The organism is Vibrio tubiashii ATCC 19109, from assembly GCF_000772105.1.
Classification (GTDB): domain Bacteria; phylum Pseudomonadota; class Gammaproteobacteria; order Enterobacterales; family Vibrionaceae; genus Vibrio; species Vibrio tubiashii.
Genome location: NZ_CP009354.1, coordinates 862663 through 1093348, shown reverse-complemented (window position 1 = coordinate 1093348; position 230686 = coordinate 862663). Strand labels below are relative to the sequence as shown.

General features: G+C 45.1%; 194 protein-coding genes and 1 pseudogene (2 of these 195 running past the window's edge). 51 read left to right on the top strand and 144 right to left on the bottom strand.

All coding sequences use genetic code 11. The annotated features are described in order from the left end of the window. The 11 genes and pseudogenes from IX91_RS04935 to IX91_RS04890 all read right to left on the bottom strand — a co-directional run. Positions 1-389, bottom strand: the 5' portion of a protein-coding gene (locus tag IX91_RS04935; RefSeq protein ID WP_004748972.1) for an imm11 family protein. The gene continues 229 nt to the left of window position 1, outside the view; the window shows 389 of its 618 coding nt (coding positions 1-389); the start codon lies at positions 387-389; the stop codon falls past the left edge of the window. A gap of 29 nt (positions 390-418) precedes the next feature. Beyond that, positions 419-573: pseudogene (locus IX91_RS26070) on the bottom strand (PAAR-like domain-containing protein); the annotation flags it as partial. A 71-nt stretch (positions 574-644) separates the two neighbouring features. Continuing rightward, positions 645-857 (bottom strand): hypothetical protein, encoded by a 213-nt coding sequence (locus IX91_RS26570; protein ID WP_004748971.1) that lies wholly within the window; start codon positions 855-857, stop codon positions 645-647. A gap of 267 nt (positions 858-1124) precedes the next feature. After that, complete coding sequence (locus IX91_RS04925) at positions 1125-1751, bottom strand: imm11 family protein (protein ID WP_004748970.1); 627 nt, start codon at positions 1749-1751, stop codon at positions 1125-1127. A gap of 2 nt (positions 1752-1753) precedes the next feature. Beyond that, positions 1754-2374 (bottom strand): AHH domain-containing protein, encoded by a 621-nt coding sequence (locus tag IX91_RS04920; RefSeq protein WP_004748969.1) that lies wholly within the window; start codon positions 2372-2374, stop codon positions 1754-1756. 8 nt (positions 2375-2382) lie between these two features. Continuing rightward, entirely contained in the window at positions 2383-5157 is a 2775-nt protein-coding gene (locus IX91_RS04915) for a DUF4150 domain-containing protein (RefSeq protein WP_004748968.1), read from the bottom strand. Between the two features lie 141 nt (positions 5158-5298). Beyond that, a complete protein-coding gene (gene icmH, locus IX91_RS04910; RefSeq protein WP_004748967.1) occupies positions 5299-6099 on the bottom strand; it encodes a type IVB secretion system protein IcmH/DotU in 801 nt (266 codons plus the stop codon). Then, positions 6096-7421 carry a type VI secretion system baseplate subunit TssK gene (tssK, locus tag IX91_RS04905; RefSeq protein WP_004748966.1) on the bottom strand — a complete coding sequence of 442 codons (1326 nt, stop codon included), beginning with the start codon at positions 7419-7421 and terminating at the stop codon, positions 6096-6098. The genes icmH and tssK overlap by 4 nt, the downstream gene beginning before the upstream one ends. An 11-nt stretch (positions 7422-7432) precedes the next feature. Beyond that, positions 7433-7936 (bottom strand): type VI secretion system lipoprotein TssJ, encoded by a 504-nt coding sequence (gene tssJ / locus IX91_RS04900; RefSeq protein WP_071881245.1) that lies wholly within the window; start codon positions 7934-7936, stop codon positions 7433-7435. Beyond that, entirely contained in the window at positions 7929-9410 is a 1482-nt protein-coding gene (locus IX91_RS04895) for a type VI secretion system-associated FHA domain protein (protein WP_004748964.1), read from the bottom strand. Before IX91_RS04895 ends, tssJ begins: the two co-directional genes overlap by 8 nt. 9 nt (positions 9411-9419) lie before the next feature. Continuing rightward, the gene (locus IX91_RS04890; RefSeq protein WP_004748963.1) at positions 9420-10022 is read right to left on the bottom strand and encodes a porin family protein; all 603 of its coding nucleotides are present in this window, start codon (positions 10020-10022) and stop codon (positions 9420-9422) included. A 639-nt stretch (positions 10023-10661) separates the two neighbouring features. Between IX91_RS04890 and IX91_RS04885 the strand changes: the two genes are divergently transcribed. The 3 genes from IX91_RS04885 to IX91_RS04875 are packed head-to-tail and all read left to right on the top strand — an operon-like array spanning position 10662 to position 15863. Next, a complete protein-coding gene (locus tag IX91_RS04885) occupies positions 10662-11969 on the top strand; it encodes a type VI secretion system ImpA family N-terminal domain-containing protein (protein WP_004748962.1) in 1308 nt (435 codons plus the stop codon). 23 nt (positions 11970-11992) lie between these two features. Next, a complete protein-coding gene (gene tssM / locus IX91_RS04880) occupies positions 11993-15379 on the top strand; it encodes a type VI secretion system membrane subunit TssM (RefSeq protein WP_004749068.1) in 3387 nt (1128 codons plus the stop codon). 31 nt (positions 15380-15410) lie between these two features. Then, positions 15411-15863 (top strand): Lrp/AsnC family transcriptional regulator, encoded by a 453-nt coding sequence (locus IX91_RS04875; protein ID WP_004743867.1) that lies wholly within the window; start codon positions 15411-15413, stop codon positions 15861-15863. A 44-nt stretch (positions 15864-15907) separates the two neighbouring features. Here the strand turns inward: IX91_RS04875 and tssG are convergent, their stop codons facing one another. The 13 genes from tssG to IX91_RS04810 all read right to left on the bottom strand — a co-directional run bounded on the left by tssG (position 15908) and on the right by IX91_RS04810 (position 31382). Further along, a complete protein-coding gene (gene tssG, locus IX91_RS04870) occupies positions 15908-16906 on the bottom strand; it encodes a type VI secretion system baseplate subunit TssG (RefSeq protein ID WP_004743868.1) in 999 nt (332 codons plus the stop codon). Further along, complete coding sequence (tssF, locus tag IX91_RS04865; RefSeq protein WP_004749066.1) at positions 16903-18651, bottom strand: type VI secretion system baseplate subunit TssF; 1749 nt, start codon at positions 18649-18651, stop codon at positions 16903-16905. The genes tssG and tssF overlap by 4 nt, the downstream gene beginning before the upstream one ends. Positions 18652-18661: 10 nt before the next feature. Continuing rightward, positions 18662-19072, bottom strand: coding sequence for a type VI secretion system baseplate subunit TssE (gene tssE, locus IX91_RS04860; RefSeq protein ID WP_004748718.1), 411 nt, complete (start codon positions 19070-19072; stop codon positions 18662-18664). Between the two features lie 61 nt (positions 19073-19133). Further along, on the bottom strand, positions 19134-20609 hold the full coding sequence (gene tssC, locus IX91_RS04855) for a type VI secretion system contractile sheath large subunit (RefSeq protein WP_004748719.1): 1476 nt from the start codon (positions 20607-20609) through the stop codon (positions 19134-19136). Positions 20610-20617: 8 nt separating this feature from the next. Beyond that, positions 20618-21124, bottom strand: coding sequence for a type VI secretion system contractile sheath small subunit (gene tssB, locus IX91_RS04850; protein ID WP_004748720.1), 507 nt, complete (start codon positions 21122-21124; stop codon positions 20618-20620). 26 nt (positions 21125-21150) lie between these two features. After that, a complete protein-coding gene (gene tssA, locus IX91_RS04845; protein ID WP_004748721.1) occupies positions 21151-22731 on the bottom strand; it encodes a type VI secretion system protein TssA in 1581 nt (526 codons plus the stop codon). Between the two features lie 2 nt (positions 22732-22733). Further along, entirely contained in the window at positions 22734-24725 is a 1992-nt protein-coding gene (locus IX91_RS04840) for a serine/threonine protein kinase (RefSeq protein WP_004748722.1), read from the bottom strand. 233 nt (positions 24726-24958) lie between these two features. Next, entirely contained in the window at positions 24959-25903 is a 945-nt protein-coding gene (locus IX91_RS04835; protein ID WP_004748723.1) for a hypothetical protein, read from the bottom strand. 4 nt (positions 25904-25907) lie between these two features. Continuing rightward, positions 25908-26888 (bottom strand): DUF2169 family type VI secretion system accessory protein, encoded by a 981-nt coding sequence (locus tag IX91_RS04830; RefSeq protein WP_004748724.1) that lies wholly within the window; start codon positions 26886-26888, stop codon positions 25908-25910. Then, positions 26869-28188 (bottom strand): hypothetical protein, encoded by a 1320-nt coding sequence (locus IX91_RS04825; protein ID WP_004748725.1) that lies wholly within the window; start codon positions 28186-28188, stop codon positions 26869-26871. Before IX91_RS04825 ends, IX91_RS04830 begins: the two co-directional genes overlap by 20 nt. A gap of 39 nt (positions 28189-28227) precedes the next feature. Beyond that, entirely contained in the window at positions 28228-28713 is a 486-nt protein-coding gene (locus IX91_RS04820; protein WP_004748726.1) for a hypothetical protein, read from the bottom strand. Next, the gene (gene tssI, locus IX91_RS04815) at positions 28713-30791 is read right to left on the bottom strand and encodes a type VI secretion system Vgr family protein (protein WP_004748727.1); all 2079 of its coding nucleotides are present in this window, start codon (positions 30789-30791) and stop codon (positions 28713-28715) included. Before tssI ends, IX91_RS04820 begins: the two co-directional genes overlap by 1 nt. A 72-nt stretch (positions 30792-30863) precedes the next feature. Beyond that, entirely contained in the window at positions 30864-31382 is a 519-nt protein-coding gene (locus tag IX91_RS04810) for an Hcp family type VI secretion system effector (RefSeq protein WP_004748728.1), read from the bottom strand. A gap of 455 nt (positions 31383-31837) precedes the next feature. On the opposite strand from IX91_RS04810, the gene tssH reads away from it, so the two are divergent. Together tssH and IX91_RS04800 are read left to right on the top strand one after the other, a co-directional pair. After that, positions 31838-34504 carry a type VI secretion system ATPase TssH gene (tssH, locus tag IX91_RS04805; protein WP_004748729.1) on the top strand — a complete coding sequence of 889 codons (2667 nt, stop codon included), beginning with the start codon at positions 31838-31840 and terminating at the stop codon, positions 34502-34504. Then, on the top strand, positions 34491-36119 hold the full coding sequence (locus IX91_RS04800) for a sigma-54-dependent Fis family transcriptional regulator (RefSeq protein WP_004748730.1): 1629 nt from the start codon (positions 34491-34493) through the stop codon (positions 36117-36119). Before tssH ends, IX91_RS04800 begins: the two co-directional genes overlap by 14 nt. Before the next feature lie 93 nt (positions 36120-36212). Here IX91_RS04800 and IX91_RS04795 read toward each other — a convergent pair whose 3' ends face one another. The 4 genes from IX91_RS04795 to IX91_RS04780 form a co-directional block, all read right to left on the bottom strand. Continuing rightward, on the bottom strand, positions 36213-40982 hold the full coding sequence (locus tag IX91_RS04795; RefSeq protein ID WP_004749072.1) for an OmpA family protein: 4770 nt from the start codon (positions 40980-40982) through the stop codon (positions 36213-36215). Then, positions 40975-42216: a hypothetical protein gene (locus IX91_RS04790; protein ID WP_004743363.1), complete on the bottom strand. Its 1242-nt coding sequence runs from the start codon at positions 42214-42216 to the stop codon at positions 40975-40977. The genes IX91_RS04795 and IX91_RS04790 overlap by 8 nt, the downstream gene beginning before the upstream one ends. 23 nt (positions 42217-42239) lie before the next feature. Beyond that, positions 42240-43895: a hypothetical protein gene (locus IX91_RS04785; RefSeq protein ID WP_004743362.1), complete on the bottom strand. Its 1656-nt coding sequence runs from the start codon at positions 43893-43895 to the stop codon at positions 42240-42242. A 734-nt stretch (positions 43896-44629) separates the two neighbouring features. Beyond that, the gene (locus IX91_RS04780) at positions 44630-55765 is read right to left on the bottom strand and encodes a tandem large repeat (RefSeq protein WP_052123152.1); all 11136 of its coding nucleotides are present in this window, start codon (positions 55763-55765) and stop codon (positions 44630-44632) included. 251 nt (positions 55766-56016) lie between these two features. On the opposite strand from IX91_RS04780, the gene IX91_RS04775 reads away from it, so the two are divergent. The 3 genes from IX91_RS04775 (at position 56017) to IX91_RS04770 (ending at position 58063) form a co-directional block, all read left to right on the top strand. Beyond that, positions 56017-56997: a M23 family metallopeptidase gene (locus tag IX91_RS04775; RefSeq protein WP_004748322.1), complete on the top strand. Its 981-nt coding sequence runs from the start codon at positions 56017-56019 to the stop codon at positions 56995-56997. 83 nt (positions 56998-57080) lie between these two features. Further along, positions 57081-57329: a zinc/iron-chelating domain-containing protein gene (locus IX91_RS25720; RefSeq protein ID WP_004748323.1), complete on the top strand. Its 249-nt coding sequence runs from the start codon at positions 57081-57083 to the stop codon at positions 57327-57329. A gap of 92 nt (positions 57330-57421) precedes the next feature. Further along, positions 57422-58063, top strand: a complete 642-nt coding sequence (locus IX91_RS04770; RefSeq protein ID WP_004748324.1) for an outer membrane beta-barrel protein — start codon at positions 57422-57424, stop codon at positions 58061-58063. Between the two features lie 92 nt (positions 58064-58155). On the opposite strand, the gene recR is transcribed toward IX91_RS04770, so the two are convergent. From recR to IX91_RS04735, 6 genes are all read right to left on the bottom strand, one after another. Further along, entirely contained in the window at positions 58156-58758 is a 603-nt protein-coding gene (gene recR / locus IX91_RS04765; RefSeq protein ID WP_004748325.1) for a recombination mediator RecR, read from the bottom strand. A 14-nt stretch (positions 58759-58772) separates the two neighbouring features. Next, entirely contained in the window at positions 58773-59102 is a 330-nt protein-coding gene (locus IX91_RS04760; RefSeq protein ID WP_004748326.1) for a YbaB/EbfC family nucleoid-associated protein, read from the bottom strand. Between the two features lie 72 nt (positions 59103-59174). Beyond that, positions 59175-61304, bottom strand: coding sequence for a DNA polymerase III subunit gamma/tau (gene dnaX, locus IX91_RS04755; RefSeq protein ID WP_004748328.1), 2130 nt, complete (start codon positions 61302-61304; stop codon positions 59175-59177). A gap of 27 nt (positions 61305-61331) precedes the next feature. Then, positions 61332-61877: an adenine phosphoribosyltransferase gene (gene apt, locus IX91_RS04750; RefSeq protein WP_004748330.1), complete on the bottom strand. Its 546-nt coding sequence runs from the start codon at positions 61875-61877 to the stop codon at positions 61332-61334. 168 nt (positions 61878-62045) lie between these two features. Further along, positions 62046-62438: a YbaN family protein gene (locus tag IX91_RS04745; protein WP_038197396.1), complete on the bottom strand. Its 393-nt coding sequence runs from the start codon at positions 62436-62438 to the stop codon at positions 62046-62048. 364 nt (positions 62439-62802) lie between these two features. After that, positions 62803-63903, bottom strand: a complete 1101-nt coding sequence (locus tag IX91_RS04735) for a response regulator (RefSeq protein ID WP_004748334.1) — start codon at positions 63901-63903, stop codon at positions 62803-62805. A 241-nt stretch (positions 63904-64144) separates the two neighbouring features. Here IX91_RS04735 and IX91_RS04730 point away from each other — a divergent pair, with 241 nt between their 5' ends. Further along, the gene (locus IX91_RS04730) at positions 64145-65020 is read left to right on the top strand and encodes a LysR family transcriptional regulator (RefSeq protein ID WP_004748335.1); all 876 of its coding nucleotides are present in this window, start codon (positions 64145-64147) and stop codon (positions 65018-65020) included. A gap of 66 nt (positions 65021-65086) precedes the next feature. Here IX91_RS04730 and IX91_RS04725 read toward each other — a convergent pair whose 3' ends face one another. The 3 genes from IX91_RS04725 to fadI form a co-directional block, all read right to left on the bottom strand. After that, positions 65087-65635 carry an NAD(P)H nitroreductase gene (locus tag IX91_RS04725; RefSeq protein WP_004748336.1) on the bottom strand — a complete coding sequence of 183 codons (549 nt, stop codon included), beginning with the start codon at positions 65633-65635 and terminating at the stop codon, positions 65087-65089. Between the two features lie 93 nt (positions 65636-65728). Further along, positions 65729-67852 carry a fatty acid oxidation complex subunit alpha FadJ gene (gene fadJ / locus IX91_RS04720; RefSeq protein WP_004748337.1) on the bottom strand — a complete coding sequence of 708 codons (2124 nt, stop codon included), beginning with the start codon at positions 67850-67852 and terminating at the stop codon, positions 65729-65731. Further along, positions 67852-69159: an acetyl-CoA C-acyltransferase FadI gene (gene fadI, locus IX91_RS04715; RefSeq protein WP_004748339.1), complete on the bottom strand. Its 1308-nt coding sequence runs from the start codon at positions 69157-69159 to the stop codon at positions 67852-67854. The genes fadJ and fadI overlap by 1 nt, the downstream gene beginning before the upstream one ends. 658 nt (positions 69160-69817) lie before the next feature. On the opposite strand from fadI, the gene IX91_RS04710 reads away from it, so the two are divergent. The 4 genes from IX91_RS04710 (at position 69818) to IX91_RS04695 (ending at position 74232) form a co-directional block, all read left to right on the top strand. Continuing rightward, entirely contained in the window at positions 69818-70324 is a 507-nt protein-coding gene (locus IX91_RS04710) for a sigma-70 family RNA polymerase sigma factor (protein WP_253649379.1), read from the top strand. Then, on the top strand, positions 70317-71045 hold the full coding sequence (locus IX91_RS04705) for a DUF3379 domain-containing protein (protein ID WP_004748657.1): 729 nt from the start codon (positions 70317-70319) through the stop codon (positions 71043-71045). Before IX91_RS04710 ends, IX91_RS04705 begins: the two co-directional genes overlap by 8 nt. A 266-nt stretch (positions 71046-71311) precedes the next feature. Further along, positions 71312-72628, top strand: coding sequence for an outer membrane protein transport protein (locus IX91_RS04700; protein WP_004748656.1), 1317 nt, complete (start codon positions 71312-71314; stop codon positions 72626-72628). Between the two features lie 329 nt (positions 72629-72957). After that, the gene (locus IX91_RS04695) at positions 72958-74232 is read left to right on the top strand and encodes an outer membrane protein transport protein (protein WP_004748655.1); all 1275 of its coding nucleotides are present in this window, start codon (positions 72958-72960) and stop codon (positions 74230-74232) included. 71 nt (positions 74233-74303) lie between these two features. Here the strand turns inward: IX91_RS04695 and IX91_RS04690 are convergent, their stop codons facing one another. The 23 genes from IX91_RS04690 to sixA form a co-directional block, all read right to left on the bottom strand. After that, complete coding sequence (locus IX91_RS04690; protein ID WP_004748654.1) at positions 74304-75059, bottom strand: MlaA family lipoprotein; 756 nt, start codon at positions 75057-75059, stop codon at positions 74304-74306. A gap of 65 nt (positions 75060-75124) precedes the next feature. Next, positions 75125-76342 (bottom strand): c-type cytochrome biogenesis protein CcmI, encoded by a 1218-nt coding sequence (ccmI, locus tag IX91_RS04685; protein WP_004748653.1) that lies wholly within the window; start codon positions 76340-76342, stop codon positions 75125-75127. Next, positions 76342-76827 carry a cytochrome c-type biogenesis protein gene (locus IX91_RS04680; protein ID WP_004748652.1) on the bottom strand — a complete coding sequence of 162 codons (486 nt, stop codon included), beginning with the start codon at positions 76825-76827 and terminating at the stop codon, positions 76342-76344. The genes ccmI and IX91_RS04680 overlap by 1 nt, the downstream gene beginning before the upstream one ends. After that, complete coding sequence (locus tag IX91_RS04675) at positions 76824-77378, bottom strand: DsbE family thiol:disulfide interchange protein (protein ID WP_004748651.1); 555 nt, start codon at positions 77376-77378, stop codon at positions 76824-76826. Before IX91_RS04675 ends, IX91_RS04680 begins: the two co-directional genes overlap by 4 nt. Then, positions 77378-79336, bottom strand: coding sequence for a heme lyase CcmF/NrfE family subunit (locus IX91_RS04670; protein WP_004748650.1), 1959 nt, complete (start codon positions 79334-79336; stop codon positions 77378-77380). The genes IX91_RS04675 and IX91_RS04670 overlap by 1 nt, the downstream gene beginning before the upstream one ends. Further along, positions 79333-79818: a cytochrome c maturation protein CcmE gene (ccmE, locus tag IX91_RS04665; RefSeq protein WP_004748649.1), complete on the bottom strand. Its 486-nt coding sequence runs from the start codon at positions 79816-79818 to the stop codon at positions 79333-79335. Before ccmE ends, IX91_RS04670 begins: the two co-directional genes overlap by 4 nt. Continuing rightward, positions 79815-80021, bottom strand: a complete 207-nt coding sequence (gene ccmD, locus IX91_RS04660) for a heme exporter protein CcmD (protein ID WP_004748648.1) — start codon at positions 80019-80021, stop codon at positions 79815-79817. The genes ccmE and ccmD overlap by 4 nt, the downstream gene beginning before the upstream one ends. Before the next feature lie 2 nt (positions 80022-80023). After that, positions 80024-80776: a heme ABC transporter permease gene (locus IX91_RS04655; protein WP_004748647.1), complete on the bottom strand. Its 753-nt coding sequence runs from the start codon at positions 80774-80776 to the stop codon at positions 80024-80026. Positions 80777-80879: 103 nt separating this feature from the next. Then, positions 80880-81548 (bottom strand): heme exporter protein CcmB, encoded by a 669-nt coding sequence (gene ccmB / locus IX91_RS04650; protein ID WP_004748646.1) that lies wholly within the window; start codon positions 81546-81548, stop codon positions 80880-80882. Positions 81549-81550: 2 nt separating this feature from the next. Continuing rightward, the gene (ccmA, locus tag IX91_RS04645) at positions 81551-82171 is read right to left on the bottom strand and encodes a cytochrome c biogenesis heme-transporting ATPase CcmA (RefSeq protein WP_004748645.1); all 621 of its coding nucleotides are present in this window, start codon (positions 82169-82171) and stop codon (positions 81551-81553) included. 188 nt (positions 82172-82359) lie between these two features. Then, positions 82360-82854: a DUF2802 domain-containing protein gene (locus IX91_RS04640; RefSeq protein WP_004748644.1), complete on the bottom strand. Its 495-nt coding sequence runs from the start codon at positions 82852-82854 to the stop codon at positions 82360-82362. Then, on the bottom strand, positions 82854-83348 hold the full coding sequence (locus IX91_RS04635; protein WP_004413313.1) for a chemotaxis protein CheW: 495 nt from the start codon (positions 83346-83348) through the stop codon (positions 82854-82856). The genes IX91_RS04640 and IX91_RS04635 overlap by 1 nt, the downstream gene beginning before the upstream one ends. Positions 83349-83385: 37 nt before the next feature. Then, a complete protein-coding gene (locus IX91_RS04630; protein WP_004748643.1) occupies positions 83386-84408 on the bottom strand; it encodes a chemotaxis protein CheW in 1023 nt (340 codons plus the stop codon). Next, the gene (locus IX91_RS04625; RefSeq protein ID WP_004748642.1) at positions 84401-85177 is read right to left on the bottom strand and encodes a ParA family protein; all 777 of its coding nucleotides are present in this window, start codon (positions 85175-85177) and stop codon (positions 84401-84403) included. Before IX91_RS04625 ends, IX91_RS04630 begins: the two co-directional genes overlap by 8 nt. A 9-nt stretch (positions 85178-85186) precedes the next feature. Further along, entirely contained in the window at positions 85187-86308 is a 1122-nt protein-coding gene (locus tag IX91_RS04620) for a protein-glutamate methylesterase/protein-glutamine glutaminase (protein ID WP_004748641.1), read from the bottom strand. A gap of 24 nt (positions 86309-86332) precedes the next feature. Continuing rightward, a complete protein-coding gene (locus IX91_RS04615) occupies positions 86333-88582 on the bottom strand; it encodes a chemotaxis protein CheA (protein ID WP_004748640.1) in 2250 nt (749 codons plus the stop codon). A gap of 9 nt (positions 88583-88591) precedes the next feature. Continuing rightward, positions 88592-89311: a protein phosphatase CheZ gene (locus IX91_RS04610; protein ID WP_004748639.1), complete on the bottom strand. Its 720-nt coding sequence runs from the start codon at positions 89309-89311 to the stop codon at positions 88592-88594. Between the two features lie 39 nt (positions 89312-89350). Next, the gene (cheY, locus tag IX91_RS04605) at positions 89351-89719 is read right to left on the bottom strand and encodes a chemotaxis response regulator CheY (protein WP_006879571.1); all 369 of its coding nucleotides are present in this window, start codon (positions 89717-89719) and stop codon (positions 89351-89353) included. Between the two features lie 45 nt (positions 89720-89764). Then, a complete protein-coding gene (locus IX91_RS04600; RefSeq protein ID WP_004748637.1) occupies positions 89765-90499 on the bottom strand; it encodes an RNA polymerase sigma factor FliA in 735 nt (244 codons plus the stop codon). Then, complete coding sequence (locus IX91_RS04595) at positions 90492-91379, bottom strand: MinD/ParA family protein (protein ID WP_038197399.1); 888 nt, start codon at positions 91377-91379, stop codon at positions 90492-90494. Before IX91_RS04595 ends, IX91_RS04600 begins: the two co-directional genes overlap by 8 nt. Positions 91380-91392: 13 nt before the next feature. After that, the gene (flhF, locus tag IX91_RS04590; RefSeq protein ID WP_004749265.1) at positions 91393-92871 is read right to left on the bottom strand and encodes a flagellar biosynthesis protein FlhF; all 1479 of its coding nucleotides are present in this window, start codon (positions 92869-92871) and stop codon (positions 91393-91395) included. A 29-nt stretch (positions 92872-92900) separates the two neighbouring features. Further along, positions 92901-94994 carry a flagellar biosynthesis protein FlhA gene (gene flhA / locus IX91_RS04585; RefSeq protein ID WP_004747678.1) on the bottom strand — a complete coding sequence of 698 codons (2094 nt, stop codon included), beginning with the start codon at positions 94992-94994 and terminating at the stop codon, positions 92901-92903. A 155-nt stretch (positions 94995-95149) separates the two neighbouring features. After that, positions 95150-95614, bottom strand: a complete 465-nt coding sequence (gene sixA / locus IX91_RS04580) for a phosphohistidine phosphatase SixA (RefSeq protein WP_004747677.1) — start codon at positions 95612-95614, stop codon at positions 95150-95152. 307 nt (positions 95615-95921) lie between these two features. On the opposite strand from sixA, the gene IX91_RS04575 reads away from it, so the two are divergent. Beyond that, the gene (locus IX91_RS04575) at positions 95922-98696 is read left to right on the top strand and encodes an insulinase family protein (RefSeq protein WP_004747675.1); all 2775 of its coding nucleotides are present in this window, start codon (positions 95922-95924) and stop codon (positions 98694-98696) included. Between the two features lie 21 nt (positions 98697-98717). Here the strand turns inward: IX91_RS04575 and IX91_RS04570 are convergent, their stop codons facing one another. Beyond that, positions 98718-99317 (bottom strand): VOC family protein, encoded by a 600-nt coding sequence (locus IX91_RS04570; RefSeq protein ID WP_004747674.1) that lies wholly within the window; start codon positions 99315-99317, stop codon positions 98718-98720. A 240-nt stretch (positions 99318-99557) separates the two neighbouring features. Here IX91_RS04570 and IX91_RS04565 point away from each other — a divergent pair, with 240 nt between their 5' ends. From IX91_RS04565 to IX91_RS04555, 3 genes are all read left to right on the top strand, one after another. Continuing rightward, positions 99558-100196: a TIGR04219 family outer membrane beta-barrel protein gene (locus IX91_RS04565; RefSeq protein WP_004749266.1), complete on the top strand. Its 639-nt coding sequence runs from the start codon at positions 99558-99560 to the stop codon at positions 100194-100196. A gap of 445 nt (positions 100197-100641) precedes the next feature. Beyond that, a complete protein-coding gene (argS, locus tag IX91_RS04560) occupies positions 100642-102375 on the top strand; it encodes an arginine--tRNA ligase (RefSeq protein WP_004747672.1) in 1734 nt (577 codons plus the stop codon). 148 nt (positions 102376-102523) lie between these two features. Further along, on the top strand, positions 102524-102952 hold the full coding sequence (locus tag IX91_RS04555; RefSeq protein ID WP_004747671.1) for an HIT family protein: 429 nt from the start codon (positions 102524-102526) through the stop codon (positions 102950-102952). Positions 102953-103019: 67 nt separating this feature from the next. On the opposite strand, the gene IX91_RS04550 is transcribed toward IX91_RS04555, so the two are convergent. From IX91_RS04550 to znuA, 6 genes are all read right to left on the bottom strand, one after another. Then, on the bottom strand, positions 103020-103250 hold the full coding sequence (locus IX91_RS04550) for a FeoC-like transcriptional regulator (RefSeq protein WP_004747670.1): 231 nt from the start codon (positions 103248-103250) through the stop codon (positions 103020-103022). After that, positions 103247-105523: a Fe(2+) transporter permease subunit FeoB gene (gene feoB / locus IX91_RS04545; RefSeq protein ID WP_004747667.1), complete on the bottom strand. Its 2277-nt coding sequence runs from the start codon at positions 105521-105523 to the stop codon at positions 103247-103249. The genes IX91_RS04550 and feoB overlap by 4 nt, the downstream gene beginning before the upstream one ends. Next, a complete protein-coding gene (locus IX91_RS04540; RefSeq protein ID WP_004747666.1) occupies positions 105523-105750 on the bottom strand; it encodes a FeoA family protein in 228 nt (75 codons plus the stop codon). The genes feoB and IX91_RS04540 overlap by 1 nt, the downstream gene beginning before the upstream one ends. A gap of 495 nt (positions 105751-106245) precedes the next feature. Then, complete coding sequence (locus IX91_RS26475; protein ID WP_004747663.1) at positions 106246-106491, bottom strand: hypothetical protein; 246 nt, start codon at positions 106489-106491, stop codon at positions 106246-106248. Between the two features lie 248 nt (positions 106492-106739). Further along, positions 106740-109997 (bottom strand): helix-turn-helix domain-containing protein, encoded by a 3258-nt coding sequence (locus IX91_RS04530; RefSeq protein ID WP_004747662.1) that lies wholly within the window; start codon positions 109995-109997, stop codon positions 106740-106742. 433 nt (positions 109998-110430) lie between these two features. Continuing rightward, complete coding sequence (gene znuA, locus IX91_RS04525; RefSeq protein ID WP_004747660.1) at positions 110431-111318, bottom strand: zinc ABC transporter substrate-binding protein ZnuA; 888 nt, start codon at positions 111316-111318, stop codon at positions 110431-110433. An 80-nt stretch (positions 111319-111398) separates the two neighbouring features. Between znuA and znuC the strand changes: the two genes are divergently transcribed. Further along, entirely contained in the window at positions 111399-112184 is a 786-nt protein-coding gene (gene znuC, locus IX91_RS04520) for a zinc ABC transporter ATP-binding protein ZnuC (protein WP_004747659.1), read from the top strand. Beyond that, positions 112177-112962, top strand: a complete 786-nt coding sequence (gene znuB, locus IX91_RS04515; protein ID WP_004747658.1) for a zinc ABC transporter permease subunit ZnuB — start codon at positions 112177-112179, stop codon at positions 112960-112962. The genes znuC and znuB overlap by 8 nt, the downstream gene beginning before the upstream one ends. Before the next feature lie 495 nt (positions 112963-113457). Here the strand turns inward: znuB and purF are convergent, their stop codons facing one another. The 10 genes from purF to fabB all read right to left on the bottom strand — a co-directional run bounded on the left by purF (position 113458) and on the right by fabB (position 128909). Next, positions 113458-114972, bottom strand: a complete 1515-nt coding sequence (gene purF / locus IX91_RS04510; RefSeq protein ID WP_004747656.1) for an amidophosphoribosyltransferase — start codon at positions 114970-114972, stop codon at positions 113458-113460. 34 nt (positions 114973-115006) lie between these two features. Beyond that, positions 115007-115498 carry a CvpA family protein gene (locus tag IX91_RS04505; RefSeq protein WP_004747653.1) on the bottom strand — a complete coding sequence of 164 codons (492 nt, stop codon included), beginning with the start codon at positions 115496-115498 and terminating at the stop codon, positions 115007-115009. 63 nt (positions 115499-115561) lie between these two features. Beyond that, positions 115562-116098, bottom strand: coding sequence for an SPOR domain-containing protein (locus IX91_RS04500; RefSeq protein ID WP_004747651.1), 537 nt, complete (start codon positions 116096-116098; stop codon positions 115562-115564). Then, entirely contained in the window at positions 116099-117364 is a 1266-nt protein-coding gene (folC, locus tag IX91_RS04495; RefSeq protein ID WP_004747650.1) for a bifunctional tetrahydrofolate synthase/dihydrofolate synthase, read from the bottom strand. A gap of 44 nt (positions 117365-117408) precedes the next feature. After that, positions 117409-118335, bottom strand: coding sequence for an acetyl-CoA carboxylase, carboxyltransferase subunit beta (accD, locus tag IX91_RS04490; RefSeq protein ID WP_004747649.1), 927 nt, complete (start codon positions 118333-118335; stop codon positions 117409-117411). Positions 118336-118510: 175 nt separating this feature from the next. After that, positions 118511-119305, bottom strand: coding sequence for a tRNA pseudouridine(38-40) synthase TruA (gene truA / locus IX91_RS04485; protein WP_004747648.1), 795 nt, complete (start codon positions 119303-119305; stop codon positions 118511-118513). 123 nt (positions 119306-119428) lie between these two features. Then, on the bottom strand, positions 119429-125080 hold the full coding sequence (locus IX91_RS26750) for a FimV/HubP family polar landmark protein (protein ID WP_038550310.1): 5652 nt from the start codon (positions 125078-125080) through the stop codon (positions 119429-119431). A gap of 218 nt (positions 125081-125298) precedes the next feature. Further along, complete coding sequence (locus IX91_RS04475) at positions 125299-126312, bottom strand: aspartate-semialdehyde dehydrogenase (protein WP_004744487.1); 1014 nt, start codon at positions 126310-126312, stop codon at positions 125299-125301. Further along, positions 126309-127442 carry a 4-phosphoerythronate dehydrogenase gene (locus IX91_RS04470; RefSeq protein WP_004744486.1) on the bottom strand — a complete coding sequence of 378 codons (1134 nt, stop codon included), beginning with the start codon at positions 127440-127442 and terminating at the stop codon, positions 126309-126311. Before IX91_RS04470 ends, IX91_RS04475 begins: the two co-directional genes overlap by 4 nt. A 255-nt stretch (positions 127443-127697) precedes the next feature. Continuing rightward, positions 127698-128909, bottom strand: a complete 1212-nt coding sequence (gene fabB, locus IX91_RS04465; protein WP_004744485.1) for a beta-ketoacyl-ACP synthase I — start codon at positions 128907-128909, stop codon at positions 127698-127700. Between the two features lie 128 nt (positions 128910-129037). On the opposite strand from fabB, the gene mnmC reads away from it, so the two are divergent. Beyond that, positions 129038-131059: a bifunctional tRNA (5-methylaminomethyl-2-thiouridine)(34)-methyltransferase MnmD/FAD-dependent 5-carboxymethylaminomethyl-2-thiouridine(34) oxidoreductase MnmC gene (gene mnmC, locus IX91_RS04460; RefSeq protein ID WP_004744484.1), complete on the top strand. Its 2022-nt coding sequence runs from the start codon at positions 129038-129040 to the stop codon at positions 131057-131059. 79 nt (positions 131060-131138) lie between these two features. Here mnmC and IX91_RS04455 read toward each other — a convergent pair whose 3' ends face one another. Further along, positions 131139-131663, bottom strand: coding sequence for an NADPH-dependent FMN reductase (locus IX91_RS04455; protein WP_004744483.1), 525 nt, complete (start codon positions 131661-131663; stop codon positions 131139-131141). A gap of 139 nt (positions 131664-131802) precedes the next feature. Next, positions 131803-132066: a YfcL family protein gene (locus IX91_RS04450; protein WP_004744482.1), complete on the bottom strand. Its 264-nt coding sequence runs from the start codon at positions 132064-132066 to the stop codon at positions 131803-131805. A 157-nt stretch (positions 132067-132223) separates the two neighbouring features. Here IX91_RS04450 and IX91_RS04445 point away from each other — a divergent pair, with 157 nt between their 5' ends. Beyond that, the gene (locus tag IX91_RS04445) at positions 132224-134359 is read left to right on the top strand and encodes an LruC domain-containing protein (protein WP_004744481.1); all 2136 of its coding nucleotides are present in this window, start codon (positions 132224-132226) and stop codon (positions 134357-134359) included. Between the two features lie 13 nt (positions 134360-134372). Then, positions 134373-134882 (top strand): hypothetical protein, encoded by a 510-nt coding sequence (locus IX91_RS04440; RefSeq protein WP_004744480.1) that lies wholly within the window; start codon positions 134373-134375, stop codon positions 134880-134882. Positions 134883-134918: 36 nt separating this feature from the next. Here the strand turns inward: IX91_RS04440 and IX91_RS04435 are convergent, their stop codons facing one another. Next, the gene (locus IX91_RS04435; protein WP_004744479.1) at positions 134919-135449 is read right to left on the bottom strand and encodes an elongation factor P hydroxylase; all 531 of its coding nucleotides are present in this window, start codon (positions 135447-135449) and stop codon (positions 134919-134921) included. Between the two features lie 218 nt (positions 135450-135667). Here IX91_RS04435 and IX91_RS04430 point away from each other — a divergent pair, with 218 nt between their 5' ends. Both IX91_RS04430 and IX91_RS04425 read left to right on the top strand, forming a co-directional pair. Continuing rightward, entirely contained in the window at positions 135668-136291 is a 624-nt protein-coding gene (locus IX91_RS04430) for a trimeric intracellular cation channel family protein (protein ID WP_004744478.1), read from the top strand. 258 nt (positions 136292-136549) lie between these two features. After that, positions 136550-138550: a DUF885 domain-containing protein gene (locus tag IX91_RS04425; RefSeq protein ID WP_004744477.1), complete on the top strand. Its 2001-nt coding sequence runs from the start codon at positions 136550-136552 to the stop codon at positions 138548-138550. 39 nt (positions 138551-138589) lie between these two features. Here IX91_RS04425 and IX91_RS04420 read toward each other — a convergent pair whose 3' ends face one another. The 3 genes from IX91_RS04420 to prmB form a co-directional block, all read right to left on the bottom strand. Then, the gene (locus tag IX91_RS04420; RefSeq protein WP_004744476.1) at positions 138590-140494 is read right to left on the bottom strand and encodes a bifunctional metallophosphatase/5'-nucleotidase; all 1905 of its coding nucleotides are present in this window, start codon (positions 140492-140494) and stop codon (positions 138590-138592) included. 235 nt (positions 140495-140729) lie between these two features. Beyond that, a complete protein-coding gene (gene aroC / locus IX91_RS04415; RefSeq protein ID WP_004744475.1) occupies positions 140730-141815 on the bottom strand; it encodes a chorismate synthase in 1086 nt (361 codons plus the stop codon). 183 nt (positions 141816-141998) lie between these two features. Further along, a complete protein-coding gene (gene prmB, locus IX91_RS04410; protein ID WP_004744474.1) occupies positions 141999-142931 on the bottom strand; it encodes a 50S ribosomal protein L3 N(5)-glutamine methyltransferase in 933 nt (310 codons plus the stop codon). Positions 142932-142993: 62 nt separating this feature from the next. Here prmB and smrB point away from each other — a divergent pair, with 62 nt between their 5' ends. Then, on the top strand, positions 142994-143524 hold the full coding sequence (smrB, locus tag IX91_RS04405) for an endonuclease SmrB (RefSeq protein ID WP_038197586.1): 531 nt from the start codon (positions 142994-142996) through the stop codon (positions 143522-143524). Positions 143525-143737: 213 nt separating this feature from the next. On the opposite strand, the gene flhB is transcribed toward smrB, so the two are convergent. The 34 genes from flhB to nrfB form a co-directional block, all read right to left on the bottom strand. After that, positions 143738-144868, bottom strand: a complete 1131-nt coding sequence (flhB, locus tag IX91_RS04400) for a flagellar biosynthesis protein FlhB (RefSeq protein ID WP_004744472.1) — start codon at positions 144866-144868, stop codon at positions 143738-143740. Positions 144869-145143: 275 nt separating this feature from the next. Further along, positions 145144-145926, bottom strand: coding sequence for a flagellar biosynthetic protein FliR (fliR, locus tag IX91_RS04395; RefSeq protein ID WP_004744471.1), 783 nt, complete (start codon positions 145924-145926; stop codon positions 145144-145146). A gap of 8 nt (positions 145927-145934) precedes the next feature. Then, positions 145935-146204: a flagellar biosynthesis protein FliQ gene (fliQ, locus tag IX91_RS04390; RefSeq protein WP_004744470.1), complete on the bottom strand. Its 270-nt coding sequence runs from the start codon at positions 146202-146204 to the stop codon at positions 145935-145937. A gap of 13 nt (positions 146205-146217) precedes the next feature. Continuing rightward, positions 146218-147087, bottom strand: a complete 870-nt coding sequence (gene fliP, locus IX91_RS04385; protein WP_004744469.1) for a flagellar type III secretion system pore protein FliP — start codon at positions 147085-147087, stop codon at positions 146218-146220. Further along, positions 147074-147481 (bottom strand): flagellar biosynthetic protein FliO, encoded by a 408-nt coding sequence (gene fliO / locus IX91_RS04380; RefSeq protein ID WP_004744468.1) that lies wholly within the window; start codon positions 147479-147481, stop codon positions 147074-147076. Before fliO ends, fliP begins: the two co-directional genes overlap by 14 nt. A gap of 13 nt (positions 147482-147494) precedes the next feature. Next, complete coding sequence (gene fliN / locus IX91_RS04375) at positions 147495-147905, bottom strand: flagellar motor switch protein FliN (RefSeq protein WP_004744467.1); 411 nt, start codon at positions 147903-147905, stop codon at positions 147495-147497. A gap of 21 nt (positions 147906-147926) precedes the next feature. Beyond that, positions 147927-148976 carry a flagellar motor switch protein FliM gene (gene fliM, locus IX91_RS04370; RefSeq protein WP_004744466.1) on the bottom strand — a complete coding sequence of 350 codons (1050 nt, stop codon included), beginning with the start codon at positions 148974-148976 and terminating at the stop codon, positions 147927-147929. Between the two features lie 7 nt (positions 148977-148983). Next, positions 148984-149481 (bottom strand): flagellar basal body-associated protein FliL, encoded by a 498-nt coding sequence (fliL, locus tag IX91_RS04365; protein ID WP_004744465.1) that lies wholly within the window; start codon positions 149479-149481, stop codon positions 148984-148986. Positions 149482-149516: 35 nt separating this feature from the next. Then, positions 149517-151580, bottom strand: a complete 2064-nt coding sequence (locus tag IX91_RS04360) for a flagellar hook-length control protein FliK (RefSeq protein WP_004744464.1) — start codon at positions 151578-151580, stop codon at positions 149517-149519. 140 nt (positions 151581-151720) lie between these two features. Then, positions 151721-152161 (bottom strand): flagellar export protein FliJ, encoded by a 441-nt coding sequence (gene fliJ, locus IX91_RS04355; RefSeq protein WP_004744463.1) that lies wholly within the window; start codon positions 152159-152161, stop codon positions 151721-151723. A 6-nt stretch (positions 152162-152167) separates the two neighbouring features. Beyond that, positions 152168-153490 (bottom strand): flagellar protein export ATPase FliI, encoded by a 1323-nt coding sequence (gene fliI / locus IX91_RS04350; protein ID WP_004744462.1) that lies wholly within the window; start codon positions 153488-153490, stop codon positions 152168-152170. Further along, positions 153490-154290: a flagellar assembly protein FliH gene (gene fliH / locus IX91_RS04345; protein ID WP_004744461.1), complete on the bottom strand. Its 801-nt coding sequence runs from the start codon at positions 154288-154290 to the stop codon at positions 153490-153492. Before fliH ends, fliI begins: the two co-directional genes overlap by 1 nt. 20 nt (positions 154291-154310) lie before the next feature. Next, positions 154311-155366, bottom strand: coding sequence for a flagellar motor switch protein FliG (gene fliG / locus IX91_RS04340; protein ID WP_004744460.1), 1056 nt, complete (start codon positions 155364-155366; stop codon positions 154311-154313). Beyond that, positions 155359-157107, bottom strand: a complete 1749-nt coding sequence (gene fliF / locus IX91_RS04335) for a flagellar basal-body MS-ring/collar protein FliF (RefSeq protein ID WP_004744459.1) — start codon at positions 157105-157107, stop codon at positions 155359-155361. Before fliF ends, fliG begins: the two co-directional genes overlap by 8 nt. A 15-nt stretch (positions 157108-157122) precedes the next feature. Beyond that, positions 157123-157434, bottom strand: a complete 312-nt coding sequence (gene fliE / locus IX91_RS04330) for a flagellar hook-basal body complex protein FliE (RefSeq protein ID WP_004744458.1) — start codon at positions 157432-157434, stop codon at positions 157123-157125. 96 nt (positions 157435-157530) lie between these two features. Next, the gene (locus IX91_RS04325; RefSeq protein WP_004744457.1) at positions 157531-158931 is read right to left on the bottom strand and encodes a sigma-54-dependent transcriptional regulator; all 1401 of its coding nucleotides are present in this window, start codon (positions 158929-158931) and stop codon (positions 157531-157533) included. After that, positions 158931-159992, bottom strand: coding sequence for a sensor histidine kinase (locus IX91_RS04320; protein ID WP_004744456.1), 1062 nt, complete (start codon positions 159990-159992; stop codon positions 158931-158933). Before IX91_RS04320 ends, IX91_RS04325 begins: the two co-directional genes overlap by 1 nt. Positions 159993-160114: 122 nt before the next feature. Beyond that, positions 160115-161581 carry a sigma-54 dependent transcriptional regulator gene (locus IX91_RS04315; protein WP_004744455.1) on the bottom strand — a complete coding sequence of 489 codons (1467 nt, stop codon included), beginning with the start codon at positions 161579-161581 and terminating at the stop codon, positions 160115-160117. Positions 161582-161856: 275 nt separating this feature from the next. Then, on the bottom strand, positions 161857-162267 hold the full coding sequence (gene fliS, locus IX91_RS04310) for a flagellar export chaperone FliS (protein WP_004744454.1): 411 nt from the start codon (positions 162265-162267) through the stop codon (positions 161857-161859). A gap of 14 nt (positions 162268-162281) precedes the next feature. Beyond that, the gene (locus IX91_RS04305; protein WP_004744453.1) at positions 162282-162605 is read right to left on the bottom strand and encodes a flagellar protein FliT; all 324 of its coding nucleotides are present in this window, start codon (positions 162603-162605) and stop codon (positions 162282-162284) included. After that, entirely contained in the window at positions 162592-164613 is a 2022-nt protein-coding gene (gene fliD, locus IX91_RS04300) for a flagellar filament capping protein FliD (RefSeq protein ID WP_004744452.1), read from the bottom strand. Before fliD ends, IX91_RS04305 begins: the two co-directional genes overlap by 14 nt. A 19-nt stretch (positions 164614-164632) precedes the next feature. Continuing rightward, the gene (gene flaG / locus IX91_RS04295; protein WP_004744451.1) at positions 164633-165058 is read right to left on the bottom strand and encodes a flagellar protein FlaG; all 426 of its coding nucleotides are present in this window, start codon (positions 165056-165058) and stop codon (positions 164633-164635) included. Positions 165059-165129: 71 nt separating this feature from the next. Next, complete coding sequence (locus IX91_RS04290; protein ID WP_004744450.1) at positions 165130-166263, bottom strand: flagellin; 1134 nt, start codon at positions 166261-166263, stop codon at positions 165130-165132. A gap of 229 nt (positions 166264-166492) precedes the next feature. Further along, entirely contained in the window at positions 166493-167626 is a 1134-nt protein-coding gene (locus IX91_RS04285) for a flagellin (protein ID WP_004744449.1), read from the bottom strand. A 247-nt stretch (positions 167627-167873) separates the two neighbouring features. Then, on the bottom strand, positions 167874-169007 hold the full coding sequence (locus IX91_RS04280; RefSeq protein WP_004744448.1) for a flagellin: 1134 nt from the start codon (positions 169005-169007) through the stop codon (positions 167874-167876). 130 nt (positions 169008-169137) lie between these two features. Then, positions 169138-170040: a Dyp-type peroxidase gene (locus IX91_RS04275; RefSeq protein WP_004744447.1), complete on the bottom strand. Its 903-nt coding sequence runs from the start codon at positions 170038-170040 to the stop codon at positions 169138-169140. Positions 170041-170388: 348 nt separating this feature from the next. After that, positions 170389-170847 (bottom strand): DUF2919 domain-containing protein, encoded by a 459-nt coding sequence (locus IX91_RS04270; protein WP_004744446.1) that lies wholly within the window; start codon positions 170845-170847, stop codon positions 170389-170391. Between the two features lie 182 nt (positions 170848-171029). Further along, entirely contained in the window at positions 171030-175508 is a 4479-nt protein-coding gene (locus IX91_RS04265; RefSeq protein WP_004744445.1) for a hypothetical protein, read from the bottom strand. 192 nt (positions 175509-175700) lie between these two features. Next, complete coding sequence (gene nrfF / locus IX91_RS04260) at positions 175701-176156, bottom strand: heme lyase NrfEFG subunit NrfF (RefSeq protein WP_004744444.1); 456 nt, start codon at positions 176154-176156, stop codon at positions 175701-175703. Beyond that, a complete protein-coding gene (locus IX91_RS04255; RefSeq protein ID WP_004744443.1) occupies positions 176153-176692 on the bottom strand; it encodes a DsbE family thiol:disulfide interchange protein in 540 nt (179 codons plus the stop codon). Before IX91_RS04255 ends, nrfF begins: the two co-directional genes overlap by 4 nt. After that, positions 176670-178565, bottom strand: a complete 1896-nt coding sequence (locus IX91_RS04250; protein WP_004744442.1) for a heme lyase CcmF/NrfE family subunit — start codon at positions 178563-178565, stop codon at positions 176670-176672. Before IX91_RS04250 ends, IX91_RS04255 begins: the two co-directional genes overlap by 23 nt. A gap of 2 nt (positions 178566-178567) precedes the next feature. Continuing rightward, positions 178568-179539, bottom strand: coding sequence for a cytochrome c nitrite reductase subunit NrfD (gene nrfD, locus IX91_RS04245; RefSeq protein WP_004744441.1), 972 nt, complete (start codon positions 179537-179539; stop codon positions 178568-178570). A 2-nt stretch (positions 179540-179541) separates the two neighbouring features. After that, entirely contained in the window at positions 179542-180228 is a 687-nt protein-coding gene (gene nrfC / locus IX91_RS04240) for a cytochrome c nitrite reductase Fe-S protein (protein ID WP_004744440.1), read from the bottom strand. Between the two features lies 1 nt (position 180229). Then, positions 180230-180823 (bottom strand): cytochrome c nitrite reductase pentaheme subunit, encoded by a 594-nt coding sequence (gene nrfB, locus IX91_RS04235; protein ID WP_004744439.1) that lies wholly within the window; start codon positions 180821-180823, stop codon positions 180230-180232. A gap of 476 nt (positions 180824-181299) precedes the next feature. Between nrfB and nrfA the strand changes: the two genes are divergently transcribed. Then, the gene (nrfA, locus tag IX91_RS04230) at positions 181300-182733 is read left to right on the top strand and encodes an ammonia-forming nitrite reductase cytochrome c552 subunit (RefSeq protein WP_004744438.1); all 1434 of its coding nucleotides are present in this window, start codon (positions 181300-181302) and stop codon (positions 182731-182733) included. A 91-nt stretch (positions 182734-182824) separates the two neighbouring features. On the opposite strand, the gene IX91_RS04225 is transcribed toward nrfA, so the two are convergent. Beyond that, the gene (locus IX91_RS04225; RefSeq protein ID WP_004744437.1) at positions 182825-183490 is read right to left on the bottom strand and encodes an SDR family NAD(P)-dependent oxidoreductase; all 666 of its coding nucleotides are present in this window, start codon (positions 183488-183490) and stop codon (positions 182825-182827) included. A gap of 32 nt (positions 183491-183522) precedes the next feature. Next, positions 183523-184059, bottom strand: coding sequence for a TPR domain-containing protein (locus tag IX91_RS04220; RefSeq protein WP_038197906.1), 537 nt, complete (start codon positions 184057-184059; stop codon positions 183523-183525). An 84-nt stretch (positions 184060-184143) separates the two neighbouring features. Between IX91_RS04220 and IX91_RS04215 the strand changes: the two genes are divergently transcribed. Then, the gene (locus IX91_RS04215) at positions 184144-184488 is read left to right on the top strand and encodes a DUF2956 domain-containing protein (protein ID WP_004744551.1); all 345 of its coding nucleotides are present in this window, start codon (positions 184144-184146) and stop codon (positions 184486-184488) included. Further along, positions 184472-184825: a DUF4156 domain-containing protein gene (locus IX91_RS04210; RefSeq protein ID WP_004744550.1), complete on the top strand. Its 354-nt coding sequence runs from the start codon at positions 184472-184474 to the stop codon at positions 184823-184825. Before IX91_RS04215 ends, IX91_RS04210 begins: the two co-directional genes overlap by 17 nt. 54 nt (positions 184826-184879) lie before the next feature. On the opposite strand, the gene IX91_RS04205 is transcribed toward IX91_RS04210, so the two are convergent. Next, a complete protein-coding gene (locus tag IX91_RS04205; RefSeq protein WP_004744549.1) occupies positions 184880-185161 on the bottom strand; it encodes a winged helix-turn-helix domain-containing protein in 282 nt (93 codons plus the stop codon). Between the two features lie 225 nt (positions 185162-185386). Here IX91_RS04205 and IX91_RS04200 point away from each other — a divergent pair, with 225 nt between their 5' ends. From IX91_RS04200 to IX91_RS25625, 4 genes are read left to right on the top strand one after another with little or no spacing between them, the layout of a single operon-like run. Beyond that, positions 185387-185734 carry an ArsC family reductase gene (locus IX91_RS04200; protein WP_004744548.1) on the top strand — a complete coding sequence of 116 codons (348 nt, stop codon included), beginning with the start codon at positions 185387-185389 and terminating at the stop codon, positions 185732-185734. Positions 185735-185755: 21 nt separating this feature from the next. Continuing rightward, positions 185756-186889, top strand: a complete 1134-nt coding sequence (dapE, locus tag IX91_RS04195; protein ID WP_004744547.1) for a succinyl-diaminopimelate desuccinylase — start codon at positions 185756-185758, stop codon at positions 186887-186889. After that, positions 186889-187566: a M15 family metallopeptidase gene (locus IX91_RS04190; protein WP_004744546.1), complete on the top strand. Its 678-nt coding sequence runs from the start codon at positions 186889-186891 to the stop codon at positions 187564-187566. Before dapE ends, IX91_RS04190 begins: the two co-directional genes overlap by 1 nt. An 8-nt stretch (positions 187567-187574) precedes the next feature. Then, positions 187575-187751 carry a DUF2897 family protein gene (locus IX91_RS25625; protein WP_004744545.1) on the top strand — a complete coding sequence of 59 codons (177 nt, stop codon included), beginning with the start codon at positions 187575-187577 and terminating at the stop codon, positions 187749-187751. 26 nt (positions 187752-187777) lie between these two features. On the opposite strand, the gene IX91_RS04185 is transcribed toward IX91_RS25625, so the two are convergent. Both IX91_RS04185 and syd read right to left on the bottom strand, forming a co-directional pair. Further along, complete coding sequence (locus IX91_RS04185) at positions 187778-188554, bottom strand: Zn-ribbon-containing protein (RefSeq protein WP_004744544.1); 777 nt, start codon at positions 188552-188554, stop codon at positions 187778-187780. A 2-nt stretch (positions 188555-188556) separates the two neighbouring features. Further along, positions 188557-189102: a SecY-interacting protein gene (syd, locus tag IX91_RS04180; RefSeq protein ID WP_004744543.1), complete on the bottom strand. Its 546-nt coding sequence runs from the start codon at positions 189100-189102 to the stop codon at positions 188557-188559. Between the two features lie 82 nt (positions 189103-189184). On the opposite strand from syd, the gene queF reads away from it, so the two are divergent. From queF to IX91_RS04150, 6 genes are all read left to right on the top strand, one after another. Beyond that, positions 189185-190030, top strand: coding sequence for an NADPH-dependent 7-cyano-7-deazaguanine reductase QueF (queF, locus tag IX91_RS04175; protein ID WP_004744542.1), 846 nt, complete (start codon positions 189185-189187; stop codon positions 190028-190030). A gap of 13 nt (positions 190031-190043) precedes the next feature. After that, on the top strand, positions 190044-192314 hold the full coding sequence (locus IX91_RS04170) for a tetratricopeptide repeat protein (protein WP_004744541.1): 2271 nt from the start codon (positions 190044-190046) through the stop codon (positions 192312-192314). A gap of 100 nt (positions 192315-192414) precedes the next feature. Then, a complete protein-coding gene (locus IX91_RS04165) occupies positions 192415-193980 on the top strand; it encodes a GGDEF domain-containing protein (protein WP_004744540.1) in 1566 nt (521 codons plus the stop codon). Between the two features lie 200 nt (positions 193981-194180). Further along, positions 194181-195545, top strand: a complete 1365-nt coding sequence (gene ppnN, locus IX91_RS04160; RefSeq protein ID WP_004744539.1) for a nucleotide 5'-monophosphate nucleosidase PpnN — start codon at positions 194181-194183, stop codon at positions 195543-195545. Positions 195546-195624: 79 nt separating this feature from the next. Then, positions 195625-196410, top strand: a complete 786-nt coding sequence (xni, locus tag IX91_RS04155) for a flap endonuclease Xni (RefSeq protein ID WP_004744538.1) — start codon at positions 195625-195627, stop codon at positions 196408-196410. A 185-nt stretch (positions 196411-196595) separates the two neighbouring features. Further along, positions 196596-197345 (top strand): DNA/RNA non-specific endonuclease, encoded by a 750-nt coding sequence (locus tag IX91_RS04150; RefSeq protein ID WP_004744537.1) that lies wholly within the window; start codon positions 196596-196598, stop codon positions 197343-197345. 36 nt (positions 197346-197381) lie between these two features. On the opposite strand, the gene rlmM is transcribed toward IX91_RS04150, so the two are convergent. From rlmM to pomA, 7 genes are all read right to left on the bottom strand, one after another. Further along, complete coding sequence (rlmM, locus tag IX91_RS04145; RefSeq protein ID WP_004744536.1) at positions 197382-198473, bottom strand: 23S rRNA (cytidine(2498)-2'-O)-methyltransferase RlmM; 1092 nt, start codon at positions 198471-198473, stop codon at positions 197382-197384. Further along, positions 198470-198868, bottom strand: coding sequence for a DUF423 domain-containing protein (locus IX91_RS04140; protein ID WP_004744535.1), 399 nt, complete (start codon positions 198866-198868; stop codon positions 198470-198472). Before IX91_RS04140 ends, rlmM begins: the two co-directional genes overlap by 4 nt. Further along, positions 198861-199484, bottom strand: coding sequence for an alpha/beta family hydrolase (locus tag IX91_RS04135; RefSeq protein ID WP_004744534.1), 624 nt, complete (start codon positions 199482-199484; stop codon positions 198861-198863). Before IX91_RS04135 ends, IX91_RS04140 begins: the two co-directional genes overlap by 8 nt. Next, entirely contained in the window at positions 199477-200385 is a 909-nt protein-coding gene (locus tag IX91_RS04130; protein WP_004744533.1) for a transcriptional regulator GcvA, read from the bottom strand. Before IX91_RS04130 ends, IX91_RS04135 begins: the two co-directional genes overlap by 8 nt. A 376-nt stretch (positions 200386-200761) precedes the next feature. Next, positions 200762-202210, bottom strand: a complete 1449-nt coding sequence (gene thiI / locus IX91_RS04125; RefSeq protein WP_004744532.1) for a tRNA uracil 4-sulfurtransferase ThiI — start codon at positions 202208-202210, stop codon at positions 200762-200764. Positions 202211-202351: 141 nt separating this feature from the next. After that, positions 202352-203293 (bottom strand): flagellar motor protein MotB, encoded by a 942-nt coding sequence (locus tag IX91_RS04120; protein WP_004744531.1) that lies wholly within the window; start codon positions 203291-203293, stop codon positions 202352-202354. Between the two features lie 10 nt (positions 203294-203303). Continuing rightward, the gene (gene pomA / locus IX91_RS04115; RefSeq protein WP_004744530.1) at positions 203304-204068 is read right to left on the bottom strand and encodes a flagellar motor protein PomA; all 765 of its coding nucleotides are present in this window, start codon (positions 204066-204068) and stop codon (positions 203304-203306) included. A 261-nt stretch (positions 204069-204329) separates the two neighbouring features. Here pomA and xseB point away from each other — a divergent pair, with 261 nt between their 5' ends. The 4 genes from xseB to IX91_RS04095 all read left to right on the top strand — a co-directional run bounded on the left by xseB (position 204330) and on the right by IX91_RS04095 (position 207871). Next, the gene (gene xseB / locus IX91_RS04110; RefSeq protein WP_004744529.1) at positions 204330-204575 is read left to right on the top strand and encodes an exodeoxyribonuclease VII small subunit; all 246 of its coding nucleotides are present in this window, start codon (positions 204330-204332) and stop codon (positions 204573-204575) included. A 19-nt stretch (positions 204576-204594) separates the two neighbouring features. Continuing rightward, on the top strand, positions 204595-205479 hold the full coding sequence (gene ispA / locus IX91_RS04105) for a (2E,6E)-farnesyl diphosphate synthase (protein WP_004744528.1): 885 nt from the start codon (positions 204595-204597) through the stop codon (positions 205477-205479). Positions 205480-205501: 22 nt separating this feature from the next. After that, complete coding sequence (dxs, locus tag IX91_RS04100) at positions 205502-207367, top strand: 1-deoxy-D-xylulose-5-phosphate synthase (protein WP_004744527.1); 1866 nt, start codon at positions 205502-205504, stop codon at positions 207365-207367. A gap of 213 nt (positions 207368-207580) precedes the next feature. Continuing rightward, positions 207581-207871 carry a Bor family protein gene (locus IX91_RS04095; protein WP_004744526.1) on the top strand — a complete coding sequence of 97 codons (291 nt, stop codon included), beginning with the start codon at positions 207581-207583 and terminating at the stop codon, positions 207869-207871. A gap of 49 nt (positions 207872-207920) precedes the next feature. Here IX91_RS04095 and truC read toward each other — a convergent pair whose 3' ends face one another. Further along, positions 207921-208646 (bottom strand): tRNA pseudouridine(65) synthase TruC, encoded by a 726-nt coding sequence (gene truC / locus IX91_RS04090; protein WP_004744525.1) that lies wholly within the window; start codon positions 208644-208646, stop codon positions 207921-207923. After that, positions 208646-208960: a YqcC family protein gene (locus tag IX91_RS04085; protein ID WP_004744524.1), complete on the bottom strand. Its 315-nt coding sequence runs from the start codon at positions 208958-208960 to the stop codon at positions 208646-208648. Before IX91_RS04085 ends, truC begins: the two co-directional genes overlap by 1 nt. A 76-nt stretch (positions 208961-209036) precedes the next feature. On the opposite strand from IX91_RS04085, the gene IX91_RS04080 reads away from it, so the two are divergent. Then, positions 209037-210074 (top strand): DUF3549 family protein, encoded by a 1038-nt coding sequence (locus tag IX91_RS04080; protein ID WP_004744523.1) that lies wholly within the window; start codon positions 209037-209039, stop codon positions 210072-210074. Between the two features lie 2 nt (positions 210075-210076). After that, on the top strand, positions 210077-210376 hold the full coding sequence (locus tag IX91_RS04075) for a DUF3301 domain-containing protein (protein ID WP_004744522.1): 300 nt from the start codon (positions 210077-210079) through the stop codon (positions 210374-210376). On the opposite strand, the gene IX91_RS04070 is transcribed toward IX91_RS04075, so the two are convergent. Further along, positions 210324-210842, bottom strand: a complete 519-nt coding sequence (locus IX91_RS04070; protein WP_004744521.1) for a GNAT family N-acetyltransferase — start codon at positions 210840-210842, stop codon at positions 210324-210326. The genes IX91_RS04075 and IX91_RS04070 overlap by 53 nt on opposite strands. A 787-nt stretch (positions 210843-211629) precedes the next feature. On the opposite strand from IX91_RS04070, the gene IX91_RS04065 reads away from it, so the two are divergent. Continuing rightward, on the top strand, positions 211630-211917 hold the full coding sequence (locus IX91_RS04065) for a hypothetical protein (RefSeq protein WP_004744519.1): 288 nt from the start codon (positions 211630-211632) through the stop codon (positions 211915-211917). A gap of 179 nt (positions 211918-212096) precedes the next feature. On the opposite strand, the gene sucD is transcribed toward IX91_RS04065, so the two are convergent. The 8 genes from sucD to sdhC form a co-directional block, all read right to left on the bottom strand. Next, positions 212097-212969, bottom strand: a complete 873-nt coding sequence (sucD, locus tag IX91_RS04060; protein ID WP_004744518.1) for a succinate--CoA ligase subunit alpha — start codon at positions 212967-212969, stop codon at positions 212097-212099. Further along, a complete protein-coding gene (gene sucC, locus IX91_RS04055; RefSeq protein WP_004744517.1) occupies positions 212969-214135 on the bottom strand; it encodes an ADP-forming succinate--CoA ligase subunit beta in 1167 nt (388 codons plus the stop codon). Before sucC ends, sucD begins: the two co-directional genes overlap by 1 nt. A gap of 207 nt (positions 214136-214342) precedes the next feature. After that, on the bottom strand, positions 214343-215551 hold the full coding sequence (gene odhB / locus IX91_RS04050) for a 2-oxoglutarate dehydrogenase complex dihydrolipoyllysine-residue succinyltransferase (protein WP_004744516.1): 1209 nt from the start codon (positions 215549-215551) through the stop codon (positions 214343-214345). Between the two features lie 28 nt (positions 215552-215579). Further along, positions 215580-218405 carry a 2-oxoglutarate dehydrogenase E1 component gene (gene sucA, locus IX91_RS04045; protein WP_004744515.1) on the bottom strand — a complete coding sequence of 942 codons (2826 nt, stop codon included), beginning with the start codon at positions 218403-218405 and terminating at the stop codon, positions 215580-215582. A gap of 92 nt (positions 218406-218497) precedes the next feature. After that, entirely contained in the window at positions 218498-219208 is a 711-nt protein-coding gene (locus IX91_RS04040; protein WP_004744514.1) for a succinate dehydrogenase iron-sulfur subunit, read from the bottom strand. An 18-nt stretch (positions 219209-219226) separates the two neighbouring features. Further along, positions 219227-220993 (bottom strand): succinate dehydrogenase flavoprotein subunit, encoded by a 1767-nt coding sequence (sdhA, locus tag IX91_RS04035; protein ID WP_004744513.1) that lies wholly within the window; start codon positions 220991-220993, stop codon positions 219227-219229. Continuing rightward, positions 220994-221338 carry a succinate dehydrogenase, hydrophobic membrane anchor protein gene (sdhD, locus tag IX91_RS04030; protein ID WP_004744512.1) on the bottom strand — a complete coding sequence of 115 codons (345 nt, stop codon included), beginning with the start codon at positions 221336-221338 and terminating at the stop codon, positions 220994-220996. Further along, complete coding sequence (gene sdhC / locus IX91_RS04025; RefSeq protein ID WP_004744511.1) at positions 221332-221724, bottom strand: succinate dehydrogenase cytochrome b556 subunit; 393 nt, start codon at positions 221722-221724, stop codon at positions 221332-221334. Before sdhC ends, sdhD begins: the two co-directional genes overlap by 7 nt. Before the next feature lie 395 nt (positions 221725-222119). Here sdhC and IX91_RS04020 point away from each other — a divergent pair, with 395 nt between their 5' ends. After that, on the top strand, positions 222120-223409 hold the full coding sequence (locus IX91_RS04020) for a citrate synthase (protein WP_004744510.1): 1290 nt from the start codon (positions 222120-222122) through the stop codon (positions 223407-223409). Positions 223410-223661: 252 nt separating this feature from the next. Here IX91_RS04020 and IX91_RS04015 read toward each other — a convergent pair whose 3' ends face one another. Continuing rightward, on the bottom strand, positions 223662-224420 hold the full coding sequence (locus IX91_RS04015) for a Nif3-like dinuclear metal center hexameric protein (RefSeq protein WP_004744509.1): 759 nt from the start codon (positions 224418-224420) through the stop codon (positions 223662-223664). Between the two features lie 122 nt (positions 224421-224542). Here IX91_RS04015 and IX91_RS04010 point away from each other — a divergent pair, with 122 nt between their 5' ends. Continuing rightward, the gene (locus IX91_RS04010) at positions 224543-225292 is read left to right on the top strand and encodes a DUF1853 family protein (RefSeq protein ID WP_004744508.1); all 750 of its coding nucleotides are present in this window, start codon (positions 224543-224545) and stop codon (positions 225290-225292) included. 274 nt (positions 225293-225566) lie between these two features. Here the strand turns inward: IX91_RS04010 and pgm are convergent, their stop codons facing one another. Together pgm and seqA are read right to left on the bottom strand one after the other, a co-directional pair. Continuing rightward, on the bottom strand, positions 225567-227213 hold the full coding sequence (gene pgm / locus IX91_RS04005) for a phosphoglucomutase (alpha-D-glucose-1,6-bisphosphate-dependent) (protein WP_004744507.1): 1647 nt from the start codon (positions 227211-227213) through the stop codon (positions 225567-225569). 90 nt (positions 227214-227303) lie between these two features. Continuing rightward, a complete protein-coding gene (seqA, locus tag IX91_RS04000; protein WP_004744506.1) occupies positions 227304-227843 on the bottom strand; it encodes a replication initiation negative regulator SeqA in 540 nt (179 codons plus the stop codon). Between the two features lie 92 nt (positions 227844-227935). Here seqA and IX91_RS03995 point away from each other — a divergent pair, with 92 nt between their 5' ends. The 3 genes from IX91_RS03995 (at position 227936) to fldA (ending at position 229593) form a co-directional block, all read left to right on the top strand. Then, the gene (locus tag IX91_RS03995) at positions 227936-228700 is read left to right on the top strand and encodes an alpha/beta fold hydrolase (RefSeq protein WP_004744505.1); all 765 of its coding nucleotides are present in this window, start codon (positions 227936-227938) and stop codon (positions 228698-228700) included. Positions 228701-228793: 93 nt separating this feature from the next. Next, positions 228794-229015, top strand: a complete 222-nt coding sequence (locus IX91_RS03990; RefSeq protein ID WP_004744504.1) for a DUF2788 domain-containing protein — start codon at positions 228794-228796, stop codon at positions 229013-229015. A 44-nt stretch (positions 229016-229059) separates the two neighbouring features. After that, positions 229060-229593: a flavodoxin FldA gene (fldA, locus tag IX91_RS03985; protein WP_004744503.1), complete on the top strand. Its 534-nt coding sequence runs from the start codon at positions 229060-229062 to the stop codon at positions 229591-229593. Positions 229594-229634: 41 nt separating this feature from the next. Here the strand turns inward: fldA and IX91_RS03980 are convergent, their stop codons facing one another. Beyond that, complete coding sequence (locus IX91_RS03980) at positions 229635-230138, bottom strand: DUF4442 domain-containing protein (RefSeq protein WP_004744502.1); 504 nt, start codon at positions 230136-230138, stop codon at positions 229635-229637. A 203-nt stretch (positions 230139-230341) separates the two neighbouring features. Here IX91_RS03980 and fcrX point away from each other — a divergent pair, with 203 nt between their 5' ends. Continuing rightward, positions 230342-230686: the 5' portion of a ferric iron uptake transcriptional regulator FcrX gene (gene fcrX / locus IX91_RS03975; RefSeq protein ID WP_004744501.1), read on the top strand. The gene runs 105 nt beyond the window's last position; the window shows 345 of its 450 coding nt (coding positions 1-345); its start codon is at positions 230342-230344; its stop codon lies off the right edge, out of view.

The following is a 230686-nucleotide window of genomic DNA, read 5'->3' as shown; positions in this document are numbered from 1 at the left end:
ACATATGTCCCATCAATGACTGAACGCCCTTGATGTATGGCTTTATAGTTATTCCAAATATGCATCATGAAATAGTCCGACCAGACTTTGTCACCGTTAGTCACTTCTGTTGGATAAAAATCGACCCCCTGAAGCTCAAACGGTAATAAAACCTGTCTAAATTTATCGGATACCATTTGTTCTGCAATTTCGTGGTAATCACAAGGGGAGAAGCTCTTTTTGTTTCCTTCACACACTTCCACCTTGCCAAGACCTTTGACTTCCCGCTTTAATGAACGTTGTGCCATCAGGTGATCAAGTCCATCGTCAGAGTCTTCAGTCTGCCCAAGCATATGAAAGCCTGCATGACCAGACTCACACAGTAAATAATATTGGTTATCGTATTTCATCTATTTTCCTATTCTAAGGATCTTTAGAAAGTGTTGACTTTGTTCATATCATTTGATCGGACAGGCGACATACGCCCTTGCCTTCAAACTTAACCGTTGGTGAGGCTGAAATAAATTTCGCTTCGGCTTCTATCGTGCCGGATGCGACGCCTTTTTTATCGCCGCCCGCATCACCGGTACTTTTTTGAGAATGTGCATCTACATAATTTATCGATTAAATCTTATGCCAAATGAAAAAGCGCCTTTCGGCGCTTTCTATACATCTCTTACCCAGACATCTTTGACGTGTTTTTTGAGTAGCTCAATCACGCTTTCGTGTATAAATACCAAGCCATAGTCTTCTTCTAGCTTAAATATTAAACGCTCTTCAAGAGGCACATGCTCTAGTTTGGAGAATTCAACACGAACACCTAACCATTTCAAACCTTGCTGGAGCAACGACTGTACAATACCGATTACTGCATACATCGGAAATCGTTTTTCAAACTACTATCATAGCACCAATAAAACCCCGATTCTAAAAGTGAACGAGTCTTCATCAAAACTCGTTCGAGTAAAATGATAAGATTTCTTCCTCTACTATCACGATATAAATTAAGAATCTACAGACTGGAATCCTTTTCCCAATTAGACACTTTGAAAAGATCGTATTTCATTATGCGAGGCACATATTCAGATGTTAAAATATCTCATATCAAGCTCAATAATATTGGTTGTCTTTGGGATCACCAATTTTTAATGTTGGTCCCCATACTCAAATTCACTGACTTTAAAGAATTTGATGCCTTTAACATCGTATTTTTTAAAAATATCGACTACTTTTTGATGAAAAAAGATTTTTCCTCTTGATGTATTTCCGATCTGAAAAATTAAACGTTCGTTTTCTGGAATAGCATCCAGCACATCTTCTCGAAGTCGGTAATTATCCATATCTGGTTTAATAGAAAACCCATCAATGTCCTTACTTCCATCACTTGGCATATAGAATTGACTTCTCTTTAGATCGATACAATCTAAGTCATCAAAAGTATTCAGTGCCCAAACGCCTTCAACAGCATTATTTTCTTCATCTTGAATGATCGCAGGAAAAAACTGACTGCCGTAAAGGCCAGCTTCAAGCAGCTCTTTAAGTTTGTTTGTGACCACAAAGTTCGGTACGCTAAATGCTATAGTGTAATCTTGCTGCAAATAATCCAAATTGTCATTATCAGAGACAAAAGTAAGTGGCTTTATACCAAAACTCAACTTTTCAAACTTCCAATGAGTATTTGCCGTATATGAGGTTGGTGTGAGGTCATTGTCATAGTCCTCAAATTCATAATCCGGGAATATAATATAATAAGATTCATCATAAATATTCAAAGCTACTTTCCTCTTTCTAAATTGTACGGTACCTCTTTGAAAGTACTGAATTTATCATGTTTTCTCTCATTGCACTGGCATTCTTTGGGTTGAGCTTTTAGCTTTAAATCTAGCTCTGGCACTGTTGTGGCTCCCAAGCACCCAACTCCGCCACGCTTAAAGGCTTTGGCAACCCTAGTTAATGGCAAAGCAAAGCTACTTATCCTGCGCAAGATTAATAAGCTGTGATAATCCATATAACGCTGAACACCAGGATTACCCTGATTCTCACAACGTTTACTTATGGTCTTATAAGCCTCTTCTACTAACTCGGTTACTTCTATGTGGTAACCCTTAGGATGTTCCTTATCATTATCATTGGTATCAATAACTGTAGGATGATTGCCCCTGTGTAGTTGAACTTGTAAATGACACGCTCCTTCCAAAGTGCAAGGTAAAGCGACTAAATTACCGGGCAAGTTGATGTCATATCCGTAGGACTTAAGCTTATCGCCGTTACCTGTTTTTTTTACACCTTGTTTTGATAAAAGGTGGTGCACCTGCATTTGAAAACCATGGTTTGTGGGGTGACTAGGATCCAATTTAGCCGGATCCATTACAGCTTCTCTATATCCTTTTGCCATAGTGAACTCTATATATACTCTAACTCACCCCGTTTATAACGAGGCGTTTTATGTTGGTTGGAATGACAAAGCCTACAGCTTGCATCTCGTTTAACCGCTTTCTTTTTCGCAGTCATGGTTGTAACAGGCTTGCCTTTAAATTTCCCAAGTGGGCGTTTGACCAGTTTTTCCGCTAGCTCCTGATAATCAGACAGAACATCAATCAAGCTTTCCACAGCCTTAATAAATGAATCCAGAGCTTTAGCCGCATTTCTTATTCCCTTGACCTTCTTAGCACCTCCCGCAAAACGTGCTACTAGCGTCGCAATACGAGCCGCTGCTCCTGTGCCTAACGTACAAATAGCCAGCACAACGGTAAGAATCAGTTCAAGGATCAAATATGTACCCGCTTTACCGCCGTAGTAGAAATAGAAGTTAGGTGGAATAGCCTCAAGCATTAAAGACAGATAAGTCACATAAGTCAGAATCGTATCGTGGTCTTCTATGATTGCCATTGCGTTAGGGAACTGTTCGTGGCCCTTTATTTCCTGTGCCCAATCAGGGTCAAGCTCCATCAACACTGTGTCAACAAAGGTTTCAACCGCATCGACATCACCATTAGAGATTTTCTGTGGCAATTCTAGAATCGTCTGCCGATGCTTAGCAATACACTCTAGCTTTCGCACCACATCTTGACTTTCCGCGTACAGCTTACTTACATCTTCAATTGCTTCATCGACAGACTCAAAAACACTGTCTTGGAATGAATCAAACTCTCTTCCTAATGTTTCCAATACCCAAGTTGGATTTTTCAGTTGCCCCTTCTCGTTAAGCATTGCCTTGGTGATCGAGTTGAACTTATCGACTGAATAAATCGCCAATTTATCTACAGCAGAAGAAGATAAATCTGAGATAGTGTCCGCAGCGTCTCCCCAAAAACTAGGAGACAACATATCAACAATATCAGCACCCCAAGCTTGAGCACCGTCAATCACACCATCGCCTAAAGTCCAGTAACCCTCTTCATCCCATTGTTGTTGGAACCCTTTCATGTCCTCAATAAGTGCGTTGTATGTACCATCAAGTGTTGCCTCAACGCTGTCTTGGATATTGACGATTTGCTCCTCAATACCTGGTTCGCCAACGAACTCTACGGTTACCATATCTGTGTTAGGTTTTAATGTGTCAAATACCGCTACACCACCTTCAACTTGATTTGTTTCGACAGCCAAGTCTATGGTTTCAGATTCTGTGCTATTCAAGGGTAGAGCATTGAGTGATGCGTTCTCTTCATGCACCACTGAGTTAGCAGTTATTTTGAGGTTTTGAGCATATATAGGTGTCTGCCAACGATCGGAGTATATTGCACGGACTTTGACCCATTTCTGCTCCTCTAAATCTATTTTCTGTATCGCATTAACCACAACTTCAATAGTCCCTGCTTCCGCAGAGTAAACATGATTAGGCGCTTGAATGACCGAGACACCCGATACATCACTCATGAGTTGGTTCGCTTTCTTCTCCATACGCTTGAAAGCTTGACTGAGATTATCGGGCAGTTTTTTAGCATAAGTATCAATGGTACTTACATGCTTTTTATAGATGTCAGAAGACAAGTAAACGTAATTCAACCGACTAGCTTCAGATCTTAGAGACTCAATACGCCCTTTTATCTTGCTTAACAACCCTTCAATCTCTGAATTGAGGCTTTTCTTAGCTTTGTCCCAAGGATAATTATTGATGAAAGTCTGAGGATTACCTTTACCTCGAGCGCGCATGTAAGCCAGCATACGGTCTGCTGTTTCATGCTTGGGTAAACGAAATAAGACGGACAGTATTTCCCCTTCTTCCATCACTATTGGTAAGCCATTCACCAGTACACTGTCAAAGCTGGCATCAGAGAGGCTATCAATCCCCGCGATTAGAGACTCTGCCAATACGCTGAACTGAAAGTCAGGGTGCCTAAATTCAAAATGAGCTTTCGTTTCCTCTTTCACAATATCAGCGAAATATCGGTCAGCAGTGAGACTGGAGCCCATGGTCCCCCAACCTTCTACTGGAGGGGCGATGCGGTTTGGGTGCCAGAAAGTTTGCTGCCCCTGAGCAGACCTATCAAAAAAGTCATAATCATTGTAATCTGGCAGATAGTGAGGGTTAGTGATGCGAACAGGTGTCGTGATAAAATCATCCGTACTTTCTTTGGCAAGAATTTTGATTTGACCAGGTTTTAAGCCTGACGCAATACTTTTACCAGAATCATCAATATGACCGGAAGAAAGCACACCGCCGGAGACGTCGGTAATGTCAAAGTCTGCGTTCTTAAGAAGCACACCATCAGGATAACGACATTCAATATCAACCGTATAAGTCCCTTCAGCTTCTTCCGTCACAGTCACAGATGGATTCTGGGCGCCACCTAAACACATGGTGTTGGCTTTATTCATGGTCATTTGATCGGAAAGGCGGCACACGCCCTTACCTTCAAACTTCACAGTCGGCGAAGCGGAGATAAATTCGGCTTCTGCTTCTATTGTTCCTGAAGATACGCCTTTTTTGTCGCCGCCTGCATCACCCGTACTGGCACTGAACTTACTGCCTTTGATAGCAACGCTGTTGCCGCCGTCCATCGAGACTGTTGTAGTACCATCGGCTAAATCAGCAGACTTAGCATTATTACCATACGGTATAGGCACTACCGAGTTGCCTACTGTCGTCAGACACACGTCGGGAAGCGTGGCATTCGCTTCACCACCTGATCCTTTATGAACCACACTGAGTCCATTTGCACAAACTGTTACGCCCATAACCAATCCATATGAATATGTAATGAGTGAATAATAAAAGAGATCGCATATTGCAATCTCTCTAAATACCTAGTGATTTCCACGGAACTGACCTTAAAAATCACGCTAACTTAAAAATCTGGCAGAAGATCCCACTTTGAATCACATACTCTGCTGATACACTTCCAGTAATTTCTGGAATTTCATGTCGATAACAATGTAGGTTGCTGCGTACATAACGGCGAAGGTAAGCGCACTAAAACCCAAAATTAACTTAGGAGAAATCACCTTTTTAAGTGGTTTTTTTAAATACTTGGCTTTTAGGTTAACCAGTGTGACTTTTTCTTGTTCTGCTAAGCGGTCATCACGCACAAGGCGATAGATAGTATTGCCTATCTCTGTCAGTTTCTCGTTTCCGCGCTCTTCTCGGCCATATTTGCCTTGGAAACCAAGTTGCAGTAGAAGGTAAAGGAACTCTATGACATGGCGATACTTTCGTGGGTCTGCTTTCAATCTTTCAAGAATGATGAAGAACTTGTCGCCTCCTGATGTCTCATTGTGAAACTCAGACAAAAGACTGTTCTGGCTCCAATGGCTATTCGCCCCCCACTCCTGTCGGCATACCGATTCATCAATAGCCGCGCATAAACAGTAGCGAATAACTAATATTGAAGCTCGGTCAAGCTCCATCTCGTTGAGCTTGCGTTCACCTTTACGTATCTCACGGGCGACTTCTTCGCGAAATGGCATTGGGTCATCTAACCATGGAATGGAAGACATGCAAGACAAAGTGGCGATAAGCCAAGAGAACTGGTCAACTAATGGGTTGATTCCCATTGTTTCGATATTAAGATCTTGTACCGCTATATTGCGCGATAAGTCTGGAGGTGGCATCACCTCCATCGGTTTACCTGGTTCCGGCTGGAACAGTACTACCGTTAAATCGGTTTCAGCATAACTCATAGACGAACGGCCCATAGTTGCAACGATAAGTTAGCAAAATCACCAGCAACATGAACTGCAATTGCTGCGGTGTTTTTCAATGCAGCCCACTCTTCACCGCTCTTATCGAGTTCAAAATAGGTGTAACCTGCGTGGTAAGGCAAGGCACGAGGCACAACTGGCATTGGTTTAATTTCAATACCTGGCAACTGCAAGTTGATCAGATCGCGGATGTTGTCAATTGAGCCAATCTTAGTCTGACTGACGAACTGGGTATGCAATACATCGAGTGTTACGTCAGCTTTCACCGCAAGAATAAAGGTCGTAGTGTCAATCAGCTTGCTATCAGGAATTGCAGCTGTTCTGATTCCATAGTTCTGATCTTTCAGGGTCAGTGGCATCGCCCGCTGTTCAGACATCACACTCAAGGTCATTTTCGCACTGTCTAAGGTACGTGAAAGACAGCTAGTTAAATCACCATGATTATATTTAGTAAATTCAATCGGGCGTCTCGACGCAGAGCATAACGTAGAGAGCTCACCTTCTGCTTGAAGTAGGGTGCGATACAAAGATTCTGGATGGATCCCTTCACTGCTTTCGTAATGCCAAAATAGTGGTTCGTATCGGTTAAGTGCCTGCAAAAGCATAAAATCCGATACCGAAGACACTCCTTGCTGATCCACCACACCAAGTCTTTCTACGATAGACTCTGCTCTGTGTTTGAGCATTGAAGCAAATTCAGTGGCAAATTTGCTAAGAACGGCAGAGGCATGGATATCAATACAGGTAGGAATAAAGGTTTCGTCAAGAATCACACTACCATCAGGTTTAACTTCTGAAATTTTTAAGATCGGAATCGAAGTATAAGCACTTTTATCTTCGTGATCGTACATCAAACGGAAGTTCAGTTTGCCCACGGCGATACTCGCCATGTCTTCGGAGTCATAGCACGCATCCACCGCTTCTTGAGATTCAATGGTGTAACGTGCATCGTCCTTTTCGGATCCAAAAATCTCTGAGCGCTCAGAGGGTAGAGGGCAACAAAGATAAACGACTTTGTCCGCGATCGAAGGATCAACATCTTTCACTTCTGGCAATTCCGCTAACAAAGGGAGATCGAAAGGCGTTCTGTCTTGCAGTATTCCCTCAGCACGAGTAATCCCGATTTTGCCTAACGCCAACAATTGCGAGTTAATTTCTAGTCGTTTGATCCCCCAATGAAGTGGCGAGGCAACAGAACTCAGCATACTAGACAGTTTACTTTGCGAACGATCGAGCTGTTGAAAGTGTTGCGGCTTCATGAACATTCCATCTTGCCAAACAACTGGGTTGTATAAAGACATGGTTCTATCCCTTAAAAGTAAACTTGTTCTATGCCACGAGTGTTATTTGACGTTAACTCGCTGCCTTCAATATTGAGGTTTAAAAAGTACTCACTCTTCTCTTCAATGATCTCAACTTTACGCCATGAAGAACCGTCAATATCACGAAAAGCGACCGAAAAACCCAAGGCTCTTGTTTCAGGCGTCAGCACCAACATTTCATGAATTTTGTCACCCGGCTGGATTTGGTATTCGTAGCGTTTAATGTACTCATCACCCAGTGAAGATTTATCGTTTTCAAACAATGCGAAGAAGTCTAAGCTTCGAAAAAGTACCGGGGAAGTGAGTTCATGAATGCGCAATATAACCGGAGAAGACTGCCCACCCTCACGCACGTTTAGTACCGGTGATGCCTCAATCACTAATTCAATTGATGACGTTTCAGGGGTAATTCCTGACGACTCTTTAAACTGGTCCCACATCGAGCACCCTGACATTAGTAGGGAAAACCCTATTAAGATGATGAATCTACGCATGGTTTCCCTTTAACGCTTTGTTGTAATTTTTCTTAATCATGCCGCTCAATGAGCCTTCGTTGAACTGACGACGATTGTTTGAGTAGAAGTCTAGATATTGTTCCCATAGCTTTGACTTTGTGGTGAACAAGGATCCTTTTGTTAGTTCATGGGCAAACATTTCTGGATCATTTAACTTCGATTGCTCAATTAGGAGCTCGCCGAGGGCTCGATTGAACAATACTTGATGGTCGTTAAGTTCATCGAGCATTTGTTCGATCAGTTCATTTGGCGATAGCAAATTCTGACTATTCAATGTCAGCATCAACTCCGCTAAATTGGTTGCTGATTCATTTGCATTCGGCTCATCTTTTAACGCTTCTACTTCTTGTAATTCTTTCTGTAGATTATCCATACACAGACGTAGACATGTTCCCATCTGTCTAAATAATGCTGCATCGTTTCGGGTTAAATCTGAATTACTAATCCCCAAGCCTTCATAAAATGCTTGGCTGATATCGTTAGTTTGAACAACATTTGGAGTCGACGTCGCTTCACTGGTAATTAGATCGACCTTCGGCTCGTCGATGGAGGAGTCTGGTTGCTCTGTTTGGTGTGATGATGGAGTAAAAGGTTGAGTGACTTCTTCCCATTTTTGCCCTAATACTTCGCTAGTCGCAGCAGAACCACCAGTACCTACGGGGCTCACCTTCATATTCGGTGTTGGTTCTGACTGTACGGCAGGCGATTTCGCAGGTTCTTTTGATGTGTCTAATACTGGGGTAGAAGCATTTTCCGACTCATCTCTAGTCGGTTGACTTGCTCTTTCGATACCCATCCAATCTTCTGGAATTAGATTTGGCAGATCAAACTCAGAATGGATACTCAAGCTATCATCGGCGATTTGACGCGTACTTTCTATTGAAGCGGGTTGAGCGTGTTCAGGTTGCTCAACATCTCGAATAAGATAGTCATCATCACGATGCATTGAAAAATTGAGGTGCGCAACGGGATCATGGCTGTCCACTTCGGTCTGTTTGGTTTCCATAAACAGATCTTCTAATACACCGCTTTGGTCTTCTTCTTCGACCATCGCCTCACCAAGATTGAGCAGTGGATCACTCGACACTCTCTCAGGTGCAATATCAGCTGCAATATCTTGATTGCTGGTTACAAGTTCAAGAGAAACACCGATTTCATACTGGCCAAGTGTAATAACATCACCATCGCATATTGAAACGGGCTGATTCTTCAATATCTTATTGCCGTTTACCATGGTGCCATTAGTACTTACGTCACTAATGTAATGCGTATCACCGTAAATACTCACTAAACAATGAGTGCCTGATATGAATCGATTATGGTCCGAGAGAGAGACGGTACACCCCGCTGCCCTACCAATTGAACCACCACTTTCTGGCATCTCAATATGCTTGGCACCGGTGTACTCCTCCGGACATTTAGAAATGAATAGAACAAGCTGATGTAAGCGCATTGCTAACCTTTAAAATAGCAGTGATACAGAAAGTTCAACGCCACCAATTCCATCATTTACGACAGGAAGGATATAGGAAGCCTGGGGGATTATTTGGATATGTGCGTCAGGATTGCTGCCCAATTTGATTACAGTACCAATTGTCGCGACTGCGCCCACTTCAAACTGATCGATATCCTCTAGTTGAGAACCGTATCTGAAGCCTTCGCTGTCTACCTTCCAACGATTGGAGTATTGGGAGTAGCCAAGTGACAAGCCCGCGCCAAGATAAGGAGTGAATACAGACCAAGTCTCAAGCGCGTATTGAGGAACAACACGCAACTCGAAGTTAGTTGTTTCTTGGTACACACCATTTGCTGGCGCTTTAATATCTTCAGACAAGTAGTTTAGACCAAGCCACCAGCGCCAACGGTTGTTGTTCTCGTCAATCGGTCGAGTATGCACGATACCGTAACGAAGCGAATCCTGTTTACCACTAGCGCCCTGCTTATAATTGATGCTGTCGATGTTGATCATGTTGACCGAAGCACCGTAACGCTCACCTTTGGCTAGAGCAAAGGTTGAGAATAGACACAAGGCTGAGATTAGCCCGACTTGACTTGGTTTTAGCATTTCGTCCCTCTAAGAAAAACCGACGATTAAAAGTAGAGGCGAAAGATATCAATAATAATCTCTTTTTCAATAAGCTAAAAAATCCCTCCATCAAATAAGACAATTCGACTATTAATAAAAACATATTAACTATTATAAATTGCACAAAGTCGGGTTAAGTCTCCGGCTGATAAATCACTAGAAACGACTATTAATTAACAAAATGGTCAATACAATTGATTACATATACATCGTTTAAAACTGATTAAAATACATACAGACACTAATTAACTTTGCTTATTTAGTAGTCGCTAAATAAGCGGTTCATAAATATAAAGATGATACATTGGTTCCAGAACATCCATCATTAATAAGCTGTGTCAATGATTTTCAGCCCATTATTCACACAAAAATACTGATTTTATGCGAGTGACCGCACTATTCTTAATGTCAGATAGCTCAAGATAACGCAGCAAAACGTGAACTCAACTCACATTAAGTTAAATTATATGTTTTTTATTATTAGTTATTGTTCAATTTCTTTCTTTTAACTATAAAATCCTCCACAAAGTAATCCTTAATAAAAATAAACAAACCTTAATAACAAAATTTATACCACACGCTAACGTGTGAGTAATTAATAAACAGTTGGTAAGAAATATGTTTTTCAGCGACTTCGCCAGAAGGCCAATCGATGAAAGTAATCCAAGCGGCTTAAACCCAAATGGCTTGGATGACTTTGATGAGATCAAGCGTCAAATAAACAACTTGAATAAAGTAACAGGGCGAGTGTCGTGGAAAAGTGTTCAGGCATTGTCGAAGAAAATCCTCACCTCCCATGGTAAGGACTTTCGTTGCAGCTGCTATTTCACTGTCGCCTCCACTCACAATGAAGGGTTGAAAGGTTTAGTTGAAGGCCTCAATTCCTTGCTAGATCTGTGTATCGTGTATTGGTATTCAGCATACCCAGAGCACTCAAAATCTAATGCGAGAATGAGTGCAATTGAATGGATGGTTGAGTACGTAGAAAAACGCATAAAAAAGCATAACCCTCGCCCTGAGGAGTTGCCATTAATCGAGGCAGCACACCAACTATGCTTACGTATTGAAGAAGAACTCCGTCTTCATTACGGAATTAAAGCCCCTTCGTTTGGTCGCATTCGTCGCATATTAAACCAATGGATCGAGGAGTTTAAGGAAGCCCAGCAGGCACGTAAAGCTATCGAGCTTTCAACGGCACCGTCTCCTGTTCGCCCCCAAGCTCCGGCACCTGCGATTAAAGTCGATATCGCCCCGACAGTCTCGGGCAAGCCAACCAAAGAGAAACAAAAGGTTGAGCCCACTTCCACCAAATCGAACCCTATCGTTCTTTACGCACTAATAGGTCTAATTGTTGCCGCGTTGGCCGCCCATTTTATCCACAAACAGCAAGAATTCGAATCACTTAAGCGACAGATTGAACAGGCCTCGTTAACAGAGCTTTCCGAAGTTGCGGATTCATTGATGTCTGAAAACAAAGCCCACACGCCGTCTTTAAGGAAACCTACGGTGGATCGCCTAAGTTCTCTAATGCAGGATTGGTATTTAGATCCAGTAAAAGTCAGCCATATAGATACGATCGATGAACTGACATCTAAGTTGACAACGATCTATCCAGATTCTTCCTCTATCCAACAACTTAGACAGAGCTTCAAAACTCGTCGTTCTATTTTCGAAGACGAGTACACAGCCATTCACAAGCGATTTGCTCACGCAAGAACCGTGTTCGCTAATGTCGCCAATCAGAACTCAGATAAAGAGACTGTAGCTGCATATAAGTACAGCAACTCACTCTTTCCGTTGCTCGGTAGAATTGAGTACGCAGAAAAACAGATGGAACAATCAGAAGTCGATCGTTCATTACTGTTGCTCAACACCTACTTGTACAAATTAAATCAACTAAAAACCGCAACGAATAGTAATAAATAACAACGTCAAAAAATTAAAGGCTTATGTTCAAACAAAAACTACTAAGAAACCCCATCGTGGTTTCCAGCGTGATTGCTCTGCTTCTTGCAGTGACATTAACTGCTGTTTACATATTCTGGCTACAAGAAGCTAACAAGCTATTCTTATGGATAGGATTAGGCACAATCGCTGCTTTTTACCTAATTTTCCAGCTCACGCTTTGGTATAAGAAAAAAAATAATCTAAAAGCACAGCGCCTTGAGACTGAAGAAGAAGCACTTTCAATGGTCATGCGCCCATTGCTCGCTAACGCTGGCAAAAAGCCAATCTACTTGCTGATTGGAAACAAAGCATCTGGTCGACGTCAGTTTTTGTTCAATTCCAGTGCCATTAAGCCAATGGACAAAACTCGAACCGCAAAAAACGACTTTTTCGAGTGGTATGAATCCGACAATGCCGTCTATGTAAAACCCGATCAGAGATTGGTTTTCCAAGAGGTATCAAGCAGTGACGCTTCTTTATGGGCAACGTTCGTCGATGAAGTGATACGTTACAGACCACGCAAGCCGTTTTCTGGTTGCCTGCTGTTTATTGATTTTGAGTTCCTGATCATTTCAGAACCGGAACAGAAGGATTACACGCTGACGGCTTTGTTGGAACGAATGAAATCCGTTAGCGAGAAAACATCGTCTGCCCTGCCCGTCTATCTAATGATGTCTAAGCTAGACAAGCTTGACGGATTCAAAGAATACGTGAGCTTCAGTTCGCTTAAATCTCGCGTAGAGTTTCTTTCTATTCCATTAAAAGAAGCAAAAGGTGTCCTTACCGAGTACTACCGCGATAGCTATCAAAACTTGGTAAAAGTGCTAGAGGCGAATGCACTAGATTCCTCATCAACATCGAATGATGTGGGCGAAAAGCAAGCGATTCTATCTTTTCCAAAACAGTTCGAGCTATGCCAAGCAGAAGTGGGGTATGTACTTGATCGCCTTTGTGAAGCCAACAGTGGCTTATATACCTTAGATCTACGCGAAATATTCTTTTGCTCTAGTTTACAAGGTGGTCGCAAGTACAACCTACTAGCAAAGAGTTGCAGTAACTACTTTAACTTACCAATCATTGCCTCTGAACATACTCATTTAACAGAAACGCCTTATTTCTCAAGGTTTCTCATGGACTCTCAAGTTTTACCTGAGAGTGACTTTGCCGGAGAAAACAAAACGTACCTCCGCATAATACAAAGACAAAGCCGTCTTGCGATGCTCACTTCTGTCGTTTTACTCGTGGGTGGCGGCTACTTTTTTGCAACAACGCTAGACAGCAACCTGCGTGTAATCAACCAGTTACTTGGTATTGATGAGACTAGTCAACTTGATCAAAATTCGGACTTCAATACCCTGCTAACTGATGCAAACAACTCTGTTCAGCCGTCTTACAATGCTTGGTTAAGTGGTTCTAAAGCGCTAGACGAAGAGTTATTACCATTGAACATTAGTCGTTTAGACGAAAGCACAAAAATCGCGTATATAGCCCTTCTGCAGCAAGTATCTCAGCGAATAATGCCAATTATCGAGAGCGGTTATCGGATTCAATTGACTCAGAATCTTCATGACGTAAATCGTGCGCTACCTTTGCTAAAAGGTTACTTAATGCTCAACGATCCTACTAAACGAGATATCAAGTTCCTTCGTAATCAAACACTTGAGGTACTAGACGGCCTTAGTAACCCGGAACTGGCTCAACAGACTATGGGTTATCTTGATGCTTATTTCCGTACTGAGTTTGCTCCTGTTAACATCAGTATGGACATTGTTCGTGCCACAAGACGCTCGCTCCTATCAAATTCTAATGTTGATCTTGTCTACGCAGGTATATTGAGCCAAGCGGATTCCATCGGTTTAGGTACCCTAGATCTACAGCGTGCAGTAGGGTTTGAGTTTAGCAATGTATTTTCAACACCGAGCGACCGTGAAAGCTTGGTCATTGATAAAGCATACACTTCAACAGGCTTTAGTACCTTCTATCGACCTCGTGTAGATTTATTGTCAAAACAGGTTATCAGTGACAACTGGGTACTTGGGTTATCAAATCATGTAATCCCTACCCAAGAAGAGCAAGAAGCCTTCAAAGATCAAGTACGTAAAAAGTATACAGATGACTACATCAGCTACTGGCGCAATGCGTTAAGTGAGCTCAAAGTACAGCACTACGACAACGTAGGTGATCTTACTAATGCCGTGGATCTAATTTCGGGGCCTTCGTCTCCTTTAACCACCGTTTTAAAGCAAGTTTACGCAAATACACAGTTCTCTCCTGTAGGAGATAAAAACGCCCTAGTTTCAAAGGTTAATCCTAAGTTGCTTGAGGTTGCCAGTTCCACTTCGGAAGCGGCAGAAGAGGTGCTAAAACCTGATTACTTGCTAATGAAGCGTGTGGAACAAGCATTTAACTTGTTAAACCAATTGCAAGTGAGTGAGACTCCTAACTCACCGACACCATGGGATGAAACAATCGCCGCTCTAAGTCGCGTTCGTACCTACATGAAAGACATTGCCGATGCCCCAGATCCACAAATGGCAGCGTTGGCTGCGGCTCAGCATCGAATGAACAGTACTGATGCCGATCCGCTGATTAAGCTTAAACAGATCGCTCAGAAATCGCCGGAGCCAGTGAGAAGTTGGCTGCTTGAAGTGGTGAAACAAAGTTGGTCAGTGATGATTACCGAATCATCAAAGGGCATCCAAACTCAGTGGTACAGCGAAATATACTCTAAGTTCAGAGAGCTTGGACTTGGTAAATATCCGTTCGACCTGTCTGCGACAGAAGAGATCTCTATTGAAGACTTTGAACTTCTTTTTGCTTCGGGCGGATTACTAGACACATTCATACAAAAGAACTTCGCACCTTTTTATGACACAAACCTATGGGTACCAAAGCAGGTTGATGGCGAGACAATGCCAATTTCTCCCGCTCTTTTGGTTCAACTGCGCAACTACAATGTCATAAGAGATACGTTAATTAACAAGAGCACTAACCGTATCAATATTCCTTTTAGTGCCAAAGTATTAGACCTTGATTCAAGTGCTATCAGAGCCAGCATTAAGATTGCCGACACTGATATTAGCTACTATCACGGTCCAAGCCGAATTCGTGAGATGGAGTGGCCACCGCAAAATGGTGACTTCAATATTAGTATCACGATCCAAGATGTAACCGACGAAGGTAAACAACACGTTTTAAATAAGAGTGGTCAATGGGCGATATATAGATTGCTAGGTGATTCGTCCCTGACAAACACTCATAACGGTAGCTTCGTCAGTAACATAAAAGTGTCAGGAAGGGATTTGAGCCTTCGTATCACCCCACTGACACCGAAAAACCCGTTTACTCTTGCGGAGCTGTATAACTTTACACTTCCAGAGTCAATTTAATAAACATATAAGAATAAATTAGGCAGAACACATGATTTCTAACATGACTTTACAAGGCTTAGATAAATTGGATCGTAAAATACTTTCGAGCCTTTTATCGAACGGACGTCAGTCTATTGCAAATCTTTCTCGCAACATCGGTTTGTCACGTACCGCAGTCGCAGAGCGTATCAACCGATTAGAGCAAACTGGTATCATTAAAGGGTATACGGCTCAAATTCGCATAGAAAATGAAGGCCGAACAGCAGCTAGTTACCTGCTTATTTCTTGCGAGAAAGGCAAGAAAAATGATGTCACCAATGCGCTCAAAGAGATTCCAGAGGTACGCTTAACAAGCGTTGTGGGTGGCAACTTCGATATTATTGCCCTGATCGAAGCTCCAGACCTACAGTCTATTCACCACCTATCTAACGAGATAGAGGCATTTAGTGGTATTCAAAAGCTCGACACAACCGTCGTACTCCACCAGCCTATCAGTCGTTAAAAGACATCTACTTGATGAAAAAAGCCGCTCTTTCGAGCGGCTTTTTAAATGCTACCGATAACTTTAATTTTCACGTCTTTCTCGCTAGGGGCGCCTAGCCATATGGTCTGCCCTAAACGATTCCCTTCCCCATGCCCAAGCTTATTCTCAGGTACAGTATCAAGGTTCACCGTTAATTTTAGATCCCAAGACATCGGGTCACGGAGGATGAAGCGCATAAGGCCAACTAACGTATTGTGTAGCTCGCCGCCATAGGAAAACCGCCGAAAGGTGGCAAAGTCGATATCGTCAATGCAAAGATTAAACTTACCATTTAAATCGGCAATACTTTGGCCTAAATGCAGGTTCTGACCTAGAACACAGTTCATTCTGTTGAGCTTGTTTCTCTGACACTCAGCAATACTTACCCTTCGATAGACCCATTCTTCTATTCTTACACTCTGAAGAGCAAAGTAGTGAGAAACTATCCCCGCAATCAACTTAGGAGAACGTGTACGAGTGGATAGTTGGTTGACATAGGAAAGTATTTTCGCCCTATCCAACTCTGCCACATCACAGTCTTGCATCACACCAGACAGGCCGGCTAAGTGCAGTATTCTTCCAGAGAACGCGTCACTAGCACCACTTTGATACTGCACGTGATAGCGATATTTCTTCCAGACTCTATAGAGTAAACTCGTATAACGATTGTGGAAGAAATCAAAAAAGCTTTTTACCGGATTTTCTTCCTCCTCACGTCCTGCTAGTTTTTCGGTATAAGAAGCCGGGAGTGGTGAGCTAGCGCCATGCAATCCAAGAAAATTGGTTTCAATTCGGGAGTACTGCTGACCATTGCGCTCCATATGGACAATGAAATCCATGTCACTCTTCGGGAAACTGAGTTTCGGCGAAACACTAAACTCAATACGTTCTTGGTGAAAGTACTTGTTTTCTCCAACCGCGGAAAATTCGCAGTCAGGAAGGCGCTGATAGTGCTTTTCAAGCAGAAGAACCGCTTGATAGAAGCTAAAATCATGGGAATCTTTGGATATTGCTTCAATCATAGTATTGTCTGTTGCCCGATTAAGCTTGCCCAGTTGTAGACTTCACCACTTGCTTCATCAAAAACCTCAAGCTCTGTAAATGAATTAACACTTGAGTAAAGTCTGATGAACTCGTTGAGTACGTTCACCATCAAAAACATATCGCCTTCATTGACAAAAAATTTGGAGTTAGTGACCAATTTGAATTGGTTGCCTCGCACTGACACCCCCCTAAAAACACGATCGATCGGTTTCATTTCAGAAGAGATAATGCCATCCAGCCGATGTATTGAAGCTCGATGCGCTTGTCTATCTACTCGCGAATGGAAGTCATAGGTCGATAGCAAGACTTTAAGGACATCGATGTTGGCCAAGGACAAATAGTTCAACGACATGTTGGCGATTAGCTGCCATTGTAATTCCCCATTGACCTGAGGGCTGACAGATTGAGTCGGCTTTGTGATGTTCTCGAACGTAGCATATGTCGGCGACTTATGGGTCGTATATGTGACATCTCCTACGGACAATCGCTCGGCTAAGTCTGCATTACTGCATTGCAATTTCATCAAGACCGTTTCGGATCCTAGATCTGCTATATCACCATTGTGGGTATGAAAAGAAATATATCGCTCTAAGCCGCGACCACTCACACGCTCCCCTACTTTCGACTTATAGAATTCGCGTTTATCTCGCTGATTGATTTGATGCTCAAAAGTCTCAAATTCAATTAGAGGTTTACGTCGACGCTCGTCTTTACTCCAACTCTCAACACTTTCGATCGAGTACACTTCAAAATGATCTTGGCTGGTACTTTGTGGGCGCACTTTGTATTCATTGCGTCGGTGTTCAAGCCTTATCGGGTCGCCATCTTTCTCGAATAAGTTGACCGCCGGCGTGCAATGCAATCTTAAATGCTTATCTTTTAAAACAACTTCAGACGGCAATGCCCGTTTAAAGTGAAACTTGATATTTACGTTACTACGCTGAGGAACGCCTTTTAGCCAATCTAGTCCTTGAACATCAAAGAACATGAACTTGTCAGGTAATGAGAACAGTTCCTGGAGTAAGCGATACCCAGCGAACGAGTTTTTACTATATGGAAGTAACGCTTCGTCTTCATCGAAACCAACCGGTTTGACAAATTCTGGACCGAGCTTGTGTTTATAACCTCCACCAACATCTAGCTCCACATAATCTAGATATCTGAACAACCATAGGAACACTGTGCGCGAAATATGAATTTCACCATGGAGATGAAGTCTTAAGGTATCCAAGCCAATACGGGAAAGCTCGAGGCCATGTTCGGTGGACAATGTAATATCAATCGTTGAGCTTGTGCGGCTATTGGATTGCTCAATACCAGTGATGTTAATAGGGTATAGGTCGACATCGTAGCAAGTGCGGAATAAACACTGAGTTCCTTCCACTTGCTCGCTCGCCATCTCAGCACCTCTTTTCACCACCGTTTTTTCCGTGACACTTCCGGTATGAGGTTTTAGCTCACTAATGCACATAGAAGGCACCGAGCGCATATAATGAGGCCACAGCAAAGTCATTAACGACTGAGTCAGCTCCGGCAACTCATCATCGATTTTTTCACGAATTCGACCAGTCAGGAAAGCAAAACCTTCAAGCAGTCGCTCGACGTCGGGATCAAACGTTCCTTCCGATAAAAAATGCGTTAACTTGGGGTGATATTTAGCAAACTCACTACCAGCTTCACGCAGATAAGTGAGCTCATCTTGAAAGTATTTACTGTTGCTCAAGTGATACCTACTAAACGTTAAATTGGCCGTCAGTACCCATGTAGACATCGATCGACATCGGCACCTTCCCGCCGTTATGAGAGACTTCTCCACGAATACCAAAGCCCAGTTGCAAAGGGTTATGGTGGTCTTCGCGATAATGAACTTCGACACTCCGCAAGCGGGGTTCGAAACGCTCTATTGTTGACGTTATATTCTTTTGAATGTGGCGAACAAGATTGGTGTTGTTGGAGAGAACGTCATTAAAGTCTGGTAATCCATACTCACCATCGATCATCGCATTACCTGAGTGCGTGTTCAGTAAATCAGCCAGGTGAAAATGTATAGACTCAATCAAATGCTTATGAGAAACCACTTTCTCGTAGCAACTTTTGGGTTCACCCAATTCGATTCGCTCTAAAAGTCGATAACCTTTTTCCATACTCAGTCCTATGAAAAAAGCAGCCAGTGTTTGCTGGCTGCTTGATAATGCTCAACTAAGCTTATTGGTCTAATTTACCAACCAATGATAGGTCGAAGCTTGCACCCATGTACTTGAAGTGAGGACGGACAGACATAGATACCTTGTACCAGCCTGGATCACCCTCTACGTCAGACACTTCAACTTTCGCTGCACGTAGAGGTCGACGACCACGTACTTCCGCTGGTGGGTTCTCTTGATCAGACACATACTGACGAATCCATTTGTTCAATTCGATTTCTAAGTCTGAACGCTCTTTCCAAGAACCAATCTGTTCGCGTTGAAGAACTTTAATGTAGTGAGCAAGACGGTTGATAATGAACATATATGGCAGTTGAGTACCTAGCTTATAGTTCATTTCAGCTTGTTTACCCTCTGGGGTATTGGCAAACACTTTAGGTTTCTGTACTGAGTTTGCAGAGAAGAACGCTGCATTGTCAGAGCCTTTACGCATAGTAAGCGCGATGAAACCTTCTTCCGCTAATTCGTACTCACGGCGGTCAGAAACTAGAATCTCTGTTGGGATCTTAGTTTCGATTTGACCCATTGATTCAAAGTTGTATACCGGTAGATCGAATACCGCACCGCCACTTTGTGGACCAATGATGTTTGGACACCAACGGTACTTCGCAAACGACTCGCTGATTTTCGAAGCCATCGCGTACGCAGAGTTACCCCATAGGTAGTTATGGTGGCTATCTGTTACCTGCTCGTCGTAATCGAACGCCTTGATTGGATTGTCTTCGACAGAGTATGGTGTGCGAAGCATAAAGCGAGAAGTACATAGACCCACATATCGCGCATCTTCATGCTCTCTGAACCCGCGCCATTTCGTGTACTGAGGACCTTCAAATACAGACTTAAGATCTTTCAGATTAGGAAGCTCTTCATAGCTATCTAAACCAAAGAACTTTGAAGATGCAGATGTAATGAACGGAGCGTGAGACATAGCACCTACATTGGCCATGTACTCCATAAGCTTGATATCAGGAGAAGAAGATGAAAGCTGGTAGTCACAGATCACTGCACCTACTGGCTTACCACCGAATTGACCGTATTCACGCGTATAGATTTGCTTGTACAGGCCAGATTTAACAACTTCTGGTGCATCTTCAAAATCATCCAGAACTTCATCTTTCTTTGCAGAGATCAATTCAATTTGGATGTTCTCTCTGAAATCAGTGTGATCAACAAGATACTTTAGACCACGCCAGGTAGACTCAACCGCTTGAACCTCTTCGTTGTGAAGAATCGCGTCTACTTGCTTCGAAAGTTTCTGATCGATTTCAGAAATCATCAGATCAACCAGCGATTGATCGACTTTCTCAGTATTGGAGCTGCTTAATAGCTCACCGATAAATGCTTCAACACCGCGTTTTGCGACATCAAACCCTTCATCACTTGGCTTTAAACGTGTTTCATTAAGAATGCTATCCAGCAGTGAATCGGAAGCGGCTAAGGCAGCTTCTTGCTCTGGAGCTTGTGCTTCTGCAGACATGGTATCCCTTATTCTTCTTTCGCGCCTTGGTCTTCACCAATGCTTAATTCATCCAATAGTTTCTTTCTCGCTTCTTCGTCTTGAAGCACTGCCGCAATCTTCTTACGGAACGCAGGAACATTTCCAAGAGGGCCTTTTAATGCAACTAGAGCCTCACGTAGTTCGAGTAAGCTATTAAGCTCCGGTACGCTTTTGGCGATCGCTTCTGGCGAAAAGTCCTTCATGTTTTGGAACGTTAGATCGATGCCAATCTGCGCACCTTCTTCGTCTGAAAGTTGGTTTGGCACATTTGCTTTAACATTAGGAGCATAACCTTCAAGCACTTCGTTGAAGTTATCCTTGTCAATGTTAATCGGAGTACGTTCCTCGATTGGTGTTTCATCTGCGCGCGCAGTGAAATCGCCTACAACCATCATGCTCAGCGGCAGTTCTACGTCTTCTTGCGCATCACCTGTTGCTGGAACATAACGGATATTAATTCGCTCTTTAGGAGCCACCGAGCCATCACGTGACATAATTAGTTCCTTATCTAACTCTGTAATTAGTCATAAATTGCTTGCCACTCGTCGTATTTCGCAGGCAAAAGATCTTTGGTTCGATACAACTGTTTGAGTGTTTTACGAATGAGGTCTTCCAATTGCGACGATAAGTGGGGTTCCCAGCTAGCAAGGTCAAACTCCTTTTGTACTTCCCACCCTTTCTCAAGATACGGTAAGCACAAAGGGTACAACCCTACTGACTGGTAAGCTGCTATCAGTTGTAAATACAGCATGAACTGCCCTCGGCCCGAGCTATCAAGTTCGAGCTTTCGAGCAAGTTCTGCAGCACGTTCCCCTAGGTTTTCTAGGGTAATATCCTCCATCAGCGATGAGTCTTCTTCGGTGATAACAACCGTCTGAACTACAGGTTGTGAGCACGATGAATCAGCAACTTGAGTAGACAACCAACTTATTGTCGCTTCATCTGCAAATGGTATAGAATTTTTGAATTTTAGATCTTCGATGCCAGCTAAAGACTCAACGAAACGTTTAACCTCATGCTTGACCGCAGCAGAGGCTTCATCGAATCCAAGGTTACTCAACATTAAGTAGACCAAGTAGTGGCCAGTTAACCAAAATGGCGCGTCTGTGAGCGTTCTTTCCAGACGCTTGATCGTATCAATATCGCTCTCTTGAAGTGCTTTATCACGATACTCCGCTTGCTGGTCTGTTGAGACAGCAAGACTTAAAGGAGTCTCAAAGTTTTGATGATCAGGCAGACCGTCAATCTCATCCCAAGTCAAATGGCGATAAATACGATACGCTAGTGGGTCACGTGGATCTGAACCAATCATGACTTCAGCCACTTTTTTTAGTGTACGTTTCGAGGCCGTTGGAGATGTAAAGTCGGTATCAATGTCAACTTCTTGGATCACAGGTTTACTGCTAGCCCCGGAAGCTAAACTTGCTTGAGTATTTTTCGGCGCTTGAGTAGGTTTAACACTTTCACCCGCTGACACGGATTCTTGTACACCAGATTCAACGGAGGCTGATTCTGTTGAAGGCGTATTATGAACCTGCGAATCTTGTGGCGGCGTGTTATCTACAGCTTGTTGCGACAAAACATTTAGCTGAGTGCGAATCTCAAAAAAGTCTGCTTCAGAGTCGTGAAACACGTCATCAAACAATCTTTGCACTTCTTCAATAGCAGTAATACACGCTGAAACGATATCCCACGGTTGAGGCTCTTCAGCTAGTTTGTTGCATTGCAATTTAAACTGATGATTAAGCCACTCTACGGCACCGTCTCTTGCACGCTTTCGTGTTGGGTATAAATCAGAGCCATATACGCTTAACGCCTTGCTAAGCAGTATTAGCCCTTGCTCCAGGCCTTGCAGTCCCGTTTCTTCACTTTGTGCTCGAATGAGGTAACAGATTGCTTTCAGATCTTTGCTGTGTCTTTCAAGCACTTCCGTCGCATGCGTTTTGACCAATACCCAATCAACCGTCTCACCAAAGAGCGAACCGAACTTTTTGACTTCAGCTTCCATCATTTCATAACAAAACTCATAACGAGCATCTTCTCCTGCTGGAGAAGCGTCAGAAATTGGAGCTAGCATCTTATCTTGATCAATTGCCGACATAATTAACTCCTCACCTCTGAGAAGTAGTCTTTCAACGCGCTGTCAACAGCCAACGCACCTCTAGCTGGTTCAGAAATCTGATGACTTTTATCAATTGATTCCTTCGCCATGCTATTGAGTACTTCAATGACCTCGTTGAATGTCTTTGGTGCGTTCGTTTCTAAGTCAGCTAATGAGTCGTGCAACCTTTGTTTGTCAAAGATTGATTGCTCAGTAACAGTGCTAAATAAAATAAACTCACTTCTAGCAACAATCAGATCTTTTACTTTCTGGCTCAGCTCTGGCGTATTGCCAAAGAATGCCATTGCCGATTGAGCTTGATTAATCGCCTTGGTGTAGTAGTGGTCTTTAGCATTCTGCTCTACCAAGTTGTTGATGTTTGAAAGTACTTTGGCCGGTAGAACTTGGCTATAGAAATACGCCTCTGATTGACTGAGCAACCAAGCAGCTTTTAGCTCTTCATCCGCAAGCTTTGCGTCACCGTTCAAGATCAACTTAGTAAGCTGTTGCTCTTTACTTCCTGATAACGCAGAAAGTTTCAAAGAATTAATTGATGCAGTATTAAGCCCTGCCATTACTGCGGTAAGCGTTTTATCAGCATATGGGAATAATGCGCCATCACTGATCAGCTTCTGCTTAAGCTGAACGAGCTCTTTGCGTAAGTCGACCAACTCCTTAGGAAGATCGTCAGCAAGAAGTTGATAGGATTGCAATTCAGTTTGATTACTCTTGTACAACTTGGAGAGTTTTGTTTGCTGCACCTGATAAGCTTCTCGATAAGGTGCCGTCGTGACAACATTTTTCTCCATGTCGTTGAGAGAGAATTCAATATCCCAAGGGGACTGCCCTAGAAATGAAGCCGTCTGCGCGGGCTTTATCACGCTCACTCCTTCATTTGAAGACTGAGCAGGGTTGATAATAGATTTCCACTCTGGTTGGCTCTGGTTGTACAAGTAATTACCTGTAATGGCGACCACACTTAGTACTAGGCTCGCCTCAAGTATCTTAAAGCGCCCATAACCAGATTTCTCATGCGGTTTACGATGAGTCAGTAGCAAATCAGCATTACGTAAGCTGCTAAATATTGGCGCATTCGATTTGGCATCAATCGCTTGAGTATCAATTCGCGCAACTTGCTGAGCAAAGGAAATTGCTGTGTAGCCGTGCCCTCTTGGGTTGTTAATGACTTCTTTGAGCAGTTTCCAAATATGATTAGGAATAAGCGGGGCACGCTTGCGATCTTTCAGTTGCTTATGCCACGCATCACCAAAAACAGCGCCCAAAAATAGGTGCCCTGTTAGCAAAGCTAATGAATAAACATCATCTTGAGGTTCTGTCGTCCCAGTCTCTAAATAGAGCGGAGAGGCGTAACTTAAACTGGCTTCTGAATAGGTTTCTGATTCGCCAATGTAGCGTGCAGCCCCGAAATCAATCAGCTTTACATAATCGCCTTCACTGACAAGAACATTTGAAGGTTTGATGTCTAGATGGCATATGCCTCGTGTATGCATATACTCGAGTGCGCCAGCGAGTTGGTAAACCAACCATGCGATATGATCGTGACGAAAGCCTTTTGTAGAATAACGCTCCATTTTTTCTGCCAAAGACTCGCCTTGAATCCACTCGTACATCAGATATGGGCGCTCAAATTCATTACCAACTTTAATGAACTCGGCGACACTCGGATGTTGTGAAATTTCTAGTCTGCTGGCCTCGTTGACCAACATCTTAGCTGCCAAGTCTGTCGCGTCTTCATTGACTACCTTGCAACAGATTTGCTTGTCTGGCTGACCTTTTTTAGCGAGATGGTAAACCGTTGTCCTACCGTTTTTCGACGGCAGTGTGTCTAGCACATCAAATTGTGAAAAAAGAACGTATTCAAGCTTTGGCTTATTCTTATTCGCCAAACGTTGTTCATTCTGTTTTTTTCTCTCAATGGCTTTTACAACCAACTGATCAATATATCCTTTGGCTGCTCCCTGCTTATCAGACACTCTGCACTCTTTAATCGAAAAATATTATTGAGCGCAGATAATATTTGCTGATATATCCCAGTTTCAAGGCTGGTATTAAAAACGAACAGTACACCTATTATTTTAGTTATTATTACTAGGTAATCTGCGTCTTAAACTTACGCTTTAACTATGCAAATTACCCAGTTTTATTATTAATAATATCAACCAAAGTAAATCGTGATATTAATGTAAGACTTTAGAAGTGATCTGAATCAACATGCTAGTAATTGCAGTAACGCCTTGTCACTATTAAAACCAAACATCATAAGCGTTGTAGGATGATTGAAATGGTGGTGACCTACTGCGTAAGAAACGAGAGCAAGTGCGGAAGAACTTCCCATAGTACCCCATAGTTCATTAATTAAGTGAGGCTGTTGAGGTTGAATGAAACGCTCGGCTTTTGCACCTAGAGCGAAACCATAGTCTTCTGTATGTTCACGTAAGTTGGTCATGTCTGAATATACTTCACCAAATGATTCTATCTGGCGACTCGCGCGCTGAACTAGACGATACATACCTCTACGGTCAGAAACACATGGCTCAACGTCCATATACCCTAATTGTGCTTTGGGCTTTAGCTTCAAGGTTTCAACGACGTTTCTACGACATAAGATTAAACCAGCGCCTCCTTCACTTGGGATAATACCCCAAGGATTGTTGGTGCTCATAACCTTGGCATGTTCGATCAAATCACTCATAGACTCCACTAAGGAATCGACGGAAATACACATCATTGCATCATTGTCATCTAAGGACTTCATTGCTTTAAGTAGGAATGATGCACCACTAGAATGAACCACATCAATTTTTGAAATAAACCCCGAATAAGTACTTTCGCCTATCCATTCCTGCATCTTAACTAAAGAAACTTCATTAGGTACTGAGATAACCAACGGGATAGGCTTCAGTGATGGCGGTATTTGTTTCAGCAAGGAATCAAGTATCCCGCCGGCCAAGTCGCAGGCTTTATCAAACAGTGGCTGTGCTTTTGTGTAGTCGATCTTGGCGTACGTAAAGCGCTCAATACCGTCGTCTCCTTCCAGTTGCTCAAACCTCGCCAAATCCGCTTTCGCAACAGAGGTAGCGATTTCCAAATTCATACCTGTAGGAGAAACCACTTCCATTCCCAGCACATAACGGCCAGTGGAACCATTCATATTCCTAGCTCTCTTGTTGATTGATTATTGATGTTGATACCAACAAGTGTTCTTTGTCTTGGCACAAAAATGAAGCACTGTAACTCATTGATATTGTTTTATCTTCTGTGTTTATAAATATAGTGTAGATCGCCATTGGAGCCTGATAGGATTCATCTTGAAATTTGGCGACTGCCGTATATTTGTCTTTGGGGATACGAAATGAAATCGTGTCATCATGGCAGAAGCCACTCATCATTAACCGCTCACCACCAGCCAAATGACCTTTACACTGTTGGTCTTGAGGTGCACTCTGGTAAAACTTTTGGCTAAAATCTTGTGGTAGCAACGGCTTACGATTATCTATCCAATCCTCGTCAAATGTTCCCGCCAATGTTTGGCGAGATTCAAAAAAAGGTGGCAAAGGGCCGAAGCCTGCGACGCGCAATTTGGCACCTGTAGCGCTCCAATCTTCGTTGGGATAGAACACCGAGGGCACTCTCTGTTTCAACAATTCATCTGTTGAACTGGCAATTCCTCCACCGATTCGATTACGAATGTCTCCACCAATTGCACAAGAATAATCAATGTCTTTTTCGACAAAAGGAATAGGCTGACTTAACGTAACGCTCCCGCCATGCTCTACCCAAATACGGTCGCCATGAATAGAAAGAGTTTTATCAACGTGACCATCAATGAGCACTCTGCACTCCTGTTTAGTCACCGGCTTTTTAGCGTAACTTCTCGCCTTACCAAACACCAAAACATCGGTGTTATCTTTTGTGTAAGCAAACTCGTGATCCACTTTCATCGCCGAAAATCCGGGATCTCCTAGATATTGCGGGTCGTCGTGAATATCACTTTGAGCGAGCGCACTCCAGTTATTCCCATCAAACTGCCACGTTCGTTTGCCTACGACGACCCATACTTCGCGCCCATGCTCATCACGTTGAAATCGACCTTTTACCGATAGCTCAGAATGCGGTTCAATATCCCATAACTGCATTGTTGCTCCTTAAATTGAATCGCTCGCTAACAGAAGGTGTGACTTTTAAATTGTGGAAGTTCCAATCTTGTTGATAAACGGGCATAACCATGTGCCAAGAAATGTAAGCCCTTGATTGGATACAAAGCTGTCTCCAGAGCCACTTCCGGAATACAAAATCAATATTAGGGTCCTGCATAGCCGCTAACGTCGTCTCGAAACTAAGCGCATTACCGAGCCTACTCGGCAAGTTTTGCTTATGTTTGTCTTGAGCAACCCACTGGCTAAGTAGATCGTGTATGTCTTGTTGACTGTATTCAACCCCAAAACTCTGCGGTTCAATAGGCAGTCGGGAACCATATACAACGTACAGCGCTTGAAGCCAGATCTCAGCTTGATGCTCTTCAAGCTTCGATAAATTATCGAGCACTTGTGGAACCAGATTGCAGTCTCCACTTAAGACAAAATCGACAGATGCTAGAGGCGATTCAATATCGAATTCCATAAACTCTTTGAGTTCTAGCAACTTAGCGTATGTTTTGATTTTAGGTGACGAAATATGTTTAGCGTCAACACCAAAATTTCTGCGAAACCAAGTACTTCTATCACCTTTCGTAATAAGGCGTTCGAAGAGATACTGGTCACCTTGAGCATTCTCGTTAATCCAGCTGACGCCGTCTTCAACATCTTGTAATGCCAAAACAGGAAATGCTATCTCTGAGTCGATACATCCTGACTTATTCCAATGTTTAATCAGTGCAACGCTCAAAGTCTGTCGCAGACGTAAGCATTCAAAGTAAAGAGAAGTCGACTTTGCCTGCCCTTCGATAAGTTCTGCCAACACGTTGTCGAGCGAAGGTAGTGATGAGTGGGTGACGATAAGCATCGCAGTGGTTGTATCCAGTTCTTCAAGATACTTCACCCCACACAATAGATTGTTTAGTTCATTACCAAACTCATCTTGAAACATCAGCCAAGTATAGAGGCTAGGCTCGATATCTTTTTGCTGATGTATTAACCCAGGCGCTAACCTATAGAAGGACAAGTACACTTGTTTTAGCTCTTCGATTTGCCGCTCTATTAATTGCAAATAGTCATTGTCTCGACTTGGGTAGCCTCTTTTATGTATCTGAACCCTTTGCCTAAGAAGAAATCCCAGACTTTCTGAAGCTAGTAGCAGTTTTTCATTGCTAAAACTTAACCAATTCTCTGGCAAAGCTGAAAGCTCTTCAATCGTTCGCTCTGCTTCTTCTAAGGCTAAGTCAAGCTGTTGGTTGGTTATAGGGGCATTGAGGTGCTCTACACCGATTCTTTGTCGCATCTATTGTTCCATATCCGGCGTGCCATAGCGTAATGGCTATCAGTTAATCGCTATTGTTCCGCCCTGAATTTTCTGGGCTTTCTCTGCTTGAGAAGTGACATATTTGGCTTTCGTTGTAATGCGTCCATCACGCCCGCTATAACGCGTTTGCGTCTCACCACTTCGAACAACAAGCTCTTGCTCCGTCTCAATGACCATCTTTTTAGCTCTGAGAACAAACTCTTCTGACTCATCAAGGATCGAGAAAAAAATGTCCGTCACTAAAGGTAAGCCCAAATCATCATTCAAAAATTCGATGCGACAACTGAGTTGGTTGTCGATCGCCATTTGCAGCTCACTGCTACGAAAAGCCCGGCCCAATCGTGCAGTCAGTGGCTGATTAAATGGGTTACCTTCAAAATCGACTCGGACACTATTGGTCGATTTATTAATCGCGACTATGGTTCCAAAACGCGAAAAGCAAGCCGTTGGTTTGGCTTGCTGCTCCGTGATGGTTTCTACATGAATACGTTGTTTTTCCATCATTAATTTATCGCTACGTTGCCACCTTTCACTACAACTTTATCGCTGCCTTCAATGGTGATTGCAGAGCCTGTCAATTTAATTGAACCATCACTATTCATGACCAAAGAGGAGCCCCCTGTTTTCAAGACAATTTTTTCGCCACTGATTATCTGCGTTGCCCCATCAGCTTTGTACGAAGTGTTACCTTTCACGGAAACCGTTAGGTTGCCACCAACCGTTTGATTGTCATCCGCACCAACATCAGAGTTTTTCGAAGCCCCGACCGTTAAATTACTGTTCTCACCCACATCAAGATCGTCATTTTTGCCAATCTTTGTCGTGCGGTTATCTCCAATTTCTAAATCAGAGTTATTCTTTACGTACTGGGTTTCATTCGCGTTGTATGTAACGCTGACATCCTGCTCAACAGTCTCAGTGAAAGTGCTGTTAACCTGAGTCGTTTTGTGACCATCAATGGTTTCTTTATGATCACCGTGGACATCATTTGTTTGGTGCCGAGCAACTTTCAGGAACTCGTCCTGACCAATATCTCGATAACGGTTGTTAAGCACCTTAGTCGACATGTCTTTTTGAGCGTGGATATAAACTTCTTCTTGATTCGCTTCATCTTCAAAGCTCAGTTCGTTATACCCTGCCCCTTTGTGTGTCTGAGTGCGGAAAGTCGTACGTGTTTTATTCTCAGGTAAAGAATAAGGAGGAAAGTGCAATCCATTGTAAACAGCCCCAGTAACCAATGGTCGATCTGGGTCGCCTTCTAAGAAAGTAACCACAACTTCATGCCCGATACGCGGCAAGTAAACCGCTCCCCATGTTGGTGCTGCCATTGACTGACTAACGCGAATCCAACAACTTGAATGCTCGTCATTTTCGCCATATCGGTCCCAATGGAATTGGACTTTTATTCGGCCAAGTTTATCAGTGTAGATCTCTTCACCGGCAGGGCCTACAACTACCGCAGTCTGCGGACCATCCACAACGGGCGCTGATAATTTGGGTGCTCTGAACACAACATCACGCGGTATGCAGGAGAAATGGTTGTGGTAAGTGGTTGGCATACCACTTGTTTCATCTTCATGCACTTGAGGGTCTTGCCCAGTATGCACAACAGATAACATGATGTAATCGCGATTAATTTCTGAACGTGGGTGTTCGCTGATGTTGAAGCTATAACCCGTCGCTAAACGCATTACATCACTACTTGCTTCGACTTGTTGGTTATCAACGATATGTTCTGACATCCATTCGGTTGTTCTCACCTGCCCCATGGCCGGATCAAAATAGCGCCCAGGATAATCAAATTGCTTGAGATCTTGGTCTAAATCACCCGCATTCGTCATTTCCTGAGGAATTTTAGGATGTTCATAGTTGTAGTCGGTATAAGTTACATGGCCCGTACGTACTCGATTCACTAACTCGAGATCGGTGATATGCTCTCTGTCTGCAACTCCACCACCATCGGCGTGGTAAACCACCGGCCCTAAGTAAGAAGAATTCAAAGGCGTGCTTAAAAGCGGCGCGATAGCATCATTACTATCGACAATCACCATAGTGTGATTGGTATCAGTATGCTCAAAGTAATACCACATACCGTGTTCAGACATGATTCTCTGCACAAAGTGAAGATCAGATTCACGGTACTGCAAAACGTATTCTTTAGGAGGATAAATGCCTGAAAGCTCAAGACGATAGTCAGTAACTGAAGCGTCATCTAGCACTTCGGTTATGATATCTGACGCAGATTTTTGTTGGAAAATTCGGCAATCTTGACGCTGAGTTAGGAACCATGCCTGAGGCACGAGTACCAACTGATAACGCGAAAATCGACGCCCTGAGCCAAGGTATCGTACTTCATTCACGACACCGTTGAACACTCGCGCAGCACCAACGCCTTGACCATAAAGAGTCAACGAACCTGCCTTACGAATAAGCTCATCAAACGAAATATCTGGATCAAGTGAAAGTAATGAGAGACTGATATGAAAAGGTTTAGAAAGCTCTTCGGTTACCTGAAAGCTCTCGACCCGAAATTCATGTCCACATCCAGGCACTTCAAATTTAAATTCTACGTCATTCACCATATCTTTTACCTGATACAAATAATGGAATTAGGGCCAACAAATGTTGGCCCTGAATCTTTGCACGAAAAGCGATTATGCTTCGCGTGGAGCACGCCAGTCGTCGTTACCTGCAGTACCACAGTTTTCGTGAGTTACTTCAATTGCGCGGTAAGTAAACTTAAGAACTTCTTCTGTCACGCGATCAGCCGTTGCTGCATCTTGACAGTGGTTCATGCGAGTTTGAATATCAACAAGTAGTGCATCAATCAATTTGATTGAGTAGTAGTGCTCTTGCTTACCTTGCACTGATGTGCGGTAGAAGCGAATTACACACTCAGGTAGCTTCTCGCCAGATACAAGTGCGTTGAACAGAAGCGGAGAAGAACGGTCTTGAACTTTAGTTACAACTACTGGGCGGTGTACACGCTGACCTGTAGGCTGGCCGCTTTGTGGGTCACGTGGAACAGTTAGCACGTGGTCAAGCTCTTGCACTAGGAACTCATCAACGTGAGCTTCTTGCCAAGTGTTACCTACAGAATCTGCAGAGTAAGTATCTTTAGTAATGTGACCTTGAGTTTCACCGTTGATAGACATATATGCTGGAGTTGGCATCGCTATTTCCTTTTTTAAAATCTAAATTTGTTAAATCACCAAATCGCTTATCACCGCGACTGATTAATACTTATCAAACTCCATGCCAACTTTTAAAAACCATAAAATACAACAAGTTAGGAAAAATTCAGCATTAATATCTAGTTTATTAATTACAACTTCTTGGATAAAAAAACAAAAAATTGAGCAGCAATAATAATAAATTGAATTAGATCTAGAAAGTGAAAATAACCACTAATTTTATTTAAAAATAAGTTAATTAGACTACTAATTTAGTGAAAGTGTCGGTGATTATATTTAAAATAACAACTTAGGGAATGTTATTTTAAACAAACACCCTATTACATATATTAAAATCACCAAAAAATACTAGGCAAAATATCGCAGCTTAAAAAGAAGATCATCAAGTTTAGTATAATAGAGGCTATTTCTTTCCTCTAACTAATAACATAAGTATGATTAATATAAATCTCTCTTCATTAATACAGCGTCTACACCCAATTGCAAAAGTAGCATTAGAAGACGCTGCTGCACTCGCAGTCTCTGAAAAAGCAAACGAAGTTCAAATCGAGCACTATTTGCTGAGTCTATTAGAAAGGCCAAATAGTGATTTCGACGTCTTATTAAGTCACTTTGATTGTTCTGAGAACTTATTAAGGCAATCAGTTCGATCAACTCTTGATACCAACGCTAATGGAAATGGTAGCAAGCCCGTTTTTTCTGCTTTACTGATCGAATGGTTACAAGAAAGCTGGTTAGTTTCTTCTTTAGATCTTTCCGAAACACAAATCCGATCCGGTGCTCTACTTCTTACTTTAGTCAGTAACCCACTACGCTACGGACAACACGGCTACGCATCGATCCTCGAAGCCGTCAACCCAGACAGCCTAAAGCGTAACTTTGCAGAGCTCACCAGTCATTCAATTGAAGCCCAAGTGGCCACTTCAGAAACAACGCAAGCTCGTGAAGATGGCTCTGCATTGAGCAAGTTCACCACTGATTTCACAGGTAAAGCACGCAAAGGCGAAATCGACCCTGTTTTCTGTCGTGACCAAGAAATTCGTCAAATCGTTGATATTCTTGCGCGTCGCCGTAAAAACAACCCAATCGCGGTAGGTGAACCTGGTGTTGGTAAAACTGCCGTAGTTGAGGGTTTAGCGCTAAAAATCGTCCAAGGTGATGTGCCAGATAATCTGAAAGGCGTTGAGCTTTATGGCCTTGATATGGGCCTTTTGCAAGCGGGCGCTAGCGTAAAAGGTGAGTTCGAAAAACGTCTGAATGCTGTTTTGGATGAGGTGAAAAATTCCCCGACACCAATCATTCTCTTCATCGATGAAGCACACACTCTTGTTGGTGGTGGCAACCAAACCGGTGGAAGCGACGCAGCTAACTTACTAAAACCAGCACTAGCACGTGGCGAAGTAAAAACGATTGCAGCAACTACTTGGTCTGAGTACAAAAAGTACTTCGAAAAAGATCCAGCTTTGGCACGTCGTTTCCAGTTAGTCAAACTTGACGAGCCTTCACCAGAGCAAGCAGCACTAATCATTCGTGGTCTACGTCCGGCTTATGAGAAGTCACACAACGTATACGTACGCGACGATGCGATCACCGCAGCGGCGGCACTTTCTGCGCGTTACATTTCTGGTCGTCAACTGCCGGACAAGGCGATCGATGTACTTGATACCGCCTGTGCTCGCGTCAATATTAGTCTGAATGCCATTCCTGCTTCTGTAGAAACACTTCAACAAGAGCTTGCCGCTCAGCAGCGTGAACTTGAAGCGCTTGAGCGTGATGCCCTACAGCAAACAGGTGACAAGCATAGCCTTGCCGGTATTCCAGATCTCAAACTGGCGATGGAAGCAACCAAAGAAGAGCTAACAGAACAAGAAGCACAATGGCAGAAAGAGAAAGAGCAAATCCAAGAGATGATTGCTCTACGCTCTCGCCTGCACGAATTGGTTTGTGGAGAATCACAAGAAGAGGCCGCTGACGAAGACGCAGAGCAAGAAGTTTCTCCATACGCAGAAATGGATGAAGAAGCGGTTCGTATCGCTATTTCAGCTTGCCAAGAACAGCTAGAAGCGATCCGCGGTGGTAACCCACTGGTTCACTTTGAAGTTGGTCCAGATGAAGTCAGTCATGTCATTTCAGACTGGACGGGCATCCCTATGGGTAAGATGCTTCAAGATGAAGCTGAAACAACGCTTAAGCTAAAAGATAGTCTTACTCAAGCTATCAAAGGCCAAGATTTCGCGATTGATGCCCTTTCAGAAGGCATTCAAACAGCCAAAGCAGGCTTAGGTAACCCAGATGCACCTACAGGTGTATTCCTCCTTGTTGGCCCAAGTGGTGTAGGTAAAACCGAGACCGCGCGCGCTATTGCCGATCAAATGTTTGGCGGTGAGCGCTTTATGACCACCATTAACATGTCTGAATTCCAAGAGAAGCACACTGTATCTCGCCTAATCGGTTCACCTCCGGGCTACGTAGGTTACGGTGAAGGCGGCATGCTGACAGAAGCCGTTCGTCAGCGCCCTTACTCTGTGGTTCTTCTAGATGAAGTAGAAAAAGCAGATCCTGAGGTTCTGAATTTATTCTACCAAGTGTTCGACAAAGGTACGTTGAACGACGGTGAAGGTCGAACTATTGACTTTAAGAACACGCTGATCATCATGACAAGTAACCTCGCAACGCATGAGATCGAGTCTTTAGTCAACCAGTCGAAAGATATCGATGCCAACATCATTGCTGAGGCGATTCGCCCTACATTGAATCAGCATTTCAAACCAGCGCTATTGGCTCGTATGTCTGTACTGCCATTCGTACCGCTTTCTGATGAAGCGATGACGGAAATCATTCATCACAAGCTGAACAAAGTCTCTGAGCGTCTACAAAGCCACCATAAGTTGTCTTTGAGCTACGAAGAGAGCTTAGTTGAGTTTGTATTGGGTAACTGCCGTCTTGCAGAAACAGGGGCGCGCAACATTGATGCAGTAATTAACCGCCAGTTGCTGCCTCAGCTATCGACTCAGCTATTGGTGCACGACAAGGATGATTCACACACGCAAATCGCAGTCTCTGTCGATGAGCAAGGAACTCTCACCTATGCGTTCAGCTAACCATAGCGAACTGAGCAACGCCCTACTTGCGATCAGCCAATCTTTGGCTGATCGCAGCCAGTTGACCCAAACATTAGATGCCGTTTTAACTGCCGCAAGACAAATGACTCTCGCAAAGCACGGCATCATTTATGTTTTAGACCAAACTGGACAGGCGCTGATTCCAAGTACAGCTCATCACAATGACAAAGCCGTGGTATCCCACCCTTGGGATGCGTTACAGCTTGAGTCAGTCAGTGAAAACGATCCATTCAACTTTGCTGTACGCAATGGTGAAGTGGTGCTAATCAATGAACTGTACAAATACAACGGCTACGACTGCGAAAGCATTTATCAAACAGAGCAGACGCTCGGGCTAAAAAGCGAAAACCTGTTAGCTTGGCCTCTTATTGATAGCGAGACGAAAACCATTGGCCTGTTAGTACTAATGGACTTAAGCGTTATCGATAACGAAGCCGCATTAACGGAATTTTGTCGCATGGCTGCAAGTAATATTCGCCAAGCAGTTTGGTTAGAACAGTATGGGCAAGTGATTAAAAACCTAAACGCAGACAATCAAGCCCTTGTACGTGAAAACACTCAACTGAAAAAGCGCACCCAGAAAACCTACCAAGGCCCTATTGCAGAGAGCGATGAAATGCTCAATGTCTTAAGTCGACTTGATAAGGTTTTATCGCTACCTGTCGATGTGCTCTTAAGAGGCGAAACTGGCTCTGGTAAAGAGGTAATTGCTAAATACATTCACGATAACTCCAACCGTGCCGAGCAGCCTTTGATAGTACAAAACTGTGCAGCCATTCCAGAACAATTGTTGGAATCAGAACTGTTCGGCCACAAGAAAGGCTCATTCACAGGAGCAGATAAAGACAAGGTTGGCCTATTTGAGGCAGCAAACGGTGGTACGCTTTTCTTGGATGAGATTGGCGACATGCCAATGCTGTTGCAAGCAAAACTACTCCGTGTGCTTCAAGAGCGTAAGGTTCGCCCTGTTGGTGCGAGCAAAGAGATTGAAGTAGACGTGCGAGTTATCGCGGCAACACACTGTAATCTAATGCAGCAGATCAAAGATGGCGGGTTCCGCGCCGACTTGTTCTACCGCTTAAATGTGTTCCCCATTACGTTGCCTCCTTTAAGAGCACGTAAGTCGGATATCATTCCGCTTGCTGAGCACTTCGTTCAGCACACCACCAACACGTTAGGTTTACCACAAGCGCCCGGGTTGAGTGCCAACGTTCGTAAGCAGCTTCTGGCTTACGCTTATCCAGGAAATGTCCGCGAGCTTAAGAACATTATCGAGCGTTCAGTTCTGCTGTCTGATTTCGAAACCATTACCCATATTGAGTTTGGTGAGCAGATCCAAGAAGAACAGGTAAGCGTAGCTGCTGAAGTTGAAGCGCCACCTTTAGTGCAATCTTCTTACGAATCCGTACACGCTGACTCAGAAGATGGGGCAAAGGGCCTTAAGGAAGTAGTAAGCCAATACGAGCGTACGGTCATTTTAGACTGCTTGAATGCTTGTAACTGGCACACTAAACGCGCTGCTGAGCAACTGTCTTTACCTTTAAGTACACTCAACCACAAGATGAAGAAATACGATATTTCTGCTGCGGGTTGATGGGGAAACGGGAAACGGGAAACGGGAAACGGGAAGATTTTAACTTCTGTTTTAAGTGATAAAAAAGAAAAACCGCCCGAAGGCGGTTTTTTCTTATTTTCCATCAAGCAACCACTTTTTAAGTATTTGCGCTCGTTGCTTCGATAGCGGCATTTCCTTAGCTGCAGAGTAATCTTTCATCACAGGTTCTGCATGCATCCAAACACTCAAAGGGGTAGCTTTATGCGATATCTTGCTACGAGTTGAATTTGCCACATTGGAATCAGCATCGTCAGTCGTTCCCGCAGTATATTCAGAAATAGAGTTAAACTCCTTTTCATTCATTTCATACCATTTTGCGTTGTAGTGGATCTCCCTTGAATTGAACAACGTTGGCGCTGTTGTATCAACGGCTCTTACAGGAAGCTTCTGTGATGAGGCATTTAAAGCTAGTCCAGCTTTTCCATCTATGTCGACGCTTATAAATGGCTTCTCGTCTTTGCGCGCAATAAACGGTCGTAAGCCAACCATCTCTTTTCCTGCTGCATTAGTGTACTTCAACGAAATTTCGACTGCATATAAATCAGTATCCACAAAATCAGGCGTAAAATCGAATAAACTACCATCCTTAACCACGAGATCACTTACAAGCTTACTCATGTTGGTAGACAGATGATCCGATACATCATTCAGGCTTTGCGGTATTGATTTAGGTTTGAATGACACCTCTTTCTTCTCAAGGTTCACTTCGACCTTGCCTAATGGATACAAATCGATGTCTTGATGTTCAAAATTGTAGAAGCCTTCTGCGTCGTTTGCTTTCAGACGAATGTCCACGGGTAAACGGTGAGGATCAAACCCTCCTCGTTCAAGTGTTTGTTCAACATTTTCAACAGATTTTGTACTGACGATGAGCAACAGCTTCGTTGCTTTTTCAGAAGTATCATAAGATGGCTGCTTCTTCGTCCAACCAATCGCTTCCATTTTATCATCGTGCTCACTACCAGGGATCAGACTCTTCACGCTAGCGTCATAAATATATAAGTTTGCTTTGACGTCTGAAAATAGCTCTGGATACTCGACTGCCTTTTTTCCCGTTCTGGCTAAAAAAGTCTTCTCATACAAGAACTCATGCTCTTTAGACATAGTTAAATTAAAGATGGATGCCTTATTCGTGCTAGAAGTAATCACCTTACCGTCTTGAGTTTTAAATACGAGCTCTCTTTTGTATGTTAACTTTGATTCCGTTTTACTGACATTTGGTACACCAACCTCTAACAAGTAACGCATTACGTAAGCCGCTGATTGCTGCTCATCCACCTGACCAAACACTGACTTCCATTCTTTGCTACCGTAGTCATCAGCAATAGGCTTGATACCACTGATGATGTTGCATCCAAAGTAATACGTAGGGCTTACAACAACACCGTAGAGTGGCGTATCCGTCTCTATCATTTGCTTTTCTGTTAAATACGCTCTCTCAGTTTCAACTAATGATTCCAGTGCAATTTCACGAACATATTCAGTAGTATAAGATCCAAAATCGTCAAAAAACCTATTTTGTCTCACTGGTCTAACACCGACAGGCACAAGAGTAAGCAAACCTTCTTCTTTGAACTTGGTCAGCGTTTCATCCTTCATATCAAGAATAACAAGTACTCTAATTGGCATAGTCGGTGAAATTGTCTTACCCTGATTGACTAGTTTTTCAAGCGGATGCCAATTGTCGCCGACCTTAACTGAAACTATATGCTCTGAAAACATCGACTTATCAAGCTTAGATAAATCCGGGGCTTTTAATAGAGACTTTAGCTTAGTCAAGCTAGAGTCAGCGATGGTATGTATTGGACAAAATTTCTGATAAACCTGCGATTGTTCAAGCGCTTCCTCCCCCGTTTTAGACTGCTTTGCTCGATAGGTAACATAGCTCGTCATAGCAGAAAAGCTCAACACACTTTCTGAAGCACTGCGATAAATGTTCTTTGTCTCTAGCCAAGCTTCATCAAGGTGAAAAGAAGGAAGCCAAGTACCTCCCAGATCCCAATCATCACTTAGAAGATAAGTCTTTATGTAACCTTCAATATCAAGATCTCTTTGCCCTGATGTTAAGTGACTAACCGCGTGATACTGCGACACATAATTGGGCGCGGCCGTTTCTTTATTCATTTGAGCTTCAAGGAGTAGCAACCGTAACAACCCATTGAGTGCGATAGCACGTTTGATATATGCCTTGCCAAGTACACTTAACTCATTGAACGCAGGCAAATCACGATAAAGTAGCGCTTGTCCAACAACATCAAATTCAGAGAAACGTTTCTGTTTTTCTTTATATTCTTCTAGCTCTTTATTGAGGATTTTTGCTGCGCCGTTCAATGTCGAAACTAAGGTTTCACCTGACCAATACAACCCATATGCTAAAGCCGCTCCAGGACCCAGCATTGGCGCAGCAAAACCTAGTGCAATGTCAAAGGCTTGACCAGAAAACTTCCAAATCTCCTCATGGACTTTCACCTCTGCCAAAACTGCTTTTTGGCGATTTTTCTCAAGTGCTAACAGCCAACTTCTACAAGCTGGGTATTCGAAAGCGGAGTTAAGATAAAACTTCATTTCCGCTCGACGGCTTAAATGCCTATTACGCGTATCATTATCAGCAAAAACGCCTTTACCAAGCGCAGAAATGCGATGCTCCCACTTAATAGCATCTGCACCAAGCTCTTCTAAAATAGAAGATTTAAGCGCTGCAGCACGTTTTTCTGACAGTTTAGTGTTGTATTCCACCAAGCCGATATCACACGTATAACCTTCAACGTTCAACAACATTTCCGATTCTGTGGCACTCAGATACTTTGCCACTTTTTTTACTAGGTCCTTATCAGAATCGGCAAGTTTATCATTCGCACTATCAAATTCGAAAAACAGCGTGAGATAGCTTGCCTCGCCTTCTTTAGCCTGTTTTTTTTGTGACAACGGTTGACCATTTAGTAATACTCTGTGGCGTACACTTTCATCAGAGAATGCTTCAAGGAGCGCTTTTTTATGTTCCGCTTCAGACTCAAGCAAAACCTGACGATCTTTTTCATCACTCAGTGAAAGCGTAGAGATAACCGATTGTGTTTTCTGTCCATATTCTTTTGACTTATCGATATAGGCATTAAACGCCGTCTCAGAATTCTCAACACCTTTTGGGATTTCAAGACCGCTAGAAACAAGCTGCGCAAAACCAAAAGGCTTATCAAGCACATATTCAATAGCACGAACGGCCGGCTTTAAAGGGGTTAAGATCTTATCGTCAACTTTATGCCAAAAATGCCGTAACGCTGGTGGAATTGTATAAACGCTCGGTAAGGCATTCCCAAGGTGATTAGACCAGTTGAGGGCATTCGCTAAGTCAGTAATCGGTGCAAGTGTACCTTGCGCTGGTGGCTTAAGCTTTTGCGCAAAATCTAAGAACCCCTTTGCTTTGGCATCAATACCGACCGCGAGTTTTAACGCATTTAAGAGCTCATCTCCAGCTTGCTCCTTATTCAAACCCGCGCTGAACGCTTTATGGACCGTCGTCATACTGAATGGGTCCATCACGCCAGATGCTGAAGCTTCGATAACCCCTTTATAGTTCCCAATGGAGTTAAGAATATTAATCGACGGTTGAACACCTCTCGCGGCTTTGTTTTCGCTAGTGTAAGGTAGATTTTTACTCCAATCGAGCCAGCCTTTAAACGTATCTGGCGCATGTTGGAAAAGCGACTCTTCAACAGAAATAGGATCACCAGACACAATGATGCTGCGCCCTGCTATTGAATAGATAGGTAGGTGTAAAACTTGCTCAGACAAGGAGTAGCAATTGTTTGGGAGGCTTAACTCATCAACTTGGGCTAACCTCTCTTCCAATTGGCGTTTTTGATTTTCATCTTCGAGATCTAGGTTACCTTCCAAGTAAGCATTAATCGTATTTAAATCTATATCAAAGCGAACTAATTGCTTAATTTGTTCATCATCATCTAGATGACCACCTGTGATCCAAAATGTGGCTACATATTGGGTTACTTCCTTTGCAACGTCAGAGCCACTGGCCTGATTAGCAATATCAAAGTATGTTATCGGCCTCACTCGGCTGGTGATTTTATTGCCTATATCCTTAGCATCCCCTTTGATGATTAAGTTTTCAGGCTGTCCAGACAAAGTAACTTCCGCGCCCTCAAAATAGTCGGCTGAGAAGAATAAATTGATGGTCCAAACTTGAGGAATGCGCAGATAATAAAAATTATGTTTATAGTTTCCGCTATAAATCTGTTCATACAGGCGCTTATACGCGCCCTCTTCTTGCTGACCTAGTTCCTTTTCCGCTTCTTCGGCTTTATGGATAAAAAACTCGGCTAATTCGGGCGCTAAAAATTGTCTCTTGGATACATCCTTTTTCAAATCTTCTCTGATTTGCCAGCCACGCAAGCGTGAAACTTCAACTTCAGCGCTCGTAATAACGGTCTCTGTGGCTAATTGAGCTAGGCGTTTCGTCCAAGCAGTATCTCCAGACATAACCGCTGCCGGAATTAAGTAAGGTGGAATGTAGACAGGTTTTAGCTTCTTTTCCGCAGCCCTAGCAGAAATTAATAGTGGCGTTGAAGCAAGCTTGTTCCCATCAAGCTCTTCTACTGATTGAACCTTGGTGTTCCAACCTTGTAGCCTACCCGATGAATCACTGAAGTATAGTGGTGACTCATTCTTACTACTGCTACCATCCACAGTTTGACCAACTGTTAACTCTGGAAGGGCTAATGCAAAGCCGGGTAATGGATAGAGCCCATTGCCGTCAATTGCATCTCCAGTTGGTCCGACTAATTGCCCCATTAAATAAAGAGAGTGCTGTTCAATCTTAGCCCTAGCCATGATTACGCTCCTTAAGTACCGCTTTAGCTTTTTCTAGGTCAGCGTAGGTTGGCAATGGGTAGAGTGACTCACTCCAATTATCCGTCTCTTTATGTTCAATCACATAACGGCTAAAGCCAAAACCAAACGCAGATTTTTTTACACCTTTAGCGCCGTAAAGGTATAACATTTCTGTAGTAGGGCTATTCTCATTTGGCTGATGTAACACGCGTCTTATATTTCGACCATTAACAGGTACGAACCACATGTCACTACCGTTAAAAGCCAGCAGATCGACCGTAGCAGGGAAGTTGCCTATTTTTTCAGATGGCCTTCCCGAACGGTATGCCGCACCTCCGAGGCAGTAGAAGCCATCTCCATACGTACCGCCCCAAACATTACAATCGTAGCTATCCGGAGTAAAATCACCGCGATCGACCAGTTTTAAGGTTTTGGCATCGAACACAAATGTGTTCCCGCATTTTGGTACATCACTCTCCCCAAAAGTTTCGAGATACTCCTCTTCCTCTCCTTTACAGCCAAACCCCGCCAGACCGGGTTCGAAACTAAAATATATCGCCTGCTCTGACTGGCTCATATAAGGCTTGGCAAAAGAGGTCATGTAACGTGCGCCTGGACCATTTACATCGGTAAACTTCACTACCTCTTTTGTGCTTAACTTAACTAGCAGGAGTTCATCGTTTTTTTTCACAACAACTTGTGTGCTGTCTGTATCCCACATAATATCGTGACGAGTTGCACCATATTCCTCACTAATGTCAGTTATTTCACCATTACTTAGATCATACAACACGGTGCTATCTTTCTGAGGGATAACAAGGTAGCGGCCGTTTGGCGAGCGTGACATATATTTAGCATAATCAATCCCAGTATTAGGCGCGGGCGGCAATACCCCCTCAGGGATCAGCAATTGAGGGTTAGTACCATCAATGTTTAATGCCCAGTAACTGACCTTGGATTTATCTTCTCGGTTTTCAATAGTAAACAATATCTGAGGGAGCTTCACACTCTCAGTATTCCAGTCCGCTACCTTCGGGTTATTAGGGACTTCAAAAGAATAGCGGTATCGCCACTTACTTCCATCACTAAATCGTGTATTGACACGTGACTCTAATTGGTCCGCCAATAATTCTATTCGAGCTTTCTCATCAAAATAGGGTTTAGTGGCAATGTAACCAAAGCCGACGACAACAATGGTCGTCAAACCCAAGCCGAGTAATATTTTCTTTTTCATTCTTAATCCATTTTCTTGTGAGGTTACAACGACCAATCTAGCATTAATGACTCAAAACGTTGTTTTTCTTCTGTTGTCATACCTTTAGGCTTATCGTTTAACTGAGCCTTTGGCGGAGGTTCAGTAGCGTTCTCAGGTTCAGCAAATAAATCGTTGTAAGCGACCCGATCAAAAAGTATGTGACGACTGTCTGGGTCTTGGTCATGTACAAGGGACATAGTAAAGACCCCGTCCGATGGTAGCCCACTTAATAACGCTTGCTGCCAATCATGGTCTTCCCCTTCATAAAACTCTAAATCAAACACATCTTTATAATCGCTATTGTGATCGATCACATAGAGTGAATTCAAAGCGGTGATGCCTGACGTTCCAACATCCACCCGGAATAATAGACCACTGTTTTTTCCATCCACATAAGCAATTACGGTATTGCTTTGGTCATAGCTGCGAACTATGGCTTGTTGGTCGCTCAGCCATGGCATGTCGTCTTCGGTGACTTTGTGGATTGAAGCATTGTCTACATCGGAGGTGAATTCTTGTGCACTGAAAGATTGTTCGTCGCTGTAACTGCTTAATTCATCTAACGGTGTGCTTGATTTCTCGAGCAGAGCAGCATCCGATTCTAAAGCTTCAATTTGGGCAAAGCGCTTTTGCTTTGGTGAGAAAATGATCTTGAGTCCATTTTCCCCCTGTTGGGCTTCACCCGATATTTTGTAAGGTGCCCAGAAATGCGCCATGGCAAAACCGTTTGCGCTTCTTTGTATTACCTGAGGTGTGTCTTTTTTCTTTTCTTCTTGCTCTAAGGTACGGTAATACTCGACGTCAACATCTTGGTAGTAACCTTTCTCGGTTATGGCCATCTCTCGCCAAAGCTTCCCTTTCCAAAAAACATACAGGAAACCACCACTTAGATCGGAGGCTTTGGCTTTGTCTTTTCTGCCATCTAAGTAAGCCAATGGTCTCACAGGCACCAACACGTTACCCCACTCATCCATCTGAGTTTCTTTATCAACGGGTTGTAGGTCTTCTGCGAGTTTAAGCAAGATCGGTTGTGGTTGGTCGACACAAGGGATTTTGATGTAAAGTGTTTTGCCTTCTGTTTCTAGATCTTTAAAGGTTGCAAGGCTACGGTGTTTGTTCTCGGCATCCGCTTTGCCTACCGTGACCTTTTCTTTTTGCGCTTCTGTTTTACCCAACATCAAACAGGCAGCATTGCTAGACCACTGCCCTGCAAACTCTACTACGATTTTGTGGTCTGGGCTTGGCTCAGAAGGTACGTGTGTGTAATTGCGAACTAGCGCGACGTCGTCTGTTACCTGCTTGTAAGCAGCTTTGTAGACTTTGTTTTCAGTCGAAGAAGACACAGAGTCAATAACAGCTTTAAGCCTTGGGAAACTTTGCAATTGAGAATCGGTTAGTGGCGCTTTCCGAGAGAAAGTTGATAACCCTACCCAGTATCCCTTCCCTAACTCAGCTCTGATCGCAGCCAACAATCCGCTTGGTGACTTTTTAGCAGAGAGTGCGATTTTTTGCGCAAACTCTTTGGGGAGGTTTCTCAGGATGTCATCTGAATGCCGCAAACGCGAAAGCTGCCCTATACACTCATCCGGTGTAAGAACATAAGATAGCTCGTTGGACGATAGCTTCGAGCTTGGTATAAATTTGCAAACTAATTGCATGTGAATTCTCCACAACCGACATCATAAATAGGGTTGCGGTGACATTTAAGCTGATAAGGCTTACAGGTACGATTTGGTGGAAAAATAATACTAAGTTATCTGATTAAATTCAATTAGATACACCAATAAGAATTACCGACAAAATAACTAGTCAAAAAGTTAAAATAACCACAAAATCCAACTTAACAACCAGAAAAACCTCGCTTTCCACCTTCAACTAAACATCTTCTTCATCTAAATCGTTTTGGTGACAATTCTTTAATTATGAGCAGAAGGTAACAGTTCATGTTTAAGATAGGAAATCGAGGGAGTCGTTATGGCCCTCCACAGCAGGCCGTTCAAATAAATCAACGGCTGCTACAGAGGCAGAATAAAAAGGTGAGTGCGTCAAACACTCACAAAGGTAACCTTCCAGAAGCAAGCTAGGTTTATATGCCCTATATGCGGTTACAAAATGTAAGGTGGGAATAACCACCTAAAGCAGAACTCTATACCCATGTATAGAAACGAGCGTAAATATATAATAGTTAAACATTTTTTCAACGCGACACATTCACCACACTGAGTAACCTTTAACCCTCACAATGACTTTATCCGCTACCAAAACAACATTAGTGACAGTTGTTCTACAAATTTTGCCTTGTATATAAGCTACAAGGTGCAGAATGGATTTATAGAATAAGTTCTTTCACTAGATCCAGATCACAAAAAAGCGAGCTAAACGCTCGCTTCAATTACGCTGCCATAGGCAAATAGTTGGAAAGTTCGACATAAGATTCATGTGGCTTAACGCCCCTAATAAATGCCGAAAGTGTCTTATCTAAGGTTGTAGTATCTTGTGCTTGTTCAGCTATTGCCCCTAGATTGTTCTCCCCTTTTACCGTCACGGTAATTTGCCCGTCTTGCAGCGCACTCATGTCTAGGTTCACATTCCAGCTACCGTCACCGGATACATTGACGGTCGTTTCTGGGGTTTTGCCACCGTTCGTATCAATCGCTTGAACCGTTAACGACTCACCCGATGCAAAACGCGTACTGCTACCAATAATAGCCACCGCTGCTGCATCCGAAGCGTTTACCGTATTACCACCATTAATACTGCCAATCGCAATAGTCGGGGTGATCGGTAAGGCATGTGAGGTGTTCTCATCGCCTACATTACCCAGTGTATCGGTGTAGTTGCTCACCACGAGTCCCACACTGCGGTCACTGCTGCTCGGCACCATCACGTTACCTGTCCATACTTTTTTGTCTGCCGTCGCCGCCAGTGAACTGATGGTCGTGCCGCCTAAGGTCGCGGTCGCAGACTGCAGCTCTTTATCAAACTCCAGTCTCACATCAACGCTTTGACCAATGGCTTGGTAACCCGGAGTAAAGCTCGCCGCCGTTAAGCTTGGCTTCGCTCGGGTCATTTGCACCGTGCCTGTCGCGGGCGTCGCCACCGCATTCAGGTTGTTCTCCCCTATCACTGTCACGGTAATTTGCCCGTCTTGCAGCGCGCTCATGTCTAGGTTCACATTCCAGCTACCGTCACCGGATACATTGACGGTCGTTTCTGGGGTTTTACCACCATTCGTGTCGCTCGCTTGAACCGTTAACGATTCACCCGATGCAAAACGCGTACTGCTACCAATAATAGCCACCGCCGCTGCATCCGAAGCATTTACGGTATTGCCACCATTAATGCTACCAATCTCGGTAGTCGGGGTAATTGGTAAAGCGTGTGAGGTGTTGTCATCGCCCACATTACCCAGTGTATCGGTGTAGTTGCTCACCACGAGTCCCACACTGCGGTCACCACTGCTCGGCACCGTCACGTTACCTGTCCATACTTTTTTGTCTGCCGTCGCCGCCAGTGAACTGATGGTCGTGCCGCCCAAGGTCGCGGTCGCAGACTGCAGCTCTTTATCAAACTCCAGTCTCACATCAACGCTTTGACCAATGGCTTGGTAACCCGGAGTAAAGCTCGCCGCCGTTAAGCTTGGCTTCGCTCGGGTCATTTGCACCGAGCCTGTCGCTGGCGTCGCCACCGCATTCAAGTTGTTCTCCCCTGTCACCGTCACGGTAATTTGCCCGTCTTGCAGCGCACTCATATCTAGGTTCACACTCCAGCTACCGTCACCGGATACATTGACGGTCGTTTCTGGGGTTTTGCCACCGTTCGTATCACTCGCTTGAACCGTTAACGACTCACCCGATGCAAAACGCGTACTGCTACCAATAATAGCCACCGCCGCTGCATCCGAAGCGTTTACGGTATTACCACCATTAATGCTACCAATCGCGATAGTCGGGGTAATCGGTAAAGCATATGTGCTGTTGTCATCGCCTACATTACCTAGTGTATCGGTGTAGTTGCTCACCACGAGTCCCACACTGCGATCAACGCTGCTCGGCACCGTCACGTTACCTGTCCATACTTTTTTGTCTGCCGTCGCCGCCAGTGAACTGATGGTTGTACCGCCTAAGGTCGCGGTCGCAGACTGCAGCTCTTTATCAAACTCCAGTCTCACATCAACGCTTTGACCAATGGCTTGGTAACCCGGAGTAAAGGTCGCCGCCGTTAAGCTTGGCTTCGCTCGGGTCATTTGCACCGTGCCTGTCGCTGGCGTCGCCACTGCATTCAAGTTGTTCTCCCCTGTCACCGTCACGGTAATTTGCCCGTCTTGCAGCGCACTCATGTCTAGGTTCACACTCCAGCTACCGTCACCTGACACATTGACGGTCGTTTCTGGGATTTTGCCACCGTTCGTGTCGCTCGCTTGAACCATTAACGATTCACCCGATGCAAAACGCGTACTGCTACCAATAATAGCCACCGCCGCTGCATCCGAAGCGTTTACGGTATTACCACCATTAATGCTACCAATCGCGATAGTCGGGGTAATCGGTAAAGCATATGTGCTGTTGTCATCGCCTACATTACCCAGTGTATCGGTGTAGTTGCTCACCACGAGTCCCACACTGCGGTCACTGCTGCTCGGTACCATGACGTTACCTGTCCACACTTTTTTGTCTGCCGTCGCCGCCAGTGAACTGATGGTCGTGCCGCCTAAAGTCGCAGTCGCAGACTGCAGCTCTTTATCAAACTCCAGTCTCACATCAACGGTTTGACCAATGGCTTGGTAACCCGGAGTAAAGCTCGCCGCCGTTAAGCTTGGCTTCGCTCGGGTCATTTGCACCGTGCCTGTCGCTGGCGTCGCCACCGCATTCAGGTTGTTCTCCCCTTTTACCGTCACGGTAATTTGGCCGTCTTGCAGCGCACTCATGTCTAGGTTCACATTCCAGCTACCATCACCGGATACATTGACGGTCGTTTCTGGGGTTTTACCACCGTTCGTGTCACTCGCTTGAACCGTTAACGACTCTCCCGATGCAAAACGCGTACTGCTACCAATAATAGTCACCGCCGCTGCATCCGAAGCGTTTACCGTATTACCACCATTAATGCTACCAATCGAAATAGTCGGGGTGATCGGTAAAGCATGTGAGGTGTTGTCATCGCCTACATTACCCAGTGTATCGGTGTAGTTGCTCACCACGAGTCCCACACTGCGGTCACTGCTGCTCGGTACTGTCACGTTACCTGTCCACACTTTTTTGTCTGCCGTCGCCGCCAGTGAACTGATGGTCGTGCCGCCTAAAGTCGCGGTCGCAGACTGCAGCTCTTTATCAAACTCCAGTCTCACATCAACGCTTTGACCAATGGCTTGGTAACCCGGTGTAAAGGTCGCCGCCGTTAAGCTTGGCTTCGCTCGGGTCATTTGCACCGTGCCTGTTGCTGGCGTCGCCACCGCATTCAGGTTGTTCTCCCCTTTTACCGTCACGGTAATTTGGCCGTCTTGCAGCGCACTCATGTCTAGGTTCACATTCCAGCTACCGTCAGCTGATACATTGACGGTCGTTTCTGGGGTTTTACCACCGTTCGTGTCACTCGCTTGAACCGTTAACGATTCACCCGATGCAAAACGCGTACTGCTACCAATAATAGCCACCGCTGCTGCATCCGAAGCGTTTACCGTATTACCACCATTAATGCTGCCAATCGCAATAGTCGGGGTAATCGGTAACGCGTGTGAGGTGTTATCATCGCCTACGTTACCTAGTGTATCGGTGTAGTTGCTCACCACGAGTCCCACACTGCGGTCAACGCTGTTCGGTACCATGACGTTACCTGTCCACACTTTTTTGTCTGCCGTCGCCGCCAGTGAACTGATGGTCGTGCCGCCTAAGGTCGCGGTCGCAGACTGCAGCTCTTTATCAAACTCCAGTCTCACATCAACGCTTTGACCAATGGCTTGGTAACCCGGAGTAAAGCTCGCATTGGTAAGGGTTGGTAAAACGCCTTCAACCCCCAAAAGCAAACTATCCCCTTTTCCGGGGATAGTGTTTAAGCTCTGGTAACTATTATCATCAACCCGTATCGTTATATTTTTGTTTTCGCCGACTGGACTTAAGTACTTAACCGTCCAAGTAATATTGTCAGCTGTCGCCCAAGTTTCTTGTTTCAGCTGACCAATACCCCCACTATCACTCGCAGTAAGCTTTACATCTGAGAAGTCAAAATCTTTGACTTCTTCAGAAAATTTAAACGTTAGAGTCGCCTCTTCCCCTCCCGCGAGAGGGGGAGTAGCTGATGTCGAGATTGCTAGGGTCGGGATTGTCGCTGCCTCAACTTTCGCGCCAATCGTACGTTCAGCGCTCTGATTTGCTAGATCAGTGGCGCTCACATTGAACGTATAACTCCCCGGCGCAAGAAGGTAGTGGAATACATAAGGATCCGACTCGTTAGTAGGCTTTGTGACTGATTGAGGGTTAAAGCGTCCGCTACCATTATCTGCAAATGAGCTGACCACATTCAAATTCTTGTCAGTGACATGTGCTGTGACATCTAGCTGATATCTACCGTTATCAGGAACCTGGGATAGCTGCGTCGCGCTTGCTATCGAAACCGTTGGTAGCTCATGGTCAACAATGGTAGGAATGCCTGTATCATCGTAATTACCATTGAAAAGCTTGAAGCTCTTCACTTGTCTACCAATAGAATCCGTTACGGCTACCTTAAAGGTATAAGCAGCTTGATCATTAACCGTAAAGTTCATCGTGCCATTAGCACTTGATGAGTTAATGTTACCAGTATATTTCAAGCTGTCTCCAGTGCTTGGGACTAGTTCTAAGCTATATTGAGAAGCCCTTATACCTTCCTTATCAACTGTCGTAATAGTAAAACTCTGGCTGTTGTTTTTAAGTAATAGCTTGCCACCATCTAATGAGGTAATGCCTTCAAAACTCACCGTAACTTCCGGCGTCTTAATATCGACAGTCTTAGAAGCTGAAGTGGTCAAGTTCACTTTATCAGTCGCATATATGCGCACTTGAATGCTATCAATACCTTCAAGCTGTGATTTATCTAACTCAAAGTAGTCCATATCCGTCAGTTTTTCTTCTTCAAATGAAGGGTTAAGAACTTCGTACTTAACTTTGGCTAGGCCACTTACCTCATCTTTAATGTTAAATCTGAAACGAATTTTGTCGGACCCTGACTGAGTAATAAATACCTCTTCGCCAATAGTAGGTGGTGATTGATCAACTTTGACATTGATACTATCACTACTTTTATTCGACCATACATCAATGGCAGAAATGCTAACCTTCAATGTTTTACCATCAGTATCTTTAGACAACTGGGTAGAGAACGTCGAGCAATCATAACCAGCCAAATCTCCAGTTCCGCATACCTTAAGGTCGGAGAACATGTCATCGTTATCTCTCTTGTTATATGACGTACCACCTACGTTAGCTGTTATATTATCTAACCTAGAATTGTCGTTGCGTTTGATTTTAAATGACACTCTAAGTTCTTGCTGCCCGTCAATTACCGAATCCGTCTGAGGACTTAGAATTTCAACAGTCGGATTAACAGTAGGGAGTAACAACGTCAAGCTATGGTCAGCAGCTACATTCCCCGCAATGTCGGTCAAGTTCTTAATTTTGTAGTCGTGACTAGAACTTAAACCATCAATAACATCACTGTACTTTTCAATGTAAGTACATGACGTCTTACCTTCTGTTTGCGTAGTACAGGTTTGAGGAGTAAAGGCCATATTTCCGCGGTTTCTAACTAGTTTAGGGTAAGCATCTTTATTAGAGGTGTTTACTCCAGATAACTTATCTTCAAAGTCTAACGAGAATTGAAGCATTTTGTTTGTCCCATCCGGAGAGTCATCAGAAACTTCAGTACCAACAAATTGGTACGTATCACCATGCTTAACAACCGGCGCATCTGTATCGACCATATTAAAGCGGAATTTTTTTACTGTAGATTTATCATTGGTACCAATAGTTCTAGTTATCAGAACTACTGGGTCGGTCGACATACTGCGGTCACTTCTAACAGTACAAGAATAAGGTTCTTGAGGGTTATCAATAACACCCGAGTACGCGTAACTATCAGATGGTGCGTTATCCGAAGTGTAGTTTTCTCTCACCCAACACTCTAAAGTCTTAGCTTTCACTTCTCCAACAGAATTAAACGTTACCGATAACTCAGGGCCAGAGATATGACTTTGGAACGGATGTGGCGTCGCTATAGTAAGGTCAACGCCTTGTCTTTGCACGCTCATCGTTTTTGTAAAGTCATTAACTTTACGATCAGACTCCGCGTTATATTTCACGTTATTGAAAACCTTAATTCTAAGGTCGTACCTTCCATCTTCTGGAAGGTCTGCAGGTGACAATTCAGCCTGATACTTACCTTTCGAAATCTCTATGAAAGCAAGATCGGAAGACTGCGGTTGAGCAGAGTGTTTATAAGTCGCCTCAATTTTATCAATACCACTTACGTCCTCTACTTCCATCGTCACGACGACTGGAACGTCACGAGTAATTGCACCGTCAATATTCGTCTGATCATCTTTGTACGCTAACGCATAAGACTTAATACTAGGCATGCTGTTGTGAACTTTAACTTTAAAGTCAGACGTAGAAGTATTTCCTCGAACATCGTTACCTTTTAGACGTACCCAGTTATCACCATCTTTCAAGTCACCCAAAGGTAACTTCAGCGTCTCGCCGATTTTTGTTCCGGTTTCAGTCTGAGGTGGGATATCTGTATACGTCCAGTATTCCAAGCTCTCTTTGTTCACACCAGCCAATGAAGGTACACCTTCTTTATCAAGGTCTTCAGCAATCACGTCAAATACATATTTACCAAGGTAGTAAATATCCTCACGCTCTGGCTTATAGCCATGTAAAGATAACGTAGGGCCTTCTCTATCTAGCAATATTTTGCTTGGCTGAGACTCAGAGACAAAACCATATTCATCTGTCGCTTTTACAATCAGTTTGACTGATTTATCGTCTGGGTCTAACTGAATTTGATCACTCTGATCAGTCCCAATAGACATTTCAAATGGCTGACTAGGGTTCTTAGGCTCGAGGGTATATAAGGCAGTATCTTTTCCATCCTGCCATAGAGAAACCGTTTTCACTTCTGAATCGTCGGTCACAGAACTGAATCTAATATTAAATTTACGACCCATTACATAGCTTTCTTTTGAGACTGCGTCGGAAATCCATGGGCTATCTAAAACAATATCTGGGCCTTTATTGTCGACTTTAAACTCAAACTCTCCTTCACTTGTACTCGCAGGGAAAGCGCTGTTCGCTGCGACCACCTTGAACGTATTTGTTTCCTTATAGTCGAAAGCCGTAGGAATCAACCGAACTCTAACGTCTGGCTGTGTTCCGAACAAATAAGGTTCATCACTGGTTGGAGGCTCAACCTCATAGTGCTTCAGGTTCACGAGCTTGCCAGCTCCCGTTTTCAGTAAAACGTCAACTTGCTTACCCGGACTTAATCCCCAGCTAATATCAGGCGTCCAAGCTGCATTTCCACCTAGACGATTGGAAATCACTTTTCCATTGACAACCGGTGCCTTCGAATCAATTAATACCTTAAACTTCGGTGCTGAAGAGGTCCCGTCAGTAACTTTATTACCAAGGTGGTCTTCAGCCGATACGGATACTAACCATTCACCTTCACCTGGGTAGATGATTTTGCCTTGCTCTGCACAACGAGTACCGGTACAGAGTTTGGCTTTAAAGAATTCATTCGTGTTGCTAGAAAACAGATCGTGTGTGAAAGAGACTTTCTCCCCACTTAACTTTGAAAAAGTTAGTCCCCTTTGATCCAACTTATCACCGACTGTATCTTCGACCTTAAACGTCAACTCCTGTACGTAGCTTGCATTCAGATAGACTTCATCAGACTCAATGCCATTCGGTAATACATAACTCGCTTTAGGGTAGTCATTATCGACGTAGAGTGACTGTAAGTGAGGGACTTTACCATCATAACCATAGGCGTTACCTTGCAAGTCTTTTGCACTAGTTTCCAACGCAAATTCAACAATACCTGGTAAATTAGTAGACTGTGTATTTAGAGTGAACCCATACTCTTTGCGATAGCTCGTACTCGCTCCGCCTTCAGTTATTTCAAGATCTAAATCGATCGGGGTATTTGGGTCACCTTGCTTGTACCATCTAGTGACAAACTTAGGTTGACTCCCATCTTTTGTATCGATGCCAGAAGGGTCCTCCAGTATAATTTTTGATTCCAATTGGCCAGCAACATAACGCTTACTTCCAACAGTGGTTTCTCTGCCACTTTGGATCACGATAGTCGGCTGAGGAGGAAGCTTATCAATACTTTCTCCTTCTTTATCAAAAATAGGAGTTCCATCCAAATTTGGGTTAGCTTTGGAAATGACATCAGCGTAGGCTTGCGCGACGTTAGATTCTATTCCATTGCTCGTCATAATATCGTAGTAATGTTGAGCCAAATGCTTTCGGTATGTATCAGGGCCGAACTTATAGAGATCAAGTACAATCTGGCGATTACCAGCACCCATGCCATTGGCTTTACCGTCATAGCTAAAGTCATCATAGACCGCTGACGAGAAGTCCACAGAATTGTATAACGGTGTTTGTTGTGCCAATTTCTCAAACCCTTCAACGAGGAAACGATGTAAGTAGTCATTGGAAGGGTTCTTAGGAATCGCATTAGCTAACATCTCATTAGTTGCATAGGGGGTAACCGTTGGATCAAACCCAAAAAACGAGTTGTTATAGCGACCCGCCAATGCTTCTTTTACATCATCCAAAATTTCAATGGCGCGTGCAGAAGTTTTTCCACCTGCTGCGAGCTTATTCCACTGGTAGTCGAACAATCCCGTTTGATAAGTTGATAATTCTGTTAGATAAAATGTCTGCGAACCGTTGAGTTTAAAATATGCGCCAATGTTAGCGTTATTGAGTTTAACTTCCTGCTTTGCGCCTGGATCGTTTTTCCACTGATAGTAATGTGGCGCAGCGCCCTCAACACCGATGAGCCTTACTCGCATAAAGTCGTAATTGACTAGGTCAGTTGTAGCTTCACAAGAGGCGACATCAAGTTCTGTTTTCGTTTGACTAGTTTGAGTCGTACAACTTGCCAATGATGTAAACTCTCCAGATGGAGCTAGGCCCTCCAACTGTACTCGCGCTCCAATGAATGGCGTCACGACCTTCATCGTTGGCAAGTCAAAACTACTGCGAAAATAGATATTCAGCGGCTGGCTGTCGTTGCCAGCACCATCTTGCGTTTGAATGGTAATCATATGGCTGCTGTTTTCTGACGCGCTCTTAAAACTGGAGCCAAGTATTTCTCTCACGAATGGTACATAGTAGATCATTTCTTCTACTCGACCATTCTCTTTTACAATTGTCTCATGTGGGATATTGGCAGTGCCATCCGCCGCTTTATTCTTGATTTGGTCTTTATACGTATAGTTACCATCATTTTTGGCGCTTACGTAATATTTAACCGTTAATGTTAAATCGTCTGCACTCGAACCTAGTACTGTACTGCTATTAATGTCGAACACTCTGACACGTAGATAAGGGATTTTGTTTTCTTTCAGCACACTAGGGTTAAAGTTCTTAAAGTCAGTATTAGGAATCGCCTTCTTTATGCCTTCGCTCGCATAGATATAATCGATCTTTAAGTAGTCTTGGCTAGTCTGAACATTATCTTGTGTATAAGTATCTTGATTATAAGGGCCTTCAATGGTGGTTCTTTCTCCAGATACATCGACATGAACAAAGTTCATAGGTGCACCTTCTGGGAAGGAGAGGTCTTGAGTCGGCTCTTGATCATCCTGACGTACCTCAAAAGGCTCGATTCCTACATTACCTCTTTGGTCTGTCGCGCGAACCTCAAACGGTGTGGTTGATAGAAAATCTGAGGTTTTATAGTTATTGCTGAACTCACAAGCTTTACCGGAGTTGGCTGAAACACAATCCAATGCTGTTGGTAAACCTCCTTTAAACGACACCGTCACAGAAGCTAGCTCTTCAGGTGGCTCTTTCACAATACCTTTAAGTACGTAGTCGGTATCTTCCTTCTTGATGGTAGTACTTGAGGTAATTTCAATAACAGGATCATTGTTATCCCATTTGAACGGAATTAAATGCCCATTATCACTTCCGGCTACCAGTGCGTTGCCTAAAACATCTGATGTATAGGCAACCAAACGAGCACCCGTTACATTTGATAAACCTGTACTGCTATCAACATCAACACTATCAATAGCTGCGGTATCAATATTTACGTTGATTTTGGTTTCACGTAGGCCTGCTTTAAACTCATCAAAGACGATCGAGCAAAACTGACTTCCTGAAGATTGCAAGTCATCACATTGATATTCACTTGACCATGATCCATTCAGTTCATACTGAATATAAACTGACACATCCTTCACACCGACTTCGTCAGTTAAAGCGATAGCAACTTTATCTTTGCCTGCTAACACCTCACTTCCAACTCGGGTAGCACTTGGCGCAGTGGTATCTATCTGAGTTTCATCTCTAGGAGGGATTAGGCCACCGCTGTTTCCATTCGTACCCTGTCCATTCAACTGTTTACTAAATTCAACATAATCATCGCCAGATGTGCCAGATACATTCAGGTCTGGGTTATTCACTACAATTAAAACATGTTGGGAAAGCTCGTTTGTATACACATCACTAGTGATCTTTTTTTGACCAAACGTTGATTTCGTTAGCCCGCCTGTTATTGGGCTGATCTCTTCACCATTGAGCAAGCCGTCAGCAACTACATCTCTATATTGAATATCGGCAAGGTGCATGGAAGTATAGACATTGTCAGAGTTACCATGCTTTTTAATCATGTCGTAAGACAGTGACGAGTAGGCTGTAAGTAAAGCCCCGTACTGGTGTCCTGGAGTTGCGTACCCGCTTTGACCACCTTTGGTGATGTCAATCGGTAAGGTTTCATTGACATTAAAACCATACATTGTGTTCACACTTCCTATCGCGGAAGAAATTGCACTGGAACCTGCTTCACCTTTTGAGATTTTGTACTTTGCTAGACCCGCTGCTATGTTCGTCAATGGAGTGAGCATCAAGCTATGAGTCTTGCCTTCGCTATAATTGATTACTGCATCGAGCTTAAGAACATTGCCATTACTTACTGAAACTGTCTCTTTGGTCAATGGGTCGGTGTATCCTCCCCCTTCAGAGCGAACCAATAATGGACGAGACGATGCTTCAAATTCTAGTTTGTAGTTCCCCACAGAATCTGTGGTTGCACTCGCCAATTTTCTGCCTAGCTTCCCGTCGTCATATTCCCAAACGTTAACTGTTGCACCATAAACTGGAGCATCGAAAACATTTCCGTAAATGATTCCTGTTTCACGAGCGCGAGGGGTATTGTCGCTACCTCCATCACCACCGCCACCACAAGCGGTTAATATTAATGACGCGGCCAGAAGGCTAAGGTAGAGTTTCAGTATATTTTTAGTGAACATAATAGTTTGGCGAAGTGTATTTTTCCGCGATTATATTATCGTCAAAAAATATCTCAACGTGGCAAAAAAACCACTTTATCTGACAAAAAAACTACTTGAACAGTCAAATTCCACATCGCCGCACTGAATAATCCGGTACGTATAATTGTTTAATTAGTTAAAACACACTAATTATGGCAAGACGAGTGTAAATTTTTTTCAAAATATTATAATCCCTATCAACTCTTTCTTAATCCTCAGCCTCAGAATCAATGACTAGCTTAATACTTCGACAAAACAGTAATAATATTGCCTTGGCTCTTTTTGTCACCTCAGTAGCATTGGTTATAGGTGTTTCCATTACACGATACACGCTTAGTCCAGATTATGATCTCGAGGCTCCTAGACACCTGACGGTTTCTGATGAGTACACAGACTCTCTCCCTCGCGCCCTGCCCAAAAGTGAGAGCATCATAACTGGTTCCATCGATTACTCATTTGTTAACTCAATATTAAACTCCGGACTATCAAACAAAGAAATCACCACGTTACTAAATTTAATTGGAGATGAGTTCGATATTATAGGATCTGTAAAAAAAGGAGACCGATTTGCTATTAAGCTAAATAACAATAATCATAATGAAAGGTCAATCCGTTCTTTTTACTACAATGGCAGTGAAAGTGATTTTTTTATTAGCACTAATAAAAACAACGAGGCGTTGAATCAATTTGGAGAGAAGGTGGATAGTAAAAATGCCTATAAATACCCTCTAAGTAACACCTATAAAGTAAGCTCAGAATTTAGTCTTAAGCGTCTTCACCCAATTACCAATCGAGTTATGCCCCATTTAGGGACGGATTATGCTGTTCCTGTAGGGACTCCCATTCATAGTATCGCTGACGGACGTGTAATTAAGTCTCGATACAACCGCTTTGCAGGTCATTACATAAACATCCAACACTCGGATGGCGCAGTATCTAGATATCTTCATCTATCAAAACGATCAGTCCAAACAGGTGACCGAGTTTCACAGGGACAAGAAATAGGACGTTCAGGTAATAGCGGTAGAACAACAGGCCCACACTTGCACATTGAATTGATCCTCAATGGGAAACATGTCAACTTTGAGCGACATACTGCCCCCAATCTTTATACAATAACCGACCCTAAAAAACTCATTGCAACACAGAAAGAACGCACTGAATTGATTCAAGCTCTGTCTCATGCAAGACTTGGCCTCCCAAAATCTTAACTTCAGTAATAAGGGTGCAACCAGGTGATAGAGTTCACATTTTTTGCTACCATATCGAGATTATTGATCAGAGAAGTAAGTAGATGGAATGTCGATTAGGCTGCGGTGCATGCTGCATAGCACCAAGTATTTCTTCATCTATACCCGGCATGCCTAAAGGAAAGCCCGCGGGACAACGCTGTCTTCAGCTAAATGAAGATAATCTTTGCAAACTGTTTGGGAAACCAGAGCGACCAAAGGTCTGTCACCAGTTTAAACCATGCCCTGTGGTGTGTGGCTCATCAAATCAGCAAGCATTAGACAACATCACAGAGCTTGAAAATCTGACCTGATAAGTAATGCTTATCAGCGTTATAAGGTCTGTTAATTAGTTCTCTAATTTCACTCCTAAGATAATGTTTGCCTCATTTCTTTGGAGGTTAAAATGAAAAAACAGCTTAGTTTACTCGTGATTGCTAGCCTTTCCAGTTCAGTTTATGCCACTGAGTTCTTCATCGGTGCAGGTGGTGGTTATCAAGGAGTAAAGGGAGAAGTCAGCGACAGCGAGTTCGGTACGTTCAGCGATAATGCTGAGGGTGGCGCATTCCATATAAGAGCCGGCTTATATTTAGAGGATAACCACCGATTTACTGCCACGATTAACCACATGGTTGACTCATCGCTCTATCGTAACCGTCTAAATGAAGAACCTGAGCACGTAAGTTCAGGTGTCGATCTTGCTCAAACAGAGTACCTGATTTCTTATGATTATCTTCATGCACTAACTTCAGATTTATCTTTGTTTGGTGGTGCTACGGTTGGTTTGGTTAACAACCGAGTTGAAATGTCGATTTACAATCGTGATACAGGGGATGGCGCTTCTCACAAAGCCAGTCATACTGACTTCACTTACGGTTTACAAGTTGGTGCGCAATACCAAATTCTTGATAATTTGTCTGCTGATTTACAATACCGTCATATGTTTGAATCATACGACAACACCATTAACTGGGATAGTGGTGAAACAACCAAGGTTTCAATCCCATACAACAATCAAATAAGTCTCTCATTCGACTACCGTTTCTAACGGGTTATTTCTCACGCGCAATCTAGGGATGGATTGCTATCAAACATCGATTCCAATAAAAAACCGCAGTTTCCCACGGTCTTATCATTTGATTAAGAAAGCTTCTGCCTACCAAGTAAAGAATGCGATAGCGTTGTACCATCAACAAGCTCTAGTTCACCTCCGACAGGAACACCATGAGCAATACGGCTCGCTTGAACTTGATGCTCTCGGCAAAGCTCAGCAATATAATGGGCCGTTGCTTCACCCTCAACCGTCGGGTTAGTGGCAAGAATCACTTCACTGATATCTCCGCGACGAAGGCGGAAGTCTAGCGTATCTAAACCAATATCACTCGGGCCAATCCCATCGAGTGGTGAAAGGTGCCCCATCAGCACGAAGTAACGACCGGAGAATTGGCCAGTTGCCTCTACCGCTGCAATATCTGCAGGGCTTTCAACCACACAAATCTGACCATTTTCCTGTCTTTTAGGATTAGTACAGATATGGCAAGTTTCTTCTTCAGTAAAAGTACGGCACTCGCTACAGTGACCAATTTCGGTCATCGCATGGCTTAATGCATCTGCGAGCTGCAAGCCGCCTTTTCTATCACGCTGTAACAAATGAAAGGCCATACGCTGCGCCGACTTGGGGCCAACCCCAGGTAGACAACGTAAGGCCTCCATCAATTGCTCCAGCATATGACTGGTGCGCATTAATTCTTACTCTATTAGAAAGGCATCTTCATGCCTGGTGGAAGTTGCATACCACCAGTTACACCAGCCATTTTCTCTTTTTGAGTTTCTTCAACACGACGTGCTGCGTCGTTGAAAGCTGCTGCAATAAGATCTTCAAGCATTTCTTTGTCGTCTTCCATTAGACTCTCGTCAATGTCAACGCGACGAACACTGTGGCTGCCTGTAATAGTCACTTTAACTAGGCCAGCACCAGACTCACCTGTTACTTCCATATTAGCGATTTCTTCTTGAAGCTTTTGCATGCGATCTTGCATTTGCTGGGCTTGCTTCATTAGATTGCCCATACCGCCTTTACCAAACATGTTTATCTCTCTGGTTAGTTAGCTTGTTTCGTTATTAGATGGGGCTCAATTAGTAAAACTCAACCCCGACAATTATATTGGTCTCACGCTCTCTTTATCGAGCTGAGCAGCAAAGCGCTTCTCGATAAACTGAACATTCTGATCTTGCTCTAAGCTGGTGAAAGCTTGCTTTAAACGCCCTTGATAGAGCTTGTCTCGCAGCTCTAAAGGTGTTTCACCACTCTCTCCTACTTCGACGCTAAGATGACACTCTTCTCCGAGAACGCGATTGAGCTCACCAAGCAGTTCACTTTGAGCTTTGTCGGTATTCAGATGCGCCTGTGTCGCTCTTAGCGTCAATGAGATAGACGCGCCACTTTTCTCATAATATGAGTTTAGTGCAAGCTGCTCCGTTAGCTTCGCAGTTGTTAGCTGGCTAATCAGTTTCGCCCATTCATTTTTTTCTAAGCTCTCATCTACGAGCTTTTGCACCATCTCTGGTGTTTTCTCATGTTCTAACGCTTTTTTGAGTAACGTTGGCGTTAGCTCTATCGATTCTTTCTGAGTCTGAGGTAAGGTGGGTTTCCATTGATATGGTTCATCCTTAGCTGGCTCAGGTGCTGCATTGAAGTTGGGTTGTGACAATGGCGACACCTGCGCTGATCCACCGTGTTTTTTTGCTACACGGTCAAGAACAGACTCTGGTTTTGCAGATGTCGCATTAGCCTTTTTTGGCGTATTACCTTGCCCAGGGTTTAACCCTTTTCTTTGCGAACGTAACTGATGACGTAGACCACTCAAAGGCGAAGAAGTTCGTTCACTCGGCGGCGATGATGGCTGTCTTTGCGGTTGAGCTGCTGGCTGCCCCATATCTGGCTGAGGGGGAACAAACTGCTCACTTGGTGGCATGTATTGCTCAATCGGTGGCTCATCATATTGCGGTGGCTCATAGCTATAATCCGCAACAGGAGGCACTGCGTTCGCGCTTGGAGCAGGTTGAGAAGCCTGAGGTTGAGGAGTTGATGCCTTAGGTTGAGTACGTAGGGCTGGGTTGACCACAGGAACCGTGTTCACAGGTTTAGGTTCAACAGGAGCAGACGCTTCAACTTGAGTGCTAATGACATTCGCTTGCGGCTGGGAGACAGGTCTAAACGCCATCATACGCAAGATAACCATCTCTAGCCCCACTCTTTCAGAAGGAGATAGAGGGAGATCTTGTCGTCCCTTTAACGCAATTTGGTAATAAAGCTGAACATCTTGTGGGCTTAATGCACGCGCGAGCAGCTCAACTTTTTCCGCATCTGGCTGGTTTTGGTCTAATGTCGCAGGCAATGCCTGATACATAGCAAGCCTATGCAGTTGTGTCGCTAACTGTTGGAGCAACCCATCCCACTCAACGCCATTTTGTGCCAGAGTTGCAATACACTCCATCGCCGTTTGTGGCTGTTTAGAACTGATAGCTTCAAGCAAGTGTAATGCTTGGTCGGTATCTAAGGTTCCGAGCATATGTGCGACGCTGTCCGTCAGCACTTGACCATTCCCTAGGGCAATTGCTTGGTCAGACAAGCTTAGCGCATCACGCATACTGCCATCGGCCGCATGTGCAATCATACCTAAAGCTCTCGCTTCAGCATTAACGCTCTCGTGCTGAAGGATGTGATCAAGCTGCTCATGAATATTATCGACGCTGATTGGTTTCAGATGGAACTGAAGACAGCGAGATAAAATAGTCACGGGAAGTTTTTGTGGGTCTGTGGTTGCCAGTAAGAACTTCACATACTCAGGTGGCTCTTCCAACGTCTTCAATAAGGCGTTGAAACTATGACGCGAGAGCATGTGAACTTCATCGATCAGATAGACCTTGAATCGACCACGTGCAGGTTTGTACTGTACGTTGTCGAGAAGTTCACGAGTGTCTTCAACCTTAGTTCGAGATGCCGCATCGATCTCTAGTAAGTCAACAAAACGACCTTCATCGATCTCTTTACAGGTATCACATACTCCACAAGGTGATGCGGTAATGCCTGTTTCACAATTCAAACCTTTGGCGAACAAACGACCGATAGTGGTTTTACCCACACCACGCGTGCCGCTAAACAAATAGGCATGATGAAGACGATTTTGCGCTAACGCATTTTCTAGCGCGGTGAGAACATGGGCTTGACCAACCACTTCGTTGAATTTGGTTGGTCGCCACTTTCGCGCTAAGGCAAGATAACTCATGAAACGATACCTATATAACCTACCCGATTAGTGACCTTCAAATTCACAGATGCTGTAAACGTTAAGGCCAAGACCTTCAAGACGTTTATCACCACCAATCTCTGGAAGGTTGATAACGAAAGCAGCGTGCTCAACTTCACCACCAAGCTGGCGAATCAGCTTTGTAGTCGCTTCAATCGTACCGCCTGTAGCAAGTAAGTCATCAACAACAAGAACTTTGTCACCTTCACTGATCGCGTCAACGTGGATTTCAAGCGTGTCTGTGCCGTACTCTAGCTCATAAGACTGAGCAACGGTTGCACGCGGTAACTTACCCGGTTTACGTACTGGCACAAAACCAAGACCAAGCTCTAGAGCCAATGGTGCGCCAAACAGAAAGCCACGAGCTTCAGTACCAACAATTTTGGTAAAGCCCATATCTTTGTACTTATCAACTAACAGCTGAATCGTTGCCTGATAAGCCGCTGCGTCTTCCATTAGGCTTGTTACGTCACGAAATAGAATGCCTGGCTTAGGGTAATCTGGGATGCTTTTAATGCTTGATTTGATCTGTGAGATTGTTTCAGTAGTCATAATTCATTCTTAGATTGGCTAGTTGGCGCATTTTTCTAAACGCTTACCATTTGCTAGCGTAATTCTGAGCACAACCTAACCTCTGGAAATGACTAAAGTAACTGCCACGGTTCATTGTGCCTAAAAAACAAACGCCCACTTCAAAAGCGGGCACACTTCTTCACAATCTTAGTGATTTTCTTCTCTATCGGCAAGGTACTCAGTCACAGGCAGACGAATAAACCAACTGAGTAAAATGATGAGCATCAATACAAGAGCAATCTTTAACCAGAAGTGCGGTACGACCCAAATTGAAAAGGCAAAACTGATGAGTATGCATATCACACCACGCTTTTTGACCTTAGCGGTCACCGCGCCATTTTGATGCCAATTAGTGAGAATAGGACCAAATGTTTTGTGCTGATGCAACCAGCGATGAAATTTGGGACTGCTGCGCATAAAGCAAGCGCTAGCGAGAAGAATAAACGGAGTGGTCGGTAGGAGAGGTAAGAAAATACCTATAAAGCCCAGAATTAGGCTGAGCACACCAACAAAATTAAGAAAGAGTCTGCGAATTAAGATGGTATGCTCCGAACGCTATTTAGAAGCCTGCATATCCATTAAGCACGCGAATCCAAGTCAAGGTTGCTGGTAGCGTCGGGATAAGCAGTACTGCTATGAATCCAAGAAAGTAGTAAATATTATAAGGTTCTTTAAAATCTTTGTCTGCCATGAGCTTGCTTCTCTAATTATAGGTGTTGACTTTACTCCCATGAGATTAATCAAATGTTAATAACTTGGGTTGTTTTTGTTTTATGGCGGACTATACCCTAATCGTTAGTCGACAAACACCGACTAACAAAAGGGTTATTTGAAATGTGTCTGTTGAGCCTTATACCCACCATCGGGGTGAGTCATGCTCAGCTATTGATTCTAGCTATTGTGGCTAGGCGTTGCTGCCACGATAAATATCTAAGCTAAAACTGCTTGAGCCCAAACGACTTAGCGTTAATTGGCAAGCTGACTGAATGGGCAAGTCAGTGGTAATAAAGTTTTTAACGCAATTTTCTCCTAGCATAACCCCTGCCGGAATATGCTGAGAAAAATACCCGTTAGCCCACTGAGCATCTAATCCTGCAGGGAGAAGTGATAACGTCCCCTCTGATAAATCAGCGATACCAAATATGGCTTTAACAGGTGTACTGCAATCGGAGCACTTAATCCCCTTCTCAAGCAAGCTTGCGATGTCTTTAAGATCGGCATTAAAGCACTTGAGGTTACGAAGGTAATCATGGAAAAGCGCGCGAACCAACAAGGTGGTGGCCGCTCCATGCTGCCCTTCACTGTCAGAATCAACGAGATAAAAAGCAAACTGCCCGTTAATGAGCCATGCGTAATCAAAGACAAGTGGCATCACATCCGTTGACTGGAGCAAGCGATAGCTGCATTTCCAATCGCCTTGAGAAGTATCTTTGTCTGGTAACAGAGCATGTAGCAAATCTTTAGCCGCGCTTGGATTCTCGTCAAGGTACTCTAAATGCCAATGCAATTCTTGCTCTTCTGGCATATCACCGCTATCGACTCTGAACCATTGACTGGAAAAATCACGTTGATCGCTTAAATGGTTATCCGAGTCATCAAGGGTGTTTTCGATGGCGCACGCTAGGTGCTCATGATTGCTAATCGGTTTAGGTAAAAAATCTTTAATCCCAAACCTCAGTGCTTTCGCCACATCTGAAATTTCATCAGTGGCAGAAACAACGATTAGCGGTAATGAGGGGTACTCGAGGCTCACCTCTTCAACGAACTCGATACCATCCAAAATGGGCATCGACAGATCACACAGAATCAAATCCGGTTCATTTGAACGCAGTTTTTGCAACCCATCGAGTCCATTCTCCGCCTCTACAACCTTGTAGCCTTGGGATTCTAGAAAGCCGAGTGTGATGCGGCGGAAGATCGGATCGTCATCCACCAGCATGATCACCTTTTGCCCAGCGGCGACAGGCACAGCCGCACTGGTTCCAACTTCAACTGTTTTATGCATAAATCTTTGCCTCACACAAACTAATGTTACTGCTCTTTATTGTTATTGTTGTATTTAGTTCTACACACTCCTTAAAAAGTAGTCTCGAACTGCGATTTATACAAATCTTCCACTTTGAAGCCTTGTTGCATACTATATGTATGGAATAACAAATATCGATAAACTTGTTGATGTGACTCAAACTTTGACGTTTGATATACATATAAATTAACTAAATTCGTAAAAATGTGTGTCTGATACAATGAAATTAGATGATCTAAACCTATTTAGACTGGTAGTCGAAAACGGGAGTTATACCGCAACTTCTCGTAAAACGATGATTCCTGTAGCGACAATAACGCGACGTATTCAGGCTCTAGAAGATTCTTTGAACCTACGCCTTCTCAATCGCCATGCTCGTAAACTTTCCCTTACAGAAGCAGGTGAACGTTTTTACAATGAATGTTCTCCTCTGCTTAGCCGCTTAGCGTCAGCCGCAGAGGAGTTAACCGATGAGTGCCGAGGGGCTGCGGGTAAAATTCGTATTACCGCGCCTTCAAACCTGACTAAGCGCATGATGATGCCTATGTACAATGCCTTTATGGCTAAGTACCCTGACATCAATATTGAGCTAACGACCAGCAACCACGCCGATCAGTTGGACCCAACTGAGTGGGATGTCATTTTTCGAGTTGGTCCGCAGCGTGACTCTAGTCTAATCGCGCGCAAAATCAGCTCAGTGGCTGATATTCTGGTCGCTAGCCCTGAATATCTGAAATTAAATCCAGAACCTAAGCACGCAGAAGATCTGCATCACCACTCTTTGCTTAAAGGATCGCCACTACTTAAATGGCAGCTGTCGAACAATAGCGGTGAAACGGTTATCAATAATGATAAAGGCCGCTTCCAAGCCAACACCTTAGACGTAGTAAGAAGTTCATGCTCTTCAGGTTTAGGCATCACTCTTATGCCTGATGTCATGCTGAGGGAGTACATTGAGGATGGTAGCTTAGTACGCGTGCTTGAAGACTGGAGTGCTAACCCACGCGATATCTATATGCTCTATAACCATAAAGATCATCTACCAGAAAAAGTCCGTTTGTTTATTGATTTTGTTATTGCTTACAATCTTCACTAGGGTCTGTTGACCTAATCAAGCGCCAAAAGTAAAAAAGCTTGGTAATCACCAAGCTTTTTTTAATTCTTACAGATACTCGACGAACTTACTCAAATCCCGCTCTGGTACTTTCATTGGTGTGCAACCTGGCGTACCAAGATAAAGGAAACCAACAATTTCATCGTCACCTTCGAGATTAAACGCTTGGTGCACTTCTTGGTGGAACATCCACTTGCCCGAACGCCAGAATCCCTGAAAACCTTGAGCAACCGCTGTCATCTGCATAGCTTGAACGGCGCAACCTGCTGAAAGGTATTGTTCTAGCGCCGGCACTTTCTCATGTTCGGTCACTTTAGCAATAACAGTAATCACCATTGGGGCACGAAACGGCGCATTTTTCACCTTGTCCACAACGGCTTGTTCACTGTCCTCAGCTTGTGCAGCTTTGACTAGAATGTCAGACAATTTGTTGAGCCCCTCACCTTGCGCAATAACAAAGCGCCAAGGAGTCAAACCTGCATGATCTGGCGCTCTTAGTCCTGCGCGAATAATGTTTTCCAGCGCTTTTCCTTCTGGAGCAGGCTCAGACAACTTTGCGATTGAGCGACGGTTCAACAATAAATCTAGAGCATCCATGAGACTTCCTTTTTAGTTTCTTGTTTTTCTTGATAATAACGCCCATAAACGAAAAAGGCGAACCCATTGGTTCGCCTTAGTAGAGCTTTGGTTTTAGCCGTAGAACTTAGCGCCAATGCCTGCTCGCGTGAGTAAACCATCACATGGAGCGAATCGATCGCCATATTTCTGCGCATGCTCGTTCATGATTTCCACCAATTTTTCGATTCCAATTTGATCCATATAACGGAATGGACCTCCTAGGAATGGAGGGAAACCGATACCGAAAATAGCACCAATATCACCGTCTCTTGGGCTGCGAATGATGCCTTCGTCTAAACAGCGAACCGCTTCATTGAGCATTGGTAGTACACAACGCATAGCGATGTCTTTCTCAGCAAGCTTAGATTCTGGGCTCAAGCTCAGTAACTTATATACTGACTTGTCGACTTCTTTCTTTTTGCCTTTGTAGGTATAGAAACCTTTACCGCTCTTACGTCCTTTACGGTCATCATTGAGCAGTTTGTCAAACACATCTGGCCCTTGGAAACGTTCACCGAGCTCAGCGACTAAAATAGGCATAATTTTGGCTCCAATATCAACGCCTACTTCATCCAGTAGAGTGATTGGCCCAACAGGGAAACCAAAGTTAAGCAGCGCAGTATCAAGCTGCTCGATTGGCTCTCCAGTCAACAGAACTTGCGCCGCTTCATTCATGTAGGGCGCTAAGATTCTGTTTACGTAGAAACCCGCACAATCTTTAACCACAATCGGCGTTTTGCCTTGCTTGCGCGCAAATTCCACTACCGTTGAAATCGTTTCATCCGAAGTGCCTTGATGAGGAATGACCTCTACTAATGGCATTTTCTCTACCGGACTGAAATAGTGTAGACCGACGACGTTTTCCGGGCGCTCCGCTTTCTCAGCAATCTGATGAATTGGCAAAGACGAAGTATTAGTCGCGAAAATGGTGCTATCTTTGGCGTTACTCTCGATATCTGCCACCATTTGTTGCTTAAGGTTGAGATCTTCGAATACCGCTTCAATAACAATATCGGTGTGGTTAAAGCGAGTAAAATCTGTCCCACCAGAAAGCTGCAACATTTTACTTTGCAGTTGCGCTTTAGAGAGGATGTGACGTTTTCTTTGCTTCTCAAACAGTTTGTAATTGTATTTGAGCGCGTTAAGTACACCGTCATTAGACACATCTTTGATTCGAACAGGCACTTTTGCTTTAGCCACACTGACATGACTAATCCCTGCGCCCATAAGGCCACCGCCTAGAACCGCTGCTCTTGCAATAGGTTTAGGTTGAGCATCACCGCCGTGCTCTTTTTTCATCTCTGTGGTTGCAAAGAAGATCGAACGTAGCGCTTTTGACTCAGAGGTCATCACTAGCTCACCAAAACGCTCAGCTTCTTTCTTCTGACCTTTTTCAAAGCCCTTTTCGAGACCAAAGCGAATCACTTGCAAAATAGCGTCAGCTGCTGGGTAGTTTCCACGAGTTTTATCATTTGTCTTTTTAGCGGCTTGCTCAAAAATCACTTTGCGGCCTAAGCCAGTATTTGAGATTAGCTTCTCTTTGGTTGAGACCTTACGTTTCGCTTTTTTCTTACCCGCATGTTTTTCGACAAAGCTTTTCGCAACATCAAGCAGAACCGTGTGAGGAACGACCGCATCTGCCACACCCAGTTTTTTCGCTTTCTTTGCTCGAAGCTGTTTGCCAGTAAGAATCATATCTAATGATGGCAACAAACCAATCAAACGAGGCAGTCGCTGAGTACCGCCCGAGCCAGGCAATAGGCCGAGCTGTACTTCTGGCAAACCTAAACGGGTTTTTTCTGAATCACTACACACACGGTAATCACAAGCCAATGCGAGCTCTAGTCCACCTCCTAAACAAGGACCGTGAATAGCAGCCACCACCGGATAAGGCAAATCTGAAAGCTGCTGGAACATTTGCTGACCTTTTTCTGCCAATGCTTGCGCTTCCTTAGCACTAGTACAAGCATCAAGCATACGTACGTCGGCACCCGCAATGAAGTTATCTGGTTTCAATGAATGAACCACCAAACCTTTAATTGCCGCACCTTTCTCCGCAAGTTGAGCGAAGATCGCTTCCATTTCTTCAGCAAAAGCGGCTTGAAGGGTATTCATCTTCTCGCCAGGAACATCAATAGAGAGCCAAGCGATATCTTGATCATCAATGGATAAGTTAAATGCAGTTTTGTCGCTCATTACTCTACCTCCAGTACCATAGCTGCGCCTAAACCGCCTGCGGCACAGGCTGTATTCAATGCTAAACCACCACCTCTTCGTTGCAGTTCACGCAACGTTTGAGTGATCATGCGCGCGCCTGTCGCAGCGAATGGGTGACCGTACGCAATCGAGCCACCTAACACATTGAATTTATCCATATCAATTTCGCCAATCGCTTTGGAGCGACCCAGCTTCTCTTGGGCAAATTTATCGCTTGCGAACATCTTAACGTTTGAAAGCGCCTGCGCAGCAAAGGCTTCATGCATATCGATTAACGTCAGATCTGAGAGCTCGATACCCGCGCGTTCGAGCGCCATCGGCGTTGCGTAAGAAGGCCCCATAAGCATGTCCTTCTCTACACCAATTGCAGAGAAAGCATAAGAGCGGATGTAACCCATGATATCTAATCCTAGCTCCTTCGCTTTGCCTTCGCGCATCAACATGATTGCCGCAGCACCATCGGTAAGAGGCGTACTGTTGGCCGCGGTTACACTGCCGTACTGGCGGTCAAATGCAGGACGAAGTTTTGCGTAACCCTCAATCGTCGAATCTTCACGAATATTGTTATCTTTAGCGATCCACTTCTTATAAGGTTCAGGGAATGCCGTCATCACTTCCCCTTCTATCTTGCCATCATTCCAAGCTTGAGCTGCAAGCGTATGAGAACGGTGAGCAAGTTCATCTTGTGCCTGACGAGTAATGCCATGCGATTTCGCCATTTGCTCCGCCGTTTGACCCATTGATAAGCCAGTAGAATACTCAGCGACTGCAGGCGGTACTGGCATCAAATCTTTCAATGACAGAGTTTTAAGAATATTAAGCTTTTGACTGAGCGTCTTGGTTTTACTCAGAGCTAGCAGGTTTGCCGCTAGTTTCTTCGAAACACCAATTGGCAGAACAGAAGAGGAGTCCGCGCCACCAGCAATACCCACATCAATGGTTCCCGCCATAATGCTTTCGGCAACGTTTACGGCTGATTGGAAGCTCGTCGCACAAGCACGAGTCACGCTGTAGGCATCGGTATTAATGTCCATCCCCGTTCCAAGCACGATCTCACGTGCAATGTTTGGTGCTTCAGGCATTTGTACAACCTGACCAAACACAACCTGCTCAATGAGTTTTGGATCGATTTCAGTGCGAGCAAGCATATCACTCACGACCATTTTTCCGAGGTCTACCGCCGGGACTTGACTAAATTCTGTACTTTGACGTGCAAACGGTGTTCGCAATCCTGCGACAATCGCTACACGTTCTCCTGAGCGAGTTTTCACTTCCTGCTTGCCCATTGTTGCTCCTTAATAAATAGAGGTCTGACCAGAATCATTGTAACGAGAATGTTAATTCAATCAAACGGTCGTTTGAATAAACGTGACTTACGACAGATTACGCTGCTTATCAGCCAATGGCGATAAATAACACTGGACTAAGAGATAACTTGATAAAATAGGTGTAACTTATAGGTAGAATGGTTGTCGTAGAGATTGCTGGCAAAAAAAAACCACACAAGACTGTGTGGTTGGAATATATAAAGCAATTAACTTACGCCAATTGAAATAATCAGTTTCCTGATTAGGAGAAAGTAAAGTCAGCCTTCAAAAGGAAGTGTCATCTTGCTCAACTTGTCAGTGTAAACACCGACTAGATGACAGGTGTTACTATAACCTTTCGAGTGTGCCAGATTTTGAAATAGATCAATTTTAAGTGGAAAACTAGCTAACAGATGCTGTTATATTTCACTTCACCTATTCACAACATCAATTACTGCGCTTTTATTGCGGCGTCTAATCAAGCAATAACTTTAGCTTGCTAAGTAATGAATATGTACCACTGCCCTGCTAGTCGCAGTGACAACAACAATAAAATCACAGAGCAACGAGGGAGGCTCCTGTGTCAATCATCAACTTTTTTGGAAAGAAAAAGTCCAATGATCCGGTCAACTCGGATATGGACAGACAAAGAAAATACGAAGCGCTCGTCAGGGCCTATCACAGAGACTTATACAGGTACGCCTATTGGTTGTGTAAAGATCCAACCATCGCAGAAGACCTAGTACAAGAAACTTGCCTGCGTGCATGGAAATCTCTAGATAGCTTGCAAGACGAAAAAGCGGCTAAATCTTGGCTTATCACCATATTAAGACGAGAAAATGCGCGCCGTTTTGAGCGCAAACAATTTGATCTGGTAGATATCGACGACCATGGCAACGATGCTAAGGTTTCAGACGATCCTCACCATCAAACTCAATGGGTTCAAGCTCAGATAATGAAGCTTGAGGAGGATTATCGCGAGCCACTGTTCCTCCAAGTTGTGGGGGGATTCAGCGGTGAAGAAATCGGCGAGATACTCGGTCTTAATAAGAATACGGTAATGACTCGGCTGTTTAGGGCGAGGAACCAGTTAAAAGAGATGTTAGATTCAGAGAATACACATAGGGGGCAGCAAAATGGATGAATTAGAATTTCGCCGACGCATCATGTCCGATCCTAAACACAGAGATAGTGAGATATGTGCGGCAATAAAAGAAAGTGAGCAAAACGCACAGTTCGCTGATGAAGTCCTCGATCTCGACAAACAGATTGCAAAAGCTATGGCAGTCGACGTACCTGAAGATCTGGCTGATAAGATTTTGTTTAATCAGACGTCTGTCACCAGAGATAACGTTGTGCGACCAAACTTTGCTCGCAAGGCGATGGCAATGGCAGCTTCGGTAGCCTTTGTGGCAGGTTTGCTGGTTGGCCAGCTAAATTGGAGTAATCTGGTTGTCTCTCCAGCGCAAGCGAGCTTAGCAACGACGGCGCTTCAGCATGTCGTTGATGAGAAGCCATTTATCCAAAATCTTGATGAGCAGGTCAAATCATCACAAATCAACGCCAAGATGATGCCTTTTGACCACCAACTATCTGAAACCTTTCCGTACCATGTGTATTACTTAAACCACTGCGGCTTCGGTAAATCCAATGCGCTACATATGGTATTCAGAGGGGAAAAAGGCAAAGTCACATTGTTCTTAACCGGGATTCCATCTAACCAAACGGTCGACTTTAATGAAGACGGTATGGCTGGGGTTGTGGAACCAATGGGAGATACCAGCATGATCATCGTCGGTGACGAAGGTGAAGATGTGGCTAAGATCGCTGAAAGCATATCTAAAATCATCAAACCGATGATTTAACAAAATCGCAACAATTTGTGACCCACGTCATGGCTTGAGCAATCTGTTTGAGCCATTTTTTTAGCATAAAATTAGAGTCAAGACTCTAAAAAGACGTTTTTTGCAGCATTTTCCTGCCAGATAACCATCATTTCCATAATTTTATCACCCTGATCGGCAATGGTCGGATTTCTATATCTTATACTTGAGTCTAGTATCAGCCACCACTGAGCTTTTGCTCAAATTTTATCGTCCACTTAGAGACGAACAAAAAGGAAAAAGCAAAAATGAACAAGACGCGTCTGTTTAAAAAATCACTATTAGCAGTGACAATCGCAACTACTACTTTAGCTTCGCAGCAAGCTCTCGCTGCCGGTTTCCAACTTAACTCTCAATCTGCAACAGGCCTAGGCCGTGCATTTGCAGGTGATGCTGTTATCGCAGATAACGCTTCAGTTATGTCACGTAACGCTGCAGCAATGTCGCTATTTGACCGTACTGAAATTTCTGTTGGTTTTAACGTTATTGACTCAAAAGTTGAGATCAAAGACGCTACTTACACTTCACCACTACCAGGTAGTACTCCAACTTCACTAGACAACACAACAAATGACGCAACATCTGTTGTTCCAAACCTATACATTGTTCATCCAGTAAATGAGCAGTTTGCTGTTGGCCTAGGTATTTACTCTAACTTTGGTACTACCAACGAGTTTGATAGTAACTGGGGCAAAGGCACTGGCACTGTTATCACAGGTGGCGCAGAACCAGTTGTGGTGCCTGGTGCGGACGGATTTGGTGGTGTTACTAACGTAACCACTACAAACATTGCCTTACTTGGTTCGTATCGTATCAACGAGCAATGGAGTGTAGGTGGCGGCCTTGATATCATCTATGGTGAAGGTGAGCTGAAGCGCCAGTCAGAAATGAATGTGCTCGCGGGTACAACACCGACAGGAACTACAAGTACTCAACAACTAATGGATATTGATGCATCAGGTTGGGCAGTTGGCTTCAACCTAGGCACTGTGTTTGAATTGGATGAAAATAACCGTTTCGGTTTAAGCTACCACTACAGCCCAGAAAAAGAAGTAAGTGGTACTGTGACTTACAATACCCAGTCAAATATTGGTGATCTAAAGATCCCACTGCCTGATATGTTTGAGTTCTCTGGTTACCACCGCATTGAAGATACTAAATTTGCAGTACACTACAGCGTGCAGTGGATCGGTTGGAGTGCATTTGACCGCCTAGCAACAACTAATGGTACTGAGATCAAAGAGTACAAATGGAAAGACACTTTCCACTACTCAATCGGTGGTACTTACTACGTCAATGAAAACTGGGAAGCGCGCGTAGGCTACATGTTTGATGAAGGCGTACAAGATGAGCTAACTTCGGTATCTGTACCTGATTCAGATCGTCAATGGTTCTCTGCGGGTGCAACATACCACATCAACAAAGACCAAGCACTTGACTTAGGCTTCACTTACCTAGTAGGTAAAGACAAGCAAGTTAATGATACGATTAGCACTGTTAAGCTCGATACTACAACCAAAGCAACAGCGATGCTATTTGGTGTTCAATACACGCACAAATTCTAAGCTAAGCTTACAATACAAACCCAAAGGTCAGCATTCGCTGGCCTTTTTCTTTTGGTACATCACTTTAAATCTGCGTTTCTTCAATTCGTTTGGCTTTGCTATTCCCCAAGTTTTAGCTTACACGCGTACTCTATAATCGGTATTGGCGCTACAAATGTTCGCTGAAAAATCAAAACATTAAGTTAACATCCAGTATTAATATCTATAAATACCCACAATATCTATATAAAACTCCAAAAAGCATCGGTACAGTGTTTTTAATTTTTAAAGTAATAGCTCTAACTCTATGATCGCTCGACACAAATACAATCAGTTCAGCGAACATTACAATGAAAACGAATAAGACTCTTCTATCACTTGCTGTTGCATGTGGCCTAGTGGCTACCTCTTCAAGCGTAAACGCAGCAGGCTTTCAGCTAGCAGAATACTCAGCAACAGGTCTAGGCCGTGCTTACGCTGGTGAAGCTGCGATGGCAGACAACGCAAGTGCACAGTGGCGCAACCCTGCCATGCTGACTTACCTAGAAGGTACGCAAATCTCTACTGGTGCGATTTATGTAAACCCGAACATCGATGTTAATGGCCAAGTATCTCATCAGGCACTAGGAAGTACCTCAGCTTCGGCGAACGATTTTGCTAACGATGCAATCATTCCAAACCTATACATTTCTCATCGCTACTCAGACAAACTGGCTGTTGGTTTCGCTTTAGGAACTAACTACGGTATGGAAACCAATTTAGGCACTGATTTCGCGGCCTCTCATTTTGGTAACGAAGCCAGCATTACTACAATGGAAGCGAACCTAAACCTAGCTTACAAACTGAATGACGACGTGAGTGTGGGTGGTGGCGTTCGCTATGTTATGGGTGAAGGTAGCTTCGGTGCAACTGCTCCAAGTAAGAATGCTCTAAACCTTTCAAAAGGTACAACACTAAAATATATGGAAGGTGACGATACCTCTTGGGGTTGGCAAGTCGGCACGGCTTGGCAGATCAATGATGCTCACCGCCTAGGTTTTGCTTATAAATCAGAAGTGATGATGGACTTCGAAGGCTACGCGAAGGGTCTGACTTTCGGAAACCACAAGCCGGGTAAGCTAGCAATCGCTCTTCCTGCGACTGCCGAGATTGCAAGTTTTCACCAACTGTCTGAGCAACTTGCCATTCATGCAAGTATTAACTGGACAGACTGGAGCTCTTTTAAAGAACTCAATGCTCAGTTTAACGATGGTAGCTCTGACCTAATTAAATCTGAAAACTGGGAAGACAACTACCGCTTTGCTTTGGGTACCACCTATCAGCTAGATTCGAAGCTAGCGCTACGTTCTGGCATTGCTTACGATATGTCAGCTGTATCAGATAAAAACCGTACTGCTACCATTCCAGAAACTGATCGTACATGGCTGAGTTTAGGTGCAACTTACCAAGCGACTAAGGCTCTTACGTTTGATGCAGGCTTTACATACATCATCGCTAAAGATGCACCGATTAACGAACCTCGCGATGCGTCTGACCAAACAGCTGCTGCAATTGGTGGCGCATTCAATGGCGAAGTTTCAGGTGATGTATGGCTAATCGGTCTACAAGCGAACTACACTTTCTAATCAAAAGAATACTATAGAAAGCAAAAAGGCTTGGTTTAACCCAAGCCTTTCTTCTAACAATCTATCGACGATTAAAACTCTTCTAAATACTCGTCCAAGTATTCTTCTTCTTCATGATTGTAATCATCTTTCTCTATCTCCGCATTGTAGTCTTGACGCTGAAGATAAGCATCACGAGCCACTGCATACGGGTCAGGAGAATTGTCGAGTAGAGCTTCTTGATTGACTAAAGCGGCGCGAGTTTCCATCCCCTCCAATGCCCACTTACCTAAACCTGCCCAGAAGTTAAGGAAAGAGAGTGGTACATACATCTTATCAACGGTATCAGTCGCCTCTCGTACTGTCCAAGGTCCATAACCTGGTACCATCACGTAAGGACCATTGCCAACGCCATAGTGCCCGATTGCATCACTAAATGATTTCTCATTGTGATCAGTAATGCCTGCCTCAGAGGCAATATCGATTAACCCCCCAACACCGATAGTGGAGTTGATCCAAAAGCGATTGAAGTGATCGAGCGCCTTTTCGCCATTACCCATAATCAGATTGTTGACCATGCTCGATGGCTCATCGAGGTTACCTAAAAAATTGCTGATACCGGTTCGAATTGGCGAAGGCACATAATTTACGTAAGCCAGAGAAACTGGCCTAACTAAGTATGGATCCAGATAGTCATAGTTGAATGTCCACATAGAGCGGTTAAAACTCTCCATAGGGTCATAAACATCGGTTTCGCTGAATGCAGATTCGTCTTCGGGCGCTGACGCACACCCGGCCAACCCAAGGGATAGCAACAATATCCATATCTGCGGCTTTATTTTTCTCATTATTATCAATCCATAAAAAAGGCCGGTAATGTTACCGGCCTTCGTCAACTCATAATCAATAACTATTAATATTGACTATCAATCATAACTTCAACTGGTTCGCCCATTCTAACGGCTTCGCTCTCACCAAACCAGTCCCCTTGTTTGGTTGCAACGTTACCATCACTGTCTATACGTACGCGTACCATCAAAGATTCAAGAGAAGAGAGCTTTCTATCTTCTATCATGCTATTGCCATCATCTAAGACAACGGTACGTGGGAAAGTTCCAAGCGGGTATCTCGCTGCTGCTACTGGCATTGGTGAACCATCTGCAGTATGTACCGAAACAATCAGAGAAGCGTTAGGATCGGCCTTAACCGCATCACCTAGTGTGATGCTTACAGATACAGATTTACCTGTACCGACTTGCTGACCCATTTGTTTCTGCGCGTTCTCGATACTTCTAGATAGCATTTCGTAACGGCTATCTTTCGGGCCAATCATTTGCTGCATAACACTCCAGTAACGGACCGCTGCAGGATAATCTTTTCGCTCATACGCATCAAATGCCAAAAGTGAGAATACTCGCAAATCAACATAATCTTGCTGTACTAGCTGACCTAGTAAACGGCGAGCCTTATCTTGATCGGTATCGTCTTGCGATAGCATTAGCGCTTGAGCATAGCCCAACATCACATCAGGATTGTCCGACTCAAGGTTGTATGCCTTCTTCATCGCACCCACTGCTGTGGCGACATCGCGGTTAGCCAATGCAATACGACCTAGTAATAGCCAGCCAGTTGAATCATCTGGTTGATAGTGAAGACGTGTACGTAGCGCTAGAGTAAGATCCTGCATTTCATCATCACTAAGAGCCGTCCCATCTGGTGACATTAGCTTTTTAGATAACGCAGGTAAGTTAGCACTAACTTCTTGCCACTGCTGCACATCTTCAGACGCGCCAAACTTGAAGTACAAGCCATAAGATAGACCAATGACCAGTAGTGTTGAAGGAACAAGCACAGCCATTGCAGAGATGCTGCTCTCTTGCTTTTGCTTCTCTTGGCTTGGAATATCGTCAAGCAACGACTGTTTAAGATCTTCGATTAACTCTTGTTGGTCTTCAACTAAGCCTTCATCTGTCTCTTCTTCTAGCTCTTCTAAGCGGTCTTTGTAAAACGCTTTATTGAGTTCGTCACGAAGCTGCTCATCGTTGTTTGATTTCTTCTTGATAAAAGGTAGTGCAATCAGCAAAACGCTCACCGCAACTAGAATGACAGAAGCTATCCAAAATAGTGTCATTACTGCTTATCTCCATCATTCTTTTCATCAAGCAACGCTTTTAGGCGTGCTTCTTTTTCTGAATCCCACTGCTGTTCGTCGTCTTCTGTAACGTCTACTTTGCGTTTTCGACTACGAACTAGGATAAATCCAAACCCAAACAGCACGACAGCAATCGGACCAAGCCATAAGATAGACGTCGCAATCGTGAATGGCGGATTGTAGGTAACGAAGTTGCCGTAGCGAGCAATCATATAATCAATGATCTCTTGCTTTGATTTACCCTCTTTGGTCATTTCATAGACTTTTTCACGCAAATCGACCGCAAGTTCAGCGTTGGAATCAGCAATGGTGTTGTTCTGACACTTAGGGCAGCGCAGTGTATCGCCGAGCTCTTTAAACTGAAGCTCTTGCTCTAAAGAATCGAACTCGTGAATTTCAATCGCTGCTTGCGCTGACATTGCAAAGCTTAAGCTAGCCACTAGCGCAATCATCCATTTCTTCATGATTTCGCCTCCGCTAGCATCGCTTCGTACATCGGCTTAAGCGTTTCATTCCAGTTGCGATCATTAACATCACCGACGTGACGGTAACGAATAATTCCGTTGGCATCGATAAGGAAGGTCTCTGGCGCGCCATAAACACCCAAGTCTAGGCCTAGCATACCATTGCCATCGAACAAACTAATCAGGTAAGGGTTACCGAGATCAGTCAACCAACCAACGGCTTTATCGCGCTGATCTTTGTAGTTCAGGCCGATGATTTTGACGCCTTGGTCTGCCAGTTCATTTAGGTATTGGTGCTCGGCATAACAGGTCGGACACCAAGTCGCCCACACATTAAGCAATAGCGGCTCACCTTTAAAGATCGCTTGGTCGTAAAGCTTACCCGGTTCGGCTAAATCTTCTAAACGAAACTCAGGCACCTCTTTACCCACTAAAACTGACTCAAGTTTCGTTGGATCGTCACCATGTTGGTTTTTCACTAGCTGGGTCGCAAAGACTGCGACCAAGCCCAAAAATGCCACTAAGGGGATAAATAAAAACTTCTTATTCATTATGCCTCCTGCTTTTTAGCACTTTTTCTAAAGCGGTAGCGCTTGTCACTGATTGCGATTGCACCACCGAGTGCCATCAACAATGACCCAGCCCAAATCCAGCGAACAAACGGTTTGTGGTAAATACGCACCGCCCATGATTTGTTGTCATCAAGGCGCTCACCCATTGCAATGTACAAGTCACGAGTGACACCACGATCAATGGCCGCTTCCGTCATCATAGAACGCGCTGTGGTGTAAAAACGTTTCTCTGCATGCAGGGTGTTGACGTATTTACCATCTCGCGTGATCTTAAAGTCCGCGATGTAACCATCATAGTTTGGACCATCTTTGTCACGAAGACCTTCAAAATGGAAATCGTAGCCTTGAATCTGGATATGTTCACCTGGCGCTAAACGAACATCACGCTCAATACTGTAGTTTTGCACCATCGCAATGCCAATAACACTCACCGCTAAACCTAGATGGCCTAACATCATTGCCCAGTGACTGCGTTGTAGCTTTTTAACACCTTCCATAAATGGATGGCGGTGGGTCGCGCGCTCGTACAATTCAAAAGCGTGTAAGCAGATAATCCACAGAGACATTACCCAACCTAGGTAAGCCATAAATAGGAAGTGTTCAGAGAAGATAGTCACAAACACACCCGCCAATACCAGTGAGATAACACCTGAAATTAGCATTGGCTTCTTAAGCGCTGATAGGTTGTCACGCTTCCAACGGATAAGCGGACCGATACCCAATAGGAATGCAAATGGGATCATCAACCACGCAAATAGCATGTCAAAGAATGGCGCACCGATGGATACGGAGCCTAAACCAATCTGCTTGTGTACAAGAGGTAGAAGTGTACCAACTAGCACTACCACAAGCGCAGCAATCAATAGAACGTTGTTAGCCAACAACGCGTTTTCACGTGACACTAGGTCAAAATTACCACGTACTCTTACCGATGCACCTTTTAGTGCGAATAGAAGTAATGAGCCGCCAATAACAAAGACTAGGAAGCCAAGGATAAACATGCCTCGCGATGGATCGGAAGCAAACGCGTGTACCGATACTAAAATACCTGAACGTACCAAGAAGGTGCCTAACAAACTCAGCGAGAACGCGGAGATAGCCAATAGTACTGTCCACGCTTTAAATGTACCGCGTTTTTCGGTAACCGCTAAAGAGTGCATCAAGGCGGTACCCGCAAGCCAAGGCATAAATGAGGCGTTTTCTACTGGATCCCAGAACCACCAGCCACCCCAGCCAAGCTCGTAATACGCCCACCAAGAGCCAAGCGCGATACCTAAAGTTAGGAATAGCCAAGCGGCCGTTGTCCAAGGACGAGACCAGCGTGCCCATGCAGTATCCAAACGACCTGTCATCAGAGAAGCAATTGCAAATGAGAAAGCGACCGAGAAGCCAACATAACCCATATAGAGCATTGGCGGGTGAATGATTAAGCCCGGGTCTTGGAGCAATGGGTTTAGATCGCGACCATCAACCGGGAAGAACGGTAAAGTACGCAGGAATGGGTTCGACGTAAGGATGATAAACAGTAGGAAACCTACTGTGATCATGCCCATAACGGCAAGTACACGTGCAACCGATTCTTGTGGCATACCACGACTGAACGTCGCAACCGCGACCGTCCATGCAGCTTGGATCAATACCCAAAGTAACAATGAGCCTTCATGCGCGCCCCAAACCGCGGTTAGACGGTAATACCACGGCAACTGGCTATTAGAGTTGCTCGCAACATAGTTAAGCGTAAAGTCGTTGGTATAGAAAGCCCATAGCAAGATTGCAAATGAAACGGCAAGTAGCAAGAACATGCCCCAAGACAAAGGTCTGGCGCTGTTCATAAGTAAAGTGTTGTTTTTAGAAGCACCAACCAAAGGCAGAATACTTAGCAATACTGCTAATGCCAGTGAGATGATCAGTGCAAAGTGACCAATTTCAGCAATCATTGACCGCTTCCTTGTTTTTGTTGTTCTGAGTATTGCAATGGTTCATGGGTTTTCTTCATTGCTTCTGCGATTTCTGGCGGCATGTACTCTTCATCGTGCTTAGCCAATACTTCAAAAGCTTCAACTGTAGTCGCATCTTTTAACACGCCCTGAGCAACAATACCCTGCCCTTCACGGAACAAATCTGGAAGAATGCCGTCGTAAACAATCGTTACTGTTGGACCGACATCATGCAAGTCGAACGACACACGTAGAGACTCAGAGTCACGCTTAACAGAGCCAACCACAACCATACCACCAATGCGAAGGCGCTGACCGACCTCAGGTTTAGTCCCATCAGGTTTACCATTCACAAGCTCTGTCGGAGTATAGAAAAGGTCCATATTCTGGTTCAATGCATATAGCATCAAACCAATCGTGGCACTGATACCGATAAAGATCGCAAGAACAATGCCGAGCCTCTTTTTACGTCTTGGGTTCATAATGTGTTCTCCAAATTTTTCGCCGCATCAATTCGAGCTTGTCTGTCTATTTTCGCTTGTACCTCGCCGAGGAGAGATTGACCTCTTCTCACACTCAATACTAACAAGACAATCATCACACCGAACGTGACACCAAATGCTGTCCAGACATAACCGGCATAGCCGCCCATGGCAAAGAAATCACTCAAAGATTCAAAATGCATGTTTAACTCCCTCTCTGAGACTTATCTGCTGCTAACTTGATCACCCAAGGGCGATGGCTCTCTTTACTAATAATTTCGTTACGGAAACGAATCATGGTGACGGAGGCAAAGAAGAAAGCGAAGCCAAAAATGTTCAGTAGCAAAGGCCACAACATATTGCTTGAGATAGATGGTTTCTCAAACTTAGTAATGGTTGCGCCTTGGTGAAGAGTGTTCCACCACTCTACAGAGAAGTGAATGATAGGTAAGTTCACCACACCAACGATTGCCAAAATACCCGCCGCTTTTGCCGCTGTTTTTTGGTCATCAAAGGCATGGTAAAGAGCAATAACACCCAAGTAGAGGAAAAGAAGGATAAGCTCAGAAGTTAAACGCGCATCCCATACCCACCATGTACCCCACATTGGTTTACCCCAGATCGCGCCAGTTAGTAGCGCAATAAAGGTGTAGACCGCACCAATAGGTGCCATGGCAGACGCTGCCATATCTGACAAACGAACTTGCCAGACGATACCAATGAAAGCTGCGATAGCCATAGACATATAAACGCCCATAGACCAAATAGCAGAAGGCACATGAATATAGATGATTCGAAAGCTATCGCCTTGCTGATAATCAGAAGGTGCGAAAGCTAACCCCCATACTGTGCCGACGGTTAAACACACCAGCGCCAGTACAGAGAACCAGGGCAAAAGCTTACCGCAAAGCTGGTAGGCTGATTCGGGCTTGGCATAAGGATGGAGCCATTTCCACATCGTCGTTCTCACTCTTACTTCAAGTTCGTTTAACTTTTTCGTTAAACAATTATTAGTTTTGTAATTTATAGAAAGGGGATTTTTCGTGCTTGATCAAAAACAACTAATTGACACTTACTCGCAGTGCAGCACTAATTGCAAACGGCGTAAGGGTCATCGCCCCCATAAACATAGCGCCAAGAATTGCTAACTGTCCGTTGTACGCCATCCCAAGTGACGCAGCATCAATCGCCGACGTCGCAAAAATCAAAATTGGGATATACAGCGGCAAAACGAGCAAACTAAGCAACACGCCCCCTTTTTGTAACCCTACTGTCAGTGCAACACCAATAGCCCCAATAAAGCTGAGCGTTGGTGTGCCGACGAGTAGCGTCAGTACCACGGCTAACCAAGTATTGAAATCTAAAGACAGCAATATGGACAACAGTGGGCTTATCAGAATCAATGGCAAACCTGTCAAAAGCCAGTGCGCAATCACTTTTGAAATGACCACTACCGGCAATGGGACAGGCATCAACATCATCTGTTCCAATGCGCCATCTTGAAAGTCATCACGAAACAGACGTTCAAGAGACAATAAAGCAGAGAGTAGCGCTGCAACCCAAACAATCCCCGCCGCGATCCTAGCCAGCAAGTTGGGCTCTGGACCAATACTCAATGGAAACAGCGTAATAACAATAATAAAAAACCACAGAGGGTTAAAAATATCGGCTTGGCGACGAAAGGCAATCAGCAGCTCGCGTCTGATAATACTATTTATGGTGCCGAGCATGATTAGTTACCTAGTTTAATTTTTCTGAGTTTAGGGTTATCCGCAAACATATCTTGGTGCGTGGTAAGCATGACAATGCCACCGTTTTCTGCGTGCTGAAGAAACAGCGACTCAAGCACTTTCACACCTTGCTTATCAATTGCAGTCAAAGGCTCGTCAAGAATCCACAATTTGTGATCACTTAGCCACAAACGTGCTAAAGCGACTCGACGCTGCTGCCCTGCAGATAACTGAGCCACGGGTACATCTTCACGACCTGCAAGCCCTACCTTAGTTAATGCGTTATAAATGGTTTGCTTGTCGACAGGCTTACGTGAATGGATACTTAAATAGAAACGCAAATTTTCATAAGCGGTAAGCTCACGTTTCACACCGGTTTGATGACCAAGGAACAGGAGGTCTTGGTGGAAAGCATCTCGGTTGGATTCTATGTTCTCACCGTTCCAGTAAATCTCACCATTGTCGCGATCACCAAGCCCAGTGATGATGCGCAGTAGCGTTGTTTTACCTGTTCCGTTACGTCCTTCGACTTGAACTAATTCACCAGAATCTATGGTAAAAGAAAGGGATTCAAAGAGAATTCTTTCATCTCTTATTGCTGTCAGTTGAGATACTTCTAACATTTGCTATCACTAGATAAACTTCGAGCTAGTATCTTACCACAGCCTTTTAACCACAAAATAGAATTAGACCTATACGAATCACGAAACTAAGTAAGAATCTGTTAATAATCAAACATAAATCTTATTAACTACCACTAAATGGTTACATTCAAAAATAAAAAAGTGCCCGAAGACACTTTTTATGCAACCTATCTTTTGGCACTTCGTTTTTTTGCAGCAAATTTTTGCTGTGGAGGACGAGTTTCTAGAGGAGGGACTTTCTCTTTACCAGAGATTTTGTTTTGCAAAGACATCATCAGCTCAGCTTCGGCCTTTGGTAACTCACACTCTTGAATAAGCTCGTTGACGTCAGCACCTAGCTGAACCATCTTGCTTGCCCTTGAGTATAGGCGACCATCACTATCAGCTTGTTCTAGTTCTGTAATGCGCTCATTTAAATGCTGAATGATATCTTGCTGTTCACTGACCTTTTGACCAAGCCCAACAACCACTGAGCGTACTTCAAGTAATTGTTTATTCGCTTTTTGTAGCTCTTTGTCTAGATGACGATTTTGTTGGCGTAAATGTTCTGCTGAACGAATCTGACCTCGTTTAAGACGAAACAAGGCTAAGCAGATAAACAAAAAAACTAACGCGACTGCTCCAGCCATAACTGGAGCACTGGTCATCCAACTACTGTCCATTATAGGTGAGCCATCTCATCCCACTCTTCATCAGTCAGTAGCTTGTTAAGGTCAACCAAGATAAGTAGCTTACCATCACGGTTACTAACACCTTGGATAAACTTAGCACTCTCATCGGTACCCACACTCGGTGTGGTATCGATTTCTGATGAACGTAGGTAAACAACTTCTGCAACGCTATCAACTAGAATACCGATCACTTGGTGTTCAGACTCGATCACGATGATACGAGTATTATCAGTGATTTCACCTTCCATCAAACCAAAGCGCGAACGTGTATCGATAACCGTCACGACATTACCACGCAGGTTGATGATGCCAAGTACGTAGTCTGGTGCTCCAGGAACTGGCGCAATTTCAGTGTAACGAAGTACTTCGCGAACCTGCATTACATTGATGCCATAAGTTTCTTCTTCTAGCTGGAACGTCACCCACTGAAGCACTTCGTCGTTCGACTGCTCTTTTCTTACTTCTACTTCATTTGTTTGAGACATACCTTATCCTCTCTAAGCCAAAATCGGCACAAATGTTCTATTTATCTAATGCTTTAACATCAAGTCCTGCATTAAGCATAGCTATCAATGCTTCAACGTGGATCAAAGCACACATTTTTTCTTTTACCATACCAGCAAGCCAAGGGCGTTTCCCTGCCGTTTCTCGCCAGCGTACCATTTCTGGATTTAATGCTTCAGTACCCATTAACTGCGTGGAAGCCAAGCCCCACATGCTTGCACCTAGCATGACAATATACTGGTACTGCTCTTTATAACTGTCATCTTGCAGCTTCTCTGCCATCACCCACTTAGCTGTGTCAACGACATCAAGCTGAGCTTCACGACTGGTTTGTAAACCTAAGTACCAATCTGGGCGACCGATTAAATGGTTAAGTTCAGCGATTCTATGGATACCACCAAGCTCATCAAGCGGAACTGCAAACGTCACGCTATTGACATCAAAATAGAGCACTTGAAAGTCGACATCCCTTTGCGTTGAGTGCCAAACGCCAATATCGCTGCCACCGGTTTGTGTCTCTAGACTTGGCTCGGTTTCGATGCTGGTATCGATTTCTACTTCAGGCTCAGCAATCGCTGGTTCAGTGATGACTTCATCAAGATCGGGAACTTCGACCTTAAGTTCAGGCTCTTCGACCAATACTTCAGGTTCATCAACCACCCAGTCTTGTATCTCTTCAACGGCAGTTTGAGTCTGAACTTGAGCGATATCAACCGTGTTTTGCTCCATCACCTCTTCCAGTTCAAGCTCTGCAACTGGGTTGGTGCTTTCTAACTGCTCTAGAAGACGCTCGACATCTTCTAAATTGGGTACTTCGACTTCTGTTGTTGGCGCTTGGTAGTAGCTCTTCTCAGCCACTGACTGAACCATAGGTTCAAGCTGATGTTCGCCATGTTCATCGTGAGCTTCAGCAACCAACTCCAGTTCAGGAGCTTGCTCTTGGTCGAGCTCGTTGACTTCTGCTTCAAGTGACTCCTCTAACAAAGCAGAGAAGTAATCATCTAACGCTTGTTCACTTGAAAGCAAAGATTGGTTAGTCATCTATCGCTAACCTCTCTAGATAAATCAACAACTGCTTATATGCAAAGACGCCGCGACTACCCGATGCAAAATGAGATACAGGTAAATGTTTTAAACTCGCATCTCTAAATTTAGTATCGATCGGTACCGCAGATGACCACACCTGACTAGGGTAATCTTTCTTAAGCTGTTGCAAGGTCTGCAACGACGCTCTTGTTCGCTTATCGTACATCGTCGGAACAATCGTGACATTGAACGATTTATTGCGTGACTTCTGCATGATAGCCAAGGTGCGGATCATTCGCTCAAGACCTTTCATCGCCAAGAATTCTGTCTGAACTGGTATCAATATTCGATCACTTGCGGCCAACGCGTTGACCATCATTACGCCGAGAATCGGTGGACAATCGATCAAAACATAATCGTAGCGCTGTTTAATTGCCATCAACGCACGTTTGAGAATTAATCCCATACCACTTCGGTTGCCCATCACTCTGTCTAGTGTCGCTAGTGACATATGCGCAGGGATCAAATCGATCCCTTCGATATCAGATTGCATCACAAGTGGCATCACGGTTTGCTCGGTATATTCCTTAAGCTGGAAAAGATCAAACAAACTCGCTGGTACGTTGTCAGAGTCATAGCCTAGATAAGTCGTCAACGAAGCATGAGGGTCGGTATCCACCAATAAAACTCGCTTACCTTGCTTACTTAGCAATCCAGCTAAAGTAATCGTCGTAGTGGTTTTTCCAACCCCACCTTTTTGGTTTGCGATGCTCCAAACAATCATGGTTTACCTCTATGCTAGACCGACTTCGACTAACATACGTTCAGCAATTCGGTCTAACGGAAGATCCTCTGTTGAGATCCCCGCTTTTGCAACTGCCTGTGGCATGCCATAAACAACACAGCTTTCTTCGTCTTGAGCCCATATCGTTGAGCCGGCACCTTTCAGCATACGTGCCCCTTCGCGACCATCTGCTCCCATTCCTGTCAGTACCATTGACAAGACTTGATCAGAATAGATTTTCGCTGCACTACCAAAAGTGACATCAACACACGGCTTGTAGTTCATGCGTTCGCCGCCATCAATAATGCGCAGTTTTGCCGAACCGGGACGACCTTCAATCATCATCTGCTTGCCACCGGGTGCTAAATAAGCCACGCCGGGTTTCAATGGATCACCGTCAGCCGCTTCCTTAACCTGAATCTTACACAAGGAATTTAATCGACTCGCGAATGCCGCCGTAAATGTAGCTGGCATATGCTGAATAAGCACAATCGGATGAGGGTAGTTTGCAGGTAACTTAGTGAGAATTTTCTGTAGCGCTACTGGCCCCCCCGTAGAGGTACCAATAGCGGTCAGTTGATACTTTTTACCACTCGATTTAAAACGTGTAGCTACCGCAGGCTTCGCGGTAGGAGCCGCTGGCGCCGGACGAAGAGAAGAGCGAGTTGTCGCAGGTTGTGATGCTGGACGACTTGGTGCCGCAGGTTTTGGCATACTGCGGCGCATCATTGCACGCTTTGACGCAATTTGAATCACGCGCTGCTGAAGTAAGGTCACTGCCTCATCGCGATTACGCGCGATATCTTCAAATTTCTTTGGCAAAAAGTCCAAAGCACCTGCATCGAGTGCATCTAATGTTGCCTTCGCCCCATCATGGGTAAGCGAAGAAAACATCAAGATAGGCACAGGGCTTTTTGCCATGATTTCGCGAACTGCAGTAATGCCGTCCATAACCGGCATTTCAATATCCATGGTGATGACATCAGGCTTGATTCGCAAGGCTTTATCTACCGCTTCCTTACCGTTAGTCGCAACATCAATAACTTCTAATCGCGCTTCAGAGTTAATGATTTCACTCACTCGGCGGCGGAAAAAACTCGAATCATCGACAACTAATACTTTGATCGCCATATTTGTCCTTCTATATTTCGCGATTTAGATTCGAGAAGCAGCGGCATACTGCTTAAGCAAATCTGGCACATCTAGTATCAGTGCGATGTGGCCATCACTGGTAATGGTTGCACCAGCCATACCTGGTGTACCTTGTAGCAAGTTATCTAGTGGTTTGATCACCACCTCTTCTTGCCCAATGAGTGTATCGACGACAAAACCAACACGTTGGCTGCCGATTTGCACAATCACGACGTGACCATGTCCTTTACGTAACTCGACTTGACCTGCTTGAGGCGCTAGCCAGTTTTGTAGATAGAACAGTGGAATCGATTTCTCACGTACGATAATGGTCAACTGACCATCAACTACGTTAGTACGGCTCAAGTCTAAGTGGAAAATCTCGTTCACGCTTGCCAATGGAAGCGCAAATGGGTGCCCCGCTACACCAACCATAAGTGTTGGCAAAATCGCGAGCGTTAGCGGTACCTTGATGGTTATCTTGGTGCCTTTACCCATTTCAGAGTCAATATCGATTGAACCGTTTAGAGTGTTGATCGCTGTTTTAACAACGTCCATACCAACACCACGACCGGAGATGTCTGAAATTTGCTCTTTACTAGAGAAACCAGGCATAAAGATCAGGTTGAAACACTCTTTATCTGTTAATCGGGAAGCCGCATCTTCATCCATGATACCGCGTTTAACCGCAATACCACGAAGCTTGTCCGGGTCCATACCGCCACCATCATCGACGATGGCAAGTTCAATGTGGTCACCTTCTTGCGAAGCGGAAAGAATCACTTTACCCGTTTTGGATTTACCTGCTGCGACACGAGCGTCAGGCATTTCAATACCATGGTCAACCGAGTTACGAACTAAGTGAATCAATGGATCGGCAAGCGCTTCAACTAAGTTTTTGTCTAGGTCGGTGTCTTCACCACGCATTTCAAGATTAATGTCTTTCTTCAAGCTACGTGCTAGGTCTCGAACAACGCGAGGGAAACGGCCAAATACCTTTTTAATTGGCTGCATACGCGTTTTCATTACCGCGCCCTGAAGATCCGCAGTAACAACATCTAGGTTAGCAACCGCTTTCGACATTTCTTCATCGTTGCTGTTTAACCCTAGGCTAAGCAGTCGATTTCGAACCAGTACAAGCTCACCAACCATGTTCATAATGGTATCAAGTGTTGAAGTATCAACACGTACCGTCGCTTCTGCTTGCGGTTTCTTAGCTTGCGCTGCCGGGACAGCCGCTTCTTTCTTCGCTGGCGGCTTAGGCGCTTCTTTTGGTGCGGCTTTAGCCACTGGAGCTGGTTTTGGTGCAGGCGCAGCCTTAGGCTCAGGAGCCGGAGGAGGTGCTGGGTTAGTCGCCGCTGGCTTAGTTGCCGCGTCTAGCTCTTCAATAGAAGGGCCCTTACCTGAGCCATGAAGATCATCGAGCAGTTTTTCGAACTCTTCATCAGTCATTAAATCACTGTCACCGGCACCGGCTGCTGGAGCTGCTGGCGCTGGTGTAGATGGTGCCGCAGGCGCCGATGGAGCTGTTGGCGCTACATCGCCTTTGCCCGGACCTTGCCCTGTGCCATGAAGTTCGTCTAGAAGTTTTTCAAACTCATCATCGGTAATATCACCGCTCATATCTCCACCTGCAGCGGGCGCAGGTGGCGGTGGTGTCGCGGCGGCAGGAGCGGCTTCGCTTGATGCAGCTCCAGGCGCAGTGCCTGAACCATGTAGTTCATCAAGCAATTTTTCAAACTCGTCTTGAGTAATTTCATCGATTGAGCCTGCAGAAACTTCCGCTTGAGGCGCTTCAACAGGTGCTGGCTCTTCGATAACAGGTTCTTCAGCCACAGGAGCCTCTACCGCTGCTGGAGCATCTGCCACGACTTCGTCTTCAGACTCAGGTTTGCACAGTCGATGCAACTCATCTAAAAGAGATTGTTCTGCTTGAGGAAGCGGCTCACGATCTTGGACGGCCTTAAACTGCTCATTAACCGTATCTAAGGCTTGGAGCATGGTATCCATTAGACTTGCAGTAACTGAGCGTTGTCCATTTCGCAAAATATCGAACACGTTTTCTGCACCATGACAGGTGTCAACGAGTTCGGTGAGTGCAAGGAATCCCGCACCACCTTTTACCGTGTGGAAACCACGGAAAATGGCGTTGAGGAGATCTTTGTCTTCAGGATTGTTTTCCAGCTCGACCAACTGCTCAGAGAGAAGTTCCAATATCTCTCCTGCTTCGACTAAAAAGTCCTGTAGGATGTCTTCGTCTAAATCGTAGCTCATATGTTACCTCTAAAACCCAAGACTTGAGAGTAAGTCGTCGACTTCGTCTTGTGATGAAACGGCATCATCCCTTTCTTGAGGGTTAAGGATTGGACCTTCAGGGTCCGTCGATGCTTTGTTCTTGTTATTCGTGCTTTCTTCCAGCTGACTCGAACCAAACGCTGTTAGTATTTCGACTAACCTACCTTCGACTTCGTCGACTAAGGTAATCACGCGGCGGATGATTTGACCGGTCAGATCTTGAAAGTCTTGAGCCATTAGAATCTCAGTCAATTGCCCGCGAAGTTCTGAGCTGTCTCCTTCAACCTCACCGAGTAGATCATCGATGCGGTGGCAGAGTGCTTTAAACTCAGCGAGTTCAATTCGACCATGCATAAGCTCATTCCATTGAGGGCGAACTTGCAGCAGCCCTTCATGGAGGTTATCCGCAATAGGCATACAGCGATCAACTGCATCCATGGTTTTATTGGCAGCAACCTCAGTTTTGTCAATGACGTATTGGAGGCGATCCCTTGCATCTGGGATTTCGTCATTGGCAATTTCACTCATGCGGTCATCCATGCTGAAATGTTTAATTGACTCATGTAAGTCACGAGTCAATTCTCCAATTTCTTGAAACATTGGATTCGAGTCGTTTTGGTAGATGTCTTTCACAAGAAGATCCGCTTCCTGTTGCTGACCAGCTTCCAACATCTCTACGAGTTGTTTTGCCTGTTCTAATGAAATCATTCTGAATTGGCCTTTAGCGCCTTAAGTCAATACCTTGACTTATAAACGTTCAAATATTTTATCTAGTTTTTCTTTTAGTGTTGCAGCAGTAAACGGTTTAACGATGTAACCATTTACACCTGCTTGCGCAGCTTCAATGATCTGCTCGCGTTTCGCTTCTGCAGTAATCATTAGAACTGGAAGATGCTTTAGTTCATCGTCTGCTCGAATATGCTTGAGAAGGTCAATACCTTGCATGCCTGGCATATTCCAGTCTGTCACGACAAAGTCGAACTCCCCTTTCTTGAGCATAGGTAACGCCGTTAAGCCATCATCCGCTTCTTGAGTATTGTTGAACCCAAGATCGCGAAGTAGGTTCTTAACAATACGACGCATTGTTGAAAAGTCGTCAACAATAAGGATTTTCATGTTTTTATTCAAAATTGCCTCCACTGAGTTCGAGATCAGTGATGTTTACTCATTATTTGTCCAAGCACTTAACTTTGTGCGTAGACGCTGCATTGACTGGCTTAGTATTTGGCTAACGCGTGACTCGCTAACACCAATCACCTCACCGATTTCTTTTAAGTTTAACTCTTCATCATAATAAAGCGAAAGTACTAGAGCTTCACGTTCTGGAAGCGATTTAATTGAATCTACTAGCGCTTTTCGGAAAAACTCATCTGCTACACCTTGGAATGGAAGGTTCTCTTTGTCGGTATCTTCGGGTGAAATTGCATCTTCTGAAACACCCAGATCTTCGATTCCGACCAAACGAGAGCAGTTAATATCCGTTAAAATTGTATGGTATTGGTCTAGGCTAATCCCCAAATGCTGTGCAACCTCTGCATCAGTTGGATCTCTATTCAGTAAACCTTCTAGAGTAGATATTGCCTGACTAACCTCACGATTATGTTTATGTACAGAACGAGGTACCCAATCACCTCGACGTATATCGTCAAGCATAGCACCTCGGATGCGAATGCCAGCATACGTTTCGAAACTTGCGCCTTTGCTACCATCGTAGTTTTTTTGCGCTTCGAGCAATCCAATCATGCCCGCTTGAATAAGATCTTCTACTTGGACACTTGGCGGCAGACGTCCTAGCAAATGGTGAGCAATACGCTTCACCAACACCGAGTATTTCTCTAAAAATGCTCGTTGGCTATCTTGATTTGCATACTGTTCATAGGTCAAAGCCTTATTCACCAAATGGTTCCTCTAGCATCTCAGGTCTATTTAGTAAGCGTTCTACAAAAAACTCAAGATGTCCACTCGGTGTTTTCGGAATTGGCCATGTCAGCGCTTTATTCGCTAAGGAGCCAATTGCGAGAGCCGCCGGAGATCTTGGGAACGCGTCTACAACAATCTTTTGTTTCTTAACAGATTGTCTAACTTTATCATCCAACGGAATACATGCTACGAGCTCTAGGCTCACATTCAAGAATCGCTCTGTGACCAAGGTCAACTTTGCGAACAATTCTCTGCCTTCTCGATAGCTTCTGACCATATTTGCAACGATTTTAAAACGTTGCACCTGATGTTCTTTGCTCAACAATTTAATTAAAGCATATGCATCAGTGATTGACGTAGGTTCGTCACAAACTACCACAACAACATCTTGCGCAGCTCTAGAAAAACTCACAACCATGTCTGAAATACCCGCCGCTGTATCAATCAGCAAAACGTCCATTTCATCTTCTAAGCTGCCAAACGCTCGGATCAAACCGATATGCTGAGCATGTGAGAGCTCGGTCATCGACTGGGTTCCGGATGTCGCTGGAATGATCCTAATACCATGCGGACCTTCTACAATCGCATCTTTAAGTTCACATTCGCCTGCGAGCACATGGCCTAGGTTACGCTTTGGCCGAATACCGAGCATTACATCGACATTTGCCAACCCCAAATCAGCATCTAGCACCATGACTTTTTTGCCTTGGCGAGCCATTGAGATAGCCATACCCAACGTTACGTTTGATTTACCAACACCGCCTTTACCACCTGTTACAGAAATAACCTTGGTCAATGATGGCTGTGTTAAGCGGCGTAATCCGCTTGCTTGGTCTTGTATCATATCTTTAGTCATAATCGTCCGCCGCCTAGAACCTCTCCGCTTCACTATTCCAGTAGTGAGGTTCATCATCTGTCGACTTCTCTAATAATTCGTTTGCTTTAGCGACCATGTACTTCGGTTGCGCTATTACAATATCTTCCGGAACTCGTTGTCCATTCGCTATGTAAGCAACGGGCAGAGAATTCTGTACAACGACACTGACAAATTCACCGAGACTCAGCGATTCATCCAGTTTAGTCATAATGCACCCTGATAGCGGTATGCGTTTAAAGTGATCAATGGTCTCTTGCAGTACTTTTCGTTGAGCCGTTGCGGGCAAAACCAAGTAGCTGTGAATCATTTCTCCACTTTCATGCATAAGCGTATCTAATTGTTCAGACAGCCTTACATCACGCTGTCCCATACCTGCGGTATCAACCAGAATTAGGCGACGATTTCTTAATTGATATATTACATCGGCTAACTCATTGGAATCTTTAGCGACTTTTACAGGACATCCCATAATTCTTCCGTAAATCGCCAATTGCTCGTGTGCACCGATACGATAAGTATCTGTCGAAACCAGTGCTACGTTGTCTGATCCGTACTCCATCGCAGCACGTGCCGCCAGTTTCGCAACCGTTGTGGTTTTACCCACTCCTGTTGGGCCTAACAGTGCAACCACGCCACCACGTTTTAAGATGTCTTGGCGAGAAATAGGGATCTGGTCTGAAACCAAGCCAAGCAGCGCTTTCCATGCCTTAGTCGGTGGCGTATCTTCAGGAATATAACAGGCGAGCTGATCGGCTAGGTCAGAAGAGACACCCATACGCTCTAGGCGTTTGATGAGCATCGCGCGCAATGGCTCACGACGCTCCACCTCTTGCCACATTAAGCCTGAAACCTGATGTTCTAGAAGCTGACGAATCGACGTCATCTCTTCTTTCATCTCTTCTAGGTCTTCATTCGAGACTGAAGGATCTTCACGACGTTGACGCTCATAACGCGTTGGATCAAGTTTAGCTGCTGGCCTTTCAACTCGGCGATCTTCAGCAATTAAACGCGCTAATGGGGAATCTTCTTTAATTTGGACGTTTTCACGCGATTGGTCACGTGTCGCCGACTGCCTTTGAAGTAAGGCAGACAATGAATCAGGGTTTTCATCGCGTTCCTGCTGCGAACCGTCTGCACCATTGCTGTACTGTTTAAGCATACTCGCAAAGCGTTTGGTCATTGAGCGACCCGAATCCGCTTGGGATTGCAAGCTCACACGGTCGTCATCCAGTGCGCGTTGATTTGTTGTAGGAATACTGGCAGGTGCCTGGCGAGTATTATTGTGGCGAGGGCTTGAGTTATAACCGTTGCTTTGACGTTTTGCTCCTTCAGCCCCATCAACCGCAGCGACAATTTCTACACCACCCGCGACTTTTTTGTTTGACATGATCACCGCATCATCGCCTAACTCCCCTTTCACTTGGAGTAAGGCGGTGCGCATATCCTTGGCAAAAAATCGTTTAATCTTCAAATTAAGTACCGTATATCAACGCATTAGACTTAGTTTCCGACAGCCTGAACAATGCGAATTTGTTTCTCGTCAGGGACTTCTTGATAAGAGAGAACTCTTAGTGAAGGAATCGTGTTCTTAACAAACTTGGCAAGCGTAGAACGTAACACACCAGATGTCAGAAGCACCGCAGGTTCACCTTTTAGCTCTTGCTCTTGAGTCGCTTGGCTTAATGATGATTGTAGTCGCTCCGCTAAGCCTGGCTCAATTCCCGCTGATTCCCCGCCAGAAGCCTGCATTGTCTGATGCAATATTTGTTCCAATTCAGGAATAAGAGTAATTACTGGCAACTCAGGCTCTATCCCATTGATTTCCTGAACAATTAAGCGTTTAAGTGAGATGCGAACCGCAGCAGTTAGAATGTCGGGTTCTTGACTCTTACTTGAGTACTCGGACAAGGTTTGAACAATAGTGCGGATATCTCGGATTGGTACCGCTTCATTAAGCAGATTTTGCAACACTTTCACCACCACGCCCAATTGAAGCTGATCTGGTACAAAGCTCTCCACCAACTTAGGTGTGCTTCGACCCAACATCTCAAGTAGATTTTGCACTTCTTCATGACCAATTAGTTGTGACGCATTGTTGGTCAGCAATTGACTTAAATGGGTTGCCAGTACCGTCGATGAGTCGACCACGGTATAACCGAGCGCCTGCGCATGTTCGCGTTGCTCTTCGCGTATCCAAACCGCTTCAAGGCCAAATGCAGGGTCGATTGTCGGTTCACCTTCAATCATCCCGTAGACCTGTCCCGGGTTAATGGCGAGTTCCATATCTGGTCGAATTTCTGCTTCACCGACAGCTACCCCCATCAGGGTAATACGATAGCTATTGGGGGTAAGCTCTAGGTTATCGCGAATATGGACTGCTGGAATTAAGAATCCGAAATCTTGCGATAGTTTTTTACGTACCCCTTTAACACGCTCCAATAACTCACCACCTTGGTCTTTATCAACCAGAGGGATAAGTCGATAGCCAACTTCTAAACCGATGATATCGACAGGTTGAACGTCATCCCAAGAGAGCTCTTTGGGTGTCGTTGTTTCTTGTTCGGTCGTTGCAGGAGTCGCAGGTTGCTCTGCTGCTTTCTTCTGCTTGCGGTAAATCCAGTAAGCACCACCACCAGCAATAATGGCTAACAACAAGAACGCAAAATGTGGCATTCCCGGGACTAAGCCCATCACGCCAAGAATAGCAGCGGTAATCATCAAGGCTTTCGGGTTGTCGAACATTTGGAAGACAACCTGCTGTCCCATATCTTCATCAGTGTTTTGGCGAGTTACCATAATCGCCGCACCGATTGAAAGTAGTAACGATGGGATCTGAGCAACCAAGCCATCACCAATCGTCAATAGGGTGTAGATTTGGAGAGCATCTTGAAAGCCAAGGTCATACTGAGCCATACCGATGGATAAACCACCGATGATGTTGATAAATAGGATCAAGATACCAGCGATGGCATCACCTTTTACAAATTTTGAAGCACCATCCATCGAGCCGTAGAAATCCGCCTCTTTGGTCACTTCTTGACGACGCGTTCTGGCTTGGTCTTGGTCAATCAGTCCGGCATTTAAGTCGGCATCAATCGCCATCTGCTTACCCGGTAAGGCGTCCAAGGTAAAACGTGCGCTAACTTCAGAGATACGTCCTGCACCTTTGGTCACAACCATGAAGTTAATGATCATCAAGATCAGGAAGACCACAAGACCCACTGCATAGTTACCACCAATAACTACGCTACCAAAGGCTTCAATTACTTTACCAGCGGCGCCTGAACCTTCATGACCATAAAGCAGTACCACACGCGTTGACGCTACGTTTAACGCCAGACGTAAAAGTGTCGATATCAGCAGTACGGTAGGAAATGCTGCGAAGTCGAGGGGTCTGCGGGTGTATACCGTCACCAACAAGACAACCATGGCTAAAGCGATATTGAAGGTAAAGAATAAGTCGAGCAAGAATGCTGGAATTGGCAAGATAACCATTGCCAATGTAGCCAATACCATGATCGGCGCGCCAATCGCAGGCATCGCTCTTTGAGGAATTGGTGGTAACTTGTCCGCAAACGGCAAAGAAAACTTCATAGTTGAGTAGCTACAATAGTCGGAAAAAAGAAGAACTTGGACTAGCTATGCAATATCCAGTCCATCTACTCTGTCAAATTAATGGCTGACTGAGGATTCAGCGTAATGAAGAGTGGCTTAGCAGGGAGGTAAGCTTTCCCTGCCAAACGCAACAATTAGGGTTGAATATTGAACAAAATCTCACCAGAGCGTTTTTCTGGCGAATATTCAATGCAGGTTAAACCTGAAGTGGGAAACATAGGCGGATGAATGTCAGCGACAAACTCGGCGGTAAGATAGCCGACTAACGGAAGATGCGACACCAATAAAATCGATTGGTATTGGTGGACATCAATAAGCGCCGATACGTAATCCGCAACCTGCTCTGATTCACCGTAAGGCGTAATGTCTTCACATCTTTCTACTTGCTCGGATTCAAAACAGTTCGATATTTCTTGCCAGGTCTGCTGAGCGCGGACATAGGGGCTGACTAACACTTTATCGAACTGTGAAAAACCTCTCTCCGCACAAGCGCGAGCTACCGCAACAGAGGCACTTCTGCCATTTTGAGTGAGCTCTCTTTCGGCATCTGATTGGGCAAAATGCTCGGCTTCTCCATGACGCATGATGAAAATTTTCATGGCATATTCCTAATACTATCCGCTGTCGTTTTAATGCGGAATATTGTTGTCTCACTGTTTATCTACAGCGTAATTATTATTGAGCGGAAAACTATAAAACCGCTAAATTTTCGTTGAACTGTAAATAATTATATCAATTCTTTGAGCAAAGACCCTGACTTTCTTAACACTATTTAAAGTCAAATTGTTAACTATCGTTAACCCATTTTGCTCATATTTCTCAAACAGATAGTTTGCAGTCGCCCATATCCGAGTCATAATTACTCTATTGTCTATAAGACCACTTCATAAGTTCGGAGAGTGTATTGTGCACATTAGTCCAAATGATACGAACCAGTACCGTTACCTCACCTTAGCTAACGGTGTGCGGGTTTTACTAATTCACGATCACAGTGCGCAAAAGTCCGCAGCTGCATTGGCAGTGAATGTTGGTCACTTCGACGACCCCATCGATAGAGAAGGCCTCGCCCACTATTTAGAACACATGCTATTTTTGGGCACAGAAAAATACCCTAAAGTGGGAGAGTTTCAAAGCTATATTAATCAACATGGTGGCAGCAATAACGCATGGACGGGCACTGAGCATACCTGTTTCTTTTTTGATGTCTCGCCAAGCGCTTTTGAACCAAGCCTCGATCGTTTTAGTCAGTTTTTTACTGCGCCTCTTTTTAACTCAGAAGCACTAGATAAAGAGCGCCAAGCGGTAGAATCTGAATACAAACTAAAACTCAACGATGACTCGAGAAGGTTGTATCAAGTCCACAAAGAGCTGGTTAATCCTGCCCACCCTTTCAGCAAATTTTCAGTTGGTAATTTAGAGACGTTGGCTGATAGAGATGGGCAATCGATTCGAGATGAGATTGTCAGCTTCCACTATGAGCAATACTCCGCCGACTTAATGACGCTCACAGTGATTGGCCCTCAAGAGCTGGATGAGTTAGAAGCGTGGTGCCATGAAAAATTCTCGGCAATTCCCAATCATGAGCTATCAGGGAAGTGTATTACTGCGCCTTATACCGACAAGCAATCAACCTCAATCTTAGTTAATGTCGAACCGGTCAAAGAGATTCGTAAACTCATCCTGACTTTTCCAATGCCGAGCATGGATGAGTACTACCAATCTAAGCCCTTGTCTTATTTTGCTCACCTGCTCGGTTACGAAGGTGCTGGAAGCTTAATGTTGGTGCTCAAAGATAAAGGCTGGATTACCTCTTTATCTGCCGGGGGAGGTACAAGCGGCAGCAATTATCGTGAGTTTACCGTCAGCTGCGCACTCACACCACTTGGTCTTGATTACATAGACGATATTACTCAAGCGGTATTCAGTTATATCTCTTTGATCGCAGAAAACGGATTAGATGAGTGGCGTTACTTAGAAAAACAAGCGGTTCTAGAATCCGCATTTCGCTTTCAAGAACCAACTCGCCCTCTCGATCTGGTGAGCCACTTAGTGGTCAATATGCAGCACTATCAAGAGCAAGACATCGTCTACGGCGATTTCATGATGAAGCGCTACGATGAAACACTGCTTATGTCGCTGCTTGACTACTTTTCTCCAGCCAATCTGCGTACAACGCTTATTGCACATGGCTATGAATATGATAAAACGGCCAAATGGTACTTCACCCCTTACTCAGTGACAGAGTTTACTCAACAACAAAGGGAGCACTACCTTAAGCCAAGTCCATTAGCGTTCGAACTACCTGAAAAAAACCCGTTCATTTGCTACGACCTTGACCCTAAAGAGCTAGAGATTTCCCATGCAACCCCTCAAGTTTTAGAAGAGCTGCCCGGGTTTAAGCTTTGGCATCTGCAAGATGATGAGTTTCGCGTACCAAAAGGTGTCGTTTATATCGCAATAGATAGCCCACATGCGGTAGAAACCCCTCGAAACATCGTCAAAACGCGCCTTTGTGTAGAGATGTTTTTAGACAGCCTCGCTGCTGATACCTACCAAGCAGAGATTGCCGGGATGGGTTACAACATGTATGCCCATCAAGGTGGTGTCACTCTCACAATATCGGGTTTTAGCCAAAAGCAGCCTGAGTTAATGAAACAGATCTTAGAGAGGTTCGCTAAACGTGAGTTTAGTAGCCAGCGATTTAACACCATCAAGCAGCAACTTCTAAGAAATTGGCGCAATTCAGCGCAGGATCGTCCAATTTCACAGCTTTTCAACGCATTGACAGGTATTTTACAACCCAACAACCCTCCCTACTCCGTCTTAGTTGAAGCCTTAGAGTCAATAGAGGTAGATGAATTAGCGAGCTTTGTTGACGCGATCTTGGCGGAATTACACGTCGAAATGTTTGTCTACGGCGATTGGACAAGAGCAGATGCACTGTCACTCGGCAACACACTCAAAGATGCATTAAGAGTACAAGACCAGCAATATGAAGAAGCCCTGCGCCCACTTGTTATGCTCGGCAAAAACGGTTCATTCCAACGAGAAGTCTTCTGTGATCAGGAAGATTCAGCCACTGTGCTGTACTACCAATGTGATGATACCAGCCCCAAAAGCATCGCTTTGTATTCCTTAGCCAACCACTTAATGTCTGCGACCTTCTTCCATGAGATCCGAACCAAACAGCAACTTGGCTATATGGTTGGTACGGGAAATCTGCCATTAAACAGGCATCCGGGGATTGCGCTTTATGTTCAGTCACCAAATGCAGCGCCGATTGATCTTATCAGTTCCATCGACGAGTTCCTCAACGCCTTTTACATGGTGTTGCTAGAGCTTAATGAATACCAATGGCACAGCAGTAAACGAGGTCTGTGGAATCAAATTTCGACCCCAGATACCACTTTACGTGGGCGCGCCCAACGCCTATGGGTCGCCATCGGTAATAAGGATACCGAGTTCAATCAACGGGAAGTGGTGTTAGAAGAGTTAAAGGCATTAACCCGCACCGACATGATTCGTTTTGTGGTTAACGAGCTTAAGCCAAGAACAGCTAATCGTCTCATTATGCATACTCAAGGTAACGCGCATCATGAGTCCGAGAAGCTAAACCTTGGTTTGGAGATAGGCTCAATTGAAGAATTTCAATTGAGACCTAAAGATGTTGAACTTGGCTAATCGCTATGTGATGTTGCAGGTTTAAGCAGCCTGCTCAGACTCAACAATCTTTTTCAATGAATGGGGGTGAAGCTTAATGCACACCCCTTGCCATTTGAATGCCACCGTCGGATTGTTCAAACGCTCACCTTCCCCTTTCGGACTCGATAGCTTAGTTTTGATGCCAAGTTCTGACAGCCTCTCCCACCGAGCCGCAAAATCAGGGAATTGTTGCTTGAGATCCGCTAGGTACTCCTCCGCGGTTTGCGCCGTTGAAGGCACAACAAACTCAACGTGTTCCCAACCCTGTTTTGGATAAATCTTCCCTTGTGCTGGGTAAGGCAACTCCAAACACTCAAAACTCCAACCGTGACTTTCAAGCGGTGTATCAAACGCGATAACGACAATAGGTCGACCATTGATCTGTGCTTGTGAGATAACTTGCCCATACGAGCTCCACTCCTGATGTGCTTGCATAGCCAAATCTGGCTCATTAATGCGCATGGCGATGTGATCAGCTTGATACTGAGATAACTCTAAACCAAGCTTGTCAGCAAGCGTCATGATTTGAGAAATGAACTCAGGCAGGGCTTGCTGCATTTGCGATGGTAAAAGTGCAGCTTGCTGTAATTGACTAGTCATCGAACTTTCCTTTCAGTGCTAATGCGTGAATGTTACCGTTCAATGTTGCGCAGTACCAGTAGTGACCGCATCCATAAAAGTGTGTCACCACTAAACCACTCATATTTCGAAGATAATGGTTAATAGCCGAACCATATGGTTCAACGTAAAACAATGACATTATCCGGACTTTACCAATCTCTAATGCTGCTATATTGCGGACCGTTTTTATTCATCAACTTTTGCTACGAGATTGCAATCATGTCTTTTAAGAAAACTCTTTTGGGCGCAGGCCTTACCCTTTCTGCTCTTACTCCATTTGCAGCCCTATCGGCACCTGGAGATACCTTTGAAATTAAAGGTGGCTTCGATTACTGGTCAGCGGAAGCAAAAGTAGATGACATTAAAGCGGGTGAACGCCAATCTCAGTATTCATACTACGTCGGTTTTGAACACTTTGTTCCATTAATCCCTAACGCAAAAATCCGCTCAACAAACGTAAAATCTGACAAGTTTGATATGTCGTATCGCCAAGTTGACTACATTGCTTACTACCGTTTGATCGACACTAATATGATCGGCGTTGACTTCGGTCTAAACATGCAACATTTTTCTGGCGTAAAAGATAATGAGTGGCAACCGGCTGCGTACGGTGATGTAGAATTTACCATCCCAGCAACACCAGTTACCTTGTACTCAACGGTTTCTGCGGGTCGTTTTGACGGCACCAAAACTTTTGATGGTGAAGCTGGCGCAAAATGGACCATCGAAATGGGTCCACTTGATCTTGGCTTAAAGGCGGGTTACCGCGTTATGGATAACGAGTTTAAGCATAAGACAACTAAGGAAACCAACATCCGTATGGATGGTTACTTCATGGGTGCAGAACTCAAGTTCTAATCGCTTAGCTCGGCTTAAGATAATCTCAAGACGGTTCTTTTGTAGCCGTCTTTTTCGTTCATGTGCTCCAACGAGTTAAAACATGCGCAATTAATATGCAGAAACTCGCTTAAACCATGAATTTTATGCATAAAATCAAACCATTCACGTTTGACTCGTAACCCAGTTCTTTATGCTTTCAACAGCCATTCCTCTTGATTGATTTAGTCAAAACGTTATTTTTTTCCTAATAGTAACAAGATCATCAGGAAAAGTAGTAAATTTCCCAGTTCACTCCCTATAAGAGAAGCAATAAAGTTGCTATTATGTGCGCCAAATTTATGAACTAGATCGAGATATGCATTCACTCCACTTGGTGGATATTATTCATGGTTCCACTTGAAGAATCACCCGAATAGTAACGAATGCATAGCTAACCAATTCCCAAGAATTGAAGGAAGCGCGTGTGAATATCCAAGCACTTATTAATGACAAAGTTTCTCAGGCTTTAGAAGCCGCTGGCGCACCTGCAGGCAGCCCTGCAGCCGTTCGCCAATCTGCAAAACCTCAGTTTGGTGACTACCAAGCAAATGGTGTGATGGGCGTTGCAAAAAAACTAGGGACTAACCCACGCGAATTCGCGCAAAAAGTATTGGATGTTCTAGACCTTGAAGGTATCGCGAGTAAAACAGAAATCGCAGGCCCTGGTTTTATCAACATTTTCCTAAGCGAAGAGTTCCTAGCGAAACAGGCTGATGTAGCCCTAGCAGACGCTCGTTTAGGCGTTGCAGCAGAAGAACAAAAAACGATTGTTGCTGACTACTCTGCACCAAACGTTGCTAAAGAGATGCACGTAGGCCATCTACGTTCAACTATCATCGGTGATGCCGTTGTTCGTACACTAGAATTCCTTGGCCACAAAGTTGTACGTGCTAACCACATCGGCGACTGGGGTACTCAGTTCGGTATGCTTATCGCAAACCTAGAGCGTGTACAAAAAGAGTCTGGTGAAGTTTCAATGGAGCTTTCAGACCTTGAAGCCTTCTACCGTGAGTCTAAGAAACTATACGACGAAGACGAAGAGTTCGCAGTAAGAGCACGTAACTACGTTGTAAAACTTCAGAGCGGTGATGAATACTGCGCTGAAATGTGGAAAAAGCTTGTTGACGTTACTATGGTTCAAAACCAACGTAACTACGACCGTCTAAACGTCTCTCTAACTCGTGATGATGTTATGGGCGAAAGCATGTACAACGACATGCTACCTGGCATTGTTGCTGACCTTAAAGAGCAAGGTCTAGCGCAAGAAGATGACGGCGCTCAAGTTGTGTTCCTAGATGAGTACAAAAACAAAGACGGCGAAGCGATGGGTGTTATCATCCAGAAGCGTGATGGTGGTTTCCTATACACCACGACTGATATCGCTTGTGCTAAGTACCGTTACGAAACACTAGGCGCAGATCGTGTACTTTACTTTATTGACTCTCGTCAGCACCAACACCTAATGCAAGCTTGGACTATCGTTCGTAAAGCAGGCTATGTGCCAGAAGAAGTTTCTTTAGAGCACCACGCTTTCGGTATGATGCTAGGCAAAGATGGTCGCCCATTTAAGACTCGAGCAGGTGGAACAGTTCGTCTTGCTGATCTTCTTGATGAAGCAGAAGAGCGCGCAATCAAGCTGATCGAATCTAAGAACGCTGACTTAGCCTCTGAAGAGAAAGCAAACATCGCGAAAACGGTCGCTATGGCTGCAGTTAAGTATGCTGACCTATCTAAGCACCGTACTACTGACTACGTGTTTGACTGGGACAACATGCTGGCGTTCGAAGGCAACACGGCACCGTACATGCAATACGCCTTTACTCGTGTTTCTTCTATCTTCGCTAAGGCAGGTATCTCTATGGATGAGCTATCTGGCGAAATCAAAGTTACTGAAGAGAAAGAGAAAGCGCTGATTGCTAAACTTCTTCAATTCGAAGAGGCGGTTCAATCTGTTGCTCGTGAAGGTCAACCACACATCATGTGTAGCTACCTATTCGAGCTAGCGGGTCAATTCTCTAGCTTCTACGAAGCATGCCCGATCCTAAGCAGCGAAGATGAGTCTGTGAAGCAAAGCCGCTTGAAGCTAGCCGCTTTAACAGCGAAAACTATCAAGCAAGGTCTATCTCTACTAGGTATCGATACGCTAGAGCGTATGTAAGAGCTAGAGAGCTAGAGAGCTAGAGAGCTAGAGAGCTAGAGAGCTAGAGAGCTAGAGAGCTAGAATGATGAAGGTTGGCGTGAGAGCGTCAACCTTTTGTTTTATTTGGCGTATACTAATCGAAAATAGAGACAAACGGATACTAACTATGAGTTTTGAACTGCATCCTCAACTCGCTAAAGATACCACTGTGATTGGTCAATTCCCTTTATGCCTTGCTCTACTGCATAAGGACAAAGCTGTACCTTGGGTTATCCTTGTACCTAAGCGAAGCAACTTAAAAGAGTTACATCACTTACCAATGAAAGAGCAGCAACAGTTCTTGTTAGAATCACAAGCGGTAAGCCAAGCGTTAGAAGCCACATTCCAACCTGACAAGCTCAATCTTGGTGCGCTTGGTAACATGGTGCCTCAATTGCACATTCACCATATCGCTCGCTTTAAAGATGACATCGCATGGCCTGGTCCTATTTGGGGTAATACAGACGGACAATTTCGCAGTGATGAGGAGCAAGCGCAGCTTTTGGGCCGAATTAAAAATGTTCTTTCGTTGAGCTCGATTTTCTCTCCAGCGTAACTGCTTGTTTCCAAAAGCCTATTAAAAAGCCGTTCTATCTAGAACGGCTTTTGCTATCACAGACCACCTACATGGTGACATTCAGAGCTAAGGCATCGGCTTTCACTTTAGCGTATCTGATACGAGTGACATTGTGTGATGCATTGGTATCGATAAATCGCGAGATCTTTCCCTTCTTAATCCACACTGAGAGCATCGCATCAACACCATCTTCACTCATCGCAAATTTCTTCGCTAGTTCACGACGAGAAATGCTTCCATTCTGATCAATACACTGCTTTAGCTCAGCAAGAATCATGCGGTTTGTACCTCTAAAACTTGGCTCTGTTTGCTACCCACGGACTTAAGAATTCGGTAAGTCGCAAAACTCACTAACAAGATACCTGCTATCCACGCTGAACTTGTAGCAGGGTGATCAGCAAAGTGAGTAACTTGGTAGTAAAGCGCCGCACTCCCGTAAGCTAAGCCCATCGTCCATACCGCAATAAAACGCGCATATTTCTGACCAAACTCACGTACGTAGGCACCCATAGCGGCAACACAAGGCGTGTAAAGCAAGATAAAAATAAGGTAAGCAAATGCCGCATTGCTTGAAGCAAAATAGCCTTTCAAGTTACCAAAGATAGACGCATCGACTTCTTGCTCTTCTGCAACCGCTTGGCTGTCAGTCAAGTCGCCCACTTCAATACCCAGTGGATCTGAGTAGCTTAGCCCTGCTAGGTTATCTGGAATAGACATTACCGCTTCTTCAAGGCTCGCCATTAGGTCGTATTCCCCACCTTCCTCTTCGCTTGGCGCATAGAGACTATTCAAAGTACCGACTACCGCTTCTTTGGCAAAGATACCCGTGATGATACCCACCGTGGCAGGCCAGTTGTCCTCTTGAATACCAATTGGGGCAAATACAGGCGTAACAATTTGCGATGCTTTCGACAGCACTGAGTTTTCGCTGTCTTGGTTGCCAAATGAACCATCAGTACCTACTGAGTTTAGGAAGCTCAGAATCGTTACAACCACAACGATGGTTTTACCCGCGCCCAAAACAAAGCGCTTCAGCTTCTGCCATGTTTTGATCACCACATTGCGCATCGTCGGCAGTTCATAGTCTGGCATCTCCATTACCAGGCTATCACTTGAGCCTGGGTAAAGTGTCTTCTTGAGAACCAGCCCCGTAAACACGGCTGAAACGATACCCAATAGATACAGTGCGAAAACAATGTTTTGACCACTTTGAGGAAAGAATGCCGCGGCGAATAATGCATAAACGGGCAGTCGCGCACCACATGACATAAATGGTGCCATAGAGGCAGCGAGCTTTCTTTCACGCTCTTGATCGAGCGTACGTGTCGCCATAATCGATGGCACGTTACAACCAAAGCCTAGAACTAATGGAACAAAGGCTTTACCCGGTAGACCAATTTTCTGCATTACTTTATCGAGCACAAATGCCGCGCGCGACATGTAGCCAGAGCTTTCCAGTACCGCGAGGAATAGATACAAACAAGCAATCACAGGAATGAACGTTGCCACGGTTTGGATACCGCCGCCAACACCGTCAGCCAATAAGGTCACTAGCCAAACTGGTAGATGGTCATCAAGTAGATAATGTCCACCATCAACAAGCAAAGCGCCAACACCAATATCGAAGAAGTCGATAAAGGCGCTACCAATATTAATAGAGAACATAAACATCAGATACATGACAACAAAGAAGAAAGGCACACCGATCCATTTGTTGAGAATGATGGCATCCACTTTCTCGGTGAAACTATGGCTTAGTTTGCCTTCGCTGCGACGGACTTTCTGGCACTGCTGGTGAAGAAAAGTATATTTCACATCAGCAACCAGTAGATCGATATCTAGCTCAACTTTCTGCTGCTCTGCTTTTACGATCACTCGGTCAGATTCCGCTAGAGAGTTAACAACCAGAAGATCGTTTTCTAGTGCACGTATTGCCAATGCTCGCGCCGATACTTCAGATTGCGATTTGAAGATTGGCGAGATAGTTTCAATTGCCTGCTCAAATTCGATCCCGTAGTCTAGGCGGATTTCATTTAGTGCAACACCTTGTACTAACGCTTTATGTAAGCGGTCCTTAAAGGATTGAACTTGAGATTTGTTGTTGGCAGAGATTGCCATCACTGGGCAACCTAGCACCTTTTCGAGCGCTTTAATGTCGATGGTCTGACGCTCACGCTTTAGCGCATCCATCTTATTAAGCACAACAACCATAGGTCGGCCAAGCTCACGCAACTGCAAAGTCATATATAAGCTGCGTTCAAGACAAGTGGCGTCTACAACATTAATAATTAGGTCTGCGGGATGGGTTAGCACTGCTCTTGACGCAATAGACTCATCAATACTATTGCCATCATTGCCGCTGTCTAAAGCGTAGATACCCGGAAGGTCGGTAAGCAAAAAGTCGTCGCTAGAATGAGAGTACTTACCTGTTTTCTTCTCGACAGTGACCCCTGCCCAGTTACCTACTTGCTGCTTGGTACCTGTTAAGCCATTGAAGAGTGTCGTTTTACCGCTATTAGGGTTACCAACCGTTAGAATTTTGTATTCCATTAGTTCGCCTCCACTGTAATTGCATCGGCAATGTTAACGCGGACAGCAAGCGAAACTCCGCGAACTTCGACTTGTAGCGGGTCACCCATTGGGGCTTTTCGAATTAGTGTGACCGGTGTTTGTGGCAAAAGCCCCATCACCATCAGTTTTTTTCGCACGTCATTAGAGAGCTCTGAGAAACCAGTTATGGTAGCGACTTGCCCTTGTTGTAGTTGTGAGAGTTTCATTGCGAGACCAGTTATTTATAATGAGAAGGATTGTTATTTATGCTTACAATTTTATCTTCAACTGTTCTAGCAGATCTTGCCTGAAATCAATGTTTCCAAGTTTCGATAGAAGCGTTGAGAATATCTGACTCAATTTATCTATTAAGAGGTTATAGACGGCTCTTGTGGTCGCTAATTACCTATTGTGGCAAAGGTGAGTATTTCGCATGCTCCACCACCTCTGATAAACCACTCTTTAGATCCGTTACAGAAGCCCTTTAGCTTGGCTCACTCCAGGCAAAAACGTTAAAAGCGCACTCGTCAATTACGTCAAAAGATAGCTTTTTCTTACTGTTTGGGCAGATTAATTGCTGAAACAAATAAAGAGAAAAACCAATTTTTCCTTAATATACATCAACTTAGTCAACTGTCGCTTTTCTTATGCCATCTTGGCGTTAATTTTATAAGTAAAAAAAGTCCTACTCGCTATAGTTAATCACGTCGAGAGGGCATCCCTTAAGACAACATTGAATTCCAGAGGTGGCGCATCAGCGTCACTCCGGCAGCAAGCGAAGGTGTCGTTGGCACCCGTGGTATAGTCCCCCCGGCTATGCCACGATATTTTTTTTCTTTCTCTCTAAGCAATTCACGCAATTCACGCAATTCACGCAATTCACGCAATTCACGCAATTCACGCAATTCACGCAATTCACGCAATTCACGCAATTCACGCAATTCACGCAATTCACGCAATTCACGCAAGCGATTATAGCCATTAGCTCTTGTCCAATACGCTTAAAGAAGATCTACATCGTAATTTCAAAGCAGTTCCAATCCCTATCGCGGTACATAGGTGTCTAAATAATTAGGCAGGCAAAATTACTTAGAAGGGATAGTTTGCAGCGAGCTAGTTGCTGGCATGGGGTAACAAGCGTATGAAATAACTGCCTTACCGCGTATTGCTCACGCGGTACTATAGGACAGTGGTATTAGCTGATCGCTCTTTCTAGCTAGTAGCGGCTTTGTTGCTCAACAAACTGGGTTGGTGACATACCAAAACGGTGCTTAAACCTTTGGCTAAAGTAAGAAGGGTCATTGAAACCGCACTCAAAGGCAACATCCGAGACCTTTTCCCCTGCAAGTAATCGGCGACAAGCGTTGTCTAAACGCACCTCTGTCAAATACTCGGTGAAGGTTTTCTCTATTGATGATTTAAGCCTGCGCTGTAGGCTTCGCTCCGATACGTAGAGCATCTTAGCCGCAGAAGAGGTACTAAATTCAGGATCGGTATAGTGGTCATCAACCAATTGAATCACCTTTGATAGCCAAGGGTCATCGTGGACAAGTTCAGCGCACTCTTCGTCTGCTGGCATCACAATCGGGTTGCTCTCGAAAGAGACACTCTCTTGCCAACTGATTTCCAATAGGTTGCGATCCTCAGAACTAAACAAGCTCATCTCGCCACCGCTTTGCGTGACGAGCTTATGCAAGTTATCTGATGATGTCACGCTACCAGAATTAGAGTCAAAGGCATCACCTTGATCCAGCATAGAGAAAACAACCATCCCCTCTTTTTGCGCTAACTGAATCACTACCGTTTGATTGCGATAGCAGCGTCTTAAAATACCATCAAACAGTAGGTTAAATAGCTCATCAAGATTAAAGTCATTCAGGCCTATAAATAGCTCTTGGTCAGATTCAAGCTCAACATTGACTCCCACCTTGGCTAGCTCATCTTTCCAACTACTGATCACCGAATTCACGATCATGGTGAGATTAAATACAGGAAGAGCTTGCCCATTCGTTGAACGCACATTGATTAACGTTTCTAGCTCTTGCTGCATATAACCAATAAGCTGCTCATGGGTTAACGAGTTAGAAGCAGTTGTGTTAAGCCGCTCTTTTAACTCATTGACAGACTGACTATAAATCAACCAACGCACTTCAAGCTGCTTACGCAGTTGATTGTTGTTGCCGAGCAAAACTCGGCTTTGATGACGTAGCTGATTGGTTTTGAGTGCCACTTGGGCTTTAAGCAAGCGGTTTGACTTCGCCATTAAACGTGAACGCCAGTAAACGATAACCGCGATAACAACCAGTACCGCAAGTACGTAAGTAACTATCGCAATGTGACTAAGAAACCAAGGTTCGGTGACCAGAAACTGATAGCTGTTGCTATTGCCTTTTACTCGCCCATTCCTGACGGCGCGAACCTCTAGGCTATATTCCCCGGGCATGAGGTGTTCAATGGTCAAGGTACTGCCGTCCAGTGCCTGCCAGTCACTACTTTGGTTCAAGCGATATTCAAGATTGATGTTGCTAGCACTCGGCAGAAAGCCAAACTGGAAAAAGATCGACTCTCCATAGCCGATTTGTGGTGTTTCTTGCACCGTATTGGCTAAGGAAAAAAGCTTTTGATTGCGCTTGATTTGGCTAAATATCACACGTGTATCGGGTAAACGACTCACCACTAATTGCTGGGTGTTTACCTTCACTAGGCTGCTATCAGCCCCAAAGAAAATGTTTTTTTCGCTGTCGCTGCCAAAAGTACACACACCCGGCAAAAATTCGTTGCTGATGACACCAAATGGTTCGCCATAATGCTGGGTCAATGAGCCTTGAGGTGTGTAACGGGAAAGCCCTGTGGATGAGGTCAGCCAAATGCCGTCTTGATTTTGAATCAAGCATTTTGGTGTTACGTGGCCATCAACCATATCAATGGGATCGACATTATTAGTGAACAAATCTAAGCGATACAGCCCATAGCGACTGGCTACCCAAAGCTCACTTTCTGATGGTTGCACCGCATCAATCACTTCACCAAATGGGATACTTTCCCCCACAAAACTAATCTGGCCATCGCGGACGACATACATCCCATGCTCGGTCCCTAACGTCACATAGTCTTGAGAAGTCACGTACATATTAGTTAACTGAGCAGGGAGATATTTGTCGATCATCCACTCAGAACCATACTGTGTAAGCTTGCGACTGACCAGATCGAAACTCCACAGTTGAGTATCACTTGCACCCCAGATCATTTTGCCGTGGTTAAACTCTAGGAATCTCACCGTGTTAGTTTTTAGGAAGTTGGGCAAGTCATCATCGATAACCTCGCCCGTATCTGCATTAACACAGACAATACCTTTATCGGTAGCCAACCACAGAACACCATTATGTTCTTCTACATCGTGCACACTGCCGCGAAATACCAGTTTTCGTGAAGACGGTTTAACTAGATTTATCTTAAAAACGCCTTTGTTGGTTAGTAGCCAATAACCGTCCCGCCCTTTACTACGATAAAGCTCGACGAGCTTTTCTCCTCGGCTCACAACTGACATATCTTCATTTGAATAGCGGGTAAACTTATGCGAGTAGAGAGAAAAATAGCGAACACCGCGATCGGTGGCGACCCAGATCCCACCAGTATTATCGTTGAGAAGAGAGTAGATCTTTTCGCCCGCTAAACTATTGCCTGCGCCAATCCCCTGCTCAAACTTCTGAGTTTCACCTGTTAAGAAGGTATAAACAAACAGACCTTTTTCGGTGCCAATCCAGTACTCTTGATCCGTTTCGGTAATACTCAGTACATGACTACCTGCGATGGTGCGAATTGGCTCGTTCGGTTTGTTGATATTGAAAATCAGCGCGCCATTCAATGAGCCAATGATCAGTTCACGTCGCTTTTCAGAGAAGTAGAGTTTTTCGACATAGTTTTTGCCAGAACTTGAAACATGCTCAAAATGACTCCCTTCAGAGAGATAAACACCCGCATTGGTCGCCACCACCCACTTAGAGAAAATAAACTTAGCGTCACTAATTGCGATTTGAGAGGACTGGTTGTACTGATACAACTCCATCAAGGAGAAGGTTTGAAACTCGCCACTATCAATTTGATAGGTATAAAAATTACGTTCATCAGATACCCAGATATAACGCTTGGATGAACCAATTTTTAGGATCTCTGTTCCGGGCGTTAAACTAAACACCAACTCCTTTTCTTGATTAGGAACAGTACGGTAGATTTCGTTTTGGAAAAATGACCAAAAAGCGTTGTCTAGAAATGCGATTTGTGACGCTTCATGATCAAGCGCCGAGCCCTTTTCAGGAAGGATATGTTGCCCATCGAAGAACAACACTTGATCGCGTACGTCTTGCAGCCAAATTCCTCCCTCATCAGCAAGGAATAATTGCTTGGCAGCGAACACCTTCCCCTGCGCTAAAGTTGGCAAAGGATAAAACAGCTTAGGTGACGTATTTGCCGCCATCGTCACTCCCGTATAGAGGAGAAAAAGCAGCAAAGTTGCAATCTTACTCAAGATAATCCATTTCCTAGCAGCAGATAAAAAAGACCAAATCGTTGGCGTGCTGAGCCTAATAGCTCTATTGTTATTTTGTGATAATAATTATCTAGGAAATCGGGGGATTAACAAGTAAGGAAAGGAAATAGTTGGCAAGTTTTTCGATGAGTTCACAGATAATACCAATCGGGATAAATAGGTGTTCAGATAATTGCGCAGGAAAAATCGCTTAGAGCAAGGCATAGATTGCAGATAGCTAGTTTTTCTACCTTCACCATTCTTTCAAAACATAGCTATAACGCTGCTATCAGCGATTTTAACCAGCAAGAATGACCAAATATTTATTTTGATTGGTATCTTATGTCAGCCAAAGGCACAAACCTTTGGCTGAATGTCATATTTAGCGCGTTAAGCAGTTGCTAAAACTATCAGCAAGGTTTTGCTTAAACTTAAAGTAGCCACCTTCAACCGCTTCGACATCAATACCCAATGGATCTAGGACACCTGTTTTAGCGTTACTACCACGAGTGACTGATTCAACCACTGCTGGTGTGAACTGAGGCTCTGAAAATACACATCGCGCTTGTTCAGCCGCTAGCGTTTTACGGATAGAGATCAGTGTTTTCGCGCCTGGTTTGCGCTCTGGGCTCACCGTAAAATAGCCAAGGTGATTTAGAGGGAAATCTTGCTCAAAGTAACCATAAGCATCATGGAAGACATAGTAGCCCGCATCAGCAACTGGCGCTAACTGTTTAGTGATTGCTGCTTTCTGTTCGGTTAACTGCTGCTTAAAGACTTCTAGATTTTTTACGTACTCAGCTTTGTTGGTCGCATCTAACTCAACAAGTTTTTGCGTGATCGCTTCCGCCACTTGCATTGTCGGTTTATAGCCTAACCAAAAGTGAGGATCGTGAGAACCATGATCATGCCCGTCGTGACCATGATGGTCGTGATGGCCACCAGCAAATTCACGCAACTCTAACCCATTGATATCACTCAATGTCAGTACATTGTCTTGATCTTTAAGGACTTTGGTTAAAAACGGTTCCAAGTCATTACCGTACCAAACAACGAGATCGGCATTTCGTAGGCGTTTTACGTCTGAAGGACGCAATGCATAGTCATGAGGTGAGGTGTTTGAACCAAGGAGTACCTCAGCTTGTGAGATGTTTTTTGTCAACTCAACTGTGATGAGCTGAATTGGTTTGATACTGGTTAGAACGGTTGATGCTTGGGCAATAGACGTACTTGCGAGTACAATTGCGCACGCCGTTAGAAAACGTTTCATATTATGATGATTACCGACTAGTTATAAGAGTGAATAAATGTTACATTATAACATTAGTCAATTGCAAATGAGTTCCATTCATGTCGATTCTAGTCGAACTCAATGATATTTGCGTTCAATTTGGCGAACGTAAAGTACTTGATAACATTTCTCTTCGTCTAAATAGAGGCGAGATAACCACACTGATAGGCCCGAACGGAGCAGGAAAGTCTACTCTGGTCAAAGTGCTTCTTGGACTACAGAAAACCTTCAGCGGAAAAGTCACCAAGCCAAAAGGGTTGAAGATCGGTTATGTACCGCAAAAACTTAGGCTTAATGACTCATTGCCTCTGAATGTTGAGCGTTTTCTGCGCTTAGCAGGTAAATACAGTAAACAAGAACTGAACGATGCCTTAAAGCTAGTCGGTGCTGAGCATCTGCTGAAAAGCAATATGCACTCTTTGTCTGGCGGAGAAAACCAACGCGTTCTTCTTGCACGAGCACTACTGCAACGCCCTGATATCTTGGTGTTGGATGAACCAGCACAAGGTGTCGACGTTCAAGGTCAGATTGATTTGTATGAGCTGATCGATACCATTCGTCATCGCTTTAACTGCGCCGTGTTTATGGTTTCTCACGATTTGCACTTGGTGATGGCAAAAACAGATGACGTCGTGTGTATTAACCACCATGTCTGCTGCTCTGGTGCGCCCGCTGATATTGCGCAGCACCCAAGTTATATCGCGCTGTTTGGTCATACCCACCAGCAGCCATTTGCCTTCTATCATCATCAGCACAACCATCACCATCATGATCTCGCTGGCGATCCCGTCGACGGTGATGCTGACAATTGTTCAAATCATTCTCACGGTCATCATCATGATTGAGTTTTTACTTCCTTCCATTTTGGCGGGCTTAGGAATCGCGCTTATTGCCGGACCTTTAGGCTCTTTTGTAGTTTGGCGTCGTATGGCGTACTTTGGCGATACGCTGGCTCACGCGTCTCTAATGGGGCTTGCACTCGGCTTCTTGTTAGATATTAATCTATACCTAGCACTGACGGTTTGCTGTTTGGCCCTAGCGGTTATCTTAGTCACCCTGCAAAAACAGCAGCTTGTTGCCACAGATACCCTACTCGGCATTCTTGCCCATAGTGCCCTATCGCTAGGTTTAGTCGCAGTCAGCTTCCTTGATAATGTTCGTATTGATTTAATGAGTTATCTATTCGGTGACCTGTTAGCAGTAACACCTGAAGACCTTGTTTACATCTATATCGGCGTAGCTATTGTCTCTTCGGTATTAGCCCTATTTTGGCGCTCGCTACTCTCAACCACCGTGAATGAAGACTTAGCAGCAGTAGAAGGCCACAACGTCGATTTAATGCGTCTAATCTTGATGCTCATGGTTGGTCTTGTGATCGCCATTGGTATGAAGTTCGTTGGAGCACTCATCATGACATCTCTATTGATCATCCCTGCCGCAACCGCGCGCCGCTTTGCCAAAGCACCAGAGCAAATGGCAATGCTCGCCTCTATCATAGGTGCAATTGCAGTTCTGCTTGGTTTGAGTATGTCATGGCACTACGACACACCTGCTGGCCCGTCTGTGGTTATCAGCGCAACAGCGATGTTTATGTTGAGTCAGTTGTATCGAGTTAAGGGCTAAGAGAGAAGCAGGATACGGGATGCGGGAACGGACTTCGTCCTGTGGAGTACGGAAAAACTGGAAAACTAGAGAACTAGAGAACTAGAGAACTAGAGAACTAGAGAACTAGAGAACTAGAGAACTAGAGAACTAGAAAGTTTGCAGGGCTGACTATCACGTCAGCCCTCTTAATACCGTCATCCTCAAGAGTGAGACACAAGCGAGTTGGGGATCTCTTTCAGCGAGCAGACAACCTTCAGAGATTCCCTACTCGTTCCTTCGTCTCTCTATAAAATGACCTTGGCGTTGTTTCAGCGAAACGAAACAACACGAAGCGAGAAGCCCGCTCTCGATTCTAGACTCTCGAAGCGAAGCGTTCTCGAAGGACGAAGTCCGTTCCCAAAACAAAAAAACCGATGTATCCACATCGGTTTTTGTCTAATTCTCGCTATCTAGCTTTCCAGCAGCGGAGCGCTCCATAGGGCAAAGCCCGTTCCCGAGCGCAGCGTTCCCGCTTTACGCGCCTTCGTTATGCAGCTCTAGATTTGCTAGGTCTTGTTGGATCTCGCGTTGTACTTTCGCGTCATCGCTGCGTAGAGACTCTAGGAAGTCTAGGTAAGCTTGATCGATATCGCCTGTTACGTATTCGCCACTGAATACTGACGTTTCAAACTTCTCTACATCACGGTTACCCATGCCAACAGCATCAACAAGATCTTCGATGGTTTGGAAGATAAGCTCATCAGCACCGATTTGCTTACAGATTGCGTCGTTGTCGCGACCGTGAGCGATAAGCTCAGTTGCACTTGGCATGTCGATGCCATACACGTTCGGGAAGCGAATTTCTGGTGCAGCCGATACCATGAAGACTTTCTTCGCACCTGAGTCGCGAGCCATCTCGATGATTTGCTCAGACGTAGTACCACGTACAATGGAGTCATCGACTAGAAGTACGTTCTTATCTTTAAACTCAGAGCGAATTGCGTTTAGCTTGCGACGTACAGACTTCTTACGTTGCTGTTGACCCGGCATGATGAACGTACGGCCAACGTAGCGGTTCTTAACAAAACCCTGGCGATATGGCTTATCAATCGCTTGAGCAATCTGTAGTGCTATATCACATGATGTTTCTGGAATTGGAATTACCACATCGATATCTAGGTGGTCGTACTCGTCACGGATGCGGTCACCTAGCTTTTTACCCATTTCAACGCGTGCGCTGTATACCGAGATTTTGTCGATAAATGAGTCAGGACGTGCAAAGTAAACGAATTCAAAGATACATGGGTTGAGTGTTGGGTTATCAGCGCACTGCTTAGTATGCAGTTGACCATCAAATGTCGCGTAAATCGCTTCACCCGGTGCAACGTCACGTAGGAAGTCAAAACCAACCGCATCTAGCGCTACTGACTCTGAAGCTACCATGTATTCAGTTCTGCCTGACACTTCGCGTTTACCTAGGCATAGAGGGCGAATGCCGTTAGGGTCGCGAAACGCTACCATACCGTGACCGATGATCATCGCTGTTACTGCGTATGCGCCGCGGATAGTACGGTGAACATTAGTGACTGCGCGGAATACATCGTCAGCTGTTACGTTACCTTTTACAGTATCAATTTCATGAGCAAGTACGTTAAGTAACACTTCAGAATCTGAAGTTGTGTTTACATGACGACGGTCTTTCTCAAACAGTTTTTCACGAACTTCAGACGCATTGGTAAGGTTACCGTTATGCGCTAGCGTGATACCAAATGGAGAGTTTACATAGAAAGGTTGAGCTTCTGACGCGCTTGAACTGCCTGCGGTTGGGTAACGAACATGGCCGATACCTACGTTGCCTTGGAGTCTTTGCATGTGTTTTGCTTCAAACACATCCTTCACCAAACCGTTCGCTTTTCTCAGACGAAAACGATTGCTTTCTATGGTACAAATACCCGCGGCATCTTGGCCACGATGCTGCAATACCGTCAATGCATCATAGATAGACTGGTTTACAGGCGAAGTGCCCACGATTCCAACAATACCACACATGTCCTAACCCTCGATTTTGACAATGACTGGCGCGTTATAGCGCGCCAGATAAGAAACTAGATGTTGCTTGTAAGTGTTCGAAGAAAGGGGCAATGACACGGCTAAACTCCGGCACCAGTTGCGAACCTTTCCACCACTGTGAGTCTGGAAACGATGTAAACGCATCCATAAAAAATAGCCCGGCAGACACAATAAGAACACCACGCAAACCGCCAAAGACGACGCCTAATACTCTATCTGTCCCCGACAAACCTGTTTTTTGCACCAGTTGGGCGATCACGTAGTTGACGAGTGCACCAACAATCAATGTGGCAATAAACAAGGCTGCGATCGCGGCACCGTTGCGGAACATGTCATCTTGGATATTGGTAAAGTAGACCGCTAATTTCGCGTAGTACTGACTCGCGATAAAAAACGCTCCAAACCAAATCACTAATGACAACGCTTCTTTAGCGAAACCACGAACTAAACTGATCAAAGCCGACAGGCCGATCACACCTAAAATGACAATATCTAACGGATTCATTCTGTACTTACATCTTAAGTTGGCGCGCATTTTAACAGAAAAAACGCTGACGCAAACGTTTTCTTATGGATTTAGTGGTTTAAATTTGAGCAATTGACCTTTTGAGCCGGTAATTTTTTCCAGTTCGATGATCTGGCGCTCAAGCTTACTCTTTGAAACATCAGGACCAATAATGACTCGGGTAAAACCATTTTCGGGTTTAGTGTGTGCCTGATAACCGCGCTTTTGTAGATCCTTAACCAGATTTTTGGCGTTGTCAGCATTCTTCAATGCCATGAGCTGGACGATCCACGCGCTATCTTGGTACTCATTACGCTCTGGGACTTCTTTTATCGCCACTGGCAGTGGTTTATCTTCAGCAACAGGCTCCTGAGTAACCACGACTTCAACCGGCGTCTCTGGTAAATTTTGGCTATCATCAACCGGATCGAGTATCTCAAAGCTTTCAAGCTCGCTGTCGAGCTCCGGCTTAAGGGGGATGCTCGCGATTTCTTCTTTGTAATGGGTTTTCTTGCCATCTAAAACGTCGGGTAAAACAATAATCCCTATTGCGACAAGGATAATGGTTCCAACGAGACGGCTCTGAAATTTGCTTGCCATTTATTCACCTTTGTTTTGCCAATGCTCTAGCACTTCACCCACAGTGTGGAAAGAACCAACGACGAGGATGACATCTTGTGGCGTTGCGTTTGTCAATGCAGCTTCAAATGCTTCAACTGGGTTTGGATACTGGGTTGTTCCTGACGGAAGATACTGACATAGTTCATCTGAACTCGCCGCACGTGGACCAGAAAGAGAAGCTGGATACCAATTGGCAGCGATTGGGCTTAGCGCATTGAGCGTCGCTTCAACGTCTTTATCGTGTAGCATTGCCACCACGGTATGAATATTCTTACCTTGGTATTTTTGCCCAACGCGTTCAACTAAGTACTCTGCAGAGTGCGGGTTGTGCGCAACATCTAACAAGATTGTTGGCTCTGTACTGATCACTTGCATACGACCGGGTAATTGGGCGTTTTTAAGACCATTCACGATGTTCACATCGCTTAGGTCTAAGTTCGCAGTCGCCAGTGCCATAAGTGCAGTCGCTGCATTTTGTAGGGGTAAACCTGGGACAGGGAGTTCATCGAGGGTGTAACTTCCGTGTGTCCACTGCCAAACCGACTCACTTTGCAGTTTGTAGCTGTACTGAATATCAACAGGGTAGAACTCTGCACCAATATCATCAGCGTGCGCTGCAACAGTCGCAGGCGCTTTAGGCTGACCACAAATAGCAGGTTTACCACTGCGGAAAATACCCGCCTTCTCAAAGCCGATCACATTGATGTCATCACCAAGCCAATCAACATGGTCGATAGCTAGGCTAGTGATCACTGAAACATCATGATCCACCACATTGGTCGCATCTAATCGACCTCCTAAACCCACTTCAAGCAGAACGACATCGACTTTCTCTGTTTGGAAAAGACGCAAGGCAGCTAAGGTGCCATATTCGAATAAGCTTAAGCTGATTTCGCCGCGCTGCTTCTCGATAAAATCAAACGCTTGCGCATGTTTTTCATCACTAAGATCTTCGCCATTGATACGAACACGTTCATTGTAACGAATAAGATGAGGGGAACTGTAGACACCAACAGAGTAGCCAGCATCAAGTAAGATTGCTTCCATTAAGGCGCAAGTAGAGCCTTTGCCATTAGTACCAGCAACGGTAATAACAGTAGGAGCAGGTTTAGTAAGGTTTGCTGATTGAGCAACAGCTTGAACGCGGTCTAGACCTAGGTCTATCGCAGAAGTGTGGATGTTGGTTAAATAATCAAGCCACATCGATAGTGGTGATGTGGCTTGAGGAATTTGGCTTTGACTCATCTAACTATAACCAATTGATTGTGGTTGCTTGTTAGTGAGTTACTTTACCCTTTTTCGTCTGCTTCTGGTACAGAATAAGCAGCTTCATTTGGCGAATCGTTAACAGAAACCACCAAAGGTGATGGATTGTTGTTCATCTTCGCCATCAGGCTACCAATGCGTTGACGCATTTCACGGCGGTCAACGATCATATCGATTGCACCATGCTCTAGTAGGAATTCACTACGCTGGAAACCTTCCGGTAGATCTTCACGTACAGTTTGTTCAATTACACGACGACCTGCAAAACCGATCAGTGCTTTTGGCTCACCGATGTTGATATCACCCAGCATCGCTAAACTCGCAGATACACCACCCATAGTAGGGTCAGTCATCACTGAAATGAAAGGTAGACCTTTTGCAGACATGCGCTCTAGCGCTGCACTGGTTTTTGCCATTTGCATTAGAGACATAAGCGCCTCTTGCATACGTGCACCACCACTTGCTGAGAAACACACTAGGCCACAGTTTGCTTCCATTGCTGCTTCTGCTGCACGAACAAAACGCGCACCAACAACAGAGCCCATTGAACCGCCCATGAAAGAGAAGTCGAATGCACACGCAACGATAGGCTGACCAAGAAGCTCACCTTTCATTACAACTAATGCATCTTTTTCGCCACTGCTTTTCTGAGCCGCAGAAATACGATCTTTGTATTTCTTAGAATCTCTGAACTTCAGTTTATCTTGCGGCTCAAGCTCGTCGGCAATCTCTACACGATTATCTTCGTCTAGGAATGTTTCAAGGCGACGACGCGCTCTCATACGCATGTGATGGTCACATTTCGGACATACTTCTAGGTTACGCTCTAGTTCAGCGTGGTAAAGCACCTGTTCACATGAAGTACATTTAGTCCAAACCCCTTCAGGGATAGACGCTTTACGTGAACTAACGATGTTGCTTTTTTCTAAAATCTTTTCAAGCCAACTCATGGAAGACCTTTTCTCTCTACTCCCGCGCCTAAAGCGAGGGATACAAATTCTGAATTTACGCGTGAGGATTAAAGCATATTAAATGCCAAGTGTAGACAAAAAACTGGTTGTACCTATTTCTTGAATCAATTCCTCACACACTAAAGACCTGATTAGTTCGACAATTTACCACGGTTTAGTTCAAATTGTCTGGCAAAAATAGTGGTCCAATCGGCACTCTTGGCAATTGGAATTCTTCTGGGTAATCAACATCCACCAAGTACAAGCCTTCCGCTTTCGCCGTTGCCCCTGCTTGCTTACGATCTTTGATCTCCAGTAGCTCTTTTATCCACTCTGGTTTCTGCTCGCCTCGGCCAACACAAATCAAACTACCTGTAATGTTACGAACCATATGGTGAACAAATGCATTGGCTTTAATATCGATCACGACATACTGGTTATGACGCGTCACATTAATGTGCATCATATTGCGCCAAGGACTGCGTGATTGGCAATGCGTCGCTCTGAAAGATGTGAAGTCGTTTTCACCAAGCAGGTACTGCGCGGCTTGATGCATCTTGTTTTCATCCAGCTCACCGTGATAGTGGCTAACACCCGATGAAAGAATACCCGGCCTCAACGCGCTATTAAAAATGATGTAGCGATAACGACGAGCGGTCGCAGAGAAACGCGCGTGAAACTCTTCAGGCACTTCTTTTGCCCAACGCACCGCGATATCGTCTGGCAGATTCGCGTTGGCTCCCATCGTCCAAGCGACCATTTTGCGTGTTGCTGTGGTATCGAAGTGAACCACCTGCCCTGTACCGTGTACACCAGCGTCAGTACGACCCGCACATTGGACTTCAATAGGATGGTTTGCAACGATGCTCAATGCGCGTTCTAGTTTCTCTTGTACGCTTTTTACTTCTCGCTGGCGTTGCCAACCAAAATATTGAGTGCCGTTGTATTCGATGCCTAAAGCAATTCTCATCAGGATGTTCTCGTTGAATTGTTGCTACTAAGGTCTGGTGACCAAATCTTGGGGGCGGCAGTATATACCAAAAAACAAGGGGGCTAAACAACAGCCCCCTTTTCGCTCTGTATCTAGAATTACCTAGCCCTTATTGATGGTATCAATCAGGTTCTTCGCTTCTCGGCGAATCTCATCACTTCCGTCAACGATCGCCTCTTCTAGCAGCTTAATCGCCCCTTGAGCATCATTCATCTCAACGTAGATTTTAGCTAGGTCTAGTTTGCCGGCAGCTTCTGCATTGGCATCAACGTCAGCCGCATCACCAATATCGCCAATCACATCAGGGAAGTCATTCAAACCGACATCGAGCTTAAGCTCATCATCAATCGCTTGTTCTTCTTCCGACTCAACTTCCGCCATTAACTCGTCAATGGTTCTGTAGCTGTTATCATTTGGGTTAAACTCTTCAAGCTCTGGCTGGTCTTCCCAGTTTTCATCCAGTATCTGCGCTTGTTCAGGTTGATTATCTTGTGCCCAAACATCCGCCTCATCTTCTGGAATCTCATCAGGAATACTTGCCTGCTGCTCAGGTGATAGATTAAACCCATTCCAATCCTCACCCATTTCAAGCATGGCATCGATATCCATGCCCGCACTATCAGAAGTGGTGGCATCTATCGGAGTATCAAACGAGAAGTTCGCTGTTTCAGGCTGTTCTTCCGATAGCAGCTCATCAAACGCTTTCTCATCGTAGTCTTGATGAGCTAGGTCAATCTCTTGTGTGGTTGGAGCAACATTTTCCGAAGGAATCTCGCTCAGCTCTGGAAGCTCAACAGGCTCTAACTCAAAATCATCTTGCGTCAGTTCGTCACTGGTTGGTTCAAGATCATCCAGCGCGTCTTCTTCGTTGTATTGAGGTAGATCAGCTTCAGCAATTTCAATCGACTCATTGCTCGGTTCCGCTACTGGAGCCTCAGTTTCTAGTAGAGGTTCATCAGCAACATCCGCCAGTGCTTCATCTTCACCAAACTCTGGTAGCTCTAGATCATCTAGCTCAAACGACTCGTCTTCGAGTTCCGCACTTGGTGCTTCAATCTCTGGTTGAGGCTGCTCGGCAACCTCCGCTAAAGCTTCTTCTTCACCAAATTCTGGTAACTCTAGATCATCAAGCTCAAACGACTCGTCTTCGAGTTCAGCAGTGGGTGCTTCAACTTGTGGCTGAGGCTCTTCAGCGACTTCAGCTAAAGCTTCTTCTTCACCAAACTCTGGTAACTCTAAATCATCTAGCTCGAACGACTCGTCTGCTAGTTCCGCAGTGGGTGCTTCAGCTTCTGCTTGAGGCTGCTCGGCAACATCAGCTAAAGCTTCTTCTTCACCAAACTCTGGTAGCTCTAGGTCATCAAGCTCGAACGCTTCGTCTTCGAGTTCCGCAGTTGGTGCTTCAGCTTCTGGTTGAGGCTCTTCAGCGACTTCTGCAAATGCTTCTTCCTCACCAAACTCTGGCAGCTCTAGCTCATCAAGCTCGAAAGACTCGTCTTCGAGTTCGACCGCTGGTGCTTCAGCTTCTGCTTGAGGCTGCTCGGCAACATCAGCCAATGCTTCTTCTTCACCAAACTCTGGTAGCTCTTGGTCATCAAGACCGAACGACTCGTTTGCTAGTTCAGCAGTTGGCGCGTCAATTTCTGGCTGAGGCTCATCAGCGACTTCAGCTAATACTTCTTCTTCACCAAACTCTGGTAGTTCTAGGTCATCAAGTTCTAACGTTTCGTCTTCTTGTTGAGCGCTGGGAACTTCAACTTCTGGCTGAGGCTGCTCGGCAACTTCAGCTAAAGCTTCTTGTTCACCAAACTCTGGCAGCTCTAGCTCATCAAGCTCGAAAGACTCGTCTTCTAGTTCTGCCGTTGGTGCTTCAACTTCTGCTTGAGGCACCTCGGCAACATCAGCCAATGCTTCTTCTTCACCAAACTCTGGTAGCTCTAGGTCATCTAGCTCGAACGACTCATCTGCTAGTTCTGCAGTGGGTGCTTCAATCTCTGGCTGAGGCTCTTCAGCAACATCTGCTAGAGCTTCTTCTTCACCAAACTCTGGTAGCTCTAGGTCATCTAGCTCGAACGACTCATCTGCTAGTTCTGCAGTGGGCGCTTCAACTTGTGGCTCAGGTTGCTCGGCAACATCAGCCAATGCTTCTTCTTCACCAAACTCTGGTAGTTCTAGGTCATCAAGCTCGAAGGCTTCATCCGCTAGTTCCGCAGTTGGTGCTTCAACTTCTGGCTCAGGCTGCTCGGCAATATCGGACAGTGCATCTTCTTCACCAAATTCTGGCAGCTCTAAGTCATCTAGATCGAATGACTCGTCTGCTAGTTCCGCAATTGGTGCTCCAGTTTCTGGTTCAGGCTGCTCGGCAACATCAGCCAGAGGTTCTTCTTCACCAAACTCTGGTAGCTCTAGATCATCAAGCTCAAACGACTCGTCTGCTAGTTCTGCCGTTGGTGCTTCAGCTTCTGGTTGAGGCTGCTCGGTAACATCTGCGAGTGCCTCTTCTTCACCAAACTCTGGCAGTTCTAGCTCATCAAGCTCGAATGCTTCGTCTGCTAGTTCAGAAGTGGGTGCTTCAGTTTCTGCTTGCGGTTCTTCAGCGACTTCAGAGAAATCTTCATCTGCAATATCAGGTAAATCCAGTTCAACTGGGCCCTCTTCTTCAGACTCTGTTTGCGACGCTAAGCTATCTTCTGCTTGAGGCTGCTCGGTTTGCGGCTCGTCATCAATTAGCCAATCATCATCTTGAGGGACACCAAATTCATTTGGGATCGCCTCTGGCATCGGAGCAGCAGGCTTGGCTTCAACTGGTTCGTGAGTCGGTTCAGGAGCTTGTTGAGTATCCTCGACAGCTTCGGCGATTTCTGGAGTCTCTGGAGTCTCTGGAGTCTCTGGAGTCTCTGGAGTCTCTGGAGTCTCTGGAGTCTCTGGAGTCTCTGGAGTCTCTGGAGTCTCTGGAGTCTCTGGAGTCTCTGGAGTCTCTGGAGTCTCTGGAGTCTCTGGAGTCTCTTCTTTCAGTGTGTCGCTTTGCTCTTGCTGTGCAAGTACATCATCTTCAACAATTTCTTGTTGCTCAGCACCTGAAGCAGACGTTGGTTCATCCAACCCTACAGATGGGCTTTCTACAACTTGTGTAGGCTCAGGAGTACTTTCAGGTCTCTCAACCTCATCGATTGCTGAGGTTAGCCAATCATCCTCTTGTGCCTCGGTGCTCGCAACGTCTTCAGATTCAGCTTCGCTAGATGGCTGAGCTTCATCGGCCACTTGTTCAGCTTCATCACTCAGTTGGTCTGCTTCTTCACTGTCAAACTGAGGGTTTTCAACTTCTTCAATCGCCGACGTTAACCAATCGTCTTCATCATCTGGCTCTGGCTCTGGCTCTGGCTCTGGCTCTGGCTCTGGCTCTGGCTCTGGCTCTGGCTCTGGCTCTGGCTCTGGCTCTGCAAGCTGAGCTTGGTCAATCTCAGTGTCCAAAGCAAGGTCATCAGTTACGTCTGCAGCCGGGACATCGTCGAGATCGAGTTCATCAAGAAGTGGGTCTCCCTCCGGAGCAACACTTAACAGGTCATCGATAAAATCTTCACTAGCGAAGTCTTTGTTATCAGTTGTAGGCGCCTCTTCTTCAATCGAAGGTACATCCGTAGAATCAGCTTCCAGTTCAGGCTGTGATGCTGGCTCTGGCAACTCTTCTTGTTGATCGATTTCAAGCAGCTCTTCAAACAGATCGGTCGCATCATCACCCAGATCTTCGCTGCTGTCTGCTTGAGGATCAGAACCAACCACATCTGCGAGTAAGTCTGTGCTATCGGCTAAATCGATCTCTTGAGCGGGCGTATCATCACCAATGAGTTCATCGAGTTCAGAGTCTAAATCAAATTCGTCTGCGCCTTCGGATTCAGCAATAAACTCATCGAGTAGATCGGTACTTTCTTCAGCAGGTTCGTCAACCGAGATTAACTCGTCAAAGGCATCGACTTCATCGCTCGACTCTTGCGGTGCAGCTGACTCTTCAAGAAGTTCATCTAATAGTTCGGTGCTATCTGCACTGACTTCGACACCTTCTTCATCAACGACTTCGTCTAGCAGTGCCGTTTCATCAAGCGCATTCGCTTCAAGCGTTTCTAGATCCGCCTGCGCTTCCATTTGGGCAAAGATGTCATCGATCTCGCTATCAGAAGCTAGGCTCGGCTCTGTTGAGTCATCACTTAGATCGAAGCTGTCTTCGCCTTCATCAAGCAAACTATCAAAATCGAGGTCATCACTGCTGTCATCTTGAGCTTCATTAAATAGGTCATCCAGTAGTGACTGATCAAGCTCATCAGTGCCCAGTTCCTCGCTTTCACCATCTTCTGCTAGCAGTGAGTCCAACTCATCTTGCGAGAATTCACCATCATCAGACAGATCGAACCCTTCATCATCAGAGTCTTCTATGACAACTTCATCGAGGGCGCGCTCCATCTCTTCAAGACCAAGTGCTTTATCGTCACCGTTGACGCTAATGCCGTTCGAGCTCATATCAACGTCAACATCAGCCAGTGATTCATCTAAATCACCGTCATCACCAATGCCTGCGAATGGGTCATCGCTATCTTCGCCTTCAAGGTTGAAGTCAAGGTCACCATCGTCTAGGTCGGCGAATACGTCTACTTCATCGGAATCAGCGTCTGGGTCGATTGAATCGTCACCGAACAGTTCTTCTTCCTTATCAGATTCACCAAACAGGTCATCATCGAGCAGTAGATCATCGTCAATATCTTCATTAAGAGTTTCGGGCACGACAGGCGCAACAGGTTGAGGTTGCTGCTCTGTAGGTGCGGCTTGTGGCTCTTCTTTAGAACGACGACCAAGCAGCATCATGATGATGAGGCCAATCAGTAGCCCTGGGATGATGGCTAATGCTGCAACTAACCAAGTATTTGAGAACAGTTGATCCATCGCCGAAGGCGCCATTTTTTGCTCTTCGGCGAGACGCATACGCTCAGCTTCAAGAAGTTTTTCAACTTCAGTGCGAATCCGGTCTTCATTTCCAAGTTCATCTTTTAGTACATCGACTTCAGATTGAACATCCGCCAACATTAAGCGCAGCTTATGGTTCTTCTCCTCCAGTGCCATCAGCTCGGTTTCAGAGGTCTCAAGCTGGTTTTCGAGGGACTTAACCTGTTTTTGCTTCTCGGCGTCTGCAATGCCCTTGAGGTCGCTATTTTTGTCGACCATCTTCTCTTGAGCATTGTCGACAACTTTTTCCATCGGCTTAGCCATGTCATCAGGCTGCTGGACTGGAACGATATTGACGGCTGGAGCCTGTGGTTGAGGCGTTGCAACGCTAGGTGCTTTACCCAAACGAGCTTGGTGCGCTGCCATCACGTTGACCGCTTCTTGGGTGGACACACTGCGAACTTGGCTGAGAGAAGGAATACGGATGGTACTCTGAGGAATCAGCTCGTGGATATTTTGGTTTTCAAACGCTTGAGGGTTGAGTTGAAAAATGGCGTAGAGCGTTTGTTGAACAGTAACTGCGTTAGAAGGACGTAACTGAGAGGCAATACTCCACAACGTCTCTTGTTCCGTTGTAGGGCCATAAAATCTTGAAGGTTCTGCCGTACGCGCATCACGAGCAAGAGGCTCTGAAAACTGGGGAGATGACTGGATCTCACCATTTGGCCCTTTAAGGCGAATGCTCTCCGCGTTTACGATAGTAGTTTGAGTCACGGCAACCATTGCCAGAGGCAAGAGTAGACGCTGTAAAAGTCGACGCATATAAGGCTCAGCTATGTGCTCAATTAAATTAATGACAATGATCTGTTAAATATATCGGATAAACCACTCAAAACTATAGGTGGATAGGCAAAAAATGTGTGTCCGGCGCCATATTCGCATTAATCTCACACAATTTTTCAAAATTCGATTAAAAAAGCCTCACACAATGGCGAGGCTTTAGTTAGGTATTTGTCAGCAGTAGCTTAGTGTCTGATGACCTAGTAGTAGTCGCGAATCAGTACTTCGGCGATTTGAACAGCGTTAGTTGCTGCCCCCTTACGAACGTTGTCTGCTACTACCCACAGGTTCACACCACTATGATGACTGATATCATTACGGATACGACCTACCATCACGTGATCTTTACCGCCAGCATCGCGGACTTGTGTTGGGAAATCTTCACCGTGGAACACTTCGATACCTTCAGTTTGCTCTAGAAGATTAATCACTTCTTGCGCATCAATTGGAGCGCATGTTTCTAGATGGACTGCTTCCGCATGACCATAGAAAACAGGTACACGAACACAGGTAGGGTTTACAGTAATACCTGGATCGTTGAAGATTTTCTGTGTTTCCCAAACCATCTTCATCTCTTCACGGGTATAACCGTTTTCCATGAACTGATCGATTTGCGGAATACAGTTAAACGCGATTTGTTGTGAGAACTCTTCGTTCTCTGCTGGCATGCCGTTAAGCAGCTTTGCCGTTTGACCTGCTAATTCATCAATACCCGCTTTACCTGCGCCCGACACTGACTGGTAAGTAGATACGTTGATACGCTCAATACCCACTGCATCGTGAATTGGTTTTAAGGCAACCAACATCTGAATTGTTGAACAGTTTGGGTTAGCGATGATGTTACGGTTGCGGAACTCGGCAATCGCTTCTGGGTTCACTTCAGGCACCACGAGCGGAATATCGTACTCGTAGCGGAACTGTGAGGTATTATCAATCACGATAACGCCTTCATCTGCCGCGATTGGCGCCCATTTAGCAGACAATTCACCACCTGCAGAGAACAAGGCGATGTGCGCTTGAGACCAATCAAACTCTTCTACGTTTTGAACGCGAACAGTTTTACCGTTAAAGCGATAAGTCTTACCTTCACTGCGCTCACTGGCTAAAAGGTAAATTTCACCTACTGGGAATTTGCGCTCTTGCAGCACTTCGATAATTGTTTCGCCGACTGCACCAGTCGCGCCTAAAACTGCAACATTATATTGTTGGCTCATTGACTTACCTCAACCTGAAAACCTAGTTTTGCTAGTGGGGATAGATTGCATGACTCTCCACCGACTAACGTGACTGCACTGTACTCTCGACGATCCCAATAGTTTTTACGCATCAGGTCAAACGAACCAGGTTTGCTGATTTCGCGTCGGAATAAGGCGTCATCTTTACGCACATCATAGACTAGCTGCGTGATGTTGTGCAGCGTTGCTTCATCCCACTCGCGGTCTAAATTGAGCTGTGGGACTGGCGCAATGGGCAGCAAGTCACTGGCATGCGCACGTAATTCATTGTTTAGAAACTCACAATAGCTATTGAAGATCATTGTCGTACCGCGAGCCTTCCCCTCTAAGCCATAACCTGCCACATGAGGGGTTGCGAATGCTAGCAGAGGCAGAAGCTCCATATCAACCTCTGGCTCAAATTCAAATACGTCTAATGCCGCGATGAACCCATCATTCTTCTGTAAGCGCGCTTTTAATGCAGCGTTATCGACAATTGGGCCACGAGCCGCATTGATTAAAATTTGGTCACCGCGTAACATTTCCAACACTGCTTGATCAATTAAGTGATGGGTTGGGTGCTCACCGTCACGCGTGATAGGGGTATGTAGAGTGATAATGTCAGCTTGCTCTAACAATTCAGGCAAAGGGGTAAATTGACGGGTGTCCCCTTCAGCTTGTTTAGGTGGATCGTTGATCAACACATTAATGCCGATACCTTCTAAGCATTTCTGTAGATAGCTTCCCACTTGGCCCGCACCAATAATACCCACGGTTTTATCAAACACGGAGAAGCCATGCTGCTGAGCAAGCACCATCATCACGCTGAAAGCATATTCGGCGACGCCTACTTTGTTACAACCCGGTGCGGCGGTAAAGTAAATGCCTTTTTCTTTGAGTAGCGCTTGATCGACGTGATCCATCCCCGCAGTGGCTGTGCCGACAAATTTTAGCTTGTTCGCTTTAGCGATTAGCTCTGCGTTAACCTTAGTCACTGAGCGAATCATTAGCGCATCAACATCGATTAAGTCATCGGCGGTCAAGGTACGACCGGATTTTAAAACAACCTCACCTAGCTGACTAAAAAGCTGCTCAGCATAAGGCATATTTTCATCTACAAGAATTTTCATGGGTTTATCGGTTTAGCTTTGAATGGCATTGATTGTGCAAAAAAGGTGAGTCGGTGTCGAGTAATTATCTGATCACCCATAATTCCGATTGGTATTAGATAGAAAAATGCCCGGCACTTGGCCGGGCAATAGTCCAGAACAAAAGGATCTTAACCCGCTCTCCATGGGTTAAAGTCTGCGTCTGTTAGACTAACCTTTATTGCTAAAGGTTAGTCAGCTCTGGAAACTGGATTGCTCACTAATGAGCAGATTCAGTTAGCCTTGGTATTTCTTGATAACTAGCGTAGCGTTCGTGCCACCAAAACCAAAACTGTTTGACATTACTGTCGTCAACTCTGCGTCACGCTTCTCAGTCACGATATCTAGACCTTGTGCTGCGTCATCTAGAGTCTCAACGTTTACGCTTGGTGCGATAAAGCTGTTTTCTAGCATTAGCGTTGAGTAAATTGCTTCGTGAACGCCTGCTGCACCTAGCGCGTGACCTGTCATCGCTTTAGTTGCTGAAATTGCTGGGCTGTTGTCACCAAATAGCTCTTGGATAGCACCTAGCTCTTTCACGTCACCGACAGGTGTAGAAGTACCGTGCGTGTTTACGTAGTCGATGCTGTCTACATCTTGCATCGCCATCTTCATACAACGAATCGCGCCTTCACCTGATGGTGCTACCATGTCGTAGCCGTCAGAAGTTGCGCCGTAGCCAACGATCTCACCGTAGATTTTTGCGCCACGAGCTAGAGCGTGCTCAAGCTCTTCGATAACCATCATGCCGCCACCGCCAGAGATAACGAAACCGTCACGGTTTGCATCATAAGTACGAGACGCTTTGTCTGGTGTTTCGTTGTACTTAGTTGATAGTGCGCCCATTGCGTCAAACATCATAGTTTGAGACCAATCTAGCTCTTCACCACCACCAGCGAATACGATGTCTTGTTTGCCTAACTGGATAAGCTCCATTGCGTGGCCAATACAGTGTGCAGAAGTTGCACATGCAGAACTCATTGAGTAGTTCACGCCGCGAATTTTAAATGGCGTTGCAAGACATGCAGAAACCGTTGAAGACATAGTTCGTGGAACCATGTAAGGACCAACACGTTTTACGCCTTTCGCACGCATTGTGTCTGTCGCAACAGTTTGGTTCAGTGCAGATGCACCACCAGAACCAGCAACAATACCTGTGCGATCGTTAGAAACTTGCTCGTCAGTTAGACCCGCGTCTTCAATTGCTTGCTGCATTGATAGGTATGCATACGCAGCCGCATCACCCATAAAGCGCATCTGTTTACGGTCAATGTGCTCTGCTGGGTTGATTTTTAGATCACCCCATACCTGTGAACGAAGACCTTGTTCTTTAAACTGCTCAGAGGCAGTAATACCAGATTTACCTGCTTTTAGAGACGCTAAAACTTCTTCGACGTTGTTACCGATACTTGAAACAATACCCATACCGGTGATTACGACTCGTTTCATTATGACATTCCTATAATTCAAAAATCCGCTAGATGATAACTAAGATAGCGGGGAAAAGTGGTCAGCTTTCCCTTAAAACCGTACAATTGCAATCATATTATCGTTTTTATTCACATATTTCCGACACTATGACCTCGATTACTAATGCCCAACTAGGCTGGAACGATGCGGGTACGCCTGTTTCAGATCAGTTTGATGATGTCTACTTTTCTAACGTCAATGGCCTCGAAGAAACCCGCTATGTGTTTCTACACCAAAATCATCTCCCGCTAAGATGGCAAACGTATGACCAACGCCGTTTCGTTATTGCTGAAACTGGCTTTGGTACTGGGTTGAATTTCCTAGCTGCATGGCAATGGTTCGATCAATTTAAGCAGCAACATCCAGATGCGCCACTAAAAGAGCTCCATTTCGTGAGCTTCGAGAAGTATCCACTCAGTCAACAAGATCTGGTTAAAGCGCATCAATCTTGGCCAGAGCTGGCTGAATATGCGGAAAAATTGCAAAAGCACTACCCCATTGCTGTTCCTGAATGTCACCGTATTGTGCTTGAAGATGGTACTATCACATTGGATCTGTGGTTTGGCGATATTAAAGACTGCATGCCTAAAGTGCCAGTGGCTGAGCAAGGTCTTGTTGATGCTTGGTTCTTAGATGGTTTTGCACCAAGCAAGAACCCTGAAATGTGGAATCAGGATCTATTCAATGGCATGGCGAAGCTCGCCAAGCAAGATTGTACCTGTGCGACTTTCACTGCGGCGGGTTTTGTGCGTAGAGGCCTAATTGAAGCAGGCTTTGAAATGAAGAAGGTCAAAGGTTTCGGCACCAAGCGAGATATGATTGCCGGCAGCCTGACACAGCGCCAAGCTGAGACCAATTTTAAACCTTGGTTTGCCCGTACACCTTCATCTGAGTCGGAGTCTATTGCCATCATTGGTGGCGGTATTGCTAGTGCGACATTAGCTAAAACCCTGCTGCGACGCGGAAAAAAAGTCGCGTTATATTGCCAAGATGCTCAACCAGCTCAAGGGGCTTCTGGCAATCGTCAGGGTGCTGTTTATCCACTGCTTAATGGTGATCACTCTGGGGTATCTCGCGTTTTCGCTCCGGCTTTCCTTTTTGCCAGACAATTTGTCGAGCAAGCGGCAGAGCAGATCAAATTCGACCACGACTGGTGCGGCGTCACTCAACTGATGTGGGATGAAAAGTCACAAACTAAGCTAGAGAAGATGTTAAACGGTAACTTCGACAGCCAACTTATTCATCGCTTAAACCAAGAGCAGACTAGTTCAACCATTGGCCTACCTATTGATATGGAAAGTGTCCACTATCCACTAGGGGGTTGGCTGTGTCCTGCTGAACTAACTCAAGGTTTGATCGCCGAACTAGAGAAAAGCGAATTGTTCGAGACGGCTTTTGCTACCAAGATAGATACTCTAACTTGGAACGAAGAGTCGCAAACTTGGACTCTTAAATCTGGTGATAACAGCTTCACTCACTCAAGTGTTGTGATTGCCAATGGTCATCAGTTTGACCAACTAGAACAGTCGGCAAACATCCCTCTCGGTCAGGTGAAAGGACAAGTCAGCCATATTCCAACCACAGATGATTTACAGCAGCTTAAAACAGTGCTGTGTTATGACGGCTACATGACTCCGGTTAACCCGAATAATGGTCACCACTGTATTGGTGCCAGCTATGACCGTTCTCACCTTGATTACGAGTTTGCCCCTGCCGCACAGCAAGATAATGGCGACAAACTGCGCAAGTGTGTACCAAACCCAAGCTGGCCGAACCAAGTTGATACCTCAGGGAATCTTTCTCGTCAGGGGATTCGTTGCGTAAGCCGAGACCATCTACCTTTTGTTGGCAATGTCGGTCAGTTAGAGCAGATTAAGCAAGTCTATGCAGAACTGCACAAAAAGAAGCCTGCCAAAAACGCGGTAGACGTTCCAAGTTATCCAAATCTATTTTGTATGCTTGGGTTGGGCTCTAGAGGCTTAAGCTCAGCGCCATTATTGGCAGAGACTCTCGCCTCACAGATTTGTGGCGATCCGTTACCTTTGCCAATCGATGTATTAGAACAGCTTCATCCAAGCCGTATGTGGGTTCGAAAACTACGCAAAGGCAAAGCGATTACTGAGCTTTGATTCTCCTCGTATAAGTTAGATAACAAAACGCCGTCACCAACTTTCCGCTGGTGACGGCGTTTTTATATCTCTCAGAGACTTAAGCTACGCTTTGCACTGCTTGCTTTACTTGCTGCGCAATCTCTTGATTGCGGAACTGACCCGATTCTAAATCGAAGTTGTCATAAAAGCTTGGTACGGAAACAGAAGCCTTTACCTCTGCGCCGAAATAAGGTGCTGAGCCAGTTGCAGCAGCAAGTACCGTTTGCGCACCACCTGGGCCCGGAGAGGTTGCTAAATACACGACTGGTTTTTCTTGGAACACATTTCGCTCAATACGCGTCGACCAATCGAATAGGTTCTTGTATGCCGCTGGGTAAGATCCGTTATGCTCAGCAAAAGAAACAACAATCGCATCGGCTTGAGCTAAATCAGCTAAGAATGCTTTCGCTCCCTCTGCCTGACCAATTTCTTTTTCTGTATCTTCACTAAACATAGGGACTTGGTAGTCATTTAAATCGAGAATCGTTACTTCTGCACCCTCAATGAGATTCGCTGCATAAGTCGCTAAAGTCTTGTTGATGGATGTTGAACTGGTTGATGCTCCAAAGGCTACAATTTTCATAATCTGATTTCCTATTCGTTCCTCGATATGTGCTTAGAAGAATATCACTGAACAGAAAAGCAACAACTATAAATAATTTAAGGGGTTGTTCGAAAAATTCGAACAACCCCTTATTTAAGATAATTTAGTGCGTTTCTGATTACGCGTTGTTGACTAGCTCAATCCATAGGTCATTGACAATTGTGCGGTCAGCAGGCGTCAATTCCGAGCGTGCGTCATCTAAGCTGGCTTGGATTCGCTCTTTCAACGTTTCTACATCGTTAATGCCTTCTTCTTCACATGCTGCTGCTGACAAAGAAATATGACCACGTAGATAGCCACCAGCAAATAACTCATCATCCGATGCCGATGAAATACGTGCATCAATTAGCTCTAGCAGCTGTTCTTCAAATTCAATAATCATTTTGCGTTAACGCCTAATCAGTTTGCTTCTCAAAAAGAACGCCAAGCTTCTCACATTGAGAATTCCAACGCAAACCCTAGTCATAGCAGGGCTTGCGCGTATGGCACGCCCTGTGCACTTCCTCAAATATTCACCTAAGTTCAGCGAGGAAGAACCAATGAAAATAAAACCTACCGCTCTTCAAATAGCTATGGTCACTGTCGCTTTAACTGGCTCATCAATGGTTATGGCAGAAACGCCTTTTTCAGAATGTCCGACACAAGCTTTCTTAATTCAAAACCCAACCGGTACGCCAGTCGCTTACGGCGTAAACATCGATGTCGGTAGCTACATCACTTTAGATTCGAACTTAGGTTTGGATAAACTCAACGGCGTTGGATACAGCAAGCACGATGACTTTATCTATGGTTGGGACTACGGTGTCGCCTCACTTTCTCGCATTGACTCAACTTTTACCAAAACCCTACTCAATATTACCAAGCCTGCAGGGGCTCCAACGTCCATTTATGTCGGTGATGTGTCACTCGATGAAAACGCTTGGTACGGCTATCGACCAAGCTACGGCTTATATCGAATAGATTTAGAAAGCTTAGTCATGGAGCTGTCTTCTCCACCAAGTCAATTTGGTAACCCCTCCATCTACGATTTAGCGTTCCATCCAGATAACGGATTAGCCTACTCGATCGATGCCAATGGCTATCTATGGCAAATTGATGTCAGCGCAGGTACCTCAACCCGACTAAACCAATTACTCGACAAAAACGTACTTGGCTATCGCCTGACTTTCGGCGCGGTCTACTTTGACGTTGATGGTAACTTCTATGCCAGTAACAACAGCAATGGCTATGTGTTTAAAGTCTCCATCAATGGCACTAGCTCAACGGCCGAGTTCTTTGCTTATGGTCCATCAAGTAATTCGAATGACGGCGCTCGCTGTGCTTTAGCGCCTGTCGAGCCTAGCGAGTACACAGACTTTGGTGACGCACCAGATTCTTACAAAACCACCTTTGCTTCATCAGGTGCTAGACACGGTATGTCTGACCTTAAGCTCGGTGCTTTGGTTGACGGTGAAACCGATGGAAGCCCTTACCCGCTCAGTGATGACACTTCCGATGGCAGTAATGACGATGACGGCATTCAGTTCCCTGTCCCGATTCAAGTCGGCCAAACCAGTAAAATTATTGCATCAGTCTCTGGTGCAACGGATAACTCGGTTCTCAACGCATGGATAGACTTCGATCGCGATGGAGAATTTGAATCTAACGAAATTATCATCAGTGATCAGTCCGTGGATGCCAACACTGGAGACCTCTTCTTCTCAGTACCGACATGGGCGGTTGCAGGAGAAACATGGGCACGCTTTCGTGTATCAAATACCTCGGGAATAGGCCCTAGTGGTGGTGTACCGGCGGGGGAGGTGGAAGATTACCTCGTGGATATTACTGAAAGCGGTGTGGTCACTGAGGTTTATCCAAGCGGTGGCGGGTTCACTACCTTTGCCTACGAAGATCAATACCCACTCGTTGGTGACTACGATATGAATGACGTTTTAATGAACGTTAAATTCACCGAATACCAACTCAACAATCAGGTTATACGAATGAAAATTGAGGGCAAGGTTGCTGCGTTGGGTGGCGACTATCACTCTGGTTTTGCCATTCGACTACCAGGTATCGCTCGCGAGGACATCAAGTCTGACTCAGTTCAGCTTTATGTCAACAATACACTTCACTCCAGCAGTTTGGAAAGCGATACCACCGATGCCGTATTTATCATCCATCAAGACTTGTGGGATATCACCGAATCGGGTGAAGCGGAAGGTTGTACCATGTTCAGAACCCAAGAGAACTGTGGGACCACTTATCGCCCGACGTGGAGCTTAACCTTCTCGTTAGAAAATGCGGTCAATACTGAAACAATGCCAAGCTTCCCTTACGACCCATTCATTTTCGCCTCTCCCGGTCACTATTACGGTGACGTCGGATATCAGCTAAGTGGTGGTTACCCTGGGCGCGCTCTGGAAATCCATCTAAAAAACCAAGCGCCTACCAGTAAGTTTGACTCGCGATACAAGGCGAATGGCGTAGACGCATCGAATGGTGAGACTCATTACCACAATGCTAACGGTCTACCTTGGGCCATTGAGATTCCAACCACGTGGCAACATCCGCTAGAGCAGCAGAACATCTTAGACGCCTACTCGAAGTTTGCAGAGTTTGCTCAAGATACAACCGGACTGACAGAGCCGACTTGGTACACCATTCCGAACAACAGCAAAATTTATGTCGACTAAGGGAGAAAAGATTATGTGGAATTCAAAAACAACAATGCTACTTGGACTCGCTCTTATCCTTCCTCTCTACGGTTGTGGCGGCGGAGGTGGTGATGGAGGCGGTGAAGGAGGCGGTGAAGGAGGATCTTCAGGTTCAACGGGAGCTGGCTCAACAGGTTCTTCAACACCCGCACCAGCAAGCAGCGGTACGCCTGTCTCTCTCAGCACGCTGCAGATTGATCCGGCCAATAGCCTGATCTCAGTATACAAAGTGGATGTGGACGTGAGCTTGCCCCATTTGGCCTCGTCACAGGTTTATATATCCATCTGTGACAACGCAGGAGGTAACTTACAGTCAGTCGATTACAGCAAGTGCATGGTTAAGGCAGCACTACAATCAGGTACAGGGAGCTATCAACTACAAGTCCCTAATCACTGTGAGTCCCTGATTGCGGTTGTATCGGTAATGGAACCCAATACAGCGCCGCTTGTGTACACTCTCAACCACAACAACCAGCCTCAAACTCAGTGGCTTATCCAGTAACTGAAACCAAACAAGCCGCATCAAGCGGCTTGTTTTTCATTTCACGGCAAACATCGAGTAGTTTAGCTCTGGAACTTGATAATAAGCTCTTAACGCATCTGACAGCATCTTGACTCGCAGTGGGATACCTTGCTCGAAGATCTTTCCGACTTCACTGTGTACTTTCGCCATAAAGGCTAAACGGTCTGGTTCAAAATCACCATTGAGGTTGTCACAGCTGACTGTAAATGGAAATCCTGCGCTCTTAGAGAGAATCCACTCATAGGCTTGCGGGCGAATCTCTACTTTTTCAAATTCTGCCTGAACTTGCTCAGTACGACCATCTGGCTCATACCAATAACCAAAATCTTCCAATAATCGACGCTTAGGCCCTGCAACACACCAGTGAGCAACTTCGTGCATTCCTGACGCATAGAACCCACGAGCAAAAATAATCCGATGATGCGGTGTTTTTTCATCTGCAGGCAGATAAATTGGCTCGTCTCCACCTAGCTCTAGTTTGGTGTTATAACCAGACAAAAATGTGTCATTGAAAATACGGATTAGGTCTTGATAATCGTGGTTCATAGCTCAGTTGATAGCGTTTTAATACAGCGGTCAGCATTTTCGCATTTTTAATCGTAATTGCAAATCCACATCTTATGTAGTGATATTAGAAATAGTTATCTGAAACCGAGTTTCACACCAACAAAATCTCATTCGTCACAGATCACATTTCCCACTACACTCACGCCTTAATTTTATGTGATCAGTCTAACTTTTTGGCCATTTATTGAGAATTCACCATGCTGCTAAGTGTTTTATATATTATCGGTATTACTGCGGAAGCGATGACGGGTGCTTTGAGTGCAGGCAGACGCAAAATGGATTGGTTTGGTGTCATGCTTGTTGCCAGTGCAACGGCAATTGGTGGCGGTACAGTTCGTGACATTCTACTGGGTCACTACCCGCTTGGTTGGGTCAAAAACCCTGAGTTTCTTGCCATTACCTGTGTGGCGGGTGTTCTGACAACAGGTTTAGCAAAGTGGGTCCTTAAACTAAAAGGCTTATTCATTCGATTGGATGCTTTGGGCCTAATTGTGTTTAGCATCATAGGGACTAAAGTGGCGATGGGCATGGGTCACCACGCGCTGATTTGTATGGTGTCAGCATTAGTGACTGGTGTCTTTGGTGGCCTATTGCGAGATTTAATCTGTCGCCAAACGCCGCTAGTGCTTCATGAAGAGCTGTACGCTTCTGTAGCGCTTATCGCATCAGGCATGTACCTACTTCAGTTAGAGTTCGGTGTTAACGATGTGACAGCAACCATTTCTACCCTGATCGTCGGTTACCTACTTCGTATGGCAGCGGTTCGCTTCAAGTGGCGATTGCCGTCATTCCACCTCGAAACCGAAGGTTCACTGCACTAATCTCGCATTCGCCCTGTAAAACAGGGCGTTTTTATATCTATTCATCTATTTACCCGCCCCTTACATAACCACTCACTTTCAATTTCGCGTACACAAGTGGTTAGTTATCAGTAAGTTAATCCTGTGACCTTTTGCACAATCCTAGCGAGCCATTTATCTTACCCTTATCGCCAACAAGGAAAGTTCAGGCATTAGCCCATCCAACCCAGACCTTTCCTTTTTACTCCTACTAAAATTTAAAAGCAAAAAGGTCTAACAATGAAAAATAGACTAGGTCTTACTCTCTCCGTACTTGCGCTTAGCCTCTCTGGGTGCAGCACTTTATCCACTCCGGATGCCTCTCAACAGCTATCTGCTCTGCTTGATGAATATGGCTCGCAATCTAAGTCATTGGACAGCTCACAATTTGGCATTGTTAACGATCAAATGGCGGGGGCGAAACAAACGCTCGATCGACTTTACCTGAGTAAGTTACTCGAAATTGACCGCAGCGCTTTATCGGATGAAGAGAAGGTTTACTACGACACGTTTCGATTTGATCGCACCATTGCAATCCGTGGTGCTAGCTTTGCTAATGCTCGCTTTGGCAACCTTGATACGCCAGTTACCCACTTCTACAACTACATTCAATGGAACGCGGAAGAAGCCGGTGCTGCGATTAACACCAATGGTGATGATTCGAAAACCTATCAGGATCAACTCGAAACGCTTCAAGAGTACACGTCTTGGGTCAACAACCTACGCAGCCAATACCAGCAAGGCCAACTACAAGGTATACAGTTGCCCGCAATTCTTGCTGAAAGGCTTTACCAAAGCAGCGTCGATGCGATTAGTTATGATGATTTTTCGGTCCTCAAGGTTGGCTTGAAGGATCTAAAAACTCAGCCTGAGTACAGTCCTGAATTTATTCATCAATACGAAAAAGAAGTGGGCAAGGCACAACTCGCCACTCAAAAGCTCCTCGCTTACCTTCACGGTCAGTACACCCAAGCTGCGCGTGGCGATGGACAGCTTACCGACACCAATATCGGTTGGGGAGATCTGCCTAACGGACAAAGCTGGTATCAGTGGCATTTAGATAGAAACAGTACCACTGGAAAATCCGCTGCAGAATTACATCGCTTAGGAGAACAACTGGTTGCGGATGCTAAAGCTGAAATGATTCGCGTAACTGAGCTTGTGGTTAAAAAACGCGGCGCAATCGTAGAAGCGGATTATCGGGACCCAGTCACTGGCAAGGTTGCCAAACACACCTTTGAGCTGGCTAACGATTCAGGAAAAATTAATCTGGATGAGTTTTTCAAATACCTCAATAGTGAGCAGTTTTTCTATGGGCGAGATGGCTATTCCACCGATGACAACCAGTACAGTCAAGTATGTAGCCACGCCTCTGTTCCCAAGGCATGTGAAGGGGCACTGACGGATTACTACCTGTTCAAAGTCAACGCCAATGATGTCGTACAAGGTTATTTCAAACCAATTAAAACTGACTACTCGATTGAGCCAACCGCAGCAGAAGATGAACTGTACGCTGGTGTCGCCTCCTATGATGACAATGTCTTCACCCTCAACACTAATCCAGACTACAGCTTACAGAAATGGAATGTCTCTACGCTGCTACTACATGAAGCCGCGCCGGGGCACCATTTCCAAAATGCCTACGCGCTAGAATACCCACCAGCAAATAAACCCGCCTATATGGAGGATATTTGGTACACCGCCTACGGCGAAGGTTGGGCACTCTATACCGAATGGCTAGGGCTGGAAATGGGTATTTATGGTGAGTTAGATAGCCATGGTAAACCGACCTTTAGCAACGGTACCGGGATGTGTACTGCTAACGCTGATTACAGCCAACTACAGGGAGGAATCTATAAAGATGAGCAAGAGTGTAACGCCCTTCAATACTTTGGCAGCCTCAATGAAGCACAGCTGCGAAATATGCGTTTAGCTATTGATACAGGCATTCACAGCCAAGGTTGGAGTATTCAGCAAGCGCGTGACTATATGAAAGCTAACTCTGCACTTGGTGAAGGGGATATCGAATCGGAAAGCTTCCGCTATGCCGCTTATGTGGGCCAAGCCGTTTCTTATAAATCAGGTTACTTAGTGATTAAAGAGATGCTTGCTAAAGCACAAGCTGAGCTAGGTGACCAATTCGACTACGCCGAGTTTCATGATCAGCTACTGCGCTATGGGCAGCAACCTATGGAAGTGGTACGCGAAAACATCAACAATTGGATAGCGTCAAAAAAATAGAGATAGAAAATGGGCTTGGTATTACCAAGCCCATGCTATTTAGTTAATCGCTTCTATTATAGCGATGTCTCTCTCAAGAGCCTGTTTTTCATAACCTGAAGCTGAGGCAAATTTGTTTTGACGCATTTTCACCGCTTCTTTCGCTGCTTGGTCATTGGCAAACTTAAGCCCTTTGACATTGATTGAAGCAATGTTGGTGTATCTACCATCTTCACTACTTGGTACAGAGATCTTACCTTTATTAATAAGAGTTTTGACCACTTCTCGTTCTTTGTTGTAACTATCATCCATACCCACTAGCTGCCAACGCTTTTGCGGCTTGCTTTGGTAGTGGCCTTTCTTCTGTTCGGTCAAATAGCGGATGGTTAAGTTGCGAATCGTACCTTGTTCTTCACCATACACCGCTTTCGAATCAGACAACACTTTAAAGTCACGACCTTCAAGCACTCCACCTTGCTTAGTCAAATGGCCCATACGATAGCTATTCATACCTAGGCGAATCGCCGTATCATCTTTAACAAGGGTTCCATCTGCGAACTTAAGATCTGTGATTCGTCGACCTTTCGGTTGGGTTAAATCGATCTTATAGGTTACACCTGCAAAGAAGTCGTTCGTCGAGTATTTTGATGCGCGACGCTCTGGGTCAAAGCTATAAGTCACATCACCAGGCTTCACCGAGTTAAAGTACCCTGCTGACCACTCCATGTAAGTCTTAAGGTCTTTACCTGTCATCTCATAAACGGTAATTTCGCCACCCGCATACTGATAGTTGTAGGCGATGTCTTTGGCTTTAATTGTCCCGACATTAAGCTGTGCTTTATCGTTATCAATTTGTAGTGCAATCACATTTGCTTTCGGTGAGTAATAGAAGCTAGCTTCTTGGTATAAGGCACTTATCCCGGTATCTTGCACATGAACTTGCGGAATTCCGCGGATTTCATTTTCAGGCACTAGGTCAACACCTTTTAGCTCGGCGATCGGACGATTGGCCATCTCTCTCAAACGCTTGTGGTAAGGCTGATACAACTCTTCCATTTTCTCGTCAGAGACAATGCCATCAATCTTATAAGTAAAGCTGTCTTTATTGATTAAGGTGTATTGCCCATCGCGCTCTTCAAATTGAAGATCGACACGAGAAAGCGCACGTCCATACTTATCTGGCTCTGTAACAATAACCCCATTGACGACAGCCTTATCAATGCGTGTATGCATATGGCCTGCGACGATCGCATCTAATTCTGGATTGATATTGGCAATATCTGTCACGCCCGTATCAGCAATGTCATTCTCATTATCAATCCCCATATGCGCGACCAGCACTAGCGCATCGACTTGCTCATCAAGCTTCTTAATGATCTTCTTTACTTCGATGCTAGGGTTAGTAAATGTCATACCATCTAAACGGTTAGTCCCTTGCGCAAACACTTCGGTCATTGGGGTATCCATACCAATCACACCAATTTTTATGCCACCACGCTCGATAATCGTGTAGCCCGGTAAGAATCGGTTACCGTCTGGGTGCTTAATGTTGCCAGCTAAGCTTTGGCCTTTAAACTGTTTGAGCGAGCGATTGAGCACACTGACGCCGAAATCAAATTCATGATTACCCAAGACCCAAACGTCATAATCCATTTCATTGAAGCCAAGCATCATAGGGTCTACAGGCTCGTCTTTGAATGTCTCGACAAAGTTGCCTTGAATGGTATCGCCCGCATCGACCAAGATGATATTGGACTCTTGCTGGCGAATCGCCTTAACTTTTGTCGCGATTTGGCTAAGGCTTCCACGCATGTTGAGTTTGTCCGCGGCGTAGTCCCAAGGCATAAAGTGACCATGGATATCTGACGTACCTAGGATGGTGACCTGATGGATATCTCCATCAGCGGCGAATGTAGGAAAAGAGAGGAAAAAAGGGATTGCACAAGATAACAGCTTCTTGTTCATTAGTATTCACCTAGTTGTTAATAAACCAAACGGATACTAGTACAAACCTCATCAATCAAACGTGATCAATATCGAGTATATCAACAACTTAACTATATGATTACAATAATATTTATGACAACCATCACACCTTAAAATTAACCATTTACAGGGCAAATGCAAGAGCCAATATCTCATAGACACTCAAAATAAAACGGCCTCCAAATTGGAGGCCGTTTTCAAATTAATGACTCGCTTAAATCTGCGGTGTCTCGGTCGTTACACCATGGTTTTGACCACGGTGACGCAGCAGATGATCCAGCACCACAATTGCTAGCATGGCTTCAGCAATCGGCACTGCACGAATACCTACACATGGGTCATGACGACCTTTGGTAATCAGCTGCGTTGGTTCACCCTGTTTAGTGATAGTTTCACCTGGCACAGTAATACTTGACGTCGGCTTAAGCGCGATATTCGCCACAATATCTTGACCAGTAGAAATACCGCCTAAGATGCCACCAGCGTGGTTGCTGGCAAAACCGTCTGGAGTCAGCTCATCTCTGTGCTCGCTACCCTTTTGGTTTACAACATCGAAGCCATCACCAATCTCGACACCTTTCACTGCGTTGATGCTCATCAGTGCATGGGCGATGTCTGCATCTAAACGGTCAAATACTGGCTCACCGAGACCTACAGGGACATTGGTCGCAACCACTTGAAGCTTAGCGCCAATAGAGTCGCCTTGCTTTTTCAGATCACGAATAAGTTGGTCAAATGCATCTACCTTGTCAGCATCTGGGCAGAAGAAGGCATTGTTCTCGATCTCATCCCAGTCGACTTTCTCAATTGAAACATCGCCCATTTGAGAAAGATAAGCTCGGATTTCAACGCCAAATTCTTGCTTAAGATATTTCTTAGCAACAGAACCCGCGGCAACACGCATTGCGGTTTCACGAGCAGAAGAGCGACCACCACCTCGGTAATCACGCACCCCATACTTTTGATGGTAAGTGTAATCCGCGTGGCCCGGACGGAACTTGTCTTTAATTTCTGAATAGTCTTTTGAGCGCTGATCGGTGTTTTCAATCAACAGTCCAATTGAAGTACCCGTTGTTTTACCTTCGAATACGCCAGAAAGAATCTTTACTTCATCCGGTTCGCGGCGTTGAGTGGTATAACGAGAAGTGCCTGGGCGACGGCGATCCAAATCAACTTGAATATCCGCTTCAGTGATTTCTAAACCCGGAGGGCATCCGTCGACGATACATCCTAGTGCGATACCGTGACTTTCCCCGAATGTGGTTACTCGGAAATGTTGTCCGATACTGTTTCCTGCCATTACTTCCTCAATCCTATGCGCCCGTAAACTGGGCTTTACACTTCAATTCTTCGTAAATTCATAGTCGCTTTATTACGGTTTGATGTAAACCCCTAAAAAGGATCTATTTCGCTTTTTAACCCGCAATAAAAAACGCCAAGCAATGTCTGCTTGGCGTTTCACTTAAATCATCGATTCAAAGCATTAATCTTTGTAGATAGAAAACTCTGCTGCATGTTCTAACATCTGTTCACGAGTGAGCATAAACACACCGTGACCGCCGTTCTCGAACTCAATCCACGTGAATGGAATGTGCGGGTATTGCTCCATCATATGTACCATAGAGTTGCCTACCTCACAGATAAGAATACCGCTGTCGGTGAGGTAATCTGGCGCGTTAGCTAAAATGCGACGTACAAGCTTCAGACCATCTGTACCCGCAGCCAAGCCTAGTTCAGGCTCGTGAGTGAACTCGTCTGGTAGGCTGTTCATGTCTTCTTCGTCCACGTACGGTGGATTAGACACGATTAGGTTGTACTTCTCTTTTGGTAGATCACGGAATAGGTCAGAACGGATTGGGAAAACTTGTTGCTCCATACCATGATCTTGAACGTTCTGCTCAGCAACTTGTAGAGCATCGGTTGAGATATCAATCGCATCCACTTCCGCCTCAGGGAAAGCGTGCGCACAAGCGATAGCAATACAACCACTACCAGTACAAAGATCCATGATGCGTGTTGGTTCTTCAACTAACCAAGGCTGGAACTCCGCTTGAATCATCTCACCAATTGGAGAACGTGGCACTAATACACGCTCATCAACAAAGAACTCTAGGCCACAGAACCAAGCACGGTTGGTTAGGTAAGCCGTTGGAGTGCGCTCGTTAATGCGCTTCACTACACGTTCAACGATGCGCATACGCTCGCTGGTTGTCAGGCGAGAGTTCAGTACATGCGGAGGCACATCAATTGGCAAGTACAGTGTTGGAAGAATCAGCTGTACCGCTTCATCCCATGCGTTATCAGTGCCGTGACCGTAAAATAGGTTCGCAGCGTTGAAACGACTCACAGTCCAACGAATCATATCTTGAAGCGTGTGAAGTTCTGAAACCGCTTCTTCTACAAAAATCTTATCCAAAATTGCCTCCGAAAAGCGCTACAATACTGCTAATTGCATTTATATATTTACTAATTAGTCCCATGAGCAAAAAAGACACCGATATGGATGACGACTTCGCCCTTTTTAGGGATGCAGTACAAGGCGTAAAAAAGTTGTCACAGGATACCATAGTCCAGCAGCCAAAAAAAAATACTAAGCAAAAAGAAATTACTCGAACTGCCCGTGAAGCAAGCGATACAGAGTTTTACTTCTCAGATGAGTTTGTTCCGCTTCTCAATGAAGATGGCCCAACACGTTATGCCCGTGATGATGTTTCCCAGTACGAGGTAAAACGCCTGCGTCGTGGTGTGTACGTACCAGATGTGTTTTTAGATATGCACGGTATGACGCAGCAAGAAGCAAAACGCGAACTTGGCGCGATGATCGCCTATTGCATTAAGAATGAAATCTCTTGTGCTTGTGTGCAGCATGGCATCGGTAAACATATCCTTAAGCAAAAAGCCCCGCTTTGGCTTGCTCAGCACCCTGACGTGATGGCTTTCCACCAAGCGCCATTAGAGTTTGGCGGCGATGGTGCACTGTTGGTGTTGCTTTCAATTCCAGAGAAATAACGGGATTCGAGAACGGACTTCGTCCTACGGATAACTGGATAACTGGATAACTGGATAACTGGATAACTGGATAACTGGATAACTGGATAACTGGATAACTAAGGTTGATTGAATTCCTTAGCGAGTCAACTTTGTTCTTCCCGAAGGGCGAAGCCCGATCCCGTTTTCCATAAGCGAAGCGTTCCATAGGGCGCAGCCCGTTCCGCGCCAGCCCTACTTCCTATACTCCGGTGGAATCGGCAACTCTGACGCTTTGAGGTTTGGTCTTTGACCACCGCGTTTGCGGTATTGTTTTAGCTGGAATACGTAAGCGAGGATCTGTGCCACAGCGGTAAATAACCCATCTGGGATCTCTTGCTCTAGTTCTGTTGAATGGTACAGCGCGCGAGCTAAGGGTGGAGCCGGAACCACATAGATATCGTGCTCTCGGGCAATCTCGCGGATTTTAAGTGCCATATGGTCAGTGCCTTTGGCGACCACGATTGGCGCTCGGTCTGTGTCTTGCTTGTAGCGCAGTGCAACGGAAAAGTGCTCTGGGTTGGTTACGATAACGTCGGCTTGAGGAACTTCAGACATCATACGTCGCTGGGCGGCTTCGCGTTGCAACATACGAATACGACCTTTAACTTCAGGCTTACCTTCAGTCTCTTTGTATTCGTCTTTCACTTCTTGCTTTGTCATTTTCAGTTGATTGGCGTGTTGCCAAATCTGAAATGGAATATCGATAGCCGCAACTATCAATAAGGTACAACTAATCAGTAAAATGAAGTCGAGCAGTATATCGAGCGAGTGAAAGATGTTCTGCGGATAAACATCTAGGCTCAATTGAAATAGATCTTCTTTGGCAGCACTGATCAAATAAAACGCCATGCCGGAAACCAAAGCCACCTTTAGAATGGACTTAATCAGCTCGACCCAGCTTTGCAAGCCGACCATACGCTTTAGGCCGCTTAACGGGTTCATCTTTGACCATTTGGGCATGGCGGCTTCCGCTGAAAAGCTCACTCCACCTACCCCAGCAGCGCCGATTAACGCCGCCAAAAACAGCGTCACCAGAATAAGCAACAAAGGTAGCAGCAAACTGCCTAATGAACCCAAAGCAATATCAAATAGCTTAACTTGGTCGAATATTTCTTCGCGAGAGAGAGTAAACAATCTGCCCATTGAACTGAATAAAGCGCGCGCAAGACTCTCGCCAAACCACATTAGAGAGATGGCTCCTACGACCAATACAGATACCGACGCTAACTCTTTTGACCTTGCAACCTGCCCTTTTTCACGAGCCTGTTGCAAGCGTCTGGGCGTGGCGTCTTCTGTGCGTTCTTGACCGTCTGACTCTGCCATTCAGCCTCCTAGGGTCTGTTGACCTTTTGCGGTTAAATTTTGTTCGAGATAAAAGCGTTTTAATCGCGGCGAGAGGTTTGCCGCCTAGTCATTCTAAGCAAAATACCTCTCAACAAAGAGTAAAACGCTTTTAGCCGAACCCTTCGGGCAGCGTTTGTGGCTCCCTTCTGCTGCGTTATCGGCTTATCACGTAGGGCAACTACAATTCAAAGCCTCTGCCTTGCAGAAAGAACCCACAAACTGCTGCAAAAATCAGCTCAAAAGGTCAACAGGCCTTAACAGTTCAACCTGATGAACGAGCAAACTTGCTGTTCACCTTGTAACCAGATTAGCTCATAGTGATTATAGAGTCCGGCAATAATGTACCAACACAACAGCAAACCGACCATAAGCGCAAACGCAAAGCCCAAAGAGAAAATGTTCAGCTGTGGCGCGGCACGAGTCATAACACCAAACGACAAGTTAATAGTTAGTAGTGCGATAATGCCTGACAGTGACATACTCAACGCCGCTTTAAACATAATCCCTAGCCACAAGGCTAATTCTCTAAAATCAACCGTGGTTAATGACCCCGTCCCAATCGGCAAAGATTTAAAGCTCATCACGACCAACATGATCATTTTTAAGTGACCATCGGTCGCTAGGAAGAACATGGTCGCGAGGAACATAAATAACTGACCAAGCAAGGGGGTGTTCTGTCCATTGGCTGGGTCAACCATGGAGGCGAAACCCAAGCTCGACTGCATACCTAAGATCTGACCCAAGATAACGAAAATCTGGATCATAAACTGGGTAACAGTGCCCATCGCAACACCAATGATGATCTGCTCCAGTAGTGTCATAAAGCCAGCAAAAGAGAGCAATTCAATATTGTCCGGCACCGCTGGAATCGCTGGCATTACCGCAAAGGTAATCGCTAACCCCAAATAGAGACGAACACGAGTAGAGACAAAACGAGCACCCGTTACCGACATTACCATCAGCATGGCTGCGATTCGGGTGTAAGGCCAAAAATAGTTGGCAATCCAGTCTAAAACGATGCTCGTTGGGTACTCCATAGCGCGACCTAATACAATACCTGAGGCAGTCGCTCAATCATGCTAAAGAAAAACTCCATTAGCATTTGTGTCATCCAGTGAGCAAACAACATCAGCGCGAGTAGCGTGACAATTAAACGAGGTAAGAAACTTAAGGTTTGTTCGTTGATCGAGGTCGCTGCTTGGAAAATGGCAACCACTAAACCAATCAGCAGACTGGGAATAATGATCGCGCACACCATGATGAGTACCATCCAAAGTGCTTCACGAAACAGCTCAACAAACATTTCAGGAGTCATAGTTTTTCTCCCGTCACAAGGCGAAACTGCCGGCCAAAGTCGACAAAATCAAGTTCCAGCCATCTACTAAGACAAACAACATCAATTTAAATGGAAGTGATACGATCATAGGAGAAAGCATCATCATACCCATCGCCATCAATACCGATGCCACCACTAAGTCGATAATCAAAAAGGGCAAAAACAACATAAAGCCTATCTGGAAAGCCGTTTTAAGCTCTGAAGTGATAAAGGCAGGGATTAACACCGCCATCGAAACATCTTCTGGATTTGTTGCCGTCGAACCCGAAATATTAACGAAAGTTTCTAAGTCTTTGACGCGCGTTTGCTTGAGCATAAAGTCTTTCATTGGCACTTGAGCTACATCAAATGCCTCGCGAGCGGTTATCTGTTCGTTGATATACGGCTGAATCGCGTCATCGTTAATTTTGTTTAGCACCGGCGACATGATGAAGAAGGTGAGGAAGATAGCAATACCGATTATCACCTGATTTGACGGTGTTTGCTGGAGACCCATCGCCTGCCTTAGGATAGACATAACAACGACAATTCGCGTGAATGATGTCATCAAGATAACCATGGCTGGTAAGAAACCAAGCATGGTCATCAAGGCGAGAATTTGTAGGTTGATAGAGTAGTCTTCGCCACCGTCAGCATTGGTGGTCATGGTAAAGGCAGGGATGCCACCACCAGTCGTTGTACCTGCTGCTATCGTACGTGACGCCCCTTGCTCCTTTTCCATCGCTGTGACAGTCACGGAATCAGACGGTGCCATATTGCTCGGCACAGGGGTTTCTATCTCCTGCTGTGCTTGAGAGAACGCAGAAAACAGTGTCAGAACAAACGCTAAGACAATCAATATTAGGTTATTAGCTTTTTTCATTCTTCTTTAATAGCTGAGTCAGTTGATTGGAAAAAGGACTCGCAGCTATCTCCTCCTGAGACAAAGGTTTCTCCAGTTTTGAGATAAGTTGGATTGATTGCGCAGTCACGCCAACTAAGAATTGCTCCTCTCCTGCTTGAACAATCACAATACGTTCTTTGTGGCCCACCGCAATTTGACGCACCACACTTAAGCCCTTCTGATTGACTAAGGCTGGAACTCGCATTCGCTTGAGTAGCCACGCCAAAAATAAAATAAAGACTATAACGAATAAGAGCGACCCAAAAGTGGTCGCCCAATCAAGCTGGCTACCAGGTTGAGAGGCGGTAGCCATTGCAGAAGGAGAAAGCAGTATAAGTGAGTAAAGTAAGTACTCCTTAACCTTGAAAGACATAGCTATCCTTGCACTATCGAAGTTTCTTGATTCTCTCAGTTTGACTGATTACATCGGTAAGACGAATACCAAACTTATCGTTGACCACAACAACCTCGCCATGAGCAATCAGAGTGCCGTTCACTAGTACGTCCAATGACTCACCCGCCAAACGCTCCAGTTCCACCACTGAACCTTGGTTAAGCTGCAGTAGGTTACGGATGCTGATCTGCGAACGTCCAACTTCCATCGAAATGGTCACTGGAATGTCTAAGATGGTATCCAGTTTACGACGTTCATCTTCCGAGATAGGCGATGATGTATCTTGTAGCTCATCTAACTGAGCGTTCATTACCTCATCGACGTCTATCTCAGGTGCAGCCGGATCTTCTCCCAGTGCTGCTGCCCATTCGTCCGCCAGTTTTTGGTCATCACTCGGTTCCATATTTGTTACCTATATAATCTCTTAATCTTCGATTTCGCCGTCGTCTTCTTCTAGTTCAGAAATGACGTCTTTACCCAAGAAGGCGATATCCGTTTTGACCACATCTGGTCGTTTAATTTCTTCTGATACTTGGACTGCAAGCTTGTCTCCTGAGCGCCCCATCTTGACACGATAGGTAGGCAACTCTTCAACAAACATCACCGCGTGCTCTGGCATTTCAACCGGTATAATGTCACCTGGTTGGAGCTCCATTAAGTCTCGCAGCGAGATGTCTTGCTCTAACAAATCGACGCGGAAGTTAACCGGAACATCCATAATCTCTTCACGCAGCGCAGTACTCCAACGAACGTCAGTCTCCATCTTGTCGGACTGGACACCCGCATCTAACAGTTCGCGAATCGGCTCAACCATGGAGTAAGGCATAACCACGTGGAAGTCACCGCCTCCCCCATCCACTTCAATATGGAATGAGCTCACAACAATCACTTCTGTCGGGCTGACAATGTTCGCCATGCTCGGGTTCACTTCAGAGTCGAGATATTCAAACTCCACCCCCATGACAGGCGACCAAGCTTCTTTATAATCTTCAAACACGATCTTAAGCAGAAGCTGAACGATACGACGCTCGGTTGGGGTAAACTCACGACCTTCGATACGAGCATGGAAGCGACCATCACCACCAAAAAAGTTCTCTACCAAAATAAACACCAAACGTGCTTCCATGGTAATCAGAGCCGTACCTTTTAGTGGTCTAAAGCGCACCATGTTCAAGCTGGTGGGGACGTACAGGGTATTTTGGTACTCACCAAATTTCATCATCTGTACGCCGTTGATAGAGACTTCAGCGGTTTTGCGCAGCATGTTGAACAAGCTGATGCGCATATGGCGGGCAAAACGCTCATTGATCAACTCTAGCGTTGGCATTCGACCACGAACAATGCGGTCTTGCGATGAGAAGTCGAACTCTACCGCACTGGCATCCGAGGCAACTTCTTCCTCTTCGGCCTCATCAACGTCATCTACACCGTGTAAGAGAGCATCAATCTCATCTTGGCTTAATAGATCAGTCACTCGTCACCTATTGCATTACAAAGTCAGTAAACAGCACCCGCTCAATCACAGGCTGCCCCACTGCTCGATTCAAACTGGCTTTAATGTCATCAGTCGCTTTATCACGTAGCTCAACTCGACCATTCACCGTACGTAATTGGTCTACGGTAGCTGAAGCAAACGTGCTTAACAGCGAACTTTCAATCAATGGCGAGTGGTAGCGGGCAAGGTTTTCGTTCTCACTTCCACGCACCATGAGCTGGACTTTAATCTGAACTAGGCGATCTTTTTTATCACCTGTGACATTAAATAAAAATGGTTGGGGAATATTAACGTAAGCCACTGGATCTGTCGGTGCAGCCATTTCTTGTTGCATGGCTTCTTGTCCCTCTGCTGGCTCATCTGAGCCCATCAAGAAGAAAGCAGCTCCGCCACCACCAGCAAGTAACACTACGACAGCAATAATGATGATAAGTAGCTTACTTTTTCCTTTGGGTGCTTCCGTTTCGAGTTCTTCGTCTGCCATAACTTAACGTTCTCTATTCTTTTGTTTTTAACAGTTTAAGCGTAATAGCTAATTCCATCACGCTTTGCTGCGACATTCAAATCAAGATTGATGTCTGGTTCAAGGTTTTCTTCACCAGAGAAGCCCTGATTGCTGCTACCTTGACCATTATTTCCTTGTCCGTTGTCGGCGTAGCGTCTTTGCTGCTGACCAGAAGCCTGCTGCTGAACGGAACTGTCACCTAATTGTACACCCTGTTGAGCAAGCATTTCGCGCAATCTTGGCATTGATTGTTCAATCACATCACGGGCTTGCTGGTTGGCAACGGTAAAGTGTACTGTCGCCGCATCACCATTCATGTGCATGCGAATTTGCATGCGGCCTAGTTCTGGGGGATCAAGACGAATATCGATGTTTTTCAGGTTCTTCGACATCATCATCTGTACGCGCTCAGCCACTTGCTCTCCTGCAAGTTCTCGATTCAATTGTAACGGTGCTTGAGCCGCTTGCTCAGCTCTTACCTGACCTAATGCGCCCGGGCCTTGCTGCCCTGAAGCTTGCGCCAATTGCTGAGCAAAACCTGTATTAGATTCTGCCCCTTGCTGAGCCCCATCTTTGTTGGCTGCCATTTGCCCAAGCGTACCCGCTGCTTTCGCCCCCATAACGGCCTTAAGCATGGCCTGGTCTTGAACCATAGCCGCATTTGGCGATGCTGCCATTTGCTGCATTTGAGCCGCAGCTAATTCAGTGGGCATGGTTGGTACAACACCCTGCTGCTGCGTCGCTTGTGCAAGCTGAGCTTGAGATTGTTGGCTAACGATGGCTTGATGTACGGACTGAGCGACTTGCGCCTGCTGAGCCTTAGGCATAGTGTCCGCTTTAATGGCTACGTCATCTTTTGCTTGGCCTTCTACCGAGGCCGCCCAAGGAATCGCACCAGCAGCTACTGTCGCTGCCGCAATACTTGGGTCAATATCTGATTCAGTTTGGCTTTCACCTGCCGCAGCGAGTGATTGAGCGCCACTCGGAGCTTGAACCGCAACTGTACTTGCACCATCAGTGGCTTTTTCGGCACCAGAGCCCGCAACGACTGCCGCTCCACCTAACACAGTGGCTCCTGCTGCTAACGCAACCCCTTCAACCACTTCTGAGTCCGAACCTTCTGTTTGCTCTATATCGGAAACCACTTGGGCATTGTTTTCAGCACTAGCGATATTTGTAGCTTGTAAGTGTTCACTCTTAACTTTAGGTGTTGCTTGTTTACTCGCTGACTCTACAACATCATCTTGAGTTACTGCCGCAGCACCTACCACCGAAGCAGGGACCTCAGGGCTTGACTGCTGTTCAGTTAACTCATCATTTTTCTGTTCTGAAGGTTGCTGTACAAAGCGCTCCGCTGAGGCGGGAACTACAACCTCCTCACCCTCAGCAGACTTGACGACAACGGTCTCTTGTTGCTGTGATTTCGCTGCTTGAGTCACTTCAGATTCAGTGTTAACAGACTTTTGCTTTGAATTGGCTTGTTGAGTATCGGTGTCGTCCATATCACTGGTTAATTTAGTCGCTCCCACTGCCGCGGCTTCTTCACCACCTTGAGCAGATTTGTCAGCGACAACCTGCTGCTCAGAATTATCTTGTGGCAACGCTTTGCCGTCTTTTGGCTGAAGCGCTTTATTGGAGTGATCGAGTCGCTGCAATACTTCGTCGTTATCTGAGACGATTTTTTCAGCAGACTGAGAATTGGCTTGAACAACTTGCTTATCGGAAACCGTAGGTTTGGCTGATTCACTCTCCTCACCTTGAGAGGCTACCTTTTCTGACTTCGCAGATGGAGTCTCTTCCGATTCCAGCAACTCGTCGGTACTTTGGCTTTCAGTCGCAGCAACTTTGACACTTTTAGTCTCAGAGTCCCCGTCAACACTCACTTCTTCGCCTTCAGCACTCGCCTTAGTTTGGCTTTTATCGACTTTGCCTTCAGACTCACCTTCCCCTTTAATCAGCGCAGCAAGTTTGGAGAAAAAGCCTCCTGATTCTGAAGATTCAGAGGTCGCGTCACCACCTTCTGTGGTGGCTTTGGTCACTTTAGGACTTTCCGATACCGACGATAAATTGATATTCATACCAGGTTCACTCTCAGTTGCTCAGCGCCAGTCAGACTCTAGGCGGCAAGGTGCCAATAGGATTGCATACATTTTTAGGTTTACTGCAAGAAGCACGCCACTAAGTGCAAGACATTGACGTTCATTTGAAGCTTGTGAGGCTAATTCAAACTTCGACGAGAAAACTGAAGGGTCGCAAATTCATCCATCTGTTTTTGTTCTCGAATGTTTTGCTGACGCTCTTTTTCCGCTTGTTTCTTCTCTATCATCCACTCATAGGAGCGTCTTTGTTTACGACTCTCTAACCAATTCTGCTCGCACCCTTCTACCTGACCTTTAAAGTGAGATTCGGCTTGTTTCTGCTTAGCCAAAGTTTCATCGAGCGTGGTTAAAAAGCGATTAAGGTGGGAATATTGGCTAGCAGTCAGGCCTTGTTGACCACGGTCGACAAGCTGCTGGCAGTAATCAAGACGGTATTTTTCAATTTGCTCAAGCTGCTGATAATACCCTTCGAGTTCAGTACGAGCTTGGCCTAGCGCTAAAACCGCTTGGTTTTCTCGCTCTTTAGCCTGTTCTAAAAGAAACTCTAGTGCGTTATCCATCGTTTATTACTCGCCTTGTAACAGCCCACGCAGCATATTGAGACACATGTCGTAAGGCACCGTCTCTTTCATTGTCTGCTGCAAGTATCCGTCCAACTTAGGTTTAAGTGTAAACGCGCCATCTATTGCAGGATCAGTACCCGGTTTATAAGCCCCGATAGAGACAAGATCTTGGTTTTTGCGGCACACAGAGAGAACCTGTCGTACCGCTTTTGACATCAACACATGCTCTTCAGAGGTAATCTGAGGCATAACACGACTGACAGACTTCTCAACATCAATCGCTGGATAATGACCTGCATCTGCCATTTCACGAGACAGAACCACGTGACCATCAAGAATAGCGCGTGACGCATCGGCAATCGGGTCCTGTAAGTCATCACCTTCGGTAAGTACGGTAAAGAAAGCGGTGATAGAGCCTTGCTCTGGGCTCCCGTTACCAGCACGCTCAACCAGTGCGGGTAGCTTAGCAAATACGGAAGGTGGATAACCTTTAGTCGCCGGAGGTTCACCCACAGAAAGGGCAATCTCACGCTGAGCTTGAGCAAAACGAGTCAGAGAGTCCATCAAGAGTAAGACATCTAGCCCTTGATCGCGGAAATATTCAGCGATGGTCAGTGCGGTTTGGCATCCTTTTAATCGCATTAGTGGCGAAGAGTCAGCGGGCGCGGCAACAACCACAGATCGCTGGCGGCCATCAACACCCAAAATCTCTTCGATAAATTCTTTCACCTCACGGCCACGTTCACCGATCAAACCTACGACAACAACCTGCGCTGTCGTTCCTCGGGTCATCATGCCTAAGGTGACCGATTTACCCACACCAGAACCGGCAAATAGACCGATACGCTGACCTTTGCCCACGGTTAACAGACCATTAATGGCTTTAATGCCGACATCGAGAGGTTCAGAAATTGGTTTACGGGCAAGCGGGTTAATAGGTTCTGCGTTAAAAGAGGCTCGTTTTTCGGTATAGATTGGCCCCAAACCATCGAGTGGGTTACCCACACCATCAATGACTCGTCCAAGCAGTTCCATCCCAACTGGTAAGCCGGACTCACTGGTTAGTGGGGTGACTTTTGCGCCGGGAAGCACGCCAGTAATTTGCTCACTAGGCATTAGGTATAAGCTTTCGCCAGAAAAGCCGACAACTTCTGCTTCCATTTCCCCATGCATGGTTTCGACTTTACATAAACTGCCGATTGGCGCTCGGCATCCTGTAGCTTCGAGAGTTAGCCCGACCACTCGTACTAACTTGCCCGCTGCGACAGGTCTACATGTAAGACCTTGAGTTTTGTATTGCGAAAGGCGATCGGCGAGGGCTAGCACTACTCACCACCTTGGTGGCGATTCACTCCACAAAAGCTTTGAATAACGCTACGGATACGATCTTCCATACGATAGTTAACACTCGACTCACCCGCCTCGATCTGAACATCACCACGATTTAACGCAGGCTCTGCCATCAGTGTCCAATTGCGGAACTCAAGTTCTTCAGAACCGTATGAAGAGCGAATGATTTCAACATCGTCAGGGTGTAATTTTAGAGTAATCGCGTGGCCTGAGATTGGTAGCGATTCTACCGATTGTTTGATGGTATCAAGGATTACTTGAGGATTGGTTTGTACCTCAACATGGACCACTTCTTTCGCTAAAGTCAGTACCATGTCGACAAGCTGTTTCTCCACTTGAGCATTCATTAATTCAAGCGGTTGAGCAAATTGGTTTGCAAGGTTCACAAACGTTTGAACCTGTTGTTGAATAAACTCTTGTCCTGCCGCAACGCCTTCTATCTTACCCGCTTCAAGACCTTCTTGATGGCCTTCTTGCGTCCCCTGCTCTTTGCCTTTTTCGTACCCTTGCTTAAAGCCTGCCTCTTGCCCTTGATGAAGTCCTTCCTGATAAGCCTGCTGCTTAATCAGTTCGATCTCTTCTTCGGTGAGCTCTTTCGGCGCTTCTTCTGCAACAGGTTCAGCGATAGGCATCCAACTCGGATCGTAGTTCATCGCCGTTTCTTTAGCCTGCTTATGAGTCTGCGAGGTGTAATCAGGCATACCCCATCGCTCAGGCTTTTCGACCTGCTCATCGTTATCTAGGCGTAAAAAACCGCGTTTCCTCTCCAAAGACATAGATACCTTGCTTAGTTAATTTATAGGAACTCGTCTGCACCACCGCCCAGCATAATTTCGCCGGAGTCAGCCATGCGTCGTGCAATTGCCAGTACTTCTTTCTGTGCTGCTTCTACGTCAGAGACCTTGATTGGAGGCATAGCCTCTAGGTCATCACGCATCATCTCAGCGGCACGCTTAGACATGTTCTTGAAGATCTTCTCACGTAGTGAATCATCGGCACCTTTCAATGCACGCTGTAGTGCATCTTGCGGCACGTCACGCAGCAATTTCTGAATACCTTGGTCGTCCACTTCGATAAGGTTCTCGAATACGAACATAAGATCTTGAATCTGCGTCGCCATGTCTTCGTCTTGATCGCGAATTTGCTCCATCAAGATACCTTCGACATTGTTGTCCATGTAGTTCATGATCTCGGCTGCAGCCTTCAGGCCGCCAATCTTGGCTGCTTGCGCACCTGCTTGACCTGCGAACTGTTTCTCCATGATTTCATTCAACTCAGCCAGCGCCGAAGGTTGGACTTCTTCGAGGTTAGCAATACGCATCATCAAGTCTAAGCGATCTCGCTCAGCGAACTGGTTAAGGATCTCTGCGGACTGATCAGGTTCTAGATAAGAGAGTACAATGGTTTGAATCTGTGGGTGCTCGTTGATGATGATGCTCGCCACCTGACGTGGGTCCATCCATTTCAGCGAGTCTAGACCTTTCGATCCGGTACCCAATAGAATTTGGTCTACTAGGTTGTTGGCTTTATCTTCACCCAGAGCAGCGACAAGTGCATTACGCATAAAGTCTTCGCTGCCCATACCAATGTTGGTGTATTTCTGAATGTCTTCTAAGAAGGCACGGTGAACAGCACCGACCTTTTCTTGACTTAAGTCAGCAGCACGTGCCATTGCGCTACCCACTCGTTGAACTTGTTTAGGTTCTAAATGACGGATGATACCCGCAGCGTCTTCCTCATTGAGACTGAGTAAAAGAATCGCCGCGCGCTCTTCGCCCGGGATGGTTGATATATCCACGGTGTTTTCTACTACCTCACCGCCCTCTTCCTGTGGAACTATTTCGTTAGGCATCCTGCATCCAATTCTTCACTACTTGTGCTGCTAGCTCAGGTTCATTAGCAACCAATGCACGCACTGCTTTCAGCACATCTTCATCTTTGTGTAGGTTAGGCAAGTCAATACTTGAGCCAAACTCAAACAACTCGCCACCGTCTAGGTCACCACCAATCAAGCTGGTTTCACCATCAGCACCAATTGGTAAGCCATCTGGTCCGTAAAGCTGATCTTCATCATCATCAGACGCAGGGTTGAGGAGTTTTTTCAATGCTGGGCGCACTAAAACCAAGACCACAACAATGATTACCAACGCACTTGCGAACCAACGTATCCAGTCATTGAAGTTAGGGTGTTCCCAAATTGGTACATCGGCCATGACTTCAACTTCAGGTTCTGCAAACTGCATACTTAACACGTTAAGCAGATCGCCACGTGCTTCGCTAAATCCTACGGTACCAATCAGTAGCTGCTTAATAGAGTTTAGTTCAGCATCAGAAATTGGTTGGTAGCTGGTCTCACCCGTATCTGGGTTGACGATCGCACGGTTTTTTACCGCAACAGCAACAGTTTGACGATTTACCACACCCGTTTGACGACGTTCGTGACTGATGGTGGTATCGAGTTCAAAGTTACGCGTAGCTTCTTTATGCACAGAACCTTGACCTAAAGTTGTACCGTCTTTCATTTGCGCCACATCTTGTGGAATAGAAGCATCTGCGGGAGGCTGGTTGCTCAACGCACCTGGCACACCTGCGACAACGTTACCATTGTTATAGTCTTCTAATGTGTATTCGCTTCGTGTTGACGGTGTGTTCGGGTCAAAGCGCTTACTGGTTTGTTCTACTGCGCTGAAGTCGAGTTCAATATCCACTTGAGCGGTATAGTTACCAAAACCTAAGATAGGGATAAGTACAGAATCAATTTTGTCACGTAGTGCTTGTTCTTGCTTACGCTCTAATTCATGTTCTTTACGACGCGCTGCCGAGGCTGGATCTTGTGAGCCAGAGCTTAGTAGACGACCATGTTGGTCAGTGACGGTAATACGGTTAGGCTTCATGCCAGGAACCGCACTTGCCACCATATCAACGACTGAATCCACTTCTTCTTGCTTGAGGTTAGCCCCCATATTGAGCGTTAAAAAGACAGATGCTGACGCTTCTTGGTTGTGACGGACGAAGACACTCTGTTTTGGTAAAGCGAGCAAGACACGTGCTTTACGTACTTGCTTCATCTCTTCAATGGCTTTTGACAGTTGGCGCTCACGGCTTAGCTTGAGACGCTCTTGCTCTAGACGCTGAGATACGCCAAAGCCCATGTCTTGTAGCAGGATGTCGTCACCGGCATGTTTCTCTTGGTTAAGGCCAGCGCGAACCATATCAAGCTTAAGCGAGTTGAACTTACTTGCAGGTACCAAGATGGTGTTACCTTCAAGTTTATAATCGAGCTTTTGCTGGTCGAGGTAATCTAAGACAGGAATCAATTCTTCTGTTTCGTAGATGCCCAAAGGACGCATCTCTGGCTCTTTAACCCAGAAGAACAACATAACAATCAGAGCTACACAGATGGAGATCGAAAGAACCAGAACGACTTGACGAAGCAAATCGAGGTCACCCACCGCCATATCAAACTTGGAGCTGGATTTTTCGTCCAAATCTGGGTTTTGTACGTGTGAATCGAGATCCGACGTAGCCACCATTGCGCTTTCGCCAGCACCTTCAGTTACGGTTAGATCGGTTGATGAATTTTGCTCTGACACAGTCGTTACCTAACTTTAAACCGGCATGTTCATCAATTCTTTGTACGACTCAACAAGCTTGTTGCGTACTTGAATTGTGGCTTCGAAAGCGACACTAGATTTGTTTCTAGCGATCATTACGTCAGAGAGTGAAACGTCAGCGTCACCACGGTCAAATCGCATTTGAAGGTCGCTAGACGTCTTTGAGAGGCTATTAACGTTGTTGATCGCATTATTAAGCAATTGGCCAAAATCAGCACCGACTGTATGCCCTGTCGCAGCAGGTTTAGTACCCGTTGCTTCAAACATCATTGCTTGCATTTCGCTTTGAAAACCGTCAACTCTCATCAAAACCTCAGTAGTCAACTCTTTGACTTAAATTAGTGTTGGAGTACTGACGCTGCAATCATCGTGCCACGTCAGTACCAGAAGAAAAATAACACCTTAGTTTGGAATTTCAATCCCAGCGTCACGCATTTTTGCTAATTTATAGCGCAGAGTACGCGGGCTAATGCCTAGCTTCTCAGCCATTTCTTTGCGTCGACCGTTACACTCTTCCAGTGTGTCGAGAATAATGGCGTACTCTTGATCGCGCAGTTCACCACCTAACCCACTACCCGCAGTGAGGTTGCTGCCTTGTTCAGCTACAGGCTTAACGTTAGGAACAATACAGTCACCTGTCTCTACCGCTACTTGTAAGCTAGATGCGTCTTGCCAATCTAGCCCTTCAAGTAGGATGTGCTCCGAATCAATCTGACCGCTTTCACTCAAGATAAGCGCGCGTTGGACAACGTTATCCAATTCACGAACATTACCCGGCCATGTGTAAGACAGAAGTTTGTTGATAGCATTTGCTGTCACGTTCGGCACCGGCATACCCAGTTTTTGACAGTGGCGTTCAACTAAGTGCTGAGCCAGTGGTTCGATGTCACCTTTGCGCTCACAAAGAGCAGGCCACGCGATTGGGAAAACATTTAAGCGGTAGTACAAGTCTTCACGGAAGTTGCCCTCTTGAACATACAGCTTCAAGTCACGGTTACTGGTCGCCAAAACACGGACATCAAGCTTGATGCTCTTACGGCTGCCTAAGCGTTCGACTTCGCGCTCTTGGAGCACACGCAATAGCTTAGCTTGCAGGCTCAGATCCATCTCACTGATCTCATCCAACAAGATAGTCCCGCCTTGCGCCTGTTCGAATTTACCTGGACACGCTTGTACCGCACCAGTAAATGCCCCTTTTTCATAACCGAACAAGGTCGCTTCTAGCATGTTGTCCGGGATCGCCGCACAGTTGATCGCGACAAACGGGCCATCTTTACGATTTGAGGCGTTATGGATGTAGCGCGACATGACTTCTTTACCCGAGCCGCTAGGACCTAAAACCATGACACTGGCATCGGTTTTCGCCACTTTATCGGCGAGAGCCAGTAATTTAATGCTTTTCTCGTCAGCTACAACAGCATCGCCATTGTCATCCGATTTAACAGGCGCATAACGGCTAACCATATTGAGCAGCACTTCCGGTGCGAAAGGCTTTGCCATATAGTCAATGGCACCATCTTTCATCGCTGAAACCGCATCTTCAATGTTGGCATAAGCCGTCATGAGCAGTACTGGCAGGTTTGGCCAATGCTGCTTGATGTTTCTCAGTAACGCCAAGCCGCCCATTCCGGCCATTTGTACGTCTGACACAACAATATCTACGCTGTTTGACTTAAGCTTCACTAAGGCATCTTCGGCGCTATCCGCCTCAAGCCATTCATAGCCAGCCAGAGCCAAAGTGTCGACTAAGGCTTCGCGTAGACCTTCATCATCTTCTACGATCAGTACTTTGCTTTGAGCCATTATTCTTCTCCAGTCATAGCTTGTTGATCAGGGTGAGGGTGACGCTCAAGTGGAATGCACACCGTAAAGCATGCGCCGTCACCTTGCTCTGAAATGAGTTCTAACCTTCCATCGTGCGCACGACACACCATCTGCACTACCGCAAGACCGAGTCCAGTTCCTTGCGAGCGAGTGGTAAAAAAAGGTTCCATAATTTTATTTTGTAATTCAGCGGGAACGCCCGGGCCGCTATCTTGTACGGAGATTTTCAGTTCACCGTTAACCGGTCTAAAAAACACATCGACTTGGGACTGTTTACCGGCAATTTGAATCGCATTCATGACCAAATTACTTAATGCGGAAGCAATGGCGTTGGCATTGCCCAGTAACTGAGTTTGTTCTTGCTCGACTTCCAAGCAGTAATCGATTTGATTGTTTTTCAGAGCGGTTTCAACCATAGGTGAGAACTCGGCAACCAAATCTGCCACGGTGAATGGCTTAACCACCTTATTGTCGCCGCCTTTGGCAAACAGCAACATGTCATTGACTTGCTTTTCTAAGTCATGGAGGCGATCCATCAGCTTGGTTTGAAATCTGTCTTTCGTTGCTGGCGGTAAATTGGGCGCGCCTAAGTTGGAGGCGTAAAGCATGGCGCTCGAAAGTGGCGTTCGAACTTGGTGAGCCAGTGAAGCCACCATGCGACCGAGAGAAGACAGGCGTTGTAAATCACTGATTCTAGACTGCAAAAGACGTGTCTCGGTCAAGTCAGTGATAAGAATCAACTGTCCTGTTTTAGAGGCTGAAATCGCCAAACGGACTTTGCGGCCATTACGAAGCGATATCTCGTGACCATCATCCTCTCGCGGTGCAAATGCTTGTTGAATCACTTCAAACCATTTTTCACCCACGAGCGGGACTTCCAACAAACGTAAAGCTTCTGGGTTGGCTTCCTGCACCACACCCTGAGTATCGAGCAATATAACACCGGCAGGCATGACATCGAGTACCTGCTGATAGCGTTCTACTTGTTGTTCTAGTGTGCCTAATGGCATCGGATTATCGACCGACGGGGTTAACTGCATGACGTATTTCTGCCTTAAAAACTACAATAGCCTGACATGCAAAAGGCACGCCAAGCTATTTGTTTTATTTTTCAATCACTTACTATAAGGTCAGTAAATTGACAGTCAAGTTTTACATCAAATTATCGCTGCAGATTGTACTTACGCATCTTCTCAACTAGAGTCGTTCGACGCATGCCTAACATGTCGGCTGCTCGCGCAACAATACCACCTTGTGCCTCAAGTGCTTGATTGATCATATTGACTTCAAGGTCCGCCAGCATCTCTTTGAGGTTAACCCCTTCTGGAGGAAGACTTTGCGGCGCATTTTCATGCTCTTGGAATATGTCACTCGACTCTAGGCTGAAATCTTCAGAGAAGATATCTTGCAGCGCATCACGCTCTTGCTCTTCAACAGATTCAAGATTGTTGTACTCGGGCTGAAACTCGGGAATATCGCTGTAACGATACTTGGTCGGTAGATGATTCACATCGACTAAGCTGTTCGGGTACAGGATGATCATTCGCTCTACAAGGTTAGCAAGTTCGCGAACGTTACCAGGCCATTCATGCTCCATCAGTGAGTTAATTGAGCGCGGGGTAAAACAGATAGGCTGAGCACCTTCTGATTCCATGCGAGTCATTAACTCTTGTAGCAGCAATGGGATATCATCTTTGCGATCGCGTAGTGCAGGCATCTCAATAGGGAACACGTTGAGACGATAATAAAGATCTTCGCGGAAAGACTCGTCATTGATCATGGTTTCCAGATTGCGGTGCGTTGCTGCAATAACACGAACATTGACTCGGATGGTGGTGTTGCCACCGACACGTTCAAAGCAACGTTCTTGCAGTACTCGAAGCAATTTAACCTGCATAGGCATCGGCATATCGCCAATTTCATCTAGGAACAGTGTACCGCCTTCAGCAAGTTCAAAGCGGCCTTTACGCGAGGTAATCGCTCCAGTAAACGCCCCTTTTTCATGACCAAACAACTCACTTTCAAGGAGGTCAGGTGGTATTGCACCACAGTTAATTGGCACAAATGGGCCATTACGACGAGCTGAATGATAGTGAATATTACGAGCGACGACTTCTTTACCTGTACCAGACTCGCCTAGAATTAACACATTTGCTTCTGTTCCAGAAACCTGCTCGATAAGATGGCGGACTTCTTTAATGCCGTGGCTTTGGCCAACAAGGCTACGGAACAATGTGTTTTTACGAGAAGAGGAAAGAACATTTACACCTTTACGGCCTAAGAAGTCTTTACAGTGGCGCAGCGCTTCACTTAATTGCGGGTAATTTAATGGGTACTCCAGCTCACCAACATAGTTTGTTAGCTCTTCAACTGGATAAGAATGCTTTCCGGCAATAAGTAAAGGAATATGATTAGCCTGGGATAATTTATCGCTCAGCTTGGAAGGTAATTTATTATTATTCAGAGAACCAAGAATACAACCGGCCCACACTCGAGACCAATCTAGGTCATCAAGCTGATCAGAAGTGATCGCCTCACACTGTTCTCCAACAAATTCTAAAATATTACTGAGATTGATTCGTGCTTGCGCATCATCTTCAATCACAAGTAGTTTTGCTAAACCTTGCATAGGTGAGAATGTTTGCCTTTATTTTGAAACGTTGTGGCTGGGTTAAAAATCTAAACGTCACTTGTAACTATAGTTCAGAAAACGCGTTAGACAATTTAGAAATTTCAGCAACAAAAAAAAGCCACTAGGCTAGTTAGTGGCTTCTATTCTATTTGATAAAAAAAATAAGGCAACCAAGCAATTACTTGATGTGATGTTAGCCCAAAAGCTCAATAGGCATAATATTTCAATGCATACTTATTTATGTATGAAATTTCCTAAAAACTTAGTTCAGTTTATAAACCAACATCCGCTGCTGTTAGATTGTGATACTCAGTAGGAATCTGATCCCATGCTGACTTGATCTCACGGATAATCTCAATCACATCATCAATCGGCTGCGGGTTATTTTGATGATTCGCTTCCGTGATCTGAGTAATCATAAATTCGTAAAGCTGATCAAGGTTTTGAGCGATGTCGCCCCCATCATCCATAGAAAGACAGCTTCGCAAACTGATAATGATATCTAGAGCCTTACCCAAACGCTCGCCCTTGGCTGGAATGTTTCCTGCCTCCATCGCCGCTTTACCTTGAATCAAACGTTCAATAGCGCCAGCCATCAGCATTTGAACAATTTTATGCGGGGAGGCCGCACTGAGCTGGCTATCAACCGATACCTTCTTGTAAGCCTGTAGTGAACCACGCATAACAACCCTCTTCTCTATAAAAACTTTTGATACTGCTGAACGGAACGTTTGCCATGGCGATATTTTTGTAACGCCCGTCCCAGTTCAGAAGTTTTATTCTGCATTAATTCTACAACAGTTTGGGTTCTTTTGACCGCATCATGCCACTGCTGTAGTTGTGCAAATTCTGGATGTTTTTCTATTACATCCAGTAAACTTTGCAATAACTGTTCCCTTATATCGACCAGCTGAACAATTTCTTCAGCATTTATCTCTTCCGATGTAAGAGTTTCAGAAACTTTTTGATCTAATTCACATAAATCAGCTAATTGGCCGAGAAATTCACTATCCAAGCGCATTCATCATACCCGCGAGCTGAGAGTGCATTTTGCTTGTCGCATCCTGCATTGCCGTAAATTTGGCGTGTGTGCGTTTTTCTAAATTATCCATACGGCGATCCAATGCCGCTTGATCATCCTGTAAGCGATAAGTCCGCTCGGTCATACTTTTCTCTCGATTTCGTATCGAGCCAGTTACGCCAGTCAGACCTTGAATCGCGTCCTCAACCTTTTTAGCAAAACCTTGGTTCCCGCCAAAAAAGTCCTCAAGCTTGTTAAAGTTATTGTTCAACTGACGATCTAGCATGTCATAGTTGATCTCTAAGGTACCTTGACGGGTAGTGGTAATACCAAACTCCGTCAATGTTTTTAGATCCTCCGGCGCAGGCTCTACCCGAGAGGAGAATACCGACTTCAGGCGAGAGTCGGCACTACGAACAATACTATCTCCGGCCAGTGGGCCTGCAGCACCTGTTCTTGGGTCTACGCCACCAAGCTCCTGAGAGGTTTGATAGAACTGGTTATAAGCAGCGACAAATTGCTCAATATCATTACGAACGCCTTGACGGTCATACTCAATATCAATTTCTGAAGCGGGCTTACCTACTGCTGTACGTCCTTTTAGGGTTAAATCAACGCCGTCAATGGCATCTTCAATAATATTGTTATTGCTTGAAAGCTGGGCAACGCCATCCAGTAGCACTTTGGCATCTTGTGCAGCCTGTACCTCTGTCATACCTCGGTAAGTATCAAATGATTGTTGCGCTGCAACGAGATCAGCTTGAGCTTGGTCAATGCGCTCTAGGTACTCACGCTCTTCTTTAGGAAGTTTAGCCCGCTCCATTTCTTTGGCTTGCTCAGGTGTCAGCTCACCTGCCGCGACACGTTGAGCAAGCAGTGCTTTTTCATCCGCTACTTTCTGCTCAATTCGTGCTTGCTCAGCATCAAGCTTAGCCTGTGCTTCTTTTGGTGTGACGTACGAATCGGTCAAAGTGCCCGATGCTGTATTAGACCAGCCGGGAACATCCGGAGCTTTTTCTTTTGCTTTATCGTCAAGCTGAGGTTCTGGTTCCCAGTATGAGCTGAGTAAAGTCCCCGACGCCGTTTCTGTCCATCCTGGAATACGGTCTTCGGGTTTCATGTATTTGTTTGCTTCTATCCCCGCTTGTGCAGCGGCCGCAGTAGCGCTTTTTGACATCTCATTGTCAGCAGTCGCATCTTTTGCTGCGTTAGGATCAGCCTGAATTGCCGCTTGCTTTGAAGTTGCAGCGATCTCATCATCGACAGCTTTTGCCGCATCGATGTTATTTTGAGCAATTTTATCGGCAATTTTTTGCTCCTCTGGTGTCAGAGGGGCAAGCAATTCTTGAGCGGCAGCGCGGGCGCGTTCTAAGTCTTTGACTCGTTGCTCAAGAGTCTTGTATTCGAGTAGTTTTAGCGGGTCGCCAGCTTTCGCTTCAGCGCGCATTGAAATGTCATTGTCTTGCCCAGAAACATTGGACGCAACAATCAAACGTGGGCCTTCCGTGTCATTGATAACCGCAGCACGAACTCCGGGATTCGACTTACTGCCGTTGATACCGCGCACGATATCACCCAACCTTGAGTTCTCTTGAACATCTATAGAGAACTTTTTGTCTCCCATTGAAATCTGCAGCTTACCCGGGCCAAATTTTGCGTCCTCCGGCAATACATCTGACGCAATTTTGTGGCTTTGGGCAAGCTGCAACACATCGATAGCATATCGACCAGCGATAGCTTCAGTGGTTGCCGTCGCGGATACTACAGCCTCATCCGTTGATTCGACTGTTCTTGCGGCGAAAGCTTTCTCCTGACGAAAGCTCGCCATCAAGTTTTTCATCGTATCCAGCGACTCTCTGAGTCGACCATAGGCACTGATACTAGAATCAATTTGGGTCCGCTCATTGTCGATTCGTTGCTGCTTAGGAACGCGCTCCGAATCTACAATTTTGCTGACCATGGAATTGATATCCATGCCAGAATTCATGCCTATAGGGCCAAAACTCATTTACTCACCTCAAGTACGATTACACCGTCTGGTTCACAATCCCCGATGAATATCGGGCGGTTTGCTCCCTTAGGCGACGTAAGATAACTAGCATTTCCTCATCGGGTATCTGACGAATAATATCACCAGTATCCGCTTCGTATATTGTTACAACATCTCGACCAGATTCTTCGTCTACACGAAATGACAAGCCTTTATTGATCGACGAGATGAAATCATTCATCTGTTGAACAATCCTTTCGCGCTCCGCTCTGTTTAGCTTTTCACGCTCTTGCGAGGCTTCTATCGCTTTTTCAACAGACTGAGTCGCTTTTTCGCTCATCTCCTTAGTAGAGACTTGTTCCTTTTCCGAGGAAACTTGCTGTACATCGTATTTTGAAGCAAGTTTAGTGCCACTATCTGAGCCATAAGGCTGGATGTTCGATGTGTAGGATGGTATTTCCATAACGATCTCCCTTCCACCTTAGCAGGTTACAACATACTGTTGCACCAATAAGCTCCTATCGAACCTATCGATTAACCTAATAAGCTAAGAGCTGCCGACGGAGACTGCTTGGCTTGCGCTAGAACAGAAGTACTTGCTTGCTGAAGAATCTGCGACTTAGTCATTTGCGTAGTTTCTTTCGCATAGTCAGTATCAACGATCCGGCTTCTAGACGCATTAACGTTCTCGTTAATGTTATCTAGGTTACTGATAGCATGGCCAAAACGGTTTTGGAAAGCACCCAGTTCAGCACGCTGACTGTCTACCGTTTTCAATGCACCATCGATAACAGATACCGCTAACTGAGAACCGGCTACGGTTGAAACATCGACGTCAGCTACAGTACGATCTTGTCCTGCACCAAAGCCAATTTCACCACCTAGTCCTCCGCCAATCGTGACATCTGTCGCGACTTTATTGGAAGCTGCGAAAAGTTGAAGTTTACCTTCCTCACCCACTGAAGCCTTCACATCTTCACTTTGACCATTAATGTACGTTGCAAGCTGCTCGATATCGTCACCAGCTTTTGCATTTATGGTGAGCGTTTTTGCCTCTCCATGTACATCAGTATAGTCTAGTGTGAGGTCAGTTGTACCTGCGGAAACAGTCCAATCTGACGCTTTTCCTGCTTGAGCAATATACGCTTTACCACCCATTCCTACAGTATCAGAACGCATGCTACCCATAGAAAGCTGAACAGCCTCCCCTGAGCTCGCTCCAATTTGGAATGACTGAGTACCGAACGTGCCGTTAAGCAATTTGTTACCACCAAATGAAGTGGTTTCTGCAATACGGTTAAGCTCGTCATTCAGTGCGGTAACTTCTTCTTGAATCGCAATACGTTCCGAACGCGAGTTCGAGCCGTTAGAGGATTGCAATGATAGATCGCGCATACGCTGCAAAATGTTGGTGGTTTCGTTCATCGCACCTTCAGCGGTTTGAGCGATCGAAATACCATCATTCGCATTTTTTACTGCCATGTCTAAGCCACGGCTTTGCGCATTCAAGCGGTTTGAGATTTGTAGGCCAGCAGCATCATCACGGGCACTGTTGATTTTGTAACCCGAAGATAGACGCTCCATCGATTTCTGCATACCATCAGTCGCACCATTAAGGTAGCGCTGAGCAGTCATCGCAGACACGTTCGTGTTTACGTTAATTGCCATATTTGATCTCCTTAGGCATTAGGGCGATGTGTATCAGCGTCTCTCACCTCGCTTCAACACATCTCATTTCTCTCAATCCTTTAACGGCGAGCTAAAAAATACCTTTAGGAAAAAATTAGCGAACTTTTTTAGATTTTTCCGTATTCCGTAGGAATTGCTTTAGAGATCAAAAAGTTAACACAAACAAAAAAATCCAGCCGAGGCTGGATTTTTGTGATCAAGATTGGGTTTATCCCAGTAGGCTCAATGCCGAGTTTGGCGCTTGTTTCGCTTGAGCAAGTACTGAACTTGATGCTTGAGAAAGAATTTGCGACTTAGTTAGTGCCGTCGTTTCTTTCGCAAAGTCAGTGTCTTTGATTCGGCTGTTAGATGCATTCACGTTTTCGTTGATGTTATCTAAGTTGCTGATAGCGTGTGAGAAGCGGTTCTGGAAAGCACCTAGCTCTGCACGGTGGCTATCAACATATTTCAATGCCGCGTCTACGATAGCGACAGATTCTTGAGCGCCACCTACAGTCGTTACGTCGATAGTATCAACCGTTACTGCTGTGCCAGTTCCCATGCTTAGCTCACCTGCTAGACCACCACCAAACGATACTGCACCTTGAACTTTGTCAGTTCCAGCGAATACTTGTAGACGGCCTTCTTCATCAACAGAAGCTGTCACTTGGTCAGTTTGACCGTTGATGTAAGTTGCAAGCTCCTCAATATCATCGCCTTCTTTAGCATTGATGTTGATTGTTTGCTGCTGACCTGCGTTATCAGTAAGAGTGATCGCTAGGTCGTTAGCACCAGCCTGAACAGACCAATCTTTGTCTTTGCCATTCGCTGCTTGGTAAGCTGTACCGCCCATTCCAACGTTGTCAGAGCGCATGTCATTTAGCGTTAGCATTACTGCTTCACCGTTATCGGCACCAATCTGCATAGATTTAGTTGTGAACGTGCCGTTTAATAGCTTGTTACCACCAAATGAAGTTGTTTCAGCGATACGGTTTAGCTCATCGTTTAATGCTGTTACTTCTTCTTGAATCGCAACACGCTCAGATTTAGAGTTTGAGCCGTTAGCAGATTGTAGTGATAGGTCACGCATACGTTGCAGAATGTTAGTGGTTTCGTTCATCGCACCTTCAGCAGTTTGCGCGATAGAGATACCATCATTCGCGTTACGTACCGCAACATCAAGACCACGGCTTTGTACGTTTAAGCGGTTCGAGATTTGAAGACCCGCTGCGTCGTCTTTCGCACTGTTGATCTTAAAACCAGATGACAAACGCTCCATTGAAGTTTGTTGAGCATTAGTCGCGCTGTTTAGGTAACGCTGTGCTGTCATTGCTGATACGTTAGTGTTTACATTTACTGCCATGGTGATTTCTCCATTTGATTTTCCGATGTAACCGGCTTCCGACGTCTCGGAAAACCAAAGTCGTTTTCTCTTAAAGTTACTTTTATTAACGGCGTGAATCAGAAAACCTTGAGTATTTTTTTGAGTTTTTTTTGAAAAAAGTTCTTTTCGGAGGGAAAACGTGACTAAAGGGAAAAAATTGCAAATAAAGTTATTTTTTCGCTAAAGCTTTAGAATCGACTGTCGATAACATTCTCTTTTTTGAGAATCATCCCAATAAAGTTAAGGCAAGATTAGGCTGTTGCTTTGCCTGCGCCAAAATAGAGGTGCTCACTTGCTGCAAGATCTGCTGTTTAACCATCTGTGTGGTTTCTTTGGCGTAGTCGGTATCTTTAATACGGCTATTCGATGCCGACAAATTCTCATTAACATTAGAGAGATTATTAATCGCGTGATTAAAACGATTCTGCATCGCGCCTAACTCTGCCCTATGGCTATCAACATATTTCAGTGCTGTATCAATGACCGATACGGCCCTTTGAGCACCACCAACCTGAGAAATATCTATATTATCAACCGCTTCATAACCACTAAGGTTCATATTAAGTTGATTCGCTAAGCTGCCAGAAAATGAAATCGTCCCAGACGTTTTATCGCCAGCCATAAAGATTTGTAACTGACCTTCTTCATTAACAGAGGCTGATACTTTATCCGTTTGACCATTGATATAAGTCGCGAGCTCCTCAATATCATCACCTGTTTTAGCATCAATATTGATCATTTCTTGCTGACCTTGAGCATTGGTGTATTGCATGACCAACTGGTTATTACCCTGCGCAACTCGCCAGTTACTGTCAGCTTTACTTGCTGCAATATAGCTAAAACCACCCATGTCTAAACTGTCGGAACGCATGTTTTTTAGCGAGACTTGCACCGCTTCACCAGAACTTGCACCAATCTGAAAAGAAGAAGAGGCAAACGAACCATTGAGCAATTTTCGACCACCAAAAGAGGTAGTTTCAGCAATTCTATTCAATTCATCGTTTAAAGCCGCCATTTCCTCTTGTAATGCAACTCGTTCCGCATGGCTATTTGAGCCATTGGCAGATTGAAGCGAAAGATCGCGCATCCGTTGCAGTAAGTTGGTGGTTTCATTCATCGCCCCTTCTGCAGTCTGCATAATGGAGATACCGTCATTGGCATTGCGCATAGCGACATCTAAGCCACGCATCTGGGATTCAAGGCGATTGGAAATCTGCAGCCCGGCAGCATCATCTTTGGCGCTATTAATACGATACCCTGAAGAAAGTCTCTCCAGCGATTGATTCAGCATATCTGTCGCATTGGTCAAGTGACGCTGCGCGGTCATGGCTGATACATTGGTATTAACAGTAATGGTCATAAAGTGATGTAATCCTTCTTCGGGTCACTCTCTTTATCGGCAAAAATAGGGTTTCTTTAATGAAAAAATGCAAAAAACCGAGCCCTAAGGTTCGGTTTTAAATCTTTGAAGTAGCGAGTGTTGTATCAGTTTACTTAAGCTTTAAGCCCGATAGCATTTCACTAGAAGGAGCAAAGAAGTAGGCGCCCGTTACCGCTTTAGTAAAACGAAGCAGTTGGTCTGTCTTGCCGTCCGTTACGCCATACATGCTTTCGAGCATCGCTTTAAAGTTATGTAGAGTATTACAGTAAGCAATGAACAGCAGGCCATGTTCACCAGACACGCTACCGTAAGGCAGGCTATGGCGTACAATTTTCAGGCCTTTGCCCTCTTCTTTAATATCTACGCGCCCTACGTGCGAGGCTGCTGGAACATCATCAAGTTCAATAGAATCTGGCTTAGTACGGCCAATCACTTTTTCTTGCGCTGAAACATTCAAGCGGTTCCAAGAAGGTAAGTTGTGGATGAAACGTTGCACCATCACATAACTGCCACCAGCAAATTCACCTTGTGGAATGATGGCCACTTCTTCACGCTGAGCGTCTTTCGGGTTTTCTGTACCATCAACAAAGTCCGTCATGTCACGCGAATCTAAATAGCGGTAGCCATATGTTTCATCAATGACAGCTACATCTTCAGACACTTGCGCAAAGAATTTACGTAATAAGTAAAAATGCAGGTCATGACGGTTCGAGTGGCAGTGAATCAACACATCAACATCAGAACTAGGTGCAACGACATCGCCTTCACCGAGTTGTGGGAAGTCGATAAGCTCCGCTGGCACAGCCATATCAAGCTTGCTCCAAAATGCCTTAGTAAACGCAATAGACAGCGTTAGCTCTGCACCAGGTTGCTGCGTATTGAGTTCTTCAACTAACGTCGGTAGAGCTTGCAGCTGCTCCAACACTTTAGTTTCGTTTTGATTGACCTTAAGTAAGGTGTATTGCGCGAAAGGACCTGCTTCAGGAAGAATTGCACTTTGAGGGTATGACATTTTTAATTCCTCACTCGATTTTTTTGCTCAGTGTATATAGGGGTTGTTGACCTTTTGCGGTTAAATTTTGTTCAAGATAAAAGCGTTTTAATCGCGGCGAGAGGTTTGTCGCCTAGTCATTCTAAGCAAAACACCTCTCAACAAAGAGTAAAACGCTTTTAGCCGAACCCTTCGGGCAGCGTTTGTGGCTCCTTTCTACTGCGTTATCGGCTTATCAAGTAGGTCAACTACATCTCAAAGCCTCTGCCTTGTATAAAGAACCCACAAACTGCTGCAAAAATCAGCTCAAAAGGCCAACAACCCCTAGTTTAAATTTTATATATTGATAGTGATCATCGCTTAGTGCGATCACTGTGTCGGAACTTTCTTAAAGCTATCTCTGACACTACGACTCTTAGCGAAGTAAATAATCAACCATAATAGCAGTAACATCACAGCGCCATTTGTCCAGCTAAACGCGCCATGGACTAGATAAACATGATACAGAGTTTGAGATAGCTGAGCGGCTGCGGTCACAAGTGTAATCCCTCTACCGTAAGCCACTAAGTGATTTATCCATGCTCGCTCTGGGCTGCGCAGACTCACCATCCACATTAGTAGAATACTCGGAATTCCCATCGCTAACCCGAGATAAAGCATATTATGGTCTGGGTAAACTATCGAAAGAATTTTACTGCCACTCTCACGACTAGCACCCGCGACCACAAACACGACCCAAGCTTTGGCTAAGAACAGCCACCCTAGCCAAACCAATTTTGGTGCTCTTAAAAAACCATGTTTATCATATTGTTCTAACGCGTAACGCACTGCTATGTCACTGCTTGAATTCAATTAGACTCCACTCTATACCAATTGGTATTTTTTTCTATCAGATATTGCATATTAGAGTGATAGACGCAGGCTCTCATACAATGTAGCAGGCTTCAGCGGCGCTCTAGTTTGTTGGCACAAGTAAAAAGGCACGTAACTGCTACGTGCCTTTGTCATATCTAACGTCGTCTCCTAAGAAGAAGTAGCGCAGTCAGTGAAACCCAACCTAAGGAGCCACCACCACCTCCGCCACCAGTTGGAGAAGGCGACGGTGACGGTGACGTCGGCGGATTCACGACTTCTCCCGACGTTTCAGCCTGTTTGACTTCAACTTCCAAACCATAAGTTCTTTTGCCTTGTGTCGGAGTCGTCAAATCTAATTCGAAGCCTAGCATTTGCACCAAATCTGCCTTGTTGTTCTGAGACAAGTTGCGACTCATTTGCTGTACAGTATCACTCGCTAGTCGAACTTTTAGACGCTTAGACTCTCTATCAATCCAATTGACTTCAGGACCTTTTACTTTGCGCCAATAGTATTGGTACTCAACATTTTCATCGAGTTCCACAACCGCCGTTGCATCAATTTCAATCACAGACTTTTGTTTATCATTTTTTATCACTTCTACTGCAATTGGTTTTTGAATTGGGCGAGGCTTTGGCCCTCTATTTTTCAATTCCAACACCAAGCGTTTTGAGCTTTGTTGACCGTCTTCTGTTACAACCAATTCAAACTCAATTGTTTTATCTTCTGATAATTCAGGAACCGTAAAACGAAGCTGGCTGTTATTTTTATCAAAATCACCAAGTTCAACATCCGATACTTGTTTCCATTGGTAACTTAACGGCTTGCCGCGTGAAGGTCTAGAAGCACTGGCATCAATATTAACAAGCTCTGATTCGCTATAAGTTTGTTCCAAAGGTGCCGTAACTATTTGTGGTAGAGGTAATGCCCCGATATCAACAGTATGCCTGCTGCTTGCTGTTTTTTCTCCATCAGAAGCTGTAACCATAAACGACAAACGAGCGTTAGCCAGATCTTCAGTAACATCAAATACTAATCGGCTTCCAATCACCTTGTAAGCAACTGGAATAGTGTTATCGACTTGCGTCCATTTATAGCTCAAAGCTTTAGGCCACTGATCACTATCGATACCGACCGCCTGTAGCTCAACTTTGCTGCCAAATTGAGCTCGCTGGATGCCTTCGATATTAACGACAGGCGCTGAGTTTTGGTAAGCTAGCCAACGTATTGAATGAGACGCTGAACCTGAAAGCTCACCATCGTTAGCAGTTACGCTCACTTGAATCAGACCTGAAGACGACTTTTTAGGCATAAGAACCTTAATGGAGCCGTTGCCTATTTTTTCCCAAGTGATTCCGGGTGTTACCGCCCAGACAAGCTCTACATCAGATGGAGACTCATCTGTAATTTGCGAATCAACTTTAACCCAGCTATCCGCCTCCCCACTTGTTTTGCCACTTAGTGTAACAACAGGCGCTTTATTTACTTTAATGACTTGTACAGTTGCAGAGGCTTTGGTTTGGTCAACATTATCGCTGACTACAACTTCTACCGAAATAGAATCATTCGGATAATCATCATCAATAGGTAACGTCAAGGTTCGACCTTGATATGTTCTATCCCCGTCAGCTAAAGACACTTTCCAACTAAATGTTAAATCTGTCGTATCGTTATCTGCATCACTCACTGTAGGGGTCATGGACAACGTCTCACCCTGTTTTACAGCTTTACCAGATAGAGATACAACTGGTGCTTTATTGATATGCTTAACAAGCGTCGTAGTTCGCTTCTCCGTGACACTACCCATATCCTCTAGGTCAACAACTTTAACCGAGATTCGGAAGTTGGTGTCGCTTTCCACTTCAGGTGCCACCCAGTCAACTGTTGTCCCTTCGCCAACTGGAGCATCATTAACGAACCATTCAACTTTAAGTGCATCAGTTCCTTCTGGGTCTGTTAAGTCCTTAATTGCAAACTTCACACTACTGTTTTCATCTACCTGTGTCGGCACTTGAAAACTAAAACTAGAAAGCTCATTTACAGCCGCTATATCAGCAATTGTCTGTACTGTACGAGAAGCCCCAGATAAGTTAACCGTCGCTTCTAGTGTAATGCTTTGGGGTTTCTTTAAGTTTGGCAGCGTATAGCTAAAGTTCTGTCCACTCATCGCCGAATCGCTAAACTCTTTTATTCGCCACTCGACACTGTTTAAAGGCGTTGAATCACTACGCGCGTAGGCGTTTAGCTGACTATTTTCTTTGCGATCTCCACTCAAAACAACTGTAAACTCAGGTATGCAGTCAACAATAAATAAGTCTGCTTGTTTGGCCGCCGCTGAGTTAAACCCCCAATCGCCTTTAGTTAGAGACGCAGTATCGTTTAACATGTACCAATAGCGACCTAAATGTGTAAAGCTTTGCTCAAATCGAATCGGGCTGCTACTTCCCTCTTTGTTAAGTTCAAGCAATGCGCCATGATTCCCGTTAACTCTTAGTAACACCTTTTTATTGGAATCGTTTAGCACATCATTTGCCAAGTTAAACATCCACTTTTCACTGGCAACATGTGTTGCTTGCATTTGCGTGACTTTGTTGCCACCAACCAGAGCCATATTGTACTCACGGTTTTGCAGTACCCCGTTATCTTTAAGGGTGTGATTTAATTGTAAGTTTGACTGTTGAAAAGCGAAACATTGCACAGATGGGGCATCAAGCCACTCTTCCTGTTTACTACCTGCTGCTAACTTCAGAGTAACTTTTGATAAATCGCCAAAAGAGAGCGTCACATCCGAACCCGACTGACTTTCTCTTCGGCTTGAAAGCGCTATTTGAGCTTGTCGACTTTGAGGAGAGGCGAATGCAGTTCGATCTGTAGGTTCAACATCACGGGGCATTAGATTGACGTTAGTGAAATGCTTTCTAAAGATTGGAGCAGCTATGTTTTTCGGATCAAGTCGCTTGGCTGATTGATAAATTGCATAAGCGGTTTCCTGATACTGCTGATACATTGATAACCCTAGAAAAGCTTCAAGGATGATTTGATCAGCTAGCGCTTTTGCTGGATTTGGCCCATAGCGATTTATCAACTCTTGATCGCTGTTGATAAAGCTATTTTGACCTATATCTTGACGCGCGCGATGCAATGGAGCAGCAAGTAACGTTTCCGGGTGGATAACGCCATAATCCCCCTCAACTTTCGCATGAGCTCGGGTCAGTTTAGATTCGTAACCCTCAAAATAGTCTTGCTCTTGCTCATTGATGTTTCTAATTCCATCACCACATAAGTGCTCTCGAAGTTTTGCCAAGGTACCATCCCACTGACTGCCTCTGCTTAGTAGAGTACTCGCCCAATAGTCAGCAAACGCCTCATTGATTCCACCATTGGTCGTCGTAACTTTAGAATCTAGGGTAGGCATCCCTTGAAGCTTTAGTCGCGCGAATAACGCGTGCCCTTGCTCGTGATAGGTTACAGCGGGATCAATTGTAGAGCCTTTGCAACGGTCGTCCCCAACAAGTACAAGATCGAAATCAGGCAAATACATGTCTGATTTACCCCATGAGTCATTTAGAACAATGGCCACTTTTCTTTTGCCAACAAATTCATACGACAATGTCTCAGCGGCATAACTGAAACCATCATGAATTGCTTGCATATTGGTCAAAATGGCCGGAACTTGATACCTACTCTTTTCGCTAGCATTTGTCCAGAAAGTCGCATAGTCCATATTTAATTGATGCTGAGACCAATCGAAATCACTGTTCGAATAAAATTGAACATATTTAGACTCTGGTTTAGTTAGAGACTCAAGTGGCAGTGACTTTTGCTCGCTACCCAACTTGTATTGCCAAAACCTCTCCCCTTTGGTTGTTTCATAAAGGCTACCGTAGCTTGACCAGTTGAAATCGAAAGCATTGGTAAGTTCAGTTGAGTCGGCAAGTTGGTTTTTATAATAAAACCCTTTTATGTTGCCTCCCACGCTCTCGACTAATAACTCTAAGTTACCTTCTGGATTTACAAGCGGCACATTTACGTGGTAAGCCAAACTAAGAGCATTATTGCTCAACAAATAAATGGGCGACGCAGTAATACTGTCATTGACAGGGCTAAAGTCTAACTTTTGGCCATCTTTATCTATCAAGTGAAGGTACTTACGGCGCCAGTGAAGTAAAACACCCACGCCTTGAGTATCACTGCTTACCTCACTTTTAACACTTGAAATTGCTGAAAACTTATCAGGAATCGCTTTGCCGCTATCTGGACTCAAAGAAAGCTCATTTGGAGCTTTGATGTGATATTGATATCGAAAGAGCTGACACTGTTCATTTATTGACAAGGTAATATCTTGACCATAAATGGGGACGTTATCTTTATGAAGAGTAAAGAGAAAGTGGTGACTTTTATAGCCGCTCTTATGATTTACATATAAGTAATCTGATACTTGATCATATTCTGCGCTCAAGTCGGGCAGTAGCTGAGCCAATACTTCTTTAGCCTGAACAATCCCAACTACATCGGCTGAACTGCATGTATAGCGGTTGGTTTCTGGAAAAACCAACCCAGGTTCAAAGCTTGCTTTGGTTTGCAATGGCACAAAAAGTAACAGTGTAAAAACATATAGTAAGGGTCGATGCGACACAAAACTCTCCCAACAAAAAATTCAATCAAAGAGGCAGGAGTTTACGTGTTTGAAAATGATTAAATAACGAAGAAAACACATTCGATTTGTGCATGTTTTTGAGATAAAGCAGCAAAGGAACTTATGCGCCAATACAAAATTGATTACGCCTTGAAACTGATAATTCGTACTTAAAAAAGCATTGTGGGAAAACTACCGTTGTTTACGCTGCTCTATTCGTACAAAGGACACAATTAAAAACAACAAAAGCAGAAGAATAGGCGCCAACCAAAGTAGTGCATTGCTAGCGGTAAAGGTAGGCTTATAGAGAACAAATTCACCATATCTAGCCGTCATAAAATCAATCACCTGCTGCTCGCTTTGGCCTTGATTGATTTTACTAAACACGATCAAGCGTAAGTCTTTCGCGATCGGCGAGTTGGACTCGACTAAATTTTGGTTCTGACACTGGGGGCAACGTAATGATTTTGCCAGTTCAATAGCAACCTTTTGTTTATGTGGCGAATCGAATTGAAACAGCTCGACTTGAACGTTTTGCTCTGTCGTAGCCGCTGCAAAGACATCTTGGTTTGCACTCGCAAGACTTAGTGGCGTTAACATCGAAAGTAATAACAGCAGAGACTGCACAACAGCCAGCCTTAAGTTCATGAGTTCTCCCCACCAGCAAAGAAGTCAGCAAAATGCTTGTCCCATACGTTTTGATTCAGAACACCGAGGTGTTTATAAACAATCGCCCCACTTTGATCGACGAGGTAAGTTTCTGGCGTTCCCACTACTCCGAGATCAAGAGAGAGAATACCTTTGGGATCGAACATAACTTCACTATAGGGGTTACCAAGCTGGCCAAGATAATTTACCGCACCTGAGCGTTGATCACGGTAATTTAATCCAATGATAGGAATGCCGAATTTCGCTAGCTGGTTGAGGTAAGCATGTTCTTTACGACATACGCCACACCATGATGCCCATACATTCACTAGCTGATATTCATGACGGAATAGCTGTGTGCTTTGCGCTTGTGCCTGCTTCATAAGCAGCGCTATCGATTGTTCCGGAAACTGCCTAACCACGGGCTGGGAGGCTGGACCAAACTGCTGGGTGTTCAGCCCTGCGATAAGAAAGCCAATAAAACCCATTAAAATCACGCTAAAGAGAGTAATTTTATGCTTGCTTGATAAAGCCATGAGCCACTTCCTTTCGTCGACGAGAGAGAAAAGGTAACACAGCACCGAGCATAGCGACTAGAACCCCGCCCCAAATCCAACTGATATACGCCTTATATTGGATCTTGACCGCATAAGAATCGGCATCAACTTTGCTGCCTAGCGTCACATAGTAGTCACCATGCCAAAATGGCCGGATTGCAGGCTCACTCATATTCATCACCCGAACAGGATAATGACGACGCTCTGGTATCAAGGTAAAGCTTCGCTGCTCGGAGGAGAACTTCAATTCCGCCTGTTCAGCGCTATAGTTAGCGCCAATAACCCAATGAGTATCAAGGTATTCAACTTGCCACTCACCAAATTCTAAAGTGCTACCCGCTGCCATTTTATGGTTCACTTCGAAAGAGTGTTCTGCATTCATCACTGCGCCAATACTGCTTATCGCCAAACCAATGTGAGCAAGCACCATAAAGGTAAGCTTTTGCTGCTTTACCACCAATAGCAAGTGACTGATTATCACCCAAGCCCCTAGCCCCCAGACCACAGAGACAGCTAGCGAGAACCACATATCTTGCAACCAATACATCACCATGCCGACGAGCATGGAGGTGATAAATAACAAGATGATCTGCTGTTTGGAATAGTGACTGCCTTTATGCCACTTGAGTAATGGAACCAACCCTATACCAATGAGAGCAAGCAGAACTAAAGGTAAGAACAAGGTATTAAAATAAGGAGCACCAACCGATACCGAGCCTAGCCCGACAAGTTCATACACCATAGGGTAGAAAGTACCGAGAAAAACTGTAAACGCCGCCACCGCTAGCATGCCGACAGAAGCGACGGCAAAATAGCTGCGCCCAAAGAGCGATTGAACATGTTGACTCTTGATTGCCTCGCCTCGCTCAAACAACAAGGCAAATGAGCCAATCAAGGTCACGGCGAGAATCACTAACAGAGCAATACCTTTACCGGGATCCACCGCAAAAGCGTGTACTGATGTAAGTACGCCAGAGCGCACAATAAAAGTGCCTAGAATACTCAGGCTAAAAGTCACTAATGCTAGCACCAGTGCAGTTCTTCGCTGCTGTTGATAGCGGCTAGCTGCAAGTAAAGCGTGCAGTAATGCAGTCCCTGTTAACCACGGCAAAAGTGACGCATTCTCAACAGGGTCCCAGAACCACCAGCCTCCCCAGCCTAGTTCATTATAGGCCCACCATGAACCCACCAAAATGCCCAGCGTCAAAAACGCCCACGCAGATATTGCCCAAGGAGTCGCGAGCTTTACCCAATCATCGACGAATCTTTCCTGCATTAAGGCAGCGAGGGCAAATGCCAACACGGTAGAAAAACCGATATACCCCAAATAGAGCAGCGGTGGATGGAAGATCAATCCGATATCTTGCAGCATTGGATTGAGGTCTCGACCTTGCTCTAACCAAACTTCAGCATAAGAGAATGGATTAGAAGCGATCAGGGTGAACCAGGCAAACGCAGCGATAAACAACTGCATCACCCACAGCACATCATCGAGGTATTTTTTGCAAGTCTGTTGAACAAAAGAGATACAGGCCGACCAGATAGTTAAAGTGAAAACCCAAAATAGCATCGACCCTTCATGTCCTCCCCACACCGCGGCAATTTTGAAGAAATCAGGCAGCGCTGTGTTCGAGTGAGAGGCGACATAATGAAACTGGAACTGATCAGTAACAAATAGGTAGCCAAGAAGGACAAGACTTAACGACGCAACAACGCCATTAAGCCTTGCTAACAATGATAAAGAGAGCGCGGCACTTCGCTGTTGCCATTTATTCCATGCATAAGCCGCCGAGATAAGCGAACTTGAAACCGCGACCCAGACTAATGCAAAGTGTCCTAGCTCTCCGACCATACTTACACTACCGTCATCTGGCCTGCGTAGAGGATAAAGGTTCGTAACATAAGTACACCGACCAAGCTTAAGGTGGTCACCATAAAGATATACCCACCATTATGACGCGTCTCTTTTGGCGCAACCGCATTTAGCGTCAAAGGTAAAAGCATGCCGACTAACACTACCCCAAACCAGAACCAGTTCGACCAGAAGCCACCACCGATCGCATTCCAAGCCGCAACTTCATTCTGACCACCACTGAAGATAAGCCCGCTAAAGAAGGTGACTAACACAAACAGTTCAAACAGCACCACTGGTCGCTCGAAACTATGCACCCAAGAAACACTTGGACTTGTCGCAGACTCTTTGAACACTAAGATGCCAAACATCAAACAAGCAGCCGCTCCAGATGAAAGACTGGAGAACAAGAACAAAATCGGCAACACTGGATTGTTCAGCATTGGGTATGTTTTCAATGCTGAAAGCAGGAAGCCCGTATAAGCAGCAAGAACAACCGCAAGGAAGCCTAAAAAGAGTTCAATTGCATTGTTGTATTTGCCCGATTTAATTAAGAATCCATCGACAAAATCGAGCAATTTACTAGGCAGTTTACCTTCAGCGAAACCGATGATTTGATGACGGAATAGAATACCAATCCAGATAAACAAGACGATCATGTAGACCTGGAATAGTATAACCCCCATTGACATCACGGAGTTCATATTGAAGTAAATCATGATCTTCCAGAACTCTAAAGGCTTGGTAAGGTGGAAAATCAAGATCGTCAGACCCGAGATGATACCAAATGGCGCTAACCATGCCATTGCCTTCAAGATACCGTTGTTCGCCGGATCCCCCTCAATCACTTTGCGCCTTAGATAAAGCGCAATCATTACCGCCCCTGCAGACATACCCGCTAAGAACAGGTAAACCGCAATAATCCAATCCCACACCAGAGAGTCAAAGTGGAATGCACTTTCAAAACCAGTCATGATTAAACCTCCCCTTTCTGATGAGGCACTTTGTACAATTTAGGCTTAGTGCCTAAGTGTGCCTTGTCTCGATAAACGACTTCGCTGTTTAACACTTGGTTAATTTCGCTGTTTGGATCGTTAAGGTCACCAAATATCAGTGCCTTAGTTGGGCAAGACTCAACACAAGCAGGTAATTTGCCATTGGCAAGGTTGGTATCGCGGCAGAAGTTACATTTATCAGCCGAGTGATCTTCAGGGTTAAAGAAACGCACTTGATACGGACAAGCAGCTAAACAGTAGCCACAGCCAACGCATTTCTCTTTATGGACATCAACAATACCTGTTTTCTCATCTTTGTACGCCGCACCTGTTGGGCAGACATAGACGCAAGGAGGATTTTCACAATGCTGACAAGATTTGCGGGTAAAACGGTAATCAACATTCGGGAACTCACCCTGTGGTTCGCTGCGTATAATTTCGAGGCGTGATACCCCTTCAGGAACCTTATTCACATCACGACATGCATCCGTACAAGCGGTACAACCGATACAGGCGGTTTCATCATGAACCATCCCATAGAGCTTGTTGCCATCTTGTTCAACATTAGCGAGTGTTTTTCGACTACTGATAACAGCGGTTCCCGCCACACCCGTAGTGAAGATAACCGCGCCTGCGCCAGTTAAGAAGTTTCGTCTTGAGCAACTCATACTACTTCTCCTCTTCTTTTAGCTGGGTAATATCCGAGTGACAATCCACGCACATCTTGATTTTGTCCTTACGTTCTAGGCTAAGAACTTTCGACTTCTTCTCCGCGTGAACATTGTGGCAATTTGAACAGGTAAGATTTTTGGCATGCACGTCATGCGTCCAGCTCGCTTTATGTAACCGCTCTGAAGTATGACAGTTGGTACACTGGCTATTTGCATCAAGTATTCCCTGATGCGGCATTTGCACCTTGTCGCTTCCCATCTGCGATTGAGCTGGCGCGTACTTAGTCACGACTGGCGCCCCTTCACGATGGTCAGGCCCGATGTTGCCGTGACAGGTGGTACAGTTCAGCGTTTTGCCGATCTGCTCAAATTTCTCAGTGGTGTGCGTTTGATGGATGGTCTGCTGCGAATCCTTATGACATTGGATACACTTATAATCCTTGTCACGGATAAGCGTGACTTCATGACGTGCGGATTTGTCTTCAGACTGCACTGTTGAAGTATCGGCTACGGCATGAAGAGAATAACCATAGAGGCAAAATGCTAGAAGTGACTTAAGCATTATGACTATGGCCAACTTTATATTGCCCATATTATCCTTTCCTTATTCCGTACTAATTCGTAAAACAATCAACAAATTAAAAATACGGTTAAAAATTAAAATCCTTCAATGCGCTCAAAGCACATCAAATGAGATCAATTCTTATTTTGGAAAAGCCACAACGCTAATAAATTATATATTACAACGCCTACACTAAAGGGGTAGGCAAAACTGTTCAAAATTCGATCTCAATCACCCTATCAATATAAAGGGCAACGTTGTAAGTCATTGATGATAATAGTTTTCATTTCTTGTACAGACACACACCAACTAACCCTAAAGGGGTATAGGCAGATGAATTTGAACTGGATCACTAGCTAAAATTGATCTTGAACAATTAAGTACTATTACTAAGTTATTTATTTTATTTCTATTTATTACAATATATTTCAGTTCTCCAATTCTTAGTTTGGAATATAGCCAGTTCACAACGCTGCTAATAAAAAACAGAATACGGAGATAGCACTGTGAATAAATTGCATTGGATACCAAAATCCGCTGCAGCATTAGCAATTGTGGCCACTTCACTCATGAGTGTCACAAGCTTTGCTGCATCCGAAGAAAAAGGCTTAATTGATCCTCGCAACGATGCGTATGAGCAACAGCACCCTGATCAATACCATTCTTGGAAAGCCACCTCAGAAAGCGAACATATCGAAGACGCGCTTGCAGAAGATCCAAATATGGTGATTTTGTGGGCTGGCTATGGTTTCGCTAAAGATTACAACAAGGCTCGTGGCCACTTTTACGCCGTTGATGATGTGCGCCAAACATTGCGTACTGGTGCGCCGCAAGATGAAACTTCCGGCCCAATGCCAATGGCATGTTGGAGCTGTAAAAGCCCAGACGTAGGTCGCGTAATCGATGAACGCGATGAAGACGGCTATTTTAAAGGCAAATGGGCTCGTTTAGGTGACCAAATTAACAACCCTATTGGTTGTGCAGACTGTCACGATACACGTAGTGAAGAGTTCAAGAATGGTGAGCCAGCACTTGCGTTGGCAAAACCTTATGTTGAACGCGCATTTCAGGCGATAGACAAACCTTTTGAACAACAATCTCGCCTTGACCAACAAGCCTCTGTCTGTGGTCAGTGCCACGTAGAGTACTACTTCACAGGTCCAAACAAGTCAGTCAAATTCCCATGGGATATGGGCACCACTGTCGATGATATGGAACAGTACTACGATGCACTCGGCTTTAAAGATTGGACGCACAAGGTTTCTAAAGCGCCGATGTTAAAAGCGCAACACCCAGGTTACGAAACATGGCGTGATGGTATTCATGGCAAAAACAAAGTGGCGTGTGTCGACTGTCATATGCCAAAAGTGACCAAAGAAGATGGCACTGTCTACACCGATCATAAAGTCGGTAACCCATTTGATCGCTTCGAAGACACTTGTGCAAATTGTCATACGCAGTCTAAAGATCAGCTACGTGACATTGTTTCTACTCGCAAAGCTCAAGTGCTCAACATGAAGCTGACCGCTGAGAAGCAAATTGTTGCTGCTCACTTCGAAGCGGGCGCAGCTTGGAAAGCCGGTGCCACGGAAGAAGAGATGAAAGATATTCTTCAAGATATCCGCCACGCTCAATGGCGCTGGGACTATGCTATCGCCTCACACGGTGTACATATGCACGCTCCAGAAGTCGCACTTGAAGTATTAGGTACAGCGGTAGACCGCGCGGCAGATGCTCGCACCAAGATTGTTCGCCTATTGGCTAAGAAAGGCATCACAGATCCTGTAGAGCTGCCTGATATCTCGACTAAAGCCGCTGCACAACAAGCACTGGGTATGGATATGGATAAGATGAACTCTGATAAAGAGAACTTCTTAAAAACTGTGGTCCCAGAGTGGAAGAAAGCCGCGGAACAACGCGAAGCTAGCTACGAGCAATAAGTCACTAGAGCGTTAATAGACAAAGCCAGCAATTGCTGGCTTTGTTATTTTATAGCGACACTGAATGACGTTTAGATTGAGATGACTCTTCTCACACCCGGTTTACTGTAATGTCCGACACATAGCCATTACCTAGCCCAGTGAGCGCACCGTAGATCATTGATGCTGCATCTTGCACAGACATAAAACCATCGGTATTTAACGCCTTGCCACTGGTCATCCAAAATTCAGTCGCCATTCCACCTGGGTATACGGCAACAATTTTCATTGGCTGACCTTTTAGCTCCAGACGGACGGATTCGATAAGCCCTTTCACTGCCCACTTCACCGCGCAATAGGTTGACTCTTGAGCTTTGGGTTGCTGCGCCGCCGTAGACATAACCATAACTAACGTAACGGGTTGCGCTTTGTAGCGTTTTACTGACTCACGCACAACATTGATGGCTGAACTGAGATTATTTTTAATTAGCGCTTCAATCTGCTCAGGGTTTTGTTCTTCTAGCAACCCAAAATAGCCACTACCAGCACAATGAATGATTTTGTTAGGCACTTCATCCAGTTGCTCAAACAATGACTCGACATCTTTGTGGTTGGCGAGGTCGCATGCTTGGTAAGTAGTGTTAGAGGACAATTGACTGGTGACATGGAGTAACTTTTGCTCACTCCTCCCTGTTAGGTGGATTCGCGCATCTTGTTCATCATATTGCTTAGCCAATGCGGCACCTAACCCACTGCTAGCGCCAGTGATAACTATCATTATTCTTCCTTCTCTATTCTCTCAATCGCAGCTTACCCGTTATTCAGAGCTTTTGCTTGGTTCAAAGATCGAATCACCATTTCACGATCCAATTCAGGATGATTAGAGTCAAGCATACGCGTCCAAGTATCTATCGCTTCTTGGTAACGGAAACTAATAAAATGGTCGCTAGCAATCAAGGTTAAAGCGGTGAGATTATTGGCTTCTATACCCAACGCTTGTTCAAGTAGAGAAGAGACTTCAGGTGTCATTCTCTGCTTATGAACATAGTAAAGGGCGGTTGCTTTTGCCGCTAATTGGTTAGCGGACGGTGGTTGGCTTAATCGAACTGCATAGTCAAAACAGGTCAAAGCAGAGGGAAAATCTTGATTGTTGAGATAGCCATGCCCGAGTTGAAACCAAAGCTCAGCTTGATTTGGATCTTGCTTGAGCTGATCTTGCAAAGACAACATCCACTCTTGATGGGTCTGCTGCGGCTCAAGCTCTGCAATGGGTGCAGGTGGCTGACCTTGAAGCCAAATATACACAGGTACGGCAATTACCAAGCTGGCGAGTAAAACTCGTTTCATCAGCACTCCAAAGCTTTTGTTCATTACTGACAAAGTATATCCTGTTAGGATAAATACATCTTTGATCTAGCAAGACCTATCAATATGAAAAATAAAGTGGTTCCTTCTCAAGAAACACAACAAGAAGCGATGAAGATTGCCAAAGCAACTCAAAAGCCTGGTCAAACAAAAGAACAAACTAAGCTGATTGCACAAGGTATCGAGAAAGGTATCGCCCAATACAAAAAACAGCAGAAAGAGCGTTCACGACAAGCAGATAAAGCGAAGAAAAAGGCTCAAAAAGCCAAGAAAGCCGACGTAGAGGTGAGCACAAGCCAGACCCAAGTAGACATTGAAAACCAAGAAATAAGCACCAAACCTTCAATTTTACCTTGGGCATTACTCGTCATCAGTTGGATAGGATTTATTGCCTATGTTAACCAAAACTAAATACATTATACTCGCTGCCTCGCTCGCTGTATTAGCGGGTTGCGCGACTCCCACAACCAAAATGGAGCCTGCTGCAAGCTCGATACATTTACGGTTAGACAGTCAGTTTAATGCAGACAACTGCCAATGGCTTGGTGAGATTACAGGTAGCGAGGGGCATTGGTATAGCTATCTTTTCTTCCCCAATGACGTCATGGTTCGTGGCGCTTTAAATGAAGCGAAAAATCAAGCATTAGCACTGGGGGCAAACACTGTCTACCTAGTTCAGCCGCAAGATTTTGTGACCTCATTTACTGTGATGGGTAATGCTTATGATTGCCCCAAACAGGAAAAGTAACCAATAAAAACAAACCTAGCGCTTTCACGCTAGGTTTGTTGTTTTCAATTCGTTTTAAAAGCCAAGACTTGCGGCGATGTCTGTCTCCCTGTCTAGTACCCACTGGCTATCGAAAGGTCCCCAGTCAGATAACTGATAATAGCCGTCGTTGTGACGTCGACCATCTTGGACAAACATTAACTCAATGCCAATGCCAGGTAATGCTTTAATCACGTCTTGGATAGTACGACGTGGCCAACCTGTTTGCTCAATCAATTTGGGCACATTTGGGCGCTCTAGATTTTCAACCAGCAATGCGAGATACAAGCGCCTAGCAAAAACAGGACTCAATTCCATTGATACCTCCTTAAAATTTCTAGAGTCATTATTTCTGATTTGCACTGCTAAGTGTTGCGTTTGATCAAAAACTCGACGATCGCCTTAGCTTGAAACACATTTTTTTTGCCCAATGAAATATATACATCACACTTTTGTCTCGCTCCTCACTTCCTGCTAGGATGCAAAAACAAACTAAAAAACTACAAGGGCAAATTGCCCAAAGTCACTTTCAAAGGTTCCACTATGACAATCACCATGTATGGCATTCCTAATTGCGACACGATCAAAAAAGCCAAAAAGTGGCTTGAAGCAGAGGGAGTGGAATACAATTTTCACGATTACCGTAAGCAAGGTATCGACAAAGCTTTGGTCGAAGCTTTCTGCCAACAACTTGGCTGGGAAAACGTCCTCAATAAACGTGGCACAACTTACCGCCAACTGACGCCAGAGCAAAAAGAGTCGCTAAACGAAGCGAACGCCATTGAGCTGTTAGTAGAGCAGCCAGCCATGATTAAACGCCCTATTCTGGTTTCAGGTAATGACTACCACCTAGGCTTCAAAGCGGATCAATACACTACTATTTTTTCATAATTTTTCGTAAGGATTTCAAGGATGACAGATAGCCCAACTCTGGCTCTCGCAAAAGATTTAATTAGTCGCCAATCGGTAACGCCTGAAGATGCAGGTTGCCAAGAGGTAATGATTGAGCGACTCAAAGCACTGGGCTTTGAAATTGAAGTCATGGTGTTTGAGGACACCACCAACTTCTGGGCTCGCCGTGGTACACAAGCGCCTCTATTCGCCTTTGCAGGTCATACTGATGTCGTGCCTGCGGGAAAATTAGAGCTTTGGGACACGCCTCCTTTTGAACCAACCATTAAGGATGGCTTCTTGCACGGTCGCGGCGCTGCCGATATGAAAGGCTCTTTGGCAAGTATGATTGTTGCAGTTGAGCAATTCATTGCTGAAAACCCAGATCATAAAGGTTCGATTGGTTTCTTAATCACATCAGATGAAGAAGGTCCTTTTATCAACGGCACAGTTCGTGTGGTAGAAGCACTGATGGAGCGCGGCGAAAACATCGACATGTGTATTGTCGGCGAACCGTCAAGTACTGAAGTTGTCGGCGATGTCGTGAAAAATGGTCGCCGTGGCTCTATTACTGGTGATCTTACGGTTAAAGGTATTCAAGGCCACGTTGCTTACCCACACTTGGCGAAAAACCCGGTTCATCAGTCTTTAATGGCAATCCATGAACTGGCAACCACTGAGTGGGACCAAGGTAACGCCTACTTCCCGCCAACCAGTTTCCAGATTCCTAATGTCCATGCAGGTACCGGCGCTTCGAATGTTATTCCTGGCGAGTTTAACGTTCAGTTCAACTTGCGATTCAGTACTGAGCTTAACAACGATGCCATCGTTTCACGCGTGACCGAAACACTTAACAAGCATGACTTAGATTATGACCTTAAATGGACATTCAACGGTGACCCATTCCTAACCGATACCGGTGCCTTGCTTGATGCTGTGGTTGATGCGGTTGATACGGTTAACCAAACTAAACCTGCGCTGCTGACGACAGGTGGTACTTCTGACGGTCGATTTATTGCCCGCATGGGTGGTCAAGTGGTAGAGCTAGGCCCAGTAAACGCAACCATTCACAAAGTGAACGAGTGCGTTAAGGTGTCAGATTTAGAAAAGCTGACACAAATGTACCAGAAGACATTGGAAAACTTACTCGCTTAATGATGACCCCAGAGCAACTGACCGGGCGAGTGACCAGCCACCTTGTAGAGACAATGGTCGGGCAAAAGAATTTCTTGGTTCACGCAACCGTGAGCCAAGATTTACTGGCGCTTAAACAGTCAGCAACGTTGGCTGGATTCAATCTCAATATCGCCAGTGGCTTTCGCGACTTTGATCGCCAAGCCACGATTTGGAATAACAAGATGTCAGGTAAATCCGACATCTTGGATAGCGAGAGCCAAGTCATCAAAGCTGAATCTTTATCTGAAGCAGAAAAGGTGATGGCTATTCTTCGTTGGTCTGCTTTACCGGGCGGCAGCCGCCATCACTGGGGAACAGATTTTGATGTCTTTGATCGAGATAGCTTACCTATTGGGGAGACACTCAAGTTGGAACCTTGGGAATACCTCACTGGGCATCAGAAAGCCTTTTATGATTGGTTAAGCCGCAATCTACATGATTACGGGTTCTTTTTTCCTTATGCCCAAGACCTAGGTGGTGTGGCGGTCGAGCCTTGGCATATCAGCCACCAAGCCGTATCGGAGCAGTGCTTAAAGCAGTTGGATGTTGCGACACTCAAGCAGCAGTTAGCCTCAACGTCGATTTTGGGTCAGCAGACGGTGTTAGAACAGCTCGAAACGATCTACAATCAGTTTGTTAGCAATATTTCAAAATAGGTGCGGTGATGGATTTACTGACTAACCCATGGGTTATTATCGTTATTGTGTTGAGCGTCGTAATAGGCAACATTGCTGCTCTGAAATACACCGCCAATATGAAGTTTGGTCAGTCGGAAAAGAAACCCCACACCGATGACGAAGAGACGACTCCAGAGTCGCAAGATTCAAAAAAAGACGCTTAAATTAGCGTCTTTTTTATTTTCAGGTGTTATTTGAGGTGATCCCAAGAGATATTGGAAACAATCCGACAATCATCGCACTTAAAGTAGAAGATATCGTGCAATGGTTCATCCAATAACCACTCGCCGCCGCACTTAGGACATTTACGTGCCTTTTCGTCTGCGAGACTTTGTCCACCGACACGATACTGATAGTAGTACGTGGGTATCTTAGTGATGTATTCGATCCGGCCACGTAAATCCCAACCACGCTTGAATAACACGCTGTCAGTGTCGCAAATTTCATGCAGCGCAGCATGCTCAGCTCGACAGCCACCAGCCATCTGAATTTCATCACATGCTTGCCACTCGGTTTGCCATTTTACCACCGCTTTATGATCGCCATTCAATGTCGCTCCATTACGATAAAGTGGGATCGGTAACAGTGTTTCACCACTTCTTAGTGGAGAACAAGTATGGACATAAGTGGTATACAGCACCTGCCAACTTGGTTGCTCCTCTTCCGCAGCCTCTTCAGAATTAAGGTCGCGGCCAAGAAGACGCATTTTAGGCGCAAGTAGACTTGCCTCAGACAAGCGATTTAAACAAACCTTTACAAAATCAGAATGGTAACTTGGGTGCAAACTGTCTTGCTCTGGGCAAACCACACGAACAAAAAATTCGCCATCACCCATCACAATCGGAAACTCTCGCCCTAGCACTTGGCCGTTATAGCGCAGCGCATCCATTAAACCATTGATCGCTTTGTCTACCGCACTCACCGTAGTGTTATCAAAACACTCAAACTGAAGTTCAACAACGTACATGATTACACCGCAGGTTCTAGGTTAGCCAGAAACTCAGCGATATCTTGTGCCAATACATCGCGCTTATCAGTGCCTAGTCGCTCTAAAATCACGTTACCCGTTAGGTTGCATATAGAGATAACATCCAATTCCGCATCCGTTGCACCAATAAACACGGTTGGTTTTAACTTCAAACGGCGCTGAGTCACTAAGTGACCTAGAATATTCTCTTGCAAGCGTACAAAGTCATCATCACTCCACACTTGAAGTAGCGTTAGCTCATTCCCCTGCCAACTTGCATCCATATCCGCACTGTATTGAGAACCATAAAAGGTTTTGATGTCTTCGTGTAAGGTCAGCTCAATGCCGTTTTCAACGTTGGTAAAATCCGCTGCTTGATCGCGTTGATACGCTTGCCACTCAACTGCATCATCCGTTTTTTGCTCGACACATGGCGATACAAGATCGACCAATTCTTCGCTTCTAGGAAGATGGCCGTGTGCATCTAGATGGGCCTGACGGTATTTTTCACTGAATGAGAGCAACGCTTGCAAGGCATGATCAGCCATTAGATTCTCCAACATGAATATTCGCTTTTAAGTGCGGGATTGCGTAAAATTCTCGACATTCTAATAGAAAACGAACAAAAGTATGAGCAAATATTCTGATGCGAAAGAGCTTGCTGGGCTAACGCTTGGTCAAAAGACCGAATATTCGAACCAATATGACGCGAGCTTGCTACAACCTGTACCTCGTAGCCTCAATCGTGATGACCTAAATTTAGGTGACTCACTACCTTTCCAAGGCTGTGACATCTGGACGCTATACGAACTCTCATGGCTTAATGAGAAAGGCTTACCGCAAGTGGCGATTGGTGAAGTTTCCATTCCAGCCACAAGTGCCAACCTGATTGAATCTAAGTCATTCAAGTTATATCTAAACAGCTTCAACCAAACTCGATTTTCTTCTTGGGATCAAGTAGAGCAAACTCTGATCAAAGATCTCTCTGCTTGCGCGGGTGAAACAGTTTCAGTGACAGTGCGTTCTGTTGTGGATTACACAGACTCCGTTGTAGTAACAATGGACGGTGACTGCATTGACGAGCAAGACATTGAGATTACTAGTTACGACTTTGACCGCACGTTGATTCAAGGCGCTGCAACTGGTGAAGTGGTCGAAGAGAGCCTACACAGCCACTTATTGAAATCAAACTGTCTCATTACAAACCAACCAGATTGGGGCAGTGTCGAAATTCAATACAAGGGTAAGCAGATCGATCGTGAAGCCCTACTTCGTTACCTTGTCTCATTCCGCGAGCACAATGAGTTTCATGAACAATGTGTTGAGCGTATTTTTACTGACATCATGGAATTTTGTCAGCCTGAATCGTTAACTGTTTACGCACGTTACACAAGACGCGGTGGTTTGGACATCAACCCATATCGCTCCAACGTCAACAGTCAACCTAGTCACAATCAACGCATGGCTCGTCAATAGGAAGTCGACTCTAATGGTAAAAGTACGCTTGAAGCGCTTGCTTGGCGCGTTATTGGTTCTGTTCTCTGCGCCACTTTGGGCAAACACTCTCTACTCATCAGCAGTCCTGAGTGAAGCAAACAGTTTGGTCAATATTGTTCCGAAACAAGCCAAGCAGCTGGCGACAGACTATCTAACCCAGCGTACTTTGACCGACAAAACTGAGAAAAGCCCTTCAGCGATCTCCCGTGATGAAGCAGACAGCCGAACTCGCACCCCGGGCGGCACGATTGACGCGTTGCGTATTCTCGCTAGAGCAGAGTTTAACTTAGGCAATCAGCTTGAAGCCTTGAGTTTGCTGAAAGAAGCCAAGTCATTAGCTGAAACATACAAACTGCCATATTTGCTGCTGGATCTAAAATTAGTCGAGATTAGATTAACTTGGCTTATCGAAGGAAATGGGGAATCTGCCAGAGATAAGCTGGCACAGATTGAGGAAGAGTTCAGCCTTATCGATAACCCACAACAGTTGGCTCGCGGCTTAAAGTATCGCATGACGATGCTAAAAGCTGAGATTGCCTCTGCTGAAGGTAACCTTAAACTCGCTGACCAACTGTATGCAGAAGTTAAGCCGTATGTAGACAGCTCAAAGTCGATTCATACCGTGATTGAGTATCACACCACGGTGGGTAAACAACTCCTCGCCAACAAGAAGTACAATCGTGCCCTGTCAGAATTGCTGATAAGTTACTGGACCGCCATTGAAACCGACTCTGCGCGTCAACTTGCTGAAGTTAACCGTATTCTGGGGCAGTTATTTTATGATCGCCGTGTTCTCGACAAAGCCAATGACCACTTTTCGCAAGCGGCCGACTTTTACGACAACTACGAAAACTCTCCTGCACTAGCACCACTTCTCAAGCGCATGGGGGATATTTACTATTACCAAGGTAAATACAATCTCGCACTGGTCCACTACTTCAATGCAATGGATCATGAACGGCTGCAAAACAACATTGAAAGCGTGATTGATATTCGTATCTCACTCGCGACAACCTACCTACACTTGGTTAATTACACCTTGGCTGAACAATATCTTGAACGTGCTCAAGAACTACTCCAGTACGCAGATATTCCAAGGTTAAAAGCCTACGCTTTGCTACTTGAAGCGGGATTAGCTCGCCATAAGCAAGAACCTAAGAAGGTACTAGAAAGTGCGAATCAAGCGCTTGAGATCGCACAGCAGTTGCAAGACATCAGCATGCAGAAGTCGGCTTATCAGATGCTTTATTTAGGCTATGAACTCAATGGTCAGTATCAACAGGCTTTAGAATACCTTAAGCACTACAATTCTCTTGCAACCATTGAACAGCAAGAGCTCGATCTGATCAGTGAAGATGCTTTCCGACAGCAAAAAGAATTTGTTGAGCAAACTCTACATTTAAGCGGCCAGCAGCAAGAGTTAGAAGAAACCCATAACGAATATCGGAAGTTTCAGAAGATAACCTTTACCTTGTTTGTTCTCTCCGCATTGCTGTTTATCTTCATTTTACGTCGTGGTCACGTGATTAATGTGCAAAAAGATGAGCTTGATGTCCTTAACGAAGATCTTTACACCCACTCTCGTTCAGGGCTAAAGAACTTACGTATGCTCAATGCGAAACTTCCTGCCTCTTTAGAGGAGAGCAGCCATAAGTTTGAGAAGTGGCATGTCGGTGAGTTAATTCATGAGCCGCTTAATGACCGTCTACGCTTCGTAATGATTGACGTACCGTTTCTACGTAACATGTATTTGCAACATGGTTACCAAGAAGGCTTAAAGCTAGAGCGCGCATTTGGCGACTACTTAAAGCAGCGCGTTGAGCATCCAGCAAGGATCTATCACTTCTCTGATGCTAACCTGCTTTACATTGAGCCAAACAGCGAACGCAACACCGATCCAGAACAGCTATTTGAAAAGATCCAACAGTGGATCCTTGAATTCGAACCCGACCGTTTGCTTAATCGCATCATTCGTATTGGTATGGCGGACTACCCTTTCCTACCAAGGGCGTATACTGCGGTTAATGATAAGGAACTAGTTGATGTGCTACTAATGTCAACCAGTACGGCAAGAACGCTGAGCATGAAAGAGCACTCTAGCCAGTGGGTTTACCTGAAAGCGATTGAGAACGCACCTGCTGCAAGTTTAGCCACAGGCAATATCCGTAAGGCATGTAAGCATTCCATCAATCAGGGGCTAATAAAAGTTCACTCTTCTTTCAAGAATGAGGACGGTATCAAAAAACTGCTAAAAGATGAATAAAAGCGCATCAATCAAACGTTGTAAGTCGTGACGCCCGCGAATTATTTGATATTATCGACAGATCACTAGATATAAGTAGATTCTATTTTTAAGTTTATTCATGGGCGTTATCGAACAAGATCTTCAGTCACAGCTGCACAAGCTGAAATCTCAATTGGAACAAGTTCGATTGACACAAAGGGATACCTCGTTCAAATTTAATAGAGAACAGAAGGTACTTCAGCGTGTCATCTCGTCGTTAAGTAGTGCTTATAAATGTGAAAACCCGCGGCTACAAGCGGGACTCATGGAACTGAAACAAGCTATCGAGCAGCAGCAAGACGTCAGCTCACTGATACCCAAACTAGCGGTATTGGAGCGCTTGCTAAAACAACAAGGCTTGGCTATGGAACAACAAACTGAACATTTGGATTCCCAAATTAAGCATAGTGGTGAAACGCTACTGCGCTTGACTGGGCTGCCTCCGAAGATCAAGCGCGATCTACGCGATTTACTCAGTTACTCCGATGGCCTTAAGCATCCCAGAGCTGAACAAGCCCTGAGACTGCTTAACCTTTATGAACGTTCCGTAAAAATCATCACAACCAACCCTGATTATAGCGTTAACCAAATTGCGGCTAGTTCGGATCGCGAACTGTTGCTTCGCCTATCTGAAGAACTTCAGCATTTAATTACTGAGCTTGATTTTGAAGGTGAATCAGGGGAACTGCTCACAGACATTCGCGCTAAATTGCTTATTGGCGTGAATAGCCACGTCTTATTAGAGCTCACGCTACAAACGCTTAAGTTAGTGATTGAGGGAACCCATTATGAGCGTAAAACCTCAGAACAGTTTCTCGAACAAATCAACTCATCCCTCTCGTCGTCACTGAAAAGCTCTCAGCAAAACTCACAGCAATCCCAAAGCTATTTTGCTCATCGTCAAGAGATGAACACTGAATTGTCAGAGCTCGTCACCGATACGCAATCGAAAGTGTCCAATGCAGAAAGTTTAGATTCGTTGAAAGAGCAAGTGAACCCTTTACTGGCCCAACTCAACTCATTGACTGAACGCTTGAAACACGCAGAACAACGCGAACAAGCCTTGATTGAGCGCATGGATTACGGCAAAAACCAACTTGAAGCCTTGTATGAAGTGACTCAGGATTATCGCCGCCGCCTAGAGGATCAAGCCCAACGTATGCTGCTTGACCCGCTAACCAAAGTGTACAACCGCGCCGCGTTTGGCGATCGCCTTGAGTTAGAGTACCGTCGCTGGATACGTGCGCAACATTCCCTTCGCGTCGTCATACTCGATGTCGATGGCTTTAAAGCGATCAACGACAGCTTTGGCTATGCCGCAGGTGATAAAGCACTGAAAATTATCGCTCGTACAATCAAGAAAGAGATCCGCGATACCGATACTGTGGCGCGCTTCTCTGGCGAAGAGTTCGTGTTATTGCTTCCTGAACTTTCTGATAGCAATGCTTTCAATGTGATTCAAGCGATTCAAAATCAAGTTTCCAAGCTACCGTTTAAGTTCCGTGACCGTAACTTAACCATTACCCTTTCTGCGGCAAGCACTGCGTTCAAAGATTCGGATACGCCTGAAGAGATCTTAGAACGACTCAACCTATGCCTCAATGAAGCGAAAACACTCGGCAAGAATCAACTCGTTTGGCGCTAAGCTGCCCACTGCTAACCCTCCAATCTATTTCATAAGTGTGATTGATCTATAGATATCAATTAGTTAGGTTTATTATCTGAAAAAAGCTGCTAAGCTTAATAAACGTCTGCTGATTTTCCCCAATGAATAGCAACGTATACGGACAATAACAATAATGATATCTCACTCTCTCTGAGTGCTGTTTCGTCAAGGAGGTCTTTATGATCACACACATTAGTCCAGCAGGTAGTATGGATCTGCTCTCTCAACTCGAAGTTGAGCGCCTTAAGAAAACCGCTGCAAGTGATCTTTACCAACTTTACCGCAACTGTACCCTCGCGGTTCTTAATTCCGGTAGCCACACTGACAACTCCAAAGAGCTGCTCGATAAGTACAAATCTTTTGATGTCAACGTCGTGCGTCGTGAGCGTGGCATTAAACTTGAACTCACTAACGCACCAGAACACGCTTTCGTCGATGGCGAGATCATCAAAGGGATTCAAGAGCACCTATTCTCCGTTCTGCGCGATATCGTGTACGTCAATATGCATCTTGCCGATAATCAGCGCCTCAACCTCACCAACGCTAGCCATATCACTAACCTAGTGTTTGGCATCTTACGCAATGCAGGCACTCTGACGCCAGGCATCGAGCCAAATCTAGTGGTCTGTTGGGGTGGTCACTCAATCAATGCCACCGAGTATCAATACACTCGAGAAGTCGGCAATGAGCTGGGCCTGCGCGAGTTAAACATCTGTACTGGCTGTGGACCAGGGGCGATGGAAGGTCCGATGAAAGGTGCAGCAATTGGTCACGCTAAGCAGCGCTATTATGAGCAGCGTTATTTGGGTCTAACCGAACCATCAATCATTGCCGCAGAGCCACCAAACCCGATCGTTAACGAGTTGGTGATCATGCCGGATATCGAAAAGCGTTTAGAAGCCTTTGTACGTATGGCGCACGGGATTGTGATTTTCCCAGGTGGTGCTGGTACTGCCGAAGAGCTGCTCTATATTCTGGGCATTATGATGCACCCTGATAACGCTGACCAACCGCTACCGATTGTTCTGACTGGGCCAAAAGAGAGCGAAGAGTACTTCCGCTCGATAGACCGCTTTATCGGCGACACGCTTGGCGAAGACGCGCAGAAACACTACCAAATTGTTGTTGACGACCCTGCTAAAGTAGCTCAGATCATGAAACAGAGTATGTCGGATGTGCGCCAGTATCGCAAAGATACCGGTGATGCCTACAGCTTTAACTGGTCATTAAAAATTGAGCCCGAGTTCCAGCTACCTTTCGACCCAACCCACGATAATATGGCAAGCTTGGATTTGCACCTTAACCAACGTCCTGAGAATCTTGCAGCGGCACTGCGTCAGGCGTTCTCAGGTATCGTTGCTGGTAATGTTAAGGCAGAAGGGATTCGTGAAATTGAGCGTCACGGCCCATTTATCTTAGATGGTGATGCAAGCTTGATGAAGAAGATGGATAAACTGCTAAAAGACTTCGTTGAGCAAGACCGCATGAAGTTGCCAGGTGGTACTGCCTACGAGCCTTGCTACCAAATTAAGACATCAGGTTAGCGACTGTTTACCGCACTGACTGGTAATCTCAACCTCAATCTATACAATAAGGGCTTCAAGCCCTTATTTTTTGATTTGTATGTCTATTCATCTTGTTATCATCGATGCTCTTAACCTGATCCGACGCGTTCACTCCGCGCAACCCGATCCTACCGATATAGCGAGAACCATCAATACCACAGCTCGCACTCTGAATCGTATTTTATCCGAGTCACAGCCAACTCATATCATTGCCGTGTTCGATCATCATCTCCAAGAGCGAGGATGGCGAGCTGAGATCTTGCCAGAGTACAAACAAAACCGAAAACCTATGCCAGAGCCTTTATTGCAAGGTTTAGAGTCGATTCAAGATGCTTGGTGGAAACTGGGAATAGACTCACTACTTTCAGATGGAGACGAAGCCGATGACTTAGTCGCCACATTGGCAACTAAGGTGGCGAATCATGGTGAAAAAGTGACGATAGTATCGACAGATAAAGGCTACTGTCAGCTCCTTTCTCCGACTCTACAAATCCGAGATTATTTTCAGCACCGTTGGTTAGACGAACCTTTTATCGAAGCAGAATTTGGCGTTAAGCCGAGCCAACTTGCCGATTACTGGGGGCTCACAGGCATTAGCTCAAGTCAGGTTCCCGGTGTACCAGGGGTAGGACCAAAAGCTGCCAAAGAAATTCTCACCCAGTTTAGCGATATTGAACAAGCATTCGCCAGTGAAGAGCTCCCTGCTAAGTATCGTAAGAAATTAGACGAGCATATTGAATCAGCGCGAAAATGTAAGACGATTGCGGCACTCAAAATCGACATGGAACTCGGTTTTAACCTGCAAGATATTCGTTTTAATGGTGAGAATGAAGCTACTCAATAGAACATATTAACTTACTGATTAGCAAAGTAATGTTAATCGAATCTGTTGTGAAATCCGTTACTCTCACAAGCTTAATATTTACCTGCTCAATACCGGGCCAAGTATTGATTAACATTTAACCACCATCACAGTAACGCAAAGCCAATCGACTATTTTTCATAGCTCCAATAACAAGGAGCATAATAATGAAAAATACTGTTTTACTAACACTTGCTGTTGTCTTTTCTCTACCAACTTTCGCGAAAACCTGTGGAAAGCACTTAGATGTAGGCTTGCCTTCAGAGCAGCCTGATCAAGTGCTTTGCCGAGATGGGTATGCCGTTGGCTACAACTTTCAAACCAAAAATGCCGATTGGGTGGCTTACCACATTACCGCAGAAAGCGTTAACGCCAGCTTTAAACGTAGTAATAGCTTCAAAGAAGACAGTGAGCTCCCCGACTATGCTCGCTCCACGCTCGCCGATTACAGCGGCTCTGGCTATGACCGAGGACACCTAGCACCATCTGCCACAATGGATTTTAGTCAAGACTCTATGAAGCAGAGCTTTTTGATGAGCAATATGTCTCCTCAGCTTCCGGGTTTTAACCGCGTAGGTTGGCGCATTTTGGAAGAGCACGTACGTGATCTTGCGAATGAGTACAATGAGCTCTACGTGGTCACTGGACCTATCTATCAAGGAAACGAAAACACCATAGGCAACAATGTCATCATACCGAGCGCTTTTTACAAAGTAATCTTAGATCCTGCTTTCAATGAAGCCATAGCCTTCATTGTTCCACATAGAGATGTCTCTAGCAGTGAGCTTGCAAGCTTCGTCACGACAATCGATGCGGTTGAACAGCAAACTGGATTGGACTTCTTTTCTCTTATTGCTGACAGCACTGAGGAGAGTATGGAAGCGCAGCTGTGGGAAATGTGGCCAACATCCAACTAGACAAAAACGCTCCCTATCTAGGGAGCGTTTTTTAATTTAGCGCGGTGAGATATTCGATAAACACTGAACATGGACCGTGATTTCTTCTCGGTCATGGTACAAGTGTTTCGCTTGAAGCTTAAACTTCACGCCATTTTCAATCAGGAAGAGTTTTAAGTTCTCGATATCTTCTAACACTTCATCGTAACGGCCTTTCATTGGCAGCTTAAGGTTAAAGATCGCTTCTTTAGCCCAACCGCTAATAATCCACTCACCCATCAGCTGAGCAACACGTGATGGCTTTTCGATCATGTCACACACTAGCCAAGTTACGTTCTTACGTGCTGGTTCAAACTTAAATCCATCTTCTTGGTGGTGTTTAACCTGCCCGGTTTCCATTAGGCTATCTGCCATCATGCCGTTATCGACAGAATGAACAAACATCGAACGCTTCACCAGTTGGTACGTCCAACCCCCAGGACACGCCCCTAAGTCAACGCCCCACATACCTGCGGCTAAGCGTTCATCCCACTCTTCACGAGGAATAAACACATGAAACGCTTCTTCCAACTTTAGAGTTGAACGACTCGGTGCGTCCGCTGGGAACTTAAGGCGAGGGATACCCATGAAGAACTGCGAGTTATTGCTAGGTAAAGAATAACCGATGAAGCAATGCGTCGGAGCGACAAAGCAAATGTGTAGCACAGGCTTTTTAGGGCTGTCTTTCGGGAACAGAATCTCTTTGCCACGTAGAGCTTGTCGCATTGGCACAGTGAACTTGCGGCAGAACTTCAGTAGTTCTTTCGCTTCGTTGGTATCAGGCGTTTCAACGCGAATATCACCACAACGCGGCATTGTCTCTACGAAGCTTAAATCATGCAAAATCGGCGAGATACGATCTTCACGCGGCAGTTCTTGAATTTCAGCTGCGACAGCAAAGATCTGACGAGCAAAGATGAGCGATTTAAAATCGAGCTCTTTGACTAGCTTTTGCGCATCACCGTCTTGGTAACATTCAAACAGCACATAACCAGTGTTCTTTTTAAGACGTGGGAAACCAAACACTTCTAACTGAGTAGCACGATCCTGAATCTCTCCGGCACACTCTTTTTCAAAGCCGCTGCGGCAGTAGAGCATTAATTGTTTCACTGGTTCACCTCTTTAACCTGTAGTGCTGCGTATACGAACAAACCCCAACCAAGCATAAACGTTAGTCCACCCAACGGTGTGATAGGACCAAACCATTTAATGCCCGTTAATGCCAACGCATAGAGGCTGCCGCTAAAACAAAGGATGCCGATGATAAAGCAAACTGCCGCGAGGGAGAAATATTTTTGTGACTTAAGTGGCAATTTTAGCCCGAGTAACACGCCACAAAGCAAAATAGCGATGCCATGAATAAATTGGTACTGCACCCCCGTAGAGAAAACCTCAATCAGATAAGGTGAGAGCATTTTCTTCAAACCATGAGCGGCAAACGCACCCAACGCAACACCAAGGCCACATACGCCGCCACCTAACGCTAACCAGAACCTACTACGCATCAGACACCTCCAAGATAAACTTGGCTAAGTGATCGATCGCTAGTTGAATGTTTCCAGCTTCAGTATGCCCTGAACTCTTACGAGGTTTGAAGCTATGATCGCCATCGGGAATAAACACCACTTTGATTGCAGTAGAGAGCTCGAATTGTTCGAATTCTTCTTTCTTACCAAAGGTATCGCGCTCACCTTGCAGAATGAGACAAGGCTTTTCTAGCTCTGCTAAGTGGGCACCTTTGTAATTCTCAGGCTTACCCGGTGGATGGAATGGAAAGCCTAAACAAGCAACACCAGCAACCTTATCCGCACTAGAGAGAAGGCTCGCCATGCGCCCTCCCATAGACTTACCACCAATAACAACCGCCCCAGTTGGGCAGTTCTGGTCGATCACTGCTTGGTAGGCTTCGAGTAACTTAGGGGCTCTATCTGGTGGGCGTTTCTTACCATCCTCTGCTCGCTTAACCATGTAAGGAAAGTTGAAGCGCACAACTTGAACGCCTTTTTGAGCAAGGCCCTTTGCCACGGCTTCCATAAAGGCGTGGTCCATCCCAGCACCGGCTCCGTGAGCAAAAATAAACAACGGATTGCCTTTGTCACCGTCAATGAGGTATTCAGTCATCTAATAGATCCTCTTGCTCACTTTGCGCTTTGGCTAACATCCAGTCACGGAAGGTAGCAATTCGCCCCATATCCGCCTGTTTATCATGACAAACCACATAGAAAGCATTCTTAGATACTAACACCTCATCAAATGGTGCAATCAGACGGCCTGCTTCAAGCTCTGGTTGAGCGAGGACATTGTTGCCCAACGCGACCCCCTGACCGTGAGCGGCAGCCTGAAGTACCATAGTCGAGTGACTGAATATTGGCCCGTGATTCACGTTGACCCCTTCAATACCGTTTTGCTTAGCGAACTGTTTCCAGTCTTTGCGAGAGGTGTCATGAAGTAAGGTATGTTGCTTCAAGTCACTTAGAGTTTCTAATGGTTTGTTACCTAAAAGTAATGAAGGTGAACAGAGTGGGATCAAAAATTCTTGATACAGTTTGTCCGCTCGCAAACCTGGCCAATTACCGCGACCATAATAAATCGCCACGTCGACGTCATCGGTCAACGAGCCTTCGTCCATATCGACCGCTTTGATTCGAACATCAATATCAGGCTCTTGCTGGTTAAAGTCCGCCAATCGAGGGACCAACCATTGAATCGCAAAGCTTGGCGGTAAACTGATGGTTAATGCCCCTTTCTCACTGCGCTCGAGTACTTTATCAGTAGCTTCTGCTAACGATGTGAAAATATCTTTTATATCAAGAAAGTAACTTTGACCTTCTTCTGTAAGCAGTAACGAGCGGTTTCTTCGTCTGAATAACTTTAAGCCAAGGAATTCTTCTAGCGCCTTAATCTGATGACTGACGGCAGCTTGAGTCACAAACAACTCTTCGGCTGCGCGAGTAAAACTCAGATGTCGAGCCGCGGCTTCGAACACTTTTAATGAGTTCAAAGGAGGCAATCTTCTGGACATAGTGACCTTCTATAAATTGGATTAGTTTTTTTTATCTGAAACATTATAAAATGTCCGTTGCCTGACGACCAGAGAAATTCTATATTTCACCCCGCAGCAAGAAGTCAGAACGGCTTGATTTATGCTTTAAATCAATTGACCTTTTGTTGCGATGTTGTGTTTGCAAACTCGTATTTCGAGTTCGGTAGGTTTCTACCAGTTTTGTTTCCATAGGAAACGAAACATATACTTCCTGTATTTATTTTGACCTGTCTGTCAAATATTTAGCACCGCCTCGATGGCGGTGTTTTTTTATGCGCCAAATTCCACTCGCTACAAACTAAAAAGCGCAAACCGAATCAACGATTTGCGCTTTTAGTACTATATGGAGTGCTCGCTACGGGCGGTAAACCTTAACGTTGTTAAAGCCTTGCTCTTGAAGATAAAGAGCTTGTAGACGACTCATCACGCCACGGTCACAGTAAAGCAGGTAAGATTTAGATTGGTCTAAATCACCGAACTGAGTGCCTAGCTTGAAGAATGGGATGTGTTTCACTTCAACGCCATCAATCTCAAGTGGATTGTCGTCTTCTTCTTCGGGGCTACGGATATCGAGTACGATCGCGTGCTCTTCCACTGCTTGAACTTGCTCAACTTCTGGTGCAGCTTGTTCGGTTTCTTTGGCAATATCACGAATATCCATGACACGCGCGTCACGAACAACCTGCTCTAGAATATCAAAGTCGAACTTCTCTTCTTCAGTGTCCAGTTTCGCTTTAACCGCTTTAACCGTTGGCTTCTTAGAAATTACGCCACAATATTCCGGCATGGTCTTAGCGAAATCTTCAGTACCGATGTCACGAGCTAGATTGATGATGTCTTCTTTATCCCAGTTGATAAGCGGACGAAGAATCAAAGTATCTGTCACATTGTCGATATGACGCAGGTTCGTTAGGGTTTGGCTTGATACCTGACCTAATGCTTCACCAGTCACTAGCGCTTCAATCTTAAACTTCTCAGCCACCATACCCGCAGCACGCATAAACATACGCTTAAGGATAACGCCCATTTGACCGTCATCGACTTTCTCTAGAATTTCAGCCACGACTGGCTCAAAATCGACCGAGATGAAGCGTACTTTTGCTGATGAACCGTACTTGTTCCACAGATAGTGAGAAACCTGTTTGACACCAATTTCGTGCGCAGGGCCGCCGAGGTTAAAGAAGCAGTAATGGACTTTTGAACCACGTTTGATGTGCAGATAGCTTGATACGCCAGAGTCAAAACCGCCAGAGATCAGGCTCAAAACATCTTCTTGTGTACCAAGAGGGAAACCACCAAGACCTTTGTAACGTTTGATAACTTGGTTAAGCTTCTCGTTAACTACTTCCACTTTAACCGTCACATCTGGGTTACGCAGTTTTACGCTCGCGCTTTCGATCGCTTGGTTAAGACCACCACCTACGTAACGCTCTAGTTCAATAGAAGTGAAATCATGCTTACCACGACGCTTGGCACGAACAACAAACGTTTTGCCCTCAAGGTTAGGACGGTTAAGTTCCAGTACTTGCTCGAAGATATCGTGTAAGTCTTTAAATTCTGACTGTTGTACTTCAAGTACGTGGTGGATGCCCGGCGTATGAGTCAATACTTCGATTGTCTCTTTGTGGAATTCATCCGTTTCCGCCGTTACTTCAATGTGGTCACGACGGTTGAAAACAGCAACAGACTCTGTACGACTCTTGATTACGTTACGAATGTTGCATTCAAGAATCTTTGTGAAGCGCTTACGCACAGACTCACTTTTTACAAAAATTTCTGGATGGGGCTTTACGATAAATTTCATAATTCACTTCACAAGTTAACTGTTTCGCTATTTTCACGCTCTATTGAGCCTAGCAGCGATGTGCTGCCTCTAAGGGCGCAAGATTATACATGAAGCAAAGACCATAAAAAAGACGAGCGTTTGTGCTCGTCTTTTTATCTTTTATTGAATGACTGGGACTTCGTCGCTTAACAGCGCTTCCCCTTGCATAATACTGATCTCAACCCGGCGGTTACGAGAACGCTGCGCTTCAGTATCGTTGGGGCCAAGTGGCTCTGTATCTGCCATGCCTCTGACGCGAAGACGCTGATGGTCAAAGCCGCGGACCTTCTCCATCTCCTGAGCGACGGAAACCGCTCGCTGCGCCGATAAATCCCAATTAGAACGGTAGAGCTCAGAATCAATTCGTTGATTGTCAGTATGTCCTGACACTCGGATGATTCCCGGTATATCTTTGACTAGATCGGCAATTTGACGAACCAGAGGACGGAACTTAGGTTGTAAGAATGCCGACCCTTCAGGAAACGCGCCTTTCTCACGAATGCGAATATCAATCTGCTGACCTAGGTTTTCAACTTCAATTGCCCCTTGTTCTATCTCTCGCTCCAACGCTTTCTTGATGCTTTCCATTAAGGTTTCAAGCTCTTGAGACATCTCAGCCGATTGTTGCTGTTCGTTGTCTGACTCAGAGTTTTGGTTGTTTTGCGTTGAGGTATCCGGTGATTGCCCACCCGTCATTTTACCTTCATCACGCTGCGTACCTCCGGCTCGGTCTGACTCACCTTCGTGAAACTCTAGCGTTTGCTGAGTAATATCAATGGTTTGCTGCATGATAACGTCAATAGGCGTCGGCTCTGGTCGACCCGGTCTAAATTCCTGAGCAATGATACTTGTCCCTTTCGGGATGTCTTTCACTTCCAATCGGTTCTGCACACCAAAAGCGAACTTCATTGAGCCGGCGATCTGTTTAAACTTCAGTACATCCATTTCAGAAAACGAGAGCAGTAGTACGAAGAAACACATCAAGAGCGACATTAAGTCAGCAAAAGTCCCCATCCATAGCGGGAGGCCAGGTGGCGGACATTTTGGTTCTTCTTCTTCCATATCAGTGACCTTACTCGTTATCTACATCAAGGGCACGCTTACCTTCATTGAGGTAATTCTTCAGATAGCTGTCAATAACGCGTGGGTTTTGACCATCTTGAATCGCAAGCACACCATCCATAATAAGGCGACGATTGAGTTTTTCTTGCTCACGACGAAGGGAAAGCTTATCGGCGATCGGGAAGAACACCATGTTGGAAAGAATTGCGCCATAGAGTGTGGTAAGAAGTGCAACAGCCATTGCCGGGCCGATTGCTTTCGGGTCATCCATGTTTGATAGCATGGCAACCAGACCGACTAGAGTACCGATCATGCCCATTGCAGGTGCAACGTCACCGAAGGCTCTAAACACGCTAGAACCAAAATCATGTCGCTCATCTGTTAGCGCAATATCTTTTTGTAGTGCCGCGCGAACTACATCCGCGTCGTGACCATCCACCAGCAAGTCGATACCCTTTTGCATGAAGCTATTGGTGATTTCCATCTCTTCTAGTGCAAGAAAGCCACCTTTACGCGCTGCATCCGCCATTTCGACTACTTTAGCAATCAAGTCTTCTGGTTCATCCGCTTTAAACATAAACGCTTTACCAGCGATTTTGGCTGCACCAAAGAACTGTCCCATAGTGAACTTCATCAACACTACGAAGGTAGAGCCACCCACCACGATAAGAATCGACGTTACGTCGATGAACATCATGATGCTTCCGCCCAGTATCATTGCCATGATGACGAAAGCAAAACCGCCAATCAGTCCTACCAGCGTTGCTAAATCCACAGAGCACTCCTCATGCTATCTTTAAGCTTCTAACAAATTATATCGGCAACATCTTAAGATCTTTAGTATTTTATTGGTACTGTACTCACATAAATATAGATGCTGAGTGCCAAGTGCCTAATAGACTTTAGCCCTATATTGAGTACCTGCGCAGAATATGACCGTACAAGCTCGATTTTTCTGACAAATTTACTCGGTTAAATTTGACCATCATTATCGGCTAAGGTAACTTTCGTGCATCTTTATCTCGGTAGAATAGTTATGGCGAGCAAGAAACCAGAAAACATGACCTTTGAGGCGACCATTGAAGAGCTTGATGTGATCGTTGAAAACCTCGAAAATGGTGATTTAGCACTAGAAGATGCATTGAAAAAATTCGAGCGCGGCATTGCCCTTGCTCGTTCAGGACAATCTAAACTGAGCGATGCAGAACAGCGCGTTAGCATCTTGTTGCAAAATGATGATGAATCTCCACTATCTGATTTTAACGCTCAGCCTGAACAATAATTTATAGAAGATGTCTGCCATGCATGAGGCATTAACCTCACTTCAACAGCGAAACAATGCTCAGCTTGAACACTGGCTGCAAGCACTGCCACACCAAAACCTCCCCCTTATCGAAGCCATGCGTTATGGCTTATTGCTTGGGGGCAAACGCGCACGACCTTTTCTTGTCTATATCACAGGTCAAATGTTAGGTTGCAAGCTTGACGACCTAGACACTCCAGCGTCTGCCGTCGAGTGCATCCATGCGTACTCACTTATCCACGATGATCTTCCCGCTATGGATGATGATGAACTGCGCCGTGGCAAAGCAACCTGCCATGTTAAGTTCGACGAAGCAACGGCAATTCTCACTGGCGACGCGCTGCAAACCTTAGCGTTTACAATTCTTGCGGAGGGTTCAATGAACCCAAACGCTGAAAGCAACCGTATAAAGATGGTAAAAGTTCTTGCCGATGCTTCAGGTGCCAATGGCATGTGTATGGGACAGGCTCTTGACCTAGCGGCAGAGAACAAACAAGTTTCATTGCAAGAATTGGAAGCAATTCACCGCAACAAGACAGGCGCCTTAATGAAATCTGCCATTCGTCTTGGCGCGCTTGCCGCCGGAGAAAAAGGGTTAGAGGTGATGCCTCAACTTGATATGTTCGCTGATGCAATTGGTCTCGCGTTTCAGGTTCAAGACGATATTTTAGATATCATCAGTGATACCGAAACTTTAGGTAAACCTCAAGGTTCTGACCAAGAATTAAACAAAAGCACCTATCCAGCGCTGCTTGGATTGGACGGAGCTATTAACAAAGCTCACACTCTGTTAAATGAAGCTCTTCAAGCTTTGGAAGCAATCCCATACAATACAGAGTTACTCGAAGAGTTCGCCCGATACGTCGTCGAGCGCAAGAACTAACACTATAAGCGCGCATTTTTATATGACTCTTGATATTTCGAAATATCCAACACTGGCTTTAGCAGATACACCTGACGAGCTACGTAGTCTTCCAAAAGAAGTACTACCTAAACTGTGTGATGAATTACGCACCTACTTATTGAATTCAGTAAGTCAGTCGAGCGGTCACCTCGCATCAGGTTTAGGGACAGTTGAGCTTACCGTTGCTCTGCATTACGTCTACAACACTCCATTTGACCAATTGGTTTGGGATGTTGGCCATCAAGCATACCCGCACAAAATCCTGACGGGTCGCCGTGACCAAATGTCTACTATCCGTCAAAAAGATGGATTGCATCCTTTCCCATGGCGCGAAGAAAGTGAATATGACACCTTATCGGTAGGTCACTCATCAACTTCAATTAGTGCGGCACTGGGTATGGCAATCAGCGCCGGTAAAGAAGAGCAAAACCGTAAAGTGGTTAGCGTGATTGGTGATGGTGCAATTACAGCGGGTATGGCATTTGAAGCGATGAACCACGCTGGTGATGTGCATCCTGATATGCTGGTAATTCTCAACGACAACGAAATGTCGATTTCAGAGAACGTTGGTGCACTTAACAACCATCTCGCTCAAGTGCTATCCGGCAGCTTATACACCTCTATCCGTGAAGGTGGTAAAAAAGTGCTTTCAGGTGTACCACCGATTAAAGAACTGGTTCGTCGCACTGAAGAGCACCTTAAAGGCATGGTTGTCCCAGGAACTCTATTTGAAGAACTTGGTTTTAACTACATTGGTCCAGTCGACGGCCATGATGTGAATGAGCTAGTTAAAACGCTCAAAAACATGCGCGAGCTAAAAGGTCCGCAGTTCTTACACATCATGACCAAAAAGGGCAAAGGTTATGAGCCAGCGGAAAAAGATCCGATCGGCTACCACGGTGTACCTAAGTTTGACCCTAGCCATACTTCATTGCCTAAGAGCAGCGGTGGAAAGCCAAGTTACTCGAAAATTTTTGGTGATTTCCTATGTGATATGGCCGCGCAAGATCCAAAACTGATGGCTATTACACCAGCAATGCGTGAAGGCTCAGGTATGGTTCGATTCTCTAAAGAGTATCCAGATCAATATTTTGACGTCGCAATCGCAGAGCAACACGCCGTGACGTTAGCTACAGGTATGGCCATCGCAGGTGACCACCCTATTGTAGCTATCTACTCGACCTTCTTGCAGCGTGGTTATGATCAGCTCATTCATGATGTTGCGATCATGGACTTACCTGTCATGTTCGCGATTGACCGAGCAGGCCTTGTTGGTGCTGATGGTCAGACCCACCAAGGCGCGTTCGATCTGAGCTTTATGCGCTGTATCCCGAACATGGTCATCATGGCACCAAGTGACGAAAATGAGTGTCGTCAGATGCTGTATACAGGTCATAAGCATACTGGTCCATCTGCGGTTCGTTACCCACGCGGAACCGGGACAGGCGCAGAGATCAAACAAGATTTCACGGCGCTAGAAATCGGTAAAGGCCGCATTGTTCGCCAAGGTGAAAAAGTGGCTATTCTGAACTTTGGCACCTTCTTAAACAGTGCTCAACAAGCAGCAGACGCGCTTAATGCAACCGTCGCTGATATGCGTTTTGTCAAACCTCTCGATGAAGCACTTATCAAGCAACTTGCTGATGAGCATGATGTTCTGGTTACGCTAGAGGAGAATGCCATTGCTGGCGGCGCAGGTGCGGGCGTAATCGAGTTTATGATGCAGGAAAAGATCATCAAGCCAGTGCTAAACCTTGGCTTGCCAGATAAATTCATCGCCCAAGGTACTCAAGAAGAACTTCACCAAGAACTGGGGCTTGATGCTGTAGGCATCGAACAATCGATTCGTGATTACATCGCCAAATAGATTGGAACTTGAACTGTTATTGATAAAACCCTCTTCGGAGGGTTTTTTATTATCTGGTTCAATCAGTTATCAGCATCACAAAAATCAATCACATGACAAATAATTACAAACTCAAGACATACACACTTATAAGAAACTTGTTACACTGCATTCGGCCGGCGAATTAGAACGCTTGCCGATTTGAGTCCAATTATAATAGTTAAGGAAAGAGTTATGAAAAAGCTTGTCATCGCAGCGGCAATCAGTCTATTGGCATCTGGCTGTGCACAACAAACGTTCGTTGTATCACCAGCGCAAGAAACAAATGAAGCGACAGAACTAAAAACTCATCACTTCTTTGTGAGCGGTATCGGTCAAAGCAAGCAAATCGACGCAACACAAGTATGTGGAGCAGCAGATAAAGTGGCTAAAGTAGAAACGCAGCAAACTTTCAAAGATATCGTATTCAGCACTATCACGTTCGGTATCTACACTCCTCGTGAAGCGCGTGTTTACTGTAAGTAATCTCAGCTTTTCAACCGTCACTTCAGGTTAAAGTGACGGTTTGTTTCCTCTACGACTTCGGAATATTCCAACTAAACTCTGCACAGAGTCTCTGCCAAGTTTCATCAATACCTGCTTCAATCAGCAATTCTTGTCCGGAAAACGGGTGAACAAACTTCAAGCTAGAAGCATGAAGTAGCAATCGGTGTGAATCATAGATCTCTCGAAATAGCTTATTGTGCTTACCATCACCATGTGTAGTATCTCCCACAATCGGGTGCCTTAAGTGCGCCATATGACGTCTTAGCTGATGTTTACGCCCCGTTAATGGCTTCATCTCCATCAGACAATAACGTGTCGTCGGAAACTTACCGGTAGAGTGAGGAATTTCGACTTTCGCAACAGGTTGGTAATCGGTGATCGCCTCCTGCGCTTCTTTCTCTTGGCTAGCATGCTTATCGGCAATTTTATCTAGTTCAACTTTAAGCGGATAATCCAAGCGCGCCGCTTCTTCAATCCAGCCACGGACAATAGCGTGATACGTTTTTTCCATTTCATGATTGGCAAACATCGGCATCACCTGAGAAGCGACCTCACTCGACAGGGCAAAAATCAGCACACCAGATGTAGGACGATCGAGTCGATGCAGTGGGAAAACATGCTGCCCTATTTGGTCACGTAACGTCTGCATGACGAATTGAGTTTCGTGTTTATCTAACCAGCTACGGTGAACTAACATGCCTGCAGGTTTGTTTACCGCGACAAAATACTCATCTTGATACACTATCTCTAGCATCAACGGCACTCCTCATCGATCTGACGTAATATCGCTATAATTGGGTGCAAGTTAGATTGCTCTTTCCAACACTCTTCAAAATAGGGTGACAACGAAAAGCCACTTGGTAATGGTTGTTTTTGCTCTAGCATCACTCGCATTCTGCTAATGAATACCCATTGCAACCACGCTTGTGGCTCTAAGGTATCCAGTGCGAATGGCTGCTGGCTTGCCAACGCTTGTTCGCTGGGTTGCTCTGAGCACCATAGTTCAAGTTGTTTCATGGAAAGCTCTAAACGGTCAATCAGTGCGGCTAATTGTTTCTCTTTTGTCATTTATCTTTGTTACTGACCTTGAAAATTGCCCTAAGGGTACCATTTATAGAGGAAAGAAAGTTAGGACAATTCTCCAATGGAAACCATTCATACCCTTACCCAATTGTTGACCAACAGTGACTGTCAGTATCAAGTGTTTGATCTTGGTCGCCGAATCAAGAAGATTGAAAATAAAGTCTTCGCCGATGTTGAAAAAGGTCAGCAGCCTTACCCTTACCCAATGCAGCGTAAGGCCCACTTGGCGATTGCTTATTGGAACCAGGAGCAACAGCCGTGGATATGGTTTCTAAAGTTTGAATTGGACGAGCGCGGCTTACTCAAGCAAGCTGATGTGGGTAACTTCATCAAGTATGTGATTGAAGCAATGGGAACGCGCTTAAATCAAGAGATGAGCGAAGAGCAGCAGCAAAAGCTATCTAATAACCCGTACACCTTCAAACCCGGTGAAGATAAGATGGCCGTTTTCCATAGCCAAATTCGTGCTGAACTGGACCTGCCATGCAGCCAATATTACGAGCATGCCCAGCACTACTTCTCTGGTGGTTTAGAGTGGGATAAGTGGCATACCGTTGGCTTACAAGGAGTCACAGATATCTGTGCACGTTTAGGGCAAGAACAAAATGGTGTCAATGTTAGAAAAGCGTTGCAGCACCTGCCTAACGAACCTCTCTACGCCCTACTCGGCGCCCTAGAGCATACCGATTTACCGCAAAAATTAGCGCAGCGCCTAGTTGAAATGGCTCAACAGCAAATTGATAGCAACGAACCGGACCTATTCCTACTGTCAGCATTGCTGCGCGCGTTATCCGGTGCACCGCAATCACTCTCGCTGCCAATTGTTAGCCAAGTACTCGCTTCACCGAGATTAAGCCATCAAGAGGTGTTGATTGGTATTGCAGGGCGCAGCTGGCATTGGCTAAGTGATGCGAATATAGCCGAGCAATTTCTACTCAGGTTGGCACAGACGGGTAATCAAGCACTCTTCAACCAGCTTTTTGCCGATCTTGTCATGCTGCCCGAGTTACGAATGGTTCTGCTGCCGCTGCTTCACTCTAGCCCTTCTGAAGAGCTAGCAAAAGCGTTAATCAATCTTCAAAAAGCAGCTAAGGCGTAACTATGATTCATGACCTTTTTGCCATACTCGGACTCGCAATTATCTGTCTAGTGTTTTGGCAACAACGCCGCCAAGCAGAACTCGCTAAAACCATTGCGGCTCGTAAATGCAAAGAGCTCGACTTACAGCTACTGAGCGTTGCGCTTAAAGGTCATAAACTAAAAACGCCAGACGGTGTCTGGCGTTGGCATTCTGTTTATCAATTTGAATTTTCTTCGCTTGGCGATGACTGCTATCAAGGCCAAATCTTTATGCAAGGTTTCCGACTAGCAAAGGTTGAGCTTCCACCACATCGGATGTAAACAGATACTCATCATACGGGCCAAATGTATCTTTCTTGTGTGCATTTAGCTTGAAACCTAGCTTTTGCAGAATGCGTACCGACGGTTCGTGACCTACATTGGCTGTCGCTAGAACCCTATCTAGATTTAAATCTCTGACTGCTTTAGGGAAAAACGCTTGCAACACTTCACTTGCAATACCTCTGCCCCAATAGTCTTTATCGAAAATGTATCCGAGCTCTGGCTGGCTATCTAGGTCTGAGATAAAAACATGGCCGATAAAGTCGCGAGTATGGCTATCTAACACTGCCATAGCATAGATGTTTCGGTCATTCAGGACTTTTTCAAATAGTTTCTTTGCAGACGACACCGTATGGGCACCGTTCATCTGAGCGCGATTGATGGCACAGCAATTGAGCATCAAAAATTCAGATTGTAATGAGTCGTTATAGGGAACCAATAACGCACGGCGAGTCACTATAGTCATGACACATCCTTGTTAGCAGCCAAAATTGTCTTGTAAAACAAAGCCGAAAAGTTAAACCAACTTTTAAATACCTTTATTGATCTAGGTAGTTTTTTGAACGTTGTTGTTAGAGTTTTTTATAAAGGTGAGATCTAAGAAAAGCCCCGATACGTTAGTATCGGGGCTATAGTCTTACTCGCAGCAATCCGGCTACAAAAGGTGCTCCATGCATCTTCCTTAATAGTTACTGAATCCTTCAGTAAAATCCTGCCTTCGCCTTCCTAGCGGTGTCCTAATCGTCCTGATAGCTAACAATCCTCGTCAGCTCCACATCACTTGTTCCTTGAGCGGTGTCCTTTGTATCATCCTGATACTGTCCTAGCCTCATCCTAGAGGTGTCCATTGCCATCCTTGCCACTAACATCCTGTTAGCGAACGTATCCTTACAATGTCCTTTCGCTCCATGCTTGATCAACGTTCCTCGTCAACCAATCTTCATCCTGAAGATTCCCAATCCTTGGTATTTCCTGTTCCGTGTCAGCATCCTTCCGACACCTTCTAATTTACTCCAATTCGCCTCTAAGACAATGCGATGAACGCAAATTATTATTGAAACAAGTTAGAAACAAAATAACAATCCCAAACAAATCAGTAAGTTAAAAGATTGGCAGAGACTATTACGGTGTTTAAAACGCACTTTGTCTTACATCACTTGTGAGAAATCTCGCACACACCATTTCTTAATTTTCCATTAGTCAATTATTGCTAAGCTCAGTATTATTGGTGATCACAACACAATGGAGGTTTTATGCTTACTCAAGATGTTAGCCAAGAGCTAAAAGATATCCTTGAACACTTACACGCAGAAGGAAAGGAGCCGACTGTAGCCCTGGTCAAAGCGCGTTTGAGTACCTCTGTCCCGATGCCTGCTTTAATCACTACCATAAAAAGCTGGAAGAGCTCTAACCGTGTACCAAAAGTCGAAGTCGCAGCGAAAACTGAATCAAGCGTTCAGGATCGTATAAAGCAATTGGAGCAAGAGGTTGCTGATCTAACCGCAAGGCTGGTTGCGATTGAGAAGAAGTTAGCGGGATAAAAAGCTGGAGAGCTGGAGAGCTGGAGAGCTGGAGAGCTGGAGAGCTGGAGAGCTGGAGAGCTGGAGAGCTGGAGAGCTGGAGAGCTGGAGAGCTGGAGAGCTGGAGAGCTGGAGAGCTGGAGAGCACAAAAACAAAAGGCTTGGCGAATGCCAAGCCTTCTTTATAACAATTGGCTAAATTACCAACCCGTGATCTCGCGTAGACCTTTACCGATGTCTGCAAGAGACTTAACCGTCTTAACGCCTGCTGCTTCTAGTGCAGCAAACTTGTCTTCCGCAGTACCTTTACCACCAGAGATGATTGCACCAGCGTGACCCATACGCTTACCAGGAGGAGCCGTTACACCAGCGATGTAAGAAACTACTGGCTTAGTCACGTTCTCTTTGATGAATGCTGCTGCTTCTTCTTCAGCTGTACCACCGATCTCACCAATCATTACGATTGCTTCTGTTTCTGGATCTTCTTGGAACAGTTTTAGGATATCAATGAAGTTTGAACCTGGAATTGGGTCACCACCGATACCAACACAAGTAGACTGACCAAAGCCTTCGTCTGTTGTCTGCTTAACCGCTTCGTACGTAAGTGTACCAGAACGAGAAACGATACCAACTTTACCCTTCTTGTGGATGTGACCAGGCATGATACCAATTTTACACTCGTCTGGAGTGATAAGACCTGGACAGTTAGGACCGATCATACGAACGCCAGTTTCTTCTAGCTTCACTTTCACGTCGATCATATCCGTTGTTGGGATACCTTCAGTGATTGTTACGATCAGCTCAATACCCGCGTCAATCGCTTCTAGAATAGCGTCTTTACAGAAAGGAGCAGGAACGTAGATTACTGTTGCTGTCGCGCCAGTTGCTTCTACTGCATCACGTACTGTGTTGAATACAGGTAGACCAAGGTGAGTTTGACCGCCTTTACCTGGAGAAACACCACCGACCATCTGCGTACCGTATGCGATAGCTTGCTCAGAGTGGAAAGTACCTTGACCACCTGTGAAACCCTGACAGATTACTTTCGTGTCTTTATTAATTAGTACAGACATTATTTGCCCTCCGCAGCAGCAACAACTTTCTGAGCTGCGTCAGTTAGCGACTCAGCTGCAATGATATCAACATCAGAATTAGCAAGAACTTCGCGACCTAGGTCTGCGTTAGTACCTTCTAGACGAACAACTACTGGTACGCTTACGCCTACCTCTTTAACCGCACCGATAATACCTTCAGCGATCATGTCACAGCGAACGATACCACCGAAGATGTTAACTAGTACTGCTTTTACATTGTCATCAGATAGGATGATCTTGAATGCTTCTGCTACACGCTCTTTCGTTGCGCCGCCACCTACATCTAGGAAGTTAGCTGGCTTGCCACCGTGTAGGTTTACGATATCCATCGTACCCATTGCTAGACCAGCACCGTTAACCATACAGCCAACGTTACCGTCTAGTGCTACGTAGTTCAGTTCCCACTGAGCTGCATGTGCTTCACGCTCGTCTTCTTGTGAAGGATCGTGCATTTCACGCAGCTTAGGCTGACGGTACATAGCGTTAGAATCGATGTTGATCTTACCGTCTAGACATAGCAGGTTGCCTTCGCCAGTAATAACAAGAGGGTTAATCTCTAGTAGAGCTAAATCGTACTGAGAGAACATGTTGCCAAGACCCATAAAGATCTTAACAAACTGTTTGATTTGATCACCTTCAAGACCTAGCTTGAATGCTAGCTCACGGCCTTGATAAGCTTGAGGGCCGACTAGTGGATCGATCGCTGCTTTGTGAATCAACTCTGGAGTCTCTTCAGCAACTTTCTCGATTTCAACACCACCTTCAGTCGATGCCATGAATACAACTTTACGCGTTGCACGGTCTACAACCGCACCTAGGTAAAGCTCGTTAGCAATGTTAGATGCTTCTTCAACTAGGATTTTAGTTACAGGCTGACCATTTGCATCTGTTTGGTAAGTCACTAGGTTTTTACCTAGCCACTTTTGTGCAAACTCTTTAACGCCATCTTTAGTATCGTGCAGCTCAACGCCACCCGCTTTACCACGTCCACCTGCGTGAACCTGACATTTAACGACTTTCTTCTCTGTTGAGATACGACCAGCAGCTTCAAAAGCTTCTTGTGGTGTATCACACGCGTAACCTTCCGGTACAGGCAAACCGAATTCTGCAAACAGCTGTTTGGCTTGGTATTCATGCAAATTCATTTTGATATTCCGTTTATTTTCCCTTGTAGGGATTATTATTTCCATAACGCCGCCATGTCAGCGGACGTCTGTAGGGTCTTCTCAAATCAATCTTATTTCGCTGTGCAGGTAGATAAGATTCAATTGAAGGCCAGACAGTTGAGCCAGTCTAGCCTTGAAAACTATCGAACGTCTAGCCACCAACGGCCGCTAGACGTTTTAGCGATATTAAACGTCTAATAGCAGACGTGCTGGATCTTCTAGTAGCTCTTTAATCGTTACTAGGAAGCCCACAGACTCACGACCATCGATTAGACGGTGATCGTAAGAGAGCGCTAGGTACATCATAGGCAGGATTTCAACCTTGCCATCCACCGCCATTGGACGCTCTTGGATCTTGTGCATACCAAGAATTGCCGATTGTGGTGGGTTGATGATAGGCGTAGACATTAGAGAACCGAATACGCCACCGTTAGTGATAGTGAAGTTACCACCCATTAGCTCATCAACCGTTAGCTTGCCGTCACGGCCTTTGATTGCTAGCTCTTTGATGCCTTTTTCAACATCAGCGAATCCTAATGTGTCACAGTCTTTTAGTACTGGAGTCACTAGACCTCGTGGCGTAGATACCGCCATGCTGATGTCAAAGTAGTTGTGGTAAACGATGTCATCACCGTCGATAGACGCGTTGACTTCTGGGTAACGTTTAAGAGCTTCCGTTACCGCTTTCACGTAGAAAGACATAAAGCCTAGACGAATACCGTGACGCTCTTCGAACTGGTCTTTGTACTGCTTACGAAGATCCATGATTGGCTTCATGTTCACTTCGTTAAACGTAGTCAACATTGCAGTGTTGTTCTTCGCTTCAAGAAGACGATTTGCAACTGTTTTACGTAGACGAGTCATTGGAACACGCTTTTGGCTACGCGCTGTAGCTGGTGCTTCGACTGCCGCCGGAGCATCTGCTTTAGGCGCTTCTTTCGCCTTAGCAAGGTGCGCTTCGATATCTTCACGTGTGATACGACCGCCAACACCAGTGCCTTTCACTTGGCTCGCTTCTAGACCGTGCTCACCCAGTAGGCGACGAACGGCTGGACTTAGTGCATCGTTGCTTTCTTCTGTTAGCGACGCTTTATGACGCTTATCAGGAGAGGCTTCAGACTCTTCCGTCGTGTCCTTAGTCGGCTCACCTGCAACAGCACCCGGCTTAAGCTTAGCGATTAGCTGCTTTGAAAGTACTGTTGCACCTTCTTCTTCAATGATAGCTTCTAGAACACCCGCTTCTGGAGCAGGTACTTCAAGAACCACTTTATCCGTTTCGATATCTACTAGAACCTCGTCACGCTCTACTGCGTCACCAGGTTGTTTGTGCCATGTTGCGACTGTTGCGTCAGCAACCGATTCAGGTAAATCTGGAACCAGAATTTCAATTGTCATATCTGTTTCTTCCTTTAACTTCTAGTTCTTAGTCCGAAGTTTTTGTATTCACGTTAAGCGCATCATCAACTAGCGCTTTTTGTTGTTTCAAGTGTACTGACATGTAGCCTACTGCAGGTGATGCTGAAGCTGGGCGACCAGCGTATTTCAGATCAGCGCCGGCTGGGATTGCAGCACGGAAGTTGTGTTGGCTAGAGTACCAAGCGCCTTGGTTTTGCGGCTCTTCTTGACACCAAACGTAATCTTCAACGTTAGTGTATTGCTCGATAGCGGCTTTTACTTCCTCAAGAGGGAATGGATAAAGCTGCTCGATACGAACAATCGCCACATCATCTTGTTCATTGTTACGACGCTGCTCTAGCAGATCGAAGTAAACTTTACCTGAACAGAAAACCACGCGTTTCACTTTCGCAGCTTCTAGGTTGTCAATTTCACCAATTGCCGCTTGGAATGTGCCCTCAGCTAGGTCTTCAATTGTTGAAGTACATAGCGGGTGACGCAGCAATGATTTAGGAGACATCACCACGAGTGGACGACGCATAGGTCTTACAACCTGGCGACGAATCATGTGGTAAACCTGAGCTGGTGTAGAAGGCACGACAACCTGCATGTTTTGCTCAGCACAAAGCTGTAGGTAACGCTCTAGGCGAGCTGATGAGTGCTCTGGGCCTTGACCTTCATAACCATGAGGAAGAAGCATTGTCAGACCACATAAACGTGCCCATTTTTGCTCACCTGATGAAATAAACTGGTCAATCACTACTTGAGCACCGTTGGCAAAATCACCAAACTGCGCTTCCCAAATAGTTAGGCCACTTGGTTCTGCTGTCGCGTAACCGTACTCAAATGCCAGTACTGCTTCTTCAGATAGAACAGAGTCAAAGACTTCAAATGGGCCTTGCTTGTCGTGAATGTTTGCTAGCGGAACAAAAGTGCTCGCGTCATTTTGGTTGTGCAAAACTGAGTGGCGGTGGAAGAAAGTACCACGACCAGAGTCTTGACCAGAAATACGAATACGCTTGCCATCGTCAACCAGAGTTGCGTAAGCCAAAGTTTCAGCCATACCCCAGTCAATCGCTTTTTCACCGCTTAACATCGCTGTACGATCGTTGTAAAGCTTGTTCACTCGGCTTTGCAGCTTGTGACTTTCAGGGTAAGTACACAGACGCTGACCAAGCTCTAATAAACGCTTAGTATCGAATTGGCTATTCCATTCCGTATCCCAGTCGTGCCCAAGGTATGGAGACCAGTCCACTGAGTGCAACGCCATCGGGCGCCATTCTTTAACCACGACTTCACCGCGATCTAATGCATCACGGTATTCATTGACATATTGGGTCGCTGTATCAATACCAAAATCACCACGTTCAATCAGCACGTCAGCATAAAGCTTACGCGGAGTTGGGTGTTTCTTGATTTTTTGGTACATCAACGGCTGAGTCGCGTTTGGCTCATCCGCTTCGTTGTGACCATGACGACGGTAACAAACCAAGTCAATCACAACATCACGTTTAAATTCGTTTCGGTAATCCAGCGCAATACGAGTAACAAAAGCAACGGCTTCTGGATCATCAGCATTAACGTGGAAAATTGGTGCCTGAACCATCTTAGCGATATCGGTACAGTACATAGTCGAACGTGTGTCGGTCGGGTTAGATGTTGTAAAGCCAACTTGGTTGTTTACAACGATGCGAACAGTACCACCTACCCGGAAACCACGTGCCTGAGACATGTTAAATGTTTCAGCTACAACACCCTGACCTGCGATCGCAGAGTCACCGTGAATGGTGATTGGAAGAACGGTATTACCTTCTGTATCACCTAAACGGTCTTGGCGCGCGCGCACCGAACCGATAACTACAGGGTTAACGATCTCAAGGTGAGACGGGTTAAACGCAAGTGCTAAGTGAACATCACCACCCGGTGTCGCAAAATCTGCTGAGAAGCCTTGGTGGTACTTAACGTCACCTGTACCCCAGGTATCGTCATGTTTACCAGCAAACTCATCAAAAAGATCTTGTGGCTTCTTACCGAGTACGTTCACAAGCATGTTCAGACGACCACGGTGTGCCATACCAATCACGACTTCGCGCATACCGCTCTTACCCGCATGACGAATTAACTCTTTCGTCATAGGGATTAGGGCATCACCACCTTCTAGAGAGAAACGCTTCGCACCTGGGAATTTAGCACCAAGATAGCGCTCTAAACCTTCTGCTGCTGTTAGCTCTTCGAGGAATTCTTGTTTTTCTTCTTTGCTAAATGACGGCTGACCGACCACTGACTCTAAACGCTGTTGGATCCAACGTTTTTGCTCAGTGTCTGTCATGTGCATGTATTCAGCACCGATAGAGCCACAGTAAATTTTGTTCAATGACGAGTGGATGTCTTTCAATTGCATGGTGTCTTTGCCAATAGCAAAGGAACCCACGTTGAAAGATTCTTCTAGATCGTCTTCGGTAAGATTGTGGAATGCAGGATCGAGCTCCGCCACTGGTGGGCGTTGCCATAAGCCTAGAGGGTCAAGCTGTGCCGCTTCATGACCACGAAAGCGGTAAGCATTGATTAATTGAAGTACTTTTACCTGTTTAGCGTCGACATCAGGATCACTAACTTGGACATTGTAATGCTTTGTTTCTTGAGCGAGTCGTCGGAAGTAGTCACGGACACGTGAATGGGGTTGTTCAACCACCTCTTCTGAAGGCTTAGGCAAGCCATCAAAAACACGTTTCCACTCCTCACTTACCAGATCGGGATCACTTAGATACAGTTCGTAGAGGTCCTCTACATACGTTGCATTGGCGCCAGCCAAGTGTGAAGACTCGAGCCACGCCTTCATCACGCCGTTGTGCATATTTTCCCTTAACCAGTAGTTTTCACGTTTGCTTCGGTCTTACGCCGAGCTATTAAGAGCCGACCCAGAATGGGTCGGCAATTTTTTGTTAATTAAATCGAACGGTTTACAAGCATCGTCTTAATATGACCGATTGCCTTCGTAGGATTTAGTCCCTTAGGACAAACACTTACACAATTCATGATGCCATGGCAACGGAAAACGCTAAATGCATCATCAAGATTTGACAAACGTTCATCTGTCGCTGTATCACGGCTATCAATTAGCCAACGATACGCCGCAAGAAGACCTGCAGGACCGATAAATTTATCTGGATTCCACCAGAATGATGGGCATGACGTCGTACAACATGCACACATAATACATTCGTATAAACCATCTAAGTGCGCGCGTTCATCAGGCGTTTGCAGGTTCTCGCGTGATGGAGGCAGTGCGCCGTCATCAATCAAGAATGGCTTAACTTTCGCATAGTTATCGTAGAACTGCGTCATGTCAACGATAAGATCTCGCACAACAGGCAAACCTGGCAGTGGACGGATGACTATCTTGTCACCACTTAATGCAGAAAGTGGTGTAATACAAGCTAGACCATTCTTACCATTCATGTTTAGACCATCTGAGCCACATACGCCCTCACGACAAGAACGACGGAAAGAGATCGTTGGATCTTGCTCTTTTAGCAGAATCAACGCATCTAGAAGCATCATGTCTGATCCTTCTTCTACTTCCAGCGTGTAGTCCTTCATGTATGGCTTTTGATCAACATCTGGGTTGTAGCGGTACAAAGAGAAATTCAGTTTCATAATATTATCCTCCTCTCCCTAGTACGTACGTGCTTTCGGCGGGAATGCTTCACGATGGATTGGCTCCATGTTTACACCACGCTTTGTCATAGCTTCATTGTCCGGATTATAGATTGAGTGGCATAGCCACTGCTCATCATCACGGTCTGGGAAATCAAAGCGAGCGTGTGCGCCGCGACTTTCTGTACGGTAGTTAGCCGCAACAGCCGTTGCATAAGCAGTTTCCATCAAGTTTTCTAGCTCTAAACACTCAATACGCTGGGTGTTAAACTCGGTCGACTTGTCAGAAAGGTGAGCATTCTTCAGGCGCTCACGAATAACTTTTAGCTCTTCTAGACCTTTTGCCATTGCATCACCTTCACGGAATACCGAGAAGTTGTTCTGCATACATTGTTGCAGATCTTTGCGAATTTGCGCTGGATCTTCACCTTCAGTGCTATTTTCCCAACGGTTGTAGCGCTCTAGTGAACGCTCAATGTCAGCTTCCGTTGCTGGCTTAGCTTCAGCTTGCTTAGCAAGTGTTTCACCAAGGTGTAGGCCCGTAGCGCGACCAAATACAACTAAGTCTAGTAGAGAGTTACCACCTAGGCGGTTTGCACCGTGAACAGATACTGATGCGATCTCACCACAAGCAAATAGACCTTGAACTTCAACATCAGCGCCCGCTTCATCTTGCTTAATAGCCTGACCAGAGACTTGAGTTGGAACGCCACCCATCATGTAGTGACAAGTCGGGATTACCGGAATTGGCTCTTTCACTGGATCTACGTGAGCAAAGGTACGAGATAGCTCACAAACACCTGGTAGACGCGACTCAAGTGTCTCTTTACCTAGGTGATCCAGTTTTAGTTTAATGTGAGGACCCCAAGGGCCATCGCAGCCGCGACCTTCACGGATTTCGATCATCATTGAACGAGCAACAACATCACGACCAGCAAGGTCTTTCGCGTTAGGTGCGTAACGCTCCATGAAGCGTTCACCGTCTTTATTCAGTAGATAACCACCTTCACCACGACAACCTTCAGTTACCAGAACACCGGCTCCAGCGATACCTGTTGGGTGGAACTGCCACATTTCCATATCTTGCATTGGAATGCCAGCGCGTAGTGCCATACCAACGCCATCACCCGTGTTGATGTGAGCGTTAGTTGTTGAAGCGTAAATACGGCCAGCACCACCTGTCGCCAGAATGGTTGCTTTCGATTTGAAGTAACAAACTTCGCCCGTTTCCATACAAAGGGCTGTACAGCCAAGAACTGCGCCATCTTCATTCTTAACTAGGTCGAGTGCATACCACTCTGAGAAGATAGTAGTTTTGTGCTTAACGTTTTGTTGGTAGAGCGTGTGAAGTAGAGCGTGACCTGTACGGTCAGCCGCTGCAGCTGTACGTGCTGCTTGCTCACCACCGAAGTTCTTCGACTGTCCGCCAAACGGACGTTGGTAGATTCTACCATTGTCAAAGCGAGAGAATGGTAGACCCATTTTCTCTAATTCAATCACTGACTCTGGTCCGTTTTTACACATGTATTCGATTGCGTCTTGGTCACCAATATAGTCGGAACCTTTAACGGTATCGTACATATGCTGTTCCCAGTGATCCTCGTGCGCATTACCTAGCGCAACCGTGATACCACCTTGTGCAGAAACAGTGTGTGAACGAGTTGGAAATACTTTAGAAAGCAATGCACATGATAGGCCTTGCTCAGAGATTTGCAGTGCAGCGCGCATGCCTGCACCACCAGCGCCGATTACTACGGCATCAAATTCGCGAACTGGAATAGACACTTACGCACCCCACAGAATAAATAGACCAGAGAAGAAGTAACCAAATAAAACAGCAATGATTGCTAGCTGTAGGCCACCACGAAGCTTGGCGCACTTAATGTAATCAGTCAGTACCTGCCATAAACCAATCCACGCGTGAATTAGAACAGATACAAGCGCCAGCATTGTGAACACTTTAGTGAATGTACCACCAAAGAACTGGGTCCAAGATACGTAAGAAATATCTGTGAAAGCACAGAAGCTAACCAGATAGATAGTGTAAAGCGTCATAATGATTGCAGTCGCACGAATCAATAAGAAATCGTGCACACCATTACGACCAAAAGATGAAATGTGTTTTACCATACCATTACCCCCGCCAATAGAGACAGAACGGCTGTTGCTGCGAATGCAACCTTAGCGCTCATCGCGCCAGATTCCAGCTCTTCAAAATGACCAAGATCCATTAGTAAGTGACGAATGCCACCTGCAATGTGATAGGCCAAAGCCGTTAGGATGCCCCATAAGATAAACTTCACAAAGAAACCATCGACTAAGTCAACAGCTTGTGCGTAACCGACTGGGGAGGATAGAGAAATGGATAGTAACCAAAGCAGGATTCCGATTGCGACAAACGTAATTACACCGGACACACGGTGTAAAATTGATGCGATTGCAGTGATCGGAAAGCTTACGGTCTGTAAATCTAAATTAACAGGTCTTGACTTTCTTTCTTTCACGGGCTTGCTCACTCAGCTCCATTGAGCATTTATAGTTATGAACGAATTTTGATTGCAAACCTACAAAAGTTAACATTTATTTAACACTAGACTGCAACAATTGCCGGAGTATTTTGTAAAATAATTGTTAACAACAAGGATTAAAACTTCACCTCACATTTGTTTCAAGCCTTGAATTTATAAGGTTTCCACCAAAATTTACTGCGCCACTATACGGCTGGCAACATTCTAATACAATTGATGTAACAATTTTTGCTACACAGACCAGATTTTTCACCTTATACGTTCAAAAAATCATAACAAGTGCACACATCAGATGAGAAAAATTGACTTTGATAACGATCACACGTACAAAAATGGCACACAAACATCCTGGACGGATTAAATAATAAACAAAGGAGATTGTTATGGCAGATAAGAAAGCTACCCTTCATGTTGAAGGTCAAGCACCTATCGAGCTGCCAATTATGGAAGGTGCCTTAGGCACACCTGTGATTGATGTTCGTACACTTGGAGCAAACGGATTTTTTACTTTTGACCCAGGTTTTCTTGCCACTGCATCTTGTGAATCTCAAATCACCTACATTGACGGCGGTAAAGGTATTCTTTTGCACCGCGGTTACCCAATTGATCAGCTAGCAAATAACGCTGATTACTTAGAGGTATGTTACATCCTTCTTTACGGTGAAGCCCCAACACGTGAACAATACGAGCAATTCAAAACTACTGTTACTCGTCACACTATGGTCCATGAGCAAATTGCTAGTTTCTTCCACGGTTTCCGCCGTGACGCTCACCCTATGGCTGTAATGTGTGGTGTAGTAGGTGCACTTGCTGCGTTCTACCACGATTCATTAGATATCCACAACGACGAGCACCGCGAAATCGCGGCATACCGACTACTGTCGAAAATGCCAACACTTGCGGCTATGTGTTACAAGTACTCAATCGGTCAGCCTTTCATCTACCCACGTAATGATTTGAGCTACGCTGAGAACTACCTACACATGATGTTCGCTAATCCATGTGAAGAGTACGAAGTAAACCCTGTCGTTGCGCGCGCAATGGATAAGATCTTTACTCTACACGCAGACCACGAGCAAAACGCGTCAACTTCAACAGTACGTCTATCTGGTTCTTCTGGTGCTAACCCATTTGCATGTATTGCAGCAGGTATCGCATCTCTTTGGGGCCCAGCTCACGGCGGCGCGAATGAAGCATGTCTGAAGATGCTTGAAGAGATCGGTAGCGTAGAAAACATTCCTGAGTATGTTGAGCGCGCGAAAGACAAAGACGACCCATTCCGACTAATGGGCTTCGGTCACCGTGTCTACAAGAACTACGACCCTCGTGCAACGGTTATGCGCGAAACATGTCACGAAGTTCTTAAAGAGCTTAACATCAAAGATCCACTGCTTGATGTGGCAATGGAACTTGAGCGTATCGCGCTTTCTGACGAATACTTTGTTTCTAAGAAGCTATACCCGAACGTAGACTTCTACTCGGGTATCATTCTTAAAGCTATCGGTATCCCAGTATCTATGTTCACCGTTATCTTCGCGATTTCGCGTACTATCGGTTGGATTGCTCACTGGAACGAAATGCACAGCGACCCACTAAACCGTATCGGTCGTCCACGTCAGCTTTACACTGGTGAAGTACAACGCGAGTTCTCACCTCTGCATGAGCGTGAATAATAGCTGACTAGCAAAAAAGTCAAAGGGCTAATGTGCGAACATTAGCCCTTTTTTATTAGATTAGTTGTCATCCTCAAGAACGAGGCACGAGTGAGTTGGGGATCTCTTCTAGCGAGTAGATCACCGTGTGAGATTCCCTACTCGCTCCTTCGTCACTCTATGGAAAAACGAGCTTTTCTCTCGCAGGGCGAAGCCCGATCCCGTTTTCCAAAAGCGCAGCGTTCCATAGGACGCAGTCCGTTCCCACTCTACCTAAACCGGATTATCAATATCAATAAACTCAACATCTAGGCCATGTTCAGTGGCTAGCCACTCGCCTAGAGCTTTGATTCCGTAGCGCTCTGTCGCGTGGTGACCTGCTGCAAAGTAGTGAATGTCTTGCTCACGAGCAGAGTAAGTAGTGCGCTCTGAGATCTCACCCGAAATAAACGCATCTAAACCGTGTCTAGCTGCCAATTCAATAAAGTCCTGACCACCACCAGTACACCACCCGACCGTTTCAATCAATATATCTGCATTTTCCGGCGCAATATGAAGAGGCTGGCGTTTAAGTACTTGATTAATCTTGGTGGCAAACTCAGCCCCTGTCATTGGAGATTTCAAACGCCCAAACATAGCCACTGATTGAGGGTGCCCTTCTAGGCCGCCTTCTACTTCAATATCGAGTAAGCGAGCAAGTTCAGCGTTATTACCTAGCTCCGGGTGGATATCAAGTGGCAGATGGTAACCCATTAAATTAATGTCGTTTTTTATCAAAGTGCGAATGCGCTTGCCTTTCATACCACGAATAGGTTCTGGCTCACCTTTCCAGAAATAACCATGATGAACCAGTAGCGCATCAGCGTTTAACTCAACCGCTTTATCAATCAATGCTTGAGAAGCCGTCACACCAGTCACGACCTTTCTAATCTGCTCTTTACCTTCAACCTGCAATCCGTTAGGTGCATAGTCTTTGATTAACTGAGGAGAGAGCTTCTCGTTGAGGATTTTTTCTAATTGTAAGTTGTTCATGACAGCTTCCATCTAATTGCTAACATTGCGCTTTATCTTAGTGAGCAAAGTGTATTCGAACCATAGCAACCTTACCAGCACCTAGCTACAATAGTGGCGTTCAAGCAGATATAGGTTTAAGGATGAACGCTTTACAACGTTTTTATCACTGGGTACATGAAACGCCATCGCTATTTAACCTGACACCACCATTTGTCGATGTCAAAGCGCTGAATATCACTCCTCTAAAACAAGATGACTATCAAGGCAACCCTCGATTAGGATTCATCTACCAGCACCTATGCACTGAGCTCATCAGCAATAGTTCAAAATATTCGCTGCTCGAAGAAGAGATTCAAATCAACAAAGCGTCAGGCCAGACCATAGGCGCAATTGATCTCATTCTGGACAACCTTGAGTCACATCAGAAAGAACACTGGGAAGTCGCGATTAAGTTCTATCTTTTACATAAAGGCGTTTGGTACGGACCGAATGCCCACGATCAGCTAGACAAGAAACTCGCTAGAATGCTCTCTCATCAATTAAAAATGAGTGCATCTCCGGAATTCCTTGAACAATACCCTCACTACTCTGATCTCACTGAGCATCTGTTAATCCAAGGGCGTCTTTATATCAATCCTTTTTCACCAGAGACCATTCCGGAAGAGTGTCTAGGGCTCACGATAAACCCTAGCCAAATCACCGGATATTGGTGCTACCAAAGTCAGTGGGACCAGATTGGCGAACTGCTGTATGAACTCGAAAAACCACTTTGGGCGGTTGGACTAGAAGAATTCGTCAACCCTATCGATAAACCCAACGGAAGGTTCGTCCATGCTCAGACGCAAAACGGTCAATTTTGGTTTGTAGTGCCTGACACTTGGCCGGGGTAAAGCGGGAACGGACTTAGTCCTATAGAGAGCGGGAACGCTGCGCTATGGAAAGCGGGATCGGGCTTCACCCTTCTAGAGAGCTAGAGTTGACAACTAAACTATGACGGAGCAATTTTAGTTATCCAGTTATCCAGTTATCCAGTTATCCAGTTATCCAGTTATCCAGTTATCCATAGGACGAAGTCCGTTCCCGAAGGGCGCAGCCCGTTCCAAAGCTTCAACAAAAAAAGGCTGACAAATAGTCAGCCCTTGATACAACACTTAATCGTCAGAATTAAAGACCAGCGTCAGCAAATACCTGATTCACGATCTCTTGTGCTTCTGCTTCGATCTGCTTCAAATGCTCTTCACCTTTAAAGCTCTCACAGTAGATCTTGTAAATATCCTCAGTGCCAGATGGGCGAGCCGCAAACCAACCATTTTCCGTCGTCACTTTCAGACCGCCGATTGCAGCGCCATTGCCCGGAGCATGCGTCAAACGTGCAGTGATCGCTTCGCCTGCTAACGTTTCTGCCGTTACCATCTCAGCAGACAGTTTCTTCAGTACATCTTTTTGCGGACCATTTGCCACAGCTTGAATACGGTTGTATTCAGAAGCACCATGCTTCGCTGCTAGTTCTTCGTAGTATTCTTGAGGGTTCTTACCAGTGACTGCTGTAATTTCGGCAGCAAGAAGACATAGAATGATGCCATCTTTATCGGTAGACCAAGGCGTACCGTCTTTACGCAGAAAAGAGGCCCCTGCTGACTCTTCGCCACCAAAACCAAATTTACCTTCATATAGGCCATCAACAAACCATTTAAAGCCAACAGGGACTTCACATAGTTCGCGACCAAGGTCGGCAACTACGCGGTCAATTAGTGCGCTTGATACTAACGTCTTACCAACAGCAACGTCTTTGCCCCACCCTTCGCGATGACGGTATAAGTAGTCGATACACACTGCTAAGAAATGGTTCGGGTTCATCAGACCTTTTGGCGTAACAATGCCATGGCGGTCGTAGTCAGGGTCATTACCAAACGCCAAGTCATATTCATCTTTTAGCGCTAACAGACCCGCCATTGCGTAAGGCGATGAACAGTCCATACGAACCACGCCGTCTTTATCTAACGACATAAACTGGAATGATGGGTCAATCGCTTCGCTAACCAAAGTCAGATCTAGATTGTAAGCAGAGCCGATTTGACGCCAGTAGTCGATACCACTGCCGCCAAGTGGATCGACTCCAATTTTTAGGTTTGCTTTTTGAATCGCTTCCATATCAATGACATTAACTAAGTCATCAATGTATGGCTTAACAAGATCGCGCTCGATGAACAGTTCTGAAGCTTTAGCTTCACCTAGCGGCATACGCTTAACACCTTGCAAACCTTCAGCGATAAGTACATTTGCACGGTCTTGAATCGCTTGTGTCAATTCACCTTCCGCAGGACCACCATGAGTTGGGTTGTACTTAATACCGCCATCTTGCGGTGGGTTATGAGACGGTGTAATCACAATCCCGTCTGCTTTGTCTTGATGTTTCAGGTTGTAAGTCAGAATAGCGTGAGAAACACCCGGCGTTGGCGTATAACCGTTGTCTTGCTGAACAATCACTTGCACACCATTAGCCACGAGCACTTCTACAACTGTTGAAAATGCCGGCTCAGATAGCGCATGCGTGTCTTTACCAACAAACAATGGACCTGTTGTGCCTTTTTCTGCGCGAACTTCCGCTACCGCTTGAGCAATCGCCAAAATATGGTGTTCGTTGAATGTAGACTTGTCTGCGCTACCACGGTGACCAGATGTACCAAATTCAACTTTGTGGTCAGGATTCGAAGAGTCAGGTTGGAGAAGAAAATAATTTGCAACGAGGGCTGGAATATTATGCAGGTCTTGCTGTTGAGCTTTTTGTCCCGCTCGTGGGTGCATAGCCATTTGACATCCTTTCTTAAAAATGTGTAGAAATAAAAAAACCTCATAATACGTTAACTAAGTTGTGCATTATGAGGTTTCTATCAGAATTCTCTAGATTGAGTTTGTCACTTTCTCAATCAGGTCTGATGGGAAGTTCATCCTCGCCATCAGTTGGTCAACCATCTGCCTCTTGCGGCTAGTGTTATTATTGGTGATGACCCAAAATGGTGAACCAGGGATTGATTTCGGCTTAGTCGTGTTACCGTTAGCCAGCAGTGTTTGCTCATTATCAGCGAAGTAAACACGCTTACGACCTTTAACCTGAGTCGCTTCTGAAAAGTCATTCGGGTTAATGCGATGCAGCGTTGCTAGGACCAGCATAAAGCGGTCAATCGCTTTCTTAAGACCAGCAAACTCGTCAGAGATGAGCAATGATCGCATCTCTTTAACGCTATCTACTGTTTCTTCTTTTATTGCATCTTTGCTAACCACTACACCCTTTGGTTGCGCCACAACCTGCGGCTTGGCAACAGGCGCTTGACCTTCAGTCATCAAAAGACGACGTAAAATGTCCGAAGCACTCTCACCAATATGCTGGGTTTGACTTGCGATGTAACGGTATAGATCCTCATCAACCTCAATTGTTTTCATTCGCTTTTCACAATCTCTATGTTTAAACTCTGGGGGATTATAGCGAGATCTTTAAAGAGACTCTACGGTTTACCTGTCACGAATAGAATAAAATGTCACATCTGCTCAACTACAAACTCGAAGGTGAGGGTCACACCATTGTATTGATCCATGGGTTGTTTGGTAATTTAGACAACTTAGGTTTACTTGCTCGCGATCTAAAAGAGGATCATCAAGTTCTGAGTATTGACCTGCGCAACCATGGCCTCTCCTTTCAGAGTGATGAACTTAGCTATCCATTAATGGCGCAAGATGTCTATGCATTGCTGCAACACCTTAACCTCGCTAACTACACCGTAGTCGGCCACTCTATGGGTGGCAAGGTAGCAATGAAGTTAGCGGAAATCGCGCAAGATCAGATTCATAAGCTGCTTGTTTTAGATATGGCACCGGTTCAATACACAGAAAGTCGTCATGATAATGTGTTCAACGGACTCAAAGCCGTCATCGAGCAAAAACCCACTCAGCGTAAGCAAGCGCTAAACATTTTGGCCGAACATATCGAACTAGAAGGTGTTCGCCAGTTTCTCGGTAAATCTTTGTATAACACAGGTGAACATTTGGCTTGGCGCTTTAATGTCGAAAGCTTGTGGGAAAACTACTGGGAGATTCTTGGTTGGCAAACTATTGAAACAATTTCGACGCCTACCTTGTTTATCAAAGGTGGCGATTCAGATTACTTAACCGCAGAGCACCAAGGGCAAGTTAAACAGCAGTTCAGCAATGCCAAAGCCCATGTTATCGCTAATACCGGACATTGGTTACACGCTGAAAAGCCGGCTGAAGTATTACGTGCTATCCGCAAGTTCATTGCGTAAAACAGAATGAGAGATCAGTTGTACTATGCCCGTTAACTTTATTCAGTAACAGTGGTATAGTGCGGCGCAAGTAATTTGGCATAAAGGGATTCCATGCTCTACGACTACATGAACATGCTCGAGTCAATTGGTCTCGATCTGCTTTTCGCGTCTATCTTTTTCTTTATCGGTATGGCGATAAAAGATGTCTTAAAAGCGGGCAATGTTCCCCCTTTCGGTCGTCGCATTGTATGGTTAGTCCTATTCCTTGGCTGTGCTGGGTTTATCGCCAAAGGCATTATTCAGCTTAGCTGGGAAGGTGGTGGTATCGGCTGATATCAACCGAGCCCACAACAGAAATTAGTAAAGGTAACGAATCTATGGCAAGTGTAGGCATCTTCTTTGGTAGCGACACAGGTAACACTGAAGCTGTTGCAAAGATGATTCAAAAGCAACTAGGTAAACAACTGGTTCACGTTCAAGATATCGCTAAAAGCAGCAAAGAAGATATTGATAACTTCGATCTTCTGCTTCTTGGTATCCCAACTTGGTACTACGGCGAAGCACAATGTGACTGGGATGACTTCTTCCCAGAGCTAGAGCAAATCGATTTTTCGACTAAGCTAGTCGCAATCTTTGGCTGTGGTGACCAAGAAGACTACGCAGAGTACTTCTGTGACGCTATGGGTACAGTACGTGATATCGTTGAAGCTAAAGGTGGTACTATCCTTGGCTACACTTCAACTGAAGGCTATGAGTTCGAAGCATCTAAAGGCCTAGTTGAAGGCGATGACAGCCAATTCGTTGGTCTATGTATCGATGAAGACCGCCAGCCAGAGCTAACTGATGAGCGCGTGAACAGCTGGTGTAAGCAGATTCACGAAGAGATGTGCCTAGCTGAGCTAGAAGACTAATCTCCTCGCCGAATTAAGAAACCTCCGTTACGGAGGTTTTTTTATGCCGTTTGTTCCTCTGCATCCTCTTCTCGAAATTGCGGTTTTTTACGCACATACAGTTTACGCTGCACTTCAGACACTACATTACCGTGTTTGTCTTTGACATAAATGATGAACTCTGGGAAACATTTATCGCCGTCAGCCGTCTGCCTTAAAATATCTTCAAGCTGATCTTGAGTGACACAAAACTCAGCAAACAGATCACTTTGCCCTGGCTTGATAAAGTTGATGCTCGCTTCCTTGTCCCAGACGTAGTAGCGCTCACCTAATATTCCCATTAACATCAAGGAGTAGACAGGATCGGTTAAAGAGAAAATGCTGCCACCATATTGAGTGCGATTGGCATTTTTGTTCCACCAACGTAACTTCAGTTTCATTTTGACTTCGCGAAAGTCGTCACTAATTGAGAGTATCTTGATCCCCGCCCCCCAAAAAGGTGGCCAAGAGTTGAGCGCAAATTTAACTACTCCAGGCTTATAAATTTTAGCCAATGACTTATTCATTCCTTGTCCTTAACTGATTACTCTTCCTCACTTGTTAACCAATTGTAACTGGTCTGACATGTTTTATCAGTGACTTCTCACTTGTTTATAAAAAAATACTAGTAACCCTTTGAAGTTCGTGGTTTATTGTTTATCAGTACTACCCTATAATGATAGGAATATTGAATTCTGTTAATAACTGCAGATCATCAACAGGAAAGTATATGTCAGACAATAACCAAGCGCTTAAGGATGCTGGTCTTAAAGTTACCCTTCCAAGACTAAAGATTTTAGAAGTATTACAGCAACCTGAATGCCAACATATCAGTGCTGAAGAACTGTACAAAAAGCTGATTGATCTAGGTGAAGAGATTGGTCTAGCGACTGTATACCGCGTATTAAACCAATTTGATGATGCAGGTATCGTAACTCGCCACCACTTTGAAGGCGGCAAATCTGTATTTGAACTGTCAACTCAGCACCACCATGACCATCTAGTGTGTCTAGATTGTGGTGAAGTGATTGAATTCTCTGATGACATCATTGAAGAGCGTCAGAAAGAAATCGCG

Coding starts and splice junctions, on each gene's coding strand:
- dnaX (WP_004748328.1), bottom strand. CDS start 61,304: ATGAGTTATCTTGCCTTAGCGCGAAAGTGGCGACCAACCAAATTCAAC.
- IX91_RS04790 (WP_004743363.1), bottom strand. CDS start 42,216: ATGAAAAAGAAAATATTACTCGGCTTGGGTTTGACGACCATTGTTGTC.
- IX91_RS04810 (WP_004748728.1), bottom strand. CDS start 31,382: ATGCCAACTCCAGCATATATGTCTATCAACGGTGAAACTCAAGGTCAC.
- nrfC (WP_004744440.1), bottom strand. CDS start 180,228: ATGAGTTGCTCAAGACGAAACTTCTTAACTGGCGCAGGCGCGGTTATC.
- IX91_RS04695 (WP_004748655.1), top strand. CDS start 72,958: ATGAAAACGAATAAGACTCTTCTATCACTTGCTGTTGCATGTGGCCTA.
- IX91_RS04705 (WP_004748657.1), top strand. CDS start 70,317: ATGGATGAATTAGAATTTCGCCGACGCATCATGTCCGATCCTAAACAC.
- IX91_RS04890 (WP_004748963.1), bottom strand. CDS start 10,022: ATGCTAAAACCAAGTCAAGTCGGGCTAATCTCAGCCTTGTGTCTATTC.
- fadJ (WP_004748337.1), bottom strand. CDS start 67,852: ATGAGCGACAAAACTGCATTTAACTTATCCATTGATGATCAAGATATC.
- IX91_RS04305 (WP_004744453.1), bottom strand. CDS start 162,605: ATGCGCTTGGATAGTGAATTTCTCGGCCAATTAGCTGATTTATGTGAA.
- IX91_RS04140 (WP_004744535.1), bottom strand. CDS start 198,868: ATGCGTAGTAGGTTCTGGTTAGCGTTAGGTGGCGGCGTATGTGGCCTT.
- accD (WP_004747649.1), bottom strand. CDS start 118,335: ATGAGTTGGCTTGAAAAGATTTTAGAAAAAAGCAACATCGTTAGTTCA.
- IX91_RS04040 (WP_004744514.1), bottom strand. CDS start 219,208: ATGAAACTGAATTTCTCTTTGTACCGCTACAACCCAGATGTTGATCAA.
- IX91_RS04220 (WP_038197906.1), bottom strand. CDS start 184,059: ATGAAACGAGTTTTACTCGCCAGCTTGGTAATTGCCGTACCTGTGTAT.
- IX91_RS04825 (WP_004748725.1), bottom strand. CDS start 28,188: ATGCGACAAAGAATCGGTGTAGAGCACCTCAATGCCCCTATAACCAAC.
- IX91_RS04015 (WP_004744509.1), bottom strand. CDS start 224,420: ATGAACAACTTACAATTAGAAAAAATCCTCAACGAGAAGCTCTCTCCT.
- aroC (WP_004744475.1), bottom strand. CDS start 141,815: ATGGCAGGAAACAGTATCGGACAACATTTCCGAGTAACCACATTCGGG.
- IX91_RS04450 (WP_004744482.1), bottom strand. CDS start 132,066: ATGATTATTGAATTTGAAGAACAGCTGCTAGAGCTAATTGATGCACGT.
- IX91_RS04820 (WP_004748726.1), bottom strand. CDS start 28,713: ATGATGGAAAAACAACGTATTCATGTAGAAACCATCACGGAGCAGCAA.
- IX91_RS04615 (WP_004748640.1), bottom strand. CDS start 88,582: ATGAGCTACGATTTAGACGAAGACATCCTACAGGACTTTTTAGTCGAA.
- flhB (WP_004744472.1), bottom strand. CDS start 144,868: ATGGCAGAGTCAGACGGTCAAGAACGCACAGAAGACGCCACGCCCAGA.
- IX91_RS04725 (WP_004748336.1), bottom strand. CDS start 65,635: ATGGATGCTCTAGATTTATTGTTGAACCGTCGCTCAATCGCAAAGTTG.
- IX91_RS03995 (WP_004744505.1), top strand. CDS start 227,936: ATGTCACATCTGCTCAACTACAAACTCGAAGGTGAGGGTCACACCATT.
- ccmB (WP_004748646.1), bottom strand. CDS start 81,548: ATGCTCGGCACCATAAATAGTATTATCAGACGCGAGCTGCTGATTGCC.
- IX91_RS04475 (WP_004744487.1), bottom strand. CDS start 126,312: ATGAGCCAACAATATAATGTTGCAGTTTTAGGCGCGACTGGTGCAGTC.
- IX91_RS04735 (WP_004748334.1), bottom strand. CDS start 63,903: ATGCATAAAACAGTTGAAGTTGGAACCAGTGCGGCTGTGCCTGTCGCC.
- tssK (WP_004748966.1), bottom strand. CDS start 7,421: ATGTCTTTATACAACCCAGTTGTTTGGCAAGATGGAATGTTCATGAAG.
- IX91_RS04895 (WP_004748964.1), bottom strand. CDS start 9,410: ATGCGCTTACATCAGCTTGTTCTATTCATTTCTAAATGTCCGGAGGAG.
- fliN (WP_004744467.1), bottom strand. CDS start 147,905: ATGGAACCGAGTGATGACCAAAAACTGGCGGACGAATGGGCAGCAGCA.
- IX91_RS04430 (WP_004744478.1), top strand. CDS start 135,668: ATGCTGCTAAGTGTTTTATATATTATCGGTATTACTGCGGAAGCGATG.
- IX91_RS04610 (WP_004748639.1), bottom strand. CDS start 89,311: ATGATTTCATTAGAACAGGCAAAACAACTCGTAGAGATGTTGGAAGCT.
- tssA (WP_004748721.1), bottom strand. CDS start 22,731: ATGTCGGCAATTGATCAAGATAAGATGCTAGCTCCAATTTCTGACGCT.
- truC (WP_004744525.1), bottom strand. CDS start 208,646: ATGCTAGAGATAGTGTATCAAGATGAGTATTTTGTCGCGGTAAACAAA.
- folC (WP_004747650.1), bottom strand. CDS start 117,364: ATGAGTCAAAGCCAAATTCCTCAAGCCACATCACCACTATCGATGTGG.
- fliD (WP_004744452.1), bottom strand. CDS start 164,613: ATGAGTTTTGGCCCTATAGGCATGAATTCTGGCATGGATATCAATTCC.
- IX91_RS04730 (WP_004748335.1), top strand. CDS start 64,145: ATGAAATTAGATGATCTAAACCTATTTAGACTGGTAGTCGAAAACGGG.
- thiI (WP_004744532.1), bottom strand. CDS start 202,210: ATGAAATTTATCGTAAAGCCCCATCCAGAAATTTTTGTAAAAAGTGAG.
- sucD (WP_004744518.1), bottom strand. CDS start 212,969: ATGTCTGTACTAATTAATAAAGACACGAAAGTAATCTGTCAGGGTTTC.
- IX91_RS25625 (WP_004744545.1), top strand. CDS start 187,575: ATGGATTTACTGACTAACCCATGGGTTATTATCGTTATTGTGTTGAGC.
- fliQ (WP_004744470.1), bottom strand. CDS start 146,204: ATGACTCCTGAAATGTTTGTTGAGCTGTTTCGTGAAGCACTTTGGATG.
- pgm (WP_004744507.1), bottom strand. CDS start 227,213: ATGGCTATGCACCCACGAGCGGGACAAAAAGCTCAACAGCAAGACCTG.
- sixA (WP_004747677.1), bottom strand. CDS start 95,614: ATGAAAATTTTCATCATGCGTCATGGAGAAGCCGAGCATTTTGCCCAA.
- dxs (WP_004744527.1), top strand. CDS start 205,502: ATGACTCTTGATATTTCGAAATATCCAACACTGGCTTTAGCAGATACA.
- truA (WP_004747648.1), bottom strand. CDS start 119,305: ATGAGAATTGCTTTAGGCATCGAATACAACGGCACTCAATATTTTGGT.
- IX91_RS04680 (WP_004748652.1), bottom strand. CDS start 76,827: ATGAAGAAATGGATGATTGCGCTAGTGGCTAGCTTAAGCTTTGCAATG.
- IX91_RS04210 (WP_004744550.1), top strand. CDS start 184,472: ATGTTAACCAAAACTAAATACATTATACTCGCTGCCTCGCTCGCTGTA.
- IX91_RS04255 (WP_004744443.1), bottom strand. CDS start 176,692: ATGGCTTTATCAAGCAAGCATAAAATTACTCTCTTTAGCGTGATTTTA.
- IX91_RS26570 (WP_004748971.1), bottom strand. CDS start 857: ATGTATGCAGTAATCGGTATTGTACAGTCGTTGCTCCAGCAAGGTTTG.
- IX91_RS04280 (WP_004744448.1), bottom strand. CDS start 169,007: ATGACCATTACTGTTAATACCAATGTATCAGCCATGACCGCGCAGCGT.
- IX91_RS04885 (WP_004748962.1), top strand. CDS start 10,662: ATGTTTTTCAGCGACTTCGCCAGAAGGCCAATCGATGAAAGTAATCCA.
- IX91_RS04070 (WP_004744521.1), bottom strand. CDS start 210,842: ATGACTATAGTGACTCGCCGTGCGTTATTGGTTCCCTATAACGACTCA.
- IX91_RS04170 (WP_004744541.1), top strand. CDS start 190,044: ATGGTAAAAGTACGCTTGAAGCGCTTGCTTGGCGCGTTATTGGTTCTG.
- ccmE (WP_004748649.1), bottom strand. CDS start 79,818: ATGAACCCAAGACGTAAAAAGAGGCTCGGCATTGTTCTTGCGATCTTT.
- tssE (WP_004748718.1), bottom strand. CDS start 19,072: ATGGAAAAAGGTTATCGACTTTTAGAGCGAATCGAATTGGGTGAACCC.
- IX91_RS04505 (WP_004747653.1), bottom strand. CDS start 115,498: ATGAATCCGTTAGATATTGTCATTTTAGGTGTGATCGGCCTGTCGGCT.
- IX91_RS04130 (WP_004744533.1), bottom strand. CDS start 200,385: ATGTCCAGAAGATTGCCTCCTTTGAACTCATTAAAAGTGTTCGAAGCC.
- fliO (WP_004744468.1), bottom strand. CDS start 147,481: ATGTCTTTCAAGGTTAAGGAGTACTTACTTTACTCACTTATACTGCTT.
- IX91_RS03980 (WP_004744502.1), bottom strand. CDS start 230,138: ATGAATAAGTCATTGGCTAAAATTTATAAGCCTGGAGTAGTTAAATTT.
- IX91_RS04675 (WP_004748651.1), bottom strand. CDS start 77,378: ATGAATAAGAAGTTTTTATTTATCCCCTTAGTGGCATTTTTGGGCTTG.
- IX91_RS04445 (WP_004744481.1), top strand. CDS start 132,224: ATGAAAATAAAACCTACCGCTCTTCAAATAGCTATGGTCACTGTCGCT.
- IX91_RS04150 (WP_004744537.1), top strand. CDS start 196,596: ATGAAAAATACTGTTTTACTAACACTTGCTGTTGTCTTTTCTCTACCA.
- IX91_RS04200 (WP_004744548.1), top strand. CDS start 185,387: ATGACAATCACCATGTATGGCATTCCTAATTGCGACACGATCAAAAAA.
- sdhD (WP_004744512.1), bottom strand. CDS start 221,338: ATGGTAAAACACATTTCATCTTTTGGTCGTAATGGTGTGCACGATTTC.
- znuC (WP_004747659.1), top strand. CDS start 111,399: ATGTCGATTCTAGTCGAACTCAATGATATTTGCGTTCAATTTGGCGAA.
- IX91_RS04875 (WP_004743867.1), top strand. CDS start 15,411: ATGATTTCTAACATGACTTTACAAGGCTTAGATAAATTGGATCGTAAA.
- smrB (WP_038197586.1), top strand. CDS start 142,994: ATGAGCAAAAAAGACACCGATATGGATGACGACTTCGCCCTTTTTAGG.
- IX91_RS04830 (WP_004748724.1), bottom strand. CDS start 26,888: ATGCAGTTATGGGATATTGAACCGCATTCTGAGCTATCGGTAAAAGGT.
- fliE (WP_004744458.1), bottom strand. CDS start 157,434: ATGAGAGTTGACGGTTTTCAAAGCGAAATGCAAGCAATGATGTTTGAA.
- IX91_RS04325 (WP_004744457.1), bottom strand. CDS start 158,931: ATGGCTCAAAGCAAAGTACTGATCGTAGAAGATGATGAAGGTCTACGC.
- fabB (WP_004744485.1), bottom strand. CDS start 128,909: ATGAAACGAGTCGTAATCACCGGTATGGGTATTGTTTCAAGTATCGGT.
- tssJ (WP_071881245.1), bottom strand. CDS start 7,936: ATGCGTAGATTCATCATCTTAATAGGGTTTTCCCTACTAATGTCAGGG.
- fldA (WP_004744503.1), top strand. CDS start 229,060: ATGGCAAGTGTAGGCATCTTCTTTGGTAGCGACACAGGTAACACTGAA.
- IX91_RS04570 (WP_004747674.1), bottom strand. CDS start 99,317: ATGACTAGTCAATTACAGCAAGCTGCACTTTTACCATCGCAAATGCAG.
- IX91_RS04920 (WP_004748969.1), bottom strand. CDS start 2,374: ATGGCAAAAGGATATAGAGAAGCTGTAATGGATCCGGCTAAATTGGAT.
- xni (WP_004744538.1), top strand. CDS start 195,625: ATGTCTATTCATCTTGTTATCATCGATGCTCTTAACCTGATCCGACGC.
- IX91_RS04500 (WP_004747651.1), bottom strand. CDS start 116,098: ATGGCAAGCAAATTTCAGAGCCGTCTCGTTGGAACCATTATCCTTGTC.
- syd (WP_004744543.1), bottom strand. CDS start 189,102: ATGGCTGATCATGCCTTGCAAGCGTTGCTCTCATTCAGTGAAAAATAC.
- IX91_RS04710 (WP_253649379.1), top strand. CDS start 69,818: ATGGACAGACAAAGAAAATACGAAGCGCTCGTCAGGGCCTATCACAGA.
- IX91_RS04700 (WP_004748656.1), top strand. CDS start 71,312: ATGAACAAGACGCGTCTGTTTAAAAAATCACTATTAGCAGTGACAATC.
- IX91_RS04250 (WP_004744442.1), bottom strand. CDS start 178,565: ATGGTCGGAGAGCTAGGACACTTTGCATTAGTCTGGGTCGCGGTTTCA.
- odhB (WP_004744516.1), bottom strand. CDS start 215,551: ATGACAATTGAAATTCTGGTTCCAGATTTACCTGAATCGGTTGCTGAC.
- tssC (WP_004748719.1), bottom strand. CDS start 20,609: ATGTCTGCAGAAGCACAAGCTCCAGAGCAAGAAGCTGCCTTAGCCGCT.
- tssH (WP_004748729.1), top strand. CDS start 31,838: ATGATTAATATAAATCTCTCTTCATTAATACAGCGTCTACACCCAATT.
- ppnN (WP_004744539.1), top strand. CDS start 194,181: ATGATCACACACATTAGTCCAGCAGGTAGTATGGATCTGCTCTCTCAA.
- IX91_RS04080 (WP_004744523.1), top strand. CDS start 209,037: ATGGAAACCATTCATACCCTTACCCAATTGTTGACCAACAGTGACTGT.
- IX91_RS04630 (WP_004748643.1), bottom strand. CDS start 84,408: ATGACTAACCAATCTTTGCTTTCAAGTGAACAAGCGTTAGATGATTAC.
- fliH (WP_004744461.1), bottom strand. CDS start 154,290: ATGTCTTTGGAGAGGAAACGCGGTTTTTTACGCCTAGATAACGATGAG.
- IX91_RS26750 (WP_038550310.1), bottom strand. CDS start 125,080: ATGCGTCGACTTTTACAGCGTCTACTCTTGCCTCTGGCAATGGTTGCC.
- IX91_RS04085 (WP_004744524.1), bottom strand. CDS start 208,960: ATGACAAAAGAGAAACAATTAGCCGCACTGATTGACCGTTTAGAGCTT.
- tssG (WP_004743868.1), bottom strand. CDS start 16,906: ATGATTGAAGCAATATCCAAAGATTCCCATGATTTTAGCTTCTATCAA.
- IX91_RS04435 (WP_004744479.1), bottom strand. CDS start 135,449: ATGAACCACGATTATCAAGACCTAATCCGTATTTTCAATGACACATTT.
- IX91_RS04835 (WP_004748723.1), bottom strand. CDS start 25,903: ATGAATGGTTCCACTGGCCGTTATGTGCTGGGAATGGAAGTGGTTTCT.
- fliJ (WP_004744463.1), bottom strand. CDS start 152,161: ATGGATAACGCACTAGAGTTTCTTTTAGAACAGGCTAAAGAGCGAGAA.
- flaG (WP_004744451.1), bottom strand. CDS start 165,058: ATGGAAATACCATCCTACACATCGAACATCCAGCCTTATGGCTCAGAT.
- tssI (WP_004748727.1), bottom strand. CDS start 30,791: ATGGTGAATGACGTAGAATTTAAATTTGAAGTGCCTGGATGTGGACAT.
- cheY (WP_006879571.1), bottom strand. CDS start 89,719: ATGAAAATCCTTATTGTTGACGACTTTTCAACAATGCGTCGTATTGTT.
- nrfD (WP_004744441.1), bottom strand. CDS start 179,539: ATGACTGGTTTTGAAAGTGCATTCCACTTTGACTCTCTGGTGTGGGAT.
- IX91_RS04420 (WP_004744476.1), bottom strand. CDS start 140,494: ATGAACAAGAAGCTGTTATCTTGTGCAATCCCTTTTTTCCTCTCTTTT.
- IX91_RS04565 (WP_004749266.1), top strand. CDS start 99,558: ATGTCTTTTAAGAAAACTCTTTTGGGCGCAGGCCTTACCCTTTCTGCT.
- IX91_RS04550 (WP_004747670.1), bottom strand. CDS start 103,250: ATGATTCTTGCTGAGCTAAAGCAGTGTATTGATCAGAATGGAAGCATT.
- IX91_RS04095 (WP_004744526.1), top strand. CDS start 207,581: ATGAAAAAGCTTGTCATCGCAGCGGCAATCAGTCTATTGGCATCTGGC.
- IX91_RS04290 (WP_004744450.1), bottom strand. CDS start 166,263: ATGGCAATTAACGTAAACACGAACGTGTCTGCGATGACTGCTCAGCGC.
- ccmA (WP_004748645.1), bottom strand. CDS start 82,171: ATGTTAGAAGTATCTCAACTGACAGCAATAAGAGATGAAAGAATTCTC.
- tssB (WP_004748720.1), bottom strand. CDS start 21,124: ATGTCACGTGATGGCTCGGTGGCTCCTAAAGAGCGAATTAATATCCGT.
- mnmC (WP_004744484.1), top strand. CDS start 129,038: ATGACCTCGATTACTAATGCCCAACTAGGCTGGAACGATGCGGGTACG.
- IX91_RS04215 (WP_004744551.1), top strand. CDS start 184,144: ATGAAAAATAAAGTGGTTCCTTCTCAAGAAACACAACAAGAAGCGATG.
- IX91_RS04275 (WP_004744447.1), bottom strand. CDS start 170,040: ATGTCATACCCTCAAAGTGCAATTCTTCCTGAAGCAGGTCCTTTCGCG.
- znuA (WP_004747660.1), bottom strand. CDS start 111,318: ATGAAACGTTTTCTAACGGCGTGCGCAATTGTACTCGCAAGTACGTCT.
- IX91_RS04205 (WP_004744549.1), bottom strand. CDS start 185,161: ATGGAATTGAGTCCTGTTTTTGCTAGGCGCTTGTATCTCGCATTGCTG.
- IX91_RS04800 (WP_004748730.1), top strand. CDS start 34,491: ATGCGTTCAGCTAACCATAGCGAACTGAGCAACGCCCTACTTGCGATC.
- IX91_RS04120 (WP_004744531.1), bottom strand. CDS start 203,293: ATGGAAGAAGAAGAACCAAAATGTCCGCCACCTGGCCTCCCGCTATGG.
- fliR (WP_004744471.1), bottom strand. CDS start 145,926: ATGGAGTACCCAACGAGCATCGTTTTAGACTGGATTGCCAACTATTTT.
- IX91_RS04135 (WP_004744534.1), bottom strand. CDS start 199,484: ATGACTGAATACCTCATTGACGGTGACAAAGGCAATCCGTTGTTTATT.
- IX91_RS04620 (WP_004748641.1), bottom strand. CDS start 86,308: ATGGCGATCAAAGTATTAGTTGTCGATGATTCGAGTTTTTTCCGCCGC.
- IX91_RS04185 (WP_004744544.1), bottom strand. CDS start 188,554: ATGTACGTTGTTGAACTTCAGTTTGAGTGTTTTGATAACACTACGGTG.
- ccmD (WP_004748648.1), bottom strand. CDS start 80,021: ATGCATTTTGAATCTTTGAGTGATTTCTTTGCCATGGGCGGCTATGCC.
- IX91_RS04915 (WP_004748968.1), bottom strand. CDS start 5,157: ATGGGCGTAACAGTTTGTGCAAATGGACTCAGTGTGGTTCATAAAGGA.
- IX91_RS04470 (WP_004744486.1), bottom strand. CDS start 127,442: ATGAAAATTCTTGTAGATGAAAATATGCCTTATGCTGAGCAGCTTTTT.
- IX91_RS04020 (WP_004744510.1), top strand. CDS start 222,120: ATGGCAGATAAGAAAGCTACCCTTCATGTTGAAGGTCAAGCACCTATC.
- IX91_RS04285 (WP_004744449.1), bottom strand. CDS start 167,626: ATGGCAGTAAATGTAAACACTAACGTATCAGCAATGACAGCACAGCGT.
- IX91_RS04010 (WP_004744508.1), top strand. CDS start 224,543: ATGAACGCTTTACAACGTTTTTATCACTGGGTACATGAAACGCCATCG.
- IX91_RS04785 (WP_004743362.1), bottom strand. CDS start 43,895: ATGCAATTAGTTTGCAAATTTATACCAAGCTCGAAGCTATCGTCCAAC.
- nrfB (WP_004744439.1), bottom strand. CDS start 180,823: ATGGGCAATATAAAGTTGGCCATAGTCATAATGCTTAAGTCACTTCTA.
- IX91_RS04320 (WP_004744456.1), bottom strand. CDS start 159,992: ATGCAGTTAACCCCGTCGGTCGATAATCCGATGCCATTAGGCACACTA.
- IX91_RS04360 (WP_004744464.1), bottom strand. CDS start 151,580: ATGAATATCAATTTATCGTCGGTATCGGAAAGTCCTAAAGTGACCAAA.
- IX91_RS04595 (WP_038197399.1), bottom strand. CDS start 91,379: ATGACTAAAGATATGATACAAGACCAAGCAAGCGGATTACGCCGCTTA.
- IX91_RS04770 (WP_004748324.1), top strand. CDS start 57,422: ATGAAAAAACAGCTTAGTTTACTCGTGATTGCTAGCCTTTCCAGTTCA.
- IX91_RS04795 (WP_004749072.1), bottom strand. CDS start 40,982: ATGGCTAGGGCTAAGATTGAACAGCACTCTCTTTATTTAATGGGGCAA.
- fliS (WP_004744454.1), bottom strand. CDS start 162,267: ATGCGTGGTTCACTACAGGCTTACAAGAAGGTATCGGTTGATAGCCAG.
- IX91_RS25720 (WP_004748323.1), top strand. CDS start 57,081: ATGGAATGTCGATTAGGCTGCGGTGCATGCTGCATAGCACCAAGTATT.
- sucA (WP_004744515.1), bottom strand. CDS start 218,405: ATGCACAACGGCGTGATGAAGGCGTGGCTCGAGTCTTCACACTTGGCT.
- fliP (WP_004744469.1), bottom strand. CDS start 147,087: ATGAAAAAAGCTAATAACCTAATATTGATTGTCTTAGCGTTTGTTCTG.
- IX91_RS04670 (WP_004748650.1), bottom strand. CDS start 79,336: ATGATTGCTGAAATTGGTCACTTTGCACTGATCATCTCACTGGCATTA.
- IX91_RS04640 (WP_004748644.1), bottom strand. CDS start 82,854: ATGGACAGTAGTTGGATGACCAGTGCTCCAGTTATGGCTGGAGCAGTC.
- IX91_RS04165 (WP_004744540.1), top strand. CDS start 192,415: ATGGGCGTTATCGAACAAGATCTTCAGTCACAGCTGCACAAGCTGAAA.
- flhA (WP_004747678.1), bottom strand. CDS start 94,994: ATGAAGTTTTCTTTGCCGTTTGCGGACAAGTTACCACCAATTCCTCAA.
- apt (WP_004748330.1), bottom strand. CDS start 61,877: ATGACTACTGAAACAATCTCACAGATCAAATCAAGCATTAAAAGCATC.
- fadI (WP_004748339.1), bottom strand. CDS start 69,159: ATGGGCAAGCAGGAAGTGAAAACTCGCTCAGGAGAACGTGTAGCGATT.
- IX91_RS04225 (WP_004744437.1), bottom strand. CDS start 183,490: ATGATAGTTATCACTGGCGCTAGCAGTGGGTTAGGTGCCGCATTGGCT.
- IX91_RS04655 (WP_004748647.1), bottom strand. CDS start 80,776: ATGTGGAAATGGCTCCATCCTTATGCCAAGCCCGAATCAGCCTACCAG.
- znuB (WP_004747658.1), top strand. CDS start 112,177: ATGATTGAGTTTTTACTTCCTTCCATTTTGGCGGGCTTAGGAATCGCG.
- IX91_RS04455 (WP_004744483.1), bottom strand. CDS start 131,663: ATGAAAATTGTAGCCTTTGGAGCATCAACCAGTTCAACATCCATCAAC.
- IX91_RS04065 (WP_004744519.1), top strand. CDS start 211,630: ATGCTTACTCAAGATGTTAGCCAAGAGCTAAAAGATATCCTTGAACAC.
- IX91_RS04775 (WP_004748322.1), top strand. CDS start 56,017: ATGACTAGCTTAATACTTCGACAAAACAGTAATAATATTGCCTTGGCT.
- IX91_RS04075 (WP_004744522.1), top strand. CDS start 210,077: ATGATTCATGACCTTTTTGCCATACTCGGACTCGCAATTATCTGTCTA.
- IX91_RS04540 (WP_004747666.1), bottom strand. CDS start 105,750: ATGAAACTCTCACAACTACAACAAGGGCAAGTCGCTACCATAACTGGT.
- fliL (WP_004744465.1), bottom strand. CDS start 149,481: ATGGCAGACGAAGAACTCGAAACGGAAGCACCCAAAGGAAAAAGTAAG.
- IX91_RS04555 (WP_004747671.1), top strand. CDS start 102,524: ATGAGTTTTGAACTGCATCCTCAACTCGCTAAAGATACCACTGTGATT.
- IX91_RS04425 (WP_004744477.1), top strand. CDS start 136,550: ATGAAAAATAGACTAGGTCTTACTCTCTCCGTACTTGCGCTTAGCCTC.
- icmH (WP_004748967.1), bottom strand. CDS start 6,099: ATGAGTTATGCTGAAACCGATTTAACGGTAGTACTGTTCCAGCCGGAA.
- IX91_RS04315 (WP_004744455.1), bottom strand. CDS start 161,581: ATGCAAGGTTTAGCAAAACTACTTGTGATTGAAGATGATGCGCAAGCA.
- xseB (WP_004744529.1), top strand. CDS start 204,330: ATGGCGAGCAAGAAACCAGAAAACATGACCTTTGAGGCGACCATTGAA.
- fliG (WP_004744460.1), bottom strand. CDS start 155,366: ATGCCTAACGAAATAGTTCCACAGGAAGAGGGCGGTGAGGTAGTAGAA.
- IX91_RS04440 (WP_004744480.1), top strand. CDS start 134,373: ATGTGGAATTCAAAAACAACAATGCTACTTGGACTCGCTCTTATCCTT.
- purF (WP_004747656.1), bottom strand. CDS start 114,972: ATGTGTGGTATTGTTGGAATCGTGGGCACTTCGCCTGTAAACCAGTCT.
- IX91_RS04625 (WP_004748642.1), bottom strand. CDS start 85,177: ATGATTGTTTGGAGCATCGCAAACCAAAAAGGTGGGGTTGGAAAAACC.
- recR (WP_004748325.1), bottom strand. CDS start 58,758: ATGCGCACCAGTCATATGCTGGAGCAATTGATGGAGGCCTTACGTTGT.
- IX91_RS04780 (WP_052123152.1), bottom strand. CDS start 55,765: ATGTTCACTAAAAATATACTGAAACTCTACCTTAGCCTTCTGGCCGCG.
- IX91_RS04530 (WP_004747662.1), bottom strand. CDS start 109,997: ATGGCGGCAAATACGTCACCTAAGCTGTTTTATCCTTTGCCAACTTTA.
- IX91_RS04635 (WP_004413313.1), bottom strand. CDS start 83,348: ATGTCTCAAACAAATGAAGTAGAAGTAAGAAAAGAGCAGTCGAACGAC.
- ispA (WP_004744528.1), top strand. CDS start 204,595: ATGCATGAGGCATTAACCTCACTTCAACAGCGAAACAATGCTCAGCTT.
- tssM (WP_004749068.1), top strand. CDS start 11,993: ATGTTCAAACAAAAACTACTAAGAAACCCCATCGTGGTTTCCAGCGTG.
- IX91_RS04690 (WP_004748654.1), bottom strand. CDS start 75,059: ATGAGAAAAATAAAGCCGCAGATATGGATATTGTTGCTATCCCTTGGG.
- sucC (WP_004744517.1), bottom strand. CDS start 214,135: ATGAATTTGCATGAATACCAAGCCAAACAGCTGTTTGCAGAATTCGGT.
- queF (WP_004744542.1), top strand. CDS start 189,185: ATGAGCAAATATTCTGATGCGAAAGAGCTTGCTGGGCTAACGCTTGGT.
- IX91_RS03990 (WP_004744504.1), top strand. CDS start 228,794: ATGCTCTACGACTACATGAACATGCTCGAGTCAATTGGTCTCGATCTG.
- seqA (WP_004744506.1), bottom strand. CDS start 227,843: ATGAAAACAATTGAGGTTGATGAGGATCTATACCGTTACATCGCAAGT.
- dapE (WP_004744547.1), top strand. CDS start 185,756: ATGACAGATAGCCCAACTCTGGCTCTCGCAAAAGATTTAATTAGTCGC.
- ccmI (WP_004748653.1), bottom strand. CDS start 76,342: ATGACACTATTTTGGATAGCTTCTGTCATTCTAGTTGCGGTGAGCGTT.
- nrfF (WP_004744444.1), bottom strand. CDS start 176,156: ATGAACTTAAGGCTGGCTGTTGTGCAGTCTCTGCTGTTATTACTTTCG.
- IX91_RS04760 (WP_004748326.1), bottom strand. CDS start 59,102: ATGTTTGGTAAAGGCGGTATGGGCAATCTAATGAAGCAAGCCCAGCAA.
- feoB (WP_004747667.1), bottom strand. CDS start 105,523: ATGGAATACAAAATTCTAACGGTTGGTAACCCTAATAGCGGTAAAACG.
- IX91_RS04190 (WP_004744546.1), top strand. CDS start 186,889: ATGATGACCCCAGAGCAACTGACCGGGCGAGTGACCAGCCACCTTGTA.